The following is a 230,686-nucleotide window of genomic DNA, read 5'->3' as shown; positions in this document are numbered from 1 at the left end:
ATCCTAATGCATTCATATTGTTATTTCGGGCAAAAAATAATGCTCTTAGATTATGAAACCCCTGAGATACAATGATAATGTTATTTTTCCTGTATACATCTTTACAACGTAAAATACTCTTGTAGGTATTGAAACCTTTCGGATCTTCTATAATGATTTCTTCAGGAACCCCTTCCTGATAAACCAAGTAGTTCTTCATTGCTTTGGGTTCATTATACCCCTTACTCTTTTCACCACTTACAATTATTTTTCTAATTTTCCCGTGATGATAAAGTAAAGCCGTAGCATCCATTCTTTTAGTAAAATAAGGATTAGAAAGACCAGATTTCATTTTAGGAGAAGTCCCTAAAACCAAGGCAACTTCCCGGGGTGGTATTTTTGAAATTTTGGTATAGGTCCTACCGTTAGTAAGTGCAAAGACCCAAGCATTGGCAAGACACACCACTAGAATCCCAATTTCTATTGATAATAAAACAAGATTAAATATGTTTCTTACAGCTCTCAAATGAAATCAAAGTTAAGCTTTATTTTCTTAGTTTTCGCTATAGACATACAAGCTAATATTTTACCTTGTGATTCTTCTTTTTCAGTTAAGTATTCATTCTCTAAGATTTCAACCTCTCCTTCTTCGAGATAGCATTCGCAGCTGCCACAAATTCCGGATTTACAAGAATATGGAACCGGAAATTTTTGCATCAATAGTTGTTGTAGAATTTTTTCCTTATTATCAGGAAGCTCGGTTTTATAACTTTGTCCCAACATTTTGAAATCTATTTCCACATTTTCAATTAATGGAAATTCTTTTTCTATAGGATAAATGTCATCATTAAACTCTTCAAAAAGTTCAAAATGAATATTCTTTTTCGGGATTCCATGGTGATAACATGCATTGGCAAGTGTCTTAATCATCTCACCTTTGCCACATATCAGAACTTCATCTACTGCATCCCAGATGGTAGATTCCTCATCTGTGTCGTCAAGGTGCAAAATCTGATTGATGATTAAGTTCAATTTTTTAGCATCAAGCCTTCCATAGAAAAATTGATCTCCTGTTTTTTCCTGTGAAAAGAAATAAAATATTTGTAACCGATCACCATGTATCCTCGCAAGATTATCCAGTAGATCTCTATAAATTAATTCCTCAGAGTTTTTATTTCCAAAAAACAGGAATAGTCTTGTCCTCGGCTCATTATGAAGAATATTTTTAAAGTGACTTAAAATTGGAGTTATGCCAATTCCTGCGGCAAAACCAATGATCGTCCTGAACTCACTGGGCTTAGATCCTAAAGTAAAGCGACCACCAGGTTCACTCACTAATAATTCATCTCCTACATTATAATTTGTAAACAACTCTGATGTAGCTCCTTCTGAAGAATTTATTTTTATCCCTAAACTAATTTTTTTCTCATACGGAGCAGAAGTCATTGAATAATCATTAATAATATCTTCACCATGAGATTGAAATTTAATACTTACAAACTGACCTGCTTCAAATATAAAATGATCTTGTAAACTCGCTGGAATCTCGAACTCCAGAGAAAAAGTATTTTTGGTCAGTTCTTCCTTTTTCGCTATTTTTAACCAATGAAACGTTGTAAGTTTCCCTTTATAGATTTGTTGTTCCATACTTCAAAATCAAAAATACTAAAATAATTATGAAGAAGATCATTTTATCAGCCCTTGTTCTTATTGCCCTGTCTAGTTGTAAAAAAGAAAACCAGAGCACAACAGATACTACAATGCCTAAGGATTCAGTTTCTGTAATAGAAAATAGTGGTTCTGGAAGTTCTGCCTATATATCTAAAGAAGTTTCTCCTGAAAATATTGGGGATTATCTTGCTAAAAATAATGACACTTTATATGTAACCAACTTTTTTGCGACCTGGTGTGGACCTTGTATGAAAGAAATCCCTCATTTCAAGAAAAAGATGGAAGAACTAAAAGGGAAACCTGTCAAATTTACCTTCGTTAATCTTGACGATCAGGCTGAATGGAATACCTCAGTTAAGAAATTTGCTACAGAAAATGATCTTGCAAAAAATATTGTCTTATTAGATGGGAAAAAACTGGATCCGAATTTCTTTCCCAAAAATTTCAAGCAATGGGATGGCGGCTCTATTCCATTTACTTATATGAGAAAAGGTGCTAAAACAGATGAATTTTTAGGAATGATGAGTGAAGAACTTTTAAATTCTAAAATCGATTCTTTCTTAAAATAAAATCTTACAGAATTATTTCTGAATAATGTCAAAAAAATTTAAAATCCTGTGTTCATTATTGATAATCGCAATTATTCTTTCCGCGATTATTAACATGAATACAGGATTTTTAAGCTTAGAATTACAGGACTTCTTTTACAGCTCACCCAATAGCCAGATTGCAGATATTCGTATTAATCGGGTATTAGTAATGCTTCTTGCAGGGATTTCTATTCCTACTTCGGGGTTTCTTATGCAGGAGTATTTCCAAAATCCATTGGCTGGACCTGATATATTAGGGATCACCTCTGTAGCAAGTTTATCTGTTTCATTTTACATTCTATTCTCCCACGATATTCAGATTCCTGAATTTTTGCAAAATAGTTTTCTTAGCCTATCGGCAATTATCGGAAGTTTATTGCTAATGATGGTTCTGTTATCCATTTCCAATAAATTTCAGGATAAATCATACCTGATCATTTTTGGTTTTCTGGTTTCTGCTTTAGCAGGAGCAATTGTATCACTGCTTCAGCTATATGCTGAAAACCAAAGCCTAAAGAATTATATACTATGGTCTTTTGGTGCGAATAATATGGTTACCAGAAATCAGATCCTTGTTTTGATCGTTTTGGTTTTGATAGGTTCATTCATATCTTTTAAAACTATTAAACCTTTAATTGGAAATTCACTGGGAAACTCGTATGCACAAAGCTTAGGCGTAAACTTACACCATTTGAAGTTATTAATAATCATTGCCTCTTCTCTCCTATCTGCTTCTATTACGGCATTTTTAGGACCAATCTTATTTATAGGAATTATCGTTCCTCATTTTTGCAGATTAATTTATAATCCGGCAAAACTATGGCAACAATGGATATTAAATATGATGCTGGGAATGCTTATTATGTTGTTGTTTTCAATTGCAGCAGAGAAAAGCCATATTCCACTGAATGTTATAAGTTCTATATTTGGGATTCCTGTTATTCTTGTAATGCTTTTGAAACAGAATAAAGTATGATCGGTCTAATTGGTTAATCGCAAAGACGCAAAAAGAATTGAAATGTCTGAAGCATGGATTTTATAATTTAAAACGAGGTTTAGATTCCTACGGAATGACAAAGACCACGTTATTCACCATCATTTGTCATTCTGAAAGAATCTAAACTAAACATTATAGAGAAACAAAGAAACTTAATGAATATAAAAATATCCCTAAAACAATTAATTGTTATACACATCCTTTTATTTGTTTGTGGCATTATTTTTTTAGAATTATCTAAGATGTTTAGATTTAATATGGAATTACATTGGATTTATTCTATGGGACATAATTATTATTTTATAGTTGCATTACCACTATGCTTTTGGGGTTCACTTATTTTAGCTATTTATACTTTACTGAAAGTAAAAGAAAATAAATTTTTATATTTAATCTTTAGCATCATACCACTCATTCTATTTTTAATAATGATTTATTAAATAAAATATGCACCTACAAATTAAACAAGCCAACATAGGATATAATACGACCCTAATTTCAGATGTAATCGCTAATCTGAATTTAGGAGATGTATGCTTATTGATTGGAAACAATGGTGTAGGTAAAACAACTTTAATAAAATCGATCCTTCATCAAACGTCTTTATTAGGAGGAGAGATCTTTATTAATCATAAGAACGTAAAACATCTTTCCGTAAAAGAGATTGCCGAAAATATTGCTGTTGTCTTTTCAAAAGCTGTGATACCTCAAAACTATACGGTTGAAGATCTTATTTCTCTAGGTAAATATATTTATTACCCTTATTATTTTGAATTAAAAAAAGAGGATCGTGAGGAAGTTTCGCATATTATAAGTGAACTGGCTTTAGATCAATATAAGCATGTCCTCCTTAAAAACCTTTCTGATGGAAATCTTCAAAAGGCATTTATTGGAAGGGCTTTAACCCAAAATTCGCCTATTATCATTCTGGATGAGCCTACTACTCATCTCGATGAAAAAAACAAAATCATTATCCTTAAAACACTTCGTAAATTGGCAAAAGAACAAAATAAACTTATTTTGTTTTCCTCCCACGACTGGCGTTTGGCAAAGGAGTTCGCTGACAAAATATGGTATGTAAAAGACAATCAATTATATTCTGGTATTGTTGAAGATGTACTTCTTCAGCATGAAGAATTGATTAACGTATCATTATTTCAAGTAAATGAGAGTTTTGTAGCTCCAGAAATCGTTGCACCTCCTATCCATAAGGAAATGCTGTATTCACTCCTTCAAAAAAACTTTCAAAAAGACCTTTCCTCCTTTCAATTTGAGTTCCAGAATAGCTTTTGGTTGATTTCTCATCATAACTCAAAACAACAATGTGAATCTTTCGAAGAAATCATCAATTACATCACAAACATTCATTAATACTAAGTTTTTCTTGTTTATTTCACATACTATGCATGCATAGTATTATGCTAATCATACAATTTAATTAGTTTACTATCAGATTGTTAACAAATTTTAACGTTAATAAATACTATGCATGCATAATATTTACTAAATTTGATAAAAACCTATTACCACAAAAATGATGGATAATAACAAGGAAAAAATAGAAAATGTAGATCTGGTCTTAAAACAGACCTGGTTAGCTGTGTCGAAAATGTACACAGAACTCGCTCAGGAGCACGATTCTACAGCCGTTCAAGCGCTCACACTTCTGAAAATAGATCCCAAAGAGGGGACAAGAAGTACCAATTTAGGCCCCAAAATGGCCATTGAACCCACCTCTTTAACAAGGATAATAAAATTGTTAGAAGACAATGGATATATCTATAAAGAAAAGACGACTACCGATAAGAGAGAAGTCATTATAAAACTTACTGATAAAGGGCTAAACTCCCGAAATCTTTCAAAGGAAGTTGTTGTAAGCTTTAATAAAAGGGTAATGGAGAAAATTGCTCCAGAAAAATTGGAAACCTTCAAAGAGGTTATGCATGAAATCATGAAAATAGCCAACGATTTAAATAACAGAAAATAAATTGAAGAGAAACCGAAAGGTTACATCTGACAAAATAAAAATAAATAATAAATAGTTTACAGATGAAAAGAAGAATCAAACATGTAACGGTTCTTGGTTCAGGAATCATGGGAAGCGGTATCGCAGCTCACTTCGCCAATATTGGTGTAGAAGTTTTGCTTTTGGATATTGTTCCTTTCGAATTAACTGAAGCAGAGCAAAAAAAAGGTTTGACAAAAGATGATAAAGCAGTAAGAAACAGAATCGCTGCTGAAAACTTTGAAAAACTGAAAAAAGCCAGCCCTGCACTACTCTATTCTCCAAAATTTGCAGATAGAATAAAAGTAGGAAACTTTGATGATGATTTACAGAAAATAAAAAATACTGACTGGATTATTGAAGTTGTTGTTGAGAGACTTGACATCAAAAAATCAGTTTATGAAAAAATTGAACAATTCAGAAAACCGGGAACATTAATTTCTTCTAATACATCCGGAATTCCTATTCATTTCTTAGTAGAGGGAAGAAGTGATGATTTCAAAAAATACTTTGCGGGAACCCACTTCTTTAACCCTGTAAGATACCTTCCTCTATTAGAGATTATCCCAACAAACGATACAGCACCTGAAATTATAGATTTCTATATGAATTATGGAGCTAAATTCTTAGGTAAAACAACCGTTTTAGCAAAAGACACTCCAGCATTCATCGCCAACAGAATCGGAGTTTTCTCTATGATGGATCTTCTTCATAACGTTCAGAAATTAGGATTGAATGTTTCTGATGTCGATAAATTAACAGGTCCGGTAATCGGTCGTCCAAAATCTGCGACTTTCAGAACAGCTGACGTTGTAGGTCTGGACACATTGGTTATGGTAGCTAATGGAGTTCGTCAAAGTGGCGCAGAAGCGAATGACTTCAATGATGTTTTTGCATTACCTGGGTATATCCAGAAGATGATGGATAACAAATGGTTGGGTTCTAAAACACAACAAGGATTCTACAAGAAAGTAAAAACAGCAGATGGAAAATCTGAAATTCACGGTTTAAACCTTGATACTTTAGAGTATGAGCTTCAAGGAAAATCTTCTTTCCCAACGCTGGAATTAACCAAGAGCATCGACAAACCAATCGACAGATTTAAAGTTCTTATCGGTGGAAAAGATAAAGCAGGAGAATTATACAGAAAATCATTAGGAGCACTATTCGCTTATGTATCGCATAAAGTTCCTGAGATCTCTGATGACATCTATAAAATTGATGATGCTATGAGAGCTGGTTTCGGATGGGAAAATGGTCCATTTGAAATCTGGGATGCTGTAGGTATTCAAAAAGGTGCCGAACTTGCAAAAGATGCAGGATATGAAGTTTCTGATTGGGCTAAAACATTGGCAGAAAAAGGAGGAACTTTCTACAAAGTAAGTGATGAGGGACAAAGCATCTATTACGATAAAAATTCAGGAAACTATAACAATATCCCAGGTCAGGACGCTTTCATCATCCTGGATAACATCAGAAAAAATAAAACACTTTGGAGCAATTCAGGTGCTGCTATCGAAGATCTTGGAGATGGAATTATCAACTTTGAGATCCGTTCTAAAATGAACTCTCTTGGAGGCGAGGTCCTTGATGGATTGAACAGAGCTATTGATTTAGCTGAAAAAGAATATGATGGTCTGGTAATCGGAAATCAGGGTGCTAACTTCTCTGTAGGAGCTAATTTAGCAATGATCTTGATGATGGCTATCGAGCAGGATTGGGATGATCTGAATATGGCAATCGCTTATTTCCAGAAATCCATGATGAGAGTACGTTACTCTTCAATCCCTGTTGTTGTAGCCCCTCACGGAATGACTCTTGGTGGTGGTTGCGAAATGACAATGCACGCTGACAGAGTTGTTGCTGCTGCAGAAACTTATATCGGTTTAGTAGAAACCGGAGTTGGTGTAATTCCTGGTGGTGGTGGTACTAAAGAACTAACCCTAAGAACTTCAAGAGAATTCCACAGTGATGATGTTAAAAACAACAGACTTCGTGAGGCATTCATGAACATTGCAATGGGTAAAGTAGCAACATCTGCGTATGAAGCCTACGATATGGGAATTCTTGAAAAAGGAAAAGATATTGTTTCTGTGAGCAAAAACAGACAGATTGCAGAAGCTAAAAAGATTGCAAAATTATTAGCAGAGCAAGGGTACACTCAACCTATCGAGCAAAAAGTAAAAGTCTTAGGAAAAGATGCTTTAGGAATGTTCTACGTAGGAACAGATCAAATGCTAACCGGAAATTATATCTCTGCCCATGACAAGAAAATTGCAGATAAACTAGCTAATGTAATGGTAGGCGGAAACCTTTCCGAAGAAACTGTAGTGACTGAACAATACCTATTGAACCTTGAAAGAGAAACTTTCTTACAGCTTTGTGGAGAAAGAAAGACTTTAGAGAGAATTCAGTATATGTTACAAAATGGAAAACCACTTAGGAATTAGACTTGAGACAATAAGACTTGAGACTAAGAGATAAAAAATAAATCTGATTATAAATCATGCACAATATTAAAAAATTGAAAATCTGGAATGAATCAATTAATTTGTGTGTTGATGTCTATAAAGCATTAGCTAGTATGCCAAATGATGAGAAATATGGACTTTCTTCACAAATTAAAAGAGCCGTGGTCTCAATTTCTTCTAATATAGCTGAAGGAGCAGGAAGAGAAAGAGAAAAAGAGTTTTATTATTTTTTAAATATTGCATATGGTTCTTCTTACGAACTACAAACTCAACTTATACTTTGTGAGAAATTGAATTTTATTTCAGATGAAATAAATCAACCTTTACAAAACAAAATTGATGAAGTTCAAAAAATGATTTATGTTTTTAAAGAAAATATTAAGAAAAAAATTATTTAAACAGGCAAGAGTCTCACATCTCTTGTCTTAAAATCTCTAATCTAAAATGAAACAAGCATATATAATAAAAGGATACAGAACAGCAGTAGGAAAAGCACCAAAAGGTTCTCTTCGCTTTACTCGTCCCGACGTAATGGCAGCTACAGTTATTGAAAAATTAATGGCTGAAGTTCCGCAATTGGATAAAAACAGAATTGATGACCTTATCGTAGGAAATGCAATGCCTGAAGCAGAGCAAGGTTTAAATGTGGCTCGTTTGATCTCTTTAATGGGATTGAATACAGACAAAGTTCCTGGAGTTACGGTAAACAGATACTGTGCATCAGGAAGTGAAGCTATTGCTATTGCTTCCGCAAAAATTCAGGCTGGAATGGCTGATTGTATTATTGCAGGAGGAACAGAATCTATGTCGTATATACCGATGGGTGGTTATAAGCCGGTTCCTGAAACAGATATTGCAAAGACCAATCCTGATTATTATTGGGGAATGGGCTATACAGCAGAAGAAGTTGCAAAACAATATAATATTTCAAGAGAAGAACAGGATCAGTTTGCATTCGAATCTCATCAAAAGGCATTAAAAGCTAATGCTGAGGGGAAATTCGCCAATCAGATCGTTTCAATTCCTGTAGAATATAATTTCTTAGACGAAAACCAGAAAATGCAGACGAAGAAATTCGATTTCTCTGTAGATGAAGGTCCAAGAAAAGATACCAGTCTTGAAGGATTAGCAAAATTAAGACCTGTATTCGCTAACGGCGGAAGCGTAACAGCTGGGAACTCTTCTCAAATGAGTGACGGTGCTGCCTTCGTTATTGTAATGAGTGAAGAAATGGTTAAGGAATTAGGTTTAGAGCCTGAAGCCAGATTGGTTGCTTATGCAGCTGCCGGACTTGAACCAAGAATCATGGGAATGGGACCTATTTATGCCATTCCAAAAGCATTAAAGCAAGCCGGATTAGAATTAAAAGACATCGACCTGATTGAGCTAAACGAAGCTTTCGCGTCACAATCTGTTGCTATCAAAAAAGAATTAGGGTTAAATCCAGATATTCTAAATGTAAACGGAGGTGCTATCGCTCTTGGTCACCCACTTGGATGTACAGGAACAAAATTAACAGTCCAACTTCTTGACGAAATGAGAAAACGCGGAAACAAATACGGAATGGTTTCTATGTGTGTAGGAACAGGTCAGGGAGCTGCTTCTATTTTCGAGCTACTTTAAAAAATGTACTGACGTATTTACGTAGAATGTATTCATGACAAAGTAAAACCTCATAAATACATTTTACATGAATACTTTAATACAAATAATCAATCTAAAAAACATAAAAAACAATGAGTGATACACTTAATAAAACACGAAAAGGTGGTGAGTTTTTAATTAAAGAAATTCCTGCTAATGAGATTTTCTCTTTAGAAGAACTGAATGAGGAGCAAAAAATGCTTCGTGATTCTGCAAAAGAATTTATAGACAGAGAAGTTGTTCCACAAAAAGAACGTTTTGAAAAGAAAGATTATGCATTTACAGAAGAGACTATGCGTAAGCTTGGAGATATGGGAATGTTGGGAATTGCTGTGCCTGAAGAGTACGGTGGTTTAGGAATGGGCTTTGTAACAACTATGTTGGCTTGTGATTATATTTCAGGAGTAACAGGTTCGTTGGCTACAGCATATGGAGCACATACCGGAATTGGAACATTGCCAATCGTTCTTTATGGAACTGAAGAGCAAAAGAAAAAATATCTTCCGGATCTAGCAACAGGTACTAAATTTGGTGCTTATTGCTTAACAGAACCTGATGCCGGTTCTGATGCTAACTCAGGAAAGACAAGAGCTAAGCTGTCTGAAGATGGAAAACATTATATCATCAATGGACAGAAAATGTGGATATCTAATGCAGGTTTTGCAGATACATTCACATTATTTGCAAAAATTGATGATGATAAGAACATTACAGGTTTCGTAATCAATCGTTCTGAACTTGAAAACCCTGAAAGCTTAACTTTCGGAGAAGAAGAACATAAATTAGGTATCCGTGCCTCTTCTACCCGTCAGGTTTTCTTCAATGATATGAAAATTCCTGTTGAAAATCTTTTAGGAGAAAGAAACAATGGATTTAAGATCGCATTAAACGCTTTAAATGTTGGGCGTATTAAATTGGCTGCAGCGTGTCTGGATGCTCAGAGAAGAATTACCAACCATTCTCTTCAATATGCTAATGAGAGAAAGCAATTTGGAGTTTCTATTTCTACTTTTGGAGCGATCAGAAAGAAACTTGCTGAAATGGCAACAGGAGTATTCGTAAGCGAATCTGGTTCTTACAGAGCTGCTAAAGATATCCAGGATAAAATTGATGAATTAGTTGCAGGAGGATTGGATCATCAGGCAGCAGAATTAAAAGGTGTTGAAGAATTTGCAGTAGAATGCTCAATCCTTAAAGTTTTCGTTTCAGATTTGGCTCAACACACAGCTGATGAAGGAATTCAGGTTTACGGTGGTATGGGATTCTCTGAGGAAACACCAATGGAAGCAGCTTGGAGAGATTCAAGAATTTCAAGAATTTATGAAGGAACAAACGAAATCAACAGATTGTTGGCAGTAGGAATGTTAATCAAGAGAGCTATGAAAGGAGAATTAGATCTATTATCTCCGGCAATGGCAATCAGCAAAGAATTGATGGGTATCCCTTCATTTGATGTTCCTGATTATTCTGAATTCATGAGTGAAGAAAAAGCAATTATAGCTAACCTTAAAAAGGTATTTTTAATGGTTTCTGGTGCTGCTCTTCAAAAGTATATGATGGATATTGAAAAGCAACAACATTTGTTGTTAAACGCTTCTGAGATCCTTAATCAGATCTATATGGCTGAATCTACTATATTAAGAACTGAAAAGCATTTTGCTCCTGATTCAGTAGAAGCAGCTATGGCTCAGCTTAATCTTTATAAAGCAGTTGAAAAAATCATTGTAGCAGCTAAAGAAGGAATCGTTTCTTTTGCTGAGGGAGATGAACAAAGAATGATGCTTTCAGGATTAAGAAGATTCACAAAATACACTAATCATCCTAATGTAGTAGCATTAACTGAAAAAGTTGCTGCTCATTACATTGATAAAGGAAGTTATTAGTATTTCTAAAATAATTTTGATGTTTAAAGCGCTTCAGGTCTGAAGCGCTTTTTTATTTTGCAATTTTTTTTTAAATTTAAAAAACATAAACAAAATCATAAAACATTCAAACTATGGGAAAATTTGTTATTTCTAAAAGAACAAACGGAGATTATCAGTTTAATCTTAAGGCAGGAAATGGTCAGGTTATCTTGACAAGCCAAGGATACAACTCAAAATCCGGATGTGAAAACGGTATTGAATCTGTAAGAATAAACTCTAAAGACGATTCGAAATTCGAAAGAAAAACTTCAACGAATGAAAAGTCTTATTTCAACCTAAAAGCAGGAAACGGTCAGATCATCGGAACCAGCCAGATGTATGAATCTGAAAACGGAATGGAAAACGGAATAGAATCAGTAAAAAACAATGCACCGATAGCATCTATTGAAGATGAAACGAATGGATAAAATAATCCAAAATAATTAAGGGAAATGTCTTATTTATTTAAGGCATTTTCTATTTTTGCACTGAATCTTTTCTTAAAAAAATGACTAAAGAAGAACTTTTACATAGAGCTATAAAGATTGCTGATAAAGCACATAAAGGCCAGACCGATAAATACCATGCTCCATACATTGCCCATGTAATGCGTGTAATGGAATATGGTAAAACAATGGATGAAAAAATTGTAGGTGCCTTACATGATGTGGTAGAAGATCATCCTTCAGAATTTAGTCTTGATTATCTTAGGAATGAAGGTTTTCCGGAGTATGTATTATTTGCAATCAGCTGTCTGACGAAATTTGATCCCGAAGAAGAATATGATGATTTCATCAAAAGAACGGAAAGATCTCCGCTTGCTGTTGCCGTAAAATTAAATGATCTCCGTGATAATATGGATTTACGCCGTGTAAACAGAGAACTGACACCGAAAGACATAAAAAGATTTAACAAATACCTTAAAGCATATCATTACCTGATTGAGAAATATTAATCCGCTCCCGGGAAATCGAATGTTTTTGTATGATGATCTGTGCCATCGATATTGATGTTTAATGCCAGATAAATAAAGTGTAGATTTTTATTTCCCGCAGCTTCAAATTCTCTTTGCCAAAGGTAACCACACAGGACACCGAAATATTCGTCTATTTGGTAACCAAATCCACCATAAACCCTGTTTCTTGCAAAAGTAGGCTTCATTGGACTTACTAGAAACATTTCATCATAAGCATTTGCGAATACAGTTCCTTTCTCAATAGTTTTAGCATTCAAAGGTACACTCACATTCAAACGATAACGATAACGCATTCTCTGTGATGTATTGTCCGTTTTAGGTTCATAGAACCAGCTCTTTTCTGCGCGGAAACGATTTTCAAACTTTACAATACCTTTCTTGATGTCAATAACATCCTGAAGCCATACCCTGAATTCTTCTCTGCTTAAGCTTTTAGATTTATAATTCACATATCTCCCAAGACCGATAAATGGTTTATGATTCTTTGTTAAATTATATCCTACTCCCCCTTTTATCTCATAATAATCAGGATAGGTATAATCTTCATTACCGCGGAGCTGTCCTTCCGCATAAAGGAAAAATTTTGGATGAAATTTATAGGTGAGGGTTACGGCATTAAAGCTTGAAATATGCTCTTGTGCTTTTATAAATATAATACTACAAAATAAGCTTAAACCTAAAAAAAGTTTCATCTAAAAAATTTCTGCAAAAGTAAAATTAATTAACCACCCCTTAATATTAAGTTTACTTAATATTAATATTGTAAGTGAATCCTATATGAAACCATCTGTTAGGCATCTGAACGCCAAATGTTTCAGTATATTTCGTATTCGTAATATTGTTGATTAAAACATAAACGGAAAAATCATTTTTAGCAAAACTAATTTTCTCGTCTAATAAATTATAACTTCCAAGATTCACTCTGTCATTATAACGATATACCAGTTCATTAGTAAAATTCTGCAAGAAACGCGTCTCTAATTTTGCTATAAACTGGTGTTTTAAATTATCTAAAACAAACCTTGAAACTACATCATTTAACTGTTTGGATTTCGTATCAATATAGGTATACCCAACAGAGTATTTCAACCAGTTAAATAACCTGTGATCAAGTTCTGCTTCAATACCTTTTGTATCTATTTTTCCGACATTCTGAGCATACCAAACTTTATCTTCCAATGTTTTCTTTACCCAATCAATAGAGTTATTAGAATTCCTCATAAACCCACTTACCTTAGCAAGCAACCCTTTATTTTGATATTGATATCCTATTTCTGTAGAAACGGCATTTTCAGGAAGTAAATCAGGGTTTCCCTGTTCTGTTGGGCTTTTATAATAAAGATCAGTGAACGTTGGAACTCTGTGAACTCTTGCAATATTTCCATAGACCTTATTATTTGAATCGAGGTTATATCCCACATCTAAACCAGGATAAAAGAAATTTCCTTCCTTAGAATAATTAGCCCAGGAAATTCCTGGAGTAATATTCAGCTTTTTATCCAATAATGAAAAATGGTGTTCAAAAAAAACTTGTGATACAAAGCGATTTCTATTTCCTAAATTATTACTCGCCAGAAGTTCTTTTCTTAGCTCTACCCCAACTCCTGTTGTTCCTAATCCCCATGAATAGCTTGAATTAACTTCACCTCCCACATTATTTCCAATGTGCATATTTCTGTAGATGCCAGGATTTTGTCTATTAAATACATACATATCCTGACCTCTTCTCCAGTACACATTAGAATTAAGTTTTAACTTTCCAAAGGTTTGCTGATGAGCTAAACTTACAATTGAAGCCTGCATCTCTTCATATTGTTCTGTAGCTTGTGGAGAAGAGTAAAACCCATTTGCTCCGAATTTCTTCTCTGAAAAACCAGCCTGCAGTCTTAAATCACCATTTTTAATAGCCAATCTATTCTGGTAAAACACATTTCTTATTTCATAATCTGTGTTGTGCATATATCCCTGAGAAGTAGTAGAATTAGCTTGTAAGGTATTGGAGAACTTTTCAGTTCCCAATTGTGCATTGAGTCCAAAACCATATGTTTCATAATCCCCTCCTTCTGCACTTATTTTTACCCTTTTGCCTGGAGTTGTTTTCGTAATGATATTAATAACACCCGCATAAGCATTTTGTCCAAATCTTCTCGCTGCAGGACCTTTTACAATTTCTATTCTTTCTACATCTTCAAGATTCACAGGAATATTCATGGAATTATGCCCGGTTTGTGAATCATTCATCCGGATTCCATTCAATAACAAAAGAACCTGCTCAAATGAACTTCCGCGAAAAGCAATATCACTCTGTACACCATTAGCTCCTCTCCTTCTGATATCCATTCCCGGAACCTGCTGTAGAATCTCATCAATGCTTTTGGCCGGAGAATTATGTATTTCCTCTTTCGAAATTATAGTGATATTCTGATTCGCATTTTTATATGGAGTCGCGATAAATTTACCCTGAACTTCTATCGTTTCAATATCTGTAGATTTTTCCTGGCCCTGTGCTACTACAATACCCCCAAGAAAAAAAATGACTCCCAGCTTTTTCATCATATCCTTAATTTTTAAGATTTTTTTAAGATTTCCAAAATTAGATGACTTCGACAATACTCACAAATGATTATTATCATAATATTCCCGATCGATAATTCTATTTATCTCCCCTTAAAATAATAACATAAAAAAAGACGCAGTATAAACTGCGCCTTGTGTGGGGGAATTATCTTTTTCTCATTAAATGTGTAACAAGGTCTCTGAATAATTTAACCATCGCTTTATTACATATTTATGAGTACAATTTTAAATAATTTTAAAACACGAAACAATAGGTTAACATAAAAAAACTTAAAAAATCATAATTTTTTTTTCAAAGATAAAAACCTATCAATCAAAGGATAGATTTATATTAAAATTGTTTAATTTTCCAACCTGATTACATCCCTTTATTAGTGATAAAAACAAAAGTTATTAAAAAAAGTGTGTTTAATAATTCAGTCTAAAAAATATCAGCCCCTTAAGATTATTGAAAGAATCAATTTATTTCTTCTGTTAAGCTAATAAAGTATTTTTTAAGTTTTAGAAACTCCTTTTATTCACGTTTTATGACAAAAATATTAACAGTCTGTTTAATAGATTTTTTGAATGGTAAAGGAAACAATTATAATTAATAAATCCGGCAAAAATTCGTATTTTTGTTGGTCTTAATTTTACTATGGCATCAATTACAGAAATAGATATAAAAAAACAGGTATTTGTTAAAAATGCCCATCTTAACAACCTGAAGCACATCGATGTATTAATTCCTAAAAATAAACTGATTGTCATTACAGGAGTATCCGGAAGTGGAAAATCTTCTTTAGCTTTTGACACCATTTATGCAGAGGGACAGAGAAGATATGTTGAGAGTTTAAGTTCATATGCACGACAGTTTTTAGGTAAACTGGAAAAACCGAAAGTGGATGATATTAAAGGCTTAGCTCCTTCAATAGCCATTCAGCAAAAAGTAATTTCTTCTAATCCCCGTTCTACGGTAGGGACTTCCACGGAGATCTATGATTATTTGAAGCTTTTATTTGCAAGAATCGGGAAAACCTATTCTCCAGTTTCCGGGGAGGAAGTAAAAAAAGATTCAGTTACTGATGTTGTTGATTTTATCAAATCTTCAAAGAAAGACGCTTCTTTTCTTTTAACAGCTCCATTGGAATATGACATTACAAACTTTACAGAAACCCTCAATATTTTAAAACTGGCAGGTTTTACCAGGCTGGAGATCAATGAAAATGTAGCGGGAATTGAAGACTTAGAAAGCTTTGGTTTCACGCCCGAAAAAGGAATGGTAATCAATCTGGTTATAGACCGTTTTGCCTATGAAGAAGACGAAAGTTTTCTCCAGAGATTAGCAGACTCTATCCAGATGGCTTTTTATGAAGGTCGAGGATATTGTTCTCTTAAAAATATAGAAACAGGAAAAGTAAAGGAGTTTTCTAACAAATTTGAATTAGACGGGATAGAATTTCTTGAACCGAATGTTCATTTCTTTAGTTTTAATAACCCTTATGGTGCATGCCCTACATGTGAGGGATATGGAAAAGTGATCGGAATAGATGAAGATCTTGTCATCCCAAACAAAACACTTTCCGTGTATGAGGATGCTGTTGTTTCATGGAGAGGAGAAACGATGAGTGAATGGAAAAAAGCTTTTATAAAAAAAGCAGGTGAATTTCCTATTCATAAACCTTATCATCAATTAACAAAAGAGCAGAAAAATTATTTATGGAAAGGAGATGGCAGCAGCAGCTTCCCATCCATTAATAATTTCTTCAAGATGCTTGAAGAGAATCTATATAAAATTCAGTATCGTGTAATGCTTTCACGTTATCGCGGTAAAACACTTTGTCCGACTTGCGAGGGACTAAGGCTTCGTGAAGAAACAAGTTGGGTGAAAATTGATGGACACAATATTCAATCTACCATTGAGTTACCATTGGATGAACTTTTCCCTTTAATTAATAATCTAAAACTTTCAGAACACGATCAGGAGGTTGCTAAACGACTTCTTTATGAGATTACCACAAGATTGGAATTCTTATTAAAAGTGGGATTAGGTTATCTAACAATCAACAGAACCTCCAATACCCTTTCCGGAGGAGAAAGTCAAAGGATCAACCTTGCTACCAGTTTAGGGAGCTCATTAGTGGGTTCTATTTATATTCTCGATGAGCCTTCCATAGGATTGCACTCGAGAGATACGGAAAACTTAATCGGAGTTTTGAAAAATCTTCGTGATCTGGGCAATACGGTTATTGTGGTTGAGCATGATGAAGATGTAATGAGAGCGGCCGACTATATTATTGATATTGGTCCTGAAGCAGGCTATCTTGGTGGGGAGTTGGTTTTTGCAGGAGATTACAAAGAGCTGAAAAATGCAGACACACTTACCTCTCAATATTTAACAGGAAGATTAGAAATCAAAGTTCCTGAGAAGAGAAGAAAAGCGAAGGAATGGATCCATATTAAAGGAGCCAGACAGAACAATCTTAAAAATATTGATGTTGATGTTCCTTTGGAAAGCCTTGTGGTTATTTCGGGAGTCTCAGGAAGTGGAAAATCTACTTTAATGAAAGAGATCCTGACAAATGATATTCAGATACAATTAGGAATGGGTGGAAAAAAAGGAGATTATGACTCTGTAGAATTCCCTAAGAAACTCATTAAAAATATTGAACTGATTGATCAGAATCCTATTGGAAAATCTTCCCGTTCTAATCCGGTTACTTACCTTAAAGCCTATGATGATATCAGAGATCTTTTTGCTAAGCAAAAGATGTCCAAAATGATGGGTTATAAGCCAAAACATTTCTCTTTCAACGTGGATGGTGGAAGATGTGATGAATGTAAAGGAGAAGGTGTGATCAATGTTTCCATGCAGTTTATGGCAGATATTGAACTGGAATGTGAAACCTGTAAAGGAACACGTTTCAAGAATGAAATCCTCGAAGTAAAATTTGACGAGAAAAATATTTCTGATATCCTTCACATGACGGTAGATGAAGCTTTGGAGTTCTTCAAAGAGAATCATGAAGAAAAGATTGTAACAAAATTAAAACCGTTACAGGAAGTAGGCTTGGGATATCTTCAACTTGGACAAAGCTCTTCCACTCTTTCAGGAGGTGAAGCTCAGCGTGTGAAGCTGGCCTCATTCTTAGTAAAAGGAGTAACAACAGATAAGACCTTGTTTATTTTTGATGAGCCTTCTACAGGCCTTCATTTCCATGATATTCAGAAATTACTGAAATCCCTTCAGGCTCTGATCGATCTCGGACATTCTGTTATTGTTATCGAGCATCAGCCGGATATTATTAAATCTGCAGACCATATTATTGACATCGGTCCTGAAGCAGGAAAATATGGTGGCGAAGTCGTTTTCGCAGGAACACCTGAAGAATTGGCAAAAAACAAGACATCTCATACAGCAAAATATATTAAAGAAAAGCTAGAGAACTAGATACAAATAGAGAGTCAGATTGACTCTCTATTTTTTTATAACAATCGGACTATTAATTAAGGTAAATTGTATAAAAAGGGGCTTTGCCTAGTATAACTTGCATTCTCTATTTGTGAAATTAAAAATTCAGCTAAGTCGGTTGCGCTTATCCCCTCTCCTTTACAATCTTCAAGGTTGGCCTCCGTGGCAAATCTTTCAGAAGTTTGGATGATTAGTGGCAGTCTTACCAAAGTCCAATCCAGACCTGTTTGCGTAAGAATTTCATATTCTTCCTGCCGATCTTTTGTTGTTTTAGGATAGTTTTGATACATCCAGTCAGTTGCCTGTTTTACTTTGATACTTTTCTGGTCAAAAGGTGTATCTACATTCAATCCTGCGATTACAATATATCTTTTAATTCCATGTGAGATCATTGATCTGGTAATATTCCTGGTAGCTTCACTGAATATAGATTCCTCTCCTACCGGCTGACCTAATGTACTTATAACAACATCACAATTATTAAGTAAGGTATTGATTGAATCATAGTTCCTTGCATCTCCCTTCACTATTTCTATTAGGGGATCATCAAGCTTAAAATTTTCAGGAGTTCTTAGTAGTAATTTAATATTGTACCCCTTTTCCAAAAGGTTTTGTACAAGATATTTTCCGGATTTTCCGGTTCCGCCAATTACGGCAATAGTATATGATTTCATATTATTCTCTTTATTGTTAATCAATTCGTTAAAAATCAGAATACTGAATAACGAATTCGTCTTTAAATTTAAAATACAGATGATAGGGTTCAGAAATTTTGAACCTTTAGATATCCAGGCATAGAAATGCACTGGAATAAATGGTAATATTTACAAAGAGATTTTGATGGTGTAAATGTAATTATTTAATTTAAAAATTACAGATAAATTAAATTTAAATCTTAAAATATTATAATTTTATTCAATGATTTAGGAATTAAATTATATTTGTTACCATCTGGGAAGCAATATCTTAAATTAATTTTAGCCAAAAAATAAGACATATCCTTTACCGAAACCAATGTATAAAACCAAATTCAAATAATATGAAACCATTTACCGTAAACATTTCAGAAACTGTTCTCAGTGACCTGAAAAACAGAATTAAAAATACCCGCTGGCCGGGAGAAGCAGATGGCTCCGACTGGCACTTTGGTACAAGTGAAAAATACCTGAAGGAATTCGGCGAATATTAGGTGAATGAATATGATTGGAGAAAAAATGAAGAGCTACTGAATCAGTATCCTCAATACATCACTGAAATAGATGGGATCCAAATTCACTTCCAATACATAAAAGGGAAAGGTAATAACCCTATACCTTTGTTATTGACTCACGGTTGGCCAGACAGTTATTATCGCTTTCATAAGATCATCCCCTCCCTTACAGAAGGTGAACAAAGTTTTGACTTAATTATCCCTTCAATTCCAGGGTTTGGATTTTCTGACAAAGTTGCTGTAAGCAGTGAAGGTGTTGCAGATCTATGGATAAAGCTAATGACTGAAACTCTTGGATATAAGAAGTTTTGTGCAGCAGGTGGTGATGTTGGAATGGGAGTTACAAAAGCATTAGCTTCAAAATATCCGGACATTATAGAAGCTGTCCATTTCACAGACATCGGTTACCCGATGGGACAAGAAGATCCGAGTACAATGACTGAGGAAGAGACCCAATTTGCCCAATTTGTTCAGCAATGGTGGTATACTGAAGGCGCCTATGCAATGGTACATTCTACCAAACCTCAATCATTAGCCTATGCGCTTAATGACTCTCCCATTGGTCTGGCTTCTTGGATTATTAGCTTTGGGAACGCTGGAGCTCCACCCGAACTAATTGAAACAGCATTTGGTGGAAAAAACGAGCTTTTAACCAATATCATGATCTATTGGGTGACTCAAACAGTCGGATCATCTATGAGAATGTATAAAGCTGATGCTATTGCACAATGGGGAGGATCTGAGCCTTTACAAAAAAGCAATGTTCCTGCAGGAATTGTAGTACTTCCCCGTGAAGCTCAATTTCCCCGTGAGTGGGCAGAGCGCTTCGTAAATGTGGTATCATTTAAGAAATTAGATGAAGGAGGGCACTTTGCAGCATTGGAAGTACCTCAGGCGTTTGTAAATGAGATCAGAACTTTCTTTTATTCCCTGAAATAATTAAAATATATTAAACAATTGTATAAATAAATACATGTAAAAAATTGGAACACAGAGTTATCCACATTTTTTTGTGGATAACTTGTGAATTTTAACATTTAATTCATGTTTTGTATTAAAAATATTCCTACATTTACTATGTATTACAACTGAAATGAAATCAATTTTTGCTTTTTTCAGATTTGAAATTGCAATTAAATTTATAAAAATTTAAGCACAGCATTGTCGGCTGTGCTTTTTTATTGTTGTCTAATTAAAAAAATGAGATGTATTTATCTACTGAATCCGCTTCTAAAGAGCGGATTCTTTTATTTAGACAGCTTTTTTATTCTCTTTCAAACTTCTTTAATGTACCATTTTCATTCAATTCAATTGAATAACGTTCCCTGCTTCCACTGATACTGGATGGATACCATCTTAAGGTATTTTTCCAGACAGAAAGGTAGATATTTGTAATGGGTTCTGCTCCTTCTGTTTTTGACACCTCTTCGTCATAGATTTTCCCAGCCCTTGCTATATTGCTAAAAGGTATCTTGTTTAAAGAGACCAATCTGGTTTTAATATCATCTTTTACAGATAATTGTTCCGGTGTAGGCTCAGACCAATTGCCATCTCTATAATCATAACTATCAACGTATTCAGGATTTTGAGGATGCTGAAGCATAACATGAATCCTGCCATCATCATAAAAACTGATTGTCGAATAAATAAAAATCTCTTTCCCCATGTACTGAGGAAGCTTTCTTAATGCTTCCTCAGCTTTATTTAATTTTTGTTCATTGGTTAGAAAATTAGTGTTTTTACCTTCTTTCGGGTGTCGAACATGGGTTGGATGATTCTTTTCCATTATAGTATTGACCAAACGCTGTGCTTCGTCGATCTGTCGCTCTACAGCCGGATCAAATGGACTTTTAGGAGGCTCTTCTTCCTTTTCCACATGGGCTGCACTATCTTGCGTAGCAGGCTTAAGTGTATCTTTTATACTTTTAGAAATTTGCTCACAACTTATCAAAAGCATACCACTGATTATTATAATTGTTTTTTTCATAGTGTTTAGCTTATTTCATCCATATCTGATGCAAGTGCAATCCGGTCAGGGTTTTCTTTTAGATAAAAAATTTCTACGGTCTCTTGTCTTACCATATTAAGATCAAGAAGGTTTACAATTCTCTTTAGCTCGGATCTTCTTGTACGATTCTGGTAATCAACATACTCCATTTTAAACAGAATCATAGGCTGTTCATTAATATAGGTTCCGGTTTGGCTGGCGCTGAGTAGCTTTGCTGTAGTCTTTATCCCTTTAAACTTGATGAGTTCTGCTTCCCCTTTTTTGCTACCCGCAAATACCTTAAAAATAAAAGATAACCCTATTCTATATGATAAAAGTATGACAGGGCAAAGAATCAAGGGGTGCCAAAAGACTATAAAACGCCACCCTGTTCCCATACTCTCTGTAAGATAAGCATACATATAATAACCTGAAACGAGAGCAACAAGTGTCAACCAACCCAGACAGATAAGAAAGATAACAAGAATATTGATTTTTGCTTCGGTTCCTGCAAAAATAAAATAAGGTACCCTCTTCATCTCTTCATCAATAAGAATATCTATTTTTTTGCCTGCTTCAAATCGGCGTTGTTGGGGCTTTGAATCATTTACATGTGCTTTTTGAAGTATTTCGGTATCTACTAAGTTTTTAAACAAAAGCTTTAATTCATAGGAATTATATTTGCTTCCATCTTTTGATACTTTTACAGCTTCAGTTATTTCCGCTTTTCTGCGTACTCCATTTTTATTTAAGTATTCAATATTCTTTTTGGCCGTAAAATTAGATAAGACCCATTTGCGAAAATAACCAATCAGAACAATGCTCCACAAAATCACAGACAGTGTTAAAATCCCTAAAGCAAGCCAGGGGTTTGTTCCTGCTAATGATGGAGGATCATCACTTTTGGTGTTGTAATACAAAATCATAGGAAATGGAATTGCAAAAAACAACATATAAAGCATCCAAAATAGGGCAACGCCTTTTTTCATATTTTTAATTATTTGGTGATGAATAGTGTTCTGTCCTGAAGTTACCTGCTATCAACAAACTTAAGAATGGGGCTTAATATTTGTTCCACATACTCTGTTTCTCTTATTGTACTTTTCTTACTTCCGGAAAAGGTATCACTGATTGGATAATTCCTTAAAAATTGTTTCTTCTTTTTTCCAATAGCATACGCCATTTCACCATACTCTGCCGTATTAATGATGGTCATTTCATCCAATGCCATTAACCTTTTCCTTATGGATAATACATAGATCTTGTATATGCTATTCGTTTTTTTATCGAATAAAAATTTTACACTAGCCCGGAAAAGAAAATCATAAGTTGCATAAAAAAGCATAATACCGCCAAGACCATATAGAATGTATTTTATATTATAATTCAGTTGACTCATAAGGGGAACAAAACAAAATATAACAAAAGACAGAAGAGTAAATATTCTTATTTTAGGCAGGTATCCAAAATATGGCTTTATGCTCAATTCTGTAGATGTTATTTCCAATTGATATTTCTCCATTTTAGCTGTAGTTCAATTATTTATCTTCAATATTCATAATCTCGCTGACTTCATTGATTGCATTTTGAGCCACTTTTGACCCGAATAACCCTACCACAATAGGAACTCTTTTTTCCTTACCATTATGATCGAATATAAAGAAGGCAGTACTATCCATTGTTATAAAAAGATATTTTCCCGTAAGTACATAAAACTGTTCAAAATCTTCAAATCTGTAAACGACCTCTCCGCTCAGCATATTATTTTTATGTATCACCGTTTTAGCCTGTGTATCAATAATTAATCTCTTGGTCGTTTTTAACAGATTAACAATGGCAAAAACAAAAAATAGTAAAGCACCCCATAATCCTATCTTTCTCTCAGGAGGAATAATACAATATACAACAACTGCTATTGCCAGGCACACGATCGTTCGTAAAACAGCAGTTGATCTATTCGTTTTTATAAGAAACCTGCTCCCCTCCTGTGTAAAATATTTATAATCGTTCATCTTACTTCTTCTAACCAGCTGTTAACCTATAAAAGCAAATTTATCTTCAAACATTTTACCGAATAATGGAACAGGTTTTTCAGCACCATTAGCAGCATTAATAATTCCTAATATCCAAAATATCGTAATGAGAAGTCCGACAATTCCTAAAAAGCCTAGTGCAGGTGATATAGAAACCAAAATTCTCATCAGAATATTAAAAAGAACACTAATAATCATTAGTCCCAGTGATTGTCTTAAATGGTATTTAAGCAGAGAATCTGCATTGTCTTTTCCTAAAACATAGGCGATAATCCAGCCAAGAGGCGTAATGTAGGAAACAATAGATAAGGTTTTGTTGTTCATAATTTTGTTATTAAATGATGCAGCAATATTGCTGTCACAAAGTTTCATTCAATAGGCATATATTTCCAAACTTTACTCCCCTACAAAGCATCTACTGCTCTTAACAGGACGTCTACAATATGACTACAGCCCGTAAATAAAATTGATTTTCAAAGCATTACAACTGAATATAACATTTGATAATTACAAACTTTTATTCGCTGATTTAACAAATTATCTTAATTTTAAGTATATGAAATCCGCATTCTACAAAATATTTTTATGTGCCTGTTTAGGGATAAGCTTTAGTGTTTTTTCACAAAGTACATATGCCGACAGTTTGCAATCCGCAATTAATAATCCTGCACTGCAGGAAAAGGATAAACCTTTTCTATTAAATCAACTTGCAGATATCTACAGAATAAACAGAAATTACCCGGCTGCAGAAAGTAAAGTGAGGCAAAGTGCCCGTATAGCCTTAAAGCATAAAAATTACCTTGAAGCAACAAAAGCATATACCCTTCTCACGGTTATAAAAGCTAATGATCAGCAAATAGCCTCTTTAAAGAAATTAAGCGATTCGGCATTAATAATTGCCCAGAAATCTAAAGATCCTGTCGCAATGGCATCGGGATATTATGCAAAAGTATTTTTATATAAAACGTTGGATGATCCTGAAAAGAAAATTAAATTTTGTCAACTGGGATTAAAAGAGTTGGAGAAATCACCTGATCCTTATATTTCCGCTTGTTTTTATTATCAGCTTTATGCTGCTTATTCAACATGGGATAATGTAAAGCAGGTCAACAATTATGCTCATAAAGCAGTTCAAAATGCAGAAAAAACAAAAAGTTACAATTTACTGAGTAATGCTTATGCCGCATTATCGGTCGCCCACGAATATAATTACAAGTCTTCTAAGGAAAAAAAGGAATTGGATAGTGTCTTATTTTATTTGAAAAAATCAGAAGCCCTTCATCTAAAATATCCGACAAGAGTATCCAATTATACGTATGCTATTACATGCGTCAACATTGCTAATGTGTATCTCACCTATTTTCCTGTTAATGATAAAAGTGCAGAGAAAAATGCTATCTATTATGCTCAGACAGCAGGAAATGTATTAAAAGATAATCCTAATGCTTCAGAAGTTAAAGCCACTAGTTTAGGAATACTAAGTGAATATGCTAAAAGAGATGGTAATCTTTCTCAAACAGAAAAGTATTTGCTGGAAGCTTACAACCTTATGAAGCAAGATAAGGCTCCATACTATTATACACTCATCAATATTACTCAATCTTTAACCAATTTTTATAGGAAACAGGGCAATTTTGAAAAAGCTCTGGATTTTCAGTCAGAAGTAACTGAATACAGTAACAAGAATTTTAATCAACAACAAGCTTTGAATGCCCAGAAGCTGGAAATACAATTTGAAACAGAAAAAAAGAATAATGAAGTAAAAATTCTAAAAGAAAGAGAAGAAAGCCGTAAAACACAAAACTATTTATACATCTGTATTGTAATCGCATGTGTAGTCGGTCTCCTTTTCATGTTCCGTTCCTATCATTTCAAACTCCGTCTTTCTTTACAACGCGAGAAACAGCTTCAATTAGAAAAACAGGAATCTGAAATGCAGATCAAATTGGAAAAAGAAGAGCAGGCCAGATTAAAGGCAGAACAACAATTACTTGAAACCCAACAACAGCAATTGCAAAAAGAGGCAATGGCAAATGTTCTCCAGCTGGAACACAAAAACCGAATGTTGCATAGTATAAAAGATAAACTGGCAGATGACAGTTCCTTAAATATGCAGAAGATCATGAAAGAAGAAATGGTTCTTGATAACGACTTTGAAGGGGCAAAATTACAGATACAGCAAGTCCACCCTGATTTTTTCAACCTCATCAATGAGAAGGCTCATAAAAAGCTAACACTTCTGGATATGAAACTCTGCGCCTATCTTTATCTTAAAATGGATACCCGCCAAATCTCTCAATTGATGCATATAGAACCTAAAAGTGTGAGAATGAGTCGATATAGGGTTAAGCAGAAATTAGGTCTTGATAAAGATGAAGATCTTAATCTTTTCCTACAGAACCTTGTTAAAATCACCTGAACCGATCCTGGAATAGAAAAAAGGCTTCGAATATCGAAGCCTTTTATTTATTTAAAAATTATTCTTTTTTAAGAACATACATGCTCGAAAACAATTTATTATCATCGAAAATTAAATTGATTTTATACGTAGGATTCTTAATTTCTAAATAGTTGGAATATTTTAATCCAACATCACCAACGATATCATTTTTATCTATGATCTTTAATACATCTTCTCCTTTCATTCCCTTTTTTAATCCATTTGCAAATGCAACATCTACGGCTTCAAAATCATTAATAGAATATCCTTTTAATATATTATTTTTAGGATCATTCTCTCCATTTTTGCCAGGTATAAAATAGAAATAAAAATTGTTGTAGGTATTTTGCTGCATCACTTCCTGTAACTCTCCTTTTGGGCCATTTGTAATCAGTCTTTCAAATTTTTTGTTGATAGAAGATGTAACGAAATCAGCCTCAGTTGCAGAGCCAAGGGTAAGATCATTAATATTCCAGTTCTTATCAATTTTTAGGACAGGCTTGTTTTTAATATCTTTTGGATCGGTTCTATTCTTTGTTAAATCCTTAGTATATTCTTCATTATTGCAACCACCAAAATCTATAAGACCGTTCATGCTATCCCAATAACATTTTTTCGATAAATTGCTACTGTTCAAAACAATGAGCCTGTCATAATCCGGAGCATAGAAAATATATTTATTTTCCTTTTTTACATTCCAGTAGAGCCCATGATCTGTATTTGGATTTTTAACACCTTTACCATATTTACTTTCAAGTTTTTTAAGGATTTCTTTCTTAAGATTCGGAGTTTTCATTTCTATCCGGAATCCATATATCACGGGATCGGCCTTATAGTCTTTTAAAATTTTAGAAAGTTCCGTTTTGTCTTTAAACCCCTGCATATTAAAATGTCCACCTCCAAACTTAGTAATGCTATCCGTCTTTAACCGCTCAGAATTAATTTGGAAAAATACTTTTTGTCCTTTCAGATCAATCCCATCAAAAGTGAATTTCTCTGAATCTTCACGCTCGATAAAGAAACAAAATGGATATTCAACTGTGTTTACTTCAAGCGCATTTTTATCTTTAAAATCAATTACCTTTTCAATGGGTTCATTTAAATTGAGTTTGGATAGATCAATTTTTTCCTGTCCATTACAGGCAATCATTAAAAATGAAAAAAAAATATAGGATATATATTTCATGGTACTGGTATTTTTACTAAAACACCAATATAAGAAGAAATAATGGTTTAGCTTCAAACGCATGAAATCAGGCATCAAACTGGCGCAAATGGTGATCCATATGTTTATAAACAAAAACCCCAAGATCATCCCTTTTCATTTTTCCGAAAAAATTATGAATAAAGTCCGGGTTTGAGTAATTTCCGTACGCTGCAATCTGTTTCATCCATATATTTTTCTGCTGCTCAAGGTTATCCTCAGTTTCTTTGATAGCGAAATTTCCTGCAGGGATATTCTTTTGCATTGGTTTATCACCTTTCACCAAACTCCTTAATGCCATTTTCCCAAATATTTTCCCCATAAACTCCTGTTTATATCCTTCTTTATTGATACCCTGAACCCAATCATTCCATATCGTACAGTGTTTGGTCATCTGGTAGATATTCATTTTTCCCCATTCAGCTTTATTGTTTTCTGTAAGGGAATTTATTCTTTCGATTAATTCTTGTCTGGTTGTATTTTCAAATATTGTTTTCATAACTGATTTTTATGTAAAATTATAGGGTTTAGAAAACAAGCCCGCCACGGTTAAATGACAACAAGCAGTGTATTTTGTGCCATTTTTTTGTATTTTTGAGTACATAAGCATATCTACCTATGAAACATATTTCAATAATAGTGTATGAAGATGCGATGCATACCGCAATTTCCACTACAACTGCATTACTCACCAGTGCTAATGAAGCGGCTTTAATGAATGGAATACCACTTCCCTTTCATATCGAATTGGTAGGTGTTCACCTAAAAGATATACAAGCTAATCCGCTTATTCAATTTAGCTGTAGCAAAACGTTATCAGATCAATTTGATACCGACGTCGTTATCATTCCCCCAATGAAAGATGGACCAGATATTAATACCATGATACTGAAGAACTCAAAACTGATTGATTGGGTCAAGGAAAAGTATGAGCAGAAATCTGAAATTATCAGTCTTTGTACGGGGGCTTACTTTTTAGCGGAAAGCGGCCTTCTGAACAATATGCCAGCTACTTCTCATTGGAACGCTATTGAGGATCTTCAACAAAGATATCCCCTGATCGATTTTAAGCCTGAGCATGTGGTTACCCATTCAAAAGCAATTATTACCGGAGGTGGTGGATTTTCATCATTAAATGCGATACTTTATTTTATAGAAAAAAATTGCGGTAAAGAAATATCAGTATCACTGAGTAAGTATTATGCATTGGATTATGGACGCACCTCGCAAAGTATATTTACCATCTTTTCCGGTCAGCGCCGACATGATGATCATGATATCCATAAAGCTCAAAGCTATATAGAAAGAGAGTTTACAACAGAAATTTCAGTAGAACAAATCGCCAGTGAAGTCAATATGAGCAGAAGGAATTTTATCCGTCGGTTTAAGAATGCAACCTCTTTAAATCCCATAGAATATATTCAACGTGTAAAAGTAGAAGCGGCTAAAAAAGCATTGGAAACCGGAGACAACAATATTGCTGATGTTACCTACAGTATTGGTTATAATGATCTTAAAACCTTTAGGACTGTATTTAAAAGAATTACAGGATTAACTCCAATAGATTATAGAAATAAATATAAAAGTCAGGAAACAGCTTAAGAAGAATTTTAATCAATGAAGTATCTGAACAACAATTTTTATGTGATCACAGGAGGGCCTGGTGTCGGAAAGACCACATTACTTAAGCAGCTTGAAAAAGAAGGATATCGTACTATAGAGGAGGATGCAAGACAGATCATCAAAGACCAGATGCACAACCAAGGTGAAGGACTCCCGTGGAAGGATAAAGAACTTTACACCCACCTTATGATCAATGCATCTGTCAATAGTTTTAAAGCCATTTCAAATGATCAAAAAAATATTGTCTTCTTTGACCGTGGGATTGTAGATGCATTTTGCTATGCTGATATGATTGCTTTGAAAATTTCGGCTGATATGAAAAATATTGTTGATACTTACCGTTACAATCCCAAAGTTTTCATTCTTCCTCCCTGGGCAAAAATTTATGAAACGGATAATGAAAGAAAACAAACATGGGAAGAAGCGGTTGACACCTATGACGCTATGAAAGCTACCTATTCCACTTATGGCTATAAGGCTATAGAGGTCCCTTTAGATACTGTTGAGAACAGGGTGAAATTTATTCTGAATCACATTGATTAAAGCTTACAATAATCAAGCATAAGTTTTATCAATCAGTATTTACTCTCTAATGTTTTGAGGTCTTGTAACCTTAAAGGAGATTTTAATTTAATTGTTGTTTTAGTCTCCCTGATAATTTTCTCTGAACCTAATGCTTTAACGATCTCAGTTTTTATACCGGTCAATGCATCAAACTCTGTTTCTGTTGTTGTATTCTTTCCATACCAGATACCTTTTGAAACATGAATCAACTCAAAATTCCCATTTTTATACTGGAATGTATATTCTGCATGTCCATCTTTTATATCGGATATGATATATAATTTTCCGTTTTCAATCGTAAAAGTGGGAATTTGATTTTCTGAATGTTTTCCTTTTAATTCAACAGGATATTGAGCTTCGACAATATCGGTTGATGAAATATGTAGTTTGAGTGTTCGATCCGATTGAGAAAGGAATATTTGTAGTCTAAATGGTACTGTTGTGTTGACGGTATCCATACTAAGAATGAGCTTATCCTTACGACCATCATTATTTAAATCCCCTATTTCTTCCCGTACGATGATATTAAAATTGTCTTTTGCTATTTTCTTTTGCGAATACACAGCAGTTTGAGCTAGCAGCAAAATGAGAAGTAATACATTTTTCATAAAAATAAATTAGTAATTAACAAGAAGCAAATTAGGCAATATAAATAATCACTCAAAAATCATTAATCTACTTCCATCCTCCACCCAAAGCAGCATAAAGATTTACTACCGCCTGAAGTTGCTGCAGCTTATCTGTCACAGCACTTTGTCTTGCACTTAAAAGACTTTGTTCTGATGTAAGAACATCGGTATAATTGGTCGCACTGGTATACTTTAATAATTCCTTAGTAAAATGAACTGCTTTTTCAAGGTTGGCAATCTGTTCTTGTCTGGAAGACGTCTTTTCATCCACCATCTGATATTGATAAAGTGCATTGGAAACTTCCTGTCCTGCTGTAAGCAATATTTTGTTGTAATTATACTCTGCGGCTTCATAATTGGCCTGTGCAATTTTTAACTTCTGTCTATTAAGTCCATTATTAAAAATCGGCTGTGTCAAGCCTCCTACTATATTAGCAAGAAAAGCACCTGCACTGAAAAAGGTTTTCAGTTGTGTAGCATATAATCCTGCCTGGCCTGTTATGGTTAATGATGGATAAAAAGCGGTTTGTGCAATATTCACCTGTTCGAAATAACTTCGAAGCTGTAATTCGGCCTGTTTTACATCAGGGCGGTTTGCCAATAATTGGGCAGGTAACCCAGTTGACAATTCACTATATGCCTGTTCATTAAAAAGAGAATCCCGTTCAATAGGTCCTGGTGTTCTGCCTAATAATAGTGACATTGTATTTTCTGCCTGACGGATATTGTTTTTTATATCAGGTACAGTAGATTTTACTGCATAGTAATTAGCTGCACTTTGTACAACAGCAGCCCCTGTAACCACATCACTGTTTTTCAAAACCTTCATGGTTTCTGTATCTTTAGAATACACCTCTAAAGACTGCTGGACAATATTCAATTGTTCATCATATGCTAAGAGTTGGTAATATGTGATTGCTATATTGGCAACAAGTTGTGTTTGCACAGCTTTCGTATAAGCTTCACTGGCAAGATAGCTGGCATACATCGATCGTTTGGTACTCCTTAATTTACCCCAAATATCCGCCTGCCATGATGATAGCGCATACAACTGATACACTTGTGTATTCGTAGACTGTGAATTGGCAGGATGATAAGCTCCCGCTGAGGCATTACCGGACAAAGATGGTAGGAAAGCCTGTTTACTTTGGATAAAGTTGGCCTCAGCAGCTTTAAGGTTAGCGACTGCTGTCTTCAAATCTAAATTATTCTCAATTCCTTCACCAATAAGCTTTTGTAATAAAGGATCTTTAAAAATTTCCTTCCAGGAAAGTGTGGCAATCGTCGTAGTATCCTTCACTGTATTTCCGTAAAGATTATCAGGAACTGTCTGCTTATTCACATACGGTTTCGTTACATCACAACTGTAAAGTATAACTGAGATAATGATTATCTGTAAAATACATTTATATTTTATGCTCCAATGTGTCATGCTTTCTACTGTAAGGGTCCATTTTTTTGATCAACGATAAGCTCATCGTTTTCGTCATATTTGTTACTTTTTATTTTTTCCTGCAACCCCTGAAAGATCACATAAAGTCCCGGGATCACAAAGATTCCCAATAAAGTTCCGAATAACATTCCCCCAATGGAGCCTATACCAATAGACTTATTACCATTGGCTCCTACTCCAGTAGAAAACATCAAAGGCATCAAACCGAAAATAAAAGCCAGGGAGGTCATCAATATCGGACGTATCCTAATCTTTGCTCCTTCCAGTGCGCTTTCCAATAACCCCATTCCTTCATGTCTCTTTTCTAAAGCAAATTCTACCATTAGAATAGCATTCTTTGCCAATAATCCAATCAACATGATCATACAGATCTGAACATAAATATTATTATCAATTCCAAACAGTTTTGCGAAAACAAATATTCCGCTAAGTCCTACAGGCAGTGAAAGAATTACAGCCAGTGGAAGAATATAGCTTTCATATAAAGCACTCAACAAAAGATATACGAAACAAAGACTCAATAAAAATATAATACTGGCCTGAGAACCTGAGCTCTGCTCTTCTTTACTTATACCACTGTATTCAAAACTGTAGCCCGGAGGCAAAACATTCGCAGCAACTTCATTAATGGCTTCCATAGATTGTCCTGTACTAAAACCAATATTAGGTGAACCATTCACTGAAATTGCATTATACATATTAAACCTCGAAATGGACGATGGCCCATACACTTTTTTCATTGTTATATACTCTGAAATAGGACTCATTGTTCCGCTTTTAGTACGGACTTTAATATTATTCATCTGCTCAACAGTTCCTCTGTAGGGATTATCAGCCTGAAGAATAATCTGATATTGCTGTCCAAATTCAGTAAAATTACTCACATAAGAACTTCCGTAGTAGACATTCATCAGGTTTAAAATTTCTGAAGGCTGAATACCATTGTCCTCACATTTGGCAAGATTAACATCTACCTCATATTGTGGAAAATTAGGATTAAACGCTGTGGCAGCATATTGAATTTCACTTCTTTTATTCAGTTCTGCTAAAAAATTCTGTGCTACGCCATAAAAGTCAGCAATGGAGTGCCCTCCTCTGTCTTCTATCTGAAATGTAAATCCACCACTGGTTCCAAAACCACTGATCGTAGGCTGTTGCATAAAATTAATGGAAGCTCCCTGTATATTTTTTGTCTTTTCCGTAAGCTGTTGTATGATGTCCTTATCAGTAACACCGGGACGCTGACTCCAGGGTTTAAGCCTTAGGATAAGCATTCCATAAGAACTTCCGCTTCCTCCTAATTGATTCTGTCCTAATGTGGTCATCGATGCCTGTACTTGTGGTATGGTGTGGGCAATACGGTCGATCTGAGTATTTATAGCCTGAACCCTTTCTTTGGTAGCTGCTGCAGGAAGTGTTACATTCACGAAAATGGTTCCCATATCCTCTGAAGGAACAAAACTTGAAGCCACACTTTTAATGGTAACATAAAACAATCCTCCAAAAAGAACTACAAGAAGTCCTGTCAGCCATTTTCTTCTTATCAGGAATCCTACAGTGGCGAGATATTTATTTATTAATTTATCGTAATTCGAATTAAAACCATCTTTTACTTTTTTTAAAAAGCCTTTTTTGCTTCCTTCTTCTTCATGTTTTGGAGCACGCAAAAACATAGCTGCCAAAGCAGGGCTTAAGGTAAGTGCATTCACTGCCGAGATCATAATAGCAATGGCTAATGTAATCCCGAACTGCTTATAAAACACTCCTGCTGACCCTCCCAAGAAAGTAACAGGAAGAAATACAGAAGCCATTACGAGTGTAATAGAAATAATAGCCGGGGCGATTTCTCCCATCGCATCAATCGCAGCTTTACGAGGAGACGTATATCCATGTTCCAGCTTACTGTGCACTGCTTCTACAACAACCACGGCATCATCCACTACAATACCAATAGCGAGTACCAAAGCAAATAAAGTAAGTAAATTGAGACTGTACCCAAACAAATATAAAAAGAAGAATGTCCCTATAATAGATACCGGAACCGAAACTCCATGAATAATTGTGGAGCGCACATCCTGTAAAAATATGAGGATCACAACAAACACCAGTAAAAAACACTCCACTAATGTATGGAGCACCTTATCAATACTTTCACCAAGGAAGTTATTAATATTAACCAATTCGATCATTTTGATTCCCGAGGGAAAACTTTTAGAAGCATCAGCCATTACTTTTTGTGCACCTACAATTACTTCCTGTGCATTGGAACCAGGAGTCTGACTTATGGATATTGCTACAGCAGGTTTACCATTAATGGCGGTAGCACTCGTATAGGTCTGCGTTCCTAAATCGATACGGGCAACATCTTTCAGGTACAGATATTGACCTGTTCCAATCGATTTAATAATGATATTCTGAAACTGCTCAAGTGAGCTCAATGTCCCGGAATACGTAATATCATACTGGAATGCCTGAGCCATATTATCACCAATTTTACCTGGTGCAGCATTAAAATTCTGTGCGTTTAAAGCCGTAGTAATATCAGAAGGAACCAATCCATATGCTGCCATCTTATCAGGTTGAAGCCAGATTCGCATGGCATATGTCATTGCACCACCAAATATGTTGGCACCACCTACTCCTTTTGCTCTCTGCAGCTGAGGTACCAAGTTGATTGCCGCATAATTCTGTAAAAACTTTTGATCATATTGGGAACGTTCACTGTATAATCCAAGGATCAGAACATTACTGCTCTGTTGCTTCCTTACTGTTACCCCAGCCTGGGTCACCGCCTGCGGAAGTTTTGATAATACAGTGCTGATTCTATTTTGTACATCTACTGCCGCCTGATTAGGATCTACACCCACTGCAAAATAAACAGTGATACTGGCGGATCCTGTATTACTTGCCGATGAGGTCATATACGTCATCCCTTCCACTCCATTGATCTGCTGCTCAAGTGGAAAAACCACACTATTGATCAAAGTGGTCGTATTGGCTCCCGGATAGGAGGTTGACACCTGAATGGTAGGCGGTGCAATATTAGGATACTGAGCCACTGGTAAACTGGTCACTCCCAAAATCCCAAGTACAATAATAATCACAGAGATCACTGTACTTAATACCGGCCTTCTTATAAATAGCTTTAACATGGCCTCTTAGTTGGATTTTGTTTTCATGGTACTGTAAATTGTAGCAGCATTCGCAGGCAATACCTTTATAACTGTACTATCACTGATATTGAGTCCGTTAAGTAAGAGCCTATTCCCTGCTTTTACTCCATCTTTAATAACTGCAAAATTACCATCATCTGTAGGAGAAGTTACCACTGCCGTACTCATTACCATATTTCCACTCATTACCTGATAAACAAATGACTTATCCTGCATTTGATAAATCGCGGTCTGCGGAACCAACAATGCATTGTCTAAACTAACAGGAATCCGGATCGTTGCACTGGCTCCGTTTTGAATAAGACCCAATTTATTATTAAATGTCGCTTTGAATGTCGCTGTTCCGGTACTGGTATCTATCCCTCCACTCGCTGTTTCCAATTTGCCTTTTTCGGGATAAACTGTTCCATCTGCCAATACTAGTGTTATCGGAGGCATATTATTTAATTTTTCAATCATGGTACTTCCTTTCATGGTATTCATGAAATCCAAAAGCTGTTTTTCACTGAGAGAAAAGTATGCAAATACATTTGTGGTATTAGACAGTGTGGTAAGCGGATCTGTGGTGGTACTGCTTACTAAAGCACCAATTTTATAAGGGATGAGACCAATGGTTCCACTTTGTGGACTTCGGATATAGGTATATCCTTGATTCGTTTGTGCATTGGCAAGGGTAGCTTTTGCCTGGGACAATGCAGCCTCCTGTGACTGTAAAGTATATAAAGCAGAGCTCAACTGGTATTTACTTACAATATCCTGTTCTACCAAAGGTCTTGCTTTCTCTACATTCATACGGGCTGTATTAACGTTGGCTTCTGCAATTTTTATAGCACCTTTGGCTGTAATTATATCTTGTTCGTACTGAGGATTTTTGATGCGGAACAAAAGCTGTCCTTTTTTAACTAAAGCTCCTTCGGGAACATAGATATCCTGAAGATAACCGGAGACCATTGGTTTTATTTCTACTACATTCTCCCCTTGTATTGAAGCTGGAAAGTCGTTATAAACGGTTACTTGTCTTGGAGCCAGGGTTAAGACCTGATAACTCTGTATAGGTTTATCTTTTGTCTGTTCCTTTTTTTTACCACAAGAAAATAATAGTATTGGAATAAACAGGACATATCTACTTTTCATCATATTAAATTGTTTGTGCCTGGTAAAAATTACCAAAAATGAATGATTGTTCTGGGTTTTGAAATAAATCCTCTAGCATAACCTTATGATTATAAAAATAAGATTTTGTTAGATGGTAAATGTCAATTTTTAAACAAATTTTAACATTTAATAAATAATATTAAATGAAAACAAACTTACACCTAATAAAAAACCAACCTCTATCTGATGTGATAAAGACTGGTTTATATTGTATTTATTGAAAAGCGACTCTTGTTTTTACTCTATTTTAATTGAAAGACTGTTTAAAAATCAAAGGAGTTGTATGGGTCTTCTTTTTAAATAGTTTATTAAAAGACTGTGAATGTTCAAACCCCAATTGATAGGCAACCTCTGCGACAGAAAGATTCGTTGTGGTAAGATATTCTTTCGCCTTTTCAATCAATTTTTCATGAATATGCTGCTGGGCATTTTGTCCTGTAAGGTTCCGAAGCATATCACTAAGGTAGTGTGGGGAAAGATTGAGCTCCGATGCTAAAAATTCTACAGTTGGAAGACCTTTATTCAACGTTTCCTCTTCATCAAAATAAGTATTCAGGAGATATTCCATTTTGGATAGCAGATCACTGCTCACCGATTTACGCGTTATAAATTGTCGCTTATAAAATCTATTGCTGTAATTCAGTAACACTTCAATGTAAGAGATAATCACATCCTGGCTGATATCATCAATAGCCGTATTAAGTTCTCCCTGAATATTATCTAAAAGCCCGACAATAAGTTTCTTTTCTTTATCGGATAAATGCAGAGCCTCATTGGTATCATAGGAGAAGAAACCATACTTTTTAATATTTTTGGCAAGAGAATAGTTTCTTATGAAATCCGGATGTATAAACAATGTATAACCATGATATTCTGCATTCTCTTCAGTAGACAGAATCTGGTTAGGAGCAGTGAACATCATTCCTCCTTCATTAAAATCATAATAACCCTGGCCATATCCCATCTTTCCATTTTCAGAAAATTTGTATGAAATTTTATAAAAATTTAAAACAAAATTCCGGTTAAGCATTTCTTTATTAACGCTCATTGCCCTGTTATCAACCAAACTGATTAATGGATGTAAGGGCTTTGATACATTCAATATCTGATGCAATTCGGATATGGATGAAATTTTCAAAGGAGAATTATCTTTCTTTTCCATAGTATAAATGTATGAATTATTTTAAGCTAAAAAACAGCACAAGCCTTTTTCTGTTCGTGCTGTTTTTATATAGATTTTAGATAAACTGCTTTCCGAATTGTTCTCTGAAAGCTTCAGCCCCAAGTTCCAAACGTTGTGTATACAATGCATTAGCATCAGCTCCAGCAACGTATCTCAATTGTTTTTTCTCATCTGTTGCTGCTTCATATACTACTTCCGCAATCAATTCAGGTTCAGAAGCACCTTCCATCATACTTTCTGTATTGGAGAACATCGTATTGATCATGGTCTCATATTCCGGTTGAGTTCCCATATCCAGAGAACGACTGATAAAATCTGTTTTTATCCCTCCGGGAGAAACCGTTTTTACATCAACTCCAAAGGTATTTAGTTCAAAAGCTAAACTTTCACTCCATCCTTCCAATGCCCATTTGGTTGCATGATAAGTAGAACCTAAAGGAAACGCAATCAATCCGCCAATAGATGTTGTTGTAATAAACATTCCGCTTCTTTTTTCTCTGAAATAAGGAATGAAAGCTTGCGTTACACGAATAACACCTAATAAATTGGTATTTAATTGTTTAACGATCTGATCATCGGTTAAAGCTTCCAATGGACCTATCAGCCCATATCCTGCATTATTAAAAACAAGATCAATATTACTAATCTCTAGTGCTTTTTTTACTGTTGATTTGATCTGCTCTGGATTCGTAACATCTAATGGAAGTATGGTTACATTGTCTAAAGCATTAAGTTCTGTATCAGATTCCGGATTTCTCATGGTTGCGATAACATTCCATCCTCTGCTTTGAAATAATTTTGCACTTGCTTTTCCAAGTCCTGTTGAGGCACCTGTTATAAAAATTGTTTTCATTTTTTTGTTGTATTAAAATTACAATACAAATGTCCGCAGTTCGAAAAAGCTTAGAGTTGCCAAAATGGATATTGATGTAGCCAAAATGGAATTGTTATTTTAAAACGAAAAAACAGATGATTTACCCTATTTTTTAAATTGATATTAATATATTTGAATTAAAGGCCTTATAGTTCAATGGATAGAACAAAAGTTTCCTAAACTTTAGATCCAAGTTCGATTCTTGGTGGGGCTACAACCAAACTAAAAATCAAGTTACTAATTTACAGTAAGTTATTTTTTTTATTTTGGTCAATGTTTTTATAAAAAATGCATTGATTATAGTTATTTGAATCTGATTGTATCTTCAAGTCTTAGATTATTTACTAATTTACCGTTATTGGAAAAATCAAAAAAACGTAATTTAACTATCCGAATAAACTCTTTTATTGTAAATTTAAAATGTTTAGGACGTTATTGGTTTAAAACATACACTTGATATTGGATTGACGATTCCAAATAAACGAAATGAAAATAAAAGCTACTGCTAACAAGGGTTTTGCACCAGACAGACTGAAATGCAAAATTCCGCAGTAGTGGTTCATTCAATTGAACTTAAATAATATATTCCGCTTTTGTCCTTCAATTTCCCGCCCTAGACAGGCCAAAACGTTATGTATAATTTTACAGACAAACACAAATCAGAATTCCGACACGAAAATAAATGAAAACACTTATTACAATTTTTTCTTTATTATTTTTTTCCTTTTCTTATGGACAATCTGTAAGTAAAACAAAACCCACGACACTCAATGCAATAGCAAAATTCATATCTCATGAAAATGGCGAAATGATTTATATTTCAAAATTTTCAATAATAAAAGACTTTTCAAATAATGCTTTTGCCGACACCGTTTTTGTATATGACAGCAAAGAAATTCCCTTAGACTTTGACACTGTATTATTAACTGTAAATAAATATGGTGGGGAGAACTCAGAAGGTAACATATATTTTAGTAGCCCAGGTCATGATGCAAATTATGGTATTCATCCAATAAGAGATAACCAAATTTCAATTAGTAAAAATGAAAATTCTGAAATTAATGAATGGGCTTTAAAAGGGCAAATAAGAAAAATAACAGTCTTACAATATGAACAATTTGACCAGACTAAAAATAAACCTATAAATACCAAGAATTATAAAAGCATTACTACTGTTAATTATAATCATGCAGGAAATTTAGACAGCCTAAAGATTTTGTATAAAACCAAAACATCTTCTAAATTTATGGAGACAAACATTTCATATAATTATACGAATGTAGAAAGGACAGGAATTGTTATTGAAAATAAAAAAGATACAATTTCTATAACTCGCAAAAAATGGTTAACAAATCAACTTTATATAGAAGAATATTTCGATAATAAGAATAATTTATTTAAAACAACTTGGACATTCGTTGACAGCAATAATAAAATCACACATCAAAGAACAGAAGAAAAACATACAAAATCAGGAACTAAGATAAGACCGTTTGACATTTATTACACATTCAATGAAAACAATTCCCTGGAAAAAATAACAACCAAATTTCAAGGAATAGAAAATGAGACCTTTGTGGACAAAAACATAGATTTGTTGTTTGACAATAATGGTAATCCAACAAAATCAATAAAATTTGAAAACAATATCCAATATTTGATTATAAAAGAATATGAATACTACTGAAAAAACTACGACTAACAATCGTTTCCCGAAAGCCAAGCTGATTGCTTCGATTTTCTGCCCAAACGTAAAGTCATAAAACGTTAGCAACAATACATTCTAAAAATAGATACAGTGAAAAACAAGAAAATATATATATCATTTATTGTGTTTATAGCAATTTTTAGCTCGATTGCTTTTTTGATGGGGTATCGAATTCCACAATGGGACAAACATAGAGATTGGGTCTTTATACCCGAAAATAAAGATCCTTTTTTTGAAATTGAAAAAACAGATATTAAGGCCGATATTGTACTGCATATACCCAATCATAAAGGTTATATTTTGTTATTAAAAAACGGCGATTTTATTACCGTAACTGCTATTACAGAAAAAGGAAAAACAATTAAACGATTTCCGAAAACAAAAGACTTTTACATAGATTCTCTTAACCAAAGGTTCATTTTTTCTGAAGAAATTTATAAAAGTGATGATCATTTAAAAAAACAATTAATAGGTTATCGTTTTACGGATTATCAACAGCAAGAAAGCCTGGAACTCAAAGATTTTATTATAGAAGAAACGCAAACTGAATTTTTTAAAAGAAAAGGCTATTCTATAAAGGATTTCCCTAATGATGATGAAAAAAAAGATTTAGACAGTCTTTATCTAAAGGAAAAAACAAAAGAAGCTAATTTCTACAAAACACTCTACCCTGTAACCAAAGTATCGATAGCATATGAAGCATTGGACACAGAATTCTATACCAATAAAAATGGGCAACTATATACCGTTGAAAAAACGAAAGTAGAGACCAATAATATCCATGATGTTTGGAACAGTCTATACCCACTTTTCCCTAATTACAATAAAAAAATGAGTGCACAGACGCTTATCAAAAATATTAATACCTATGTAAAAACAGACGAACCAACCATAGAAAGTAATTTTATTCATGGGCATTATCTACATGTTTCTTTCAGACAGCATAATATAGAGTATTTCAGAATTCCTTTTGGAACTAAAAATTTTAACTTTAAATATAGAGAGAAAACATTAGTTTATCCAGAACAATTGAATATTCCCAAAAATGATATTGATACACTTGCTTGTATGATTGACAAAACATTGTACAGGATATATCCAAAAACAAATAAAATTAAAAAAGTTGACTAAGGATAGAATTTTCAAAGAATTAAGAATAACAGATTACTTTTTTCTTGTCCCTGCAAGAAGATTAGATTTGTTCCTTTGTTCAACAAGCTCCGTCAATGTCATCCCAAATTGCTTTTTAAATGCAAAAGAGAAAAGCCTCTTATACAATAAGAGGCTAATAACTATCAAAAAAAGCAAAAATAACTATTGAAATATTTTAATATAAAGTAAAGTTGTTATTGATTAAAATTTTAATCGCTTTATTCTCATGCTCTTCCAATCTTTTAAGCTCACCTGAAGCATGTGAGGATTTAGCATAAATAAAAACTACTTTTTTACTAATATCCTTATCCTGAGTAATGATATTAAAAATCATCTTTGCCCGTGCCACATGAAAATCAGATGTAACAATGTAAATGACTTCCGGGTTTACTTCCACAAGTACAGGAATTGCTTTTCTGAAATCATCAACAGTATTTGAAGTAATCAAATGGGGTAAAAAATCATTTTCAATGGCTCCCATTTTAATAAGATACTGTTTTGCATAATGAGCGTGAGGTAAATCCGATGTATTAAAATGTTCACCAAAACCACCAGAGCATAAAAAGCTTATTTTTTTATCTTTCCGATAGAGTTCATAAGCAGCATTCAATCTATCAATTGCTGTTGTGCTCAGGTTCCCGTTGAGATCATTGGGCGCTCCTAATATCAGAATAATACTTTTCATGTTGATTACTATTATAGTACGTAAAAAAGGATTCTTTATGTTCATCAGATACATTTCGATAATATTCGATCGTATCTTTCATTCCTTTTTCCAGATCTTTAAACTTATAATTTGGTGCAATGTGATGATCAATTCCTGTCGTATTGGCAACTAAAATAGTTTCTTCCACTTCACCGGATCTCATATTTTTATAAACAATATCAGATGAAGAACCTGTTAATTTAATGATCAGCTTTGCCAGATCTTCCACAGTCATTGATACTCCGGTTCCAATGTCAACAACATTTTCATTGGTACATACTTCTTTATTCATTGCTTCAACAGCCAGATAGGCAATATCTTCAATATGGATCAAGTCAACTGTTTGCTTTCCATTCCCCCATATTTCAAGAGGTTTATTGTGCAAGGCATTTAAAATAAAATATGGTACCGCCTTTCTTATAGGGTGTGTATGCTGTCCCGGTCCATAAGCATTGAACCATTTATGGATACATCCTTCAATCGCATATTCCTTCATATAGAGCTTAATGATTCGCTCTGCATTTTCTTTGGTAATGGTATACATATTTTCCCAAACGTTTGGTTTGGTTACATAAAACAACCTTGGCTTTTTTTCCATAGTAAGCAGAACTTCAATAAATGTAGAAATACCTACGCTATTATTTTGTACAGCTTTTAATGGGTGAAAATTAAGTTCAGTTGTTCCCAGAACACCAGCAATAAGATAGATGTGATCAGGATTAATTTCGGTCAGGCACTTTTTCACCAGATTAAAGTCTGTGGTATCACATTCAACCCAGGAAACGTTATCAGGCAGGACATATTCTGGTTTTGTCTTGTCAAATAAATAGATTTGAGAGTCATTTCTCTTAAGACACTCCCTGTAAATAGCAGAACCAACAAATCCACTACCACCCGTAATGGCAATTTTTTTCATAAGATGAGTTTTAGTTTTTAATTTCATAAATAATAATTCTCTACTAGATGAATTATTATAATACAATAATACAAATTATATTCATACGAAAAATTAAAAACGAAAAAATATTTATTTATCCAGTATTAATCATACTTGCAGTAGATTCTTCAATAGAAAAAAATCAGACATTTAAAATTAAATTGATCTTTTTACTACTTAAGAGCATATACATTTCTCCTATTTACTTTGCCATCGATATTTTTAAATTAAATTTGCACTATCACTAATTCTTTATAACAATAACACTTACTTTACATGATAAAACAATTTTTCGGCCTGACTATTATTTTGTCGGCAACCCTGTGTTCAGCGCAGAATAGTTTTAAGGTAATTCCATTGGGAATCTATGGTGGCGGCGAGGAAAGTAATCTGTCAAGTTATATGGCTGCTCCGGTAAATTCTGAAAATTATGTAGCTCTTGATGCAGGTACTATCCGTTCAGGAGTGGAAAAAGCAATAGAAAAAGGCAATTTTAAGCAAAGCTCTTCCTTGCAGATTATACAACAAAATATCAAAGGATACCTCATCTCTCATGCCCATCTCGACCATGTAAGTGGTATGATTTTAAACAGTCCGGATGACACCAGGAAATCAGTATATACTCTTCCTTCTGTAGGAAAAATCATTACGGATAAATATTTTTCATGGCAAAGTTGGGCTAACTTCACTGATTCCGGAGAGGCTCCTCGCCTCAACAAATACAAGATGGTAAGCCTTGACGAAGGTAAGGAAATACCTGTTTCAGATACAGAAATGTATGTGACTGCATTTCCACTTAGCCACGTTAATCCCTATGAGAGTACTGCATTTCTTGTAAGACATAATGGTGATTATCTTTTATATTTGGGTGATACCGGAATTGATAGTATAGAAAAAAGCAATAAGCTGGAGAATCTGTGGAAGAATGTTGCTCCTTATGTAGATCAGCAAAAATTAAAAGGAATTTTAATAGAAGTTTCTTTTCCAAATGAACAGCCCGATAAGTCATTATTTGGACATCTCACTCCTCGATTATTGGAACAGGAATTGAATGTTCTGAACAGTTTTTGCCAACCGGGGAAGCTAAAAAATATTCCAGTGATTATTACCCACCTAAAACCAGTGGATCATAATATCGAAAAAATCAAGGCGCAATTAAAAGAAAAAAATACATTGGGTATAAAGTACATTTTCCCCGTACAAGGGCAAAAAATCACTTTATAAGGAGATAAAATCATCATTTAAATAATTATTAATTTCCTGTTACATAATTCATTACATTTGTTTCACAACTAAAACAATGTACTATGAAAAACAATTTAAAATCGTTAGAAAGAAATCAATTGAAAACAATTTTGGGGGGATTTCGACAATGCCCTGAAGATATGGAATGTGGTAATGACTGGTGTTGTATTAATGGTGCATGCCGTCCAATATCACAAGCAGGACCAAATGGGTTATGTATGGTTAGAGAAATTACATAAAATTTATAAAAAAGGCAAAGAATTTGTCATTCTTTGCCTTTTTATTATATAGTATTTATCTTACCTCAATCCCTGCATCGATATAAGGCTTTAAATAATCAGATTCAGGATCAGCTTCTGTGATAATTGCAGTTAGTGCATTAGCTGCAGAAATATAAAAGGATTCAGAAGTTCCCAGCTTATCGGTAGTAGACAATGCAATGGTACTTTTTGACGTTTCTATCATCACTCTTTTCACCAGACTATCTTCATAATCATCTCCCGTAACTCCAATCTCCAGATCAATACTGCAAACACCTAGCAAACAGATATCTGCCCTGATGTTTCTTATACTCTGAATGGTCTCATATCCCGTCGTAGAAAAAGAAATTTTATTGAGCATCCCACCCATAAACAGCACTTCAATTTCTGTATGATCTTCCAAAAGTGAAGCGACAGGAAAACTATTGGTGACCACCGTTAAGGCAATATCTTTAGGTAAATTAGCTACCACAGCCAATGCTGAGGTTCCTGAATCCACCAGCAATACCATTCCTGGCTTGATATATTCCAAAACTTTTTCAGCTATTATTTTTTTATAAGGAACATCAATATTTTGTCTGTCTTTGAAATGTAAAGGCATTGAAGATCGCTGAAGAGCACCACCACGAACTGCTTTAAGTAATCCTTTATCCGATAATTCCTTAATATCCCTGCGTACTGTATCCTCAGATACTTTAAGGATTCCGCTTAACTGGTCGAGCAACACTTTTTTATCCTTGGCCAGGTATTCCAAAATGAGATTCTGTCTTTCAGCTTTTATCATAAAACAAATATAGAAAATATTTATTGCAAAAAATATGCAACTTTATGCAATATTATATATATTTGTTGCAAATAATTGCAAAATGAGAAATAAAAAAGAAACCATTGCGATAGATATGGACGGTGTAATAGCTGATGTAGAAGCGCAATTGATCAGTTGGTATCACAGAGATCATGGGATTTTAATCACTCGGGAAGACATGATTGGAAAACCGGAACCTGATGCTTTTCCCAATAAAGAGGTTATATTCGAATATTTACAGACTCCCGGGTTTTTCCGTACTTTACCTGTAATGCCTAATGCTATAGAAGTAGTAAAAGAACTGATGAATGATTATGAGGTTTACATCGTCACTGCAGCCATGGAGTTTCCTTTATCATTGTATGAAAAATACGAATGGTTACAGGAACACTTCCCATTTATATCATGGAAAAACATCATCATGTGCGGAGATAAAAGCATTATAGATACGGACTACCTCATTGACGATCATATCAAAAATCTTGATTTTTGCAAAGGAAGACCTATCATGTTTAATGCAGGACATAATAGCAATATAGATCACCATCAAAGAGTACATACATGGGATGAGGTGAGAGCTTTATTTAAAAATATTAAAAACTTAAGTGAATCAGAAGCAGTTTAAGTTACTAGGCAGAGCAATTAAAAAAACAGATCTGGACTATATCATTTATTGAAACTGGAGCACAAGGCCCATTCAATCATAAAGTACTTTTGTACAGTAATCAAAAGAGATTTCTACCATAGAATAACCGAAGCAAAGGTTATTTAATTTTATTTAACACGACAAAGCTCTCATATTGGGAGCTTTGTTATTTTATATAGGATTCGATTGATCTTCATAAAGAAAACCGATGGGATATGGCCCCATCGGTTAAAAAAACAAAAATTGATATGGATATGATTAGTTGTGTTTATTTTTTAATGATCTTTTCTGTGATCATTGTATTATTTTTTAATTTCATTTTTATTAAATACGTTCCAGGAATTAATTGATTCATGTTCAATGAAGTAGAATTACCTTCTAATACCTTTTGACCTGATATACTATAGACTTCATAATTTTTCAATGACTCCACTCCTTTAATTTGTACAATCCCATTAGTAGGGTTAGGATATAGCCTCAAATTATCCCCATTAATATTTTGATCATGGGTTGAAAGATTAGCAGCTACTATATTTACAGAATAATCCTCAACCTGCCCTGACCTCAAGCTGCCACAAGCCGAATGGATTGAAGTAACAGCATTAGGATCGGAATATGCTGCAATATTGGTATTCTTCAAAACCCTCATTTTTGTAGTTCCTGGCAAAGCAGTCCCTGGAATAGTAATATTCCCCGTAATTGTCTTTGCGTTAAAAGGATTCGCAGGTTCTAAACGTCCGATAAAAAAGCTTTCTCCGGCATCATCAAAACTTCCATTTTTATTAAAATCAATAAATACGACCACGTCACTGGGAAATGTACCAGAAGGACCTTTTACCGAAATAGGATAATTACTCCCCATCTGAATATCTGTTGATATTGATGTAAAATCTTCGTAATTTGGAGGTGCAGTTCCGTTGGTGACAGAAGGTGAAGTATTATTTATAGTTCCAAATGTGACATTCATAATTGCCTCTCCTATAGCCATATTTCCACTGTATTCAAATGTTGGTAAACAGTACTGCGCACTTAGTAGAGAGCAAGCACCAATACTTAAAAGGATAGAGAGTTTCTTCATTATTTTCTTAGTTTTTTGTTATGACAAATTTATATTTATTTAGACTGAATAAAAATAAGAAACGTAATGACATTTATCAGTTTATTACAATTTTATTTTAAAACCTTCATCCAAATTGATTTACGTGCTAGAAATCAAGCACATAATACATAAACACTCTTGTATCAAAAAATAAAGCCACTTATAAAAGTGGCTTTTTAGAATAACTAAATTAAAATATTCATCATATTGGGAGAATCATTGAGGTATGATTCAAAGTATCCGGCTTGCTTCATCCTATGCAATAACTCTTCAAAGTCTAAAAATGAAGGCACTTCGATACCTACAATAGCAGAAGCTGTTTCCCGGGAATTTCTTTTGGTATATTCAAAGAATGTAATATCATCAGATTTGCCTAAAACATTTAAAACAAATTCTTTAAGGGCTCCCGGACGTTGAGGAAATTTTACAATAAAGTAATGTTTTAATCCCTTATAAAGCATTGCTCGTTCCTTAATTTCTTCTGTTCTTGTGATATCGTTATTACTTCCGCTTGCAATACATACAACGTTTTTACCTTGTATCTGATCTTTATAAAGATCCAGTGCTGCAATAGTCAATGCACCTGCGGGTTCCAGCACCATGGCATCTTTATTATAAAGTTCCAATAATGTTTCACAAACCTTCCCTTCATCTACTGCAATACAATCATGGATATAATCTTTACAAATTTCAAAAGTCAGATCCCCTACTTTTTGAACGGCAGCTCCATCTACAAATTTATCAATATGGGGAAGCTCAGTGTTAATACCTGCCTCAACCGAAGCTTTCATTGAAGCAGCTCCTTTCGGTTCTACAATAATGATCTTGGTCCTGGGCGATAAAATTGAAAATACTGTGACGATGCCAGCTGCTAATCCCCCTCCTCCTAAAGGAACAAACACAAAATCTATTGGACTATCCGTCTGTTCTAAAATTTCCATTGCTACAGTAGCCTGCCCTTCAATAATTTCTACATCATCAAAAGGATGGATAAATGCAGCTCCAGAATTTTCACTGAATGTAATGGCTGCATTTTTCGAATCATCAAAAGTATCCCCAATCAGTTTTATTTCAACATACTTTTCCCCAAACATTGCTACCTGCTCCAGTTTTTGTTTTGGAGTGGTAACAGGCATAAAGATCGTTCCGGCAATTTTCAGCTTCCTGCAGGCAAAAGCCACTCCCTGAGCATGATTTCCGGCACTGGCACAAACAACACCGTTTTCTACTTTCTGATCTTTGTAAAGACTGTACATTTTATTGTAAGCTCCTCTGATCTTATAAGAACGAACAGGCTGCATATCTTCTCTTTTCAGAAAAATATCAGCGTCCATCTGTTTTGAAAGTCTGAAACTTTTTTGCAACGGAGTTGTATTGATAACACTCTCGAGTGTTTTCCTAGCTTCTTTTATAGCCTGTAATGAGGGAAAATTTACGGTTCTACTTTTCATATTCAAGTTCTCTATCAGGACGCAAAGACCTTACGACCTTACCTGCCTGCCATAATTCGCTGTTTCTCAATTCTTCGAGCTCTTTATTCAGACCTTCTCTGTAGTTTTCTTTACTATTGCTGGAAATAGACTTCTGTGATTCGTTTCCTTCTTTCACACTTTGATACAGTTCTTCAAATACCGGTTTGGTCGCATCATAAAATTTCTTCCACCAATCTAAAGCTCCTCTTTGGGCTGTTGTAGAGCAATTGGCATACATCCAATCCATTCCGTTTTCTGCTACCAAAGGCATCAATGACTGAGTAAGCTCTTCGACAGTTTCATTAAATGCTTCCGAAGGAGAATGTCCCTGAGCTCTTAAAACCTCAAACTGAGCAGCAAAAAGACCTTGGATTGCTCCCATTAATGAACCTCTCTCTCCTACCAGGTCACTGTATACTTCTTTCTTAAAATTAGTTTCAAATAAATATCCACTACCCACTGCAATACCTAATGCAATGACTTTATCTTTTGCATTTCCTGTTGCATCCTGATGAATCGCATAACTGCTGTTCAATCCTTTACCTTCAACAAAAAGTCTTCTTAAAGATGTCCCGGAACCTTTAGGAGCTACCAAAACCACATCTACTTCTTTAGACGGGATGATATTGGTTTGGTGATTATAGGTTATTCCAAAACCATGGGAGAAGTATAATGTTTTTCCAGGTGTAAGATATTTTTCTAATGTTGGCCAAAACTCGATTTGTGCAGCATCACTGAGAAGGTAGCATAGAATCGTTCCTCTTTGTGCCGCTTCTTCTAACTCAAATAAGGTTTCACCAGGAACAAATCCGTCTTGTACAGCTTTGTCCCAGCTTTTAGAATTCTTACGCTGCCCCACAATTACGTTGATTCCATTGTCCTGAAGGTTAAGTGCCTGGCCAGGTCCCTGGATACCATATCCTAAAACTGCAACTGTTTCATTTTTTAAAACGTCCTGTGCTTTTTCGATTGGAAATTCTTCTCTTGTTACTACATTTTCTTCTACTCCTGCAAATTTAATTAATGCCATAATTTTGTTTTTAATTGTTATTTTTCTGGTCTGTTCAGACCACATTATATATATTGAATTTGTGTTGTTTTTTATTGATAAGCCATTTTTTCAAGGGCTGTCAGCTTTTTGTGAAAAGCTTCATTGGATTTGATGACTGCTACTCTTCCGCTTCTGATAAATTCTATAAGACCATGGGGCTCCAGAAGTTGCAGGAAACGATCTATTTCTTCATGATGTCCCACAATCGTAAAAACGGTATAATCATTTCTTACACTTACAATGGTAGCCCCATATTGTCTTAGAATCCTTTCAACATAGAACTTTTCAGAAACAACATTGGTTTCAATTTTAAAAAGTGCCAGTTCCTGCCAAACGATTTCTTCATTGGTATTATAATATACTTTAATCACTTCAACCAGTTTCTGAAGCTGTCTTGATACTTTTCTTACTGTTTCCTGTGACGCTTCTACCACAATGGTAAATCTGGAAATGCCTTCAATTTCCGTAGGTGAAACATTCAGACTTTCTATATTGATCCCCCTTCTGGAAAAGACCGTTGCTATTCTGGCGAGCAATCCTACCTGGTTTTCTGTGAAAACACTTATGGTATATTCCTGTTTATTCATCATATTTATTTTTTATTTTAAGCGGATTTCACTTACACTACACCCTTGTGGAACCATAGGGAAAACATTATTTTCTTTTCCTACCTTTATTTCTAACAAATAAGCTCCATCGGTATCAAGCATCTCTTTTAATGATGATTCTAAAGAAGCTCTTTCTTTTACATGCTTTCCTTTAATACCATACGCTTCGGCCACCGCTGAAAAATCCGGACTGGTGATATCTACAAAAGAATACCGCTTGTCATGAAAAAGTTCCTGCCACTGACGAACCATACCCAGAAAAGAATTATTAAGAATGATCATCTTCACTCCTATTCCGAATTGAGCAATGGTACCCAGCTCCTGAATATTCATTTGGAAACCTCCGTCACCTGCAATGCAGATCACATGTTTGTCAGGATTAGCCATTTTTGCTCCTAAAGCTGCTGGTAAACCAAATCCCATTGTTCCAAGTCCTCCGGAAGTCACATTTCTTTTTGACGTTTTGAATTCTGCATATCTGCAGGAAATCATCTGATGCTGTCCCACATCTGTACAGATAATATATTCTCCATTAGTCAACTCGTTCAGGTATTTCAATACCTCTCCCATTGTCAGTTCATCTGTTTCCGGATTCAATTCTTTTTTTACAACTTCTTCATTTTCTTCATGACGAAGTTCTTTAAACTCATTCAGCCATTCTTCGTGAGAATTCTGGTCAAGAGCTTGTGTTAAAAGAGGAAGTGTTTCTTTACAATTTCCTAAAACAGGAACATCCGCTTTTACGTTTTTATCAATTTCTGCCAGGTCAATATCAAGGTGAACGACTTTGGCCTGGTTGGCATATTGATCCAGTTTTCCAGTCACACGGTCATCAAAACGCATTCCTACTGCAACGATCACATCACAATCATTGGTTAATTTATTAGGTGCATAATGACCATGCATTCCCAGCATTCCTACATACAAAGGATGTTCAGTAGAAAGAGCTCCCAATCCTAAAGCTGTAGACGCTGCAGGAATACCTGTTTTCTCAACTAGTGCTTTCAACTCTTCCTCTGCCTGTCCGATAATAACTCCCTGCCCAAATAGTAAAAAGGGTCTTTTTGCAGCGTTAATCAACAAGGCAGCCTGTTCTATATATTCATGTCTTATTTTTGGTTTAGGATGATAAGACCGGATAGAATTACAGATTTCATATTCTTCAAAATCAATTTCCTGAAGCTGTGCATTTTTGGTAATGTCTACCAATACAGGACCTGGGCGGCCGGATTTTGCAATATAAAATGCTTTTGCTAATGCTTTTGGAATATCTTCTGCATCGGTTACCTGGCAATTCCATTTGGTAACGGGAGCCGTAACATTGATCACATCCACTTCCTGAAATGCATCTGACCCTAAAAGAGAAGCGTATACTTGTCCTGTAATACATACAACTGGAGTACTGTCGATCATCGCATCAGCAAGACCAGTTACTAAATTAGTTGCTCCGGGACCGCTTGTTGCAATAGCTACCCCAATGCGATTGGAAGATCTTGAAAATCCTTGTGCAGCATGAATAGCTCCCTGCTCGTGTCTTACCAGAATGTGCTGCAGATGATCTTTATAATCATATAATGCGTCATAAATCGGAATCACAGCACCACCTGGATATCCAAAGACTGTATTCACATTTTCAGCTTTCAGGATTTCCAGAATAACTTCTGCCCCTTTCAGTTTTTTCCCGGTCTGTAAAGACCTTTCTTTTTCTAATGCATTAAATGTTGATTCCATTATATTTAATTTAAAAATCTGTTATACATCCTTGAGAGGCATCCGATACCAGCTTTGCATACTTGTATAAAACCCCTGTTTTTACTTTATAATCCGGTTGTTTGAAACTGGATTTTCTTTCCTGTAGTTCTTCATTTGATATCATCAGGTTAATGGTATTTTTCACTGCATCAAGCTCGATCACATCATTATCTTTTACCAAACCAATGAGCCCTCCTTCAAAAGCTTCTGGTGTGATATGTCCAACCACAAATCCGTGGGTTCCTCCCGAAAAACGTCCATCCGTAATTAAGGCCACATTTTTTCCTAATCCTGAACCCATAAGAGCAGAAGTAGGTTTCAGCATTTCGGGCATTCCTGGAGCTCCTTTAGGACCTTCGTTTTTAATAACAACTACATCCCCATCCTGTATTATTTTATCTTCAATTCCTTTAATAAATTCTTTTTCCCCATCAAAGACTCTTGCTTTTCCCTTAAAGAAATTCCCTTCTTTTCCTGTTATTTTGGCCACACATCCTCTTTCAGCAAGGTTACCATACATGATACGGATATGACCGGTTTCTTTAATTGGATTTGCTATATCTCTGATAATATCCTGTTCACGCTCAATAATCGATGTCACATTTCTCAGGTTTTCAGCAATTGTTTTTCCTGTTACCGTCAGGCAATCACCGTGAAGAAGACCAAGATCCAAAAGGTATTTCATTACTGCTGGTACTCCTCCTACCTTGTGAAGATCTTTCATCAGATACTTTCCACTAGGTTTTAAGTCTCCCAATAATGGCGTTGTGTCACTTATTTTCTGGAAATCATCCAAGCTTAGATCATGTCCTATACTTTTTGCTATTGCAATAAAATGCAAAACCGCATTGGTACTTCCACCAAGAACCATAATGATCCTTAATGCATTTTCAAACGCTTTAGGTGTCATGATGTCAGACGGCTTAATATCCTTTTCCAACAATATTCTTACGTAATGCCCGGCAAATTCACACTCTTCTTTTTTCTCCTTGCTTAATGCCGGATAAGAAGATGAATACGGTAAGCTCATTCCCAGTGCTTCAATAGCTGAAGCCATTGTATTAGCTGTATACATTCCACCACAGGCACCAGCACTTGGACATGAGTTTTTGATGATTCCATCATAATCTTCATCCGATAGTTTTCCGGCAATTTTATTTCCCAATGCTTCAAACGCAGATACGATATTAAGATCATTCCCTTTGTAATGTCCGGCTTCTATGCTTCCACCATATACCATAATGGATGGACGGTTTAATCTGGCCATTGCCATAAGAGATCCGGGCATATTTTTATCACATCCGGGAACAGTGATTAATCCGTCATAATATTGTCCGGCACATACCGTCTCAATACTATCGGCAATAATATCTCTGCTTACAAGAGAATACCTCATTCCATCTGTTCCATTGGTCATACCATCACTTATTCCTATGGTGTGGAACATTAATCCTACAAGGTTTTGTTCGTTCACGCCTTTTTTAACCAACTCAGCAAGTCCGTTAAGATGCATATTACAGGTATTCCCGTCGTATCCCATACTCGCTACTCCAATCTGAGCTTTTTCAAAATCTTCTTTTTTAAAGCCGATTCCGTAAAACATAGCCTGAGTGGCTGGCTGAGTAGGATCCTGAGTAAGAACCCGTGAATATTTATTTAAGGTTTCACACATATAATTCTTGTTTTAAATAGGAATAGTCTTCTTCAAAAACCAAATGTCTATACGCTTTTTGGATCAAAGCAGACACACTGTTTTCCCATTTCAGTTTGAATGGAACATTATTCAGTGATTCCAATGCAACTACTTCTGCAGCAGTTCCGCAAAAGAATCCGGCATCTGCTCCTTCCATCTCTTCTGGTTTAAAGAATTTTTCCTCATAATATATCCCTAACTGATCGCATATTTCAAACATGGTCGCTCTGGTTATCCCTGGAAGAATGCTTCCTTTTGCCGGAGTATATAGCTTTGAATCTTTTTCGTAAAAAATATTGGCTCCTGAACTTTCAGCAACATTCCCATTTCCATCTAAAAGCATAGCTTCATCAAACCCTTTGTCTTTTGCTTCCTGAGAGGCAAGGATAGAATTTACATAATGGCCGCTTGCTTTAGCTTCTATTTTAAAAGCTTTAGGATTCGGGCGTTCAAAAGATGAAGTCATAATTCTGGCATGATCAGATAAGTATCCATTATCCCAACTCCACGCCTCGATCACTAAAGAACTTTTGTTTCCTTTTGATAAACTCATGTTAGGTGAACAAATTACTAGCGGTCTGATATATGCATTACCCAAATTATTCATTTCTAAAAGCTTATACGTAAGATCAATCATTTCTTCAGTAGAATAGTCGAAAGGAATCATCATCAGTTCAGCTGATTGTTTCAAGCGGTCATAGTGCTCTTTTGCTTTAAAAATTTTCGTTCCATTCTTAGTCTTATAAGATTTAATTCCTTCAAAGACAGCATATCCATAATGAAGTGATTGACCGTAAAGACCCGTAGAAGCAGTGCTGGCTTCCTGGAACTTTCCGTCATAATAAAGCATCGTTTTCTCGTTGTAATACATATTGATTTTTTAAATTATTTTAAGTTTAGACATAAAAAAAGCCATTCTCCTCGGTTGGGGTTATTGTAAGTATCAAAACTTATTTTACCTGTCCCGATTCCAAAAGCGATACATGAGGTACTTTCTAATTTTGATTCAAAACTAAGGCTTGTATATTTTCTATCTTTCATATTTTATTTAAAAATACAATATTCAAATAATAAAAAAACAAACATAAAAACCTGATAATCAAAATATTAAATTAACTAATTCTACAACAGCAGAATTATAGAAAGACTTCATTTTTGCATTTATACAGTCGCTAATCCTGCTGTATCCGGATCTTCAAAATAGGAGGCCTTGTAGTTCCTGTGATCAGATACTTGAAAATATTGGTCAATACCAGCTCCGGTATATTTCGCAAACCGTTTAGACTGAAGTGTCAATTTTTTGTTGTAATACATATTTTTGTTTTTAGATTAATTTTAAAATTTGGACATAAAAAAAGCCATCCCGGATGAGGATGGCTTTCTAATATTTTTATAGAGTTTCAACAATACCATCGCTCATCACCGGAATCCGATAATGACAATAATGATAGTAATAATATTGTTGAATGTGCTATTCATTTCTATTTTTTGATGTGACAAATGTATAAACTTTTTTTAATTAAAAAAATATTTTATCATTTTTTTAATTAAATCTCAATAAAAAGCAAAATGGTTAATAGTATTAATAATCCCTGATAGAAAAGCTACAGGGGCAATTACAGACGGGAATAATTATTTTATTAAAGCATGGATTTAAATTCTGTTGGTCTCATATTGGTCAGTTGCTGAAATGTATTGCTAAATGCTGAAATATTAGAATAGCCAATTTCATAAGCAATCTCACTCATACTCAGAGTGGTATCCTTTAGTAATTCCATTGCACGGATGATCCTTACCATCTTAACATATTGGATAAACGAAATCCCAAGTTTATTGGTAAATATACGGGTCAGACTTCTTACACTAAATCCAAATTTACCTCCTACTTCTTCCAGTGTCAGTGGGTTTTCTAAATTGTTTCGAATAAATTTTATAATTGCATTAAGACGTTCATCACTGGTGGTAGGCAACTGGATAGAAAATTTTTTCAAATTCTCCTTAGGAAGTAAATGTTTCATGGTGAGAAGGAATTCATATTCCCATGAATCTGGAAAGAAATCTCCATTCCACTCCTTTCCGAAATTCAAAAGCTCAGAAAGCAAATTACTAACAGGATATATCCCCAAATCATCATAAAATGGATGATTAAATTTTTCTTCCTCCGGGAAATAAATGTTAATGATATCAAGGTCTTTAGAATTGAACATCAAATTATGCGAATACATTTTAGGCATCCAGATATAGTGACTGCGTGGAATGTAAAGATCTTTTTCTTTTGTTCTCAATTTTGCCATTCCACCAATAACCAAAAGCAATTGCCCTTTCTGATGTCTATGCATAGGCAGTCTTTGTTCCCATTGCTGACGGATCATCAATATGGATGCAGGATGAGCATCTACTTTTTCTCTTACTTCTTTTATCGTTTTCATAGGCAGGAGTCGATTTTAAAATTTTAAAACAGGACACTGATAATCACTTATCAAATAGAGATAAACTTAAAAATATTGGCCAGAATAAACAAAAATAAGGCTAATATTATAAAAAGACTCATTTTATTCCGCAATAATTTTGCCAGTATAAAAATGTAATCTTACAATGAAAAGATATATCATACTTCTGTATCTGGCAGTTTCGGCTGGTATAAAAGCACAAATACAGGATAATCCCTCCGTATTGACATTGAATAAAATCTGGAATATATCGGAGTCACAAAACAAACAATTGAAACTTGCAGAACTGGCAAAAGAAGAAAGCGATATCAGTATTTTAGAAGCAAAAGATAAGCAATTACCAGAATTGTCTGTCGTTGGAGATTTTCGTCTTAACTCCAAGTTTCTTCTGTATGAAAATGGTCTGTTTTCGTCACCTCAAAGTGTTCCAATTAAGGGATATGGTTATGGATTGGGTTACAATCTGGACTTCAATCTCTACAGTGGAGGAAAAGACAAAAGAAACATTGAAATTAAAAAAGAAGAGAAAATACGTAAACAATATGAGTTTGAATTACAGGAAGATAATGTAAAATATATGATCGCTGCATCCTATTACGATCTGTACAAATTCCAGGAATTTGAATCTTTTATTTCCTCCGAAATTTCCAGCGAAAAGAAGCAGCTATCCACCATCGAAAATCTTAACAAGAATGGTATTGTATTGAAGAGTGATGTATTAAGAATTTCAGTTAAACTATCTCAATTGGAACTCAGCGATTCGGATGTGAAAAAGAAAATTGATCTTACCAAACAACGACTCAACATTCTGATGGGAAGAAGCGGGACTGAGCCACTGGATATTTCTTCTGAAGATATTCTGGAAACCAAGGATTTACAAGGATCAAATTATGAAGACTATCTTACAGCCGCACTCGCTAATTCACCTGATATTAAGATCGTTAGCGCAAATCAGACATTAAGTGAGCTTAATATTAAACAGGTAAAATCAAGCTTGTTACCAAAGATTTCTTTATACTCCAGATACAACTATACGTATCCTCAAATTTCATTTTATCCATACTCCAATGATCTCTGGGGATTTGGTCAAATAGGCTTAAAGGTAACCTACTCTGTAGACAATCTTTATAAGAGTAAACACACTATTGCTCATGCATATAACCTGAACAAACAGGAGATTGAAAAAAGACGGATAAAACAGGACGACCTATCGATTAAAGTGAGAGATGCTTTTCTTGAAAGAGAGCAGGCAAGAGAAAGTGTAGAGACGGCAGAACTTACCATCCGGCAAAGTACTGAAAGTGTGAGAGTAATCAGAAACAGCTACCTCAATCAGCAATCTCTTCTGACCGATCTTTTAGATGCTGAAAACATTCTGTTACAAGCCAAATTCAATCTCATATCAGCTGAGGCAAATTTAAGACTGAGCCATATAAAACTATTGATTATCACAGGAACACTTTAAAATAAAATTATGAACAAGAATAAAACAGACCGTATTATAGTAGTAATAACACAATGGTTAGGAATACTATTATTAATCGTAATCATCGTCTGGGCTGTACTTCATTTCTGGAAAGGATATTGGTATGAGCAGACCAATGATGCACAGATAGAAGCTTACCTATCACCTATAAATGCTAAAGTTGGGGGATATATCAGCAAAATTTATTATCAGGATAATCAGGAAGTCCATAAAGGAGATACTCTCGTACGTATTGAAAGGGATGAATATGATCTTAAAAAAGAAACAGCTTTAGCAGAATTAGCGACATCCGAGGCCAAACTCCCAATTTTAGGTGCAAGTGAACAAACCCAGATCAAAAATATTGATGTCATAAAAGCCCATATTTTAGGAATCAAAGCTAAACTGGATCAGCAGCAAAAGGAATATGAGCGCTATAAAAACCTTCTGGCAGATGAATCGACTACTCAACAAAAATTTGATAATGTACATACTTCCCTATTAACCAATCAATCGGATTATGAAGAAACGCTCGCATCTCTTCGGGTAGCAGAGTCAAAACTCAATGATATACAAGCACAACGTTTAGCAATCAATGCTGAAATAAAAGTAAAACAGGCGTCCATAGAAAGACAGGACCTCGATATACGTTATACGGTAATCACGGCTCCATTTGATGGTAAGATAGGCAAAAAAACCATTCAGGAAGGACAACTGATCCAACCTGGGCAGACTCTGGCATTTCTTGTCAATAAGTCGCAGGAGAAATGGGTGGTAGCCAATTTCAAAGAAACACAGATCAAAACATTTAAAATAGGCCAAAAGGTCAATATAGAAGTGGATGCTTTTCCAGGAGAAACATTTTCAGGTGTCATAGAATCCTTATCTCCTACTACAGGTTCCCGCTATTCTCTTCTACCACCAGATAATGCGACAGGCAATTTTGTAAAAGTAATACAACGTATTCCTGTAAGAATCAAGCTTACAGAAGCCAAGGAGAAACTGTCCGAACTATCTGCAGGAATGAATGCGAATGTGTATATCAACAAAAATTAAAGCTAATGGAATCCTACAATATGCCCATATTTAAAAGTTGGATCCCTGAATGGCTGGCCAGAAGCATTATTTTTACAATATTAATGATCTCCTTATTCAGCTTTGCTCTGTATGGAAGACCTATCAGTATGGCAGGTTATTATGGAGTCCAGCCCACAGATGTACAATATGCTATGGTACTTACCTATGCTTCTGCAGTCACTTTTTTAGCTTTAGACTTCCGAATTACTAAATATTTTGCACCCCGGAAATATCTGATAATAGGGTTAGCATTAAATTCAGTGAGTTCACTCATCTGTTTTTATTCTAAAAACTGGGCTCTGTTTCTGGTATGTGGAATCGTTCAGGGAATTGCCTGCGCACTCATTTGCAGTATCATCCTCAATATGGTTTTTTCCCGTTTATCTTCCACCAGAGCTAGAGTTATTGGTTACAGTATTTTCTATGCAGCCATACAGATCGCAGTTCCTGTATATGCTATTTATAGTAGTATTTTACTTGATGTTTTAGACTTTAACTGGCTGTTTTTCGGATTGATTTTAATGCTCATTGCTCTGCTTTTTGTGATTTTAATAAGCATGAATTCAAAAGCCAGATTTTCAAAAAAAATTCCTCTCTACAGAGTAGATTGGATCGGGTATCTCTACTATCTTACATTTTCCTCTGTTATCGGATACATTTTGATATATGGTCAGCAGCTCAATTGGTTAGATAGTCCAGTTATTGTTCTGTTGGGTATGTTCTTTATCATCCTGCTATTTCTTTTTATAGTCCGGGAAAACAGGTTGAAGCATCCGTTGATTAACTTGCAGATCTTTAAAGCCAAAAACTTTGTCATAGGTTTACTATTGCTTTTTGTTTTTTATATTTTTAAGGGAACAACGGGCCTTACCTATGGCTATATAGAAGTTGTCCTTGCCACTGATCCGCTCCATATTATTCCTGTTTGGATAGCCGTTATCTTAGGTACAGCAGTCAGCATGGCAATCACTGCCCGTTTTATCTTAATGGGGATTTCCTTGATAAGAATTATAATTACAGGATTTGTCATCATGGCCTGCTATTATTTCTACATGTTACAATTTGTATCTTCTACAGGCGAAACAAAAGACTTTATTCTTCCACTGTTCATCTATGGAGTTTCTACAGGGGTCTTGTTTGTTCCTATTGTATCATTCATGGTTTCTTCAGCCCCTCCAAAGGTTGCTTTCAATGCTGCTTTTCTTGGTATTTTTGCCAGATTCTTAGGATTTAGCAGCAGTATGGCTGTAAACAATTATACACAATTATATACTAAATCTGAAGCCAATGATAAGCTCAGAGAATCACTGACAGAAACGAATCCTCAATTATCAATTACCTTGCAGAATATTCAACAAGCTTATTTGAATGCAGGCAACGACATGTATACTTCCAAAGGAGCCTCAAATGCTTATTTGAATTATTTTATAAAACAGCAGATTTTAATACGTTCAACAAAAGATTATTATGATATCATGCTGATCGGATTGCTTGTTGTAATTGTTATTTTGATATGCCTACCTGGGATTCAAAATATTGTTCTCAGGTTGCAAAAAGGAAATGTACCTTATTAAAATGGTTCGTAAATTCCGTTTATTATGGACTACATCAACGAAACAAGAAGCAGAACTATATATTCTGCTTCTTATTCGTTTTTATCTTTTTATAAAATTCAAAATTCTGACAAAGTCCTCACCAGTTATAGATGAAGGTTCCAATTAAGCAATTCTTGTCAATTGATCTAGTTTTTTCAACAATGTCGGTATTCTATACAATCCGTGCATTTGCTCTATTTTATTTTTTAAAAGATCCACATCAATCCCTTTCGAAGTAAGAAACAAGGGTGTTTTACTTTCCCCTCTGTAGATTGTCCTCCGCTGAGAATCAGGAGCGGAAAATTCATTTTTTGCAATTCCCACAACAGGATATTTTTCTTCTAATTTTTCATATAAATATCCTCCGAGTCCAATCTTACCTTCGTTATTGAGGGTCACATAACCATCTACTAAAAGAATATCTCCATCTTTGAGATCAATCTGTGACAATAGACTCAGAATACATGGAAGTTCCCGTTTGTAAAAAGCTCCACTTTCGTAGTCAGAAGTAATGGGAGTCTTTTCACTATAAACTGCTGTTTCCAGATCATCTTCCCAATCTTTGAATGCCAGACAGACTGTGTAGGCATAATCCTCATAATAGTAGGTATCAAAAGCGTAAATCATCTTCAATTAATGGTTGAAAAATTCTCCAAAATGCCATAAAATACCAGAAGGATCATGCACGAAACATTCTTTTCCCCAATTCAGGGTTCTTACGGGTGTTAGTTTTATAGTATTATATTTCTTAGTCAAGTTCAAATCCAAAAGTTCCTGCCAGTATTCATCCACATTTTCTACTTCAACAAAGATCATGGTATTATCAATCCAATCTTTCACATATGCATCCTGAAGATAGAATGCAATATCCTGTTTTTTAAATAATGATAATTTTTCTTCTAAAACAATTTCCTCAAATCCCAGATCCGTATAAAAAGATCTGCTTTCCATAAAGTTTTGAGCACCAATAAATGGTCGAATTGATTTCATTTTTTGTTTCATGGCTTTATTTCTTTCCAGGTATTATAAGTCATTTCAAATTTAATTTCGTGCTTTCCATGAGTTCCTGTTTCCTTCCAGCCTATCTTCCGGTAAAACTTTTCAGCTCTTGTATCAAAAGCTGTTCCCAGCCAAACACTTTTTTTAGTTTGCTGAAAATACCAATTCAGCATGATGTGGTGAAGCTTTTGCCCTATTCCAAGACCTTCAAAATCCGGATGAACAAATAGTGCCCAAATGTTATTTTCTTTCAAATCAACAATTGAAAAACCGACAACCTGATCATTGATTTCACACACCCAACCTTTCCCTCTTTCAAATAAAAATTCTTCACAATCTTTATCAGTAACAAGATCAGGATTTGACAATCTATTTTCTTTTACAGCATTTCTCACTATCTGTATTTGAAAAATATCTTCTGATTTCGCCTCTCGAATCATCATTACGCAATACTTTAATAAAAATAAATAAACAACTATATAATAAATAATTACATCATTTATCTAAAGTAAATTACCTATAAAATCTTCTTGGTATCTATTATTTTTTATCAACCGTAATTCTCTCCGGTCTATTGGCAATTTCCCACGCTATTGTAAACACCAGCTGGGCTCTTTTCTGTAGTAAACTGAAATCAATTTTCTCTACATCATCTGTTGGCTTATGATAATCTTCGTGAATTCCATCAAAGAAAAAAGCGACAGGAATATTATTTTTTGCAAAATTATAATGATCAGATCTGTAATACAATCTATCAGGATCATTAGGATCGTCATATCTGTAATTCAGTTCCAGATTATTCGTTTTTCTATTCGCAGCTTCATTGATCACTTTTAACTGGGAACTTAACATTTCTGAACCGATCACATAGACATAACTTTTTCCCCTATTTTCAGGATCATCTCTTCCGATCATATCAATATTAAGATCTACCACAGTATTAGCAAGTGGGAAGACAGGGTTATCTGTATAATATTCGGAACCAAATAATCCATGTTCTTCTCCTGTTACATGAAGAAACAAAACAGATCGTTTAGGACCATTACCTGCCTTCTTAGCACTTTGAAAAGCTTTAGCAATTTCCATAACTGCTACAGTTCCACTTCCATCATCGTCAGCTCCATTATACACCACCCCATTTTTTGTACCTACGTGATCATAATGTCCGGAAACCACAACAATTTCATCTGGTTTTTCAGAACCTTCGATAAATGCTAGAATATTTTCAGAATCAGGAAGATTCCTCCCTCCTCTCTGTTGCATAAATGTTGATGGAACTTTCTGATAATAAGAACCTAAAGCTTTTGGAAATGAAATACCGTGTTCTTTATAAAAATTAATCATATACTCTCCTGCCTTTTTCTGCCCAGGACTCCCAGTGTCTCTACCTTCCATTTCATCTGAAGCAATAACATATAGGTTCTTTTTTAAATCATCAAGCTTAATCTCATTATAAGCAGATTGAAAAGCTTTCTCAGACTTAGATAGAACTTTAGAAGTTGGCTGCGCATTTCCCTTCTCTTTAGTAACGACTTTGGTAGTTTCGCAACTAGAAAGTAATGCAATAGCAAATACTGGAATAAGTATCTTTCTCATTATGATATAATTTTCTTAAAAGTAACAAAATTTATTTAATCTCCCGCAGATTCCATTTTTTCTTATATTTGATATAAACTGCACAATAGATGGAAAATATTTACGGATTTACTCATTATTCTTTTTTTACAGATATGTCTGAACTGGCATCAAAACATAACAGTTTTGATTTATCATTAGGCCTTCCTGATTTTGAAATTGATGAGAGATTGAAATACTATCTTAAAGAATCTGTTGATCTTGATCATCATCAATATGAGCCACTTGCAGGAAACCCTATGCTCATAGATGCCATAATACAATTCAATCTAAAACGCACCCATTCCATCCCTCTAGAGCGAGAAGAAATTACGATTGTTCCATGTGCAACTTTTGCTTTACATACAGCACTTAAATGCGTTTTAAATCAAGGAGATGAAGTAATTATCATTCAACCATCCTATTACACTTATGGACCTTCAGTAATGATGAATGGAGGAACTCCTGTTTATTGTGATCTTGATCATGACTTCAATATAAATTGGGAAAACCTTCAAAGTTGTTTATCTGAAAAAACGAAAGCAATCATTGTAAATTCACCACAAAATCCAACTGGAAAAATATGGTCTCAGGAGGATTGGAACCATTTATATGATCTTATTAAGCATCAGGAAATATATCTGATCTCAGAAGAAATTTATGATACTTACTGTTATGATGACAAAGAACATTACAGTTCTTTTATCCACCCGGATCTGAGGAAGAGAACTTTTTGCATTTTTTCCTTCGGCAAAATGTTTCACACCACAGGATGGAAGGTCAGCTATTCACTAGCTTCCAATGACTTAACATCTAAATTCAGATGCCATCAGCAATACATTTCTTACAGTGCCAATGCTCCGGCTCAATATGCCATTGCGAAGTATTTACATGTATTTGATCCTTCTCAAAATAAAGTTCTCATGCAAAGGAAGAGAGATCTTTTTAATGAACTGATGAAAAATACATCATTAGAAATCGAATCTCCGTCTGAAGGCAGCGTTTTTCAGCTTGTTAATTTTAGAAATGTTTCAGCGACTATGACTGATGTAGAATTTTCAAAATGGCTTACAATTGAAAAAAAAGTAGCCTGCCTTCCCCTTTCAGCATTTTACAACTCAAGGCAAAACTCTGATTATATCCGATTTAGCTTTGTTAAAAATGATGAGTTAATTATCAAAGCACTCGAACACCTGAGAAAAAATTTATAAATCTTATAACCAACAAAAAACACCGCATTTCGCGGTGTTTTTTGTTATTTTATGACATTAAATTAAAGAGAAAGAACCCTTACATCAATTCTTCTATTCTTAGCTTTACATTCATCAGTGTCATTTTCCTCACAAACAGGATATTGAGAACCATATCCTTCAGCTTCTACTCTGTCTGAGGAAATACCCATTTCCAATAGCTTTAATTTAGCTGTTTGTGCTCTTAAATTGGATAGCTTTTTATTGCTATCTGCATTACCTGTATTGTCAGTATATCCTCCCAGTTTTATTTTCAAATTAGGGAAAGCATTCAACAACTCTGCAAGCGTATTCAATTGAATTTCAGAACCAGGCTTCAGATCACTTGATCCACTCTCGAAATATAGATTTTCAATCGTATACCATTTATTAGGATCTAAAACAGATTGGTCTTTATTTTTAATACCATTATACATCTCAAACAAACGGCTGTTTTCACCAAGCGAAATAGCATTGCCGTTATTCAGTTTAATTTCTTTAATATTTCCTGTTTCATAAACAAAATCACCATTCTCATTTAAGTGCCCTTTAATCTCCTTTGATGTTACAGCTACTGCGGCAACTCCGGCAGTCCCTAAATCAGAATGTGCACCCACCTTACCTAAAAGATTTTCGAGGGTTGCTTTTCTTTCTGCTTCAATTTTATCTTTATGCAATGTTGCCAGTGTTGGAGCAATTACCAATGATACGATGGACATTAATTTAATCAAAATATTCATTGATGGACCGGAAGTATCCTTAAATGGGTCACCAACAGTATCACCAGTTACAGATGCTTTATGAGGCTCAGAACCTTTATAATAAGTTTGCCCGTTAATATCAACTCCTTTTTCAAAAGACTTTTTAGCGTTATCCCATGCACCTCCGGCATTATTCTGGAACATCCCCATCAAAACACCACACACCGTAGCTCCTGCTAAAAATCCTCCCAATACTTCAGGGCCGAAAATAAATCCTACCAATAGCGGAGATATGATAGCTATCGCACCAGGTAGCATCATTTTTCTAATAGATGCATCTGTGGATATCGCAACACACTTTTCGTATTCAGGCTCGGCAGTACCTTCCAAAATCCCTGGGATCTCACGAAACTGCCTTCTTACCTCTTCTACCATTGCCATCGCTGCTTGTCCTACAGCGGTAATTGCTAAAGATGAAAAGATAAAAGGAATCATTCCTCCTACAAATAATCCTGCTAAAACATCTGCCCGATAAATATCAATCCCGTCAATCCCTGCAATTCCAACAAAAGCGGCAAATAATGCCAAAGCCGTTAAAGCTGCAGATGCAATAGCAAATCCTTTCCCGGTTGCAGCTGTGGTATTTCCTACAGCATCAAGAATATCTGTTTTCTCACGTACTTCTTTTGGCAGTTCACTCATCTCAGCAATTCCTCCTGCATTATCAGCAATCGGCCCAAATGCATCAATAGCCAACTGCATAGCCGTTGTCGCCATCATCCCCGCAGCAGCAATAGCTACCCCATATAAACCAGCACACAGATAAGATCCATAAATACCACCAGCCAAAACAATAATTGGAAGTAAAGTAGATTCCATACCCACAGAAAGACCTCCGATAATGTTTGTTGCATGTCCTGTTGATGATTGTCTTACAATACTTGACACAGGCCTTTTCCCTATCGCTGTGTAAAATTCAGTTATGATACTCATTAAAGTCCCTACAACCAATCCAACCATTATAGCTCCGAAAACACCCATTTTAGTGAATTCGTGCCCTCTTAAAACCATCGTTTCAGGTAATATATAAGTTACCAGGAAATAAGAAGCTACTGCAGTAATTACAATACTTCCCCAGTTCCCCAGATTTAATGCATTCTGTACACTTGAAGTTGAAGCACCTTCACTATCATTAATCCTAACAAATAAAGTTCCTATCATAGAAAAAATGATTCCTGTTCCGGCAATAAGCATCGGAAGCAGGATGGGTGCAAAACCACCAAAAGAATCTACTGAGATTGTTTCTCTTCCTAAAACCATTGTTGCTAAAACTGTTGCCACATAAGAACCAAATAAATCGGCTCCCATCCCTGCGACATCCCCAACGTTATCTCCTACATTATCAGCAATAGTAGCAGGGTTTCTCGGATCGTCTTCAGGAATTCCTGCTTCTACTTTCCCTACCAGGTCTGCCCCAACATCAGCAGCCTTGGTATAAATACCACCACCCACTCTTGCAAATAAGGCAATAGATTCTGCACCTAGAGAAAATCCTGTAAGAATCTCGATGGTTTTTTCCATTTCGTGGGAATCTACAGGCGCATCAGGTGCGAAAATCTGTTTTATGATTAAGAATAGAGCGCCTAACCCTAACACAGCTAATCCGGCAACTCCCATCCCCATTACAGAACCTCCTGTAAATGAAACCTTTAAAGCCTTAGAAAGTGAAGTTTTAGCAGCCTCCGCTGTTCGTACGTTAGCTTTTGTAGCGATTCTCATTCCAATAAAACCAGCAGAAGCAGAAAAAACAGCTCCTACTGCAAAAGCTATTCCTATAGTCCAGTGTGAATTGGAATTGCTCATTCCCATCACTGCTAATAAAATAGCTACCACTACTACGAAGTAAGTAAGAATCTTGTACTCTGCTTTCAGGAAAGCCATAGCACCGTCAGCGATATGTCCACTGATAATTTTCATTTTTTCATTTCCGGCATTCTGTTTTCGCACCCAATTACTTTGAATAAATGTATATAGTAAAGCGATAACACCAAAAACCGGAACCAAATAGAACAAATTCATAGTTTATTATTTTTGTATTAAAAAATTGTAATTAGTTTTATAAATATAACAAAAATTCCAAATGATTTATAAAATCCATTCTAATTAAAAATATTATTACAAATAAAATCATCACACACATATGAATTATAATTCATAAAACTCGTATTGTTCTATTACAATCGATACTTATAGAAAAGCAAAAAGCAGCTGAAAATTCCAGCTGCCTTTGTTTATTTTATCGAAAAGATATCTTATCCTCCGAACTTTTCTGCGTAATCTTTTTGAGATGCTTTGATTACTTTTCTTGCATGCTCTACTCCATATACTTCCTGAATTCTACATTTTGCAGGCTCATCTGGTAAGTTTTTGTAGGTTAAGAAATAGTGCATCAATCTTCTTACTTCTGCCTCAGGTAACTCAGCAATATCTCTGAAATGTCCGAATGCATGGTCACCCACCATTACTGCAACAATTTTATCATCAGCTTCACCTCCATCAATCATTTTGAAACCACCAATTGGAATAGCTTCCATTAGCATTCCTCCTGAATGGATATTGTGTGAACTTAACACACAAATATCTAACGGGTCATGGTCTCCCATCGTTACATCATCTGCACCACTTTCGATAGCCAGTTTCATCACTTCATTATGGCAATATGTTCTAGGAACAAAACCATAAAGAGCAGGGATAATATTTGAAAATTTTTGAGGACGGTCTACTTTTAAATATCCTGTTTCCTTATCCACTTCATACTTAATCGTATCTGAAGGAACGATTTCCACAAATACATTTACAACATTTGGCGCATCTTCTCCTGCAGAAATTCCATGCCACGGATGTGCTTTAAAATTTGGAATCATTATTTATATTTTAATTTTTTTGTTATGATAATATTAAAATTTCTCTTCTTAAATCTTCAATAGTAGTCGTAATATAGTCTTCCTCATTCATATAATTCATAATAAAAACGGTCTTAAATTCATTAAGATCAGCGTTATTATTCAATCCTTCATAGGTTTTGTGAAGCAAATCTATAATAGCATTTTTACAATCAACAATATTCTTCCATGAATTTTTTGTTAAATAAAGCTGTTGAGAAGAGTTATACTCGAATTCTTCATTGATCGTCTTTTCAGTCAAGAATATAAACTCATGAACAGCTAAATTCTGATCAAACTTCTGAATAATATTAGACGGCTTTATCCTTTCAAGAAAAAGGGTCATCCTTTCGTAAGAATGGGTCTTATTCTCAGAATTTGATTTTACAGAAAGAAGCTTTATTTCTTGATTCTTAAGAGTAATATAAGTGTGTACAAATTGCCTCAACAAAACCAAAAAGGGAATTGCTATAATAAGAGCAAAAGCATACGGCAGATATTCTGAAAAACTTGTCATAATTCGATGTGCAAAATTACTAATTATTTACTATTCGCTATGCAAGTTTAACGCTTTTATTTTTCATTTTCCTAGTAAAAAGATGGTATGATAAATATAAATACTATTAATTTGCATAATCAACTACCCTATCATTTACAATGTCATTAAAAAACTATATTTCTAAAGTAATTTTTAATCAAAACATGAGCAGAAATCTGAAAACATTTCTTGCATTTACTGTTAACTCAAAAAGATATAGTTCTAAATTCAAAAAAGAGAGTTTAGATTTCAGCAACAATGAAATTTTTGTTTATAATTTCAAAAAAGGAAAGAAAAGTTTCAACCTTTATCTAAGGACTTTTAAAGGAGACATTGATATTTTTTATGAAATATTCTGGAGAGAAACCTATCAGGAACATCTTTCATTCTTAAACAAAGAACCCCAAATTATAGTTGATCTGGGAGCCCATATCGGAATGACTTCTATCTATCTCTCCCTGAGATATCCTAATGCAAAAATATATGCTATAGAAGCTTCTCAGGATAATTTTGAAATATTAAAAGCCAATACAAAATCATTTCCAAATATTGTTTGCATTCATGCTGCTGCTCATTTTGAGGATGGCACATTAAACTTCGGAGGAGATGAGCTTTCTTATAATCAAAAAATATCTGAAAATGGTATTGTTACAAGCGCCATATCTATGGATAGCCTGATAAAAAACAATGAATTAAAAAATATTGATTTACTTAAAATTGATATTGAAGGAGCAGAAAAAGAATTACTTCATCAAAACAATTCCTGGTTGAAGTTGGTGGATAATATTGTAATTGAGATACATCCTCCTTATAGTCCTACAGATCTGAATCTGGACATAAAGCCCTATAATTTCGTCATAAAAACTCAGAAAAAGGATGTACTATTTGCGACAAAGTAAAATTTCCTAATAATTAGCAAGCCAATTACATCTCGAATAACGCTGGTCTCTGAGTTACTTCATGGTAGCAAACACTATTTTCATCAAAGTAGTGGTAAACCAAACTTTTCCTCGTTCTTCCTTTATCCAAATGAGGCTCACCTCCATGCAAAATATTAGCATGCCATATCAGAAGATCCCCTTTTTTTGCTCTGAAAATTTCTTTTTTCAGCCCTAGTTCTTTTACTTTATTTTCCAAAAACTCTTCATAGGCCTTATAGCTTTGCTTACCTATTTTAAACGCATTGCCTTCATTATCATAATCAGAATTTAAGAAGTAAGGCAATTTGTGACTTCCTGGAATATAATGAAGAGCACCGTTATTTTCATCCACATCTTCTAAGGCTATCCATACTCCCAAAAGGCCTCCAAGTGGATACGTCGTCATATGTATACTATCAGAATGTGTTTTTTGCTGGCTCCCATTAATGAAATTGATACTTTGGAAAAGTTTAGCTTCTCCATCAAGGAGCACCGAAAGGAAATCAAGAAAGCTTTTATCATTTCCTATCTTTCTAATGATATCGGAATAATGAATAGCAAACATCAATTTACCTCCATAACGAAATTTCAAGGTACCATCCTTTAAAAGCTTTTCAATTTCGTTATTAATCTGGTCTACCGTCTCTGTGCTCAGGTAATTCTTGACAATCAGATATCCATTATCATTATAATGGTTAGCACTTTCTTTATTTTCCTCAGATAGGTTTTTATAGAACTCTGTATTGATCAATTTCTCCTGATGTATTTCTCTTTCGCTTGCTGGAAGATGAGAAAAATCCTTACTGGAAATACTTGAAAAATAGCTTTTCTTAACACCATATTTTTTATAAAGGGGAATATTATGTTTTAATTTTTTCTTATTAAAAAAATTATAGATCGCATAAGGGAGTTTATAGTTTCGAATCTGTTTAAACATTGTTAAAATATGTTGTTAAAATAGCCTTATAAAGTTACAAAAATATGTAGACCTAATCAGTTCATCATGAGAATAATCATTCTCTTGTTTATTATTTTAATGTGGACCACTTACCTTTAGCAATTAATATGAGTAATTTTTGGGCAAGCTCTTTCACCGAACTCTTCAAAATGCCATAAGGTTGTAATTCAGGACGAAATCCACGAAAAAACTCTTCTATGTTGGGAAGTTCCCCACCTTCAAAATCAAATGTTTTATTTTCTATGCAATTTTTAATTACATTATCTATAAGCACTGATGCTCCGGAGATTTTCACATATTCTTTATCATTAAATGTCCCAAGCAATGCTAAACTAAAATCATCCTCGTAAACAGCAATAATATTGATGATCTTTTGATTATAGAAAAAAGCAGAAAATTGAAGATGCCCCTGATCATAAAACATTTTAAAAATTCTTAAAAAGCCATTGATATCTCCTTCTTTTTCCAAACCCAACATATTATTCTGTATGAATAACTTAGCTTCATTAAAACTCACCAACTTATTTTCAGAATTACGAAGTACATCTTCGTCCAGCCTTAACTTTCTTTTTCTCTTTGGAGAATATCTGGCATATACTTTTTCATAAGAATCAGAGGGGATAAGGAAGTTTTTTTTCTGCTCTACAATAGAATGAAATTTGTTAAGATCATTAAACTGGTAAATTCTAATAAGAAAATTTGAATTCAAAAAATCTAAAAAGGCCTGATTCACAGAAGCACTATCCTTTTTTGAAAAGATACCTAATTGTTGACAAAGCATTGGATTATGGATGATCTTTATGCCATACTTCTTCACATAAGGAATGGGCATTACAGCTTCATAATCATTATAGACCAATAGCTCCCATTGATTTTTAGAAGTGATATCTAGAAAAGTTCTTGAAGCTGAATATTTTCTTTGTTCAGAATTTTCTAAACATTCAGTATATTTATTAAAATCGATTTCGTTGTATCGTACTCTCTTAATCATATTAATCCTTCGTCTGAGAAACTAAAATATGCGTTTTGGGTTATAATTAAATGATCTAAAAGCTGAATGCTTAAAAACATTCCTGCTTCCTTTATCTTTTGAGTAATAGTAAGATCCTCACGACTCGGTTTTAAACTTCCCGAAGGATGATTATGGGCAATAATAATCCCGGTCGAGAAATGATCCAATCCCAGTTTAAATAAAACCCTTACATCTACAATGGATTGACTTATTCCGCCCTGTGTTAATTGAGCAATATGGACAACTTTATTGCTTTGGTTGAGAAAAATAGCCCAGAATTCTTCAGTTCTTAAATCTGCCAGGTGATTTTTAAAAATAACATATGCATCATTACTATTTGAAATAACGGGTTTGTCAGAAATTTCCTGTCCGGCTCTTCGACGACCTATTTCCAAAGAAGTAGCAATGGAAAGCGCTTTTACTTCACCAACGCCTTTAAACTTCATCAAATCTTTTATCGACATTAAACTTAATTCATGCCAGTTATTATTTACTGATGACAAGATCTTTCTTGCCAATTCCAAAGCACTTTCATCCCTACTTCCACTTCCCATTACAATGGCTAAGAGTTCAGAATCAGATAATGAGTCTTTACCTTTCCGTAAAAACTTTTCTCTTGGTCTGTCATCCTCTGCAAGAAACTTAATGGGCATAATAGAAGTTTAAATTACAAGTACAAAATACGAATTTTTAATAGAAAGCATACAAAATAACAGATTGTTTCGATGAATCAATATAACCCGCTGTTTGCTCAAGTGCACTGGATGAAAGCATAGGACATCCCAAACTTAAACAAGCAGGACGAACTGATTCTTTATCTGGAATGCATCCATAAGAATGAATAACGATGGCTCTTTGTTTTGCATTATTATTGGTGGAATCAAGACCATTCAGTCGATAAGATTTTCCAAATTTTCCTGAGTAACTCTCTTTGATCTCATATTTTCCCAATGAAGACTGATAAGCCCCTTCTACATTACTAAAAATAAGCTCATCAGAATTCTTTTTGACAGAGCCGCTACCATGTGCAACAATGGCTTTTTGTAGTATTTTATCGTTTTTCAGGTCGTAAACAAAGTAACGATATTTTCCAGAAAAGGTTTTAAAATTGATAAAAACAGCGATATCCTGATTATAATTCTTTCCTTTTAAGAAAGCCTTCAATTCATTAATTCTGGATTCAGGCAAATTTGTATTGCCTTGTGCTTTAAGACTAAAAGAAAAAAATATGATTAAAAAAAAGAATAATGCTTTCTGCATGATGTGATCAAGATTACTCTATAATCATTCCGTCTTTCATTACCAATTTCCTATCTGTAATCTCTGCGAGATTCGGATTATGGGTTACGATTACAAATGTTTGATTATATTTATCCCTTAAATCAAAGAATAAACGATGCAGATCATCAGCATTTTTTGAATCCAGATTACCAGTAGGCTCATCAGCAAAAATAGTTTTAGGAGAATTGATAAGCGCTCTTGCTACTGCAACTCTCTGTGCTTCACCACCAGATAACTGATTGGGCTTATGATGTAGTCTTTGTTCTATCCTTAAATCTTCAAATAAAGCATAAGCTTTTTCCAAGGCATCTTTATCATTGGCACCGGCAATTTTGGTCGGAAGTAAGACATTTTCCAAAGCCGTAAATTCTGGAAGTAACTGATGAAATTGAAATACAAAACCAATATTTTGGTTTCTGAATTTAGAAAGCTGCTTATCATTCATATTAATAAACGACTCCCCAGCTAATGTAATTTCTGTATCGTAATTCTTCGAATTGGTAGGTGAATCTAATGTCCCCAAAATTTGAAGAAGGGTAGATTTCCCAGCCCCGGACTCTCCAACAATAGAAACAACCTCTCCTGTTTTGATATGAATATCTACGCCCTTTAATACTTCTAAATTCCCATAAGATTTATGGATATTTCTTGCTATAATCATGCTCCAAAAATAGTGAATATAAATAAAACTCTAATAATCTTCCTACATTTTTTTAATCACTAAAAAATATCCAATTCTAAATTAAAAAAACAAAAAAACCTCTCAATCTGAGAGGTTTCTATTATATTACAATCCGGATTTATTATAGTAATAATGTCAAAGGACTTTCCAGATATGTTTTTAAAGTTTGTAAGAATTGAGCCCCGGTAGCACCATCTACTACTCTATGGTCACATGCTAATGAAAGTTTCATAATGTTTCCAACTACGATCTCTCCATTTTTAACAATCGGTTTTTCAATGATTGCTCCTACGGAAAGGATTGCAGAATTCGGTTGGTTGATGATACTTGTAAATGTTTCGATTCCGAACATTCCTAAGTTAGATATAGAGAATGTAGATCCTTCCATTTCATTTGCTTTCAAGCCTTTAGATTTAGCTCTTGAAGCCATATCTTTAACCGCAGCAGAAATCTGAGTGTAATTCATCTGATCTGTATTCTTAAGAACCGGAACAACCAATCCATCAGGAATCGCAACAGCTACACCCACATTGATATTCCCTCTGTGAATGATCTTATCACCAGCCCAACTAGAATTTACTTGTGGGTGTTTTCTTAATGCAACTGCAGTCGCCTTAATGATCATATCATTGAAAGAAATTTTTGTATCAGGTAAAGAATTGATTTCTTTTCTTGCCTCAATTGCTTTATCCATGTTGATTTCTACCATCAGATAATAATGAGGAGCAGAGAACTTACTTTCAGCAAGACGTTTTGCAATAATACTTCTTACCTGAGAGTTTGGAGTTTCTGTATCTTCACCCTGAACAAAACTTAATGCTACTTGAGCAGCTGGACTTGCAGTCGGAGCAGAAGCAGCAGGTTTTGCCTGAGATGGCTGATAATTTTCAATATCTTTCTTTACAATTCTTCCGTTTTCTCCTGAACCTTGAACGCCATGAATATCTACTCCTTTTTCCTGAGCAATTTTTTTAGCCAGAGGAGAAATTGCAATTCTATCAGTAGATGAAGAACTTACTGCCTGTACAGCAGCTTTTTCTTCTGATTTAGTTTCAGTTTTTTGTTCAGCAGGTTTTTCTGAAGCCTGTGCAGCAGGTTTTGCAGCACCAACTCCCGAAACATCTGTTCCTTCAGGGCCAATAATTGCCAATACAGAATCAACTGGAGCAGCTCCGTTTTCTTCAACACCTTGCTTTAATAATACCCCGTTAAATTCAGATTCAAAATCCTGAACAGCTTTGTCAGTTTCAATCTCAGCAAGAAGATCTCCTTCTTTTACTGTATCACCAACATTTTTATGCCATTTTGCTACCTTCCCTTCTGTCATTGTATCAGAAAGTCTTGGCATTGTAATCACTTCTACACCAGCAGGAACTTCAGCAGATGTTTGCTCTACACTAGTCTCTTTGTTTTCAGTTTTAGCCTCTTCTTCAGATTTTTTCTCTTCAGAACCTCCGGCTGCGGGAGCACTTCCCCCTTTTAATGAAGAAATATCTTCACCTTCATTACCAATGATTGCAAGAACAGAATCTACAGCTGCAGCACCGCCTTCTTCTACACCAATGTACAAAAGAGTTCCTTCTATCTCAGATTCGAAATCCTGAACAGCTTTATCTGTTTCAATTTCTGCTAAAATATCTCCTTCTTTTATTTTATCTCCTACTTTTTTATGCCATTTCGCCACTTTCCCTTCCGTCATCGTGTCGGAAAGACGAGGCATTGTAATTACTTCTGCCATAATTTTTTAATATGATAATGCATTAATTTGATAATTGTATAGTGAAAAGAAATATGATAATAACCCTTGCCATTATCATATTATCTCTTCTTATTTTTAGTTTTCTAGTTTGTCTACGAATGGGAAATCTTCCTGTGCATATACATACTCATAGATTTTTTCCTCAGTTGGATACGGAGAATTTTCCATGAACTCTACACATTCGTCTACAAAGTCTCTAGATTTATTTTCAATAGTTTCCAGTTCTGCTTCAGTAGCCCAGTTATTGGCTAAAATTCTTTCTTTTATCAACTCAATAGGATCATCCTTTTTGTGGATGGCTACTTCTTCTTTAGATCTGTAAGGCTCAGCATCAGACATAGAGTGACCTCTGTAACGGTATGTTCTTGCTTCAATAAATGTAGGGCCATCTCCTCTTCTTGCTCTTTCAACAGCTTCATAAGCTGCTTCAGCCACTTTTTCAGGATCCATTGCATCTACTGCAAGACAAGGCATTTCATATCCTAATCCTAATTTATAGATATCTTCGTGGTTAGCAGTTCTTTTTACAGAAGTTCCCATCGCGTACTGGTTGTTTTCTACAACGAATACAACCGGAAGTTTCCAGTTCATAGCCATGTTAAATGTTTCATGCAACGAACCTTGTCTCGCAGCACCGTCTCCGAAGAAACAAATGTTTACCGCTTTTCTGTCGAAGTATTTATCTGCAAAAGCAATACCTGCTCCTAAAGGAATTTGTCCTCCTACAATACCGTGTCCACCATAAAAACGGTGTTCTTTACTAAAAATATGCATAGAACCACCCATACCTCCAGACGTCCCTGTTGCTTTTCCACAAAGTTCCGCCATGATTCTTTTAGGGTCTACTCCCATTGCCATTGGATGGATATGACATCTGTAAGCAGTAATCATACTGTCTTTTGTTAAATCCATTGCATGTGTAAAACCTGCAGGAATAGCTTCCTGACCGTTGTACAAATGTAAAAAACCTCTGATCTTTTGTTTTAGATAAAGAGAACGGCATTTGTCTTCAAACCTTCTCCACATTGTCATATCTTCATACCATTTAAGGTATACCTCTTTAGAAAATTCTTTCATGTGCTAGCTCTTGCTTATTTATTATGAAATAGTTGAGCAAAATTATAAAAAAAACTTCGTTTTTATTGTATACATACCAATTGTTTTTTTGGTTATAATGTTATATTTGAGTTTTTAATTTAAACATGGAAGAAAAACAAACATCACCACTACAGAAAATTTCCAGAATAATATCTGAATTTTTCAGTCCTCTGGTGTCATTATTTTTATTTTTCATTTACCGAAGTATACGGGATTACTCCCTTAAAGACTCAGTATTATACTTTCTTCCTGTTTTACTTATTATTATAATTCCGGTTATTATGTGGTTGGTCTGGAATGTAAAAACAGGAAGATATACCAATATGGATGTCTCAAACAGGGTGCAGAGAAAAACCTTTTATATTTTTGCTGCCATCGCAGTAATTCTGTATCTCCTTTTCTATTATTTCAAAAATGGATCGGTTGATTTATTAATGCTGTTTATACTTATTCTTCTTTTCTCCTTACAGATAAGTAATTTCTTTATAAAAAGTTCAATGCACACCGCTTTTAATGTATTTGTTGCTGCATTATTTTATTCATCGGACTGGAAAATGGGAATTGTGTGGTTATGTATAGCTGTTATTGTTGGAGTTACCAGGATCATATTAAAAAGACACACTGTAAAAGAAGTATTTATGGGTGCTGGAATAGCTTTTTTAATTTCTTTTCTCTATCTTTATTGCAATATACACTTTCAACACTAGAATATTTATGAAAATCAATCATCTTACAACGGCAGAAGAAAACTTAATGAAGCTATTTTGGAAGCTCGATTCTTTTTATTTGAAAGATGTTATGGAGCAGCATCCGGAACCAAAACCACATCAGAATACGGTTTCTACCTATTTGAAGATTCTGGTTGAAAAAGGTTATCTTTCTACCCAGAAAGAAGGTAGGATCTTTAAGTACACAGTTACGATTCCACATGAAAACTATAAAAAGTTTTTATTAAAGGAACTTTCACACAATTTCTTCCATGATTCCGGAAAAGAAATTTTACAGTTCTTGTTCAATGAAAAGTTGATATCTCAGGAGGACCTAAAAGAATATTTTGATCTTAAGATTGAAATGAAGCCTGTAAAAGCTAAAGCACCAAAACTGGAAATAGCAAACGAAATTCTTAATCCGAAAAAAGAGAAAAAGACCAGAGACAAAAAGAAAAAGAAGAAAAAGGATTAGGATTAGTTCCAAATAAAAAAATTCTCCCTCTGGAAGAATACATTTACTTTTATTATTAAAAGAATCAGAATAAAATATATAAAAAAAGCGGCTTAAAAAAGCCGCTTATATTTTTTACCAACGATTTCCACCGCCGTTTCCACCACGGTTGTTACCACCGCCGTATCCACCACCGTTTCCACCTCTGTTGTTTCCATAACCACCACCTCTGTTGTTATCGAAACTTCTTCTTGGCTTCTCCTCTCTTGGCTTAGCTTCAGAAACGTTAAGTGTTTTTCCGTTGAATTCTTTCTCATTAAGAGCTTCAATAGCCTGCTTTCCTTCTTCTTCCCCCATTTCTATGAAACCAAAACCTCTGGAACGACCAGTTTCTTTGTCTGTAATGATTTTAGCAGAAGATACTTCTCCAAATTCTGCGAATAAATCTTGTAATTCGTACTCTTTAGTTGAGTAATTGATGTTTGAAACAAAAATGTTCATTGTTAAATAAAATTATAATAATTAATAAAAATTTGGTATATAAAAGAAAAGCAACATATATTAAATGAACAAATATTGATTCCAAATATAAACGTTCGCAAGATACAATTTAATATGTCAAATCAAAACCTTTTTATAAGTATTTTATCACTAATATATGATGTATCATTAATAATTATCGATAAACGATATTTAATAACCGTAATACAATAATACACTAGTCTTTTTTTGATAAAAATTAAATATTTTTTAACACTAAATATATTATGAAATCCGTCTTTATACTATAATTAATGCTATCAAAACACTTATTTTAAAATTAAAACCATATCTTTTTTGCTATACTGTTGAATATTTTCAAATCAAAGATCGTTTTATCATTCATAAACCACTAATTTTATCATTTTAAAGTGAGTTAAAGCCTATATTTCAACATAAAACAGTCAACCTTTATATAATAAACGTACTGATTGAGAAAATAAATATTTCAGTTTTAATTAGTAAATATCATTCGTTTGATTAAGCCACTTTTTAGCGCTAAATTTGTAGAGAAAATTATTAAATCAATGAACTATCATACTAGAAAATGGGTAAAACCGGAAGATCTGAATCCTAACCATTCACTATTCGGAGGGAGATTATTACAATGGATCGATGAAGAAGCAGCACTTTATGCTATTATCCAATTAGAAAACACAAAAGTTGTTACAAAATTTATTTCAGAAATCAATTTCATTAGTTCCGCAAAACAAGGTGATATTGTTGAAATTGGAATTGAAGTATTGGCCTTCGGCTCCACCTCTCTCACGCTACAATGCGAAGTAAGAAACAAGATGACTCATCAAACTATTATTACGGTTGATAAAATTGTAATGGTGAATTTGGGTGATGATGGAAATCCTGTTGCACATGGAAAGACACAGGTTGAATTCGTAAAAGACCGGCTAAACAATCAATTATGAAAATTTTCATAAAGAATATGGTTTGCGGAAGATGCATTTCTGCCGTTTCAGCTATTTTTAATGATTTCAATATTGAAATAAAATCAATACAGTTAGGAGAGGTTGAAACTGAATCAGATGTTTCCAATGAGACTTTACATTCTATAGAAAAAAAACTTGAAGCAACCGGATTTGAGAGAATTAAAGACTCCTCACATCAACTTATTGAAAAGATCAAGAGCTTTATTATCATAAAGATCAGCGAACTTGACATTGATGAAGATTTTTTATTTTCCGAATTTCTTGTTTCAAAACTCCACAAGGATTACAGTTCACTTTCCAAGACATTTTCTCAAAATGAAAATATTACACTGGAGCAATTTTTCATTCTTCAGAAAATTGAAAAAGTAAAAGAGCTCTTATTATATAATGAGTTTACACTAACAGAAATCGCTGGTAAGCTAGGCTATAAAAGTGTACAGCATTTGTCCTCTCAATTTCGAAATAGTACAGGCTTCACTCCTACTGAATTTAAAAAGCTAAAGGTTCATAACCGAAAATCTCTTGATAGTTTTTGAGTTGAAATGTCGGAGCGTATTAGGGTATTAGAGTTGGAGTATTGGAGTGTATTAGAGTTGGAGAGTAAAAAGCTCTTAAATAGATAAGTGTTTCAATAATAAAAGAAAATAAGAACTCTAATAACTCAATACTAATCCATTGTTCAACATCATAACAATATAACAATATAACAATATAACAATATAACAATATAACAATATAACAATATAACAATATAATACTTTCAAACTCTCAAACTCTCAAACCCTCCAACACTCAAACCCAAACACTCGAACTCCCAATTTTCCAAATTCTATAACTAATATCCTTAAATTTATAACAAGTATCCTTTTCATTTTTGGAACTTTGTCATATAATTTAAGATCATGGAACAAGAATATAAAATATTTGGAATGAGCTGTTCAGGTTGTCAGAAAAAAATTTCAGAGAAATTGAATGCTCTTGAAGGAATAAAAGCAGACATTAATCTGGAAAAAAGTATAGCAACTATTACCTCAGATAAAGAGATCAATCTGAACTCTCTTAATAAAGCTTTGGGGGAAATTGGTCATTATACATTAGAAGATCCTACTCAGCCTGAAAAAGTTTTTATAAAACCTCAGGATCGTGTATCTCCTTCTTCGGTATATTACTGTCCAATGGAATGTGAAGGAGATAAAGTATATTTCAAACAAGGTGAAAGATGTCCCGTCTGTAATATGTATTTAGTTCCGATTGAAGAGAAAAAGGCTAAGGATCCTAATTATAAACTAGCTTACTCTTCCACCAATTTACCAGAAAACTTTAAAGATCATATCGGACAATATTATTGCCCTATGTTTTGTGAAGGTAACAAAGTTTATGACAAAAAAGGCGACTGTCCCGTTTGTCATATGCATTTAGAAGGAATCACTGAAGAACTGGTAAAAAACTCTTCTTCACAACATTCTCATCATCATACCCACCACTCGCATGATCATCATCACGAAGCTCCAAAAGTTACGGATGACATGGCTGGAAAATATTACTGTCCCATGTATTGCGAAGGAGATAAAACTTACGATAGCAATGTAGGATGTCCAGTATGCGGAATGGATTTGGTAAAATATCCTGAAAAAAAGACAGCTAAATACAGCTGTCCAATGCATCCGGAAATTATTCGGGATGAACCTGGAAGTTGTCCGATTTGCGGAATGGACCTTGTCAGAATGCCAGATAGCGAAGGAGAAGAAGATGATGAAACCTACAATATTCTAAAGAGAAAATTTATTATTTCTTTGGCATTTACAATTCCCGTATTCATTCTTTCAATGGGTGGTATGTTCATTAACTTCCCTTTTTCTCATCAGGTTCAGGGATTTATTGAATTGGCTTTAACACTTCCTGTACTTTTTTATTCAGGATGGTTCTTAATGAAAAGAGGTTGGGTTTCATTCAAAACCTGGAACCTAAATATGTTCAGCTTAATTGCTCTTGGTGTTTCGGCTGCATTTATTTTCAGTATTGTCTCTTTGGTTTTCCCAGACATTATTCCACATGAGATCCGAGGTCATAATCATGAGATCCCTCTATATTTTGAGGCGGTCTGTGTAATTTTAACGCTTGTCATTTTAGGACAGCTTATGGAAGCTGCAGCTCATAAAAAAACAGGAAATGCCATCAGAGAACTGATGAATCTTTCTCCTGATGAAGCCAACCTTATCATTAATGGAGAAGAAAAAAGAGTCCTTCTTTCACAAGTAAAAATCGGAGATTTCCTAAAGGTAAAACCGGGTGAAAAAATCCCTGTAGACGGAAAGATCACTGAAGGTAATTCTATTGTTGATGAAAGTATGATCACAGGAGAACCTATTCCTGTTGAGAAAAATGTAGATGATAAAGTTTCTTCAGGAACAATAAATGGAAATCAGGTTTTCATTATGAAAGCAGAGAAAGTAGGTGATGAAACTTTACTTTCACAAATTATAAAGATGGTCAACGAAGCCAGTCGTAGCAAAGCTCCTATTCAAAAACTTACAGATAAAGTTTCTAAAATATTTGTTCCAACCGTTATTCTTATTGCTGCACTAACTTTTGTGGGTTGGCAGTTTTTTGGTCCGGAAGGTAAAAGAACCCTGTTCGCTTTCGTTAATGCTGTTGCGGTTTTAATTGTAGCGTGTCCGTGTGCATTAGGTCTGGCTACTCCCATGTCTTTAATGGTAGGAATTGGTAAAGGTGCTAAAAACGGGATACTGATCAAAAATGCAGAAGCTCTTGAGCAGATGAACAAAGTAAATGTTTTGATCACTGATAAAACAGGAACTTTAACTGAAGGAAAACCATCTATAGAACATATTGAACTGAATAATAATGAAGATCAAAATCAAATATTGAAGCTTGCATTTTCATTAAATCAAAATTCAGAACATCCTTTATCCAATGCTGTTATCAAAAGAGCTAAAGAAGAAAATATTACTCCTGAAAAGGTTGAAAAATTTGAAAATATATCTGGTAAAGGAGTAAAAGGAAATATTAATGAAAAAACAGTCTATCTCGGAAATGAAAGCCTCTTGAGTTCCCATGAGATCTCTATTCCCGAAAACTTAAAACAAAAAGCTATAGAGGTTCAGTCAAAAGCCCATACAATATCTTATATAGCTCAAGATCACAGCGTTTTAGGCTTTATTAGTTTTACCGATAAGATCAAAGAGAGTTCTAAAAAAGCAGTTGAACTTTTAATAAAAGAAGGTTTGGACATCATCATGATGACCGGAGATAATGAACACACAGCGAAAGCCGTTGCTGACGAATTAGGCATCAAACATTTTAAAGCTAATTGTCTCCCTGAAGATAAATTAAATGAAGTAAAAAGACTTCAAAAAGAAGGAAAAATTGTGGCCATGACAGGCGATGGGATTAATGACTCCCCTGCTTTAGCTCAGTCTGATATCGGTATTGCAATGGGAACAGGAACCGATGTTGCTATTGAAAGTGCAGAAATCACCTTATTAAAGGGAGATATTATCGGAGTGGCAAAAGCTAAACTGCTAAGTGAGAAATTACTGAAAAACATTAAAGAGAATTTATTTTTCGCTTTCATTTATAATGTATTAGGTGTTCCAATTGCGGCAGGGTTATTGTATCCTTTCTTTGGAATCCTATTATCTCCGATGATTGCGGCAGCTGCGATGAGCTTTAGTTCTCTTTCAGTGATTCTAAATTCATTACGGTTAAATTCTGTGAATCTGGATATTAAATAGCATATTTTCTCTCGCAGGTTATACAGACTCTTGATTTAAAGAATAAAACACTAACCTGCGAGAGGGAAAAACTATGAAAAAAGACACCATTTATATTGGATGCTCAGGCTTTTACAATAATGACTGGAAAGGTTTTTTCTATCCAGAAAATATAGCCAGTAAAGATTTTCTTGCATTCTATTCCCAAGAATTCAATGCTGTAGAGATTAATTCTACTTTCTACAGAAAACCGACAGCTAAAACGCTTTTAAAATGGTTTGATGAAACCCATGACGAATTTAAATTTTTCATTAAAATTCCTAAAAGCATTACCCATGAAAAACGACTGATAGATTGTAAAAATGAAATTTCAGAATTCTGTCAACATATTCATGAAAATCTAAAACATAAACTTTCCGGGTTTCTGTATCAATTCCCTCCCTCTTTCAAAAATACACCAGAAAACATTGATTTAATTTTGAATAACCTTGACTTCACATTTTTAAATGTCATTGAATTTCGAAATGCTTCCTGGTGGCAGAAGGAAATATTTGAAATTTTGAAAAATAAAAACATTGTTTTTTCCGGAGTTAGTTTTCCTGGTAACCTTCCCGAAGATTTGATAATTAATCATTCCGATATTATCTATTATAGACTCCATGGAAAGCCTGTACTTTACAAATCCGCATACACTGAGGAATTCCTCAATGATTTAGCCGAAAAAATACACAAATCGCAAAAGAAAGCATTTATATTTTTCAATAACACCTGGGGTATTTCAGCAATCAAAAATGGATTGTATCTAGAAAAGATTTTATGGTGAAAACACTTTAAAAATTAACACATTAAAATATTCTTAAAAGGCAAATATTCATTAAAATTGGCATACATATTGTTAACATCTATTTGTAAATTTTAACGATATTTAACAATTAATCTCCAATTATTTTTATGAAAAACTTTTTTGCAGAAAAGTCTAAAAACGTGACTTTTCTTGGGATGTTTGCATTGGTGAGTGCAACTTCAATTTTATTTAACAGCTGTAATCAGAAAAAAGATGAGAAAGAATCTGAAAAGATGATTTCCAAAGGACATCCCGTCGCAAAAATAGTCCCCCAATTGAAAGATGATGAAGAAATAACTGATAAGAGGGTTATTTATCTTACTTTCGATGATGGGCCCAATCGAGGTACCGAAAATCTACTTAAAGTTTTACGAAAAAGAAATGTATGTGCTACCGCCTTCCTGGTGGGAAAACATTCTTATGATAGCAACAGACAAAAAAATGACATGGAGCTTTTAAAGAAAGATCCCCTGATTGAATTGGCTAATCATAGTTTTACACATGCCCATAACAAATACTCTAATTTTTACAAAAATCCGGATGCTGTTGTACATGACTTCGACAGAGCCAAAGACTCCCTGAGACTTCATGACAAAATAGCAAGAACTCCGGGAAGAAATATTTGGAGACTCAACAATATTAATGTTACCGATATTAAAAGTTCGACCCTGGCAGCAGATGGTTTGAAAAAAGCAGGTTACAAAGTCATTGGCTGGGATCTGGAATGGAAGCCTACCAATAAAATGGTATTAAAGGGTAGCCATGAAGCTATGTTGAAAAAGGTAGATAGTATATTTTTCAATGACCTTGAGAAAACTTCCAGACATCTTGTTTTTCTTACCCATGATCAATACCTCGCAGATACCGATTCCATTAATGAGCTGGATCTGTTTATTGAAAAGTTACAGAAAAGCAATCGCTTCGTATTCAGAAAGATTTCTGCCTATCCTAAAATCAATGAAGTTTTAAATTAAAAGCACATTAATTATATGCTATGGTTTCGACGAGGAGGAAAATGAAAATTTTATAAAATTATTAGTTTTTTGCCTTAAGAATTCAGAAATTTGCAATTATGGATATTAAAGAAAATTACAATACTATAAAAAATCAACTTCTGGAAGGTGTTGAGCTGGTGGCTGTTTCAAAAACTCATCCTGTTTCAGCCATTCAGGAAGTCTATGATTTGGGACAGAAAGTTTTCGGTGAAAATAAGGTACAGGAATTAATGGAAAAATATCCACTCCTTCCAAAAGACATTCAATGGCACCTCATAGGACATCTGCAAACGAATAAGGTAAAATACATTGCTGAATTCATCGATACCATTCAGAGTGCAGATTCTGAAAAAATAGTTTTGGAGATCAATAAAGAAGCTGGAAAGCATAACCGTACAATCAAAGTTCTTTTACAAGTAAAAATTGCAACAGAAGACAGCAAATTTGGTCTTGAAATTACTGAAGCCAAGGATCTGTTTCAAAGATATATCAATGGAGAATTTTCTCATGTTGAAATAACAGGTCTAATGGGAATGGCCACTTTTACAGAAGATAAAGAACAGGTGAAAAGAGAATTTTTAACTTTAAAAAAAGTTTTTGATGAATTAAATCAATTAAAAAAACTAGATACATTATCAATGGGAATGAGTGATGATTTCCCTATTGCCATTGAATGCGGCGCTAATTCGGTAAGAGTTGGATCTGCTATTTTCGGGCGAAGAGATTATTCTAAATAAAGTATTTAGGTACAATTTTTGCTAATAATTCAATCAAAAATTCTAAATTTGCAACTATGCAAAAAATCCTTATAGTAGAAGACGAAAAAGCAATCTCAGGAGTACTTCACAGTATTCTTTCAGATGAACTTACCAATTACGAATTTGTTGTAGCCGAAGATGGTTTGGAAGGCTATAAGCATTTGGAAAAAGAAGATTTCGCATTGGTGATTTCAGATATAAAAATGCCTAAACTTTCAGGAACAGAACTACTAAAGCAAGCTTTGATACTAAAGCCTGAAACTACTTTTATTATGATCTCGGGACATGCAGATATCGATTCTGCGGTGTCTTGTTTGAAGGATGGTGCATACGACTTCATTTCCAAACCAATTGACATCAACAGGTTGATTACAAGCGTAAAAAATGCTTTGGCTAAAGAAACCCTGAAAAAGGAAAATAAAAATCTTCAGACCGAGAATAAAACACTCAAAAAGAAAGTCAACAAAAAATACCAGATGATTGGGGACTCTCCTGCTTTGCAGAAGATTCAGGATATGATTGAAAAGGTGGCTGTTTCTGATGCCAGAGTATTGATAACAGGACCGAATGGTGCAGGAAAGGAATTAGTAGCGCATGCAATTCATAATCAAAGTGAACGTGCAAAAGGACCTATGATTGAGGTCAACTGTGCTGCAATCCCATCAGAACTTATCGAATCCGAACTTTTCGGACACGTTAAGGGTTCTTTTACAGGAGCTATTAAAGATAAGCAAGGTAAATTCGAGCAAGCAACAGGAGGTACCATTTTCCTGGACGAAATCGGAGATATGAGCCTTATCGCACAGGCAAAAGTATTAAGAGCACTTCAGGAAAGTAAAGTTTCTCCTGTAGGAAGTGATAAAGAGATAAAAGTTGACGTAAGAGTACTTGCAGCAACTAACAAAAATATGCAGAAGGAAATTGAAGAAGGGAAATTCAGAGAGGATCTTTACCACAGACTTTCTGTAATTGAAATTTATGTACCACCATTGGATGAAAGAAAAGAGGATATCAAATTATTGGTAGACCATTTTTCAGGAATGATTTCAGACGAACATGGTACTGCTGTGAAAAAATTTGATAATGAAGCTATTGAAGCGCTTAAAGCACTTTCATGGACTGGAAATATCAGAGAATTAAGAAATGTTGTTGAAAGATTAATTATCCTGGGAGGAGCTACAGTTTCCAAAGAGGATGTTGCAAATTTTGTAAGAAAATAATTTAATTATAACCTAAATAAATTATAAAAAATTTGCAGTCGTAACACTGCAAATTTTTTTTTTGTTAAAACTATGAGCTTTTTAAATAAAAACTATACGAAAGAATGCCTTACTTTGGCGCTACCCGTAATGCTAACGCAGGTAGGACAAGTATCTGTAAACTTATTTGACAATATTATTGTTGGAAAGTTGTTGGGAGCAGATGCATTAGCTTCTGTATCTTTAGGGAATGCAGTATTTTTCTCAATGTTTGTATTAGCGTTGGGATTTTCCTTTGCAATTCCACCTTTGGTTTCAGAAGCACATTCGAGACATGACCATAAAACGATTAACTCCGTTTTCAGCCATGGCTTTGTTATTAATATGACCGTTGGTGTTATTTTGATGGCTATATTACTATTAGGATTGCCTCTACTCTATCATTCCGGACAACCGGCTAAGATTGTTCCTGATACGGTTCATTTTTTGGGGATCATGGCAATAAGTATGATTCCTTTTATGGCATTTCAGACCTTAAGAGAGGTTTCTGAAGGATTGTCATATACGATCGGGGTAACAAAAGCGACTATCATTGCCAACGTTATCAATATTGTTTTAAACTATGTTTTTATCAAAGGACTTTTCGGATTACCTCCAATGGGAGTAAAAGGATCTGCATTAGCCAGCTTGATTGCTAGAATCTTCATGGTGGTCTTTTTATATTTTGTTTTAGTAAAAGAAGAAAGAACCAGACGATATATCAAAGATTTTTCTTTAAAGATCCAGGTATTCTCTAAGCAAATGTTTGATAAAATGGTAAAATTAGGACTACCTACGGCTTTACAAATGTTCTTTGAAGTAACCGCTTTCGCAGGTGCTGCATTCATCTGTGGATTAATCTCTGCTCATGATATTGCATCTCACCAGATCGCTTTAAGTATGGCTTCATTTACCTTTAACTTATGTGTAGGATTCAGTGTTGCCTCCACAGTTATGATCGGGAGAAAAATGGGTGAACAGAATTATGTTGAGCTCCGAAAAGTGGGGATCAATAACTTAAAGATTGCTTTTATCTTTATGTGTATCTGTGGGATTGTATTTATTTTGGGTAGAAATATTCTTCCTACTTTCTTTACGAAAAAGGAAGAAGTGGAAGTGATTACACTGGCTTCAAAATTAATGATCATTGCTGCATTATTTCAGCTATCAGATGGAATTCAGGTGACCGCTTTAGGAATGTTAAGAGGTATACAGGATGTTAAGATTCCTTCTATCTACACATTCATTGCGTATTGGGTGATTACAGTACCTTTAGGCTATTTACTTTGTGTCACGTTAGGAATGGGAGCATTTGGAATGTGGATCGCTTTAGGATTGGGATTAACGGTATCTGCGGTCTTTCTTGTAAAACGATTTTTAAATATGTCTGCAAAGAAAATAAAACAGAATAGAGTATAATAATCAGATAAGTACAAATAGTTCTTTAGAGTTGAAAATTGAAAGTTGAGAGTTGAAAGTGAGGGAAGCTTAGAGATTTCTGGGTTGAGGAGTTATGGGGTTCGAGATGCGGGATTCGAGGTTTGCGTTGTTGTTCAAATTATATTTTTGCACTAACTTCTAACTTCTCATTTTCCACTTTCAACTCTCCACTTTCCACTTTCAACTTTCAACTTTTTTCATTTTTCATTTTTCATTAAGGCTTTTCAGCGCTCTGTTTAAACTTCTTATGGTAACTCCTAAATAAGAAGCCATATCTTCTTTTGAAATCTCGATTTTCTGTTGGGATTGTAATTTTAGAAGTTTTTCTAAATTATGTTCTGTTGTATACAATTGCTGATAAGAGGCTCTTGTTGATGTATTTACAATACGCTCAGCGAAAACATCCAATAATAAATTATTAAAGGCTAAGTCACTTTTGAGCAGCGATCTAAAATAAGGAATTGAAATCGCGTAAACAGACACCTCCGTCATCGCTTCAATGGAACAAAGACAGTTAATATTTTTGATGAATTCTATTTCCCCAATAATTTCGCCTTTCCCTAAAAATTCAATTATAAATTCTTTGTCATTTTCTTCAGCTAAATAGCATTTTGTAATCCCATTACTAATTAGCATGATCTTGGAAGGTGCTTCGTTCTGAATCAATATTCTTTTTCCTTTTGAAAATGATTTGATGATAATATCTTCTTTACGCTCCTGTTTAGCGTATAGCTGCTCTAAATAGCTTAAAAATGCTTGGTTGGTTCGTAACATATATGATCCGGGACAAATGTCCTTTGTTCTTGTGTTTTTTATTCTGATTTTTGCTCTCAGAAATGTACAAAAGTAAAATGAAAAATCATATAACAACAATAGCGTTTGATGCAGATGATACGCTTTGGGTAAATGAGCCTTATTTTCAGGAAACAGAAAAAGAGTTTTGTGCCTTGCTTGAGGATTATCTGCCACATCATTCTGTATCACAGGAATTATTTAAAACCGAAATGCAAAATCTCCATTTGTATGGTTATGGCGTAAAAGGTTTTATGCTTTGTATGGTTGAAACCATTTGCAGGGTTTCTAACGGAACCGCTTCTCTCCAATTAATAAACAAGGCCATTGAATTAGGACATGATCTTTTACAACAACCTGTTCAGCTGTTGGAAGGAGTGACAGAGACATTAGAAGCCCTGAAAGGAAAATATCGATTGGTAATGGCGACAAAAGGTGATCTTCTTGATCAGGAACGAAAGCTTAAAAAATCGGGACTGGAAAAGTATTTTCATCACATCGAAATTATGAGTGATAAGAAAAACAGTGATTACGAAAAATTACTGAAACATTTGGATTGCCAACCTGAACATTTTCTCATGTTAGGCAATTCCATAAAATCAGATATTATACCTGTCTTAGACATTGGAGGATTTGCTGCACATATTCCATTTCATACCACCTGGGCACATGAGCAACATGAACACCAATTGAAACACGAAAGATTTGCTGAACTGGAGGATATCAGCGGAGTTTTGAAATATTTGAATTATTAAGCTTTTTTCAGAGTAGCAGCAAAAGTGATATCATTTCGAATACAAACCGTAATTCGGCGGATGTGGGTCAGAAATGAGGTGAGAATTCTTCTTTCATAAGATTCTTAACTACGCTTTGCTTCATTCTGAATAACAATGACAGATTATAATACAATTCCACTATATCCTAAGTAAGTAAGTCTTGCACCTACAATAAATTCTTCAAAGCTTGTATTATCATCTGCATTGTCATTTTGAAGTTCAAAATAATATTCGTCAGGATTAAATCTTCCTCGTAACATATGTTCAACGGAATTATTCTGTACAGATGTTTTACCTTGAGGAAATACCCAAAAACTAAATCTTTTTGTTTGAGGATTTGGATTTAATAACTTAAGTTCGTCAATACTTGAAATTCTTAAAATATAGCTGCTATTTACTTTTGTTGGATCTATCAATCCATTCTCAAAGATTAATTTAAATCTCTTATCTAAGTTTTCTGAAAATTCAATAATTTTCACAACATCAATGATTACTTTATCCTTTTCAATTTTAATTTGGGATTTTAAGTATTTTTGATAATCCTGTTTTATGTATTCTTTCTCAAAGTGTTCTTTTGCGGGATGATATTTTCTGTTTTCTATATTTTCAGTTTGTCCGAAAAGCCTACCCATCAAGGTAATTACAAGGAAAATTGTAAACATTTTTTTCACAACTAACTTCATGGTACTAAATTATTGTAAATTATTTTAACAGATTCTTCATTACGCTTCGCTTCATTCTGAATGACAGCGCTAAGTTATACAAAGTACATTGTCATTTCGAGCGTAATGAAATGAAGCGAGAAATCTGTTTTAAGAGATTGCTTCGTCGCCTTGCTCCTCGCAATGACATGAGGAAAATAAAATCGCTCCTGATAGGAGCGATTTTTCAATTTATTTCTTCAAACATTTTTCTAAGAACTGATCCTGTTCCCATAAAAGGTGAAGAATGTTTTCCTTAGCAACATAACCATGAGCTTCTTTTGGTAAAAGAACCATTTTCACAGGTGCTCCAAGGTTTTTTAGTGCCTGGAAATACCTTTCTGTCTGTAAAGTAAACGTTCCAGGATTATTATCTGCATCACCATGAATTAAAAGTAATGGAGTTTTCATTTTATCCGCATTCATGAATGGAGACATCGCATTGTAAATTTCAGGAATATCCCAATAATTTCTTTGCTCACTCTGGAAACCAAATGGCGTCAACGTTCTGTTATAAGCTCCACTTCTTGCAATTCCACAAGCGAAAAGCTTAGAATGGGTTAAAAGGTTAGCCGTCATAAAAGCTCCGTAAGAATGCCCTCCAACAGCCACTTTCTTTTTATCAATGTAGCCTAGCTGATCTACAGCATTGATCGCTGCCTCTGCATTGGCAACCAATTGAGGAATAAAGGTATCGTTAGGTTCTGTTTTTCCCTCCCCGATGATTGGGAAAGCTGCATCGTCAAGGACAGCATATCCTTTTGTCGTCCAGTACACAAAAGATCCATAATATGGGAATGTAAAGTCATTAGGGTTTTGTGTATTCTGTCCGGCTGTATTCTTGTCTTTATATTCTGTCGGATACGCCCAGATTAGTAATGGAAGCTTTTCATTTTTTGCTTTTCTGTCATAGTTTGCAGGTAGATAAAGAGTTCCCGTCAATGTTACTCCATCATTCCTTTTATAACTAATTACCTCTTTATACACATCTTTTATGCTTTCAAAAGGGTTTGCAAAAGTAGTTACCGGCTCCGATTTATTGGATTTAATATTCTTCTTGAAATAATTTGGATACTGACTTGCAGATTGCTGGATGGTCAATACCTCTCCTTTTGAAGGATTAAGAATATCTATAATTTCTTCTTTAGCATTTTTTAAATTAGAAGTATACAACCTCTTCTTCTTCAAGGTTTTCATATCCATTTCATCGATGAAAGGATGTTGTCCGTCCTTTGTAAAGCCATCTCCAATAAGATATGCTTTTCCTCCTTTCATATCAATTACATTTCTACCAAATTGATTTTTTGTAGTATTGAAGTTTCCAGGATCGCTGTACACATCCTGATAATTTCTGTCATCAATTACTTTCGATTCACCGTTATTTAAATCAACTAAGAACGATTTTGTATTTCTGGTGTCATACCAGTCTTCCGAAACAATAGCATAATGATCATTGGTCCAGCTTGTTCCTTCGTATCTTTGTTTGGTTTTAAAGAAAGATTTTGCCGCTGTATTGAATGGCGCTTCCCACGTAAAGATTTCGTCTCTGTATTCAGCGGTTTTGGATTGATCTCCACCATCCAGGGCTTCTGCATAGACAAGAGTAGCAGGCATATCACTTCTCCAGCCCATATCCCTTTTTCCTGTTCTTACGGACGCAAATCCCTTAGGCATTATTTCATTTAAAGGAACTTCATTCACTACTTTCACAACATTTCCCTGAGCATCATAAACTGTTGTTGTCATTGGAAATCTGTTCAAAGGAACGATATAAGAAAACGGCTTCTTAATCGTTGTAGCCATTAAATAATTTCCGTCCGGAGAAAAACTCAGACCAGAATACATATCCTGATCTTTTACTTTTTTAAGCCCTCCGGCAAGATCGACATTATAAATATCAGAAGCGGTAAGAATTTCGAAGTTTTTCTCATCCTGAGGATTCTTCAGAAGATCCTGATAGGTTCTGTTTTGAGAAACTTTTCCGTCAGCTGTAGATACAATAGGACCCGTTGGAAGATCTTTACTGGAATCAATCAAAGAAGGTCTGTTTTGTGGAAGTACCTTGATCAATAAATTCTGAGAATCTTTATACCATGTATATGGGCTTCCTAAGTTGGCATTCAGATTATCATTGGTGATTTTTTTAGCTGTTGCTGTTTCAAGATCTACAATCCAAAGCTCCACCCCTTTACTTGTTGTATTGGTAAACGCCATTTTTTTCTCGTCAGGAGAAAAAGACATATTGGTTATTTTTGGATTGGCAGGAAGTCCTTTTACCTGAATTTCTTGTTTATCATTGATCTTTCTAACCTTAAGATTATTGGAGTAAGTTGCAGTGCTTGAAATATTAGTAACAGGATTGATTCTTAATCCTCCTAACTTCATTTCCTGTTGGCTAAGATCTTCTAAGGTCTTATAAGTAGGACGATATGTAAATACAACCCAATCTTTTTTGCTGTTCATTAAAACACTTGGAGGTCTTTCATAATCTGCGAGTTTAAGAATTTCCGCAGATGGTTTCTGATAAGTAACGTTTTCCTGTGCCTCGTAGAAATTAAGAAATGCCAAAAGGCAAATAGTTAGTTTTATCTTCATTTTATCACATTTTTCACGAATTTAGTAAATTTTGTAGTTATATAGGATAAAATTACAAATTGCAATAAAGATCTAAATACAAAAACAAAAAAAGAGCATTAATAAATTTAATGCTCTTTTTATTTTATATTTTCCAGACTGTTACCAATCGGATGCTCTTTTACGTTTTTCAATCATATGATCTACTGAAAATCTTCCGGCTCCAATAGCCACTAAGAGAAGATACACAGATAAATAAATCAATCCTAATTCCTGTTTTTCAAAAGGCTGCCCTCCAAGAACTACAAAAACAGCGATCACCATTGTAAATAGCAAGATCCCTAATGCTACCCTTGTAAATAATCCTAAAATCAGGAGTATGGAACACACAAATTCTCCTATTATAGTCAGAATTAAAGTAATCTGCGGACCGAGACCCAGAAAATCATAAAATTCAATTTTATCTGGTCCAAACAGCATCTGAAGCTTGGGAAATCCGTGAGAAAGCATGGCGAATCCAATAAAAACTCTCACAATTAACAGTATAATATCTCTAAATATGGGATTAGAATTTGAGTTACTATAATTCATGTATGAAAAATTTAGTTTAAAGATAGTAAAATCTTTCAATACAACGATGATTATTGGTGTTTTAGTTTACCTGTAACCAAAATTCTTTAAATCTCTGTCATTTTTTCGCCAATCTTTTTTCACTTTTACAAATAAGTTCAAGTGGATTTTTTTAGCAAAAAATTTCTCTAAATCTACTCTCGCTTCTGTTCCTACTTTTTTGATAGCCTCTCCTTTATGCCCGATAATAATCCCTTTTTGGGTATCTCTTTCCACATAAATAATAGAATCTATAAAAATAATCCCCTCCTTTTCTTTAAATTGTTCGGTGACTACTTCTACGGAATAAGGTATTTCTTTATCATAGTTCAAAAGGATTTTCTCACGAATTGCCTCGTTTACAAAAAATCTTTCTGGCTTATCTGTATACTGGTCTTTATCATAATAAGGAGGATTCTCCGGTAACATAGATTTAAGTTTCGGAAGAATAACATCAGTATTAAAAGCATTTAATGCAGAGATCGGTAAAATTTCAGCTTTAGGAATTCTGTTATGCCAATCCTCTACCAGCTTTTCAAGTCCTTCCTGATTGGTCTGATCCACTTTATTTAATAACAACAAAACAGGAACAGGGATTTTATTGAGCTTTTCAATTAAAAATTCTGAAGGCTCAGCTTTATCTGTAACATCCACGATGAATAAAAATACATCAGCATCCTGCAAAGAGTCCTTTACAAAATCCATCATTTTCTCCTGTAAACCATATTTTGGATCTAATACTCCCGGAGTATCAGAAAATACGATCTGTAAGTCTTCTTCATTATAAATTCCAAAAATTCTGTGACGTGTGGTTTGTGCCTTCTGCGTTACAATCGCAAGCTTCTCCCCCATTAACTGGTTGAGTAAGGTAGATTTTCCGGCATTAGGTTTTCCAACTATATTTACAAATCCTGATTTGTGCATAAAAATTATATTACGGACTGCAAAGTTACTAAAAGAAAACTGGTCTTTAGGATAAATTTTAAAGATTTAAATCTTTAGTACTGATCTCTGAATTTCTGAAAATCCTCATATTCATAGTCTGGGCAGGCACCTGGCTTTGATGTAATAAAAGCACCCAGAGCAATAGCTTCTTTCATAATTTTATCCGGAGCTTCATTTTTAATTCTTTTAGAAATAAATCCGGCAAGAAATGAATCACCACTTCCGACAGTATCGGCAATCGTGATAGGAACAGCAGGACAATCATAGCTTTCATTTCCTACAAAATACCTTGCTCCTTTACTTCCCTTGGTAAGAACGATTTCATTAATTTTAAAATGATTTTGAATAAAAGCAGCACTTTGATCTTCATTGATATATTCTTCATTAAGGAAACTCATGATCTGCCTCATTTCCGATTTATTCATTTTTACAATATCGGTTTTATGAAGAAGGTTCTTGATAAGCTCTATTTCAGTAAATGGGGGTCTGAAGTTGACATCAAATATTTTTAACCTTGCATATTCCAGAAGTTTAAAAAGGGTTTCTCTGGTTTTTTCATTTCTCGCCGATAAACTTCCAAATATGAACGCATCTGCGTTGGAAACCAATTCTACAAGTTCAGGAGAAAACGCTATATAATCCCAGGCTACTTCATTAATAATTTCATAGCTTGCTTCATTATCTGCATCTATCGTAGCAATAACCGTACTGGTAGGTTTTTCATCATCAATCTGAATATAGTCTGTGGAAATCCCCCAATTTCTTATCTGATTGACCAATTGATCTCCAAGGTCATCTTTTCCTATTCTACTGAGTACTTTTACATCTATTCCTGCTTTATAAACATTGTAAGCCACATTAAAAGGGGCACCACCCGCTCTTGAGCCTTGAGGAAAGATATCCCATAGAACTTCTCCGAAGCATACTACATATTGGTTGTTTTGCGTCATTGGTTAAACGTTTAAATATTGATTAAAATTTTATTTTACTGATTTTTTAATGATTAATTCTGCCTGACATACTACCCTTTCCCCTTTCATAGAAAAGTGTGCTGTTTGCTCATCCAGAAGTTTTATAGCTTGCTTTGCCATTTCTTTCAGTGGTTGCCTGATACAGGTAATTTCTGTGGGAAATAAGCTATAAGCATCTGTTTCATCAAAAGCAATCACAGAAACATCTTCAGGGACTCTGATCTTATTTTTAGCAAGATAATGCAGTCCTGCATTCCCTATTTTATTATTTAGAAAATACAACGCCGTCTTTTTTGATCCGATTATAAGATTCTTTTCAAGCCCGGCATGTACTTCAGATGTCACATCTCCCATTTTTACAAGGATTTTCTTTGCGGTAACACCACTTGAAGATATCTTCCTTTCAAATCCCTGTTGCCTGTCCTGTAAATGTGGAAGTGTCGTATCATATCCGATATAGATCAGTTCTTCGAAATTGTGCTTCATAAGGTAATCGAAAATATGTTCTGAAATTTCGAAATTATTGAGCGTTACAGCCGGGAAGCTAACATTCTCCAGGTAATAATCAACTGAAACAAGAGGATATTCGTCCTGTAAAAGTCTTTTAATGGCTTCATCTGATCCTGCAACCGGAGTTACGATCATTCCATCTACCTGTTGTTCGGAGAATAGTTCTGTCAACTTTTTAAATTTTTCCGGGTTTTCATCAGAACTTCCAATAAGAATCGTATATCCCAGCTTCATGGCTTCATTCTCTATACACCTGGCTATATTAGAATAAAAATCATTGGAAATATCCGGAACTATAAGTCCTATAAGTTTGCTTTTATTCATTTTTAAGCTTCGGGCAATCTTATTGGGAGTATAATTTATTTCTTTTGCAATCTCCAAAATTCTGTTTTTTGTAGACTCGCTGATCCTGCTCCCCTCCTTTTTGTTGATAACATAGGAAACAGTTGCTACGGAAACTCCGGCAATTCTTGCAATATCTTTTATGGAAGCTCTCTTCATTGTTTTAGGTAACGTACAAAAGTATTTTATAATTTATAAAAAAAGAACCAGGAATATATTTATTTTCTATAAAATTATATATAGTTTCATAACTTTAAAATCTACTGGTCATCAACAAAATACGTAAGAATGATCAAGGTTATTGCCTATTTTCTTTTGTATTCTTTTCAATCAATATGTATCGACCTTTAATTATTTTTCTATTTTAAAAGTCATAAATATAAAAATTAATTCCTGATATTATTGAATTAGTCATTAAAAACAAATAATTTTACTCATCTCAATTTGCTTTCATGACCATAGACGAAATCATTGACCATTTGCTTATTCTCCCTGAATCTTCAAGGGAAAATCTAAAAACTTATATCACAGAAGTTTCTTATCCAAAAGGTTTTTGTCTGATGGAAGCAGATAAAATCATTTCACAGGTTTATTTTATTAGAAAGGGAATTGTTCGTGCCTATGCTTCTACTGTAGACAATGATATCACCTTCTGGTTTGGAAGCGAAGGGGAAACCATCATCTCAATGAAGAGCTATGTACAGGACAAACCAGGTTATGAAAGTATTGAATTACTGGAAGATTGTGAACTCTACCAAATCGATACTGAAAATTTAAGAAAGCTTTTTAACGAAGATATTCATATTGCGAACTGGGGACGAAAATTTGCAGAAAGAGAGCTTGTAAAAACCGAAGAACTTATTATTTCAAGACAATTTAAAACCTCTACAGAACGGTATAAAGATCTGATGCGGGATAAGCCTCATCTTTTGAGGAGGGTTCAGCTGGGACATATTGCTTCTTATTTGGGCATTACACAGGTGAGCTTAAGCAGGATTCGGGCTGAAATTAAATGATGTGTTGTAGTGTGGGGGGAGGTTAATCGCAAAGACGCTATTTTTTTCCTGCATTATGTTTTTAAGACGCAAGGATTTTTTATCAAAGATAAAAATTGAAGATCTGCGTAATCTGCTTGATCTGCGAGAGATACAACGTACTGTCATTGCGAGGAACGAAGCAATCTCTTTTTTTATGGTGTTCTTTTACCTTGAAGCAAAAGAACCAAAAGTTCAAGACTGGAAGCTTTCGCTAAAAATGAGTTCTGCTCACTAAAAATTCTAAAACTTGCGCGGATGTAATGTGAATTTATTATTGAATGGATGTCCCGCGCTTCAAACAGTAGAATTTTTTTAACGTTCACAGAAATCATTTTCTTAACGCTACAGCTTCCTAGGTCGATTAAGAATCTATTTCCAAATTTGAAATTTTAGCCTTTTTAATCTGCGTAATCTGCAAAATCTGCGAGAGCTTTTTCAAACCACAAAAGGCACAAAAGTTTTCTTTGACTGCGTTTTATTTTAAACACTTTAGTGCACTTTAGCTTTAAGATAAATAATAATGTATAAGAAGTACACATAAGTTTAAAAAAAATCAAAGATTTTTCTTATCAACCCTATTCTAATTTTCCCTCTTTGTCATTCAGAAACGAAGCGAAAGCGTAGTGAAGGAATCTAAACATCGTAGAAAGAAACTTTACATTCAAAAATTTTTTAAAAAAATTGCCGAAATCTTCGATTTCTTGCGCCTTAAAAAACGTTTACTTCTAAAACCCTTTGCGCCTTTGCGATTAGCCAAATATTAACGTAAAAAGATAAACCATTAAGGATTATTTAAGCTGTTAAGAACATTAAGATGAGCTGTCGCTTACAATCAGAATGATTATCCTTAATTCAACTTCACTCCTTCATAAAAACTTAATGGTTCAAACTAAATCAGCGAAGCTACTCTTTGCTTTCTTAATCATATGCATCCTTAGTATAAAACTTTGCGTTGAAAAAAAACCTGCCGAAAATCTTTGATTTTCTTGCGCCTTAAAAATGCTTCCATTTTAGAAACCCTTGCGCCTTTGCGATTAACCAATTTAAAATTATCAATTATTCATCCATATCACCTAAAAATTCATTTTAAAATTTCACATCTTAAAACATTTTAATGTACTTCAATCTTTATGATCAGGAAACCACACTGTAACTTAATTGTTAAAAAACAGATAAATACAAGTTTTTTTAATGTAAAGATTACTACAAAACACCTCAAAAAATCGATTTTATCATTATCATAGACATAATATAAAACTATGGATTTGATAAATAAAAAGGCATTCTAATAACATTCTAATATTTTTTTAATTTTTTTTTAAGCTATTTATCTTTTTTATTTTCTACTTTTGCTCCCGAAACACAACAACAAATGAAAAAATTAACAATGACTTGCGCAGGATTCTTCTGCATGATGCTACACGCTCAGGTAGCTATCGGAAAAGACAACATCACCAATCCAAGCACACTTCTTGAATTTGGATCGGAAAACAAAGGAATCATTCTTCCTTCAGTAGATTCTGCTCCCGGTGCTGTAGGCGGTACTTTTATCGTCAACACCAATGACAAAGCGGTACAATACCACAATGGTTCTGACTGGACCAACCTAACTCTTTCTGGAGAAGCTGTAGCCAATCGTTATGTGAACACACAGATTGCTGATAAAGCAACAGATCAAGGTGTTATTATTGGAGCTAACACTTCTTCAAAACCTGGAGTATTGGTATTGGAATCGACCACAAAGGCGATGATCTTACCCAAAGTATCTAACCCACACACTAACTTTAAAAGCCCGGTAGCAGGTACGATGGTCTATGACACGAACAGTGACTCTTTAGCGGTTTGCGATGGACAAAACTGGTTCTTCTGGCAATAAGCTTATTTTACAATTAAACAACATTAACTATACGATCTCACGTATTCATTCATCGTGCTCAATAGTCTCAAAGGTCATAGACCAATGTTCTATTGAGTACTGGATGATATAAAAAACAGATTGCTGTTTATCTTTTGATATCAACCTATTTCAGGATATGAAATCCTGAAACGCTATAATGATGCTTACTATTTAACAATTAAAAAAAATTTAAAACACAATTTTATTATGAAAAAATACATTTATTTCATGCTGATGATGGCTCCGGGAATTACCGGTAGCCTGCAGGCGCAATGCGGCACATCCGGATGTAATGGGAATACATATGTTCAAAGTAATGATCCCAATACCATTGAATATGATAATATGGTTTCCACCTTTCATTCTTCTATGGTAAAAGAAGCTTCTGGAAAAGTAATGGTTTGGGGAGAAGCTATTGCACGTAATGGCTCATCAGATGTACTTTCTCCTATCGAGCTTAATTCAACTAATTATCCCGGACTTACCGGAAATATCTTAAAATCTACAGGAGGGAGTTATAGTACAAGAGTAGAAAATAATAAGGGACCACAATTTGTTGTATTAACAACAGATGGTCTTTTCGTATGGGGGCTAGTCAACAAACTTGTTAGTTCATCAATTAAAAATACAGCAACTTTTGGAAAAGTAAGCATTGGTACATACGGGATATCAGGAACAAAAGCTGATGGTCTTCCTGAAGGAGTGAATCCTACAGATGTTAAAATGATGTTTGGATCCTATCGAACCTTAGCGATTACTACTTGCAATGGACAAGCATGGGTTTTATCAATGAATGGCTCTAAAAATGGGGATGGAACATCACAAACAACAGCAAATAACAGAGTATGGCATAGGGTAAAAACCGGAAACGGAGACAATGAGTTTCTTACTGATGTTGTAGCTGTAAGAGGAAACACAAATGCTCTTATGGCATTAACCAGCAATGGTAAAATTTATACATGGGGAACTGGTACTTATTTAGGAGATGGTTCAGCACGGAGTAATAGAGCCTACGCAACGGAGATGCCCCTTCCTTTAGACTGGCCTTCCAGAGCAAGACCTAAGATGATTGGAATGACCAGAAATAATTCATCTGATAATACTTATTATCTTCTGTCTTCAGATGGTAGCCTGTATAGTCTCGGCTCTAATAATGTAAAGCAACTTGGAGATTTTACCACCACTAATAGAACAACATGGGTGCGGGTAAAAAAATCAGCTACTGAAGATATGAATGATATTACCTGGATTAGTCCTCAGGAGCATGATACAGACCATGCAGCTATTAATGCACTAACTACCAATGGAAAACTCTATGCTTGGGGAAATAATGATGGGTGGATGCTTGGAATAGAAAGTAGAAGGGGTAATGATCCAACATTTATGCCTGGTGGACTCGATGATAATGATGTTTTAATGGCAGTAGAAACTGGAGGGCATACCACTATGGTTATAAAACAATGTAGTCAAAACTTTGGATATGTAGGTCATCGTGTCAATGGAAGTATGGGTAATGGATCATCTGCTAATACTACAGAAAATGAATATACATTTTTTACAGCAAAAATTAATCTTTGTGGATCTAATGCCCAACCAGACGTAATCAGTAAAAAGATTTGCTCTGAAACCAAGGTCGATCTGATTACTATGCATACGGGAGCTACACCTAATGGTTACGAACTCAAATGGTATACCACCCCAACAAGAGACGCTGGAACAGAGGTTGCCAACCCAGGAGCAGTAGGCCCTGGTACTTATTATGCTTTTTACATCCCAACAAATACAGGGAATTGTGATAACGCACCCGCTTCAGACCCTGTTGTCATCTCTAATCTGGCACCCGGAGATCCAGGATATGAAAATTGTACCTGTAAAGTTCCTATAGAAACCGGCACCGGTTTATCCAGCAAGTTTGGGATCTCTACCAAAGAGTCGCACTCGAATAATTGGCCAACTCAAGTTCCCAATGGACATATGGTATTAGATGCCTCTAAAAAAGGAATGGTAATCACTCATATGACCACCGCACAGATCAATGCATTAACCCCCGTAGCAGGAATGATCGTTTACGATACAGACGCTAAATGCGTCAAATTATACAGAGGAAATAACCCTACCGTAGCCTCGGATAGAAAAGGATGGGTTTGTATCCAAGCCGGATGTAATTCAGAAGATAATTATTAACCAAGGCTATATTACTCAAGAATAATAGCATTTTCATTTTTTGTACCATCTGTCTTTCGGGGCAGATGGTTTTTTGTTGTGATGAACTGGTATTTTTGGTTGATTGTGTTTTTGGTCAATCGCAATGGTGGTAAGTTTTCTTTAATGTATTATGCTTTTAAGGCGCAAGGATTTTTATCAGAGATAAAAATTGAGATCTGCGTAATCTGTGTGATCCGCGGGAAATAAAAGCACAATGAGCGTCATTGCGAGGAACGAAGCAATCTCTTTTTTTATCATGTTCTTTTACCTTGAAGCAAAAGAACCAAAAGTTCAAGACTGGAATCTTCCACTAAAAATAATTTCTGTTCACTAAAAATTCTAAAACTTGCGCGAATTCATTGTGAGTTTTCCAATTCGGCATTGTTGTCGCGCTTCGGACAGTAGAATTTTCTTTACGTTCACAGAAATCATTTTCTTAACGCTACAGCTTCCTAGGTCGATTGGGAGTTGTTGCCAATCTTTAAATTTTTGCCATATTAATCTGTGAAATTCGTGAAATCTGTGGGAAATAAAACGTACCGTCATTGCGAGGAACGAAGCAATCTTTTTCACCTTATTCTTTTGTCTAAATTTATACTAATACACAAGCTTCATCAGCGATGCTACCCTTTGCCTTCTTAAACAAAGCTGCATCATTATAAAACCTTTGCGTTAAAAAAACTGCCGAAAATCTTCGATTTTCTTGCGCCTTAAAAACGTTTCAATTGTAACATCTCTTGCGCCTTTGCGATTAACCAAAGCATGATTGCTATTCCAAAGCTTCTTGATACGGTTTCTTCAAAACCTACTACTCGAAGTGACGAGTTGACTTCCTTGTAATAAGCTATTCTATTTCATCATTAGGAATAGTATAATTTAAATGGGGAAAAATTCATTTTTTAACATTTGTAAAATTTTTACTGCCCGTAAATATGGAACTTTGCACCATAAAAAAAAATAAAGATGAACTGGATTATTTTAATTATCGCAGGATTGTTTGAAGTTGCTTTTGCTTCTTGTTTAGGAAAAGCAAAAGAAACATCAGGATCAGAAATGTACTATTGGTTTGCCGGCTTTCTGGTTACCATGACCATCAGCATGCTTTTATTAATCAAAGCGACACAGACTCTTCCAATAGGAACTGCTTACGCTGTATGGACAGGTATTGGTGCTGTGGGTACTGCTTTAATGGGTATGTTATTTTTTAAAGATCCGGTAACGTTTTGGAGAATATTTTTCATTACTACACTGATTGGATCTATTATAGGACTTAAAGCTGCTTCACACTAAAGACAAACCTTTCATCAAAATAAAAAAGTCTTCAATAATTGAAGACTTTTTTATTTTATTTCTTGAAAACAACAGGTAAGATCTCATTATGTCTTAATCCGTATTTTTTAATTTCTTCTTCTGAAAATTTCTGTGAATAGAAATTGATATCTACATCAAATCCTGCTTTTTTCAACCTGTCAAAATAATCCATCCCATACCAACGTACATGATCATACTGACCAAAATGTTTCTGCCGTTCTTTTGGGTCTTTAATGCTAAAATCTTCATAAGTTTTTTCCAATGAATTTTTCATTGGCACCTGAAAAATCCCCCATCCACCAGGTCTCATTACTCTATACAATTCGCTGATTGCTTTGGCATCATCTTCAATATGTTCTAAAACATGATTACAAAAAACAATATCGAAGCTTTCATCAGCAAAAGGAAGGTCCAGAATATCTGCTTTCACATCTACAATAGGAGAAAACAGATCAGCGGAGATATAATCAAGGTTTCTCATTCTTTTGAACTTCCTTAAAAATTCCTGCTCGGGAGCAATATGTAAAACCTTATAATTTTTAATAAAAAAATCAGTTTCGTTCTGAAGGTACAGCCACATCTGACGATGCCTCTCTAAACTTAATGTTCCGGGAGACAAAGCATTTTCTCTTTGTTTTCCATATCCATAAGGGAGGAATTTACGATATGATTTTCCATCAATCGGATCAAAGAATTCATCACCTTTAAAAAACTGATAAATAAGAGGTCTGGCCCATATACTCATGGTAATAAGCATAGGACGTGGAATAGTGTTTAATAAAAGCTTGGTTACTTTTTTCATTAAAAATCCATTTGAAAAGGCTTCTCCTCATCACTTTGAATGCCTAAAGCTTCGTACACATATTCAAAGGTAGAAAGCAACACTGGTTTTCCATTGATTACCGCGACATCATGTTCGAAATGTGCAGATGGTTTATTATCTAAGGTAGTTACCGTCCAGCCATCATTATGAAATTTTACTTTCTCAGTTCCAAGGTTAACCATAGGTTCAATAGCAATGGCCAAACCATCCTTGATAACCTTACCACTTCCTTGTCTTCCATAATTCGGAACCTGAGGATCTTCATGCATCTTTCTTCCTAAACCATGTCCTACAAGCTCTCTAACCACTCCATACCCTTCTTTTTCACAATGTGCCTGAATAGCGTGAGAAATGTCTCCAATTCTCTTTCCTCTGATACATTGTTCAATTCCTTTATATAAAGATTCTTTTGTTACCTGTAATAGTTTCTTAGTTTCCGGATCAACCTCTCCTATTTCGAATGTATAGGCATGATCTCCTACAAAACCATTTAAAATAACTCCACAGTCTACAGAAATTACATCACCTTCTTTAATGATATCATTATTCGGAAAACCATGTACTACCTGATCATTAGGTGAAATACAAAGAGAATTGGGAAACCCGCCATATCCTAAGAAAGCAGGTTCAGCTCCATGATCTTTAATAAAATCATGTGCTAATTTATCTAAATACAAGGTGGTAATCCCTGGTTTGATTTCTTTTGCCAACATTCCCAATGTTTTAGAAACCAATCGGGCACTCTGCTTCATGAGACGAAGTTCGTCTATTGTTTTTAATTGAATCATGTTCTAATGTAACAATTTATGAATTTGCCAATGCAACAATCACCAATATTAAAATTGATGATCTTTCACATGGTTGTACTTTTCTTACCAGAAAAGTCCTTTTTTCTTTTCTTTTTTAAGCTTAGAATAGGCCAAAACTTCTTTTCCTTCTACACGAAACTCTATTCTTTCACTAATGATGTTATAGATCTCTCCCCATCCTGGAAAACCTCCTAAATTTCTATCATCAATGAACCAATCTGCATCTATTTTTCTGGATTGTGTTTCAGGATCAAAAACTTCTCCTTCGAAACTGCCATTAACAGAATAAAATTCTATTCCGTTTTTTTTGCAGAATTCTACTGCTTCATCTAATGTTTTTCCATGTCTGTATGTCCAAAGAATTAACCTATATCCTTCTGACTGAAGTTTTCTTAATGTTTCAAATGCAAAGATCTTTGCCTTTCCAATGCCGGGATAAGCATCGTCAACAATTGTTCCGTCAAAGTCTACAGCAATTTTTTTGTTATTTAACATTTTCTGCGTTTTTAGCTGTGCAAAGATAAGAAATAAAAAGAGTGCCAAAAAACACTTGGCACCCTTACTTTATAATTTATATATTCTTTGTCTATTTTTTTACCCAACTGAACTGAAATTGCAAGTCTGGTGTAGAAACTCTATCCGTAATTTTTTGTAGTCTTGCAGGAAGTTTCATCAGGTATTCCTGAGCTTTTTCAGCTTTTTCAGTAAGACCTTTAAAATGTTCAATTTTCCACTCGTCCAATAGCTCTTTCATAATATTGATATAATCCTGACCGGTATATACCATACATCTTTGTGCTGCATCCGAGAAGTGTCCCCAAAGCTCTCCCGCTTTTTGTCCTGACTGTCTCATTAAGTGAGCAGGCATTACAATTTTCTTACGCATCATATCTTCAAATGCTATAATCATTTCTGAAGGGTCTAATTCAAGAATTTTAGCCACAAAATGTTTGTATGCTTTAGCGTGTCTTGCTTCATCAGCTGCAATTACTCCACACATTTTAGCTAATTTACCATTTCCGGATTGTTTTGCTAAAGTTCCTACTCTTCTGTGAGAAATATTAGTTGCCGTCTCCTGGAAACTGGTATAAACGAAGTTTCTGTATGGATCCATGCTTGTTCCTAAATCAAAACCGTCACTAATTAAATATTGAGTAGTAACTTCTACTTCTCTCATATTCACTCTTCCACACAGATAAAGGTATTTACTCAACAAATCCCCGTGTCTGTTTTCTTCTCCGGTCCATGATCTCACCCAGTTGGCCCAGCCTACTTTTTCTTCCTGATTAATCCCTTCTACACCCATCAACCATGATTCATAGGATGGCAATGCTTCTTCGGTAATACAGTCCCCTATAAGGGTAACAAAAAGATCGTAAGGCATTTCACGGGCAAAAGTCTGAATTTCTTCTAAATCATACTTGAAATTTTCACTCGATGGATCTGGTAGGTAATCTGAGGGCTGCCAGATTTTTTCAATTGGCGTCAAAAATTTTTCAAGAAAAGAACTTACTTCCTTTTCCAAGATACCCATTACTTCCTTCCTTACCAGCGTTTGATACATTTCCGTTATTTAGATTAATTACAATTTAATATACAAAGATAGGATTTATTTATTATTTAGAGCATAATAACATATGTCTCTCATAATATGTATGACATATATCATAAAAAATGCCATTAGCACTATAACGGCATTTTTATTTTATTATTTGTTCTTTACTCTACTAAAACATCTCCCGTCATTATTTCAGGGATATCTATTCCCATTATTTTGAGAATGGTTGGGGCAACATCACCTAATTTTCCTGACTTTCCAGGTTTCAGCTTCCATGTGCGTTCTTTATCCATTATAATAAAAGGAACCAGGTTGGTGGAATGCTGTGTATTAGGCGTTCCATCAGGATTGATCATCACATCAGAGTTTCCGTGATCCGCAAGGATAAATACTGCATAGCCATGTTCATAAGCTGTAGTAGCCACCTTTTCTATACATTTATCCACTGTTTCAGCGGCTTTTACTGCTGCTTCAAATACTCCGGTGTGCCCTACCATATCGGTATTGGCAAAGTTCAGACAGATAAAATCTGCGGTCTCATTTTCCAGTTCAGGAATGATAGCATTGGTAATATCGTATGCCGACATTTCCGGTTTCAGATCATAGGTAGGTACATCTTTCGGACTTGGACAAAGTAACCTTTTTTCTCCAACGAATTCTTTTTCTCTACCTCCGGAGAAGAAAAATGTTACGTGCGGATATTTTTCTGTTTCTGCAATTCTGATTTGTGTTTTACCATTTTTTTCAATGATCTCTCCCATTGTTTCATGTAAAACTTCTTCATCAAAAACTACATGTACATTATTAAAGGTCTTATCATAATTGGTAAGGGTAACGTAGTATAGATTCAATTTATGCATTGAAAAATCAGGAAAATCCTGCTGAGAAAGAACTTCCGTGATTTCTCGTCCTCTATCTGTACGGAAGTTGAAGCAAATCACTACATCATTATCAATGATTTTAGCTACTGGTACCACATTACCGGTTTCAGTAGTATTCATAAGGATAATCGGTTTTAAGAACTCATCTGTAACATTATCATCATAAGATTGTTGAATAGCTGCCAAAGCATCTGTCGTTTGAAGCCCTACACCTTCCGTAAGTGCATCATAAGCCAGCTTTACACGCTCCCATCTTTTATCTCTGTCCATTGCGTAATATCTACCGACAACAGTAGCTAACTTACCTGTAGTAGCATGCATATGTTCTTCCAGTTCTTTGATAAATCCCAATCCTGAATGTGGATCGCAATCTCTACCGTCTGTAAAAGCATGAACGAAAACATTTTCATTCAATCCAAAATTCTTTGCAGCGGTTAATAGTCCCTTTAAATGATTGATATGTGAATGTACCCCACCATTGGAAACCAATCCAATGAAATGTACTTTTTTGCTTTCTCTCTTAGCATATTCAAAAGCTTCCTGAATTACCTTTTCTTCACCCAACGTACCGTTTTCCACAGCCATATTCAGTTTCACAAGATTCTGATAAACGACCCTTCCAGCTCCAAGATTCATGTGCCCTACCTCAGAATTTCCCATCTGTCCAGCGGGAAGTCCTACCGCAGTACCACTTGCTTCAAGTGTGGTGTGTGGAAATTTATGAAAACAACTATCTATAAATGGTGTATTGGCTTCGTCTAACGCTGAAACTTCAGGATTCTTTCCCAGTCCCCATCCGTCAAGTATTGCTAGTATTGCTTTTTTCGACATTTTCTGTAACTTTTTATCATACAAATTTACCTATTTTCCGATGAATCTAATAATCTGAAAGACTTAAATTTCAGTTAAGGTTTTATTATTTACTTTCTATATCCGGGATCTTAAAAGATTTCTTTGCACTCATAGATCCGGTAGATTAAACATATCTCTAATCTCATTATTAAAAAATCTGTGCAATCCGTGTCATCTGTGGGAAAACAAATAAACCTATTCTGTAATGAATCACACGAATTGAATATCTCTCTTAATCACAATACTAAAAAATCTAAGTTATCTGCAAAATCCGCGAGAGAAAAATAAATCATAAATAAACTGTACAGAAATAAAAATAAGCTCGCAGATCAAGCAGATAACGCAGATCTTTACTCTCACTGCTAAAAAATCTGTGCAATCCGTGTCATCTGTGGGAAAACAAATAAATCTATCCTATAAGAAATCACACGAATTGAACATCTCTCTTAATCACAATACTAAAAAATCTAAGTTATCTGCAAAATCCGCGAGAGAAAAATAAATCATAAATAAACTGTACAGAAATAAAACAAGCTCACAGATCAAGCAGATAACGCAAATCTTTACTCTCACTGCTAAAAAATCTGTGCAATCCGTGTCATCTGTGGGAAAACAAATAAACCTACCCTGTAAGGAATCACACGAATTGAACACCTTTCTAAATCACAATACTAAAAAATCTGCGTTATCTGCAAAATCAGCGAGAGAAAAAATAAATCATAAATAAATTGTACAGAAATAAAAATAAGCTCGCCGATCCAGCAGATAACGCAGATCTTTATTCTCGCTGTTAAAAAAATGCATTATTTACTTAGTCCGTGAGAACCTGTGAAACTTATTTAAGAGATCCCATATGATGTATTAATTATTATTTTTAATTTTGCTGTATGGATTTACGAGATCAATTAAAGAACCTTTTTCCTGAACATGAAGAACAGGATTTTGAAATGCCTGAAGAACAATTCAAGCAGAAAGAGCCTTTGGTATGCAAATTTGAGAAAAAAGGGAGAAATGGAAAGCCTGTCACTGTGATTGAAGGCTGGGAAGGTAGTGAAGAAGATTTAAAAAAAATCTCAAAGAAGATTAAGACAACTTTAGGAATCGGTGGATCTGAAAAGGATGGAACAATTATCATCCAAGGTGACAACCGTGATAAGATTATGGAGATTCTTAAAGGTATGGGTTATAAAACTAAAAGAGTCGGTGGATAATTAGAAATAAATCTGTGTTTCCGGCAATAGATTCTTCAATTTTTCTACTGTTGTTTTATCCATAGGATTCCCTGTTAATATTAATGTTTTAAGATTTTTCAATTTTGAGATCTCTGTAGGAAGCTCTTTTAAATCATTGTTAGCCAGATTCATACTAACAACATTCTTCAACCCCTTTATTTTAGTTGAAATTTCTTTAATGTTGTTTTGACTTACATTCAGGAATTCCAGGTTTTTAGATTGAAATAAAGTTTCCGGTAATTTTGAAATCGCATTTTGTTGCAATTCCAGATACTTCAGATTCTTTGGAAATTCCAGATTTCCGAGGTCATTGATCTGATTGGCAGCTAGATTCAGATATTTCAAGTTTTTAATTTGATGCAGATTCTCAGAAATAAAACTGATCTGGTTATCCTGTAAATTAATCTCTTCCAGGGTTGGAATTTGAGTTAAAGAATGCGGGAATACATTCAGGTTATTAGCATCAAGATGAATTACTTTTAACTGCTGTAATTTAGCAATATTAGGATTGATAGACGTTAAACTATTCAGATTCATTGAAAGCGTTTTCAACTTTGTCAATTCTCCTACCTCATCGGGAATGAATTTAATGCTGTTTTCATTCACATTTAAAATTTCAAGTTCTTTTAGTAGAAAAAGCTCCTGATCCATCTTTTCCAAATTATTCCCCATAATATTTAAGAAAAACAAAGAATTCAATTTTTTGATCTCAGAAGGAAGATTAAATAATCCTTTACCTCTAAAACTCATACTATACACAGGTGTATTGCTTTTCAAAGCCTCCTCTACATTAGTATAGGTTGGATATTTTACAGGGTCGATCTGTGCTTTAGCATAGCTAAGAGAAAACAAAATAATAAGTATGGAAAGCTTTTTCATAGATAGAGAAAAGCTGCCGATAATAGAATTACCGACAGCTATTAAATATTAGTGTGTTATTTTTTAAGAACTTTTACTGTTTTCTGGAAACCTTCAGCTTCAATATTTACAATTAAAACACGAGATGTTTCAAGTTGTGAAGTAAAATCTAAATCCAATGAAGTATTAGAACCTGTAAATTTCTTAGTATAAACAATTTTACCATCCATACTGTAAGCCGTTACAGAAATGTTCTTTAATCCTTTAGGAGAATTAAGTTTTACAATACCTGAAGTCGGGTTTGGTGCTACGGTTACCGTATTTTCTGCTGGTGCATCGATAGTTCCCAAAGTTCCGTTTTGTCCTAAATTGTCTTTAAGAGCCACTACAATAGTAGCAGATTTTCCACGATAATCAATTGTATTTCCTGTAGCATCAATATCTGTGGAAATTGTTGCATCCGGATGCTGGATAGAGAAGAATCCAAATTTATGGTCAGGGGTAAATGTAAGTCCTGTTGGTTCAGATCCAGCTGGCATAGAAGCAAATAATCTCACCTTCGGATTAGCCTGTGTATGGTCTGGTGCTATTACCCAGATATAATTTTTACCACCGTCCTGTAATACCCAAAGGTTTCCTAGCTCATCAAAAGTAAGGTTATCATTCCCATCACCCCAAGCCTCAGATTTAATCCCTTGTGCAGTATTGAAAGAATATACTGTGGACAAACCACCTACAAATGTTTCTACTTGCGAAGCAGTAGTTCCATTATCCTGTAAACGGTATACTTTATTTAAACCTTTAGCTGTAAAATAGATTTTTCCATCTAATGGGCTGATGTCAACATCTTCTACTCCATTAAATTTAGTTCCTCCTAATGAAAATGCAAGGTTATTCGTATTATTCTGATCAGCTTTTGTTTTATTAGGGACCTGGATCCAGGTTGCTGTAGTTCCTACAGGGTCACCGCCAGAGCTTAATCCCTGATCTAATTTCAGTACATAAAGATTACCTGAAGAAAGATCATTTGGTGTATCCATTACATATTTGTATACTAAATGGGTTCCACCGTCTTCACCATAATAAGCAGTAGTTCCTGCATTATTGATCACTACATTTTCGTGATTCATAATACCCATCTGCCATAGTTTACCTTTAGAACCATCTGTATTATGAGAGATCACTTGAGCTGTTGCAGGATCAATTTCTACCAACCATCCATAATCTTTATATCCATCAGCATTCGTATCACTGGAAGTTACAGATTCTTCAGCTGTAACTACGGTTCCCCAAGGAGTAATCCCTCCTGAACAGTTTCTGATAGTTTGTACCAGACTTGGTGTTGAGAAATCTACAGCTCTTGATTTTGTCAACTGCCAAAGCTTTGTTGAAGCGTTATAGTTGATCTCAGCCATAGTAACCCCACCAGGATTCGTTTCATGGTTTACAGAAAGGTAACCATTCGTAGAGCTTGCACTTTTAGGAACATAAGCAGTAAAGTCATTCTGACCTCCTACTAATCCTCCTCCTTGTGTATAAGCATCACCTTCTTTTAGAATAAGCTGGTATTTATGTTCTGTTGGGATAATTAATTTATTCGTTTGTGAAGTAGGTACAATAGATGTAAAGCAACTGATGTGAGCTGCATTACATGTAACCGGATTCGTTGTTGTCGTAGTCGTTTTAAGGTAAGCATCGATTCTTAGATCTGAACTTTGCCCTGTTCTGTTATGTAACTCAATAGATATTCTATTGCTTCCATTAACAAATTTTGATTTTGGAATTGAGAAAAGATTATAAACACTTTCTGCAGCACCATCAATAGTGGTAACAGATGGTGTATTAAATGCAATAGTACCAGTAGGCATATTATCTCTCACAACTTCTACTCCATTCAGATATACTACGATACCATCATCTCTCATAACCCCTAATTCCATTGTATCAGAAAGATCAGCCAGATTTACAGTAAAATCTTTTGCAAAATAAGCTGCTGTAAGTCCAGTGTTAATAGTTGTTGTTACCGGATCACCATATCCAAGAGGCCCGTTTCCAGTAGACCATGAAGTGATATCAAAGTTGGTGTCTTTCCATTGATCAACCTGCGCCTGGTTGTTGTCTTTGTACCTCCACGAGGCATTCTTATTGAAAACAAAAGTCTGTGCCTGAAGGACAGAACTTGATACTAATGCAAGAGCTGCAACTGTTAGTAGTTTTTTCTTCATAATAGTTTCGATTTATTAGATGTTGCAAAACTATTTTTTAATTGCGAGCCCTCTATTAATAGAGTTTTAAATAAACAATGATCAATGTTACAAAATTAAAAACCCAATGTTAAGTGAATTAAGTTTTTGTTAAATGTGGGATTCGGGGTTCGAGGTGCGGGGTACGAGATAGGGGATTGCGGGAGAGAGTTGTGATTTTGGGTTGAGAATGGAAGTTGAGAATGGAAAGTTGAAAGTTGAAAATGATAAGTGATAAATGATAAGTGATAAATGATAAGTGATAAGTGATAAGTGATAAGTGAAAATAGTCATATTATGAGTTTCGTAATTTATTAAGCAATAGTTTGCACTCCTAATCATATTGTTTCTAAACCCCAGCTCGCAACTATAAACTATAAACCATAAACTCATAACCCGAACCTCAATAACTCTCATATCCCTAAACTCGCCTAGAATCCTTCACGTGGCAAGAACCTAGAAACTCAAAAAACTCGCATCCCGAACCTCGAACCTCAAATCTCGCAACTTTCCACTTTCAATTTTCAATTTTCCCCTCTCTCCTATTTCCTGCTCACATCCGTAAGCGTATTCAAAAATGCAATGATCTGCTTCATTTCAACTGGAGTGAGGTTGAGTTTATCTGCTGGTAAAGTCTGGTTTTTCATTTTTAATCCTAATCCTTCTCCTCCTCCCTCATTGTAAAAATCAAGGACTTCTTCCAGGGTATTGAAGGCTCCATTGTGAAAGTAAGGTTTAGTAAGAGCAATATTTCTTACGGTCATGGTTTTAAAAGAATTTTCATAAATCCAGGAGTTTTCTTTTTTTACAGGACTTTTTACTCTTCCCATATCTGAATCTAATTCTAAAGGTAATTTGTTAATAGGTTCTTTGGTCACTCCTAACACTTCAGATTCATTTTCATTATAGAAAGGAGGAACTAATCCTGAAAAATGAGGAGCAAAATGACAGGTTGCACAATTCGCTTTTCCCATAAATAAATTAAACCCTTTTTTAGCATCTTCAGAAATTTCCTTTTCACCTCTCATAAAGCGATCAAAATCACTTTCAAAAGAGTAAAGAGAAGCAACATAGGAACTTAATGCTTTAGAGAAATTTTCTTTATTGATCTTGCCATCTATAAATGCTGCACGGAAAGCTTTTTTATACTCGGGTTTTGTTTTCAACTTTTTAATAATACTTTCATAACTTGTATTGAATTCATCTTCATTATAAATCACATGTTCCGCCTGCTGTTCAATATAGAATGCTCGCATATCATAGAAAAATCTTTTTGCAAATACTGCATTATATAAAGAAGGAGAATTCCTTAGTACTGTCTTTCCTTCCACATTACTTGGTGATTTTATTTTTAAATCCGTAAAGGCATTTTCAGGTAAATGGCACGTTGCACAACTCATCTTTGTGTTACCACTTACACTTTGATCATAGAAAATCTCTTTGCCAAGTTTCCTAAGCTCCGAATTATCTTCAGAAGATTGTAATAAGGTATAAAAGTAAGGATCCAGAAAATCACTGCTAAAGAAATTTTTGTTACTGACATTCCATCCGGAGAATTCTTTAAGATCATCTGCTCTTCCGTCCCAATTTCCAAATTCCTCGTATAAGGGCTGTATATATTTTTTATAAAATTCTATGCGATCAAAGGTTTCAAAATCTTTATGTTTTGAAAGATATTCATTAGCAGAAGACAGTATTGTATTTGCTTTTAGAATATTGTAATTCTTGAAATAAGGGTCATCATTGATGTATTTTTTAATTCCTAATAAAGCATAACCCGTTTCTTCTGATATATTCAATGAACCAGGTGTATCAAATCCTGTAACTCCTAAACTGTAAATGCGTATTAATTCGATTCGAAGAGGTAATGTTTTATTAGCTCCTTTACTTAATCCATTTTTAACAGAGCTTAAATAAAAGTTGGAGTAGCTATTGTATAAAAAATCTGTGATGGATTTTATTTTTTCCTTTTCCTCACCAGCTTCTTCTGAAAAGATTAATTCATCCAATACCTGTAATCCTTCAGGAGGTAAAGTATATGCAGAAGTTCCTGCTGCTTCTATATGGAACAATGGTGCTGCATTCAAATGGGTTTTCGTAAACTCAGGATAATGATAAGCAATATAGAACTCTATTTCTTTAAATGAATTTCTTGTACTGCTTAGTGACTTTCGCAGATCTTCAAGAGATATTTTATCCTCATCAAACAGATAGACATCTGCTTTCAATTGTTCGAGTTTGTTTTTGAAATCGGTTAATCCTTTATTAATGACTGTGTTTTCATTTTCTACACCTTTATCAGTAGGATTAAATGACATGATTGCAAAACCGAATATGAGGGAGATGATAAATAATAGAGAATATCTCATGAATTTTTTAGCGGCAAAGCTAATCATCCCACGTTATCCCAGTTTTAAATCTGGATTAAATAATGTTTATATTTTAATTCATGAAATTTTATTAATTTTAAACCCCGAAACCAAATTCATTACTCAAAAAGCTGAATACATCAACCAGCTTCTTTTAAAATAATGATGGGAGATGACGGGAAGAGGATTTTAAAATTATTCGACACACATTAAAACGAAATATTATTATGAAAACAAAACTATTATTGGTATTCATTGCCAGCCTTTTTTCATTGGGTGCTTTTGCACAAAAATTAGGTCAGGAGATGGCGGTATATGCAGAAAAAAAAGGTAATGACTATTATTTAGTTCGTTTGGTACAAGACCAACCTATACCTAAGGTTTACGTTTATTCAGATGGACAGCTTAAACCCTACAAAACATATACAGATTTAAAAGATGTTGTTATGGATTTTCCAGGAATGATGACTTCCAATAATTCTACTAAAGAAGAGTTGGTTTCTATTCTGAAAAAGGACAATCACTTTTATGAAATCACCTCACAAAGAAAAGATCCCAAAAACATCGAAAAAACAACGGTAACGGTTTACGAAGTTTTCAATGGCCAGAAAAGAATTGTGGAAGAGTATGGTTCTCTTTATGACCTTGTAACTTCCCCTTATAAAGATGCCATTTTCATTGATATAAAAAAATAAACATATTATTATGCTAAATAAACTTGCAGCTTCAGAGCTTGTACTAAATGATGACGGAAGTGTTTATCACTTAAATCTTTTACCTGAAGATATTGCGGATAAAATTATTCTTGTAGGTGATCCGGACAGGGTACCTAAAGTATCTCAGTATTTCGATAAAGTAGATATTAAAAAGAACAAAAGAGAATTCTATACCCACACAGGAACATTGCGTGGTGAGAGAATTTCTGTAATGTCTACCGGAATCGGTACAGAGAATATTGATATTGTAATGAATGAGCTGGATGCTCTAGTGAATATCGATCTTAAAAATAAGGAAATCAAAACAGAGCATAAAAGCCTTGAGCTTTTCCGTATGGGAACTTGTGGCAGTGTTAATCCTGATGTTCAGGTAGACAACATGCTTGTTACCCAAAATGTGGTAGGTTTAGATGGTTTAATGCATTTTTATCAGGATTACCAGTTTGAAAATGAATTTTCTAAAAGCTTCTTGGAAAAATTCCCTTATGATAAAATTAAGCCTATGCTTTATTTTGCAGATTGGGCTGAAGATATGGCATACTATTATAAAGATGCCAGATATCATGGAAATACAGCTACATTCCCGGGATTCTATGCTCCTCAGGGAAGACAGCTTCGTTTAAAATCTTTAGATGACAAATTCCTGGAAACATTGAATGATCTTGGTATCACCAATTTTGAAATGGAAACTTCTGCTATTTACGCTTTCTCAAAATTATTAGGCCACAAAGCAATTACCGTAAACAATGTGATAGCCAACAGAAGACGTGGAGAGTTTTCTTCTGATCATCATGCGTCAGAAAAGAACCTTATTGAGTGGGTATTGGAAAGGATCATTAAATAATAGAACATAAAAAAAGGATTTCAGATTTGAAATCCTTTTTATTTTATGGACAGCTTTTTTCGTATTCTTTAACAATTCCAATATAAAGATTGGCTTCATAAAAAAACATTTTTCTTGTTGTAAAATCTAATGTTTCAACCATATTCAACTGATTTTCTCTAGCTTGTTTCTTTACTTCTTTTCTGTATTCTATAATATTTTTCCTCATCTCTTTTTGGAAACTTTTATCTTCCATCTTCTTTCGGAAAAATTCCAGATATTTTGAAAATTCAGGACATTCTTTTCCTGCTACTTTAAAAGCATTAACAAAATTATCAAAGCTTCTATTAATATCAAAAAGATTAATGTCCAATGGCATAATCACGAAATTCTCCTGATTATTCTTAAGATAAAAAATTGAGTGCATATACTCACAGTCCAAAGGCGAGTTTGGCTTCCTTGAAAGATTCACACATTCTGTTACTGGATCACCATAGATCCCAATTTTGCCATCATATACCTGTGGTAGAAAAATTTCTTTTTTTGTGTCCTTCAACACTCCATTTTTATCAAATTCTTTTATTCTAAGTTTCTCATATCTTAGAACTTCATCATTATCTTTATCTAGGAATTTTAGTCCAGCAATCTCTTTCCCATCCATTTTCTCTGCTGGTGAGGTTTCTGAGGTTTTATATTCAAGTTTAGTTCTGGGATAATAGCCTTGTCCACCCAGTATTTCTTTAAAAGTACTTATTTTTAATACCTTCATTTTATACAATAGAACATTCATTATTTGTCCATCTTTTTTCGTAATTTCTGCGTGCACATACTGATCTTTTTTATTTTTGGTAGTATCCTGTGCTCCAAGAAAGCCTATAAATAGTAAACTAAAACAGATTAAATATTTTTTCATAATTATTAAATTTCAATCTTAAATAACATTTTTCCAATGATTTTATGACAACCTTGTAAAACAGCTTTCAATATGATCATTCACCATTCCTGTTGCCTGCATATGGGCATACACTACGGTAGAACCCATAAATTTAAAGCCTCTTTTTTTCAGGTCCTTTGAAAGCATATCAGAAATCTCGGTGGTAGGCGGAACATCCTTCAGGGTTTTAGGTTTGTTATCAATGGGTTTTCCATCTACAAATCCCCAAATGTATTTCGAAAAAGATCCAAATTCTTTTTGAACCTCCATAAAGCGTTGTGCATTGGTAATCGTTGCTAAAACTTTAAGCCTGTTTCTAATTATTCCAGCATCCTGCATGAGCTCTTCTACTTTCTCATCAGAATATTTTGCAATTTTTTTATAATTAAAATTGTCAAATGCTTTTTTAAAATTTTCTCTTTTGCTTAAAATGGTATACCAACTTAAACCCGCCTGAAAACTTTCCAGGATCAGGAATTCAAAAATAGTTTCATCATCATATACAGGACTCCCCCATTCATCATCATGATATTTCTTATACAAATCGTCTTTCTCACACCAGCCACAACGTACTTTTTCCATAGGTTTTAGTTCTCATTTATTTTCCTAAAGATAAAACAGATTGTGAAAATTATAACAAAAGATTATGAAAAGTTTAACAACGTATCTAATTGCTTAGGAATGGTTATTGTTTTACTACAGATATCACTAAATAATAAATGTTATGAACAATTCGGATTACAACAAAGCAGAAGACGCAGTAAATAATGCAGAGAATACTTTAAAAAATGCAGCGACTGATGCAAAATGGAAAATCAATGATTTAGCAGATAAAGCTAGGGATTATATTAATGAGAAAAGGGATAACGACCAGGAAGCAAGCCAAGAAGATTGGCTGGACAGGGTAAAAGCTAATATTTCTGACGCATGGGAAGACATTAAGGATAAGGCTGGTGATGCTTGGGAAAAAACAAAAGAGATGGCAGAAGATGCAAAAGATAAAGCAACAGATGCTGCCAATGATGTAAAGGATAAAGCTAATGATGCAGCAGAAGATGTCAAAGCAGAATGGAATAAGAAAACGAATTAGAATTTCAGTCATATAAATATTTTCAAAAAAACGGAGTCTTTTTATTAAGGCTCTGTTTTTTTATTATGCTCTAAACACAAATTATCGTTACATTTGTATTATTAATAAACATTAAAAAATTATGTCATACGGTTTACTTAAAGGCAAAAAGGGAATTATTTTTGGGGCCCTTAATGAACAATCGATCGCATGGAAAGTTGCAGAAAGATGCCATGAAGAAGGAGCTGAATTTATCTTATCAAACGCTCCTATTGCTTTGAGAATGGGTGAGCTTAATGCTTTAGCCGAAAAAACAGGTTCAGAGGTTATTGGTGCGGATGCTACTTCTATTGAAGATCTTGAAAAACTTTTTGATGCTGCGGTAGCAAAATTCGGGAAAATAGATTTTATCCTTCATTCGATAGGAATGTCCGTAAATGTAAGAAAAGGAAAACATTATACAGAAATGAACTACGATTGGTTAGAAAAAGGTTGGGATATCTCTTCTGTTTCTTTCCATAAAGTAATGCGTGTGGCTTGGGAAAAAGACTGTATGAATGAGTGGGGAAGTATTTTGGCACTTACTTATATTGCTGCTCAAAGAACATTCCCTGATTATAATGATATGTCTGATAACAAGGCTTATTTAGAAAGTATTGCCAGAACTTTCGGAAACTATTGGGGTGAAAGAAAAGTACGTGTAAATACAGTTTCTCAGTCTCCTACTGTAACTACTGCTGGTAGTGGAGTAAAAGGTTTCGGAGGTTTCCTTGGATATGCAGAAGATATGTCTCCTCTAGGAAATGCTACAGCGCTTGAATGTGCAGATTACTGTGTTACGCTTTTCTCTGATCTTACCAAGAAAGTAACGATGCAGAATCTTTTCCATGACGGTGGATTCAGCAGCTCAGGAGTTACTCAGAAAGTAATCAGTAAATATGATGTTGAATAACTAAATTATTCAACTTTAATAATAAAAAAACAGGCTATCTTTTCTTGATGGCCTTTTTTTATTTAGTATATTTTGATCAAGCCTTTCCATCTTTATCCAATCAAAGGATAAGATAGAAACAAACTCTTAAACAATATGCCACACATAATACTTCCAACTTGTATTTTTTCCCTACCATTAGAATTAATCTACTTTTGCACAAATTTAACAAATAATGAAAAAGCTAAAAGTATTTATTTTTGTGATTATAGCTCAGTTTTCGTATTCTTTAAATGCGCAAATAGGGATTAATACTACATCACCAACCGCAACACTTGATGTGAACGGAGATCTTAGAATAAGGAAAGTTGACAGCATATCATCAGCTCCAAAATATATTTTAACTCCTGATGATAATGGTGTTGTTCAAAAAGTGAATGTTGATAAATTGTCTGATAGCAATCCTGAAGTAATTAAAAAAAAATCTATGCAGTACTATCTAAAAATAGCTCCCAGTTTCTTACAACAAGAGGAACTGATTACAATTTAACTTATGATGGTGTAGTGAGTGGAATTAATACGAATCATTTATCATTTAATAGTCAAAAGGATAGAATTAATTTGCCACCCAATAAAACCTTTAAAATAACTGGTTATATAGGAATTAAAGGAAGTACTACAGGTAACAGCAATACTACTCCAGGTTACATTACTTCTCTTTTTTCAGCTGGAGGTGATGCAGATGCTATCGTAACTACTCAGGGCTACACGGAGTCTTCCACTGAAAGCTTTGATGACGGAGGAGTAACTCCACCCATTATCATTGTAACTACAGGTGATGCTGGTACTGGTTATGTGGAGTTGAAGGTTCGTTATGGGGGAAGCAATGCCGGAGATGCTGGATACTATGTTTCTGGAGCAGCTACAAGAACTTCTGTCGGGACTTATATTTTACTGGAAGAAGTATAATAAAAAGTTTCAAATATTACAATTCAGTAATAATCAACTTTTAATAATATAAGTAAATAGGCTGTCTCTTTGAGACAGCCTATTTTAATAAAAAAATATTAATATGAAGTGTATTGTATTTATATAATTACGGTCTGTATAGAGTGAGCTGGTGCTGAAAGCTTAGCTGCCATTCCCTCAATCCAAAGATTCGTATCTATATCATTATCTGAGTTATTCATAATTACAGTTACCAATTGTCCATTTTCATTCATAAAAGAAGTAGAAATCAGCCCTGAGGTATTGGTAGAGCTTCCTATTCTTTGTGCATTGGGTTTTATGTATTTTGAAACATGGCCTACATAATAGTACTCATAAGTATAGTGTACTTCTCCGGTTTTGGTATCAGCAATGATTGGTGCGAAACATAGATTTCCTACATGATTAGGACCTCCTGTTTCATCAAGCAATACATTCCAGTCTGTCCATAGTGAAGTTCCTCTGTTAAAATCATTGATCATGTTTTTGCCATACAGTTCTCCCAGGCTTACATCATTGATTCTGGACATATTGAATACTTCTTTACACCCTTCTGTAAAAGCCAGGAATTTATCTGGAAATGCTCTGTGCGTTTCTCCAACATTATCAAATAATTGTGTTTTGTTATGCCAGGTTTCATACCAGTGATAGGCAATACCTGAAGCATATTTTGAAGTTTCAGGATCACTCAAAGTGGTTGTTGCTCTCTGGTAAATTAGATCCCTGTTATGATCCCAGATCATTACTTTTTTATCTTTGAATCCATTTTTCCATAAAGTAGGTCCAAGGTTATTTTTCAAAAATGCTCCTTCTTCTTCAGCAGTATAAAGACAGGATTCCCAGGTTTGCTTTGCCATTGCTTCATTCTGAACCGTCAGTCCCCATATTTTCATCCCTCTTTTTTCGTATTCCTTAATAAACCTGATATAGTAATCCGCCCAGGTTTGATAATATTGATTTTCTAGTCTACCCCCGCTTAACATATTCTTATTGGATTTCATCCATGCCGGTGGACTCCACGGAGAAAAATACAGTTTAAACTGATTTCCTATTGCCTTTTGAGCCTCCTGAATCATCGGAATCTTATACTTTTCATCGTGTGCAACAGAAAATGATTTTAATGAAGTATCATTGTCTTCTACATAAGTATAAGAATCACTTGAAAAGTCACAGGAATTCATATTGGTTCGAACAACGGTATATCCTAATCCATTCTTTCCGTAATAGGCTTCAATAATTTCCTTTTGTTTGTCTTTAGGTAGTTTATAAAAAGTTTCTGCAGCGGCATCAGTAATCGCTCCTCCAATTCCTATCAGTTTCTGGTATTTAAAATCGGGATCTACAAAAATACATGCCTCATTTTCCTTAGGTTGCTCAAATTTTTCAAATTTCACCATTCCTTTATCAACCATTTTTTCGTTGGCCTTGGAATTCGTCAGTATTACATGAGCTGATTTTCCTGCATTCTTTTTCCAATAGTTTTGGGCATGGGCATTACAAGCTATTCCCAACACAAAGCAACTTACGATTAGTTTTTTCATTGTATTACTTCCTTTTTTATGGAGGTGTTAGTCTCCCTTCATTATTTATTTTGGTAAACCCGTACATAGTCTATATAATATTTCTGGGGGAAAATAGAATCATCAATTCCTTCTTCTCCACCCCAAAATCCACCAACAGCTAAATTCAAGATGATAAAGTATGGCTGATCAAAAGGCCATGCTTCATATGTTTTCTCTTTATTTTCATAGGTGAAAAACTTTTTATCATCGATATAAACATCTATTTTCTCGGGGGTCCAGTCTGCTTTATAGACATGGAATTGATCACTCGCATCACTTACAACTAAAGTGTCTGTCTTCTGGGTTCCCTGAATATGATTGTATTTCTTAGTATGGATAGAGGCATGGATATAACCAGGATTAAATCCGACATGTTCCATAATATCTAACTCTCCATCATCCGGCCACTTTTTCATGTCCTCGCTCATCATCCAGATAGCAGGCCATGTTCCTCTTCCCTTAGGTAGTTTTGCTCTGACTTCAATCGTTCCATATTGGAAAGAAAATTTTCCCTTGGTTAAAAGTCTTGCGGATGTATATTTATTTTTCTCCCAATTTTCTTTTCTTGCTTCAATCAGTAAATTTCCATTTTCCATTCTTGCATTTTCAAGACGGTCTTTGGTGTAGTACTGGGCTTCCTGATTTCCATAACCGCCACCTCCAACATCATAATTCCATTTTGAAGCATCAGGCAAGCCTTTTCCATTGAATTCATCACTCCAGATAAGCTTTTTATTAGAATCCGGCTTTTGAGCGGTGCAATATATGAGAGAAAAGAAGAAAATCCCTCCTATCAACAAAGGCAAACGATTTTGAATTTTCATTTTCATAAGTTGTGATAATCTGATATTTTCTTATTAAATAGTTTGATGGTTATTATCCATTTATTAAAAGCGGGCATTCGCCCGCTCCTACTGATCTGATTATTTAATCCAATTAATTTTTTTTGTCTGAACTTCGTGAGAGTTTGTTCCCACCATGATTTCGAATTCTCCTCCTTCCCAATCATAATTCAACTGATCATCATAGAATTTTAAGTTTTCAGGTGTTAATGTAAAATTCACCGTTTTTGTTTCTCCTTTTTTCAGAAATACCTTTTGGAAACCTTTTAGCTCTTTTACGGGTCTTACCACTTTTCCAAACAGGTCTCTGATGTACAGCTGAACCACCTCTTCACCATCATAATTTCCACTATTAGAAACATTCACTTTGATCTGTAAAGATTGATTTCCGTTAAGATTTTCAGCGCTTAACGTCATATCAGAATATTTGAATTTTGTATAGCTTAAACCATAACCAAAGGGAAATTTAGGATCATTATCCAAATCGATATAAGCAGAAACATAGCTTCTTTCTTTATTTGTTTTTGCTGGTCTTCCGGTATTGTAATGGTTATAATAAACAGGAATCTGTCCTTCTGTTCTTGGAAATGTCATAGGAAGCTTTCCTCCAGGATTTACGGTTCCAAACAAAACATCTGCAATTGAGTTTCCAGCTTCAGTTCCCAGCCACCATGTATATAAGATTGTAGGAATGTTATCTGCTGCCCAATCAAAAACAAGAGGTCTTCCTGCATTGATCATCAATACGATTGGCTTTCCTGTTTTAGCAATTTCCTTTAATAGTTCTTCCTGAACTCCTGAAAAATGAAGATTACTTCTGCTTTTTGCTTCGCCGCTCATTGCATGTCCTTCTCCTAAGGTCATAATGACAACATCTGCCTTCTTCGCTGTTTCGATTGCCTCAGCAAACATCGACTTATCCTGATCGTCTGCATTACATCCTTTGGCATACAATAAGGTGGAATTTTTATCCAATTGATTTTTAATTCCATCAAACTGACTTACAATTCTTTGATTGTCATCTTTAAAGGCCACTGACCAGAAGCCATGATTTGCTACAGTTTCTTTTCCAAAAGGGCCTATCAAGGCTACAGTTTTTGTAGATTTTGAAAGAGGCAATACATTATTTTGATTTTTTAAAAGAACAATGCTTTTTGAACCAAATTCTCTTCCGAATTTTCTGTTTTCCTGATTATTGGTTTGCTCTTTTTGTCTTTTATCATCACTGAATCGATAAGGATCATCAAACAATCCCATTTCGAATTTCTTGATCAAAATTCTTCTTGCTGCATCATCAATAAATTTAGGATCTACTTTTCCTTCCTTCACAAGTTTTGGAAGTTCAGCCATATAAACACGGCTTTCCATATCCATATCACTTCCAGCAATAATAGCTTTTTCAGCAGCTTCTGCTTTATCTTTTGTATAGCCATGATTCACCATTTCACCAATACTTCCCCAATCAGAAACTACAAAACCTTTGTAATTCCATTTTCCTTTTAATAAATCTCTGAGGATATATTGATTAGCTGTTGCAGGAATTCCATTGATATCATTAAATGAATTCATAAAAGTAGCTACTCCTGCTTCCGCGGCTGCTTTAAAAGGTGGCAAATACGTTTCATTCAATTGTCTGAGACTCATATCTACAGAATTGTAATCTCTTCCACCCACTGCCGCTCCGTAGGCTGCAAAATGTTTAGCACAAGCCATGATCGCATCCAGATTTCCGAGACCTTTTCCCTGAAATCCTTTGATCCTGGCTAAACCGATCAATGTCCCCAAATACGTATCTTCCCCGGAACCTTCCATTACTCTTCCCCATCTTGGATCTCTGGCAATGTCAACCATTGGTGCAAAAGTCCAGTGAATTCCATAAGCTGAGGCTTCTGTGGCGGCTATTCTTTCTGATTTTTCTATTAAACCTAAATCCCAACTTGCAGCCTGTCCAATATTTACAGGAAATGTAGTCCTGTATCCATGAATAACATCCTGCCCAAACAACAATGGAATTTTTAATCTCGATTCCAAAGCCAGCTTCTGAAAGGATTTCGTTTCTTCCACTCCGGCTACATTGAGCATAGAACCTACTTTACCTTTTTTTATTTCTTCCAGAACAGTTGCGGAATTGGAATTCTGAGGTCCTGTAGCATAAGCAAAACCACTGTATTGTACCAATTGTCCTACTTTTTCCTCTAAAGTCATTTTAGACAAAAGGTCAGACACTTTTTGATCAATTGTTTTTTGTCCGTATGCATTCATCCCGAGTGTGGCCAATGCTAGTAAGAAATAGGCTTTTTTCATAATTATTTAGAAAATATAGGTTGCTACAGAATTCCCTGACAAGGTCACAGGAGCTGTTTTTTGATTTATTTTAAGAGAGAAGACCTCTTCCGTTTTACTGTTATTTTGTACGATCAAAACTGTTTTTCCTTCAGGAGTCCTAAAAGCAACAGTTGAGAGGTTATCAGTTTGTGAAGATGCTATCCTTTGTGAATTGGCAGGAATAAACTTTGTCGCATGCGCTATAATAAAATAAGAAACATTTCTGGTAAAACTTTCGCTACCTGAAACTGTTATAGCTCCTTTACATTCAGTGCATCCTCCAATAGTATGAGGTTGAAATTTTGGATCATTTGCCAAATTCCATTCTAAGGCAGTTTTACTCCAGTTTCTCATGGAACCGATGATCACATTCTTGGTATGCCAGTTGAGATCTTCATTAAAATTACTTTTCGATCCCGTCCACTGTTCTGTAAAATAAAGGTTTTTATTCGGATAGGCATTATGAACTGTACTTAAGGCCGAAATATCCCCTTCATATAAATGGAATGCAGAACCATCAACAAATTGATATGCTTCCGGATCACTTAAGATATTGGTTGCATATTCTGGTTTGTTACAATTATGATCATAAACAACAATTTTGGTTTTAATTCTATTAGACTTAAAAACGGGACCCAGATGATTTTTAATAAAATCCTTCTGCTGATCAGATGTCATATACAAACTCGGATTATTTCCAGGATGTAGAGGTTCATTCTGAGGCGTGATGGCGTCAATTGTAATACCCTCTTTTTTCATTCCCTGAATGTATTTTACAAAGTAGTTAGCATACACTTTATAATATTCAGGTTTTAAACTGCCTCCTTTTGATTTCCCATTATCTTTCATCCAAACCGGTGATGACCATGGTGCAGAAATGATTTTAATTTTGGGATTAATCAGTAAAATCTCTTTCAGCATTGCAATAAGATCTTTATCTCGTGCGAGGCTAAAATATTCCAATGAAACATCAGTCTGCCCTTCCGGAAGATCATCATAAGAAAAAACCTCACTATCAAGATCCGAAGCTCCAACACTTAATCTCAGATAGCTTACAGAAATTGAATTGTTATTACTTCCGAAAAGCTCATTGAGTAAAGCCTTTCTTTTAGATTCAGAAAGCCGGTTGATTACTTCCACGCTTCCTCCCGTCAAAGTGTATCCGAAACCATCAATATATTGAAACTTTTGAGTATCATCAATTTCAATATTCTGACCGCTAACAGGATTATCCGTAAAATGAATAGAAGGTTGCTGTTGTAATTTTACACTCTCATCCCCTTTGGTAAGCCATACCTGAACTTCGTTTCTTTTATTGGCCGAATTGGATTTACAGGCTGATAAAGGCAAAAGTACTACACCACATAGTAGTGCAGTACTTTTAAAAAAGAAACTATATAAATTATGAAACTTCATGTTTTAATAGCCAGGGTTTTGTTTTAGAGCTGTATTCACTAATTCGTTGAAAGGAATTGGTAAAATTTCATTTTTACCTGCTACAAATCCTCTTGCTCCTAATTTAGCCGGCGCATCACCCCATCTTACAAGATCAAACCATCTGTGGCCTTCACCTGCTAACTCTCTTCTTCTTTCATCCTTAATCGCCTGCATAGAAACAGGAACTGAAGCTAATCCTACCCTAGCTCTTACCGCATCCAGTAATGCCTGAGCTCTTGCTCCAGAACCACCTAATGCCTCTGCTTCCATAAGATAAGTATCAGCTAGTCTGATGGCCATGAAATTTTGACGGAAATTCAATTCTGTAGCCCCAGGTTCTGTAGATTTATCTGCGTTTGTAGGTAAGAATTTTTGTAAAAAATATCCTGTATCCTTGAATCCTGGAGTATAAGTGATTTTACCATCCTGTTTTAATTGTTTTGCATTAAAAATAGTAGCACTTAAACGTGGGTCTCCCTGCATGAAATTAAATAAATCTTCAGTAGCAGGATTAAAACCCCATCCTTTATAAATATCGGGAGCATTATTTGCAGGTTGTCCTGGTGCAGGTGCTACTTTTCCGTAAGATATTATTGCTACCATCTGGTTTACTGTGTTTCCTTCATCTTTTCCACTTCCCCAAAATGCCCAATCCGCATTACTCTTATTGGTATGCATTACCTCTAATATAGATTCTGAAGTGAACTTATTATTTACAACCCATAGATCAGCAAAATTAGCTACTAGTTTATATCCATACTGGCTTGTTGCCCCAGGTGTTCCATTTACCATTGCAAATTGAGTTGCAGCTTCAGTATTCTTTTTATCATAGAGATAAATCTTACCTAATATAGCACGTGCAGAACCTTGTGTAATTCTTCCTAATTCACTTTTGTTTGTTGAAGCAATCGATACGGGAAGATCATTAATAGCTGAAACAATATCCGATTCTATCTGTGCATACACATCTTCAGGTTTTGCCTGAGGAATATTATAATAATCATCATCGTATTTGATCGGTTTTAAGATCAAAGGAATATTCTTGAACATTCTTAACAATTCAAAATAGTATAATGATCTTAATACTTTAGCTTCAGCAATAAATCGCTTTCTTTTCTGCTCATCCATATTTGAATTAGGAATCCTCTCAAATAAAAGGTTCGCTTTAGCAATTCCCTGATAATAATCTTTCCAATAACTTGGAGGCATAATAATAGGATTAATTGTATAATTCGAAAATCCTTGGATACCAGCACCATCTGTAGAACTTCCACCTCCTGAGAAGAAGTCATCAGATGCTCCATTGAAGAAAGTAACTTCATTTTCGAATCCTCCGGAATATTTTCTCAACATATCATAGACTGCAACTAAACCACTAAAAGATTCAGCTTCATTTCTAAAATAGTTATCTGGTTCAAATGTACCGGAATTCTGTACGTCTTCAAGGTTACTGTTATTACAAGATATTGCTCCAAAACCTATTCCTGATAATAATAGAACAGATAAACTCTTATATATAAATCTTTTGTTTTTCATTTTTCTTTAAATTAAAATTGAACATTAGCTCCGAAAAGAAAGGTTCTTGCCTGAGGATAATACGCTCTATCGATTCCAAATGTATCACCGCCTGCGATTTCCGGATCGTAACCAGTGTATTTGGTAAACGTTACCAAATTCTCGGCAGTGATATAGAATCTTACTTTACTTGCTCCAATACTTTCAGAGAGATTTTTAGGAAGGGTGTAACCTACCTGTACCAATTTCAAACGTAAATAATCTCCTTTTTGTAAATAGTAATCAGACATTCTTGTATAATTCTGATTTGGGTCATCTTTAGTAACTCTTGCCATTGTATTGGATGTTCCTTCACCTGTCCAACGACCTAAAATAGTAGTTTGATAATTAGCTTCCTGAATATCCAATCTTCTCAAGCCCTGGAATATTTTATTTCCTGCCTGCCCTTGAGCAAATACCATCAAGTCAAAGTTCTTGTAGTTCATATTCAAAGTAAGACCAAACGTATACTTAGGTACTGAGTTACCAAGATTTACATAATCATTCTCATCAATTTTTCCATCTCCATTTGCATCCAGGCGTTTAAAATCTCCTGGTTTAGCATTCGCTTGGATCAATCCTCCGTTTGCATTTCTGTAAGCATCGATTTCAGCCTGGTTCTGGAAAACACCTAAGTTTTGATATCCATAGAAAGAACCATATGATGACCCAACCTGTAATCTGGAAACTGCTCCCATAGACTGGAATGAAGCAAAATTCACATAAGGTTTGTCACCTTCTAATCTGGTAATTTCATTTTTCAGATAAGCAAAGTTTCCATTTGCTGAAAAACCGAAGTCTCCCCAGTTCTTTTTGTATCCTAAACTAACCTCTACCCCGTCATTATTCATATCTCCAATATTTCTCCAAGGATTATTGATGAGACCTAAATAACCAGGAAGATCAATCTTTCTCAAAATATCTGTACTCTTTTTTCTGTAGACATCTACCGACAAATCAAAATTCTTAAAGATTTTTAAATCGGCAGCAATGTTGAGCTGAGATGTTTTTTCCCACTTCAAATTAGGATTTTCCAATGTACTTGGTGCATATCCAATATGAATGACATCATCTCCAAATGTATAGTTACTTCCTGGAATCAGGAAGTTGGCATACTGAAAGTCATCAATAGCATCATTTCCTAACACCCCATATCCACCTCTTAGCTTAAAGCTGTTGATAATGTTGTTTTCAGGCCAGAATTCCTCATTAGACACATTCCATCCCAAAGACATTGCTGGAAAGTTCCCCCAATGATAAGCTCTTGCAAATTTTGAAGATCCATCTCTACGAATTGTTCCTGTGAAAAGGTATCTGTTTGCATAATCATAAACGACTCTTGCAAAATAGGACGTCTTATGGGTTTCTTTTCCATCCCATGCATTTGTAGATCTATCTGACTGCGGAATTTCAAAGTTGAAAGAAGCTTCACGCCAATCGTTAGTAGGTAAGTTTTTATAGGTTGTATTTTGTCCGGAAGAAATATTGTATTCGTAATATCCTTGTCCTAACAAAACATTTAAATTATGTTGGCCAAACTTGTTCTGGTAAGTAACTGTATTTTCAGTACTCCATTCAAACTTCTTCTGGATTTCTCTAAATAAGCTGTTAAAATCGTTCTTTACAGCAGAGCTTAGATAAGATACCGGATTAAAGGCCTGATTTCCCCAATAAGAAAGTTTCCCATTAACACTTGATTTAAAACTTACATGTTTAGTTAATTTTAAGTCAGCAAATACATTCGCTACCAAATCATCTGTCCAACTGTATTTTCCCAACTGTGTTTGCTGAAACGCTAATGGATTGGACATCTCTTTACTGACGTAATGTGATATTCCATAAGGATTTCCATTAGGGTCTTTGATGTGATTAGGGTTATTTATATAATCACTTGGAAAAGGCTGATTAGCAACACCATTCGTAACTATTGCAGGTGTAGTTGGATCAAGATTGATTGCTGAGCTTAATGGACCACCAAACTCTCCATTTGCATTAATCCCCTGTGATTTAGTATGGGTATAAGCAAAAGTTTGTCCTATCGTTAAAAAATCAAATACTTTATGTGTTGAGTTGATTCTTCCGTTAATTCTTTTGTAATTAGAAATATCTCTTAATACAATACCTTGTTGATCGTAGTAACCAAAAGAGGTATAGAAAGTAGATTTGTCACTTCCTCCGCTAATGCTAAATTCATGTGATGATCGCTGTGCTGTATTAAAAATTTGTTTTTGCCAATCTGTTCCATTTCCCAGAGCTGACGGGTTTGAAAATTCAGGAGTCTTTCCATCATTCATATTAGCTTCGTTCATGATCATCCCATATTGTGATGCATTCAAAAGATCAAGCTTTTTTGCAGCACTTCCAACACCAAAGAATCCATTATAGGAAAGATTTAATCGCCCTTTCACTCCCTTCTTTGTCGTAATCAAGACAACCCCTTTTGCCGCAGAAACCCCATAAATAGCTGCAGAAGCACCATCTTTAAGAATTTCCATTCCCTCAATATCAGATTGATTTAACCAAGCGATGTTATCAACAACAATACCATCTACAACCCATAATGGGTCGTTACTTCCAGCTCCAAAGCTGGTAATACCACGCACCCTTACAGTAGCTGTAGATCCTGGCTGACCAGAGTTTGAAATTACAGAAACCCCAGCTGCCCTACCTTGTAGAACTTGCTCAGGTCTTCCTGCTGGAACGTCATCAATATCTGAAGCTTTAATACTTGATATTGCTCCAGTCACATTACTCTTTTTTTGAGTACCGTAACCAATCATAACTACTTCCTCAATTTTTTGTTCTTTCGGGAGCGTATCATTGGCTGTTTTTTGGGCACTGAAGTTCGCTGTAAAATAAAGTACAGCAACTACTCCCAAACCTCTTGATATTCTAATATTCATATACAGTTAGTTTTTTAATTCTCATTTTGAGACAATAAAAATATATTTTTTTTTAAATAGTTAACATTATATTAATAAATATTTTAATATTTCTTTTATTTTTGGGGGTTGAAAGCCCTTTTTTTTGACTAAAATTTCATAAAAACTCTTAAAAATTTAATAAAATTCATCCCCAAAATGACGAGCAAGCTTCCGAATATTTCACTTCCGCTAAAACTGACCTTCTTAATTTTCTCAATGGTCTTAAACTGCATGGGCATTATCATATTGCAACTTTCGGAAGCGAAAATCACCTATGAAAAATTAGGACTTTTAGAATCTTTTAAAGATTTACCGATTGCTTTTATTTCTCTTTTCGCAGTTAATTTTATTAGTAAAATTGGAACTAAAAAAGCATTAATTTTTTCATTAATCATTGTGGGAGTTTGTTCATCCGTCCTTCCTTTTGCAAAAGTATTTTGGTTTTATAAACTTTGGTTTGCTATTATAGGCACCTGTTTTGCCATAGGGAAAATCTGTGTTTTCGGAATTATCAGAAACAATATCTATGATGAAAAATCCCTGACGAAAACGATGAGTAATGTAGAAGCTTCTTTTATGATCGGGATTTTTGTAGTGAATACAGGTTTTGGCTGGTTGATTTCCAGTCAATACTCAGAATATTGGAAGTTTGGATTTATTGCCATATCATTACTTTCAGCCATTACCATTTATTTATTTTCAAGATTGGAAATTGCTGAGCCCAAAAAATCAGCTGATATGAAAGATCTTTTTTCAGATCTCTCCGGATTTATCAATCCTTCCATTTTTGTTTTTTTGGCTGTCGTTTTCTCTATTGTATTTGTTGAGCAGAGTTTTAATTCGTGGTTACCTTCATTTTATAAAAATCACCTGAAGGTCAATTCCTTCTTTGCCTTGCAGGCATCATCTTTTTTAGCTCTTTTTTCCTATTTAGGAAGAACAGTGACTGCCAATATCATTCACAGATTCCCGCTTTCAAGGTATTATGTTTACTGCTTATCAAGTATTCTACTTGTATTATCGGTGATATTGGGAATACAGTATTTCGATTCAGAAGACTCAAAAGCTATTTTATTTTTATTTCCCATCATTGGTCTTTTTCTATCTCCTCTTTATCCGGTGATCAATTCTAAAATGATTGTAAAAATAGATAAGGAAAAAACAAATTTGTTTACTTCACTCATCGTTATTTTTTCATCATTGGGAAGTTCAGTAAGTTCTATTGTTATTTCACTATTATTTGAAAATCAATTACTAAGCTATTACCCATTATACATACTATTTATTGTAAGTGTCCTTTTTTCAATAAGTTTAATTTATTTTAGACTTATTAAAAAAACATATTAAAAATAATTTTATTTTTACTCCCATGGAAATCAAGGATTCAAAAAATAAAGAAACGCTTAAGGAACTTATAGACACCAAAGACTTTGTAGCCCATATTTCAGTGGACTGCACCATATTTGGTTTTCACAATAATATTCTGAAAGTTTTACTCCTAAAGTATCACGATCTGGATCTTTGGTCACTTCCCGGGGGATTTGTTTTTAATGACGAAGACCTTAGAGAAGCTGCCGAACGTGTACTTTATGAAAGAACACACCTTAAAGATATTTTCCTGAAACAATTTCATACATTCGGAAGAATAGACCGTACTGAAAATAATGTCCACCAAATCCTTCTTAAAAACAAAGGTATAGAAGTTCCTAAAAATCACTGGATATTTCAGAGGTTCATTACGGTAGGATATTGTAGCCTTATCGATTTCTCACTCGCCAATACTTTCCCAGATGCTTTCAATGAAACCTGTGAATGGTTTGAAGTTGACAATCTGCCTAAAATGGCTTTTGACCATGATAAAATAATAGAAACAGGGCTGGAATACCTCAGAATGAATATCAATACGGAAGTTGCAGCAAGCAATCTTCTGCCCGTAAAATTTACCATGAAAGATTTGCAGTCTTTGTATGAAACAATCTTAGGACAGAAATTCAGAAGAAATAATTTTCAGCGGAAAATATTAAGCCTTAATATTCTGGAAAGACTTGAAAAATTATATGATGGGTCAGCCAACAAAGCACCCTACTTGTATAAATTCAAGAATAAAGTCCATAATTCTGTCAATCACTATCCTATTTCCAACGAAGAAGAGGAAGAATTCTAAGTTTACATTTCATTAAAAGGTATCACATTCCCTCTAAAAAAAGAGGGCTTAATTCTTTATTTTACTAATACAAATGAAAAAAAATATTATTTCAAAAGGCAGTCAAAAAAAATTTTTCTGAAATCACGAAAAATGCTATTTTTAAGAAAATTTAAAAAATGTCATATTATCCTCTTACAAGTATTCCTGACTATTACGGAATTGATGCCTTACTTACCGAAGAACACAAACTAATTCGCCAATCCGTAAGAGATTGGGTAGAAAGTTTTGTAATGCCTCAGATAGATCACGCTGCTCAAAATCATACAGATTTACCTGGTTTAATGAAAGAATTAGGGAAAATCGGAGCGCTTGGTCCATACATTCCGGTAGAATATGGAGGTTCCGGATTGGATCAGATCTCTTATGGTCTTATTATGCAGGAATTGGAAAGAGGAGATTCTGCAGTTCGTTCTGCAGCATCTGTACAAAGCTCATTAGTAATGTTCCCAATCAACGAATTTGGTTCTGAGGAACAAAAAAGAAAATATCTTCCACAATTAGCTTCGGGAGAAATGATTGGATCTTTCGGATTGACAGAGCCTAATCATGGCTCTGATCCAGGATCTATGGAGACTTATTTTAAGGATATGGGAGACCATTACCTGTTAAATGGAGCAAAAATGTGGATTACTAATTCTCCTTTATGCGATATTGCAGTGGTTTGGGCTAAAAATGAAGAAGGGAAAATCCAGGGACTAATTGTTGAGAGAGGAATGGAGGGCTTTACAACTCCTGAGACTCATAACAAATGGAGTTTAAGAGCTTCTAAAACGGGAGAATTGGTATTTAATGATGTAAAGGTTCCAAAGGAAAATCTTCTTCCGGGAGTTACTGGGTTAAAAGGACCTCTTTCTTGCCTTAACTCTGCGCGATATGGAATTTCCTGGGGAGTTATCGGAGCTGCTATCGATTGCTATTGTACAGCAGTTCAGTATTCTAAAGAGAGAAGACAATTCGGAAACCCGATCGGATCTTATCAATTACAACAGAAAAAATTAGCAGAATTCTTAACTGAAATTACAAAGGCTCAATTGCTTTGTTTACAGTTAGGAAATCTTAAAAACGATCATAAGGCGAGCCCTGCACAGATTTCAATGGCTAAAAGAAACAATGTGAAAATGGCTATTGATATTGCAAGAGAATCCCGTCAGATACTGGGTGGGATGGGAATCATGGGTGAATTCCCAATGATGAGACATGCTGCTAATTTAGAGTCTGTAATTACCTATGAAGGAACACATGATGTTCACTTATTAATTACCGGAATGGATATTACAGGTATTAACGCTTTCTAAAGAATTAAAAACATAAAAATACAGAACGTCTGGTCAGTTGACCAGACGTTTTTTTATTCTAATAAATACTACTATTCAATGAATAACTATTAATATCTCAATAGAGTGAATTTAATTTTAAAAAATTCTATATTAACCTCACCAAAAATTATCATTATGAGAAAAATTACTCTTTTATTACTTGGTCTTTCTGCTCCTTTTTACTTCTCTCAACAGGCTGGGGATGTTGTAAATTTCGAGCAGAAACTGGATTTGACACCTCAGGGAGTTATTAATTTTATCGCCAATAATCTAGGTGAGCAAAACGCACCTGACTTTGTTAGTTACCTTAATGGTTTTAATGTTGGATTAAAAGCATACAAAATAACCTATTATACTAAAAATGAAAACAATACACTGGTTAAAGCAACCGGGCTGATCATGTATCCTAATGTAAATTACAAATTATCTACTGTTGTTTCAGACCATGGAACAACCGACAGCAGAAGTAATGTTCCTTCTAATTTAAAGGGAGTACTGTATGCCGGATTTGTTGTAGAATTGTCTTACGCATTGAATGGTTATATCCTGATGGCACCTGATTATGTTGGAATGGGCAGTGGTGATGGGGTTCATCCTTACGTACACTACCCTACGGAATCCAGCGCAACAATCGATTTTGTAACTGCTGCTAATAAAGTTTTAGCACAGTTAGGGATAAAAAGATATGATGAATATTTTCTGACAGGCTATTCCCAGGGGGCTCATGCAGCAATGTCTACCTTGATGAAGCTAAATACTTCTAATCCTACCCAATTGAAATTCAAATATGCTTATATGGGTGATGGTCCTTATGACTTTTCCGGAGTAACACTTCAAAAAGGGGTTTTAGAAAAAGATGTATATCCTTTCACTTCTTTTCTTGCCAATGTTATCAATACCTGCAACAATACGGGTTACAAGACCTACAACAATAATATTTCAGAAGTTATATCAGCAGAGTATCTTGACAAATACGATTATCATGTGTTACAAGATAATGGCGGATTGCTGTGGGGACCATTACTTTGGAGAAAGCTACTTACAAATAACTTTATCAACGATGTCACCAATAACAACAATAATAAACTCAGGCTTTGCCTAAAATCAAATGACGTCTATAACTGGTACAATAAGACACCAATGACATTAGGGCATTCCACAGTAGACCTTGCAATTCCACCTGAAAATACTTCTAAAACGATAGACGTACAAAGAGGATATTATTCATGGTGGGATCTGGATAAGTATAAGCTTCAATCATTTTATTGGGGTCCTTTAGGGCATATTGGAGGAATAGTACCTTTTGTTTTAGCCTCTAATGCTAAATTTAATACACTCCGAAAGGGTGGTATACTCAATGAATGGGCTATCCTAACATCTAAACAGACCACCAATGATCAGCCTAAGCTTGCTCCATTATTTTCATCACAAATAAAACCAAATCTGGGTTCTATGGAGGTGATTGAAATAAAGGATTTCAATAAAGACAATACAACAAACAGATCAGTTGCCAGTAATAATCTTAGTTCTTTAAAAGATGGTATTTATTTATTGAAAGTACAGCAAAACAACGAAAATAAGCAGATTCCTTATATTAAGAACACACCAATATCCATTGCTGAAAATGAGATTGTAAGTTCTGAAAATAATAATATTTTAAGTTTAAAGATCAATCAGGAGGAATTACAAACCATCAATATATTTGATGAAAATAAGAATCTTGTTAAAACGATTTCTCAAAGAGAATATATAGATGATGGTGGAATTGATCTAAACAACATTGATCATCAAAACTATACATTTGAAATTATCACTGAGTTTTATAATCTTCAATTCAACAAAAGTTTTGGGAATACGAGCAGTTTAGAAAATAATGTGGATGTATTTTCCAGAAATAATCAGATTCTGGTTCGAGCCAAGAACAGCATTAAGCACATCAGTATTTACTCTATTTCGGGAACGCTTATACAGAATCAAGAGATCAATACTTTAAATTTTGAGTCTAAACCTTTAGAATCAGGAGTTTATGTAATTCAAGTAATTCTTAACAATGGAAAAACAATCAGTAAAAAAATAAAATTATAGCATTAATTTTTCTTCGTATCAAATTATATTGATTTTAGAGCTACCTTACTGTAAGGTAGCTTTTTTATGAAGTTTGAAAATTTATGTAATAAGCTAACTTCGAGAGCCTCATTCAGCTTACCGGTTAAGCCCATTAATTGGTAAACGAATTGATATTCTCTATAAAGCTGACTTCTGGATTAAGAATTTCCAGAATAAGGCTTCGAACTGACTTCATAGCTTCATCTATACTCCCCTTTTCAAATTGGAGAGAAACCACTCCTTTTTTGGCTTCAGCAAAACTCCAGATTCCTGTTTCTACGGGAAAGCCCCAAAACTCAGGAAGACTTTGAATCACATATTGATAAATACAAAGTTGAAGTGCTTGCTTCCTGTCACTATTATGAAAATACCCATCCACATTGTCTGAATCAATTTTAACAATGAGATTTTTTATTTTTGCGGTCTTGTAATCGATAATCCTTATTGTACCGTTTAACTTGTCTATTCGATCAATGAAACCGAAGAAAGAAATCTTGTCTTTTGTATTTTCATCCAAATAAAAATCTACATTTTCAAACCTTCTTTCGATAGCGATAATCTCTAATTTATTTCCACTCTTCACCAGGCTAAGATCGTGATTTAAGATGTTTTCAATTACCTTTTTTGCGATGGCTTTATGAATAAAATTCATACCCTTTTCGTAAAATTCAGGCTGATGTTTTAGCTTCTCAATAGCAATATCTATATATTTATCTATCGCTTTAATTAAATCTAGTAAATCATTTTCTTTTAATATTTTACCTTTAAGTACTTCATATACTTCTTGAAGTGAGTAATGTACTAAATTTCCATAATTCTTTACAGATAATTCTTCTTCAATTTCATCTGTTTCGGAAGTATTTAAAATCTTTGATAAGTAAAAATCTATTGGATTATAGAGATAACTTGTAAGGTGAGAAGCTGAAACTTTTTCTTTCCATTTTTCAAGCCTCTCAAGTACAATATCAGTTTTTGAAACTTCAATAGGTTCAGTGGTAATTGGCTCCGAAGAATTCTCGATAATGAGGTGCTCAATATGATGGGAACTCTCCATTTCGATCTGAGTAATAAACCTACTCTTCTCTCCACTATTCACTCCTGAACTTAATGCATTAAACAACAAATGTACATTTTTAGCATCCTGGATCAGACGATAAAAATGATACGCATAGATGCTATCGTTTTCCAAAAAAGTATGAAGATCAAAGAATTTTCTTATGTCAAAAGGAATATAAGTATTCTGAGAGTTTCCTAAAGGAAGTTTGCCCTCATTTACAGAAAGAAGAATCACATTTTCAAAATTCAAAAGCCTGGTTTCCAAAAGCCCCATGATCTGCAATCCTCTTAAAGGTTCACCCTGAAAATCGATACTTTCGGAATTAATATGCTGATTGATCAGAATTTCCAATGTCTCCATTTTGATTTCAAAATCATAGGGAGTCACCTGGTTTTTAATTATTCTGAATGCATTCTCAAAATGGGAGACATTTTCATATTGAATATCATCTATCTCTAACCATTTGATCTGCTGGCAAAATGTGATAAGCATATCCAGATAGACACCTGTAGAATCAGCTTTCTGGAGTAAATGAAAATAAGACAGCTCACTTAAAAGTTCGTGTAATAGTTTTTGAGATATATAAACAATATTCCTTTCTTCTATTCTGAATTTAAATTGATTGATAACCTTCTCATCTTCAACGGATTTAGGAAGCTCTTCCAGAATAGGAAACAGATCGCGATAATAATATGAAGATTTGTTTTTCTCTAATTGCTTCTGCAGATAAAAGAGCTGTTTTATAGCATTGGAAAAAGATAAATTCTTCAATGGAAAACCCATGGTAATGTTCAGATTATCAATCCCATGCATAACATCAAGGCTCGCAGGAAGAAGGTTTTCATCTAACAGAACAAGTGCTGTATTGGAATAGGTTTTATTATCTATTTCATTAAAAATTTCAGGTAAAATTTTGGTTTGTGTCACATTACCTGAAACTTCATATACTTTTATATTTTTAGGTTGATTGAAATCATCTTCAATCCATTGGAAAGCCCGATTATCATTAAATTCCTTCCACAATTTATGATTCCGAAGAAATTTGCCAGCCTCTTGCCTTTCATCATCAAAATAATAGTGATCAGCCTGAAAAAAACACTGCCCTTTATCCCATTGCAATAAGCTTCTCACCAACTTTTCCTCTACAGGTGTAAAAGCATTGAACCCACAAAAAACAAATTGTTCTGAAGTATTTTTTGCAAAGTCATTGATTTTTGCTTTTGCTGTTTCATGGATCATTCCTGAGGTTGCCCAATTTTTTTCCTGCAACTTTTTCTTTAAAACCGGAAGAAAAACATTCATGTTTCTCCAAAAGTTCAAAAACTTTTTTCTGGGAACATCGTCATCTTCTCCTAAATTCTGAGCCCAATCTTTGATCCGCTCCTCATCGAACATGTATTGCAATACCGCTTCATCACTTTCTGAAAATTTCAAAATATCATCCCAATCTTTCTGTAAAGTAGGAAACCATTTTAAAAAATCAGAAAAACTATCATTAGGAATGAGATTTAAACTCTTATAAACATCAAACGCAAAAAGCCATAAGGAAATCCCCTGGATAGGTTGTTTATCCGCAATAGTATCAATAAGTTCTTCGATAGTGAAAAAGTTGGGTAGAAATCCCGAATAATTACTTTCCTCAAGAATTTGCCTGATAAAAACAATGGGACGTTTTCCGGGAATCACAATATTAAATACAGAAAGATCTGTATTTTGGACTAAGAGTTCGTGAATAATTTTATTGAGAAACTTCAAGACTTTTTGTAGCTATTTAAGTTTTCTAATGCTTCGGCTATGATCGTATTATATTGTGCTTGCTTTTCTTTGTTCATCCCATTTTGTGTATCCTTGTCGTAAGCCGTTTGGAAGGCTTTGTATTCATTGGAAATCTTGCTATAAATATCTTTGAATTTCTTTTGATAATCACTGGACGTTTTAATATTTTCTGAAACTTCTTTTCGAAGCTTTCTTGCAAATATTTCAGCGATATCAAAGTGTTTTTGTTCGTGGAGCAAGGCATAATCGTTTATCCTTTTAACATCTTTCCACGATTTATCTTCTCTAAAAATGGTATTGATCATAATTTTAACAGGAACAGACGGGTCGCTTGAAACAACAGTGGAATACTCCCATCCACAGTGCGTATAAGCAACGACATCAGGATTTTTCATTGCATTGACCTTACTCTGAAAATTGGACCACTCTAGCTTCCTTTGATCATCCCATATAATCTTCTGGCTCCATAGCTGAGCTGATATCAATAAACAAACAATACTCCATTTCATTATTGTACAACAATTGTTTTGGTAATCCAGGTATTAGTTCCTGTCCAGAATTTAAAGGTATATGTTCCTGTCTGTTGTGGATTAAAATTGATCTGGTTCATACCCTGATGGGTAGATTGTGAGCATTGGGCATCTGTACGAAATTTGTAAGCAGTCACCATTCTCGTTAAATTATCGTTGTGGATATAATCATAACCATAAAATCCTTCACATTGAGAAACATAAGAAGAATAAGTTCTAATACGTTGTATATCAAAAACGTTCATGGTATCTTTTGTGATCTTTACACTATCTATTTTTACTTTATCAATAGATTGTATGGATTCATAATCATCATCATTACAGGAAGTAATCATTACACCTAAAATTATTGCAGAAAACCCAATATTTAAAAGTCTTTTCATAGCACAATATATTTTAATTATTAACAAATTATCAGCAAAAATTATTCCCTAATTATAATAAATTAAGAATTAAAATTGCCTTTTGACACATAAACCACTTTTTTAGTATCAAAAAATTCTCCGTCGAAATAATTTTTAAGATTATAAATTTCACATTTAATACCAGCAAGTTCTTCCGCCAGATCCCCGCCTTTTAAATATAAAATCCCATTATGTTTGGTATTAAACTGTTCCTTTTCGAATTTACCTTTTAGCCATTTTAAAAATTCCGGCATTTGGGTAACTGCCCTGCTTACTACGAAATGAAACTTTTCTTTTAATTTCTCGGCTCTTCCATGAATAGCCGTTACATTTTTCAGTCCTACTCCTTCTGCTACGGCATTTACAACACTAATCTTTTTTCCGATGGAATCAATTAAAGTGAATTGTGACTCTGGAAATAAAATAGCTAAAGGGATACCTGGAAAACCTCCTCCTGTTCCAATATCTAAAATCTTTGTTCCGGGAGCAAATTCCATCACCTTGGCAATTCCTAGTGAGTGAAGAATGTGTTTTTCGTATAAAGATTCCATATCTTTTCTGGAGATTACGTTGATCTTTTCATTCCACTCCATATAGAGCTTTTCCAGCTGAATGAATTGTTGTATCTGATTCTCTGTAAGATCCGGAAAGTATTTTAATAGTAACGATGTAGGCATGTAAATTATTATAAAAAGCAAAAATAAGTTTTATTTCATACTTTATTCAAATTTAAGGTCGATTATTACGATTTATATCTATTTGTCTGGCTACTTAGCAATGCCTGGAATAACAGGTAAACTCAAGTTCCCCGTCTGGCTAACAGTCTGTACTGCAAAAATATAGTTATCTTTTGACAGTGGAATTTTGATAGAAAGTTCTGTCGTAAATATCTTTTTTTGCCAGACTGGACTATCTGTATCTCTTACCAGTACATAATATCCTGCAGGTATTCCGGATTTTGGCTTTTTCCAATGTAATGTGGTAGAATTGGTAAGTTCTTTAACCTCTATTTCTACATGTTCAGGTTTTGATGTAGATTTAGCCAGATCAGCCAATACTGCAATATTAGCCTCGATATTCTTTTTCAAATACCCGTAATCAATAAATTCCGAAAGATCACCATACTGCTTATTATTTTCAATTCTGACATCCTGATGTTGGTGATCGTAGTTTTCGTAATATTCAGTGAACCTGACAGATGGAAATCCATAATTCACGAAACTGGAATGGTCACCACCACGTAAAAACCTGTCATTTCTATAAATCATTTTCACATCAAGCTTCTTAACATATTTTTCAGCAATCTCTTCGATGTATCTTGCCAACTGCCTGGATTCACTATCATTTTCAAGCCCCAGATTTCTTATGCCCATTGCTTTTTTATCAAGATCCATGTATGGTAAACCTTCACTAAATACACGTAGCGTATAATTATTGACTTCCCCGGTCTCCCCTGCTTTAGCATTGCCGATCATATCATTATTTAAAACAGCTTCAATCTGCAAGCCTTCCCTTTTAGCCTTTTCAGCCAGTAACTTCGATCCAAGCAATGACTGCTCTTCTCCGGAAAATGCAACAAAAATAATAGATGCAGGAAATTTAGATTTGCTCAGGATCCTTGCCGCTTCGATCACAGCGCTTACTCCACTCCCATCATCATTTGCTCCGGGAGCGAATGATTTCCTGTTCATAACATCCGTTACTCTTGAATCCAAATGTCCTGAAATAAGAAAAACTCTTTTATCGTTAGGATCTATTCCCTTTAGAAAAGCCAAAGGGTTTCCAAGACTTGTCACCTGATCTACTCTTTTTCCATCCGGTTGAATTTCTTCTTGCTGCAGATACACTTCCATTCTTCCATCAGAATTTTTCGCGTAATCATTAAATTTCTTAATAACCCAATTCCTTGCTGCTCCAATCCCCTGATTCTTATCATCAATAGAACTTAATGTATGTCTGGTATTGAACTTTACAAGTTGATTAATATAACTTTTAAGAGAATCTGAATTTACCGCAGAAACATATTTTTTTATTTCATCATCCTTTTTGTTTACTTGCGAAAAACCAATAAAATGAACAAACAGCAGAAGAATAGAATATTTCATAAGATCAATATAAAGTGATTTAAATATACAAAACCTCTGGCTTAGAGACTATGATTTTTTTATTTCATATTATATTTAAATTAAGTTTTTATTATATATTTTTGTTAGAATACAAAAATATTACATGGACAAACTTTCAGATAGAGTAAAAAGACTTGGTTACTCGCAGACTTTTGTAATGTCTAACAAGGCTAGAGAGATGAAAGCCAACGGAATAGACGTTATCAGCTTAACACTTGGTGAACCGGATTTTGACGTTCCCGATAACATAAAGCAGGCAGCATTCGATGCTATTAATCAAAATTACAGTCATTACTCTCCAGTTCCGGGATTTTTGGAACTTCGTGAAGCGATTGCTTACAAACTGAAAAGAGACAATCATTTAGAATATAAACCAACACAAATCTGTGTTTCCAATGGAGCCAAACAAGCTATCTTAAATGTTTTGGCAGCTATTATCAACGATGGAGATGAAGTTATACTTCCAACACCTTATTGGGTAAGTTATGATGAAATGGTGAAAATGATGGGTGGGAATTCCGTTATGGTGCCTACCTCCTATATTACTGATTTTAAAATCACAGCAGAACAATTAGAAGAAGCCATTACGGATAAAACCAAAGCTGTTTTATTCAGTTCTCCTTGCAATCCATCCGGAGGATATTATACTTATGATGAGCTAAAATCTTTAGCAAAGGTTATTGCTAAATACCCACATGTTACTGTAATTTCTGATGAAATCTATGAATTCATCAATTACGAAACAAAAACAGCTTCCATTGCACAGTTCCCGGAAATATATGAACAAACAGCTGTGATCAATGGTATGTCAAAGGCATTTGCAATGACAGGTTGGAGAATCGGATATTCCGCATGCCCGGAATGGCTGGCAAAAGCTTGCGAAAAAGTTCAGGGACAAATGACCAGCGGTGCTAATACAATGGCACAAAGAGCTTCTATCACTGCTCTAAAAACAGATCCTTCTGAATACAAATACATGATCGATGCGTTTAAAAAGAGAAGAGACCTTGTATATGATCTGATCACTGAGATCCCAGGATTCAAAGTTCTTTTACCAAAAGCTGCTTTCTATTTCTTCCCGGATATTTCGCATTATATTGATAAAACACTCGATGGAACAGAAATTAAAGATGCAGATGATTTCGCGATGTTCATTTTGGAAAATGCCCACGTGGGATGTGTAGGTGGGGTTTCATTTGGAAGTCCGGAATGCATTAGATTTTCTTATGCCGCCTCAGAAGATGATTTAAGAGAAGCGATGAGAAGAATTAAAGAATTGCTTGAAAAGTTTAACTAACAATACCGTAAAAATGAATTTATTAAAGAGAATCACTATTGCCACAAGCATCGCTGCAGCAAGTTTTAGCGGCTATGTTCACGCACAGGACTTCCAGTGGAAAGAAGCAACTTCTAATGGTTACACGTACAGATATGTATCTAATGACCCTACGGCTGCCAGATACTATAAGTTGAAAAATGGATTGACAGTCATTTTAAGTCCAACTAAAAAAGAGCCTAGAATCCAGGCTTATATCGCTACAAAAGCAGGAAGTAAAACAGATCCTGCAGACCATACAGGTCTTGCTCACTATCTGGAACATATGCTTTTTAAAGGAACTGATCAGTTCGGATCTAAAGATTGGGCGAAAGAAAAACCTTTGTTGGATCAGATTGATGCATTGTATGAAAAATACAATCAGACCAAAGACGAGACTAAAAGAAAGGAAATCTATAAAGAAATAGACAGAGTTTCCGGAGAGGCTGCTAAATATGCTATCGCTAACGAGTATGACAAAATGATGTCCGGAATGGGAGCTGATGGAACGAATGCTTTCACATCTTTTGAACAAACTGTATATACGGAAGATATTCCTTCTAATGCTACTGATAAATTCTTGGCAGTTCAGGCTGAAAGATTCAGACAACCTGTTTTAAGACTTTTCCATACGGAACTTGAAGCAGTGTATGAAGAGAAAAACAGAGGATTGGATAACGATTCAAGAAAAGTATATGAAGCGATGTTTGCTGCTATTTTCCCTAATAACAATTATGGAAAGCAAACAACCATCGGAACAGTTGAACATTTGAAAAATCCTTCTTTAACAGCAATCAGAGAGTATTTCAACAATTATTATGTTCCCAACAATATGGGAATCATCATGTCCGGAGATTTTAATCCTGACGAAATGATCGCTAAAATCGACAAAGACTTCTCTTACATGAAGCCTAAGGAAATCCCTGCTTATAACATCGGACAGGAAAAACCAATTACCTCTCCTATTACGAAGGAAGTTTTTGGACCGAATCCTGAAAATATTACAATAGGCTTCAGATTCCCGGGTGCTACCACTAAGGATGCACGACTTCTTAATCTTATCGGAAGCATGTTAACTAATGGACAAGCAGGACTTATCGATCTTGATTTGGTAAAAAAACAAAAGTTATTAGCAGCTTATGCCTTTCCATATGTTTTGAAAGATTATTCTGTTCTTTTTTTACAGGGAAATCCTACAGAGGGACAATCTCTTGATCAGGTTAAAAGCTTATTGCTTCAGGAAATTGATAAATTAAGAAAAGGAGAATTCTCTGATGATCTTATCCAGTCTATAGTCAATAATGAAAGAAAGAACATTATTCAGAACAATGAAAAATATTCTTCAAGAGCAAGCACATTGATGGATGAGTTCACTTCTGATATCGACCACAAAGCTGCTTTAGAATATGTAGAAGAGATCTCCAAGCTTACTAAGAAAGATATCATGGACTTTGTTTCTAAATATCTTCAGGACAATAACTATGTTGCGATCTACAAAAGAAAAGGAGAAGATAAAAACATTGTAAAAGTTGATAAACCTACCATTACTCCGGTTTCTGTAAACAGAGACGACCAATCTGCTTTTGTAAAAAAGATCAATGAGATGCCCGAAACAGCAATCTCTCCGGTTTGGTTGAATTTTGATAAAGATATTGCAAAAGGAAAATTAGGAGGTATCGATGTTCTTTCTGTGAAAAATACGGACAATGAACTATTCAGACTTTATTATCATTTCGATTCTGGCAAATGGAATAATAAAATGCTTCCTCTAGCTGCTGAATATCTTCAGTATCTGGGGACAAAAAACAAATCTTCTGAGGCGATCAGTAAAGAGTTTTACAAATTAGCTTCTAGCTTCAGTGTGGGAGCTGGTAACGAAGAAACATATGTAACACTTGAAGGTTTAGACGAAAACTTTGATAAGACAGCAGCTTTATTTGAAGATTTAATTAAAAACTGTGAACCTAATCAGGCTGCTTTGGATTCTTATAAAGCAAGATTGAAAAAAGCCAGAGCTAATGCTAAGCAAAACAAAGGTTCGATAATGGCTGGTTTAAGAAGCTACGCACAGTACGGAGCTCAAAATCCATTCAACAATGTATTAAGCGATGCAGAGCTTGACGCTTTGAAAGCAGAAGATCTTATTAAAATACTTCACGATCTGTTCAACTACAAGCATAAAGTATTGTATTATGGACCAAAAACAGGAAATGCAGCTATTTCTTCGTTAACTCCAATCCATAAGCTTCCTGCTTCTTTAAAAGAGATGCCAAAGTCTAAAACGTTTACGCAAGTTGCAACAGATAAAAATAAAGTATTGTTTGCGCATTACGATATGGTTCAGGCTGAAGTATTCTGGGTAAGAAACGGAGAAGCATACAATGCAGCCATTACACCTACAGTAAGTTTATTCAATAATTATTTTGGTGGCGGAATGGGATCTATTGTATTCCAGACTATCAGAGAATCTAAAGCTTTAGCATATTCTACATATTCCTACTTCTCTCTTCCTAGTAAAAAAGAAGATAAGGATATCATAACAGCTTATGTAGGAACTCAGGCAGATAAATTCAATGAATCTACAGCAGCGATGAACGAACTTCTCACTACTCTTCCGCAGTCTCAACAATTATTTGAAACAGCTAAGAGCGGATTGAAGAAATCTATCGCTTCTGAAAGAATTACACAGGATGGGATCATCTTCTCTTACTTAAGAGCTCAAAAGCTTGGTAATACAACAGATATCAGAAAGAATGTCTATGAACAAGCGCCAAAATTGGCATTTACGGATATCAACAGCTTCCATGATAAGGAAATGAAAGGTAAAAGTTTCACATACTGTTTGGTGGCTAACCAAGATAAAGTAAATGAGGCCGATATGAAGAAATTAGGAGAGGTTAAAAAACTCAACTTAAACGAAATATTCGGTTACTAAAAATAACTATAAAGCTCTGTTTTCAGAGCTTTTTTCTTTCTATCAACTTAAAAACAATTATAGATTTTATTTATCAAAATAGGCTTGTTCGATAGATAAATCATTCATATATTTGCAACAGAAAATTTAAATATAAAAACAGAAAAATTATGTCTTTAGTAGGAAAAAAATTCCCGAATCTAACAATCGATGCGATGTCTGAAATGGGTGATGATCTTAGAATCAACATTTTTGAACAAACAACTAAAAATCAAGAGAAAGTTATCTTATTCTGGTACCCAAAAGATTTCACTTTTGTTTGCCCTACAGAGCTTCACGCTTTTCAAGATGCTTTAGGTGAATTCGAAAAAAGAAACACTAAAGTAATCGGAGCTTCATGTGATACTAACGAAGTACACTTTGCTTGGTTAAATACTGCAAAAGATAACGGAGGTATCGAAGGAGTAACTTACCCACTTTTAGCTGATACTCACAGACAATTAGCAAACATTTTAGGAATTGTAGATCAGGATTTCGAATTTGATGACGAAGGAAATGAAATTTATACAGGTTCTAACGTAACTTACAGAGCAACTTATCTTATCGACGAAACTGGAAAGATTTTCCACGAGTCTGTAAATGATATGCCTCTTGGAAGAAACGTAAAAGAATATTTAAGATTAATTGACGCTTATACTCACGTTCAGAAGCATGGAGAAGTTTGTCCTGCAAACTGGGAAGAAGGGAAAGAAGCTATGAAAGCTGACAGAAATTCAACCGCTGAATATTTAGCTAAAAACTAAAAATAACAATGGGGTTTGAATTTTTCAGACCCTATTTTTTTTAAATTAAAATCACAACAATTATGTACACAGAGTTAACAGAAGATACATTACAAAATATAGTAAACGATAATGAAAAAGTAGTAGTTCAGTATGGTGCCACATGGTGTGGGAACTGTAGAATTATGAAACCAAAATTCAAAAAATTAGCTTCTGAAAATGATGCAATTCCATTTTTATATGTAGACGCTGAAAAATTACCGGAAAGCAGAAAACTAGCTAAAGTGGATAACTTACCTACTTTTGCGATCTTCAAAAACGGGGAATTGGTGAATCAGGTTCAATCTAACCAGGCAGAAAGTTTAATTAACCTATTTAACGAATTATAATCATGAAGTTACCCGTAATCAGACAATTTTATCAAAATCAAACTCCTGAAAACCTTGAAAAAACGTTAGAGGTTTTAGAAAGTTTCAGTGAGTTCAGAGGAACAAGCGAAGAAGATTTAAATGTAGCTGGAGAGCTCATCACCAATATCTGTGGTGCACTAGAAGTTCATGCTAATGTTCAAAACGGAATGAGCGAAAAAGATGCTTTAAACTCTTTTGCTCAAAAGGTTTTAGGATCTATAGATAAATAGTTTTAATTGATTTTAAAATTAAAAGATTCAAGTATTTAAAGGTCAGATAACCTGACGTTTACATACTAAAAATCCCGATGTTAGATACATCAGGATTTTTTTGGTTTAAAGTCTTATTCCACTATTTACTCACTTGTTAATCTTTCTGTTTAACAATAAAAACCGTCCCTGCAGGATCTGTAATCCAATGCATATTATCCGGGATCTTTTCAAATTCATCACAGGTTTCTACATTATTATTTTTAAGGTAAGAGGTTGCAGCCTCTACATCAGGTACGTTTAATTCCAGCCAGGTCTCTGAATGGGTATAATTGTCTACACAATCCAACCAAACGATATTCCCTCCAAACTTTACTTCATGCGTTCTCGATACAGTAGGATTGGTAATTGGCTTTTCTTCCACTTCCAGCTTGAGAATTTCTTTATAAAAAGATACGGTCTGATCGTATTTGTTTTTCGGGATTTTTATGGCAATATTGATTCCGCCTTCAAATTTTGTCTCCATAGTTAAGTTTTGTATTAAGGTGTTTCCCAAATTACAAAAAATTAAATGGAAATTAAAAATCCCGATGAAAGCTCACCGGGACTATTTATTTTATAAACTATTGTTTATTAGTTTCTTAATTTCTTCTGCTCATTAAGATGCTTAAGATATACCAGAATAGAAGCATGATTGAAGCAAAAAGCTGAAGAGCTGCTCCCACATACTGATCTGTACCGTATGAATCTTTAAGTTTACTTGTTTGGTATAAAATAGTTGCAGAAGCAAGAATTACCATTCCAACAGAAAACCAAAGGCCAAGGTTGAATCCAAAGATCATTCCTGCAACGATAAGTCCTATTGAAACAAATCCACCAATTACAATAATATTTCTAAGGAATGAAAAATCTCTTTTAGACGTAAATGCAACCGCAGAGATTCCTGCAAACATAGCAATAGTTAATGTGGCAGCCTGAAAGATAACATTAGGTCCGGAATATACCATTGCAATATAAATCAGAGGCAGGAAAATAACCGCTTCTAATAATACATAAAATCCAAGCCCCATGTATTGCGTTGATTTATTTTGAGACAAAGACCATTTCGAGGCCAATACAGAAGCTAACCAAAAAACTCCGATGATTAATAACCACACATATTTCTGAGCAAACATCATATAAATTAACTCAGCCGGAACTGTTTTCAATAAAATAGTCTCAACCCCAATAAATGCAAGGATAGACAAAGCAACGTGCAAATATGTTTTCTTGTAAAAATCTGCCTTCTCTACTTCCGTAGATTGAGCAACCAAAACATCTTTAATCATAATTTATATTTTTTTATACTAATTTATTTACCTTTCTCCACAGGCTTTACTCCAATAATCTTACCATTTTCCTCAAATAAAACCGTAATAAGATCTGTTGGCACTGCAGATTGATCATCAGAATATTTATATTCAATCATCGGATAGCTAATTCCATCCATAAGTGTCTGATATCCTGTTTTAAAAACCACCATTTTTCGATCTAATTGAATCCCATCCGTTAACTTTTTCAAAACCTTATCTGTAACAAGAGTTTTTACTTTTTCGGACAATAAGTCATCAACTACCTTACGGTCAGCAGAAGTTTTAATTGCTTTGATAAACGCAAAGAACTTTTCATTGTACAGCTCGATCTTATCTTTGCTGAGCTCCGCTGTTGATTCCTGTTTATTATTGTTTTCAATTTTTACATCCATCACTTTTTGTGAAAAGAAAAATGAAGACGAAAAAAGCGTTACCGCTAAAAGTAATTTTTTCATAGTATAAAATTTGGTGGCTTAAAGTTAAACTATTTCCAGAAACTTCATTGTATCCACATTATCCGCATAGGTATCCAGACCTGGATTCTGTGCTTCCCCAAAATGAATAGAATCAAACCCTAATTCATCTTTAGCCACAATACACTGAATATTCTCTTCGTTTTCAGTAATGAACTTTTTAACATCATCTACGGAAGAGTATCTGCTGAAGTTAATCACTGAAAGCGGGCTAAATAATTTATCATCTTCTTTCAGCATCACAAAATTATTATCCCAGAACTTGTCCTGATTCAACAGGTAAACCGCTCTGTTATAATCATAATTGTTTGCATATTTATGGTGGTTGATAATATCCTTATATCCTATAAAGCTTTCAAATAAACGATCGATTAAAAAGTCTTCAGGAATGAAAATCCTTGTTACATTTCTACAACCTAATCCAAAATATTGGAAAATATCATCCGCTAAAAGCTTCAGCTCTTCTTCAGTTTCATTTCCTTTTAAAACAGCGACTGAAGTTCTGTTCTTTCTGATAATATTTAAATGATTTTTAAAGTAGTATTCAAGATACCTGGCTGTATTATTACTCCCGGTTGCAATCACTGCATCGAAATTCTCTAATTTGTCAACAAATTCATATTCTACCTGGTCACCAGAAAATTCTTTCCATTTTTTTAATAGAAAAGGAATAACATATTTGTCTTTTGATGATAATTTGATGACAGGAATATGATTGCTCAAAACCACAGAAATGACATCATGCCAACCCACTAATGGAATATTTCCGGCTAAGATCAGCCCTACTCTTTTTGAAATCTGAGAAACGGAATAATCTTTAATCCAATTCCTTATGTTCTGTTCAGTGAGTAAATTTGCCCATTGTTGAAAAGCAATTTTCTGATTATCAATAGTAAACCACGGGTTCTCTATTTCAGACTTTTTCAACAATAATTCAAATTCAGAATCATCTTCATTAAATTCCTCCGTACTTTTTGCTAAATACGCTCTTATATAATCACTTAGTTTGATAAGTCCTAAAACTTGATTTTCGATATTCATAATTACTGTAAAATTGGGGAATATTTTGTAATTTTGTGCAAATTTAAAAAAAATTAGCGATGGCTATTAAAATAACTGATGAATGCATTAATTGTGGAGCCTGTGAACCAGAGTGCCCAAATAATGCAATATATGAAGGAGCCGTAGATTGGAAAGCTTCCGAGGGTACCGAATTAAGTGGTACTGTAACATTACCATCAGGATTAACAGTAGATGCAGATGCACCTCAGGAACCTGTAAGTGATGATGTTTATTTTATTGTTACTGATAAATGTACAGAGTGTAAAGGATTCCATGAAGAACCACAGTGTGCCGCAGTTTGTCCTGTAGATTGCTGTGTTCCGGATGAGGATCATGTAGAATCTGAAGAAGCCCTGCTAAATAAAAAAGCGTTCTTACACGGTGAATAAAAAATGCCGTCTCATCAATTATGAGGCGGTTTTTTTAATTATAAATTTAAAGATCTATTAAAAATATTAAAGTGAAACCACAGGCTTTAAAAGGCCTGTAACAACCAAAAAAATAAAAATATGAGCAAAAAGCACAATTTCAGCGCAGGGCCATGTATCTTACCAGAAGAGGTATTTCAAAAATCAGCAGAAGCTATTCTTGATTTCAATGGTATCGGATTATCAATCCTTGAAATTTCTCACAGAAGTAAAGATTTTGTGGCGGTAATGGATGAAGCGCGTGCCATTGTAAAAAGATTAATGAACCTTGGTGATGACTATGAAGTATTATATTTAGGTGGTGGAGCTAGCTTACAATTTGCTATGGTTCCTTACAACCTGATGAAAGTAGGTGGAAAAGCAGCTTATTTAGATACGGGAACATGGGCTGCAGGAGCTATCAAAGAAGCAAAAAAAGTTGGAAATGTAGATGTTATAGGTTCTTCAAAAGACGAAAACTATTCTTTCATTCCGAAAGGATATACTGTTTCTTCAGATTATGATTATTTCCACTGTACTTCAAACAATACTATTTATGGAACTCAGATGAAATCATTTCCAGAGGTGGATACTTTGATGGTTTGTGATATGAGCTCTGATATTTTTTCAAGACAGCTTGATTTCAGTAAATTTGATTTGATTTACGCTGGAGCTCAGAAAAACATGGGACCTGCAGGAGTTACTTTGGTTGTTGTAAAAAAAGACATCCTTGGAAAAACAGGAAGGGAGAACATGCCTTCTTATTTCGATTACGAACAACATATCAATAAAGAATCAATGTATAATACACCACCGGTTTTCCCTGTGTATGCTTCTTTATTAACGCTTCAATATCTTGAAAAGAATGGAGGAATCGCTGCTGCAGAACAAAGAAACGAAGCAAAAGCAAAACTTCTTTATGATGAAATTGATAACAATCCGTTATTTGAAACGTTCTGTGTAAAAGAAGACCGCTCATTGATGAATGTTTCATTCAAATTATTGGATGAAAGTAAAAAAGAAGCTTTCGATAATGCATGGAAAGCTGCAGGAATCAATGGACTAAACGGACACAGAAGTCTTGGTGGTTACAGAGCAAGCTTATACAATGCATTGCCAATAGAAAGTGTTCAGGTTTTAGTAGATGTAATGAAATCAATCAAATAATTGAAGCATTAAAAAATCGAAGAATTGAAAGATTGTTATGCTAAATATAATTTTATTAATTTGCAAGCCAATTTTACAATTTAAATTTTTTCAATCTTTAAATTATTAAATTAAAGAAAGTATGAAAGTTTTAGCTAACGATGGAATTTCCAAAGCAGGAGAACTGGCTTTAAAAGAAGCCGGAATTGAGATTCTGAATAACCGTGTTGCTCAGGATCACGTCATCAATTTTATTAATGATAATAGTATTGATGTTCTTCTGGTAAGAAGTGCCACCAAAGTAAAACAAGACCTTATCGATGCCTGCCCTGGTCTTAAGATCATTGGAAGAGGCGGTATCGGAATGGATAACATTGACGTTGATTATGCAAAAAGCAAAGGAATTCATGTGATCAATACCCCAACAGCATCTTCAAAATCTGTTGCTGAACTGGTATTTGCTCATTTCTTTTCTTTAGCCCGATTCCTTCACGAATCCAATAGATTGATGCCTTTGGAAGGAGAAACTCATTTCGACGCGATGAAAAAATCATTCAGCAATGCATATGAGCTTTCAGGAAAGACATTAGGAGTAATTGGTTTTGGAAGCATCGGTCAAGAGGTTGTAAAGATGGGAATTGCATTAGGAATGAAGGTAAAAGTACTTACCAGAAAACCTAAAACCAAAGTTCTTTCCCTATCCTTTTTTGATGGGCAAACTGTCAATTTTGAAATCACATCAACCAATGATGTTGATACTTTCTATAAAGACACTGATTTTATCAGCATCAACACACCTAAAACAAATGAATACATTATAGATACCAGGGAGTTTGAAAAAATGAAAGATGGTGTTTATATCGTAAATACAGCAAGAGGTGGCGTGATCAATGAAGTCACCCTACTCGATTTTATCGAATCTGGTAAAGTAGCCGGCGCTGCTCTGGACGTTTTTGAAAACGAGCCGAGCCCTGAGCTGATTTTACTGATGAACCCGTCATTATCCCTATCTCCTCATATTGGAGGAAATACGGTAGATGCTCAGGAAAAAATCGGAGTTGAACTTGCTGAACAAATTATTAAGCTACAAAAAGAAACTATATAATACATATGCCTGTTTTTAAACCATTTCGCGGAATTAGACCTCATAAAGACCTTGAGCAAACTTTTCCTACACACCCATTAGACAATTTCACACAAGAGGAAATTGCTGAGAAAGCTCAGGTTGAAAATACTTACATCAATATGATAAAACCTTATGTTGTAAGTAAATCTAAAGATATTGACCGGAATCTGAGAAAAATCCGATCAACTTTTGAAGAACTTATGGAAGAGAAAAAACTCGTTCAGGATAGTTCGGCATATTATCTTTATGAACAGATCTATCCCAACAAACAGGTTTTTAGAGGATTGCTTGGTTTGACGAGTCTTGAAGACTTCTGGAACGGGAAAATCAAAAGACACGAAAGTACCATTCCTCAGAAAAAGGAAAAACTTGCCCATTACCTTGAGAAAGTTAATTTGCAGGCAGAACCGGTCCTCCTTACCTATCCTGCTAATTCCAAGGTTGAATTACTGATGAATCATGAGGAGAAAAATGTTCCTATTTTCAATCATACAGACTCTAAAGGAATCAGGCATAAAATATGGAGAATCGACAATCGCCTTAAACTACAGCAGTTTAAAGAAGTAATCGATCAGATTGATTCTTTCTACATCGCGGATGGTCACCACAGGATCGGATCTACAGCATTAAATGCCAAGCATCAAAAAGACAAGAATAAAAGACACAATGGTACGGAAGCGTACAATTTTGTATTCAGTTTCATTGTATCTAACCAGTCTATAAAAATTCATGATTATAACAGGATCGTAACGGATATTAATGGTTTATCAACTGCTGATTTCTTAAAAAAACTGGAGCATTATTTTCTGATCCATGAAAAAGATGAAACGGCTTATTATCCTTCCCAGAAGTTCCATATCTCTATGTATCTGGATGGTAAATTCTATTCCCTGCATGTAAAACATGATCTTCGTTCTCAGGAAATGTCTCTTGATAACCTGGATCACCATCTTTTGGATAAATATATTTTTAAAGATATTTTGAAAATTGAAGATCCTGATAGCTCAGATAAGATCTCTTATGTAAAAGGAACTTCAAACCTTGAAGGTATCAGTATTTTAAAAGAAAAAATTGATAGTGGCGAAGGAAAAGTAGGATTTGGAATATATCCGGTAAGTTTTAATGACATGATTAAAATTTCAGATCTCAAATTGAGCATGCCTCCGAAATGTACATTTATAGAGCCCAAATTAGTTACAGCACTGTTAATGTACGACATGAAACCTTAGATTATTTCTATTTTTTTCCTACTTTTATACACGGAAAAGAAAAGGTAAATCAAAAAATGAAAAAAATATTCATTATCATACTTCCACTCTTTTTGAGTGGATTTTTATTTTCTCAAAAAAAACCTCAAAAAAAGCCGCAGAAAAAATTGACCACAGCCAAATTCAACTATCATGATGAATTTAAGCAGATCTCTGATGAAATTTTAACAAACGGCACTGCATACGAAAATTTAGAAGAATTAACCAAAGGCATAGGACCACGCTTCAGTGCCACTTCCGGATATGCTAAAGCCACTGACTGGGCAGAAAAAAAACTAAAAGAAGCAGGAGCTGAAAACATATGGAAACAGGAAGTAAAAGTTCCTGTATGGATAAGAGGGCGGGAATCTTTACATATAAAAACAAATAATGGAGACTGGAAAAATATAAGAATGCTATCTTTTGGGAATTCTGAAGGAACCGGAGGAAAAGATCTGACTGCAGATATTCTATTAGTTAAAGATATTCCTGAGCTTAATACACTCACTTCTGCTCAGGTAAAGGATAAAATTATTTTCGTGAATTCACCCGTTGATCAAAAGATCATCAATACAGTAGATTCCTATTTGATTACGGCAAAATCTAAATTGCTTTCCGCATCCGTTATCGGTAAAAAGGGAGCCAAAGGTTTAATTATAAGATCACTGACTACCGCTTCTGACGACACTCCACATGCTAAAATGATTTATTATGAGCCTGACGACAGAGTAAAAATACCTGCTGTAACCATAGGTGCAAAATCAGCCAATGAACTGGAAAAGCTTTTAAAAAAGCAAACAGTTAAGGCCAAACTAAACATGTCTGCTGAATCCAAAGGAGAAACCATCAACCATAATGTGATTGGGGAGATTCCGGGAAAGAAAGATTCAAAAGTAATCTTATTAGGTGCTCAACTGGATTCCTGGGATTTTGCTGAAGGAGCTCATGACGATGGTACCGGAGTAGTACAGTGCCTTGAAGTATTGAGAACCCTTAAAGCATTGGATATAAATAACAACCACACGATAAGAGTTGTCCTGTACGCCAACAGTGAAAATGGAGGACAAGGAAGAGAAGGTTATGCTGCTTATGTAAAAAAGAAAGATGAAAAACACATTTTTGCTTTGGGCACGGATTCCGGAGGATATTCTCCAAGAGGATTCTCCTTAGATATGGCTCCACAAAGACGCAGGCTGATCTTTGAATGGAAAGATTACTTCCTCCCTTATGGAGTGTATGATTTTGATCAAACCTATGCCATACAGGATATTTCTCCTTTAAAAAAATTAGATATCCCATTAGCAGAGCTGGTAGTAGATACCCAACGCTATTTTGATTACCACCACTCTACTGAAGACACTTTTGATAAAGTGAATAAAAGAGAACTGTTATTAGGAGCAGTTGCTATGACACAAATGATTTTTATGATCGATAAAAATTGGTAATATGAAAAAACTAATTGGAACTTCATTAATATTTCTTAGCATTGGTCTATTTGGACAGTCAAAAGAAGACTCCATACAATTCAATAGAATTTCTACAGAAATCCTGAATAACGGGAAAGGATACGATGAACTCAGGGATTTAACCAAAACCATTGGAAAACGATTAAGTGGCTCAGAAGCCTACGAGAAATCAGTACAGTGGGCTGCAAAAGAACTCCGTGAAGCCGGAGCTGATAAAGTATGGCTTCAGGAAGTAATGATTCCGGTTTGGGAAAGAGGAAAGGAATCTTTGCAGATCAAACCCCATACTGGAAAATCAAAAAATTTAAAAATGCTTTCCCTGGGAAATTCTGAGGGAACAGGCGGAAAAGATGTTACCGGAGAAATCATTATGGTAAAATCATTGGAAGAATATGATAAGCTTCCAGCAGAAAAGGTAAAAGATAAAATTGTTTTCTTTAACCATCCTTTTGATCAAAGCTATATACAGACTTTTATAGCCTACAGAGATGCGGGTGCTTATAGACGTTCTGCAGCAGCATTAACAGCTAAAAAAGGAGGTAAATTTGCTATTATCCGTTCATTATCGTCTGCATTAGATGACGTCCCACATACTGGTGGAATGAAGTATGAGGATAATATCACAAAAGTTCCGGCAGTCTGCATAGGAAATACAACCGCTGATGATCTGGAAAAGCTTTTAAAAACTCAAAAAGTAATCGCAACCCTTAATTCCAACTGTGGAATGAAAGGTGAAAAACTCTCCCATTCTGTGATTGGAGAAATTACAGGTAAAAAAGACAAAAGTGTAATCGTTGTAGGTGGACATCTTGATTCATGGGATGTAGGTGAAGGCGCTCATGATGATGGTGCCGGAATTGTACAAAGCATCGAAGTTATAAGAACCTTCAAAAAATTAGGAATCCAGAATAATCATACCATCAGAGCTGTTTGTTTTGCCAATGAGGAGAATGGGACAAAAGGAGGAAAGCAATATGGAAAAACAGCAAAAGATTCTAACGAGAAGCACCTTTTTGCTATTGAATCTGATGCTGGAGGATTCTCTCCCAGAGGAATCTCTTTGGAAATGGATGATAGCAAAAGAAAACAGATCCAAAGCTGGGGCAATCTATTCCTTCCATATGGTGTCTATAATTTCGAAGGAAAATATTCGGGATCAGATATAGCCCCACTTCATGAAATGGGTGTTCCCGCTGCAGAGCTCGTTCCGGATTCTCAAAGATATTTTGATATCCACCATACGGAAGAAGATACATTTGAAAAAGTAAACCGCAGAGAACTGCTTCTCGGCTCTGTCGTTATGTCACAACTTATATATATGATTGATAAAAATTGGTAAACATGAAAAAAATAGTTAGCACTTCATTATTACTTTTGAGCATGACTTTATTTGGTCAGGCAAAAGAAGACTCCATACAATTCAATACCATTTCAAAGGAAATTCTGAACAATGGAAAAGGATATGTAGAATTAAAAGATTTAACGAAAAATATAGGTCACCGTTTAAGTGGCTCTCCCGCTTATGAAAAAGCTGTTCAATGGGCTGCTCAAAGGCTTCGCGACGCAGGAGCCGATAAAGTATGGCTTCAGGATGTAACAATTCCCGTTTGGGAAAGAGGAAAAGAATCTTTAAAGATCACTGCCAACAGTGGAAGATGGAAAACTCTTAAAATGCTTTCTCTGGGAAATTCTGAAGGAACAGGCGGAAAAGACGTTTCTGCAGAGGTTATTATGGTAAAATCTATGGAAGAATATGATAAGCTTCCGGCAGAAAAGGTAAAAGGCAAAATCTTATTTTTTAATTATCCTTTCAACCAGTCTTTTATCGAGACTTTCAGAGGGTATGGTGATGCTGCTAAGTATAGAGTAACTGCAGCATCTTTAACCGCTAAAAAAGGAGGTAAATTTGCCATTATCCGCTCCCTTTCATCGGCATTCGATGATACCCCTCATACAGGTGCTATGCGATATGAAGATAATGTTGACAAAATTCCTGCTGTTGCAATAGGAAGTACAACAGCTGATGAACTGGAACAACTTTTAAAAACCCAAAAAGTCCTGGCAACATTGAATTCTAACTGTGGGATGAAAGGTGAAAAGGCCTCCCACTCTGTTATTGGTGAAATCACAGGTAAGAAAGACAAAAGCGTAATCGTCGTAGGCGGACATCTAGATTCCTGGGATGTAGGTGAAGGTGCTCAGGATGACGGTGCCGGAATTGTACAGAGTATAGAAGTCTTAAGAACCTTCAAAAAACTGGGAATTCAGAATAACCATACCATTAGAGTAGTATGTTTTGCAAACGAAGAAAACGGCTTAAAAGGTGGTTTACAATACGGAAAAGTAGCAAAAGATTCCAATGAGAAACACCTGTTTGCTATAGAATCCGATGCCGGAGGTTTTAGTCCAAGAGGTATTGCTCTGGACATGGACGATACCAAAAGAAATCAGATCAAAAGCTGGGCTCCATTATTTATTCCTTATGGGGTCTATAACTTTGAAGGAAAATATTCCGGAGCTGATATTTCGCCTCTTCAGGCTATGGGAGTCCCTACTGCAGAGCTTGCCCCTGATTCTCAAAGGTATTTTGATATCCACCATACTGAAGAAGATACTTTTGATAAGGTAAATCGGAGAGAGCTGCTTTTGGGTGCAGTTGCGATGACGCAGCTTATTTATATGATTGATAAGAATTGGTAGAATATAAAAACCGCCTTATAGGCGGTTTTTTATTTTTTATCACTGTAATTATTTTTGATTTTCCATCGATACATTAATAAATTAAGATTATGTCTTAAATTTCCAGATTCCCAATTTATATCAAACTTTACATCCTGATTTCGTACATACACTGGATGTGAGATCTTTGCATGAAACATAGGAGGATTATCTTTTACAACTGCAAAATATGCTTCATCAAAATTAGATTTTCTATAGTATTGAATTTCAATGATTGTCAAATTCTTCTTTGCTCTGAATACATACAGGGTAATATCATAGAGATCATTATATTCTTTATCTAACTCATGCACAACAAAATCTAAACTTTTTGGGATTTTTCCTCTGTTAACCATCCTTCTACTATTTTGATAGTTCTTAGGATTAGGAGAACCAAACTCATTAAAATCTGATAATATATACAAACAGTTTTGAGATACTTTATTCCAGCAAAATTTTTCTATTAATTGAAATAGATTAGTCATAGATTTTTTCAAATCAATTTCTAATGTTTGTGTAGTCATATAATTTAATTGATTTTTTAAAACAAAATCCTCACCAATAGATAAACGTACTTAATTATTAAAAAGATTAATCAAATACAATGTAATAAAGATATATAAAGCTTGAATTTTTGATCCCAATTTTAACGCAAAGATTTAATAAATAAACTCACAGTTTAGCTATGACCACCTTTGCGTTCAATTACTATTTTTTCGTTTTAATATTAGAAAAGGTTTAATTGAGATTCCACACTACGCTTCGCTTCGTTCTGAATGACAATAGTGTCGGTTTTTCACTGATGATGTCATTCAGACGATAGGAGGAATCTTTTTATTGCAGAGTATCCGATGAAATGTTTTTTTAATCGAGAGATTGGTTTCAATGAGATTCTACAATTCGCTTCGCTTCGTTCTGAATGACAATAGTGTCGGTTTTTTACTGATGGTGTCATTCCGACGATAGGAGGAATCTTTTTATTGTAGAATATCTGATGAAATGTTTTTTTTAATCAAGAGATTGAGCTCACTGAGATTCTTCACTCCGCTGTGCTTCGTTCTGAATGATAATGTTCTGTTATTTGTCTAATATTGTCCCTTTATCAAAAGAAAAATTTATTAATTAAGATATTCTTTTTTATCCAGCCTTAAGTCCATTATCTTTCCCGCTCGTTTTATTTTGATTCCAATTGTTTTATAATCTCTTTCAACTCTATTGATCATATAATGACAGGCAGATGCTCCATCCAAATGATCCAGATCTACATCATTAATACTTAAAATAGAATCACCGACCTCCAAAAGAGATCCTCCTTCCTTAAAAACAAAAGCCACTACAGGTTTTGCATCAATAAAACGATATCCAAATCCAAAAGATTCTAATGTAGGTGGATTATTTCTAATCTTATTCATATAGATCTTTTTATTCTGCCAATCCATAACGAAAGTAAAGTCTTTGAAAAAATCATTTCCAATCAGTCGTGAATTTCCTGTCATGATCATTTCATTTCCAAATGTTTTATTTCCCAGCCCTAATTCATTCATTTTGAAAATAAATCCTGATACAGGCTTTCCTGCACCGAATGCGCCTACAGAATTGGAACCATAGGTTTCAACTACTTGTTTTACTTTTTTAGGATCATAATCACTTTCCATGATTTTTAATCTTCCCGTAAATCCTGTATCAAAAGTGAGGTTCACTTTCTTATCTGAAATGTGAGCCACCACTATAGGGGTTTTCTGAGGTTCCGGACTGAATGGAATCACTGTTTCATAATGATCAATCTTAAAATTAGATAGATCTTTTGTTGCCTCCAGCGAATTCTCCGAATAATTTACTCTCCAAAACAGCTTTGCCATTTGATTAGCACCCAGAATTCCATCAATTTTAAAACAACCGAGTTCAGAACCATTTAAATCCATGACCATTACACCCATATTTTTAAAAATGATATTGTCAACAGTCATCTCAGGTAATTTCGTAAAGATTTGCTCGTGCTTATTTTTCTGCGAATCTTTTACTGTACTCTTATGTTCTTTCTCCAGATTCAATTCAGTATAAATGGCACTGGAAATAACAGTAGGAGCCCCGGAATCAAATAAAAAATTATATAATTTACCGTTGATGCTCACCTTTACAAATGGCAGATCATTGGCATAGTTTAAATTAATCTTTTCTACAGGATTTGTTAGTTCCACTTCTCCGGCTTCGAAAAACTTTTTCCCCTGAGCACCAGCAATAATTAAGAAAAATAGAAATAACAGTGATAAGATCTTCTTCATGAATTTATTTTGGGCTAAAATATGAATTTTGTAATTGATTGGAAACAAAACAGCCGACTTAAAAGCCGGCTGTTTTATTATAGGTATTTGAATTATTTCACTTTTACAAGCTCAACATCAAAGATTAACCAAGCATTTGGTGGAATTACTCCTCCAGCCCCTCTTTCTCCGTATCCCATTGAAGAAGGGATCAACAAAGTAGCTGTTTCACCTTCTTTTAACAATAAGATTCCTTCATCCCATCCTTTGATTACTCTACCCATTCCGATAGGAATATCGATAGGCTCATTTCTTTTGAAAGAAGAATCGAATTCAGTTCCGTCTACTAATCTACCTGCATAATGTACTGATACATTATCTCCAGATTTTGGAGCCTTTCCATCAGTAGTTTTTGTGATCTTATAATATAGACCAGACTCCGTTTTCTGCATTCCAGCTTTTAAGTTTTCTACCAACTTCTCCTGGTTTGCTTTGAACTCTTCTTCTTTTTTCTTTTTCTCAGCTTCTTCTTTTGCTAAATAAGCTTTGTTGTTTTCCTGGATTTTAGCTTTTCCTTCAGTAAAAGTTTTCGCTGCATCATAATTCTTGTACTCATCCCCTTTGCTGAAAATGTTTACTTTCTCTAAAACAACATCTGTTTTAGGTTTATCCTGAGCACCTTTCTCAACATTAGCAATAGCATCAATTACATCTTCACCTTTTACTACTTTTCCAAAGATTGTATGTCTTCCGTCTAACCAAGGAGTAGCTACTTCAGTGATGAAAAACTGAGAACCGTTGGTATTAGGTCCTGAGTTAGCCATTGATAAAACACCTTTACCAGTATGGTGTAGATCATTTCTTTCATCTTCGAATTTATATCCAGGATCTCCCATTCCTGTTCCCTGAGGATCTCCTCCCTGGATCATGAAATCTTTGATCACTCTGTGGAAAATAGTTCCATCATAAAAAGGAACTCCCTTCGCTTTAGATTTGTTATCAATTTTCCCTTCTGCAAGACCAACAAAGTTAGCTACAGTAACAGGCGATTTTTTATCTTCAAATTTTACAATCAGATTACCTTTAGATGTTTGAAGATTCGCATAAAGTCCGTCTTTAAGACCTTCGTAAGTTTCTTTGTCTACGTTCATTTTTTTATAAATTGGTGTACAACTCATCAGCGAAATACTTGCCGCTGCCAGAATTATATTCTTGTTAAACAATTTCATTTATAATGCTTTTAATTTTATGATTAATGGGATATCGTTATTTATTTTTTTCTCGTCTCCATAAGTGCCATAAGCAAGAGAAGATGGAACCAAAATCGTAACTTCCTCACCATCATGTATAAAACGCAAAGCATTTTCTACCGCTTTTAATTCATCAAAGTGCCCGAATTTGGCATCTCTTCTTTCAAAAGGCTCGTCATAGATCTTGGTCTGATCGAAATCATACAGATCATAAGAATAAGAAATCAGGGAATTATCCTGTCTTCTCTCTCTTTTATCAAAACCCTCAGTATCTACCCAGTAATTAAGCTGAGTGGGATAAAATTTCACAGATTGTCCATTGATCCATTCCTGAATATGCATTCTCTCTGAAGCATTGAGATTTTTCATCCTTGCTTTGGAAACATCCAGGTCTTTTTGACTCAAAACCCCACCCAAAGGCGGATGTGTCTGTGTATTCCTGTTACAGCTTAACAGTCCCAGCACTGATATGAAGAGTATTTTTTTCATAAACTTTTGCGAAAATAAGCATTTCACAGGATATAATAAACAAAAAAAGCCAAGAATATCTTGGCTTTTATATAATTCTTAAGTTGAAATTAAACGGTTTCTAACACATTTTTCTCAACCAATACTCTCCATCCGAAAGAATCATCAGAAAGATTAGTCTGTAAACTCACCAAATCATTTTTAAGAATAGCAGCATAGCTTTCTTCATCTGATAATTTAGGTAATTCTAATTTTTCTCCCTGATATCCTAATGCCTGGAAGATAGTAGTTACTACTGCAGTTCCTACTCCCCAAACTTCTTTTAATGTTCCGTTCTTCTGAGCTTCTATTACTGTTTTCACAGGAATTGGCTCAACTTTCACTTCAATTCCTCTCTTCTTAGCTAATGTGATGAAACTATCTCTTGTTACTCCATCTAAAATCTTCTCAGAAGTTGGTGGTGTATAAACAGTATCATTGATTCTAACGAAAACGTTCATTGTTCCACTTTCCTCAAAATATTCATGAGTAGCATCATCTGTCCAGATAATCTGGTCATAGCCTTCTTCTATTGCCAATTGAGTAGGATAAAAAGATGCTGCGTAGTTACCAGCTGCCTTAGCCGAACCTACACCTCCATTAGCTGCTCTTGAATAGTGATCAGAAATTTTCACAGAAACGGGCTCTGTATAATAGCTTTTCGCTGGTGTTGCAACAATTGCAAACATATATTTTTCAGATACCCTTGCTTTTAGCGCTTCTTCAGTAGCAAAAATCAAAGGTCTAATGTATAAAGACATTCCTTCTCCCTGAGGGATCCAGTTTCTATCGATATCTACCAATGCTTTCAGACCATCTAAAAACATCTCTTCCGTTACCTCAGGCATAGCAAGACGCTTAGCCGATTTATTGATACGTTCAAAATTCTTTTCAGGCCTGAAAAGGAAAACCTGACCATCCTGATCTTTATAAGCTTTCATTCCTTCGAAACAAGCTTGTCCGTAATTTACCCCCATCATTGCAGGCGTAAATGCCAATGGTCCATAAGGTACCAATTTTACGTCCCCCCACTTTCCATTCTCATACTCGCATATTACCATATGGTCTATGAAAGTATTCCCAAAAGAAAAATTATTGGGGTCGAATGAAGAAAGTCTGGAATTCTCAGTTTTTTGAATTATCATTTCTAAAATTTTTTATGATGTTCTACAAATTTAACATAATTTTCTAAATATAAAAATTTTAGACTAAATTTGACAAAAAAAAGGGTGAAAAGAGAAATAAAGACCACAAATGATGGCAGTAAAACATTGTTTATCAATGATTTAAATGAAAATTACCATTCCCATCATGGAGCCTTACAGGAAGCCGAACATGTGTTTATCAAAAATGGACTTATTTTGATAAATGATTACGAAATTAATATTTTAGAACTCGGATTTGGGACAGGTTTGAATGTTTTAGTTACAATTAATGAATATTTAAAAACTGACAAAAATCATGTTATTAATTATTTTTCGCTTGAAAAATATCCCATAAATGAATCTGAAATTAAAGATTTAGCCTATTTCGAACTTTTTGATAACATTGAATTCAAAGAAATTTATCAAAAAATTCATGAAGCAGAGTGGGAAAAATCAGTGGAGATAGTTAAAAATTTTAATTTAAAAAAGATAAAATGTGATTTTTTTGAATTAAAAAACATCGATTTACCTAAAATAAACCTTGTATATTATGATTGCTTCGGTGCCCGTGTGCAACCAGACTTATGGGAGAAACCCTTATTTGAAATGATTTCAGACAAGATGAGTGTTAACGGATTATTAACAACCTACTCTTCTAAAGGTAGCGTGAGGAGAATTCTTCAGGAGTTGAATTTCACAGTGGAAAAGAAACAGGGACCACCGGGGAAGAGAGAGATGCTGAATGCAGTAAAGAAGTAGGAATCAATTGAAAGTTGAAAATGGAAAGTGGAAAGTTATATATTAGGAAAGTTTATTCCGTTTTCAATTTTCCACTTTCAACTTTCAACTCTCAACTATTAACTCTCAACCTTAAGCTTTCAACTTAATACGAATTTCCTTATTTTAGCTATACAAAATACTACATATGATAGATAAGATCAACGTAAGAGTATATGCCTGCGCTGTAAAAGATAAAAAGGTCCTTACTTTATTTGAAGAATATGCCGGAGATCAATTAATTAAATTTCCGGGTGGAGGATTAGAATATGGAGAAGGTTTATTGGAATGTCTTCACAGAGAGTTTGATGAAGAGCTGAATGTAAAAATAGATATTGTGGAACATTTTTATACACAGGAAAACTTCTTAGTTTCGCGTTTTAGAGAAAATGAACAACTCCTTACTATATATTATATAGTCAATATTATTAATGAAGAAGATTTTCTGATTCTTGATCCCTGTATAGAAAAAACTGAATGGATGGATATCAGCAGACCGGACAATCCATTTCCTTTACCAATAGATCAAATTGTATTTGATAAATTAAAAGAAAAATACCTGTAGTAATTACTACAGGTATTTTTTTATTTTTTCACTTTAAAATTTGCCGCTCCCGGATAAGGTTGAAGATAACCTGAGTTCCAGTTGGACTGTAATAGTGATTCTATAAATTCGTCTGTTCTGTTTCTGTGAGGATCATATTGATCTTTAAGATCTATACTTGCCATTTTCCCTTTTACATTCCACCAGAATGCACTCCATCCGCCTCTTAGCTCCTTAATGATCTCAAAAACGTTCTTTCCGGTAGCTCTGTTCATGAGCTTGGCAAAAACCTGACCTTCTGTAGTGGTAAGATCCCTCAACTGCTTTTCATATTGATCTGCAAGCATATTTTGTCGTTCCCTTACATATTTCCTTTTGGCTTTGCTATCCAGATTGGTCATTTCTTTTTGAATATCTCTGTATTGCTGTAGCGCTGCTACAAATAAAGGATACACTCTGTACAATTTCTTATTAAGGAAATAGTAGTAATTTCTATCCAGTTGATTATTAAATTTGGGTTTGTTGAGAAGAACCAACTCATCCATTACGACAACTGTTTCACCATTTATTTCATAGAATTTGGCTTTCTGTCTTTCATCGTAGTAATATTTATTTCCAAATTCATCTACTTTTAACTCCTCCGGAGGGTATTGACTCAGGGGTTTAGCAATAATAGAATCTGTTTGTCCAAAAACACCAATCCCAAAAAAGAAAAGAAAAAGACAAAAAATCTTGCTAAAATTCATTATTTTTACGCGTATTAGAGCAAATATTGAACGCAAAAATCATTCCTTTTTATGAAATTTGAAAAGAAATCTTTAAAATTTTTAGAAAAATACTTAAATACGTCATCACCGACCGGTTACGAGCACAAAGGACAGGAAGTTTGGATGGACTATATCAGACCTTATGTGGACAAAATTGAGGTCGATCATTACGGAACCTGCTATGGAATTATCAATCCTGACGCTGAATTCAAAGTGGTTATTGAAGCCCATGCAGATGAAATTTCATGGTATGTAAATTATATTACAGATGATGGATTAATCTATGTGATCAGAAACGGAGGTTCAGATCAGACAATCGCTCCTTCAAAGGTTGTTCATATTCATGGAGAAAACGGTATTATAAAAGGTGTTTTCGGATGGCCAGCTATCCACACCCGTAGTGCTAATCAAAACGAGCCTACACCAAAAATAGAAAATATCTTTATCGACTGTGGTGCAACTACCAAGAAAGAAGTTGAGGAAATGGGAATTTATGTAGGATGTATGATCACATATCCTGATGAGTTCTTTGAAATGAATAACCGATATTTTGTGTGTCGTGCTTTAGACAACAGAATTGGTGGATTTATGATCGCAGAGGTAGCCAGACTTTTAAAGGAAAATAAAAAAACAATTCCTTTTGGGTTATATATTACAAACTCAGTTCAGGAAGAAGTAGGTTTATATGGCGCTGATATGATTGCAGACACCATAAAACCGAATATTGCCATTGTAACAGACGTTACCCATGACACCACTACCCCAATGATTGAAAAGAAAAAAGAGGGGGATCAAAAATGTGGTGATGGACCAGTAATTTTCTTTGCTCCAAGTGTGCATCATACCATCAGAGAATTGATTATTGATACTGCAAAAACTAAGAAAATCCCTTTCCAGAGAGCAGCGGCAAGCAGAGCGACTGGAACGGATACAGATGCCTTCGCTCACTCCAACGGCGGTGTACCAAGTGCATTGATTTCTTTACCTTTGCGCTACATGCATACAACAGTAGAAATGGTTTCCAAAGAAGATGTAGGAAATGTAATTTCATTGATCTACGAAACTATTTTGAAGATAAAACCGGAAATGAAATTGAAATACCATTAATAGACATAAGAATTAAGAACCAAGAGACAAGATTTTACAGTCTGAAAAATATCTTGGTTCCTGACTCTTGACTCTAACTATCTAATATAAAAGTAAAAATGAAAACTAAGCTAATTGCTCCTTCCCTTTTATCTGCAGACTTCGGGAATCTGCAAAGAGACATTGAAATGTTGAACAACTCTCAGGCTGACTGGTTCCATATCGATGTAATGGATGGGAGATTCGTACCTAATATTTCATTTGGTTTTCCAGTGATGAAAACTGTTCAGCAACATGCTAAAAAATTTGTTGATGTACATTTGATGATCGTTGAACCTGAAAAATATGTTGAAGAATTTATAGATCATGGGGCTGATCTTATTTCTATTCACTATGAAGCTTGTGTTCATTTGCACAGAACCATTCACCTTATCCAAAGCAAAGGAGCTAAAGCTGGTGTTGTTCTTAATCCTTCTACGCCTGTTTTGATGTTGGAAGATATCATTGCAGATGTAGATTTAGTATTATTAATGAGTGTAAACCCAGGATTTGGAGGACAAAAATTCATTGAAAATACCTATAAAAAGATTGCCGAAACTAAAGACCTTATACTAAGTAATAACTCTACTGCACTCATTGAAGTGGATGGTGGGGTTAATTTAGATAATGCATCAAAATTATTTGAAGCCGGAGCTGATGTTTTAGTGGCAGGAAATGCTGTGTTTTCTTCTGAAAGTCCGGAAAGAACAATTGAGCTTTTGAAAATCTAAAAATTTCGTTTGCAAACTTACATACACGAAAAGGCAGCTATTACGCTGCCTTTATTCTTTGAAAACCTGAGCTTAGGATGGTTATTAGTTTCAGTCTTCGAGACTTCGCCTAGATTTTCATTGTTCTATGCGGGGTAAAGATCTCAATAAATTCCATATAATCAATCCGTAGAAATACTGAATTTACATTACGTATTTTTACTGAGTTCGAAAAATTACATATCAAAAAATCATTCTGTTTTTGCCCATATACAGGCACAAATGACCAGAATTATACTCATTGTTGAACACAATGTTCTGATCATATTTAAATAATTCCATTTGTTTTCAAAAACACCACGCATTTTCTTTACAGCATCTGTGGTTGCCTCTCCGATATTGAACTGATCCAATTGATCATTCAAAGGAACATTCCCCATCATTGTAACTCCAAAAACACCTACGAGATAAATTATGGTTGCAAGCAATAGTAAGATAAAAACAGGACTATGCGCCCGATATAGAAAAGTGCAAACAGGAAGCATAATAGCGGTTCCCATAAAACTTAGAAAAAACACCGGATTTAGAATTTCCCGGTTGATAGATTGCATCGCTTTCAGGTATTCTATGTCTTGTAATTTTCCTAATCCTAAAACAACTGAACAGGAATAAGCATAGAAAAGACCAGCAACAAGAGCGGTTAATACCCCTGTAATAATTAAAATAATTGTTGTCATTTTCATATTTTTTGTTTTGATGATTATAGTCTTGTTTATCATATAAAAATAAGTCTATTCTGAATATGATTGATCACAAAATTAATTTGATCTTCAAATAGTGAATTACACTTGACTTTCCTTATTTTAGTGAGCAAAATTATAAGTATGAAAAACAAATGGACCATCGCTTTTCTATTGGGGTTTTTAGTTTCCGGAAATATAAATGCCCAGGATAAACCGAACCCAAAAAAAATGGAATGGTTTCAGAATGCTAAACTTGGGATTTTTATCCATTGGGGAATTTATTCTGTTGATGGAATTTCAGAATCGTGGTCTTTTTTTAATAATTACATCAACCATGAAAATTATATGAAGCAGTTGAATGGTTTCTCTGCTTCAAAGTATGATCCCGTATATTGGGCAAAACTGATCAAAGATTCAGGAGCAAAATATTCCGTCATTACGACAAAACATCATGATGGTGTTTCACTTTGGGATTCGTCAGCTGAAAAAGCGACCACCATTCCCAGGAATTCTTTAGCAAAGAAAGATGTTCTAACTCCCTTCGTGATGGAGCTAAAAAAAACAGGGCTTAAAACAGGGCTCTACTACTCTCTTCCGGATTGGAGCCATCCTTATTATGATATTAATACCAAAACAAAAAAGCGATACGAAATTAAAGACGATTCAAAACGTTGGCAAAATTTCGTTCATTATTATCAGGAGCAATTAAATGATCTCTCTGATCGTTACCATCCGGACTTATTATGGTTCGATGGGGATTGGGAACATACTTCAGAAGAATGGCAAGCTCCTGTGACGTTGGAAAATTTAAGAAAATTCAATCCGAATATTATTGTCAATTCAAGACTGACGGATCATGGAGACTATGAAACTCCTGAACAAGGCATTCCCGTAATCAGCCCCCAAAATGAATATTGGGAGTTATGTTATACAATGAATGACTCATGGGGCTATCAACCTTTTGATGAAAACTATAAAACCCCGAACATGCTCGTAAGAACATTAGCTGATGTGATCAGTATGGGGGGAAATTTATTGCTGGATATAGGACCAAAAGCAGACGGAAGTATTCCTGAAGAACAAATTAAAATACTAAAGAACCTTGGACGATGGACGGCAAAATATTCCGATGCTATCTACAATACACGCCATGGGATTCCATTTGAAAACTACAGAGGAAAATCAGCTCTCTCTGTTGATAAAAAGAACCTATTCTTATATCTTGAAGAAGCGAAAGATTTTACAAAGATCTATGGACTCGTTAATCAGCCGATCTCAGCAAAAATCATTGGAGACGATAAAGCAAAAGTCAATTTTAATCTTACCACCAATAAAACCCTAACGCTGAATTTTTCAAATACCCAATTTGATCAGGATGCCACTGTAGTACAACTAAGTTTTAAAGATCCAATCGCAATACTGAAAGATTTTCCAAAAGAAGCCAATTCACTTTCAGATATCAAAGACAATAAGAATACAAAATTGGCAGTTTATGATATTGCCAATCAATTGACTGTCGGAAATAATGTATTGAATAGTTCCGGTCTTACACAGGATGGTATGGAAATGACCATTCCAAAAACTTCAAAAACAAATTCAGAAACTTTATCGTGGATCAGTAAACATGCAGAAGCTCTTTTTGAAACAGGAAAAGGACTGCCAGACGGTCATTATTCAGGAATGAGTACCCTTTCAAAGGATAAGCAAACTCTTTATCTCTTTGTAGAAGGAACTCCTACAGGTCCAATTGCCTTAAAGGGAATTAAAAACGGAATTTCAAGGATCAGGATTGTTGGTGAAGGCTCGATGCTCAATCATCATATCTATAACAAACTATATTGGAGCGACAGACCTGGAATCATCTATATAGATGTTTCAAAAGAAAGACTGGATAAAAATATGACGGTTATTGCTGTATTATTGGATAAACCTCTAGAGCTGTATAGAGAAAAAGTCGGTGCTATTGAGAGCAACTTATAACCATCTTGGTGGCTGATGCTCTCGAAGCCACCAAGGTGGTTATAAAACAAAAAATCCGGAGATTGCTCTCCGGATTTATATTTTGAAAAAATTTTATCTTAGAAAATCTCTCTTCCAGAAAAATGGAATTGTGCTTCAATAAGAGCGTTCTCATTAGAATCTGAACCGTGAACAGCATTCTCTCCTATGCTTCTTGCAAACATTTTTCTAATTGTACCTTCTGCAGCTTCTGCAGGATTAGTAGCTCCGATAAGAGTTCTGAAATCCTCAACAGCATTGTCTTTTTCTAAAACCGCTGCAACGATTGGTCCTGAGCTCATGAATTCTACTAATTCTCCATAAAATGGTCTTTCAGCATGTACTTCATAGAATTTTTTTGCGTCAGCAACAGTAAGTTGAGTTAACTTCAAAGCTTTGATTTTAAAACCTCCTTCTGCAATTTTACCTAATATAGCACCGATATGTCCGTCTGCTACTGCGTCAGGCTTAATCATAGTGAATGTAATGTTAGACATAAACGTATATTTTTTTTAATGCCGCAAAATTACAAAAAAATATTCTTACTTCTATTTTAATTTTTTTTTAACATAAAAATAACTTTTATTAAGAAATGCCATATGAATCTTTGGCACAGTAATTGTTTATTCTATTCCGATTCTCATGTTTAATTTGAGTTTTCATGGTTATTAGTTTTTACCCAGCTTCGGCTGGGTTTTTTGTTGATAATAGGTATTAAAAAACGTTCTATCTTTTGAAAAAAATCCCCAAAATCTGCATCTAAAACCGCAAAAAAGCAAAAATTAATCACGTGTTCAATATATAAGGCAGTAAAAATGGCATGAATTATATATTAATGAAGTAAGAAAATCATGTCACAAATAATTCATTTACTCCATTGATTTTATGCCAAAACTTTTTTACGGGAAAAAGTATAATAAGCAAAATATACTGCTATTACAGCAAGTGCTATTCGTGCCATAACCATTGGCATAATCGATTTAGATTCTAAAAAGCCCACTAATCCTGACATTAAAAAGGTAACCATTAGCTGCATAAATCCCATTAAAGCAGCCGCAGTACCACGTCCTTCTTTAAAAGGAGACAATGCATGCGCTGTGGTAATAGGAAAAAGAAGTCCAATCGCTATAAGCGAAGAAAATAAAACTGCCACTTCTAAACCTACAGGCAATTGTGTGACCGATATCAATAAATGAAGACAACTCATCGACAATAAAAGAATAGCCGCTGACAGCAGAATCTTCGTATCCTTTATTCTTTGTGTCAATTTAGGGGTTATATAAGCCGCAAAGATCAATGCCATCGAATTAAAAGCAAATATAAAACTGAATACCTCGCTGGAGAACCCATGAATCTCCATAAATAATAAGGGAGCATTTGAAATGTAAATAATGAGTGAAGAAAATGCAATACTTCCAATAATAGTATTGCTGATAAAGTCTTTATTTGAAATAATAATTTTTAACTGATGTTTTAATTTGATTTCATCGGACAATGTTTCAGGTGATGTGATCCTGGAGTTTGTTTCAGGAACATACTTAACAACAAGTAATAGCGTTAATGCTCCTAAAATACTTAAAAAAGTAAATGCACTGTTCCATCCCCAAAATCTCAGGAATACGCTTCCTAATAATGGAGCAACAATTGGCGCAATACCACTTATTTGGGACTGTTTGGAAAAAATAGTTACTGCTTTTTCTTTGTCATATAAATCTATCACAATAGCTCTTCCTATAACTATTCCTGCACTTCCTCCAAAAGCCTGAAGAAAACGCATCATCCATAATACATATACATTTTCTGTGAAAATAATGGCAACTGCTCCAATGATAAATAAGATCAATCCACAGTATAGCATTGGCTTTCTGCCTTTTTTATCCGATAAAGGCCCCCACAATAATTGCCCTATTGCAAAACCTGCAAAAAAAATAGAAATAGAAATCTGTATATGTCCGATATCAGTCTGGAAAATTTTGGACATGCTCGGAAAAGCAGGTAAATAAAGGTCGATACTCAGGGACTCCAGAGTGTTTAAAAGGGCTAAAATAAATACTATAATACTTAGGTTTCTCATAAAGAATTTTTAATCATTAATCGGTTAATATGATGACTTATATGATGGCAAAATTCTTATAAAAAAGGGGGCTATTCAATAAAAGAAGTGAAGGGATACCAGCACAAACTGAGGATGAATTATATCAATCCTGGATATTTTTGAACTGTTCAGGGTTGCTCCCTGTCTGTTTCTTAAAAAATCTGGAAAAATAAGAAGCATCATTAAATCCAAGTTTGAAAGCCACTTCTTTTACGGTTAAAGCTCCAAAGCTCAGTTCTCTTTTAGCTTCCAATAAAAGTCTTTGGGCAATCATTTTTTTCACAGTAGTCCCTCTGGAAATACGAACGATATCATTAAGATGATGGGTACTTATATTAAGGTTTTCCGCATAAAACCGTGTCTCTTTTTCAGTGACATAATGATTTTCAATGAGCATTACCAGATTTTGAATTCTTTGTTTATCACTTATCAAAGGTTCCTGTGAAGTAAGGTCTTCAGTGATAACAATACAAAAAGCCTTTAGATAAGCTTTAAGCAAATTTATCCGGGAGCTTCCATCATATTCCTGCTCGAGAAGAGAAATTATAGACTGGCAGATGATTTTATTTTTAGAATCTAAGAAAAAGGGATGTATCCCACTTGCGAGGATAGCTTCTATTTCGCAAACTTCCTGAAATATTTCTCTGCTGATCGCAAAGACATACCCTTTTTCACCACGTAATTTCATATTGAATACCTGTCCCGGAGCAATGATACAAATCTGATTGTTTTTGATATCATAATGCTCAAAATCAAGTTCTAGGTGACTATCTTCTTTTACTTGCGTGAACCAAAGAATTTCAAAAAAATTATGACGATGAACATCATTGAAATTTTCAGGATGGCCGTTTTCTAACGTCGTGAACTGAAATTCCTGATAGGTTAAGTTATGGATAGGAATATGTTTTTCCTGGCTCATGAAGCATGCTATTTTTGTGAAGCTTCTTCTGCTTCGTCCATGAGTTTTATATAAGTAGCATACCTCGAATGTTGAATTTCTCCAGTTTCCAGAGCAGCTACAACAGCACACTTGGGTTCATTGATATGCATACAATTGTGGAATTTACATTCTTCCCTCTTTTTAAAAATCTCAGGGAAATAATGCTGTACCTCTTCTTTTTCTATGTCTATCATTGCAAACTCTCTAACCCCCGGGGTATCAATTACATTACCCCCAAATTCCCAAAAATGCATTTGAGCAAACGTAGTGGTATGTTTTCCTTTCAGGTGAGAATCTGATATTTCTGATGTCTTTAAATTTAAACCAGGCTGCAACGCATTAACTAGTGTAGATTTCCCACAACCTGAATGCCCAAAAAACACAGAAGTTTTATCCTTTAAGATATCCTGCAGATCATCTAAATTAAGTTTTGAATAGGAAGATATTTCTAATGTATTATACCCTATTTCCTGATAAAGAAATTCTATATCCTTTACAATTTCTATTTCTTCTTCGTGCAAAACATCAATTTTATTAAACAAAATTAATGGAGTGATGTTATAAGCTTCACAACATGCTAAAAAGCGATCTAGAAAGCCAAGTGAAGTTTCAGGATATTTAAGCGTAAAAATAAAGCAAGCTAAATCAATATTAGAAGCAATGATATGGGCTTCTTTAGAAAGATTAACCGACTTTCTGATCAGGTAATTTTTACGTGGTTCTATTTTGGTAATCCATGCAATATCATCCTGTTCCAGTTGAAATTCTACATAATCACCTACAGCAAGTGGATTGGTAAGTCGGGTTTTAATCAATTTAAATTTCCCGCGAATTCTGGCCTCGAAAATTCTACCGGTTTCCATTTCCAAAACCTGATACCAACTTCCCGTAGATTTAATTATTTTTCCTTTCATAAGTATAGAAGTGCAAATATAAGGAATTAGGTGATAGGTAGTAGGTGTTAGGGCTTAGGATTTAGGGTTTAGGGAAAAAAGGCAAAAGGTTGCAGATAATAGGTAATAGGTTGCAGGTTATAGTGTTGGATTTTAGAAATTAAGGGAATACTTACTTATAACTTATAATGATTGATAGCAAATTAAGATTTAAAATTCACAATTATTGAAATCAATAACCTCTTTCAATCTTACTTCCTAAACTATAAACTATAAACTTTAAACTTTAAACTTTAAACTTTAAACTCTAAATCCTAAATCCTAAGCCCTGCTACCTACTACCTACTACCTACTACCTACCACCTAAAAAAAAGACTTAAGAATCAGGATACTACCGAAATTTCCACCTCGTACTCTCCTAATTCCTAAGCCCTAAAACCTGCTATCTAAATCCTACTATCTCTCAATCATAATATTATTCTGAACCTCAATAGATTCTTCATGGATAGCTTTGAAAACTTTTTCAATAAATTCCTGAGACATTCCTGTTTCTCTGGCTTTTTGTGTAGCGTATTCTGTAATTACTTTCCAACGTTCAGGCTGGAATATAGCGATATCATTTTCCTTTTTAAGCTTACCAATCTTTTCAGAAATTTTCATCCTTTGAGAAAGTAATTCAATTAATTGAAAATCGAGATCAGAAATTAATGTTCTGTGTCTTCCCATTTCATCATCAAATCCAGCTAATCCGGAATTTCTGATTTTCAAATTACCAATTAGATCCGCTAAAACTTCTGGTGTAATTTGCTGTGAAGCATCACTCCAAGCCTCATCCGGATTACAGTGACTTTCTATGATAGCACCTTGGTAACCAACGTTCATCGCCTCCTGAGTGATATCTGCCAATCCTGTTCTGTTTCCACAAATGTGAGAAGGGTCAATTAACATTGGAATATTAGGGAACTGGCTTTTGAAATCTAATGCGATCTGCCAGTTTGGATTATTTCTGTATTTTGTTTTCTGGTATGTGGAGAAACCTCTGTGAATAGCCCCCAGGTTATGAATACCCTGTCCTAAGAGTCTTTCTAAAGCTCCGATCCATAATGCTAAATCCGGATTTACAGGATTCTTAACCAATACTGTTTTTTCTGTTCCTCTTAATGCCATTGCAATTTCCTGAACGGTAAATGGGTTTACTGTAGAACGTGCACCAATCCAAAGGATATCAACATCTGCTTCTAACGCAGCAAAAACATGGTGTGCATTCGCAACTTCGGTAGCTGTTTTAAAACCGTATTCTTCTTTTACTTTCTTTAACCAGTTCAACCCGATTACACCAACTCCTTCAAATCCATTGGGTTTCGTGCGTGGTTTCCAGATACCAGCACGAAAAACAGGTACCTGAGCATTGGATTCTTTTATTCTCTTTGCTGTTTCCAACATCTGAGCTTCGCTTTCAGCACTACAAGGTCCTGCAATCATTAATGGCTGTGAAAACTCATTAATCCAATCGTTTTTTAAGTCTTTTAAATTCATTTTGTTAATTTATTTTTATCTTATTTTAATATTATGCACAACAAGTTCTTCCCTTATAAAATTTATTTTATAATTCTTTCCAAAAATGCCGTTTAAAAATTTTTTAATGGGATTAGGAACTAAGAGAAGATCTGTTTTTATTCCTATTTTTTTTGAGAAAGAAATTTAATTAGTAATACCAGTAAAATCGGTAATAACTTCTAAAATTTCTATAATAAGTAGCCGAAAAGCTAAAATAACCGCTAAAATAATCAGCGGGTATAAAACCAAAAAGGTTTAAAGTAGACAGATATGGGATCAATAATTTTTCCACTTTATACTGTGAATCGTCTATTTCTAGCTTTACAATTTATAATTTGTTTTTGTCAAAAATCTATTTTAAACAAAAATATTTGACAAAGATATAAAATTATGACAAATCAAACTTCATTAAATCATCAAGATCTTTTAACAAAGGATTCTTCTCAATGAATTTTTCAAATATCTTTTTCTTTGTAACCACCTCTATTTTAAGGTTTTGAACGTCTTTTTTATAATCAATTTCAATAGAATAATTAAGTACTTTTCTTTTAAAATGATTGAAAAATTCTCCACTTATTTTATCAAATTCCACTTTTGCAGAGTCTGATGGATACAAAACCTGGATATTTGTCTCATCAATTTTATGCAGTTTGAATGATTTTACAGCATTAAAAACTACAGCTTGTTTGAATTGGATTTGTTTCAGGAACAAATTCCATTCCATTAATAAATCTGTTTCGGTAAAATGATGTTGTGGGAGGTTTTCTGTTCTCGTAACTACAGCTTCTTCCTTTTCTTCTTTTTCCTCTTTATTAAGGAAAGAGTTAATGCTGAATCCTGAAGACACTCCTTTTGAAAGTGGCTTAGACGTTTTTTTTATAACCGTTTCTTCCGGAAGATTTGCCGGAGCTGAAGGTTTTTCAATTACCTCTTGTTTAGCAGGCTCTATTTTTTCTTTCTGTGGAAGTTTTACTTCCTGTTTTTCGCTAAGAAAGGGTGCTAATATTATGAACTTTTTTTTTTAGCAATATCTGCCTGAGCAGTTAATGAGCATAATTGCATTAACGCAATTTCTACGGTAAGTCGGGGATTTTTAGAATTTTTAAAATTGATGTCCGCATGATTACAAATTTCAATAGCATCAATGAGTTGCTGAGCATTCCATTTCTGACTTTGCTCTACAAATTTGACCTTTGTTTTTTCTCCAACCTCAATAAGATCGATGGTTGAAGCATTTTGAGCCATCATTAAATCTCTGCAGTGATTTCCTAATCCAGCAATAAAAATGTGAGGATCAAATCCTTTTTTTACAATTTCATTAAATGCAAAAAGGGTTTCAGGAATTTTATTTTCTTTAGCCAGATCCAGAATATTCAGATACTGATCATAATCCAGAATATTAAGTACTTCTGCTGCCTTAGCCAGTGTAATATTCTTTTGGGAAAATGTAGAAAGCCTGTCAAAAATCGAAAGTGCATCTCTTAATGCTCCGTCTGCTTTTTGAGCAATAAGATATAAGGCATCATCTTCATATTGGATACTCTCCTTTTGAGCAATATTTCTCAGATGCCCCTGAATATCTTCAATAACAATTCTCTTGAAATCATAAATCTGGCAACGGGATAAGATCGTTGGAATGATCTTATGCTTTTCTGTAGTTGCAAGAATGAAAATGGCATGTGCAGGCGGCTCTTCTAATGTCTTCAGGAAGGCATTGAAGGCTGCAGAAGACAGCATATGCACCTCGTCAATGATGTATACTTTGTACTGACCAACCTGAGGAGCGAAACGCACCTGGTCTATCAATTCACGGATATCATCCACTGAGTTATTGGAGGCAGCATCCAGCTCATAGATATTATAAGCAAAGCCATCTTCTGAAACGGAACCATCTTTTTCGTTGATCTTTCTGGCCAGAATTCTGGCACATGTAGTTTTTCCAACACCACGAGGTCCACAAAATAGTAAAGCCTGCGCTAACTGATTCTCTTCAATTGCATGTTCTAAAGTATCTGTAATGTGAGATTGCCCTACAACAGTGTCAAACTCTTGTGGGCGATATTTTCTTGCAGATACGATGAAATTTTCCATTGGTCAAAAATAAGAAATATAGTTCTAATCTGAAAGTCAAAAGTTTTCAAATTATCCACAAAATATATTTCTGATCAAATAGAAAAATTATTTTTGAGCATCCTTTTTCTTGTAAGCATCATCTATTAACTCAACAATCACTTTCTCAACTTCAGACCTTCCCTCAGCAGTTCTCATATCAAGACCACAGAAATCAGTTCCGTTATAAGCAGGAAATAGATTCAGATAATAAACTCCGGCAACGATCAAAGCTAATAATGCTCTAAAACTCGTTGCATCTTCTCCGAAATAAGGATCCGTAACGTGTTCGAATAAATTAGCTCCTACTTCTTCTCTTTGTTTTAGTATATTTTTAAGGATAGGCTTGCTCTCTGAAAGTTCCCAAAGAATAATTTTTTGTAATTCTTTATTTTTCTTCAAACTTTCAAATTGCATAAGAATTCCTTGAGTCAAGACTTCTTTTCCTTTTCCAACTTGTACTTCTTCCTCAATATTCGGGCTGAATTTACTCCAATAATCCTGCGACTTTATATATTCGTCAATCAATTTATCGGTACTACCAAAGTACTCATAAATAAGCTTTTTATCAAAGCCGGCCACTGCAGCAATTTTACTTACTTTAAGACCAGCATAGCCTTTTACTCTCAGAATTTTACCAACTGCAGCAAGCAGTTTCTGTTTAGTTTTTTCTTTGTCCCTAATCGGACCTTGCACCACTTTTCTAGGCATAATTAATTATTTTTTCGCAATATGCATTTTTTTATTAATATCATCAAACACATTTAATGTTTTATCTAGATGTTCTTTTTCATGTCTGGCCGTTACAGTCATTCTAATTCGTGCATCTTTTCTTGGTACAGCGGGGTACATAATAGGATTCGTATAAACTCCATTTTCAATTAAAATTCTACCGATATCCCACATTTTACTTTGATCTCCAATTTTCACCGGAATAATTGCAGAGTTGGTGATTCCGGTATCCAAACCTAAATCATCAAGTCCTTTTTTCAAGTAATTGATATTATCCCACAATTTCTCTTTCCAAATCGGTTCTTCATCTACCAGATCAATAGCTTTGACTATTCCTGCAGAAGAAGGCGGTGCTGTAACAGAGAAAATATGTTGTCGTGACTGAAATTTCAGGAATGATGCAATTTTTTTATTGGCAATCACATATCCTCCAAGGTTACCGAAAGTCTTACTGGATGTCCCTGTAATAAAATCTACTTTGTCCAGCAAACCATCATCTTCCAGAGCTCCTCTTCCTGTTTTTCCTAAAACTCCAACACCATGTGCATCATCTATCATCAGGTAAGCATTATATTTTTTTACAAGATCATATATTTCCTTAGCATGTGAAGTATCACCTTCCTGAGAGTACACTCCATCAATGATAACAAGCTTTGTACGATACATACTCTCAGACATCTTCAAAATATGTTCCAAAGCCTCTAAATTATTATGCGGAAATGTTTTTTTATTTGTAAAAGCACATCCTTCATGCACACTTGCATGCACACCCATGTCTAAGATAGCAATATCTTCTTTCTGCATTAAAATCTGCAAAGTAGCACTATTAGCTGCATACCCGGTGGTAAACAACACTACTTCGTCTTCATTTCTTCCAAAAAATTGAGAAATTCTTTTTTCTAAAATATTGTGATAATCAAAATATCCACCAATCAGTGGTGACGCTCCGGTTCCTGTCCCGTATTTTTCGATTCCCTCAATAGCTGCCTCCTTTACTTTCGGGTGCTGTGTAAACCCTAAATAATCACTTGAAACAAAACTGATATACTCTTTGTCCTGATCTGCAATATTTATATTTAAAGTTGCATTGGTTCCTGAAGTATTTTTCAGTCTGTAATTCATGTGTCCCCTGGCTTTCATGTGATCAAGGAATTCATAAAAATATTCAGCTCTTTGAGCGATATCATAATCTGGAATATTCTCAAAATCCTTAAAAGTCGCTGTTGTAAAATCGATACCCATCCTTTATATTATTAGTTGTTTAGCAAACAAATATATAAATAATTCACAATCACTAGTTTTAATTTTCATTTAAAATTTATTATGCTTAGAAGATTCAAGGCTTATTTATTGAAAATCAGATTATTTAATAACATAACTCATTTATTTTAACACTTTTTAAACCAGCTTTACCATCGTTTTAACAGGATTTAACAAAAAAGCGATTGTTTTCACAATCGCTTTTTTACTATTTATTAGTTATTTATCTGGTCGTATATCCGCCATTGGCAAATATGGTCTGCCCCGTAATCCACCATCCATCACTTACCAAAAATTCAATAAGTGGTGCGATATCTTTTATATCAGTTAATCCACCTAGAGCAGAAGCTGATTTATGATAGTTTACGGCATCATTATTTTCCTGTCCATAAAAGAAAGGTGTATCCATTGGTCCGGGCGCAACCGCTGTTACCGAAATTCCACGGTCTCCAAATTCTTTGGAAGCCATTCTTGTAAAATGCTCAACCGGAGCTTTTGCTCCTGCATAAGTAGAATACAATCCGGTATAAGCAGCCAGCAATGACGTTACGATGGTACATATCTTACCTTGATCATTTATTTTTTTACCAGCTTCCTGTATAAAGAAATAAGCCACCTTGGAGTTGATATTAAACATAGCGTCATATTCTGCTTCCGTTGTTTCCACAAAAGGCTTCTTAAGAACCATTCCTACTGTATTAATGGCAACATCGATGCCACCATAGGTTTTTACAGTTTCATCAAATAATTTGGTAATATTCTCAACCTTTGTAAGATCTCCCTGAAATAAAAAAGCTTCCGCTCCTAAAGCTTTCACTTCTTCCAATGTCTTCTCGCTCTCCTGTCTTGAACTTTCACTGTTGTAGTGAATAGCAAGCCTTGCTCCTTTTCTAGCAAAATCCCTGCTCAACAAACCTCCCAGGTTTTTTCCTCCACCTGCAATTAAGACTACTTTTCCTTTTAAATCATTTTTTGACATAATTATGCTTTTTTATTTGTTATGTCTTACAAATATGAATATTAGGTTCGGTTTCTTTATGGTGAACTTTTCGGAAGTTTACGAGGATTCTTTTTTCGGTATTCACCGGGAGTAAGATTTGTTAGTTTCTTAAAAAATTTTGAAAAATTGGAAGGGTCATAGGTAAATATCCGTGCTATTTCCGCAATAGATTTATCGCTTTCGGACAACATGATCTGTATTTGTTCTATAATTTTGGTATCATAAAAATAGCAGGGATGTTTTCCTTTTTCTTTTTTAATAGTGTCGGTAAGATGGGTATGAGAAATGGCCATACGTTCTGCAATTTCATTCACTTCCATAAATTCAGATGTATTACCGGAAATCACATCCTGAATATGTTTGTCCAATAATGATAGATAATTATGGGCGATTTCTTCTCCGCGTCGAATATTTTTTTCATCTTTTTTCATACGATATTTTCATGTGTTTTACTAAAAATACGAATTTAAAAAGAAACCCACCTGCATCTATGGTGAACTTTTCGGAGAATTAAGTAAACTTATTTTTAATGAAAACTCTCATTGAAAGCTTTTATTGAATTCTTTACTTTGAGTTTTTCAAGAATATTCTGTCTGTGGCGACTAACGGTATTGACACTTATAAAAAGAAAGTTCGCAATTTCTTTACTGGTAAATCCTTCTCCTACAAATTTGAGTATTTCTAATTCTCTTTGTGATAAAATATTTTTGTAGTTCAACTTATCTTCAACGACTACTTCTCCATTTACTGAGTTAACAATAAGAAAATCTGAGGACAAAAGAACCGACTGGTCTATCGCAATGCTATAAAGGCATAAAGCAAATCTCAGCTTACCATTATAAGGTGAATATACATAAAACATACGATGTTTCACAAAGCGATATTCATCATTCTTATCCTTCACTCTTATTCTTGACAACACCGTATAATTTGTCCGATCTCTGGGCTGTAGGGAATCCATGAGTTTAAAAAACCTTAATTCATGAATATATTTTTTAAGTTTATCATCAGGATGTATTCTTTTCAGAATCTCTTCTTCCCAGATAGAATTTACTATCATCGGATCTTTCCCTTTGCTTAATCCTAACTCCAAGGCGGTATTGGATTTATAAACATAACTTTTATTAGCCTGCATATCACTCAATACAGAAATCGTGTTTTCCATTTGAGTATAGGTATAGGCTATGTTCTTGTAAACATCAATATCTAATCGGCACTCATTGTTTTTATTTGGATCTTTATTCAACAATGTTTCATTCAACGTTTGTACAATCTTCATAAAATGGTTATTTATCAGTATTGATGATACTATGGTTAAGTTATACTTTTGCTAAATTAATAATTTACATCCAGTTATACTTATACCAAAAGATATTTGTGCAATGAAGAGAATAATTTTAAGTTTTTGTACGCTATTGTTAATCAACAAGGTTTCTGCACAAACATTAGAAAAAATGACATGGTTTAACGAACCTGAAAAATGGGAAGTTAAAAATAACACATTATCCATGTTTGTCACTCCACAAAGTGACTACTGGAGAATTTCACATTATGGTTTTACAATTGATGATGCTCCTTTTTATTACACAACTTACGGTGGTGAATTTGAAGCTAAAGTAAAGATCAACGGAAACTACAAAGCGAGATTCGATCAAATGGGACTTATGTTAAGAGTAGACAAGGAGAACTATATCAAAGCCGGAATTGAATTTGTAAATGGAAAATATAATTTAAGTACTGTGGTCACTCATACAACCAGTGACTGGAGCGTTATTACTTTAGACAAAACACCTTCAGCGATCTGGATAAAAGCAGTACGAAGACTGGATGCTGTCGAAATATTCTACTCATTCGACGATAAAAACTACATCATGATGCGTAATGCGCATTTGCAGGACAATACGCCTGTCATGGTGGGATTAATGGCAGCATGTCCTGATGGAACAGGATTTAATGCGGTTTTCGAAAATTTCAAAGTAAAACATTTACCTGACGAACGACGTTTAAAATGGCTTGAAAACAATAAGTAACGATTGAATTACACTTCAATATACAGTCAATTTTTTTAACGACCTCTCTTTTTGAGAGGTTTTTTATTGATCTATATTTAAGAAAGTACAAAACACCTGTGCAGCTTGTTTTTGATAAGCATCTTTCAGAGATACCAACATAGCCGTTCGAACCATATTTTTGCCTTTAATGGGAATGGCTATCAACTGATCCTGGTCTATTACCGTAGTTTCAGCTAAAATAGTATACCAATGTCCACTTTTGACAACTTCTAATAAAGCAGCAACATCATTGATTTCCATTACAATCTCCGGCTTAAGGTTATTCTTTTCAAACGCTTCCATAACGGACTTGGTGGTACTATATCCTTTTGTGGGCATTGCGAGTGGCAAATCCACGATTTCTTTGAGACTAATATTTTCTTTCCTCACAAGATCAGAATTTTTGGAAACAACCAAAGTCATCGGTGATGTAAAAAGTGGAACATAATTGAATAGCTGTTCTCTTGCACCCTTTGCAAACGTCAATGCAAAATCCAGCTCTACATGATGCAGCTTCTCCATCAATTCAGACGTTGTTCCAAATACAATATTGATCTTTACTCCCGGATAGGCATTTGAAAATTGAATCAATGCTTTTATCAAGGTAGATCTTAAGCCATAGGTTACACCAATAGTTAACTCTCCGGTTCTTAATTCTTTTAAATCCCTTAATGCCAAAAGACCTTCCTGAGATTTAAGAAGACTTTTTTGAGCATACTTGGCAAAAACCTCACCTGCTTCTGTTAAAGTAATTCTTTTTCCGATTCTATTAAACAATGGACTCTCTAACTCATCTTCCAATTGTTTGATCTGTTGAGAAAGTGTACTTTGACTGATATACAGGTGATGAGCGGCTTCAGTAAAATTGAGCAATTCCTTTGCTTTTAGAAAATATCGCAACTGCCTAAGTTCCATTTACAATTAATTTTATTGCAAATTTATGGAATGAGCAGCTCTAAATTCTTATTTCAGCAAAACAAACGATCAACGTTTACCAAATCTCTTATAAATTGATAGTTCTGAAGCTTTTTCACTATCAAATTTAATGGATAAAATTACTCTTCTTCCAATCCAGGTTTTGCCAACCTCGTAGATCCAGACATCATTATCAAAATAATTATAACCATAGCCAATTTTCTGAGCAACTTCATAACGGGTTTTGCCCAAAAAACTAAAAAATAGTTTTTTTCTCATAGTTAATTTTTTGACGTCAGGCATCAAAAAACAGACCATAACAAGGCAAAAAACTGTTCACCTTGGGATAAGTTAACAAAGAAAAAAATCGTTGAAAAACAGATAATTAATTCACTTACCACATTGCTAAAAAAAATTAAATCAAAATAATAGAAACTTATTTCAAGTATTAATTATTAATCTTGTTTACTGATATTTTTTACCAGTGAATATTTTAATAAAATTGATGTAAATAAGTGAAGTAATTAGATATTGTAGTGGACAAAAATACTTAGCATTTCCTGAAACTTTTAAAAAATGCAATTTCAGCAGCTTTTTTTCCTTTAAATGTAATGGATAAAATAATCCTTCTTCCAATCCAGGTTCTCCCTACTTCATAGGTCCAAACCTCATTTTCCGGATAATTAAAGCCATCTCCTATTTCCTGAGCAATTTCTTCACGGGTTTTTCCAAGCAAATGCTTAAATTTTTCTTTCATCATTGTTTTTGTGTTTACAATTGAGCTGCAAAAAAGAGACCAAGACTGAAAATCAACAACGTTATTCACATTCAAAACAATGGTAAAACCGCTATTAATTGGAGGTTTCCAGCTAATAAAGTTTCATTTAATCTATGTGGAAATCCATTATAGGAAGGCTGAAAATCTCTATCAGGGAACATGCCGGTTTTCAGCCTTTACATTTGTATTTCTAGAAAAGTATATCTATCTGTTGGTGCTTATTATTTTAAATAATTATCGGTATAAAAACGATTTTTATTTAGCAATAAGATCAACGGCGCAAAAGTATGACTACAGCAATTCAAAATAAAATTATTTACATAGAATAAAAAATAATAACAAATAGAAATAGTTCTACATCTACCATCGAGATTATTGGAGATATTGATTAAGAAATAAAACCATCATAAAGTCTTTGAAAAAAATAATATTATCTAAATAATTTAAGTACTTTGGTCACGTTTTTGAAGTAAAAATTTTAAACCAATATTGGATTATTCATTTAAAAAAAACATTAATAATTAAAAACCACTACCAAATTATGATTTATGAAGATGACTCACATTCAGTATTGCAGGATAAACATAATTTATCATTTGTAAGAAACATTATTAATTTCCACGGAGACAAATCGTTGATATTAAATTCTTTACAAAAAATAAAGAATTGTACGCTATGCGAAATAAAAAAGAAAATAATTGACAAATATATTGCTGAATACAGTCTTCATTTAAATCAATATATAGAAAATGAAGACCTTAGCATCATACCGGAAGCTTACAAACTTTCTCCTGCTTATGCCAGGCAGTCTTACAATAAGGTTTTAAAAGAAAATGAATACTTACAAAGACTTTTATCCATTATCAATATGGATTGATCAATGGGTATATTTTATTCTTTCTTCTTCAAGATCTATTCTCATAAGATGCTTTCTGATCACATCTTCATCATATTGATTACCATGATTTTGATCAATAAGCCACAGTCTCTGCTCATTTAAAATATCGATATAAGCCAATTTTACCTCAGGAGAAATCTTGATCTGGGCATCATCCCCTATTTTCCCTTGCCATTTGTCATGAATATTCTGTAGGAACGGACTTGTTTTCAGCATTTCACCGTAATTTTTAGTAATATGTTCCAACGTATATTGAGCCATCTGCCTTTTTATCAATTCATCCGCTTCATCATCGGGCAGATGATCCTTAAAGGAAGGCATATTGACTTTTTTAATTATAAATGGTAAAGTTAACCCCTGAAGAAGAAGCGTAGTGAGGATCACTATAAAAGTAATGAATAAAATAAGATTTCGTTGAGGGAAATCCGGCCCACCCGGATATAACTGAAGAGGTATTGAAAGTGCTGCTGCCAATGAGACCACACCCCGCATTCCTGTCCAACCTAATATAAGCGGAGCTTTGAACCCAGGACTTCTGGTGTCAGCTACCGTAATATAATTTCGTGCGATCAGAGTAATAATCACTGCCCCATAAGCAGACAGAATCCTTACCACGACCAATACTCCCGTAATTAATAATCCATATCCAATTGCGGATGAAAGGCTTACCCCCTCTAATCCTGAAGTAATTTCAGGCAGATCCAATCCTATTAGCAGAAATACCAAGCCATTGAGCACGAATGCAAAACTCTCCCAGACATTAATACCCCGCAGTCTGGATGATGCACTTAAAATACGATGTCTATGATTGGATAAGAGAAGCCCTCCACTTACTACAGCCAGAACTCCGGAGCTGTGTACTTCTTCTGCACAGATGTACATAATGTATGGTGCTACAATGGTGAGAATAGTATCCATATTGGCATCTGTAGGAAGGTGTTTGTGGGCTTTCATAAAGATCCATCCGATCAGCAATCCAATTCCAATCCCACCAACAAGCATCCAGGAGAAACTAAGAGCTGCTTCATGCCAGATAAATTGCCCCGTAGCCACAGCAATCATGGCAAACCGAAGGATTATTAGCGAAGAAGCATCATTCAAAAGGCTTTCTCCTTCCAAAATAGATGACATTCTTTTAGGCACTTTTACAAATTTCAAAATAGCACCTGCGCTCACGGCATCCGGAGGGGAAACAATTCCACCTAGTAAAAATCCAAGCGCCAAGGAAAATCCAGGTATACAATAATTAGCCACAAAAGCTACAGTGGTTGCTGTAAGAAAAACAACAATGAAAGCAAAACTTCCAATAACCCGTCGCCACTTCCATAATTCTTTCCAGGAGATAGCCCAGGCGGCTTCATACAATAATGGAGGGAGAAATATAATAAAGATCAGCTCAGGATCGATCTTTATGGCTGGGATACCCGGAATAAAACTAATCAGCAATCCCGCTATTACCAAAAGTACCGGGTAAGCGACTTTCAGTTTATTAGCCAGCATTATCAGTAGGATGATGGCAACAACGAGTGATAAGTAAAATGGAAAACTTTCTATCATTTGTATCATGTTTTTGTGAATACAATGATAATGATTTGGAGACTTTTAATCCAAAAAAATCTACAAATTTCTGAAAATCTATGAATTAAAAGTATTATCTAATATTTGTTTAACCATAAAGAATTGACGGGCTTTTAAAGGTATAAAAGTGAATTAATGTTATTTCCATTCCATATATAGATTAGATTGAAAGGATCGGGAAGATAATAGATATCGTCTACTAAAAATTTATATTGGTGTTTCCCTTCTGGTATTACAACTTCACAATACCAATATCCCTGCCTCTTTTCCATCTTTATGGGTTCTTTGAGCCATTCTGTAAAGTCGCCAATTAGTTTTACATTCTGTGCACCACTCCATTCTTTTATTTTAAATATCACTTTTTTATCAGGCCTTTTATAGTATAAGTTGGGAAGGTATTCATCCGGATTTCGTGTGATCACCTCATCAAAATAGGATTGACTACGGGTAAAATCATGATTGTATTTATAGGCAACTCCCAACCAGCTGTTGATGACATCATTCGTTTTATCATATTTCTTCACAGCAGAAAAAAACTGAATGGCATCATCCACCTTATTTTCTGAAAGTAAATGGGCGCCAAACAAAACATCATCATTATTATTAAAGTTATATAGGTTGGGGGATTCTTTTCTTATCTCATTATATATATTGACTAGTTCTTTAATTCCTTTTTGTTCATAATTTTCTTTGAAGAATTCAGACAATCCCACAGGAAAATAAGTATCAATATCCTTAGCATGTTTTCCTTTTTTAAGCTCTTCTGAAAGGCTAATCAATCTTGGAGTTTTGAAATCATTTTTATAATACAGTATGATCTCCTGTTTTTTTATATTAATTGCCATTGAATAATTGGTCACAATATCACTGGGCCATTTTTGAGCCGCCTCCTGAAGAATCCCGGAAACATTATTTTTATTATAAGACTTGAACGTGGTCAGCCTCGAGTATGCAGTTTCCCTTCTCCAACAGGATTCCTTATGTCCATTAGCAATGCAATAATTTGTCAGTGAAAAATTCCGTTCGTTTTTTTTTACAATGTAATTCCCATGAACAGTTGCGTAGTTACCAGTAGCATCACCAATAAAAAGTTGTGCGCCTGAAAGTTTTACGAGATTAAATTGATTAATATAGTTTAGAGCCTCTTCAACTGTTTTACAGCTTTTTAAAATATCATTCACCACTTCTTCTTCTCTTGTTTTCTTTAAAGGATCAATAGTAACAGGAATATTATCAATCGCTGTGTAATCCATAAAAAGCCCATATTCATTAAGCCCGCCTTGAGGATATTGCCACATTAAAGATTGATATTCTTTATGTTTTTCAGACCATAACATGTACCCAAATGATTTATTTTCTTTTGGAAAGTACCACAATCTGTACTCCATTTCGGGGCTTTCATCTTCATTGTTTCCTATCCATATATTTTTTCCATCATTGGCCATGAAAATAGTACATGCTTTTATTGGCAACATGCTTGTTAGAAATAAAAGCAAAAATGTATAAATGCAGATCCTGACTATATGAATCATTATGTACTTGGTTTAGATATTCTCTTTCACTAAATTAAAACTTTTAATCAGTCCATTTCTTGAGATCTCGACCTTTATATTATCTGTGCTCTTCAGTATTTCTTTGAGTTTAAAAAATTCATCACAGGTAATTTCCTCATTCAGTTGAGTTCCATTATAGGAAATCAAAACATCATCAAATTGCAATCCTTCTTTTTCAGCAGACATATTCTGATAGAGTTTTGATACATACAATTTTTTATTCTTAAGATTAATGTCAAAACCAAATTGGCGAGGTTGTTCTATTACTAACTGATCTGTATAAGGGGTCAGGATCATTTCATTAGCTTTACTGTCGATGGTAATGATGAAATATTTGCTCAGTTCCGATCCAATCAAATTATAATTATTAGATAATGCTGAATAGACCGGTATTTTATCAAAAATAAATCCTGCTATTTCTGTTTTATTAATTCTTGAAACCTTCGTTTCTTCTTTGATTACTCCATTTGCTCCAATACTTCCTTCACCTGTAATAATTTTAATTGGGTCAAGATTTAATTTCTTAAAGGTCTTATCTGTAAGGGAGATAAACCCACCGTATCCGAAGTCCAATAGAAATTTCTCGTCTATTCCATTTATGGTAAGTGTAACAAACGGATTATAGGTTTTATCCCATTCTATTTTTATCTTTTTACCTCCTTTACTATTAGAAAGCCTGTCAATCTGATCGGTTATTCTGATGACAGACCTTTTCGAATCTATCTGCCAAATTGCTTCTTTGATAATCCCTTTTCCGACTAAACCACCGTTGGTAAAACAATTAATAAGTGGAGATTCATCAAAATTAAAATTAAAAACTCCTATATCTTTAAAAACGGTCGAACCTATTTTCAATTCAGGGAGGAGTAATAAATCTATTTTAGATTTTTTTTGATTTGAGCTTCCTACCTCTACCTGCAGCTTCTTTTGGATATTCTCTTTGCTCAGAATAGCTTTATTAGCAGTATTGTAACCACCCGTATCAAAAATATAATCATACGTCTTTTGCTTAACCTGAACCTTTATGATAAAATATCCTAGCCTATTTTCAAAGGCAACAGAATCTAAAAAATGTTTTGATTGTAATTCTGCTGCATTGGCAATTTTCAATTGTTCTTTAGCACTTTGACCAAAGTTCACATTAAAAATCAGTATGAAAAACATAGAAATTGAAGCTTTTCGAAGTACATTAATTGTAGCCATCTTTATTCTGATTTAAAGAATTATAATGAACAAAAATAAACAAGTAAAAATTTTCATTGTTATTCGTATAACTGAATATAAATTAATCCATTGAAAATAAGACTGAGGAAGTCTTTAGTATACCATCTTTGGTGTAAAACTCTTTCTTTACAACACCATAATTTTGGCTAAACCATTCCACCACTCTAATGGTTGAAGGAATTAATATGTTATCAATATTATATTCTATACTTAGGTCATATTGAATTTTATCAGATTTAAATTCACCAACAGAAGTTTTTACAATTTCCTGACCTATTACTTTCCGACTTGTAATATTAAAATGAATCAGTGTTTTTCGGTCGTTAATTCCGATGTTAAATGATTTGCGAATATCTTCGCCCAGATTCTGGCCAACTTTCATATTTGAGGGATAGCTCAGATAAATATCCAATCCAGGAAGATCAGATATATAATAATTGATTTTTAAATTATTATTGATACAGAGAATACGGCTTGGAAATTCATCTGCTATCTTGCTTTTTGTACTTTGTAAAATAAAAGCATTATCAGACATTGCCATATCTTTTCCGATACTGATATTATCCAAAGTTCCGGTTTCTTTTCCTACCCTATTACCTCCGGAATCATATTGTACAAAAGTAACTCTGGTGTTTTTTCTGAAATAGTAAAAATCAGAACAATTTTGTGCAAAGAAGTTTTCGCCACCATTCATTATAAGCATTAGTAAAATCAAAAAAGTCCTCATCCTCGCCTATTTAAGTTCTTAAACAAAAATATTTATAGTAATGAAAAGCGATGTTCTATTTTATACTTACGAGGCTTTTTTTTATACCAAATAACCTAATCCAGATTAAATCAGAAGTTAAGATATCCTATGACTGATTATTCTTCATAAACTCAGTAATGAATTCACTTCTATAGGTATTTCCGAGAGGTAATTCTATACCTTGAAGATGTACACAATGAGGAGAAACTGAAGAAACATGTTGATGGTTCACAATATATGACTTGCTTATTCTTTTAAAAAGCTGGGCGGGCAGCTGGGAAAGTATTGTTTTAAGATTCATTGCTGTAATGATCTTATTGTCCTTACTATTAATAACAGAATAATCTTTCATTCCTTCGATATAGAGAATATCCTTGTGAAGTATTTTGTAAATCCTTCGATCCGCCCTTACAACAATACTATTCTCGCCTATAGATTCAAAGCTGCTTTTTTCAAAATCATCTGATAGAAAGAAATTAAATTCTATTGCCTTACCAGCCGCCTTCAGAAACCTTTCTTCATTAATTGGTTTCAAAAGATAATCAACAGCATCAATTTCGTAGCTTTCAAGAGCATATTGAGCATGAGCAGTAGTAAAAATCACGAGAGTCTTTTTAGGAATGCTTTTGGCAAAATCAATTCCATTTATCCCGGGCATTTCTATATCGAGAAAAATAAGATCTACTACATTCTTTTCCAGATATAGTTTAGCTTCATTTGAATTTTTAAAAAGTCCTTTTACAATAAGATCCGGAACTTTTGCTATTAAATTCAATATCCCTTGCCTCGCGATAGGTTCATCATCTACAATAATACAGTTCATAATGTTAAGTTTAGTTCTATGCGGAAGACATTATCTTTATTTTCTATTACAAGACTATGCTTTTGTGGGAAAAGCAATTGGAGTCTTTTTTTGATATTGGAAAGACCTATTCCTTCATTCTTCTCTTTTTGATTAGTATCCGAATATGAGGAATTGATACAGCTAAACATTAAATTATTATTTTCAAGATGAAAGTGAACCTTTACGAATGGATTTTCATTATTAATATGCTTGACAGAATTTTCAACAAAAGGAATAAATAACAATGGTGGCAGGAAGGCATCCTTCTGTGATCCCGTCAATGAAATATCATAGGTAAAATCATCTTTTCTGAGTGATTCAATAAAAAGAAAATTTTTGATAAATGTAACGTCTGAACTTAATAGAATAGAATCCTCAACTCCATTATAGATCTGATACCTTAATAAATCGGAAAGATTCAATATGAGCTTTGACGCCAGTTTTGGATTGGTTTCCGTTAAAATATTGATGTTATTTAAAGTATTAAATAGAAAGTGAGGTGATACCTGATTTTTCAATATGGACAATTCATTCTGAAAATTGAGTTTCTGGATTTGATTCAGTTTTTCAAGGTTGATAATGAGATACTGGAACACCTTCAAAGCTGTAGTAAAGGAAATTAATATAATAAATGTGGTCAGAAAATACACCAATCCTGATATCCAGTTTTCTCCTAAAGTTATATCTTTTGAAATCCTGTAATCAGATAATAAGATTTCGGCAGAGCATATGATTGTAAATGTTATAACTCCGATTATGAGTATTGCAAAAACATACTGATACACTTTTCCCCTGAGCAACAGCTTCGGAACAAGGACATAAATATTAAAATAAAAGACAATCATGATATAGATGAAATCGACGATACTTGCGTAGAAATTCACCTCTTTTGTATATCCCCTGTCTTGTGGATTAATAACATATAAGAGCAAAAAAATAATAGAAAGAAACGCATGTCTTACGATACGGTATTTCTTTGATAATAAAAAAAGCCGCCATAGTTTTTGTTTTCCAATTTCAGTATCGGTTCCTATTAAGTTTTCCTGCATGGCTATATTTAAGAAATCCAAAACTACGAAAATTCCAAATCTTTTGCAGATTGCTCTACATTAAAATAGAGATAAGATAATCGGTTTCAGCGATTCATATTATCGAAAATAACCGTTTTATAGATTAAAAATTTATCCTGAAATTTGTATAATCCTATAAACGTATTAATCAAAGGGATCTATAATCTCATGAATTTACCTGAAAAAGCAGAAAGAAAGAGTAAACGTTTTCAATATATCAAATTATGCATCTTCCTTTCCGGATTGTCTGTATTTGCCCAGCTTTATCTTTTCCAGCCTCTACTTCCCTTGGTAGCCGACCATTTTCATACAACTGTCGGAGACAGTTCATTACTTGTGTCTTCATCAACGATAGGAATGGCTGCCGGACTATTTTTCTTTGCTTTTAATGCAGATAGCTACTCGAGAAAAGGGCTTATGGCATTTTCATTAATATTTTCAGCTTTGCTTACGATTATTTCAGCATGGATTCCCAGTCTTACGATACTCATCGGAATTGGAATTTTAAAAGGTTTCGTTATTTCCGGTGTTTCTGCAGTAGCCCTTGCTTATCTTACAGAAGAGGTACATACTTCTGTGGTTGCTCTTGCAATTAGTATGTATCTGAGCGGAAATACCATTGGTGGAATGAGTGGAAGAATACTGGCCACTATTCTCGCAGGAGAATTCGGATGGCAGAAAGCTGTATTGATCATTGGAATTGAAAGCCTTATTCTAGGATTAGTATTCTGGAAATTATTTCCTGGTTCTCAATTTTTCAATCCACAAAAAGTCGATTATCATTTGAAACTAAAACAGATGAAAAGATTCCTGACGGATTCTTATATGCTTAAACTGTATTGTATTGCTGCACTTTTGATGGGTGCTTTTGTAAGTGTCTATAATTATCTGACCTTCCGTTTGGAAGCTGCTCCTTTCTCGCTTAATCATTTTTATATCGCATTTATATTTCTGATGTATACTTTTGGAGTATTTGGAACTATGATAACCAGTAGATTATCAAAAAGAACAGATCAGAAAAACATATTGAAAGGCTCCATTCTATTTATGATAGCAGGTATTCTGCTCCTGCTTTCTGAAAACATTTACATTGTCATTTTCGGGCTGGGATTATTTACCCTGTCATTTTTTGCGGCACACACCATGGCCAGCCAGATGACAGCGCTTCGCGCAAAAGACGGGAAATCTTCGGCGACCTCTATGTATTGGCTTTTCTATTATTTCGGCTCCAGTATTTTAGGAAGCGGTACCGGCTATCTGCTTCATGGTACCTCATGGACATTTTTCATAACATTTCTGATCGTTGCGATCCTTATTGCTTATTCGTTGACCTATCAAAAATCAAGGATCAGAAGGAAGATTTCATAAAGCCCAATTATTGCTTTAATTATTTTTTAATAATCCATAAAAATAACACTTATATATTAACATATTTTTAAATAAAATTTATTCTGTAAGGCATAGTATTTGTAACTAACAACATTACCACATCTTTAATAACCTCCTAACACTAAATATTATGAACGTTGCAGACCTTAAGATTAGAAATTTAGTTGAGTACAAAAATCAAATTTTCACAATTACAGAAATATTCCAGAATAACGCGAAAGATTATTTTGTGAAAATTGAAAATGACATTTATAGCATTTCTGCTCCGGCGGATGCTATCAACCCAATACAGATCACCGAAGAATGGCTTGAGAAGTTTGGGTTTTCAAGAACTTACAGTTCAGAACAGCGAATTCGTTATGAGCGACCGGAAGAGTTTATTAAGTATGATATTGATTTAAGTCCTAAAAAGATTGTTGAAGGTTTAAAGATCTATGGTAATTCGATCCGGTGTAAATATATTCATGAATTCCAAAATATATTTTCCTCTTTATTTGGAAAAGAAGCATTTACACGAATCCAATTTCATCAATAAAATGCAAATAACAAGTATATAAAAATCCACAGCTTTTTAAGACTGTGGATTTTTTATGACTTTACAATATCTTTTAATCAATTATTTTCTCAAAGGTTTAAAGGCTGCACGAAGTTCCTGAGCAAAAATCTGAGGTTCTTCCCATGAAGCAAAATGTCCTCCTTTTGTAACTTCATTAAAGTAAGTAAGGTTCGGGTAAGCTTTCTCTGCCCATGTTTTCGGAGCCTGATAGATCTCACCAGGAAATACCGTAATAGCCACAGGGACCTTTATTTCCCTTGTTTTCTGTTCCACCACATTGAAGTTGTTATTGTTATTCTCCCAATACAATTGTGCAGAGGAAACAGCAGTATCTGTGAACCAATATAAACTTATATCATCCAGTATTTCGTCTTTAGTAAGGGATTTTTCAGCATTTCCTCCACTGTACGTCCATTCATTAAATTTATCCAGGAAGAAAGAAGCCAGTCCAACGGGTGAATCTGTAAGTCCATAACCTAAGGTCTGTGGACGTGTCACCATCATTGCTGCATACCCACCACCACGGGTATATAATTTATTTAATGAAGTAAAAGCAGCCTTCTCTTTATCTGATAAGCCTTCCGGAACCGGGCCTCCAGCCTTTAAAACATCAGCAACTTCTGCCGGAACTGTTGCAGGCATATTTACGTGAATTCCTAAAAGACCATCCGGAGCCTGACGTCCCATTGCATCAGCAATTACAGCTCCCCAATCACCTCCCTGTGAAACGTAGTGGTGATATCCTAAACGCTTCATAAGTACATCCCAGCTTTTTCCTATTTTTTCTACACCCCAGCCTGTCCCCGTTGGTTTTTCAGAGAAACCATAACCTGGCATAGAAGGTATTACAACATCAAATGCATCTTCAGCCTTTCCACCATATTTTGTAGGATCTGTAAGGGGCTCAATAGCTTTTAATTCTTCAAATATGGATCCAGGCCATCCATGGGTAATGATCAGAGGCATTGCATTTTTATGTTTTGAACGAACATGAATGAAATGAATATCTAAACCATCTATTTTGGTCACAAATTGTGGCAACGAGTTTAATTTGTTTTCTGCCTTATGCCAGTCATAAGTACTTCCCCAATACTTTACCAGGTCCTGAATCTGTTGTAATTTCACTCCCTGTGATTGATCAGTTACGGTCTCTTTATCCGGCCATCTTGTTGCATTGATTCGTTGGCGTAATTCTTTAATAGCACTTTCAGGGATACTCACATGATACGGGCGAATAGCCTCTGTATCTTTTGTTGTTTTCTGAGCAAAAGCTGTTGCTGATAATAATACAAATACGCCTGCTGTAATGGTTGTTTTTAAGTTGTTTCTTTTTGTTTCCATTTTTTTAATTTTAAAAAGTTGATTTTTTTGATTATTTCTTCGGCAAATGTATTTTGCATAAGAGCGCTAATCAATCATCACTTTGTTCAACCAGACTAAAATGGGATTGAACCAGTCATTTCAAAACTTAAAATCTACAGTGGCTTTTCAATAGCAATCCTGCCTATCATTTTTAGTTCTTGAGGACATGATATTCAAATATATATACGGGTAAGACTCTCTAAAAAAAGTACCCCAATCGTATTTGTCTACTTTACCCTTCAAAATGCCGGCTTCGCCCTATTAATGCTGGTATGCAAAAAGGATTCGAGCTTCCTTTGCAAAGTATTTAAATAATCATTAACTAAAATTTACAATAATGAACAACAATCAAAAAACTGCAGAAATAGAAAAGGTATTATATACTGCAAGAACAAAAACTACAGGAGGACGTCAGGGAACCGCTAAAAGTGATGACGGAAATCTAGATCTGTTACTCTCTCCTCCCGGATCAAAGATTCCAGGAACGAATCCTGAACAGTTATTTGCAGCAGGATGGTCTGCCTGTTATATTGGAGCGCTAGGATTAGCTGCTAAAAAATTAGGTATCCTATTTCCTTCTGAAACATCAGTCGATGCCGAAGTAGATCTGGGGATGAACGGGGAAGATTTTCTTTTGCAGGCACGACTTACAGTTAGTTTGCCTGGTTTGGAAAGAGATATTGCACTGCAACTAACAGAACTTGCCCATCAGACTTGTCCCTATTCCAAAGCGATCCATGGTAATATCAAAGTAACCACTACTGTTATTTAAAAAAGAAAAACCACAACGTTAGTGTTGTGGTTTTTTCTTTTCATAAAATTATTATCAATTTACTTTTTTAGTTTTAAGGTTCAGCCCATCTGAAATCAGAGTAAGTTCATAAACTCCGGTGTCTTTATTTAAAGTAAATACAAGACCATCATTTGAAGCCGGATCAAAAAAGAAAGTGGTTTCTGAATCAGGTACGACTTCATTGGCTTCGCCGTCTTTATCCGTCATGTAAAGTTTTCCGTCTTTAACTATAATGGTCAAATACTGAGACTGATCAAGCTCCAGAATATATTTCCCTTCATATCGCTTCATTATGGTTTCAGAAAGATTGATTTTTATTCTTTTTATTGCCGTGGGAACCTGATATGGCTTTCCTTCAAATATTTTCACAATATCTTCCGTCACCTTTTGAATAGGAATTCCTGTATAATTACTGACAAACATAAAATCGAATCCAGTCTTTCCATTTTTATAAAAATAAGCTCTGTATCCTGGTCTCCCACCAGCTTGTGCTAATACTTGGTTTTCATCAAACAACTCTTTAATAAGCCCTTTTTCAAGGTGTTTACCATCAAAACCTCCTTTAGAAAAAAGATACAGGTCTCCAATTGTCGATACATAATTCCCTGTTTCAAACCTGTTCAGTTCCTTTGCAGATGCTTTCACTATTTTACCATCATCATTATCAAATCCCCGTACAAAATTCTTAGACGGCTTTTTAGCATTGTATTCATTTGTATTTTTAAGCCCAATAGGATCAAATATTTCTTTTTTTATAAATGGTAAATACCCGTTCTTTGCAGTTTTATTGATAATATTATGCAATAACAGAAACCCAATATTTGAATACAAGATTTTGGTGCCCGGTTCAAACAGAAGCTTTTCTTTTTTTGCCAGTTCAATGATTTGCTCACCAGTCAGTTTATCATATTTTTCATAATCTTTAATTTCCCTTGGTAATCCTGACTGATGATTCATAAGATGATTGATTGTTATTTTATTTCCCTCAGGAAAATCAGGGATAAATTTAGATAATGGGTCATCTAAAGAGATTTTCTTTTGTTCGACAAGTTTCAGGATACCATATTTCACAAATACTTTAGATACCGAAGCAATGATAAATTTACTGTTTCGATCTACCCTTAACCCTCTTGGTGCATGAGATATATTGTAGGTTTTGTTGAGAATAGTTGAGCCATCTTTTGCCACGATTACATTTCCGTTAAACTGTTTCAGATGGGTTAACGCAGAAAAATACTCATTTGTTTTTCTTTCTATTTCAAACCTTTTCATGTCTACAGTGGCTTGTTCCTGGCTCTGGCCAAAGGAACAGAGAAAGAGAGAAAGTAGCAGAGAAAGTTGATATTTCATAATCATTTGCTTTTTAATTATTTTAATTAATTGATTATTTTCAGATCTTGGAGAACCTTTTTAGTGATCTCTTTACGGCATTTCCCAAAACTTGGGTTGTTCACTTTTCGATTTTGTAAAAGACGTGTTGCAAAAAAATAAACACCTTGAGTGTTTTCTATATACCCTATCCACCAACCTGTATTCATTCCCTGATCTCTTGTCCATCCTGTTTTTGACCTGATGGTATAGCCTTCTGTTTTTTCTGTAATCATTACATTTTTTACGATCTGCATATTCTTTTTAGAAAAAGGAAGTTTCTCATCATAAAGATTCATTAAAAACTCTACTTGATTGACTGGTGAAATTCCAAACGATCCAAAGTTCCAAAAGTCAGCATCTTTTTGTGACAAATTTCCATTCCCATAATGACTGACTCTAAGGTATTTTTCATAGTTCTTTTTTCCTATTTTCTTTGCAAGTTCTACAAAGACCCAACCCGCAGATACTTCAAAGGCTTCTTTCACACTCATATCATGATAGATTTCCGATCTGTAACCATACTTAACCGTATCTGTTTTTCCAATCCACTTTACTATTTCGTTTTCATCCTTAATCGTTTTGGTTTCTAAAGCAATTAACAGATTAATAATTTTAAATGTGGAAGCTGGCAATGTTTCTTTTTTTACATCTGCTGTATCAGAAACATTCCATTCTTTATTCCGATTATCAAGAATAGCAAAAGATCCACTAGTAACACAATCAGCAAAATAATCCTTTGTAAGTACAATCTTTTTATATTTATTCCAAATGTCAGCATTCTGATGAGTGATCTTCTTTTGTTTCTGTGCAAAAGAATGAATGCTTATAAAAATAGCTAATAGAATTAAAATTTTATTCATAGTACAGCATAATAATTTGGATTTGAAGTTATGCAAAAATGAATAATGATTCTGGCCATTTTTTCCAACCTTAATATGGGTCAAAAATAGATTTTCAAAACCTGGATATGTTTACTTATTATATCAAAGCGTTGTTTTTTTATACCAAATATTTTATTTAATAAAGCCTTCTTATTTGCAAACCGTTTAAAATAGCATCACCTAGTTTAGGAATGAAATCTATACTTATACCTTTTCCATCTTTCACCAATACCGTTGTTTTAGTCTTGTATGCCGTTATAGGTATGAGATCATTATCATTAGAAAGATCTTCAAGAATAACCAATCCACTCACTGATACATCAAAGCTATGTTCCCCACCAATTCGGATTTTCTGGCCGGCATTGTTTCCCAGATTATACACCAGTTTTTCCTGCTGTTCCGGGCTTAAAAGTTCAGCAAAATGCAGTGTCAGTTCATAGAGCCCATCTGGAACATCAGCTTTAAAAGCTTTTAATCCCACACGCTGTGTCTCATACATTGCGTCATAAGCCGTTCCCAATATATTTCTTCTTGAACCATAGCGATCCCCTTTCTCATCTTCTTTGTATATTTTTCCACCAATGTATCCCCAGCCTCCTGCAGTATATTCTTTTTCGGGAACCCAACTTTCGTTAGTTACGTCATCCATAAACATTCTCTGGTCCCCAAGACTTACATTTAAGGTTGAAAAAATATTTTCTTTACTTTTCAGCTGATTGGCAATCACATGAAAATTGATGGAAATGAAATCTTCCTGCCCATCATTGGTAATCGCTTTGAGTGTATTGATTCCATTTTTGAAAATACATGTGAAAATAACTTTCCCATCATTAGCATTTTTAGTCCCTACCAAATTTCCATTAAGCCAGAGTTTTACCTCCTTTTGATTGGTATACACATTTACTGGCTGAGTTGCATTTGTATTACTTCCTTGATCTGCCTGTTGAGCACGGTATAACCAATCCGATCCTCCTATTTTTACAAAAGGTTCCTTTGCTAAAACCGCCTTGTAGATAAAATAACTATCCTTGGGTTTACGGTCAGTCGTTAATAATCCTTTGTTATTAATATGAGGAACAGCTTCCTGTCGGCTTTCATTTCCAAATTCAACTAAATTCCATACAATAGCCCCTGCAATGAAAGGATACTTTTTAATTGTTTTAAGATAAGCTTCATGATAAAGATTGGCATACTCCTGAGTTTTATCAAAAACCGTGGGCTTAAAATTATGAAGACGGTAATCTGAATCGGCACCAAATTCTGAAATGATCAAGGGCTTCAAGGGAAACTCTTGGTGATGTTTTAAAACAAAAGTTTCAAAGTCTTCAAACTTACCACCATACCAGCCCTGATATAAATTCCATCCTGCTACTTTTGGAATATCGATGAGTCCTACCCTTTTGTATAAATCAAAATCTCCATGATAAGCAATCATTGTGTATCGTTCAGGATCTTCAGCCCTGCATAAATCTTCCATTTTTTGGGCAAGCTCCCGAAGGTTCTTCCAGTACTTCTCTCTTTCCGGCATTTTATCTTTATATAAGGGCTGAATAAGGACTTCATTCATGTAACTCCAAATGATAACACTTGGATGGTTGTAATTCTGACGGATCATTTCACGCTGCATATCCAGCATATTACAAGTATATCCTTCACTTTCTGTAATCTGATTATTGCCAGGTGTTTCCACTGCCGTTAATATGCCCAGACGGTCACAGGCTTCCATGATAGCGGGATCTTGCGGATAATGTGAGACTCTCAGAAAATTCCCACCCATGTCTTTAAGCCATTGTACATCGTTGATGTGTAGCGCATCTACCAGAGCGGAACCCATTCCTTTAAAATCCTGATGTCTGCTGGCTCCCATAATTTTATATGGTTTTCCATTGAGGTAAAATCCTTTTTCAGCATCAAAATGGTACCATCTGAAACCTAAAGGGTTTACAACTTCATCATATACCACTCCACTTTTCTCATCAGTCAATACATTAACCACTTTATATAAATATGGATTTTCAGGGCTCCACAGGTTGGGCTTTTTAATATTTTTTATCTGAACAATAAAGTGTCCATTTTTATCAGGTTTACTTTGCGACAATGCGATTTCTTTTCCTTCCGCATCATAAATATAGGTCTTGACTTTTATCTTTCTATCAGAATCGACTTTTCCTTTCACCTGCACTATAGCTGATTCATCATTCACAGCGGGAGTACTGATAAATACTCCATTACTGGCATAATCATCCATATCAAAATGATTTCTGTCTACAGCGACAAGATATACATCACGATAGATACCTCCATACACACTAAAATCGCCACCAAGTGGAGGAATATCCGGATTATGGCTGTTATCAAGTTTTACTTTAATTTCATTTTTACCTTCATGTAAGAATTGGGTAATATTAAAACTAAAAGCAAGATAGCCACCCAAATGAGTTCCGGCACTTGTTCCATTAACAAAAGCTTCAGCAACCTGGCTTGCCCCTTCAAAATAGATATAAATATCCTTGTCTTTCCAGCCTTTGGGAACCTCAATATTTTTTTGATACCAGCCAATCCCCCTATAATACCCTGGCTCATCATCCATCACATCTTCAGCATTCCATGTATGAGGAATATTGACATTCTCCCAGTACCCTTTCGCATTTGCATTGTCATCATCTCCTTTATGAAACTGCCAGGATGTATTAATGCTCTGCTTGATACGTTGTGAGAATGATATCAATGGAAGTATGCATACTATTATTGTAACAAGTTTTTTTAATTGGTTCATGATATTTGAGGATCTGTAAAGGGTTGAATCGTTCTTGGTTTTATATTGTCTCATATAGAGACAAATACAAATGTAATAGAAATTATAAAGTCATCGGCTATTTTTCTATTGTTTATTAAATTTTCGAAAAACTATAAATACCTCACATACAACCCATTGAAAAACAAGGTTCGCTTAATTACGAAAAGCCTCTTGAATCTTCATTAAAAAACAACTAAAACACCTTATTATTTCATTACAATTTTCACAATAATAAAGACATTTGTTAATAATTTTTTAAAATAAGGTTAATTATAAATTCAACCCCTTCACCCAACCAGGTTATATTTTTACATTGAAAATTAATATAGTAAAGTGAAGAAAATTTTTACGTCTGTTTTATTGTGTGCATCCATCTATTTTTATGCACAATCGGGAACGGTCTCGGGAAACATCAATGATGATTCGAAGATTACACTACCGGGAGCTAAGATCTCCCTGACTCCTGGAAATATTTACACTACATCCGATGAACATGGGAATTTTGTTTTCCTGAATGTTCCGGCAGGAAATTATACGATGAAAGTAGATTACCTCGGATATGGAAGTAATGAATACAACATATTGGTAGAAGCTGAGAAGAACACAAAACAAAACATTGTTTTTACCAGAAAAGAAACAAGTATCCAGGAAGTTGTAGTGACCGGAGCAACCCTAAAGAATCAGGCAAGAGCGCTAAACAAGCAAAAAAACAATGCCAATATTACGAATGTAATCTCCTCTGACCAAATCGGACGTTTTCCAGACGCCAATATCGGAGATGCATTAAAACGTGTTCCGGGTATTACAATACAAAATGACCAGGGTGAAGCCAGAAACCTGATTATCCGTGGACTGGCTCCCAATTTAAATTCAGTAACTTTAAACGGAGATCGCATCCCTTCTGCCGAAGGTGATAACAGAAATGTTCAGATGGACCTCATTCCGTCTGATATGATCGCAACGATAGAAGTCAATAAAACATTGACACCGGATATGGATGCAGATGCTATTGGAGGGTCTGTCAATCTTATCACAAGAGCTTCTCCTAACGGACAGAGAATTTCGGCAACATTAGCCGGCGGTTATAACCCCATCCGTGAAAAAGGAAACTATACTGCAGGTTTTGTATATGGAAATCGTTTCCTTAATAAAAAGCTGGGTGCTGTTTTCAGTTTCTCTTATAACAATAACAATTTTGGATCAGATAATATTGAACCAACATGGAGTCTTGCTAATGATGCAGCAAAAACAGCCTATATCAGTAAAATGGGTGTTCGCTATTATAATGAACACCGTATCCGACATAGTTTTGATCTGAATATGGATTATGAATTCAATTCGAAAAATAAGATCTACGCATCGGCTATGTATAATTTCAGGAACGATAAAGAAAATCGATATGCTCTTGGATATAAAATAAAACCCACTTATAATGCAGATGAATCTGAGATTACAGGTTGGACCGGAAGCATGACAAGACAAAATAAGGGTGGAGATTCTGATAATGACAATACCCGTCTTGAAAAGCAAAAAGTTCAGAACTATGCTTTGAGAGGTGAACATTTACTAGGTTCTAAAATCGATTTGGACTGGTCGATGAACTATGCGACCGCCAGTGAAGATAAACCTCACCAACGATATATAGAATTTGAACGCAAAAACGTAGCTTTTTCAAGTGATCTAAGCGATCCTGAAAGACCTATGATCCTTCCGACAGCAGCTGATAATTTAGGAGGCTACAAACTGAGTGACCTTTCAGATGCCAATAGCTTCACTCAGGAAAAAGAATTTGGAGCCAAAGTGAATCTGCGTTTTCCATTTTCTGTCATTGAAGATCAGAAAGGAAGATTGCGTGTAGGAGCCCGTTTACGTTTAAAACAAAAAGAAAGAGATAATGATTATTATGCTTTTGAGCCTGTGAATAGCCTGGGTAGCCTTCTATCCGTTCCTACTACTTATCTGGATGGCCACAATTTCCAGGCAGGCAATTATATTCCAGGAACATTTGTTAATGCCGCTTATTTAGGAGGTCTTGATCTTTTCAATCCTAATTTATTTAAAGGTGAACTTAAACCTGAAGAATTTCTATCCAACAATTACAGCGCAAAAGAACATATCTATGCAGGATACATCAGATGGGATCAGGATTTCAGTGATAAATTCTCAATGATTGCAGGTGCCCGTATCGAAACAACATCTATAGATTATACCGGAAATTATGTAATGGATGAAGAAGATCTTGTCGGAAAGATCAACAACAAGAATACCTATACGAACATCTTACCCAACATTTCCTTTAAGTATGTTCCTGAACAAAATCTTGTTCTGCGTGCAGCTTTTACCACTGCTTTAGCCCGTCCTAATTATTATGCGTTGGTTCCTTTCCTTAGTGTCATTTCAGCGGATGAACTTATTTCTGCCGGAAATCCTAATCTGAAAGCAACTTATGCATATAATTTTGATTTTATGGCTGAAAAGTATTTTAAATCTGTCGGGATCTTATCAGGAGGTTTATTTTACAAAAACCTGAAGGATTTCATTTACACCTATTCAAGAAAAAATTATACAGCAGCGGATTTCTCAGGAGATTTTGCAGGACAAACCAATCCTATTCCTGCAGGGGAAAGCAATTGGAGATTTACCCAGCAAAGGAATGGTGACAATGTAGACATCTATGGTTTTGAAGTCGCGCTACAAAGACAGCTGGATTTTATTCCGGGAGCATTCTGGAAAGGTTTAGGAGTGTATGTTAATTATACTTACACAAAATCTAAAGCCAAAGGAATTACCAACGAAGCTGGAGACGAAAGAACAGATGTTGGATTGCCTGGAGCAGCTCCTCATATGTTCAACGGATCACTTTCGTGGGAGAACAAACGATTCTCTGCCAGAGTTTCTATGAATTATGCATCTTCTTATATTGATGAGTTGGGTGGAAATTCATTTGAAGATCGTTATTATGATAAACAACTTTTCCTTGATGCCAATGCTTCTTATAAAATTACCAGCCAGCTGAGAGTTTTCGCCGAAGCTAATAATTTAACCAATCAGCCGTTAAGATATTACCAGGGAATCCAGAGCAGAACGGCTCAGGTTGAGTATTACAGACCTCGATTCACTATGGGTGTAAAGTTTGATTTTTAATGATAACAGAAGATGATAAAACTACATAAAAGTATTGCAATATTAGCCTTTCCTTTACTTATTAACTGTGCCGGGCAAAATGAATTAGGAAAAAAAGTAGAACCCGCTGTTATTACGGAACAAGTCGGTTATGATACCGATGATCCTGCTATCTGGATCAATCCTCAGGATGCATCCAAAAGTATCATCATTGGAACTGATAAAGATTCAAATGGTGGATTATATGCTTTCGATCTGAATGGAAAGATCATTAATAAAGTTCCCGGGTTACACCGTCCCAATAATGTTGATCTGGAATATGGTTTCCTATTGAATGGAAAGAAGATGGATTTCGCTGCGGTTACAGAAAGGGAAACAAACAGCGTGAAACTTTACTCACTTCCCGACCTAAAAGAAGTTGGTTCGTTCACCGTTTTTGATGGAGAAAAAGAGCGATCACCTATGGGAATTTCTATTTATAAAAACCCTGGAACAAATGAAATTTTTGCTATTGTAGGAAGAAAGTCAGGACCTGCTGATGGCTATCTCTGGCAATATAAATTAATAGAAAAAGAAGGAAAAATTACCGGAGAAGTTGTACGAAAGTTTGGTAAATACAGTGGTTTGAAAGAAATCGAAAGTATTGCTGTAGATGATGAATTGGGATATATCTATTATTCTGATGAGCAATTTGGTGTGCACAGGTATTACGCAGATCCTTCAAAAGGAAATGAAGAACTTGGGGTTTTCGGAAAGGGAGATTTTACATCAGATGTAGAAGGAATCTCTATATATGCGACTTCCGCAACAGCAGGATATATTCTGGTTTCCAATCAGCAGAAAGATACTTTTAATGTATATCTGAGGGAAAACCCTTCAAAAGGAAGAATTGCTGAGATCCCTGTATCCACAAGCGAAAGTGACGGTTCTGAAGTAACCAACGTGAATCTTGGACCTCAATTTCCAAAAGGAATATTTGTAGCCATGAGCAATGGTAAGGTATTTCATATTTATGACTGGAGGAAGATTGAAGAAAGAATTAAAAGTCAGATAAAGAAATAATGGGTATTTTTTATATTCATGTATGGATGTAAAATGTATTCATGATTAATATCTCTTTAAGCTAATAAAAAACAATAAGCCTTTACAACTAAGTAAAGGCTTATTTCCACCAAAAGATATAAATATGAAAAAATATTTATTCAAATAATTAAGATGCTGGTCGTGCTAATTCTTATCAACATTAACTGACAATCCAGTTGCTTCCAGCATGATATAATGTAAATCTGTGTTTTTTACGAAGGGTTTCAGTAATTCACTTCCGGGTCCGAACATTGCCAGTTCTACATAATCTCCGGAATGATCCATACTGATCCAGCCGACAGAATTATGTTTTTTCTGAATATCAGAATAGAGCTTAAACGGAAGCTTTTTATAATTGTATAATCCACTCTCTTTTTCAAGATTGGTATAAAAGCTTAAAAGGCTTTTTGCCTCTTCATCAGCCAGACTTATTTTATTCGTTTCGTAGATCCAGTCTTTCGTTTGCTGAAGGTTAAAATCAGGATGAATAGCATTCAGTACATACTCATTCGTGAATTTATAATTGGCTATACTATTGAAATTTTTGGTCGCATCTGCTCCATAAATTGTTCCCGGATTGGCATTACCATGATCTGTTGTAATGATTACCAAGGTATTTTTATCCTTTTCAGCAAAATCTATTGCTACTTTTACGGCCTCTTCAAAAGCGATCTGATCATGAATAAGTGCAGCCACATCATTGGCATGAGCAGACCAATCTACCTTTCCCCCTTCTATTTGGAGCACAAATCCTTCTTTATGATCTTTCATTTGATCAATGGCTGTTTTCGCCATTTCTGCCAGTGTAGGTGTACTTTGCAAAGCAGGTGTATTGGTACGGTCTATGGAATAAGGTAATGCTCCTTTATTGAAAACGCCCAGAATCTGCTTATTGTTCTCAACTTTCTGAAGATCAGAACGTGTTTTTAAAATTTGATATCCTTTCTGCTGATACAGTGCATATACATCTTTCTTGTCCTCTCTTTTTTCAGCATTAAAAAACTCGTCTCCTCCACCCATCATTACATCCAGACCAATTTCAGCATACATTTCAGCTATTTCAGGTTCTGCATTTCTACTGGCTGAGTTCACACAAAATCCTGCAGGAGTAGCATGAGTAATGGTTACTGTGGTTACACAACCTGCTTTTTTTCCTGCTTTTTTAAATTTTTGCCAGATGGGAAGATATTTCTCTCCATTTGCACCAATGTTCAAAACTCCGTTTTTCACTCGGAATCCACCTCCAAAAGACGAACTCGCAGCAGCAGAATCTGTAACAATAGAGCTCGCTGATGCGGTGTCCATTAATGCTCTGGACACTTTATTTTCTTTATATAGATTAACCCAATTTCCGCTTTTCCCAAGGATATTCTGTGAATACAAATTAGCCATTGCCAATGTTCCGGAGCTCATTCCATCACTTACCATGAAGATGATATTTTTAGCCCTTTTATTGGATTTCGGATTGATCAGAGTTTGATTGGCCAGTAAGTCGACCGGATTAATGGTGAATAATCCAGAAAGCAATGCTGAACCTTTTAGAAATTTACGTCTGTCCATTTTCATTTACATTTCACGTTGCAATATAGAAAATAAAAATCAATAATGAAACAATGTTGCATTAATTATTTATGAATTTAGTTTTAATAGAATTCATCAGATATTCTGAGGAAAGGGATCCTGGAAAATTGCTGATGCATCAAATAGTTCTTTTTCCTCTCCAGTTATTAGACATCCTTCAAGATCAGTCATCATCTTTTTCTGATCTAAATCCTGTCCGATAAAAACCAATTCGTTGATTCTGTCACCCCAACTTTTATCCCACCTGCTTTCAATATATTCCTGATTTTGTAAAAATGAAGAATACTGTACGCGGTTACTCATAGGCATACTTGACCACCACACTCCGGCTTTTTCCAAACGAAAAGAACCGCCGGCCTGTGAAAAGTTCAAAGCATCCTGAGGACGGGAAGCCAACCAGAACAAGCCTTTTGCGCGCAAAGCACCCTCAGGATATTGCTCGTTAATATACCTCCAGAATCGCATCGGATGAAATGGCTTTTTGTTTCTGAATACAAAGGATCCGATTCCATATTCCTCAGTTTCTGGTGTATGATGTTCTGCTTCCAGCTCCTTTTGCCAACCCGCAGACTGCTGAGCTTCATCGAAATCAAATAATCTGGTATTCAATATTTCCCCGAGCGCTACTTTACCGAATTCAGAAGTAATGATCTTGGCACCAGGATTTAATTTCCGGATGGTTGCCTTTAAAAAATTAACAGTTTCACTATTGACAAGATCTGTCTTGTTGAGTATAATAACATTGGCAAACTCTATCTGATCCGTTAGTAGATTAACAATTGTTCTCAAATCCCCTTCCATATTGGTCAGTTCACGATCCATTAACAATTCGTTGGAACCAAAATCTTTGAAAAAATTAAAACAATCCACTACAGTAACCATCGTATCGACATAACTGAATGCTGACAGGTCTATTCCACTTTCTTCATCTATATAAGTGAAAGTCTGCGCTACAGGAACTGGTTCACTGATACCGGTACTTTCAATCAGGAGATAATCAAATCTTTTTTCATTAGCCAATCGTTCTACTTCCTGCATCAGATCTTCACGAAGGGTACAGCAGATACATCCATTACTCATTTCGACAAGCTTTTCTTCTGTTCTCGATAATGTGTTTTGGTTCTCCACCAAACGCGCATCGATGTTTATTTCGCTCATGTCATTTACAATCACGGCCACTTTCAGGCCTTCTTTATTGTGTAAAATATGATTAAGCAAAGTTGTTTTTCCAGCCCCGAGAAATCCGCTAAGTACTGTTACAGGAAGTCTTTTATCCATGATAAATTAATGTTGATGTTGTTTAAAATTAATGATATGACCTGTTATTAATCCTGTAGCTCCAAGATAGATTAGGGGAATATGAACTTCAAAAATCAGGTCAAACAATACGGAAATGGAGATCAATAGAATTGAGATCCAAAACAACCATTTCAACCACGATTTCGAAACTTTTTTTGTTACCCTGTACACTACTATTGCTCCGATTAACAGGAAAGCGAGGTCCACATAAGGATTATGAGAAATTCCCAGAGGAATAATCATCAATAAGGGGAAAACAATACAGTGGATCAAGCACAAAACTGCTGCTGAAATTCCTACCGCATCCAAGATCTTTGATTTCATAAATGAATATTTAAGTTTAAAATACTTATCGTAACTTTGTTGCAAATGTAGATATTAATTTTAATTAATGCAACTTGGTTGCAATAAAATCATGAAACAAGTCAGAAATACCCAGGCAAAAACAGAAATATTAAATATCATTAATAGTTCTGACAGTGCATTATCCCATACTGCTATTCAGGAAAAAGTTGGGGATCTATGCAATCGTGTAACCACGTATCGTGTATTGGACCGCTTAGAAGAAGAGGGAAAAATTCACAAGATCGTCAATGTAGATGGTGTAGTAAATTATGCTAAATGTCATCACTGTACAGAAAATGATCATTCGCATAACCATATCCATTTTAATTGCGAAAAATGTATGTCGGTAACTTGCATAGAAAATGTGGTTCCGGAAATTACACTTCCTAAGCATTTCATCGCAAAAAGTTACAACTTTGTAGTGAGTGGCATTTGCCAAAAGTGCTATCAAAACTAAGTTCTGCTTGCGATAAAGAAAGTAAAATATCTATAGACTGCTAAAGGATTTTTTATTTATTTTTGGTTTGAGGCATTTTCGGTGCAAAAAGTACTTGAAAAGAGTCTAGATCACGAATATGAAAAATGTAAAATTTTCAAAAATCTTCAAACTGGTTCGCTGGAAAGAAGTTGTAGCAGTTATTATTTTACTGTTGGCTTTTGTTTTTTTCCGAAGCGAAAGACATGAATTGGCAACTATTGGTCCTGAGCTTCAAAATTCCAAATTGGAATGGATCATCATTGGAGTATTACTTACATTCGTTTATGTACTTCTCCAGGGACTCATGTATGTAACAAGCTTTCGCGCTACCCAATTGAACGTCAGCATATCTGATGCTACCAGTTTATTTCTAAAACGGAACTTCTTAAGTATCTTTCTCCCTGCCGGTGGTGTAAGCTCTCTTGCTTATCTTCCCCGGAATATAAGGACCAAAGGCTATAAATCATCAAAAATTCACCAGGCAAGTGCCATTTATGGATTTGTTGGTTTGCTGACTGTAATGATTGTTGGGATTCCTCTGATTGCCTATGCAGTCTTGATCAACAAAAATTTTAATGACAGTTGGGTTGGCATTATAGTGCTGGCTGCTATACTTTTGGGCACCTATCTTCTTTTTATTTCTTTTCGAAAGAAAAATTCGTTTTACAAATTCCTTGATAAAAAATTCCCGAAATTCATTAGCTCTATAGATGAAATATTCAGCAATGAAATAGATAAAAGATACTTTTGGATTACGGTTTTAGTTTCTATAGTAATAGAGTTTTGCGGAGTCTTCCACCTATTGATTGCTATGTATGCATTTGGAGTTCCTGCTTCCTTTTCAGCAGCAGCCATATCTTATGTGGTTTCCATTTTATTAATGATCGTTTCTCCTTTTCTGCGGGGTCTTGGTGCCGTAGAATTTTCTCTTACTTATATCCTTGCGAATTTTGGATATAAACATGCCGATAGTTTAGGTATTACCCTTCTATATCGGTTTTTCGAATTCTGGATCCCCCTACTTCTGGGAATAGTAGCGTATCTGTGGAGTGGCAGAAAACTGTTTGCCCGAATTTTACCGGTAGTAATGATATTTTTACTGGGCATCATCAATATTCTTTCTGTAATTACCCCTGCATTAACGGACCGTCTGCATATTCTGAAGAACTATTTACCCTGGGAGCTGATTCATATCTCTAAAATGATCACGCTTATTTCGGGGGTATTGCTTTTGGTCACTTCTGCTAATCTTTTCAGAGGTTACAAAAGAGCATGGTACTTTGCGGTAACGCTTACCATCTTTTCTATTGTTTTCAATTTATTAAAAGCATTGGATTATGAGGAAGCATTGTTTGCCTCATTTACTCTGGGATTGTTATGGTATAGCCGAAAAGAATATAGCTTTACTACAAAAATTGTTTCTTTACAAAGAGGTTTTAGTTGGTTTTTGGGAATTTTCACGATTATTTTGGTCTTCAATTATTTTAGTTTTTACTTCATCAGCAAATCTCATTTTGGGATAGACTTCACCAAAGAAGAAGCTCTTTACTACACATTGCATACATTCCTTTTATTCACAGATTCAGGGTTAACTCCATTGACAGGATTTGCACGGGATTTTCAGAATCTGAATTATATTTTGGGTGTTATTTCCTGGCTGGTTCTTATTTTATCATTTTACAGGACCCATTCCCGTGTAGAAAAAGATCAGAAAGAAAATCATATCACTGTACAACATCTGGTCGAACAATATGGTACGTCTTCACTGGATTATTTTAAACTGACAAAGGAAAAGCAATTTTACTTTTCAGAGGAAATCAACGGTTTTGTATCATTTCGTACTGCCAATGGATTCGCAGTAGTTTTAGAAGAGCCTGTATGCGCTGAGCAACAAAAAACAGATCTGATTAAAGAGTTTGATCAATATTGTAAGAAAAATAGTTTAAAAACCTGCTATTACAGGGTTAGCGAAAGTGGAATCCCCTATTTTAACCCTTTAAAAAAACAAAAATTGTTCATCGGACAGGATGCCATTCTGGATGCCGAAAACTTTAGTCTTACGGGAAAGGATAAGAAAACAATTAGAAATGGCATCAATGCAGTTGAGAAATCAGGCTATACTACAACTATACTACAAGCACCTCAAAACAATGATATTATTGATCATATACAAAGTGTTTCAGATGAATGGCTGAGGGAATTTGACAAAAAAGAGATTGTATTTGCAGAGGGTATGTTTGACCGCGAGGTTGTCAGAAACCAGGATCTTATTACCATTTTTGATGCTGATGGTACATGTGTTGCATTCCTGAATATTATTCCACATTGTGCTCCTGATGAATGCAGCTATGATATGATCAGAAAAACTGAAAATGCACCCAATGGCAGTGTAGATGTATTGATCGTAAAACTGGTAGAATATGCCAAGAGCAAGAATCTGAAGTATGTCAATATGGGAATGACTCCGATGGCAGGGATAGAACAACCCAATAATACTGCCGAGGAAATTATGAAATTTGTGTATCAGAGAGTAGGAAGTTTTAAACACTATCAGACGTTGAGGAACTTCAAGGAAAAATATGCTAATATTTGGGAAAACAAATACCTGGTATACAGTAACGATTTTGAATTGTTGCAGATCCCGACCACACTAAGTAAAGTCATGAAACCACAAAAAAATGAAGAATAGACTGCAAAAATTGATAAGGATATTATCAGCATCGGTATGGATTCTGTTTTTTGGTTGTCAAAAGGATGATGATTTTAAAATAACAGAATGGAATTCCAATACGAATAAACCCATCATCTTTTATATAAGTGGAGATGCCGGTTTTAACACGTTTACCAAAGGGTTTGGAACTAATCTTCATGCATTGGGCTATGATGTATTTGCACTTGATACAAAAGCTTATTTTTGGGACAAAAAAACTCCCGAACAAACTTCTCTGGCGATTGAAAACTATATTAATCAGCAATTACAGGGAAGAAAGAATCAACAGGTGGTTCTATTAGGATTTTCTTTTGGTGCTGATGTTACTCCTTTCGTTTACAATCGCTTTACCGATGATCTGAAAAGTAAAATTCAGAAAGTCTTTATTATGGGGCCTTCAAAAAGCAATGATTTTCAAATCCACCTCGATGAATATTTTGGTGTTGAACCTAAAGGCAGTCTTCAGGTTATCCCTGAGATCAATAAAATGGGAACCATTCCTCTTATGGTTGTTTTAAGTGATTTTGAATTTGCCCATTTTCCATATCATGAAATAAAGTTAGGTAATAATTATAAGATGAAACATATTCCGGGAAACCATCATTACGGGAATAATACGAAGATGCTTGCCAACTTTATTAATCAAAATTTATAAAAATATTAAGATCCACCAGTTGGAAAATTAATAACCTTGAAATCATCAACAAAAACAACATGAAAAATAAGCCAATAACCGAATACACTAATGAAGAACTCATTAATCAGGAAAAAAATTCGAAGGCAATAACCATTTTGCTTATGGTCGCTATACCTCTTTTATTCTTTAGTAATCTTTTTCTGACATTCAAACACAAATTCAGTGCATTGGCTGTGATTCCCATCGCCCTGGTTCCTATTTTAATTGTAAATATTAATAAGTGGAAACAACTCAAAAAAGAAAAAGCCGATAGAAATCTATAAAATAAAAGCCTCCCAGTAATTCTGGGAGGCTTTTAAGAAATAGCAGATCATATTATTTCTTATTTACATATTTTTCAAATCGTTTTAATCCTTCTTCTAAAACGTCTCTGGGGCAGGCAATATTCATACGTAAAAAACCTTCTCCAGAACTTCCATACATGGTTCCCGAATTCAGCCATAATTTTTCATCTTTGAACAGCAACTTGTAGAGTTCATCAGACCCCTTCCCTAATGCACGACAATCCAGCCAAACAAGATAGGTTGCCTGTAGTGGACTAATGATTATATCTGGTAAATGATCTTTGCAGAAATCCTTTAGAAATAGATAATTACCATATAAGTATTCCTTTAATGCTTCCATCCAATTTCTACCATAAGTATATGCGGCAATTAAAGCTTCAGCTGCAAACGGATTAATGCTGTAAGTTTCCTGTATGGATAGTATTTTTGCAATTTGTTTCTTAACCTCCTGATCTTTGGTAATAACATATGAAGCAGGAAGACTGGATAAATTAAATGTTTTACACGGTGAACCACAGGTAACAGAAAAGAGGTCATACTTTTCCGCAACAGAAATAAACGGAATATGCCGATGTCCTTCATAGACAAGATCAGCATGGATTTCATCTGAAACAACCATTACACCATTTTTAGCACATATCGAAGCTATTTTTTCAAGTTCTTCCTGTTTCCAAACCCGACCTATGGGATTGTGGGGACTACAGAATAGCAGCATTTTAGTTTGTGGATTAGAAGCTTTTAATTCCAGATCGGTAAAATCTATTTGATAGTTACTGTTTTCATTAATCAAATGATTTTCAACAGCATTGCATCCACAGTTTTCAATAAGCGTAAAGAAATGATTGTATACCGGTGATTGTACTATAATGTTTTCACCTGGTTTCAGATAGGCTCTTACAATTGCTGAAAGAGTCGGGATCATGCCGGGAGTCGGCAACAACCAATCTTTTTGAAGGCTCACCTGATGGCTTACTTCCCACCAATCAATGATTGCATCATACAATGCCTGCGGGGTAAAGCTGTATCCAAATATGCCCTGTTCTGCCTTTTTCGAGAGCGCTTCTACGACTTCCGGCGGGGTTTTAAAATCCATATCAGCCACCCACATGGGTAATACATTCTCATCTGCAACTGAGTCCCATTTTATAGAATTGGTACCGTGTCTTGATATTATTTCGTCAAAATTATAGTTCATTGAATTAAGGAGTATCTAAATAGTTTTTAAGATCTGAAATGCTTTTTATTCTTAATTGTTGAGACTGTGCTCTTCGCATCATTAATGCATAGGAATTATTAAAACCTAAAGGTTTCAGCCATTCTATACCGTATTGGTTTTTAAATTCTGTATTGACATACTTATAGGTTTTTTCAGCACTTTGGCTTACGTCTTTAATAGTTGATTCGGTTGGTTTTAAAAGGACCAAAAGCCCTGTCCCTGTATACTCGGGATAGAAATCGATGGCATCATTCACTAAGGCATCAAAACAAATTTTAGTTCCTCCCAGCCCCGTTTTAGTCTCTACTTTATAATCAGTATAGCCTTCAATAAGCATTTTATACATTTCGGTAAGGATATATTGTTCTCCGAAGATCTTGGATCCAATCCGTACTGTTCCGACACTTCCATTTCTGGGATTCTTTAATAATCCGTTTTGTTTTAAAAAGTCTTTAGCAATCTTTTCAGGTGTCTGGTGAAGATAATCGGAGCGGTAATTGAGATCCGTCATGATAGAGTCATTAAACTTTCCAGCCAGTAAATTTAAGGTTTTTTCCAACTCCGGAAACTTCTGTAATGTCTTTGTTTTGATGATCGGTGCTGCAAAATATGGCGGAAATATCTTTTTATCATCATCCAAAACATACAGATCATAAGCTTTGATCCTTCCATCCGTAGAATAACCACTTATGATGTCCAGATCTTTATCATAAGCTGCTTTATACATAATAGCATCACTTACAATGGTAGGTTTTGCATTCAATCCATAGACTGCTCGTAATCCGATGTCACCATCCTGCCTTCCCATAAACTCAGGCGTAAAACCAGCTTTAAGCCTATTCCCCGAATGTGAAGTTAGCAGGTATAAACCGCCTACGATCACCAATACCACAGGAATGACAAATAAAATTTTGCGGAGCCTGCCATATCCAGCTCTTTGTAAAATAGCAATTAACTGATCCAGTATAATGGCAAGCAATGCAGCTGGAATAGCGCCTGCAAGGATCATATTCGTATTATTAAGAGATATCCCGCCAAATATAAACTCTCCAAGCCCACCCGCCGCAACAAAAGAAGCCAGTGTAGCTACGCCAACATTGATTACAGCTGCAGTTCGGATCCCCGCAATGATTACCGGCATTGCTAATGGAAGCTCTACTTTAAAAAGCAATTGTTTCCTGCTCATTCCCATTGCTTTTGCAGCCTCAATAACGGATGGATCTACTCCTGTAATTCCGGTATAGGTATTTCTGATAATAGGTAAAAGGGCATAGATCAGCAATGCTACAATTGCCGGAGTTGCTCCAATGCCAAAGGCAGGAATCATAAATCCCAGCAGAGCAATACTGGGTACTGTTTGCAAAATACCTGCAGTTCCCAGAACCGGATTGGCAAATACTCTTTTCCGGGCTATTAATATTCCCAGTGGAACACCCACAATGATGGCTAAAAGTAACGACACAAAAGTTAATCCAAGATGTTGTACAATCTGAATAAGGAGTTTATCTTGTTGTTCGGCAATAAATTGCCAGAGACTTTGTTGCGTCATTCTGCCTGTACTTTTCTATACTTATTGAATGCATCTGACAATTTTTCGTACTCATCTGCATCACCATTATTAATACTTAGTATTTGTAAAATATTCCACACATTTTCATCACTATTAAACCCCTGATCCAGGTTTTCCGAATAGCTCAGGAAGGGTCGTACATTTTCTAAAGTGGCTACTTTATATTCCAATAGAAGTCTACTCTCTGCAAAAAATTCTTTTACAAAATCATTCACCGGACGGTAAAGCATTTCTTTGGGAGTTCCGATCTGAACAATTTGTCCTTTATCCATCAAACATATCCTATGTCCCAATTCAAATGCTTCCTGTACATCGTGTGTAACAAGAATGATGGTTTTATTTTTAAGCTCTTCTAATGATTTAAATTCAGAGTGGATATCAGCCTTTGTAATATTGTCTAATGCCCCAAAAGGCTCATCCATTAATAAAATGGGAGTATCTGCAATTAGAGCCCTTGCGATCCCAACCCGTTGCTGTTGTCCACCACTGAGTTCCTGAGGGAAGCGGGTTAACAATTCTTCGGGTAAATGAAGTTTAGCCATTAGCTCTTCCGTTCTGCTTCGGATCTTCTTTTTATCCCATTTTAATAATTCGGGGACTACGGCTATATTTTGCCGGATGGTATAGTGAGGAAACAAACCTGCATGCTGCATAACGAAGCCGATATGCATACGCAGTTCTTCTATTTTTCTTTCACGAATGTTTTGTCCATCTATCCATATATCACCAGAATCAGCTTCTATTAGACGGTTGATCATTTTAAGTGTAGTTGTCTTTCCACAGCCACTGGTTCCTAAAAGCACCAATATTTCCTTGTCGTGGGCCTGAAACGAGATATGGTCCACAGCAATCCTTTCGTCAAAACTTTTAGTAATTGATTCTACTCTAATCATAGGCAAGGCTTATTTCGCTAATCTTATTCCAGTAAACTGCCAGCGCAAATTAGCATGAAAGAAATTACGATAGGTATTTCTGCTGTGTCCTTTGGGTGTCGCTTCTGAAGCACCCCGTAAAACCATTTGATTGATCATAAATTTCCCGTTGTACTCGCCTACTGCTCCGGCTTCTTTTTTAAATCCGGGATAAGGCAAGTAAGCACTTCCGGTCCATTCCCAACGGTTTTCCCATTGAAAATGTTCTGATGCTACCTCCCACTCTGCTTCGGTAGGCAAACGCATTCCTTTCCACGCGGCAAAGGCTGAAGCTTCATAGAAATTAATATGGCACAATGCTTCCTCCAGATCCAATTCCTGCAATCCTTCTAAGGTATAATACATCCATTTGCCATCGATGTGATGCCAATATAATGGAGATTTTGCTTCATTTTGTTTCACCCAGTCCCAACCTTCCGCATGCCAATGCCTGAAATCCGTATATCCATTGTCTTTCATAAATTCCAGATATTCACCATTGGTAACTGCGCGGTCACTGATCTCAAAATCCTGCAAATACACTTTGTGTCTACCCAACTCATTATCAAAACAAAATCCGCTACCCTTAAAACCGATTTCATAAACACCTTCAGGGAAACTGATCATTTTAGCCGAACCGGAACCAACTTTTTCATTTCTATGACCTTTCTTATAAGCTGGAAAAAGCGGGTTGTGTCCTAAAATATATTTGATATCCGTAAGCAGTAACTCTTGGTGCTGCTGCTCATGATTTAATCCAAGTTCAACAAGTGTTTCAATGGAGCTATTCATGAAATCACTTTGAAGAAAATTGATCATTTGCTGATCAACGTATTCTCTGTAGCGGTATACATCTGCAACTGACGGGCGGCTTAGATTTCCACGGTCGGTACGGATAACACGCGCTCCGATGGTTTCATAATAACTATTGAAAACAAAGTTATATTGGGGATCAAAAACCTCGTAATCCGGAAAATTCGGTGTTAATATAAAAGTTTCAAAAAACCAGGTGGTATGTCCTAAATGCCACTTAGGTGGGCTTACATCTACAATAGGCTGTACCACAAAATCTTCTATTTCCAGAGGGGCACAGATAGCTACAGAATGCTTTCGGACATCTGCAAATTTCTGTACAACATCAATAATCTTAGGATTTGCTATCATCTTTTTAGATTTTTAATTATTATTTCACTTTCCAAACGGAATCGATAAACCATTTTTTCGAGTCCTTTATTTCACCTTCGATTTCAAAGCCTGATTTTTCAGCCAGTTCTTTTATATCGATTTCTGAAAACTTTTGTGACACTTCCATGTCAATCAGTTCATTTTCTTTAAACGATATTCTCATATGGTCGATGGTTACAACCTGATCGATAAGACTGACCAAATAACTTCGGCACGCTCCACCTACAGGATCATAGGTCTGATAATGTTGAAATTGATCAAGATTAAAATCAGCACCAAACTCCCTGTTGATTCTGGCAAGAAGGTTTAGATTAAATTCAGCGGTAATACCTGTTTTATCGTTGTATGCATTTAGGATCGTATTCGGGTTCTTCTTTAGATCAAAACCTATGAGTACTCTATCTCCTGTTGCCAGATGTTCTTTTAAACCAATACAAAACAGTGTCGCTTCTTCGAGTTCCATATTACCAATATTACCTCCCAAAAACAGGATCACTTTTCTTCTTGAAGATAGTGAAGCCGCTTTATTCAGCATTTCAAAATACTCCCCTTCCAGGCGAACAACGTTTAAATCTGGTATATTTTCACTTAATTTCCGATCCAGAATTGAGAGAATATTCCCGGAAATATCAATGGGCATATAGGTAAAATCCAAGCCTTGTTCTACCATGTACTTCAAGAGATGGGATGATTTCATGGCATCACCGGCACCTAATTCAATAAGGTCAAAAGGTTGTTTGTCAAAGGCAATAAGCTCAGCAATATCTGCTGTTTTATTTTGAAATATATCGAGTTCACATTTTGTAAGGTAATATTCCGGCATTGCCATTATTTTTTGAAAAAGATGGTCTCCCACTTCATCATAAAAATATTTGGAAGATAACCTTTTAGGGTTACTTTCTAAGCCTTTCTTTACATCGATGAAAAAATTTTCGGTTTTGGGGTGATTGCTTTTTATTTGAGATTTGGTGTTTGAGTTCATTTTACGTTTTCATTATAGTTCGGTAAGCACGGTTCTTTGCCATCGTCTATATTACTCTTCATAAAAGTAGGTGCTTAAATAATGTGATTATAATTAAAAGTACACTTAAATTTTGATTTAGCCATTCTATTTTTCTGTGTTTTTGATAAAATGATGAAAATTTAAAATATCAATCATTAAAATATTTCTCCTATTTGCCCTTTTATTATTAAAAAAAATAAACATCCCCTCCATATCATTTTAATACTTTATTTTTAACTCCTGATTAGCCCCATCATTCTTATATATCATGGACATGCTCTATTTAGCCGGGATATTTATCGCCTTTTTTTCTTCTTTTCTTATTCTGGGAAAGAAAAAGAAAGCGAGTGCAGATTATTTATTAGCGGTATGGTTTTTTATTATAGCCCTCCATCTGACCTTATTTTTTCTAAATTTCTCCGGAAATCAGATCAAGGCTCCTTACCTGCTTGGATTGGAAATACCATTTCCATTGATTCATGGTCCTATCCTTTTTCTATATATTTTAAATCTGACCCAACAGGCCCGGAATCCCTATATTCAGATGTTACATTTTGCCCCTGCTCTGGGTGTTTATCTTATTATATGGACCTTCCTTATGTTGTCTCCCAAAGAAAAGATTGTGGTTTATGAAAACGGAGGTATGATATATAAGGGATTACGAAAAAACATTAGCATAATGGTATACGTATCAGGAATTTCATACGTTATCTTAAGTATTTTTTATCTTCAGAAATATAAAAGAAACATTTCAAAACAGTATTCAAATATTGAAAAAATAAACCTGAACTGGGTATATTATCTGATCATAGGAATTTCCATCGTTTGGATCGTAATTATTTTAAAAGATGATATGCTCACGTTCACATCTGTAGTACTCTTTGTTTTGTCTATGGCCTATTTTGGAATTACCAAAGTCGGTATTTTAAATTTACCAGAATTAAAAACCGAATACATTGAAAACAAAAAGATTACAGAGGGCACAGAGGTTTCCGTAAAATATCAGAAGTCAGGCCTAACCGATGAAAACACTCAACTTATCTATGAAAGACTTACGCATAGAATGAAATCAGAAAAGCTTTTTAAAGATCCTGATTTAAACATGAATACTATTGCTTCTCTCTTAGAAATTCATCCAAACATTCTTTCTCAGGTTATCAATACTGTTGAAAACAAAAACTTCTACGATTATATCAATACGCAAAGGATTGATGAGTTTAAAAGAATAGCAGTTTTACCTGAAAATCAAAAATTCACCATTTTAACATTAGCATTTGAAAGTGGGTTTAATTCCAAGACTTCTTTTAATAGAAACTTCAAAAAGTATGTACATTGCTCGCCACGGGATTTTTTAAAGGAGCAGAATTTGGAATTGGAGTAGTTAATTTTAGAAAGTGGAAAATTGAAAGTTGAAAGTGGAAAGTTGGAAGATGGGAGTTGGGAGTTACAAAAAAAGTAATAATCCTAATCATTTGAAACCTTGTACCTCGAACCTCGTATCTCGTATCTCGTATCTCGAACCCCGAACCTCACACCTCATAACTCATAACTCGAATCCCGAACCTCGCACCTCATAACTCGTATCCATATCCGTTTTTTTTCAAATAAAATTAGTTCCACCTTATGTTTTGGAGCATTTGAATCTCAAATATTTTTCATTTTTGCTAAAGTATTCATCACCTAATCAACTCATGATGAATCTATTAATCTTATTCTTTAGCTATGAAAAAACTCATGTTCATCATTTTTGCAGTTCTGGCATTACTCATCGGACTATACCCTTTAATTTATGTTTTTGTTGATCATAAATACACTTTTTTGAGCTCTAAAGCTCCCGAAATTTTGAATAATCCGATATGGAGATTTGCCTTTTTTTGTCATATTATCTTTGGGAGTATATCCCTTTTTATTGGGTGGAGACAATTTGGATCCGGTTTCAGAAATAAACATAAAAAGCTGCATCGAATTATCGGTAAAACCTATATACTATCAGTTATTGTGAGTTCATTGGCAAGTATTTATATGGGATTTTATGCCAATGGTAATATTGTTTCATCATCAGGGTTCGTTAGTTTGGGAATCATTTGGTTATTGACGACCGTTCTAGCACTTTTAAAAATAAAAAAAGGAGATATTATACAGCATCAGAACTTTATGACCTATAGTTATGCCTGTACTTTTGCGGCCGTAACGCTTAGATTATGGACACCTATATTAAAGCATATGATAGTAACACCTGGTCTTTCTTATCTTGTTGTGGCCTGGTTATGCTGGGTTCCTAATCTCATGGTTGCCTACTTTCTCAACAGAAGGCGTTTCACGAAAAAAGATATTGTGGGTCCAAGCCCATTTAAGAAAGCAAACACCGAAAAAATATTATAAAAATTTATATTCAAAATCAAAAACCTATAATTTTAGTCTTATAAATGTATATTTTTACAGGAACCATTTCACTGTATTAATTGTATTATAGTTAATATTTTACGCTTATGAAAAAAAATTTATGTTTTGTACTCATATTCCTGATCACCTATGGATTGAATGCTCAGAGGTTTTTTACACTTGATAATGATGGACCTTATATCGATAGTCTCACACAGGTGATCAAATCCTCAAAATCGGACAGCATAAAAGGGATCAGCAGTTTTAAACTTGCCGACTTGTTCAGGAGAAGCAAAAAAAATGAATTAGCTGATCAATATCTTCTTATCGCCAATAGGATCGCGCCAAAATATCCTTTTTTAAAAGCTGTGGCGATCTATTACAATGCAGCCGGATTAGTAGGCAAAGGTGATTTTGATAATTATGCCAGGCAATTGAATCTGGCCAATACGGAACTGAAGAAATATAAAACCAAAGACTCTTATGTCCTACAGGCATTTATTCTAAAAAACCTGTCCCTTGTCGAGGTTCTTCATAACAATGAAGTGGAAGCAATGAGACTTCTGGTAAATGATGCTGTTCCTTTAGCAAAAAAAGGAGGTGATCTGGAAGTCCTGAGTATTCTTTACAAGTCTATTGCTGTTATTTTCATGAATACTGATCAAAGGCCTAAGGCCAATACCTATCTGAAAATAGCTAAGGAATATATAGAGCGGGCAAGCGCTTCATCATATACCTATCTTGAGACCAAAGCAGATATTTATATTACAGATGTTGAAAATCTGTGCTATCTGAAAATGCCTGCTGAAGCAAAAAAATCACTTGATAAGGCCTATCAGATTTTAAAGAATTATCCTAATTCTAATATGAATGGAAGCTATTATACTGCAGAGGGTTATTATTTTTATAAGACGGGGCAATTCAATAATTCTTTGAAAAGTTATGATAAAGGTATTGCGAACAGTAATTTTCATAAGGATGTGCTTCAGACCAACCGCTTAAAATTCTCCAAATACTTGCCATTGAAAGCTTTGAACAGATTGGAGGATGCAAAAAATCTATTGTTAGATCTGATAGGGAGTACCACACAATTTGCTCTTGATCAAAGAAATTACACCAGAGAGTTGGCCTTTATTTATGAAGGTCTTGGAGATACTAAAAACGCTTATAAATATCTTTCCAGATTTAATACGATTAATGATAGCTTAAATGTGATCGAATCACAAGGTAAAATAGCCGCATTGGAAGCAAAATTCAATAAGTCTGAAAATGAAAAGAAGATCAGCATACTTCAGGCCCAGCGCCAGCGTGACAAGTTGGTCTCCGAAAACAACAAACTCTATTATGGTTTATTAGCGGCTATTACAGTTATACTTTTATTATTGGTTATCTCCCTTTGGGTCAATTCTAAAAATCAGAAAAAGATCGCTATCCAGCATTCTCAAAATTATGCGCAGAACATAGAAACGCTTAAAACCCAGAAAGAAATGGAGGTCACCCAGGCCATGATCAGAGGAGAAGAAGATGAGCGTAAAAGAATAGCGAGAGATCTTCATGATGGTATTGGAAGTATGCTCTCTTCCCTTAAGGTCAGATTTTTGAAAATCAGTAATTCTTCTGAACCGGCCCAACCCAATGAAATAGAAAACATGAATACCCTGTTAAACAATTCCATTACAGAATTGCGACAGATCTCTTTTAATCTTATCCCTGAAACACTCCTTAAACTGGGACTGGAACATGCACTGAGTGACCTTTGCCATCTTTTGGTTACTGATGAAGTTAATATTTACTTCCAATCCAATAAGATTCAAAAGGATATTCCGGAAAGTGTTCAGATCATGATTTACAGGATTGTACAGGAACTGCTTAATAATGCTTTGAAACATTCTTCATGCACTGAAATCCTTGTTGATTGCAGCCAAAATGGATCTCATTTTTACATCACTGTAGAAGATAATGGAACTGGATTTGACACAACAAAAGCCGACAATTTTACCGGCCAGGGTCTGAAAAATCTTAAAAACCGCGTGGAACTGCTCAATGGAAAGATGGATATTCATTCTTCAAAAAACAGCAATACCGTCTTCAATATTGAACTATCTATCTAAATTGCAATGACCATGACAAAACCATACAAAACAGTTGTTGTAGACGATCATCCGATCATCACAGAAGGGCTCCAACTTCTTTTTTCAGAATCAGACGAGGTGAGTATCATTAAAAGTTTTAAAACCGGTGAAGCTCTTCTAGCTTATGAAAATCTCAGTAAAACGGATATTATTCTGCTCGATATATTCCTTCCAGATATCAATGGTATTGACTTGTGTCTGAAAATCAAAAAATCATATCCAAAAATAATCATATTGGCCATGAGCAGCCAGTCTGAACGCAGTATCATTCTACAAATGATCAAAAACGGAGCACAGGGCTATCTGCTAAAAAGCGCTTCTCCTGAAGAGTTTAAAACCTGTATAAGTAAGGCTATCACAGGAGAAATAGCATTTAGCAAAGAAGCAGAAAAAATCATTGAAAAGACAAGTGTTTATGATCTGAAAGCCATTCCAAGACTAACCCAACGGGAAAAAGAGATTCTCAATCTTTTGGCAGAAGGTAAATCTACTCAGGAAATATCAGATACTTTGTTCCTTAGCTATCTTACGGTACAAACACACAGAAGAAATCTGCTGAATAAATGTGAGGTCAGAAATGTGGTGGAGTTGCTTAATTTTGCACAAAAAAATGGTCTCTAACGTATAACATTAATCCATTATTAGAAACAAAAAAAGTACTATCGTAATGATAGTACTCTTCACCATAAATAAAAACAATTACTGTTTACTGACTTTTTTTGAAATAATTTTTCCGTTTTTAAGCTCTCCCTGCACGATGTATGTTCCATTCGGTAGGTTGGCTATATCAATTACTTTGTGATTGGGTGATTCTCGAACTACTTTCCCATCAAGGCTTATAATGTTAATATTTTTGATGTCTTCTTTTGATCGTATCGTTATAGATTGTGATGCCGGATTTGGATAAATAATAATTTCATCTTTTGTACTATCCAAATCTACAGTAGATAATGTGGGAGATGATGAAAAATAAGCTAACGATGGTTGTACAGTCGTCTGTCCATTGATGGTAAATGTATTAAATGCAACGGTAAGAACCGGTCCGTTACTTTCTGTAACCCATTGATAAGACTCATTAACGTAAGTAAACGTTGTTCCGCCGGTAACCTGGCTTCCATTTCTTATTCTTTTTATTCTTAATGCATTAGGGAAAGTTCCACTGGGTGTTATGACCGTTCCGTAACCATCTACCTTAAAATTTACCGTTCCTGTTTCCGTTGATCCTCCCGTATTGAATTGATAATCATCTGTAAATTCCTGCAGATAATTCACTGGAAACTTATAGTCGACCAAGGGATTCGTATACGTAATGATCACATTTCCTAATACACTAAAATTTCCAATGGTCGTTGCTTCTGTATCACTGTTTAGCAGGTAATCAAAATTATTATTCCCTACAAGTTCAGCGATTCTATTGGCTGTCGGAAATTTTGAACAATTGACCTGACCCGGACATGGAAATAATTTAGTTGTTATAGTTTGGCTCCCAACATACGTTGAAAAATCCCATGTCTGACCTGCTCCAGCCGGACCTGGACTTATCGATGTCGAAACGTTTACGTTATAAACAGTAGTGGTAGTATTGATTTTGTCAAGAGCTGCCCTCGTTACCGTTGGTTGGGCAGCAACTCCCACGCCTATTAAAAATAAAGAGGTAAAGATTAATTTTTTCATTTTGTTTTTGTTTGGTGTTGAAATAAGTGGTTATTATATCCTGAATGTTTTAGAAAATTCTAAAGAGGTTCAGGCTCCTTACATTACTCATCTTTTTATGAGTTATAAGAGCAAATTTATCCCGATACAGAGCTCATTCCAATACCTGTGAAAATGTATCTTTACTTACCTGTTATCAGGTATATTTTAGAGGTAAAGCTATCAGTTATCTCTTACAAAACAGGATACTTCTTTACCATACAATTCACAAATGACCTTTTATATTTTATTAAATTCAGTTTAATAAATATTTTTCGCCAATAATCTTTATACTAAATAAATTGAGTATTTTCACTTCTTTAAAAAAATCAACTATAATTTCTTTATTACAAATTCCATTTGAATAGAGGATTACCCGTCTGGTTTGGACAAAAAGAATCATATGAAAAAAGCAGGAATTATAGGTTACGGATGGCTTGGGTCACGAATTGCAAAAACATTATCAAAAGACTTTGAAATACATACAACGACAACAACTTTAGACAAAGAAGAGGATTTATTTTCTAAAGGATTCCATCCTTATGTTATTAATTTTCCGGATTACCTGTTGGCTGAAAAACATTCCCCATGGCAGGTGCTTAACGATCTGGATGTATTAATCATTACTATTCCCCTTTCGGGAAAAAATTGTTGTGCAAGCTCATTATATAATAGAATTCAAAATTTATTTTCTTTTATAGACGATTTCAAGGGTCAATTATTTCTCATGAGTTCTACTGGTGTATATGCGGATCTGAATCAGGAATTAACAGAAGAAGATATGTCATCTGATAATGTTCCGGGCGAAAGAATGTTTAAAAACAGATACCCAAAAGTTAATATTTTGCGGTTAGCAGGACTTATGGGAGATAACAGACTTTTAAGCAATTATAAGGTATCCAATGTAAACCTCTTCGTTAATCATATTCATTATGCTGATATCTGTTCTGTTATAGAAAAAATGATTAAACAGCAATCTCAATCCAAAATTTACAATGTAGCTGCACCCCTCCACCCTACAAAATCAGAGGTTATCACTATTCAAAAGAATATCGAGAGCTCAGATGAAATTGGAGAACCTGGTGGAAAAAGAATTTCATCAGCTAAATTAATATCTGAGCTGGATTTCGAATTTAAATATCCTGACCCCAGGTATTTTCATCAGGTAAATCCAACGTAAACTTCACACCAAACACCAAACCAATTATTATGAATGAAAATACTTCAATATGGAAAAAATTAAAAACCAGTCTCCTACGAATACAAAATGCATTAACACCTAACAGATCTGCATTAAAGGCAAGTGGTTTTGGTATCTTAATCAGTTCTGTCCTTTTTTTTATTCTGGTATCGGCAGATAAATTTTTGCCGTCTATAGGCTTTGGCAATTTCATTTTATTCCTGTTGGCTTCCTTTTTAGTGAGCTATCTTGCAGGTTGTCTTATGAGCTGGTTAGCAGGCTTAATCGGAAAAACGCCTCCTAATTTCAGGCGAGCTATAGGTTTTGTGCTATTCTTTTTCTTTTATTTCATTTTGCTTACCTCTACTTTCCGTTGGGTATTGATCGTCTTTCTTGTCGTTTTCCCTGCGCTTACTTTTGGAGCATTATTTTACTGGAAATCGAAAGCTCAAACATCCTGGTCTTCCCGTCAAAAAGTTTTTACTGGTGTTACCCTTTTCATTGGAATTCTGGGATTAGGTATTGGTGGTTATTATTATTTTAATGGAGGAAGCTCCCAACCTGCTTTAAAAAATTATAAAATGTCCGGGAAACTTCCAGCTCCTATTGAGGCAGTGAACCCTGCCCTTCCCGGTCAATATAAGGTTGGATTTCTAAGTTATGGATCAGGAAAAGATACACGCCGCTCCATCTACGGTAAGGATGCTCGTATTATCACTCCATCCGTTGATGGATCACTTCTTTTGAAATCATGGAATGGCATTTCGGGTAAATTACGTACACATTATTTTGGGTTTGATAAAAGTCAACTGCCTTTAAATGCAATGGTCTGGTATCCTGAAAATTTTAAAGGGCAAGCCCCATTGGTACTTATTGTTCATGGAAATCATCTGGCTCAGGACTGGTCAGAAGAAGGATATGATTATCTGGGAAAACTATTGGCCAGCAAAGGATACATCGTTGCGTCCGTAGATGAAAATTTCCTGAACACCAGTTTTACTGATCTTGATCAGAAAGGTTTTAAGGATGAAAATGGTGCCCGCGGCTGGTTGATGCTAAAACATCTCCAACTCTGGCGAAAATGGAATAAAGACCCTTCCAATCCGTTTTTTAATCGCATCAATATGGATCAGATTGCGTTGATTGGTCATTCAAGAGGTGGAGAAGCGATGTCTCATGCCGCATTGTTCAATAAACTTCCTTATTTCCCTGACAATGCCAATGAAGTATTTGATTTTAATTTTAATATAAAAGCGTATATTGCTATTGCTCCGGTAGATGGCCAATACCAACCGGCGTCGATATTGGCACCTTTAGAGGATATTAATTATTTCGTTATACAGGGTGCTCATGATATGGATATGCAGTCTTACGGAGGACTTGCTACTTATAAACGCATCCAGTATTCTCCGGGATATCAGGGATTCAAAGCGGGCTTATATGTCAATCAGGCTAACCATGGCCAGTTCAATACTTCGTGGGGAAAATATGATTCAAGCAGTCCTTATATCAATCAGTTTAATATGACTAATCTGATGCCTGAGGATGAACAACAGCAGATTGCCAAAGTCTACATCAGTGCTTTTTTAGATGTCAATTTGAAAGGAGAAACAATCTATAAACCACTTTTTACGGATTATCGTTTTGGACGTAAATGGCTTCCGAACCATATTTACTTCAATCAGTTTGAAGACAGTCAAACTACATTTGTTGCCCGTTATGAAGAAGATCTCAATTTATCTACAGCCACTTTACCTGGAGTAAGCATTAGTACTGAAAACCTGAGTCTCTGGAAAGAATCCCAACAAAAATTAATGTGGGATGGTCTTATGTCCCGTGCTGTAATTGTGGGCTGGAATCATAAAGAAACAGCAAACAAAACAGGCAGATACACATTCAATTTTAATGAAAGCACAGGTCTGGATTTAAAAGGCAAAGCTCTAGCATTCAATCTTGCAGAAAGTGATGAATCATCTTTGGCACCTAAAAAAGGACAAAAGAAAAATGATGATAAAAAAGAAGAGCCAGCAAAAACAGATCAGCAAAAAAAGGCGATCGACTTCAGTATTATACTGACCGATCAAAAAGGTACACAAGTTCGTTTTCTTCTCAGTGATTGTGCTCCTTTGCAACCACAGTTGAAGAAAAATATCACCAAATTTGCCTTTTTTAATGATTATGTCAATGCAGAGGCCATTCCTGATTACTTTTATTTTGATCTTGATACCCTTCAAAAAAAATATCCTGCACTTGATTTGAATGGTTTGAAATCCATTTCCTTTATCTTTGATAAGACTCCGGAAGGTGTCATTATTTTAGATGACGTGAGTTTTGTAAAACTCTCAGGTTCTTTGAATTAGCTATTTGGAATTATAATTATTTAAAAAATAAGAATGGATATTAAAAATTTTGCCACGCAATGGATTAATGCCTGGAACTCACATCAATTAGATGATATCCTCAGTCATTATGCCGATGATATTGAAATCACAACTCCTATGATCAGAGCATTTACTTCCGGAGAAGATACCCTCAAAGGGAAGGAAGCGGTTAAAAAGTATTGGCAGAAAGCTCTTGAAAAGGTTCCGGACCTGCATTTTGAATTGTATGATGTAACGTATGGAATTAATTCCATCGCTCTCTATTACCAATCAATTATGAATAAAAAAGCAATTGAAGTGATGTTCTTTAATGAGGAGGGTAAAGTATGTAAAATGTATGCGTTGTATACTGATTAATGGGAGCATTCTTGAACCACCCCGTCAAATCTTTGATTTGACACCCCTCCGAGGGAGGGGAATTATAGTTCTTTGATTGTTTTGGAGGGGAAGAATTACTGTTTTTCAGAAAACTTGTGTGGGCCTATATAAAAGATCACAACTTAACAATAGCTAAATTAAAACAATGGAAAATAAAAAAGCATTACTTATAATAGATATTCAAAACGATTATTTTGAAGGAGGAGCCAATCCTTTGGTTGGGAGTTTGGAAGCCAGTTTCAATGCTAAAAAACTATTGGAAGACTTCAGAAAAAAATCACTCCCAATTATTCATATCCAACATCTTTCCAACAGAGAAGATTCTACATTTTTCATTCCCAATACAAAGGGAGTTGAAATCCACGAAAATGTAACCCCAATTGATGGAGAAAAAATAGTCACTAAAAACTATCCCAACAGTTTTCAAAAAACAGATTTGCTTGATTATCTGAAAACACATATGATCAGTGAATTGGTAATTTGTGGTATGATGACCCATATGTGTGTAGATTCAACCACAAGAGCAGCCAAAGATTTTGATTTTACCTGTACTCTCATTGGAGATGCCTGCGCTACTAAAGATCTGGAAGTTCAGGGAAAAAATGTTGCAGCCCAGGAAGTTCAAAAATCTTTTATTGCTGCGCTGGCTTACTTCTATTCCACTGTTAAAAATACCGATGAATATGTAAAGGGTATTTAACTTGAATCTCCAACAGCCAATTCTTAAATTATAAACAGCCATATGGCTGTTTTTTTTAATCCCAATTTTAAAGTTCTATGCAGATTACTGATTAAATCTTCTCGACATAGAAAAACCACCTGGACTACATACTTATATTTTTCTGGTCCCAAAAATAGGTTTTTATGCAAAATACCTTTGCATACAAGTTAAGTGTAGATTTCATTTCCAGAAAGGAAATGGTCATAAAATTAAATCAATTTACAGTATGTCAAAAGTATTAATTATAAATGCCAGTGCTCGTAAGGAAAGATCATTGAGCAGACAGCTTACCAACGTATTCGCCAAAAGCTGGAATGAGAAATATCCCAACGATCTCTTTCTCCATCGGGAAGTTGGACAAGAAAATATCCCTCATGTAACAGAGAGGTGGATTGCAGGAGCTTTCAAACCAGCTCACCTAAGAAACGAAGAAGATCATGAAGTACTCCGGTTGAGTAACGAATTGATCTCAGAATTAAAAGACTCTGACATTATTGTAGTGGGTACACCCATGTATAATTGGTCAGTGCCCAGTACATTAAAAGCTTATATAGACCAGGTTTTACGGGTGAATGAAACTGTTTTGGTTCGTAAAGACAATCCTGAACAACCATACCTAGGACTATTGAATGGTAAGAAAGTTTACCTGTTGCTGGTTCGTGGAAATACAGGCTATGGTCCTGGTGAAATCCGTGAACATATGGATTTTCAAACCAATTACCTAAAGACAGTATTCAGCATCATGGGAGTAGAAGATATCGAATGTATTACGCTGAACGATATCGATCACCTCCAAAAAGAAACACTGGATCAGGTGAATGATCAAATCAGACAGCTGATTAATTGTCAAGACAACGTATTATCAGTATTACCATAGAAGATAAATCATATATCCTCGCAAACATCATTTTTCATCATCGATATTTTATTAAAAATCAAAAAATATGACTTCAGAATTGATAGCAACCTCGATAAGCGGTTTGGCCTGGACGATTGTATACATAGCGCTTACATATCGTGGTATAAAAGATAAGTCATATGGAATGCCTCTCATTCCTCTTGCATTGAATTTCGCCTGGGAAATGGTATTCTCTCTGGTATATCCTCCTGCGGCAACGGGAATAGCAGGAGCTTTGATCAATGGTATCTGGATGATATGTGATATTGGAATCATAACGACCTATTTTATGTATAGCTATCCATATTTTCATCGTCGTTATAGTATTTCAAAAACAGAATGGATGGTGTATTCGGCTCTTGCTTTTATAGTATCTTTTGGGATTATGTTGACAGGAGGTCCATTCTTTGGACAGTTTAATAGTTATTTTAAAGCAGATATATTTCAGGGTGCTATTTTTATTGCTTACGTACAAAATCTAATAATTTCTGTGTGTTTCCTTTTGATGATTTGGGAACGCAAAGGCAGTGAGGGACAATCTTTAACCATCGGTGTTTTCAAATGTATTGGCACAGGATTCAGCGTAGGGATCTATTATCTCTTTACCCTTCATCATGGAAAGGCTCATCTTATGAATATTATCATTGGCTCTACTTTCATTCTCGATCTTATTTACATAACAACCATTTTCAAACAGTTGAAACAGGAAGGTAGAAATCCATGGAAAAGATTGTAAACTTCCGGTTTCATTTCCAGACATATATCAAA

General features: G+C 34.7%; 206 protein-coding genes, 1 tRNA gene and 1 pseudogene (1 of these 208 cut by a window edge). 90 read left to right on the top strand and 118 right to left on the bottom strand.

What is annotated here, in order from left to right:
- Window positions 1–487, bottom strand: partial view of a SanA/YdcF family protein gene (locus JHL15_RS11805; protein WP_394369211.1) — the 5' portion only. Its footprint begins 113 nt before the window's first position; 487 of the gene's 600 nt are visible here — the first part of the coding sequence; it begins with the start codon at window positions 485–487; its stop codon lies off the left edge, out of view.
- Between the two features lie 14 nt (window positions 488–501).
- Window positions 502–1,626 carry a ferredoxin--NADP reductase gene (locus JHL15_RS11800; protein ID WP_200245939.1) on the bottom strand — a complete coding sequence of 375 codons (1,125 nt, stop codon included), beginning with the start codon at window positions 1,624–1,626 and terminating at the stop codon, window positions 502–504.
- Between the two features lie 29 nt (window positions 1,627–1,655).
- Between JHL15_RS11800 and JHL15_RS11795 the strand changes: the two genes are divergently transcribed.
- The 10 genes from JHL15_RS11795 (at window position 1,656) to JHL15_RS11750 (ending at window position 12,216) form a co-directional block, all read left to right on the top strand.
- Window positions 1,656–2,219 (top strand): TlpA family protein disulfide reductase, encoded by a 564-nt coding sequence (locus JHL15_RS11795; RefSeq protein ID WP_200245937.1) that lies wholly within the window; start codon window positions 1,656–1,658, stop codon window positions 2,217–2,219.
- A gap of 25 nt (window positions 2,220–2,244) precedes the next feature.
- Window positions 2,245–3,216, top strand: a complete 972-nt coding sequence (locus tag JHL15_RS11790; RefSeq protein WP_200245935.1) for a FecCD family ABC transporter permease — start codon at window positions 2,245–2,247, stop codon at window positions 3,214–3,216.
- Between the two features lie 468 nt (window positions 3,217–3,684).
- Window positions 3,685–4,608 carry an ABC transporter ATP-binding protein gene (locus tag JHL15_RS11785; protein ID WP_200245933.1) on the top strand — a complete coding sequence of 308 codons (924 nt, stop codon included), beginning with the start codon at window positions 3,685–3,687 and terminating at the stop codon, window positions 4,606–4,608.
- 166 nt (window positions 4,609–4,774) lie between these two features.
- The gene (locus JHL15_RS11780; protein ID WP_200249134.1) at window positions 4,775–5,224 is read left to right on the top strand and encodes a MarR family winged helix-turn-helix transcriptional regulator; all 450 of its coding nucleotides are present in this window, start codon (window positions 4,775–4,777) and stop codon (window positions 5,222–5,224) included.
- A gap of 62 nt (window positions 5,225–5,286) precedes the next feature.
- Entirely contained in the window at window positions 5,287–7,692 is a 2,406-nt protein-coding gene (locus tag JHL15_RS11775) for a 3-hydroxyacyl-CoA dehydrogenase/enoyl-CoA hydratase family protein (RefSeq protein ID WP_200245931.1), read from the top strand.
- 56 nt (window positions 7,693–7,748) lie between these two features.
- Entirely contained in the window at window positions 7,749–8,111 is a 363-nt protein-coding gene (locus JHL15_RS11770; RefSeq protein ID WP_200245929.1) for a four helix bundle protein, read from the top strand.
- 46 nt (window positions 8,112–8,157) lie between these two features.
- On the top strand, window positions 8,158–9,336 hold the full coding sequence (locus JHL15_RS11765) for a thiolase family protein (protein ID WP_200245928.1): 1,179 nt from the start codon (window positions 8,158–8,160) through the stop codon (window positions 9,334–9,336).
- A 113-nt stretch (window positions 9,337–9,449) separates the two neighbouring features.
- Complete coding sequence (locus JHL15_RS11760) at window positions 9,450–11,240, top strand: acyl-CoA dehydrogenase family protein (RefSeq protein ID WP_200245927.1); 1,791 nt, start codon at window positions 9,450–9,452, stop codon at window positions 11,238–11,240.
- A gap of 113 nt (window positions 11,241–11,353) precedes the next feature.
- Window positions 11,354–11,689 (top strand): YegP family protein, encoded by a 336-nt coding sequence (locus JHL15_RS11755; RefSeq protein WP_200245926.1) that lies wholly within the window; start codon window positions 11,354–11,356, stop codon window positions 11,687–11,689.
- A gap of 80 nt (window positions 11,690–11,769) precedes the next feature.
- Window positions 11,770–12,216, top strand: a complete 447-nt coding sequence (locus JHL15_RS11750; RefSeq protein WP_200245925.1) for a phosphohydrolase — start codon at window positions 11,770–11,772, stop codon at window positions 12,214–12,216.
- On the opposite strand, the gene JHL15_RS11745 is transcribed toward JHL15_RS11750, so the two are convergent.
- Both JHL15_RS11745 and JHL15_RS11740 read right to left on the bottom strand, forming a co-directional pair.
- Window positions 12,213–12,929: a DUF2490 domain-containing protein gene (locus tag JHL15_RS11745; RefSeq protein ID WP_200245924.1), complete on the bottom strand. Its 717-nt coding sequence runs from the start codon at window positions 12,927–12,929 to the stop codon at window positions 12,213–12,215. The two genes, JHL15_RS11750 and JHL15_RS11745, sit on opposite strands and share 4 nt — an antisense overlap.
- Before the next feature lie 52 nt (window positions 12,930–12,981).
- Window positions 12,982–14,793, bottom strand: a complete 1,812-nt coding sequence (locus tag JHL15_RS11740; protein WP_200245923.1) for a TonB-dependent receptor plug domain-containing protein — start codon at window positions 14,791–14,793, stop codon at window positions 12,982–12,984.
- A gap of 658 nt (window positions 14,794–15,451) precedes the next feature.
- Between JHL15_RS11740 and uvrA the strand changes: the two genes are divergently transcribed.
- Window positions 15,452–18,244, top strand: coding sequence for an excinuclease ABC subunit UvrA (gene uvrA, locus JHL15_RS11735; RefSeq protein WP_200245922.1), 2,793 nt, complete (start codon window positions 15,452–15,454; stop codon window positions 18,242–18,244).
- Window positions 18,245–18,300: 56 nt separating this feature from the next.
- On the opposite strand, the gene JHL15_RS11730 is transcribed toward uvrA, so the two are convergent.
- Window positions 18,301–19,071 carry an NAD(P)-dependent oxidoreductase gene (locus JHL15_RS11730; protein ID WP_317193033.1) on the bottom strand — a complete coding sequence of 257 codons (771 nt, stop codon included), beginning with the start codon at window positions 19,069–19,071 and terminating at the stop codon, window positions 18,301–18,303.
- A 233-nt stretch (window positions 19,072–19,304) separates the two neighbouring features.
- Between JHL15_RS11730 and JHL15_RS11725 the strand changes: the two are divergent.
- A pseudogene (locus JHL15_RS11725) lies at window positions 19,305–20,414 on the top strand (epoxide hydrolase family protein).
- A gap of 325 nt (window positions 20,415–20,739) precedes the next feature.
- Here the strand turns inward: JHL15_RS11725 and JHL15_RS11720 are convergent.
- Genes JHL15_RS11720 through JHL15_RS11700 form a run of 5 tightly spaced genes read right to left on the bottom strand, consistent with a single transcriptional unit; the run spans window position 20,740 to window position 23,819 of the window.
- Complete coding sequence (locus JHL15_RS11720) at window positions 20,740–21,462, bottom strand: hypothetical protein (RefSeq protein ID WP_200245920.1); 723 nt, start codon at window positions 21,460–21,462, stop codon at window positions 20,740–20,742.
- 5 nt (window positions 21,463–21,467) lie between these two features.
- Complete coding sequence (locus tag JHL15_RS11715; protein WP_200245919.1) at window positions 21,468–22,451, bottom strand: hypothetical protein; 984 nt, start codon at window positions 22,449–22,451, stop codon at window positions 21,468–21,470.
- Between the two features lie 41 nt (window positions 22,452–22,492).
- A complete protein-coding gene (locus JHL15_RS11710) occupies window positions 22,493–22,984 on the bottom strand; it encodes a hypothetical protein (RefSeq protein WP_200245918.1) in 492 nt (163 codons plus the stop codon).
- A gap of 16 nt (window positions 22,985–23,000) precedes the next feature.
- A complete protein-coding gene (locus JHL15_RS11705) occupies window positions 23,001–23,474 on the bottom strand; it encodes a hypothetical protein (protein WP_200245917.1) in 474 nt (157 codons plus the stop codon).
- 21 nt (window positions 23,475–23,495) lie between these two features.
- Window positions 23,496–23,819, bottom strand: coding sequence for a DUF4870 domain-containing protein (locus JHL15_RS11700; protein WP_200245916.1), 324 nt, complete (start codon window positions 23,817–23,819; stop codon window positions 23,496–23,498).
- A gap of 232 nt (window positions 23,820–24,051) precedes the next feature.
- On the opposite strand from JHL15_RS11700, the gene JHL15_RS11695 reads away from it, so the two are divergent.
- On the top strand, window positions 24,052–25,914 hold the full coding sequence (locus JHL15_RS11695; protein ID WP_200245915.1) for a helix-turn-helix transcriptional regulator: 1,863 nt from the start codon (window positions 24,052–24,054) through the stop codon (window positions 25,912–25,914).
- A gap of 58 nt (window positions 25,915–25,972) precedes the next feature.
- On the opposite strand, the gene JHL15_RS11690 is transcribed toward JHL15_RS11695, so the two are convergent.
- Together JHL15_RS11690 and JHL15_RS11685 are read right to left on the bottom strand one after the other, a co-directional pair.
- Entirely contained in the window at window positions 25,973–27,121 is a 1,149-nt protein-coding gene (locus JHL15_RS11690) for a hypothetical protein (RefSeq protein ID WP_200245914.1), read from the bottom strand.
- A gap of 67 nt (window positions 27,122–27,188) precedes the next feature.
- Entirely contained in the window at window positions 27,189–27,638 is a 450-nt protein-coding gene (locus tag JHL15_RS11685) for a DUF1569 domain-containing protein (protein ID WP_200245913.1), read from the bottom strand.
- Between the two features lie 119 nt (window positions 27,639–27,757).
- On the opposite strand from JHL15_RS11685, the gene JHL15_RS11680 reads away from it, so the two are divergent.
- A complete protein-coding gene (locus JHL15_RS11680) occupies window positions 27,758–28,741 on the top strand; it encodes a GlxA family transcriptional regulator (RefSeq protein ID WP_200245911.1) in 984 nt (327 codons plus the stop codon).
- A gap of 15 nt (window positions 28,742–28,756) precedes the next feature.
- A complete protein-coding gene (locus JHL15_RS11675) occupies window positions 28,757–29,305 on the top strand; it encodes an AAA family ATPase (protein ID WP_200245909.1) in 549 nt (182 codons plus the stop codon).
- Window positions 29,306–29,337: 32 nt separating this feature from the next.
- Here JHL15_RS11675 and JHL15_RS11670 read toward each other — a convergent pair whose 3' ends face one another.
- From JHL15_RS11670 to JHL15_RS11645, 6 genes are all read right to left on the bottom strand, one after another.
- A complete protein-coding gene (locus JHL15_RS11670) occupies window positions 29,338–29,934 on the bottom strand; it encodes a hypothetical protein (protein WP_200245907.1) in 597 nt (198 codons plus the stop codon).
- 67 nt (window positions 29,935–30,001) lie between these two features.
- The gene (locus JHL15_RS11665; protein WP_200245906.1) at window positions 30,002–31,387 is read right to left on the bottom strand and encodes a TolC family protein; all 1,386 of its coding nucleotides are present in this window, start codon (window positions 31,385–31,387) and stop codon (window positions 30,002–30,004) included.
- A 5-nt stretch (window positions 31,388–31,392) separates the two neighbouring features.
- Window positions 31,393–34,560, bottom strand: coding sequence for an efflux RND transporter permease subunit (locus JHL15_RS11660; RefSeq protein ID WP_200245904.1), 3,168 nt, complete (start codon window positions 34,558–34,560; stop codon window positions 31,393–31,395).
- Between the two features lie 6 nt (window positions 34,561–34,566).
- Window positions 34,567–35,718, bottom strand: a complete 1,152-nt coding sequence (locus JHL15_RS11655) for an efflux RND transporter periplasmic adaptor subunit (protein ID WP_200245903.1) — start codon at window positions 35,716–35,718, stop codon at window positions 34,567–34,569.
- Window positions 35,719–35,983: 265 nt separating this feature from the next.
- Entirely contained in the window at window positions 35,984–36,898 is a 915-nt protein-coding gene (locus JHL15_RS11650; protein ID WP_200245902.1) for a helix-turn-helix domain-containing protein, read from the bottom strand.
- Between the two features lie 76 nt (window positions 36,899–36,974).
- The gene (locus JHL15_RS11645) at window positions 36,975–37,772 is read right to left on the bottom strand and encodes an SDR family oxidoreductase (RefSeq protein ID WP_200245901.1); all 798 of its coding nucleotides are present in this window, start codon (window positions 37,770–37,772) and stop codon (window positions 36,975–36,977) included.
- 163 nt (window positions 37,773–37,935) lie between these two features.
- Between JHL15_RS11645 and JHL15_RS11640 the strand changes: the two genes are divergently transcribed.
- The 3 genes from JHL15_RS11640 to JHL15_RS11630 all read left to right on the top strand — a co-directional run bounded on the left by JHL15_RS11640 (window position 37,936) and on the right by JHL15_RS11630 (window position 40,632).
- Window positions 37,936–38,007 (top strand) — tRNA-Arg (locus tag JHL15_RS11640).
- Between the two features lie 468 nt (window positions 38,008–38,475).
- Window positions 38,476–39,480: a hypothetical protein gene (locus tag JHL15_RS11635; protein WP_200245900.1), complete on the top strand. Its 1,005-nt coding sequence runs from the start codon at window positions 38,476–38,478 to the stop codon at window positions 39,478–39,480.
- Window positions 39,481–39,591: 111 nt separating this feature from the next.
- Window positions 39,592–40,632: a hypothetical protein gene (locus JHL15_RS11630; protein WP_200245899.1), complete on the top strand. Its 1,041-nt coding sequence runs from the start codon at window positions 39,592–39,594 to the stop codon at window positions 40,630–40,632.
- Window positions 40,633–40,828: 196 nt separating this feature from the next.
- On the opposite strand, the gene JHL15_RS11625 is transcribed toward JHL15_RS11630, so the two are convergent.
- A complete protein-coding gene (locus JHL15_RS11625) occupies window positions 40,829–41,338 on the bottom strand; it encodes a YdcF family protein (RefSeq protein ID WP_200245897.1) in 510 nt (169 codons plus the stop codon).
- Window positions 41,301–42,275 carry an NAD-dependent epimerase/dehydratase family protein gene (locus JHL15_RS11620; protein ID WP_200245894.1) on the bottom strand — a complete coding sequence of 325 codons (975 nt, stop codon included), beginning with the start codon at window positions 42,273–42,275 and terminating at the stop codon, window positions 41,301–41,303. Before JHL15_RS11620 ends, JHL15_RS11625 begins: the two co-directional genes overlap by 38 nt.
- 297 nt (window positions 42,276–42,572) lie before the next feature.
- On the opposite strand from JHL15_RS11620, the gene JHL15_RS11615 reads away from it, so the two are divergent.
- Both JHL15_RS11615 and JHL15_RS11610 read left to right on the top strand, forming a co-directional pair.
- Entirely contained in the window at window positions 42,573–43,520 is a 948-nt protein-coding gene (locus JHL15_RS11615; RefSeq protein WP_200245893.1) for an MBL fold metallo-hydrolase, read from the top strand.
- Window positions 43,521–43,603: 83 nt separating this feature from the next.
- The gene (locus tag JHL15_RS11610) at window positions 43,604–43,780 is read left to right on the top strand and encodes a hypothetical protein (RefSeq protein WP_200245892.1); all 177 of its coding nucleotides are present in this window, start codon (window positions 43,604–43,606) and stop codon (window positions 43,778–43,780) included.
- Window positions 43,781–43,835: 55 nt separating this feature from the next.
- On the opposite strand, the gene JHL15_RS11605 is transcribed toward JHL15_RS11610, so the two are convergent.
- Window positions 43,836–44,585, bottom strand: coding sequence for a DeoR/GlpR family DNA-binding transcription regulator (locus tag JHL15_RS11605; protein ID WP_200245891.1), 750 nt, complete (start codon window positions 44,583–44,585; stop codon window positions 43,836–43,838).
- A gap of 82 nt (window positions 44,586–44,667) precedes the next feature.
- Here JHL15_RS11605 and JHL15_RS11600 point away from each other — a divergent pair, with 82 nt between their 5' ends.
- Window positions 44,668–45,231 (top strand): 5' nucleotidase, NT5C type, encoded by a 564-nt coding sequence (locus JHL15_RS11600; RefSeq protein ID WP_200245890.1) that lies wholly within the window; start codon window positions 44,668–44,670, stop codon window positions 45,229–45,231.
- Window positions 45,232–45,520: 289 nt separating this feature from the next.
- Here the strand turns inward: JHL15_RS11600 and JHL15_RS11595 are convergent, their stop codons facing one another.
- The 9 genes from JHL15_RS11595 to JHL15_RS11555 form a co-directional block, all read right to left on the bottom strand.
- Window positions 45,521–46,330, bottom strand: a complete 810-nt coding sequence (locus JHL15_RS11595; RefSeq protein WP_200245889.1) for a GEVED domain-containing protein — start codon at window positions 46,328–46,330, stop codon at window positions 45,521–45,523.
- Between the two features lie 206 nt (window positions 46,331–46,536).
- Entirely contained in the window at window positions 46,537–47,802 is a 1,266-nt protein-coding gene (gene ilvA, locus JHL15_RS11590; RefSeq protein ID WP_200245888.1) for a threonine ammonia-lyase IlvA, read from the bottom strand.
- On the bottom strand, window positions 47,792–48,853 hold the full coding sequence (gene ilvC / locus JHL15_RS11585; protein WP_200245886.1) for a ketol-acid reductoisomerase: 1,062 nt from the start codon (window positions 48,851–48,853) through the stop codon (window positions 47,792–47,794). Before ilvC ends, ilvA begins: the two co-directional genes overlap by 11 nt.
- A gap of 71 nt (window positions 48,854–48,924) precedes the next feature.
- The gene (ilvN, locus tag JHL15_RS11580; protein WP_234047755.1) at window positions 48,925–49,464 is read right to left on the bottom strand and encodes an acetolactate synthase small subunit; all 540 of its coding nucleotides are present in this window, start codon (window positions 49,462–49,464) and stop codon (window positions 48,925–48,927) included.
- A gap of 9 nt (window positions 49,465–49,473) precedes the next feature.
- A complete protein-coding gene (gene ilvB, locus JHL15_RS11575; RefSeq protein WP_200245884.1) occupies window positions 49,474–51,213 on the bottom strand; it encodes a biosynthetic-type acetolactate synthase large subunit in 1,740 nt (579 codons plus the stop codon).
- Between the two features lie 10 nt (window positions 51,214–51,223).
- Window positions 51,224–52,906 (bottom strand): dihydroxy-acid dehydratase, encoded by a 1,683-nt coding sequence (gene ilvD / locus JHL15_RS11570; protein WP_200245882.1) that lies wholly within the window; start codon window positions 52,904–52,906, stop codon window positions 51,224–51,226.
- Window positions 52,899–53,798 carry an aminotransferase class IV gene (locus JHL15_RS11565; RefSeq protein WP_200245880.1) on the bottom strand — a complete coding sequence of 300 codons (900 nt, stop codon included), beginning with the start codon at window positions 53,796–53,798 and terminating at the stop codon, window positions 52,899–52,901. The genes ilvD and JHL15_RS11565 overlap by 8 nt, the downstream gene beginning before the upstream one ends.
- A gap of 290 nt (window positions 53,799–54,088) precedes the next feature.
- On the bottom strand, window positions 54,089–54,241 hold the full coding sequence (locus tag JHL15_RS11560) for a hypothetical protein (protein ID WP_200245879.1): 153 nt from the start codon (window positions 54,239–54,241) through the stop codon (window positions 54,089–54,091).
- A 326-nt stretch (window positions 54,242–54,567) separates the two neighbouring features.
- Complete coding sequence (locus tag JHL15_RS11555; protein WP_200245877.1) at window positions 54,568–55,356, bottom strand: helix-turn-helix transcriptional regulator; 789 nt, start codon at window positions 55,354–55,356, stop codon at window positions 54,568–54,570.
- Between the two features lie 166 nt (window positions 55,357–55,522).
- Here JHL15_RS11555 and JHL15_RS11550 point away from each other — a divergent pair, with 166 nt between their 5' ends.
- From JHL15_RS11550 to JHL15_RS11540, 3 genes are read left to right on the top strand one after another with little or no spacing between them, the layout of a single operon-like run.
- The gene (locus JHL15_RS11550) at window positions 55,523–56,842 is read left to right on the top strand and encodes a TolC family protein (protein WP_200245876.1); all 1,320 of its coding nucleotides are present in this window, start codon (window positions 55,523–55,525) and stop codon (window positions 56,840–56,842) included.
- A gap of 9 nt (window positions 56,843–56,851) precedes the next feature.
- Complete coding sequence (locus JHL15_RS11545; protein ID WP_200245875.1) at window positions 56,852–57,898, top strand: HlyD family secretion protein; 1,047 nt, start codon at window positions 56,852–56,854, stop codon at window positions 57,896–57,898.
- Window positions 57,899–57,903: 5 nt separating this feature from the next.
- Complete coding sequence (locus tag JHL15_RS11540) at window positions 57,904–59,493, top strand: MFS transporter (RefSeq protein ID WP_200245874.1); 1,590 nt, start codon at window positions 57,904–57,906, stop codon at window positions 59,491–59,493.
- Window positions 59,494–59,637: 144 nt separating this feature from the next.
- Here the strand turns inward: JHL15_RS11540 and JHL15_RS11535 are convergent, their stop codons facing one another.
- The 4 genes from JHL15_RS11535 to JHL15_RS11520 form a co-directional block, all read right to left on the bottom strand.
- Window positions 59,638–60,141: an endonuclease V gene (locus tag JHL15_RS11535; protein WP_200245873.1), complete on the bottom strand. Its 504-nt coding sequence runs from the start codon at window positions 60,139–60,141 to the stop codon at window positions 59,638–59,640.
- A 6-nt stretch (window positions 60,142–60,147) separates the two neighbouring features.
- Window positions 60,148–60,516, bottom strand: coding sequence for a VOC family protein (locus JHL15_RS11530; RefSeq protein WP_200245872.1), 369 nt, complete (start codon window positions 60,514–60,516; stop codon window positions 60,148–60,150).
- A complete protein-coding gene (locus JHL15_RS11525) occupies window positions 60,513–60,956 on the bottom strand; it encodes a GNAT family N-acetyltransferase (RefSeq protein WP_200245871.1) in 444 nt (147 codons plus the stop codon). The genes JHL15_RS11530 and JHL15_RS11525 overlap by 4 nt, the downstream gene beginning before the upstream one ends.
- 97 nt (window positions 60,957–61,053) lie before the next feature.
- Window positions 61,054–62,109, bottom strand: a complete 1,056-nt coding sequence (locus JHL15_RS11520) for a M28 family metallopeptidase (RefSeq protein WP_200245870.1) — start codon at window positions 62,107–62,109, stop codon at window positions 61,054–61,056.
- Window positions 62,110–62,198: 89 nt separating this feature from the next.
- Between JHL15_RS11520 and JHL15_RS11515 the strand changes: the two genes are divergently transcribed.
- Window positions 62,199–63,338, top strand: coding sequence for an aminotransferase class I/II-fold pyridoxal phosphate-dependent enzyme (locus JHL15_RS11515; RefSeq protein ID WP_200245869.1), 1,140 nt, complete (start codon window positions 62,199–62,201; stop codon window positions 63,336–63,338).
- Between the two features lie 62 nt (window positions 63,339–63,400).
- On the opposite strand, the gene JHL15_RS11510 is transcribed toward JHL15_RS11515, so the two are convergent.
- The 3 genes from JHL15_RS11510 to JHL15_RS11500 form a co-directional block, all read right to left on the bottom strand.
- Window positions 63,401–66,136: a sodium-translocating pyrophosphatase gene (locus JHL15_RS11510; protein WP_200245868.1), complete on the bottom strand. Its 2,736-nt coding sequence runs from the start codon at window positions 66,134–66,136 to the stop codon at window positions 63,401–63,403.
- 233 nt (window positions 66,137–66,369) lie between these two features.
- Entirely contained in the window at window positions 66,370–66,981 is a 612-nt protein-coding gene (locus JHL15_RS11505) for an inorganic pyrophosphatase (RefSeq protein WP_089026174.1), read from the bottom strand.
- A gap of 22 nt (window positions 66,982–67,003) precedes the next feature.
- Entirely contained in the window at window positions 67,004–67,516 is a 513-nt protein-coding gene (locus JHL15_RS11500) for a DUF7935 family protein (RefSeq protein ID WP_200245867.1), read from the bottom strand.
- Between the two features lie 185 nt (window positions 67,517–67,701).
- On the opposite strand from JHL15_RS11500, the gene JHL15_RS11495 reads away from it, so the two are divergent.
- A complete protein-coding gene (locus tag JHL15_RS11495) occupies window positions 67,702–68,436 on the top strand; it encodes an FkbM family methyltransferase (protein ID WP_200245866.1) in 735 nt (244 codons plus the stop codon).
- 25 nt (window positions 68,437–68,461) lie between these two features.
- Here the strand turns inward: JHL15_RS11495 and JHL15_RS11490 are convergent, their stop codons facing one another.
- The 7 genes from JHL15_RS11490 to pdhA form a co-directional block, all read right to left on the bottom strand.
- Window positions 68,462–69,394: a phytanoyl-CoA dioxygenase family protein gene (locus tag JHL15_RS11490; RefSeq protein ID WP_200245865.1), complete on the bottom strand. Its 933-nt coding sequence runs from the start codon at window positions 69,392–69,394 to the stop codon at window positions 68,462–68,464.
- 91 nt (window positions 69,395–69,485) lie between these two features.
- A complete protein-coding gene (locus JHL15_RS11485; RefSeq protein WP_200245864.1) occupies window positions 69,486–70,406 on the bottom strand; it encodes a hypothetical protein in 921 nt (306 codons plus the stop codon).
- On the bottom strand, window positions 70,403–71,080 hold the full coding sequence (gene radC, locus JHL15_RS11480; RefSeq protein WP_200245862.1) for a RadC family protein: 678 nt from the start codon (window positions 71,078–71,080) through the stop codon (window positions 70,403–70,405). The genes JHL15_RS11485 and radC overlap by 4 nt, the downstream gene beginning before the upstream one ends.
- A gap of 37 nt (window positions 71,081–71,117) precedes the next feature.
- Window positions 71,118–71,687, bottom strand: a complete 570-nt coding sequence (locus tag JHL15_RS11475) for a murein L,D-transpeptidase catalytic domain-containing protein (RefSeq protein WP_200245860.1) — start codon at window positions 71,685–71,687, stop codon at window positions 71,118–71,120.
- A gap of 13 nt (window positions 71,688–71,700) precedes the next feature.
- Complete coding sequence (locus JHL15_RS11470) at window positions 71,701–72,369, bottom strand: ABC transporter ATP-binding protein (RefSeq protein WP_200245858.1); 669 nt, start codon at window positions 72,367–72,369, stop codon at window positions 71,701–71,703.
- Between the two features lie 142 nt (window positions 72,370–72,511).
- Window positions 72,512–74,128: a pyruvate dehydrogenase complex dihydrolipoamide acetyltransferase gene (locus JHL15_RS11465; RefSeq protein WP_200245856.1), complete on the bottom strand. Its 1,617-nt coding sequence runs from the start codon at window positions 74,126–74,128 to the stop codon at window positions 72,512–72,514.
- A 96-nt stretch (window positions 74,129–74,224) separates the two neighbouring features.
- Window positions 74,225–75,226, bottom strand: coding sequence for a pyruvate dehydrogenase (acetyl-transferring) E1 component subunit alpha (gene pdhA / locus JHL15_RS11460; RefSeq protein WP_200245854.1), 1,002 nt, complete (start codon window positions 75,224–75,226; stop codon window positions 74,225–74,227).
- 125 nt (window positions 75,227–75,351) lie between these two features.
- On the opposite strand from pdhA, the gene JHL15_RS11455 reads away from it, so the two are divergent.
- Both JHL15_RS11455 and JHL15_RS11450 read left to right on the top strand, forming a co-directional pair.
- Window positions 75,352–75,954, top strand: a complete 603-nt coding sequence (locus tag JHL15_RS11455; RefSeq protein ID WP_200245852.1) for a phosphatase PAP2 family protein — start codon at window positions 75,352–75,354, stop codon at window positions 75,952–75,954.
- A 7-nt stretch (window positions 75,955–75,961) separates the two neighbouring features.
- The gene (locus tag JHL15_RS11450) at window positions 75,962–76,429 is read left to right on the top strand and encodes a BlaI/MecI/CopY family transcriptional regulator (protein ID WP_200245851.1); all 468 of its coding nucleotides are present in this window, start codon (window positions 75,962–75,964) and stop codon (window positions 76,427–76,429) included.
- A gap of 114 nt (window positions 76,430–76,543) precedes the next feature.
- Here the strand turns inward: JHL15_RS11450 and JHL15_RS11445 are convergent, their stop codons facing one another.
- A complete protein-coding gene (locus tag JHL15_RS11445; protein ID WP_089026162.1) occupies window positions 76,544–76,909 on the bottom strand; it encodes an RNA recognition motif domain-containing protein in 366 nt (121 codons plus the stop codon).
- Window positions 76,910–77,475: 566 nt separating this feature from the next.
- Here JHL15_RS11445 and JHL15_RS11440 point away from each other — a divergent pair.
- The 8 genes from JHL15_RS11440 to JHL15_RS11405 all read left to right on the top strand — a co-directional run bounded on the left by JHL15_RS11440 (window position 77,476) and on the right by JHL15_RS11405 (window position 86,880).
- Window positions 77,476–77,871: an acyl-CoA thioesterase gene (locus JHL15_RS11440; protein ID WP_200245850.1), complete on the top strand. Its 396-nt coding sequence runs from the start codon at window positions 77,476–77,478 to the stop codon at window positions 77,869–77,871.
- Window positions 77,868–78,428 carry a helix-turn-helix domain-containing protein gene (locus tag JHL15_RS11435; protein ID WP_200245849.1) on the top strand — a complete coding sequence of 187 codons (561 nt, stop codon included), beginning with the start codon at window positions 77,868–77,870 and terminating at the stop codon, window positions 78,426–78,428. Before JHL15_RS11440 ends, JHL15_RS11435 begins: the two co-directional genes overlap by 4 nt.
- Window positions 78,429–78,794: 366 nt before the next feature.
- Window positions 78,795–81,647: a heavy metal translocating P-type ATPase gene (locus JHL15_RS11430; protein ID WP_200245848.1), complete on the top strand. Its 2,853-nt coding sequence runs from the start codon at window positions 78,795–78,797 to the stop codon at window positions 81,645–81,647.
- A 73-nt stretch (window positions 81,648–81,720) separates the two neighbouring features.
- Complete coding sequence (locus JHL15_RS11425; protein ID WP_200245847.1) at window positions 81,721–82,449, top strand: DUF72 domain-containing protein; 729 nt, start codon at window positions 81,721–81,723, stop codon at window positions 82,447–82,449.
- Between the two features lie 128 nt (window positions 82,450–82,577).
- Entirely contained in the window at window positions 82,578–83,444 is an 867-nt protein-coding gene (locus tag JHL15_RS11420; protein WP_200245846.1) for a polysaccharide deacetylase family protein, read from the top strand.
- Between the two features lie 98 nt (window positions 83,445–83,542).
- Window positions 83,543–84,202, top strand: a complete 660-nt coding sequence (locus JHL15_RS11415) for a YggS family pyridoxal phosphate-dependent enzyme (protein WP_200245844.1) — start codon at window positions 83,543–83,545, stop codon at window positions 84,200–84,202.
- Window positions 84,203–84,258: 56 nt separating this feature from the next.
- A complete protein-coding gene (locus JHL15_RS11410) occupies window positions 84,259–85,443 on the top strand; it encodes a sigma-54-dependent transcriptional regulator (RefSeq protein WP_200245842.1) in 1,185 nt (394 codons plus the stop codon).
- A gap of 72 nt (window positions 85,444–85,515) precedes the next feature.
- On the top strand, window positions 85,516–86,880 hold the full coding sequence (locus JHL15_RS11405; RefSeq protein WP_200245840.1) for an MATE family efflux transporter: 1,365 nt from the start codon (window positions 85,516–85,518) through the stop codon (window positions 86,878–86,880).
- Between the two features lie 225 nt (window positions 86,881–87,105).
- Here JHL15_RS11405 and JHL15_RS11400 read toward each other — a convergent pair whose 3' ends face one another.
- A complete protein-coding gene (locus JHL15_RS11400; protein WP_200245838.1) occupies window positions 87,106–87,675 on the bottom strand; it encodes a Crp/Fnr family transcriptional regulator in 570 nt (189 codons plus the stop codon).
- Between the two features lie 77 nt (window positions 87,676–87,752).
- Between JHL15_RS11400 and JHL15_RS11395 the strand changes: the two genes are divergently transcribed.
- Window positions 87,753–88,448, top strand: coding sequence for an HAD family hydrolase (locus tag JHL15_RS11395; protein WP_200245837.1), 696 nt, complete (start codon window positions 87,753–87,755; stop codon window positions 88,446–88,448).
- 143 nt (window positions 88,449–88,591) lie between these two features.
- Here JHL15_RS11395 and JHL15_RS11390 read toward each other — a convergent pair whose 3' ends face one another.
- From JHL15_RS11390 to JHL15_RS11365, 6 genes are all read right to left on the bottom strand, one after another.
- A complete protein-coding gene (locus JHL15_RS11390; protein WP_200245836.1) occupies window positions 88,592–89,131 on the bottom strand; it encodes a hypothetical protein in 540 nt (179 codons plus the stop codon).
- 231 nt (window positions 89,132–89,362) lie between these two features.
- Window positions 89,363–91,765: a S9 family peptidase gene (locus JHL15_RS11385; protein WP_200245835.1), complete on the bottom strand. Its 2,403-nt coding sequence runs from the start codon at window positions 91,763–91,765 to the stop codon at window positions 89,363–89,365.
- Between the two features lie 141 nt (window positions 91,766–91,906).
- Entirely contained in the window at window positions 91,907–92,335 is a 429-nt protein-coding gene (locus tag JHL15_RS11380) for a DoxX family protein (protein ID WP_200245834.1), read from the bottom strand.
- Between the two features lie 66 nt (window positions 92,336–92,401).
- A complete protein-coding gene (gene era / locus JHL15_RS11375) occupies window positions 92,402–93,277 on the bottom strand; it encodes a GTPase Era (protein ID WP_200245833.1) in 876 nt (291 codons plus the stop codon).
- Window positions 93,278–93,351: 74 nt separating this feature from the next.
- A complete protein-coding gene (locus JHL15_RS11370) occupies window positions 93,352–94,248 on the bottom strand; it encodes a carbohydrate kinase family protein (RefSeq protein WP_200245832.1) in 897 nt (298 codons plus the stop codon).
- A gap of 30 nt (window positions 94,249–94,278) precedes the next feature.
- Entirely contained in the window at window positions 94,279–95,280 is a 1,002-nt protein-coding gene (locus tag JHL15_RS11365) for a LacI family DNA-binding transcriptional regulator (RefSeq protein WP_200245830.1), read from the bottom strand.
- A 293-nt stretch (window positions 95,281–95,573) separates the two neighbouring features.
- Between JHL15_RS11365 and JHL15_RS11360 the strand changes: the two genes are divergently transcribed.
- The 4 genes from JHL15_RS11360 to JHL15_RS11345 all read left to right on the top strand — a co-directional run bounded on the left by JHL15_RS11360 (window position 95,574) and on the right by JHL15_RS11345 (window position 101,550).
- Entirely contained in the window at window positions 95,574–96,137 is a 564-nt protein-coding gene (locus JHL15_RS11360) for a Crp/Fnr family transcriptional regulator (RefSeq protein WP_200245828.1), read from the top strand.
- A 1,393-nt stretch (window positions 96,138–97,530) separates the two neighbouring features.
- Window positions 97,531–98,034, top strand: a complete 504-nt coding sequence (locus JHL15_RS11355) for a hypothetical protein (protein ID WP_200245826.1) — start codon at window positions 97,531–97,533, stop codon at window positions 98,032–98,034.
- Window positions 98,035–98,262: 228 nt separating this feature from the next.
- Window positions 98,263–100,239, top strand: a complete 1,977-nt coding sequence (locus JHL15_RS11350; protein WP_200245824.1) for an RCC1 domain-containing protein — start codon at window positions 98,263–98,265, stop codon at window positions 100,237–100,239.
- 984 nt (window positions 100,240–101,223) lie between these two features.
- Complete coding sequence (locus JHL15_RS11345; protein WP_089026144.1) at window positions 101,224–101,550, top strand: DMT family transporter; 327 nt, start codon at window positions 101,224–101,226, stop codon at window positions 101,548–101,550.
- A gap of 55 nt (window positions 101,551–101,605) precedes the next feature.
- Here the strand turns inward: JHL15_RS11345 and JHL15_RS11340 are convergent, their stop codons facing one another.
- The 5 genes from JHL15_RS11340 to gpmI form a co-directional block, all read right to left on the bottom strand.
- Complete coding sequence (locus tag JHL15_RS11340) at window positions 101,606–102,373, bottom strand: class I SAM-dependent methyltransferase (protein ID WP_200245822.1); 768 nt, start codon at window positions 102,371–102,373, stop codon at window positions 101,606–101,608.
- Complete coding sequence (gene map, locus JHL15_RS11335) at window positions 102,373–103,182, bottom strand: type I methionyl aminopeptidase (RefSeq protein WP_200245820.1); 810 nt, start codon at window positions 103,180–103,182, stop codon at window positions 102,373–102,375. Before map ends, JHL15_RS11340 begins: the two co-directional genes overlap by 1 nt.
- 84 nt (window positions 103,183–103,266) lie before the next feature.
- Entirely contained in the window at window positions 103,267–103,698 is a 432-nt protein-coding gene (locus tag JHL15_RS11330; RefSeq protein WP_200245819.1) for a BT0820 family HAD-type phosphatase, read from the bottom strand.
- 91 nt (window positions 103,699–103,789) lie between these two features.
- Entirely contained in the window at window positions 103,790–104,767 is a 978-nt protein-coding gene (locus tag JHL15_RS11325; protein ID WP_200245818.1) for an acyl-ACP desaturase, read from the bottom strand.
- 155 nt (window positions 104,768–104,922) lie between these two features.
- Complete coding sequence (gene gpmI / locus JHL15_RS11320; RefSeq protein WP_200245817.1) at window positions 104,923–106,473, bottom strand: 2,3-bisphosphoglycerate-independent phosphoglycerate mutase; 1,551 nt, start codon at window positions 106,471–106,473, stop codon at window positions 104,923–104,925.
- A gap of 908 nt (window positions 106,474–107,381) precedes the next feature.
- Here gpmI and JHL15_RS11315 point away from each other — a divergent pair.
- A complete protein-coding gene (locus JHL15_RS11315) occupies window positions 107,382–107,705 on the top strand; it encodes a translation initiation factor (RefSeq protein ID WP_200245816.1) in 324 nt (107 codons plus the stop codon).
- On the opposite strand, the gene JHL15_RS11310 is transcribed toward JHL15_RS11315, so the two are convergent.
- From JHL15_RS11310 to JHL15_RS11300, 3 genes are all read right to left on the bottom strand, one after another.
- On the bottom strand, window positions 107,706–108,605 hold the full coding sequence (locus JHL15_RS11310) for a leucine-rich repeat domain-containing protein (protein ID WP_200245815.1): 900 nt from the start codon (window positions 108,603–108,605) through the stop codon (window positions 107,706–107,708).
- Between the two features lie 56 nt (window positions 108,606–108,661).
- Complete coding sequence (locus JHL15_RS11305; RefSeq protein WP_200245814.1) at window positions 108,662–110,809, bottom strand: alkaline phosphatase PhoX; 2,148 nt, start codon at window positions 110,807–110,809, stop codon at window positions 108,662–108,664.
- A gap of 560 nt (window positions 110,810–111,369) precedes the next feature.
- Window positions 111,370–113,196: a cytochrome-c peroxidase gene (locus tag JHL15_RS11300; RefSeq protein WP_200245812.1), complete on the bottom strand. Its 1,827-nt coding sequence runs from the start codon at window positions 113,194–113,196 to the stop codon at window positions 111,370–111,372.
- A gap of 227 nt (window positions 113,197–113,423) precedes the next feature.
- Here JHL15_RS11300 and JHL15_RS11295 point away from each other — a divergent pair, with 227 nt between their 5' ends.
- Window positions 113,424–113,891 carry a hypothetical protein gene (locus JHL15_RS11295; RefSeq protein WP_200245810.1) on the top strand — a complete coding sequence of 156 codons (468 nt, stop codon included), beginning with the start codon at window positions 113,424–113,426 and terminating at the stop codon, window positions 113,889–113,891.
- Window positions 113,892–113,901: 10 nt separating this feature from the next.
- Entirely contained in the window at window positions 113,902–114,756 is an 855-nt protein-coding gene (locus JHL15_RS11290; RefSeq protein ID WP_200245809.1) for a nucleoside phosphorylase, read from the top strand.
- 43 nt (window positions 114,757–114,799) lie between these two features.
- Here JHL15_RS11290 and JHL15_RS11285 read toward each other — a convergent pair whose 3' ends face one another.
- Window positions 114,800–115,648 (bottom strand): hypothetical protein, encoded by an 849-nt coding sequence (locus tag JHL15_RS11285; protein ID WP_200245808.1) that lies wholly within the window; start codon window positions 115,646–115,648, stop codon window positions 114,800–114,802.
- 42 nt (window positions 115,649–115,690) lie between these two features.
- Entirely contained in the window at window positions 115,691–116,251 is a 561-nt protein-coding gene (locus tag JHL15_RS11280; protein ID WP_200245807.1) for a DNA-3-methyladenine glycosylase I, read from the bottom strand.
- A 142-nt stretch (window positions 116,252–116,393) separates the two neighbouring features.
- On the opposite strand from JHL15_RS11280, the gene JHL15_RS11275 reads away from it, so the two are divergent.
- The 4 genes from JHL15_RS11275 to JHL15_RS11260 all read left to right on the top strand — a co-directional run bounded on the left by JHL15_RS11275 (window position 116,394) and on the right by JHL15_RS11260 (window position 118,638).
- Window positions 116,394–116,759: a YtxH domain-containing protein gene (locus JHL15_RS11275; RefSeq protein ID WP_200245806.1), complete on the top strand. Its 366-nt coding sequence runs from the start codon at window positions 116,394–116,396 to the stop codon at window positions 116,757–116,759.
- Between the two features lie 121 nt (window positions 116,760–116,880).
- Window positions 116,881–117,690, top strand: coding sequence for an enoyl-ACP reductase FabI (locus JHL15_RS11270; RefSeq protein ID WP_200245805.1), 810 nt, complete (start codon window positions 116,881–116,883; stop codon window positions 117,688–117,690).
- Between the two features lie 214 nt (window positions 117,691–117,904).
- Window positions 117,905–118,219 carry a hypothetical protein gene (locus JHL15_RS11265; protein ID WP_200245804.1) on the top strand — a complete coding sequence of 105 codons (315 nt, stop codon included), beginning with the start codon at window positions 117,905–117,907 and terminating at the stop codon, window positions 118,217–118,219.
- A 14-nt stretch (window positions 118,220–118,233) separates the two neighbouring features.
- Window positions 118,234–118,638 (top strand): hypothetical protein, encoded by a 405-nt coding sequence (locus tag JHL15_RS11260; RefSeq protein ID WP_200245803.1) that lies wholly within the window; start codon window positions 118,234–118,236, stop codon window positions 118,636–118,638.
- Between the two features lie 119 nt (window positions 118,639–118,757).
- Here JHL15_RS11260 and JHL15_RS11255 read toward each other — a convergent pair whose 3' ends face one another.
- The 6 genes from JHL15_RS11255 to JHL15_RS11230 form a co-directional block, all read right to left on the bottom strand.
- Entirely contained in the window at window positions 118,758–120,197 is a 1,440-nt protein-coding gene (locus tag JHL15_RS11255) for a glycoside hydrolase family 30 protein (RefSeq protein ID WP_200245801.1), read from the bottom strand.
- Window positions 120,198–120,238: 41 nt separating this feature from the next.
- Entirely contained in the window at window positions 120,239–121,042 is an 804-nt protein-coding gene (locus JHL15_RS11250; protein WP_234047754.1) for a glycoside hydrolase family 16 protein, read from the bottom strand.
- Window positions 121,043–121,141: 99 nt separating this feature from the next.
- Window positions 121,142–123,364, bottom strand: coding sequence for a glycoside hydrolase family 3 N-terminal domain-containing protein (locus JHL15_RS11245; protein WP_200245799.1), 2,223 nt, complete (start codon window positions 123,362–123,364; stop codon window positions 121,142–121,144).
- Between the two features lie 6 nt (window positions 123,365–123,370).
- Complete coding sequence (locus tag JHL15_RS11240; protein ID WP_200245798.1) at window positions 123,371–124,801, bottom strand: glycoside hydrolase family 30 protein; 1,431 nt, start codon at window positions 124,799–124,801, stop codon at window positions 123,371–123,373.
- A gap of 3 nt (window positions 124,802–124,804) precedes the next feature.
- Window positions 124,805–126,358 carry a RagB/SusD family nutrient uptake outer membrane protein gene (locus tag JHL15_RS11235; RefSeq protein ID WP_200245797.1) on the bottom strand — a complete coding sequence of 518 codons (1,554 nt, stop codon included), beginning with the start codon at window positions 126,356–126,358 and terminating at the stop codon, window positions 124,805–124,807.
- An 11-nt stretch (window positions 126,359–126,369) separates the two neighbouring features.
- A complete protein-coding gene (locus JHL15_RS11230; protein ID WP_200245796.1) occupies window positions 126,370–129,279 on the bottom strand; it encodes a SusC/RagA family TonB-linked outer membrane protein in 2,910 nt (969 codons plus the stop codon).
- 177 nt (window positions 129,280–129,456) lie between these two features.
- Between JHL15_RS11230 and JHL15_RS11225 the strand changes: the two genes are divergently transcribed.
- The 4 genes from JHL15_RS11225 (at window position 129,457) to JHL15_RS11210 (ending at window position 134,907) form a co-directional block, all read left to right on the top strand.
- Window positions 129,457–130,647, top strand: coding sequence for an MFS transporter (locus JHL15_RS11225; RefSeq protein WP_200245795.1), 1,191 nt, complete (start codon window positions 129,457–129,459; stop codon window positions 130,645–130,647).
- Window positions 130,648–130,669: 22 nt separating this feature from the next.
- Window positions 130,670–131,464 (top strand): NUDIX hydrolase, encoded by a 795-nt coding sequence (locus JHL15_RS11220; RefSeq protein ID WP_200245793.1) that lies wholly within the window; start codon window positions 130,670–130,672, stop codon window positions 131,462–131,464.
- Window positions 131,465–131,622: 158 nt separating this feature from the next.
- Window positions 131,623–132,801 carry an acyl-CoA dehydrogenase family protein gene (locus JHL15_RS11215; protein WP_200245791.1) on the top strand — a complete coding sequence of 393 codons (1,179 nt, stop codon included), beginning with the start codon at window positions 131,623–131,625 and terminating at the stop codon, window positions 132,799–132,801.
- Window positions 132,802–132,957: 156 nt separating this feature from the next.
- Window positions 132,958–134,907, top strand: coding sequence for a T9SS type A sorting domain-containing protein (locus JHL15_RS11210; protein WP_200245789.1), 1,950 nt, complete (start codon window positions 132,958–132,960; stop codon window positions 134,905–134,907).
- A 133-nt stretch (window positions 134,908–135,040) separates the two neighbouring features.
- Here the strand turns inward: JHL15_RS11210 and JHL15_RS11205 are convergent, their stop codons facing one another.
- From JHL15_RS11205 to JHL15_RS11185, 5 genes are all read right to left on the bottom strand, one after another.
- Window positions 135,041–137,740, bottom strand: a complete 2,700-nt coding sequence (locus JHL15_RS11205; protein ID WP_200245787.1) for a PD-(D/E)XK nuclease family protein — start codon at window positions 137,738–137,740, stop codon at window positions 135,041–135,043.
- Entirely contained in the window at window positions 137,737–138,270 is a 534-nt protein-coding gene (locus JHL15_RS11200; protein WP_200245786.1) for a DUF922 domain-containing protein, read from the bottom strand. Before JHL15_RS11200 ends, JHL15_RS11205 begins: the two co-directional genes overlap by 4 nt.
- A complete protein-coding gene (locus JHL15_RS11195) occupies window positions 138,270–138,674 on the bottom strand; it encodes a hypothetical protein (protein WP_200245785.1) in 405 nt (134 codons plus the stop codon). Before JHL15_RS11195 ends, JHL15_RS11200 begins: the two co-directional genes overlap by 1 nt.
- Window positions 138,675–138,736: 62 nt before the next feature.
- On the bottom strand, window positions 138,737–139,372 hold the full coding sequence (gene rsmG, locus JHL15_RS11190) for a 16S rRNA (guanine(527)-N(7))-methyltransferase RsmG (protein ID WP_200245784.1): 636 nt from the start codon (window positions 139,370–139,372) through the stop codon (window positions 138,737–138,739).
- A gap of 90 nt (window positions 139,373–139,462) precedes the next feature.
- Window positions 139,463–140,800, bottom strand: coding sequence for a M20/M25/M40 family metallo-hydrolase (locus JHL15_RS11185; protein ID WP_200245783.1), 1,338 nt, complete (start codon window positions 140,798–140,800; stop codon window positions 139,463–139,465).
- Window positions 140,801–140,924: 124 nt separating this feature from the next.
- Between JHL15_RS11185 and JHL15_RS11180 the strand changes: the two genes are divergently transcribed.
- The 5 genes from JHL15_RS11180 (at window position 140,925) to JHL15_RS11160 (ending at window position 146,472) form a co-directional block, all read left to right on the top strand.
- Complete coding sequence (locus JHL15_RS11180; protein WP_200245781.1) at window positions 140,925–142,118, top strand: pyridoxal phosphate-dependent aminotransferase; 1,194 nt, start codon at window positions 140,925–140,927, stop codon at window positions 142,116–142,118.
- 13 nt (window positions 142,119–142,131) lie between these two features.
- Complete coding sequence (locus tag JHL15_RS11175; protein ID WP_200245779.1) at window positions 142,132–145,071, top strand: M16 family metallopeptidase; 2,940 nt, start codon at window positions 142,132–142,134, stop codon at window positions 145,069–145,071.
- Window positions 145,072–145,220: 149 nt separating this feature from the next.
- Complete coding sequence (locus tag JHL15_RS11170; protein ID WP_200245777.1) at window positions 145,221–145,853, top strand: peroxiredoxin; 633 nt, start codon at window positions 145,221–145,223, stop codon at window positions 145,851–145,853.
- Window positions 145,854–145,915: 62 nt separating this feature from the next.
- Complete coding sequence (locus JHL15_RS11165) at window positions 145,916–146,221, top strand: thioredoxin family protein (protein WP_034758304.1); 306 nt, start codon at window positions 145,916–145,918, stop codon at window positions 146,219–146,221.
- 2 nt (window positions 146,222–146,223) lie between these two features.
- Window positions 146,224–146,472, top strand: coding sequence for a DUF6952 family protein (locus JHL15_RS11160; protein ID WP_027375263.1), 249 nt, complete (start codon window positions 146,224–146,226; stop codon window positions 146,470–146,472).
- Window positions 146,473–146,608: 136 nt separating this feature from the next.
- Here JHL15_RS11160 and JHL15_RS11155 read toward each other — a convergent pair whose 3' ends face one another.
- The 4 genes from JHL15_RS11155 to JHL15_RS11140 form a co-directional block, all read right to left on the bottom strand.
- Window positions 146,609–146,977: a VOC family protein gene (locus tag JHL15_RS11155; protein ID WP_200245776.1), complete on the bottom strand. Its 369-nt coding sequence runs from the start codon at window positions 146,975–146,977 to the stop codon at window positions 146,609–146,611.
- Window positions 146,978–147,092: 115 nt separating this feature from the next.
- Entirely contained in the window at window positions 147,093–147,779 is a 687-nt protein-coding gene (locus JHL15_RS11150) for a Bax inhibitor-1/YccA family protein (RefSeq protein WP_200245775.1), read from the bottom strand.
- Between the two features lie 23 nt (window positions 147,780–147,802).
- The gene (locus tag JHL15_RS11145) at window positions 147,803–148,258 is read right to left on the bottom strand and encodes a peptidylprolyl isomerase (protein WP_200245774.1); all 456 of its coding nucleotides are present in this window, start codon (window positions 148,256–148,258) and stop codon (window positions 147,803–147,805) included.
- 24 nt (window positions 148,259–148,282) lie between these two features.
- The gene (locus JHL15_RS11140) at window positions 148,283–149,317 is read right to left on the bottom strand and encodes an acyl-CoA reductase (protein WP_200245773.1); all 1,035 of its coding nucleotides are present in this window, start codon (window positions 149,315–149,317) and stop codon (window positions 148,283–148,285) included.
- A 59-nt stretch (window positions 149,318–149,376) separates the two neighbouring features.
- On the opposite strand from JHL15_RS11140, the gene JHL15_RS11135 reads away from it, so the two are divergent.
- The 7 genes from JHL15_RS11135 (at window position 149,377) to JHL15_RS11105 (ending at window position 157,430) form a co-directional block, all read left to right on the top strand.
- Entirely contained in the window at window positions 149,377–149,727 is a 351-nt protein-coding gene (locus JHL15_RS11135) for a 4Fe-4S binding protein (protein WP_048510542.1), read from the top strand.
- Window positions 149,728–149,847: 120 nt separating this feature from the next.
- Window positions 149,848–150,912 carry a 3-phosphoserine/phosphohydroxythreonine transaminase gene (serC, locus tag JHL15_RS11130; protein ID WP_200245772.1) on the top strand — a complete coding sequence of 355 codons (1,065 nt, stop codon included), beginning with the start codon at window positions 149,848–149,850 and terminating at the stop codon, window positions 150,910–150,912.
- Between the two features lie 121 nt (window positions 150,913–151,033).
- Window positions 151,034–151,996: a D-2-hydroxyacid dehydrogenase gene (locus JHL15_RS11125; RefSeq protein WP_200245771.1), complete on the top strand. Its 963-nt coding sequence runs from the start codon at window positions 151,034–151,036 to the stop codon at window positions 151,994–151,996.
- Window positions 151,997–152,001: 5 nt separating this feature from the next.
- Window positions 152,002–153,246, top strand: coding sequence for a DUF1015 domain-containing protein (locus JHL15_RS11120; protein ID WP_200245770.1), 1,245 nt, complete (start codon window positions 152,002–152,004; stop codon window positions 153,244–153,246).
- 56 nt (window positions 153,247–153,302) lie between these two features.
- Complete coding sequence (locus JHL15_RS11115) at window positions 153,303–154,709, top strand: M28 family peptidase (protein WP_200245768.1); 1,407 nt, start codon at window positions 153,303–153,305, stop codon at window positions 154,707–154,709.
- A 1-nt stretch (window position 154,710) separates the two neighbouring features.
- Window positions 154,711–156,069: a M28 family peptidase gene (locus JHL15_RS11110; RefSeq protein WP_200245766.1), complete on the top strand. Its 1,359-nt coding sequence runs from the start codon at window positions 154,711–154,713 to the stop codon at window positions 156,067–156,069.
- A 2-nt stretch (window positions 156,070–156,071) separates the two neighbouring features.
- Window positions 156,072–157,430: a M20/M25/M40 family metallo-hydrolase gene (locus JHL15_RS11105; protein WP_200245765.1), complete on the top strand. Its 1,359-nt coding sequence runs from the start codon at window positions 156,072–156,074 to the stop codon at window positions 157,428–157,430.
- Window positions 157,431–157,459: 29 nt separating this feature from the next.
- Here JHL15_RS11105 and JHL15_RS11100 read toward each other — a convergent pair whose 3' ends face one another.
- The 5 genes from JHL15_RS11100 to JHL15_RS11080 all read right to left on the bottom strand — a co-directional run bounded on the left by JHL15_RS11100 (window position 157,460) and on the right by JHL15_RS11080 (window position 162,611).
- Window positions 157,460–157,972, bottom strand: coding sequence for a hypothetical protein (locus JHL15_RS11100; protein WP_200245764.1), 513 nt, complete (start codon window positions 157,970–157,972; stop codon window positions 157,460–157,462).
- 594 nt (window positions 157,973–158,566) lie between these two features.
- Window positions 158,567–159,730 carry a retropepsin-like aspartic protease gene (locus JHL15_RS11095; protein WP_200245763.1) on the bottom strand — a complete coding sequence of 388 codons (1,164 nt, stop codon included), beginning with the start codon at window positions 159,728–159,730 and terminating at the stop codon, window positions 158,567–158,569.
- A gap of 92 nt (window positions 159,731–159,822) precedes the next feature.
- The gene (locus tag JHL15_RS11090; RefSeq protein WP_200249130.1) at window positions 159,823–160,860 is read right to left on the bottom strand and encodes a peptidylprolyl isomerase; all 1,038 of its coding nucleotides are present in this window, start codon (window positions 160,858–160,860) and stop codon (window positions 159,823–159,825) included.
- Between the two features lie 78 nt (window positions 160,861–160,938).
- Complete coding sequence (locus JHL15_RS11085) at window positions 160,939–161,448, bottom strand: FKBP-type peptidyl-prolyl cis-trans isomerase (RefSeq protein WP_200245762.1); 510 nt, start codon at window positions 161,446–161,448, stop codon at window positions 160,939–160,941.
- A gap of 89 nt (window positions 161,449–161,537) precedes the next feature.
- Entirely contained in the window at window positions 161,538–162,611 is a 1,074-nt protein-coding gene (locus JHL15_RS11080) for a branched-chain amino acid aminotransferase (protein WP_200245761.1), read from the bottom strand.
- An 84-nt stretch (window positions 162,612–162,695) separates the two neighbouring features.
- Between JHL15_RS11080 and mnmD the strand changes: the two genes are divergently transcribed.
- Both mnmD and JHL15_RS11070 read left to right on the top strand, forming a co-directional pair.
- Window positions 162,696–163,370 (top strand): tRNA (5-methylaminomethyl-2-thiouridine)(34)-methyltransferase MnmD, encoded by a 675-nt coding sequence (gene mnmD, locus JHL15_RS11075; RefSeq protein ID WP_200245760.1) that lies wholly within the window; start codon window positions 162,696–162,698, stop codon window positions 163,368–163,370.
- A 166-nt stretch (window positions 163,371–163,536) separates the two neighbouring features.
- On the top strand, window positions 163,537–163,953 hold the full coding sequence (locus tag JHL15_RS11070) for an NUDIX domain-containing protein (protein ID WP_200245759.1): 417 nt from the start codon (window positions 163,537–163,539) through the stop codon (window positions 163,951–163,953).
- A 20-nt stretch (window positions 163,954–163,973) separates the two neighbouring features.
- Here the strand turns inward: JHL15_RS11070 and JHL15_RS11065 are convergent, their stop codons facing one another.
- Window positions 163,974–164,678, bottom strand: a complete 705-nt coding sequence (locus tag JHL15_RS11065; RefSeq protein WP_200245757.1) for a DUF4294 domain-containing protein — start codon at window positions 164,676–164,678, stop codon at window positions 163,974–163,976.
- Between the two features lie 51 nt (window positions 164,679–164,729).
- On the opposite strand from JHL15_RS11065, the gene chrP reads away from it, so the two are divergent.
- Window positions 164,730–165,806, top strand: a complete 1,077-nt coding sequence (gene chrP / locus JHL15_RS11060) for a chryseobasin maturation metalloprotease ChrP (RefSeq protein ID WP_200245756.1) — start codon at window positions 164,730–164,732, stop codon at window positions 165,804–165,806.
- A gap of 98 nt (window positions 165,807–165,904) precedes the next feature.
- The gene (gene rpe, locus JHL15_RS11055) at window positions 165,905–166,555 is read left to right on the top strand and encodes a ribulose-phosphate 3-epimerase (RefSeq protein ID WP_200245755.1); all 651 of its coding nucleotides are present in this window, start codon (window positions 165,905–165,907) and stop codon (window positions 166,553–166,555) included.
- A gap of 230 nt (window positions 166,556–166,785) precedes the next feature.
- On the opposite strand, the gene chrI is transcribed toward rpe, so the two are convergent.
- A complete protein-coding gene (gene chrI, locus JHL15_RS11050; protein ID WP_200245754.1) occupies window positions 166,786–167,271 on the bottom strand; it encodes a chryseobasin maturation helper ChrI in 486 nt (161 codons plus the stop codon).
- Window positions 167,272–167,418: 147 nt separating this feature from the next.
- Here chrI and JHL15_RS11045 point away from each other — a divergent pair, with 147 nt between their 5' ends.
- On the top strand, window positions 167,419–169,257 hold the full coding sequence (locus JHL15_RS11045) for an alpha-L-fucosidase (RefSeq protein WP_200245753.1): 1,839 nt from the start codon (window positions 167,419–167,421) through the stop codon (window positions 169,255–169,257).
- Window positions 169,258–169,355: 98 nt separating this feature from the next.
- Here the strand turns inward: JHL15_RS11045 and JHL15_RS11040 are convergent, their stop codons facing one another.
- The 12 genes from JHL15_RS11040 to JHL15_RS10985 form a co-directional block, all read right to left on the bottom strand.
- On the bottom strand, window positions 169,356–169,772 hold the full coding sequence (locus tag JHL15_RS11040) for a nucleoside-diphosphate kinase (RefSeq protein ID WP_076355787.1): 417 nt from the start codon (window positions 169,770–169,772) through the stop codon (window positions 169,356–169,358).
- A 386-nt stretch (window positions 169,773–170,158) separates the two neighbouring features.
- Window positions 170,159–171,349, bottom strand: a complete 1,191-nt coding sequence (locus tag JHL15_RS11035) for a multidrug effflux MFS transporter (RefSeq protein WP_200245752.1) — start codon at window positions 171,347–171,349, stop codon at window positions 170,159–170,161.
- A 124-nt stretch (window positions 171,350–171,473) separates the two neighbouring features.
- On the bottom strand, window positions 171,474–172,289 hold the full coding sequence (locus JHL15_RS11030; RefSeq protein WP_200245751.1) for an AraC family transcriptional regulator: 816 nt from the start codon (window positions 172,287–172,289) through the stop codon (window positions 171,474–171,476).
- An 8-nt stretch (window positions 172,290–172,297) separates the two neighbouring features.
- Window positions 172,298–173,224 (bottom strand): ribosome small subunit-dependent GTPase A, encoded by a 927-nt coding sequence (gene rsgA / locus JHL15_RS11025; protein WP_200245750.1) that lies wholly within the window; start codon window positions 173,222–173,224, stop codon window positions 172,298–172,300.
- 435 nt (window positions 173,225–173,659) lie between these two features.
- Window positions 173,660–174,739: a chorismate mutase gene (locus JHL15_RS11020; protein ID WP_200245749.1), complete on the bottom strand. Its 1,080-nt coding sequence runs from the start codon at window positions 174,737–174,739 to the stop codon at window positions 173,660–173,662.
- Window positions 174,740–175,148: 409 nt separating this feature from the next.
- Entirely contained in the window at window positions 175,149–175,607 is a 459-nt protein-coding gene (locus tag JHL15_RS11015; RefSeq protein ID WP_234047752.1) for a hypothetical protein, read from the bottom strand.
- 158 nt (window positions 175,608–175,765) lie between these two features.
- Window positions 175,766–176,851, bottom strand: coding sequence for a DNA polymerase III subunit gamma/tau (gene dnaX / locus JHL15_RS11010; protein ID WP_200245747.1), 1,086 nt, complete (start codon window positions 176,849–176,851; stop codon window positions 175,766–175,768).
- 87 nt (window positions 176,852–176,938) lie between these two features.
- A complete protein-coding gene (locus JHL15_RS11005; RefSeq protein ID WP_200245746.1) occupies window positions 176,939–177,580 on the bottom strand; it encodes a TetR/AcrR family transcriptional regulator in 642 nt (213 codons plus the stop codon).
- 6 nt (window positions 177,581–177,586) lie between these two features.
- The gene (locus JHL15_RS11000; protein ID WP_200245745.1) at window positions 177,587–178,843 is read right to left on the bottom strand and encodes an aminotransferase class I/II-fold pyridoxal phosphate-dependent enzyme; all 1,257 of its coding nucleotides are present in this window, start codon (window positions 178,841–178,843) and stop codon (window positions 177,587–177,589) included.
- Window positions 178,844–179,084: 241 nt separating this feature from the next.
- Window positions 179,085–179,840 (bottom strand): SDR family oxidoreductase, encoded by a 756-nt coding sequence (locus tag JHL15_RS10995; protein ID WP_200245744.1) that lies wholly within the window; start codon window positions 179,838–179,840, stop codon window positions 179,085–179,087.
- A gap of 56 nt (window positions 179,841–179,896) precedes the next feature.
- Window positions 179,897–180,292 carry a helix-turn-helix domain-containing protein gene (locus tag JHL15_RS10990; protein WP_200245743.1) on the bottom strand — a complete coding sequence of 132 codons (396 nt, stop codon included), beginning with the start codon at window positions 180,290–180,292 and terminating at the stop codon, window positions 179,897–179,899.
- Between the two features lie 95 nt (window positions 180,293–180,387).
- Window positions 180,388–181,140 carry a response regulator transcription factor gene (locus JHL15_RS10985; RefSeq protein WP_200245742.1) on the bottom strand — a complete coding sequence of 251 codons (753 nt, stop codon included), beginning with the start codon at window positions 181,138–181,140 and terminating at the stop codon, window positions 180,388–180,390.
- A 103-nt stretch (window positions 181,141–181,243) separates the two neighbouring features.
- On the opposite strand from JHL15_RS10985, the gene JHL15_RS10980 reads away from it, so the two are divergent.
- Window positions 181,244–181,891, top strand: a complete 648-nt coding sequence (locus tag JHL15_RS10980; protein ID WP_200245741.1) for a DUF1349 domain-containing protein — start codon at window positions 181,244–181,246, stop codon at window positions 181,889–181,891.
- A gap of 63 nt (window positions 181,892–181,954) precedes the next feature.
- On the opposite strand, the gene JHL15_RS10975 is transcribed toward JHL15_RS10980, so the two are convergent.
- The 3 genes from JHL15_RS10975 to JHL15_RS10965 all read right to left on the bottom strand — a co-directional run bounded on the left by JHL15_RS10975 (window position 181,955) and on the right by JHL15_RS10965 (window position 183,587).
- On the bottom strand, window positions 181,955–182,827 hold the full coding sequence (locus JHL15_RS10975) for a LysR substrate-binding domain-containing protein (RefSeq protein ID WP_200245740.1): 873 nt from the start codon (window positions 182,825–182,827) through the stop codon (window positions 181,955–181,957).
- 69 nt (window positions 182,828–182,896) lie between these two features.
- Window positions 182,897–183,106 carry a hypothetical protein gene (locus tag JHL15_RS10970; protein ID WP_200245738.1) on the bottom strand — a complete coding sequence of 70 codons (210 nt, stop codon included), beginning with the start codon at window positions 183,104–183,106 and terminating at the stop codon, window positions 182,897–182,899.
- A gap of 271 nt (window positions 183,107–183,377) precedes the next feature.
- Window positions 183,378–183,587, bottom strand: coding sequence for a hypothetical protein (locus JHL15_RS10965; RefSeq protein ID WP_234047751.1), 210 nt, complete (start codon window positions 183,585–183,587; stop codon window positions 183,378–183,380).
- A gap of 559 nt (window positions 183,588–184,146) precedes the next feature.
- Here JHL15_RS10965 and JHL15_RS10960 point away from each other — a divergent pair.
- A complete protein-coding gene (locus JHL15_RS10960; RefSeq protein ID WP_200245737.1) occupies window positions 184,147–184,482 on the top strand; it encodes a hypothetical protein in 336 nt (111 codons plus the stop codon).
- Here JHL15_RS10960 and JHL15_RS10955 read toward each other — a convergent pair whose 3' ends face one another.
- From JHL15_RS10955 to JHL15_RS10930, 6 genes are all read right to left on the bottom strand, one after another.
- Entirely contained in the window at window positions 184,483–186,060 is a 1,578-nt protein-coding gene (locus tag JHL15_RS10955; RefSeq protein WP_200245736.1) for a Na+/H+ antiporter, read from the bottom strand. It lies immediately after the preceding gene.
- A 134-nt stretch (window positions 186,061–186,194) separates the two neighbouring features.
- Window positions 186,195–187,556 (bottom strand): carcinine hydrolase/isopenicillin-N N-acyltransferase family protein, encoded by a 1,362-nt coding sequence (locus tag JHL15_RS10950; protein WP_200245734.1) that lies wholly within the window; start codon window positions 187,554–187,556, stop codon window positions 186,195–186,197.
- A gap of 69 nt (window positions 187,557–187,625) precedes the next feature.
- Window positions 187,626–188,837 (bottom strand): aspartyl protease family protein, encoded by a 1,212-nt coding sequence (locus tag JHL15_RS10945; RefSeq protein WP_200245733.1) that lies wholly within the window; start codon window positions 188,835–188,837, stop codon window positions 187,626–187,628.
- Window positions 188,838–188,919: 82 nt separating this feature from the next.
- Window positions 188,920–189,585 carry a TapB family protein gene (locus tag JHL15_RS10940; RefSeq protein WP_200245732.1) on the bottom strand — a complete coding sequence of 222 codons (666 nt, stop codon included), beginning with the start codon at window positions 189,583–189,585 and terminating at the stop codon, window positions 188,920–188,922.
- 127 nt (window positions 189,586–189,712) lie between these two features.
- Complete coding sequence (locus JHL15_RS10935; RefSeq protein ID WP_200245730.1) at window positions 189,713–190,429, bottom strand: LytR/AlgR family response regulator transcription factor; 717 nt, start codon at window positions 190,427–190,429, stop codon at window positions 189,713–189,715.
- The gene (locus JHL15_RS10930; protein ID WP_200245729.1) at window positions 190,426–191,499 is read right to left on the bottom strand and encodes a sensor histidine kinase; all 1,074 of its coding nucleotides are present in this window, start codon (window positions 191,497–191,499) and stop codon (window positions 190,426–190,428) included. The genes JHL15_RS10935 and JHL15_RS10930 overlap by 4 nt, the downstream gene beginning before the upstream one ends.
- A gap of 189 nt (window positions 191,500–191,688) precedes the next feature.
- Between JHL15_RS10930 and JHL15_RS10925 the strand changes: the two genes are divergently transcribed.
- Entirely contained in the window at window positions 191,689–192,888 is a 1,200-nt protein-coding gene (locus tag JHL15_RS10925; protein WP_200245728.1) for an MFS transporter, read from the top strand.
- A gap of 151 nt (window positions 192,889–193,039) precedes the next feature.
- Window positions 193,040–193,444: a hypothetical protein gene (locus tag JHL15_RS10920; protein WP_200245727.1), complete on the top strand. Its 405-nt coding sequence runs from the start codon at window positions 193,040–193,042 to the stop codon at window positions 193,442–193,444.
- Between the two features lie 81 nt (window positions 193,445–193,525).
- Here the strand turns inward: JHL15_RS10920 and JHL15_RS10915 are convergent, their stop codons facing one another.
- Entirely contained in the window at window positions 193,526–194,806 is a 1,281-nt protein-coding gene (locus JHL15_RS10915; RefSeq protein WP_234047750.1) for an epoxide hydrolase family protein, read from the bottom strand.
- Window positions 194,807–195,164: 358 nt separating this feature from the next.
- Here JHL15_RS10915 and JHL15_RS10910 point away from each other — a divergent pair, with 358 nt between their 5' ends.
- Window positions 195,165–195,599, top strand: a complete 435-nt coding sequence (locus JHL15_RS10910) for an organic hydroperoxide resistance protein (RefSeq protein ID WP_200245726.1) — start codon at window positions 195,165–195,167, stop codon at window positions 195,597–195,599.
- Window positions 195,600–195,653: 54 nt separating this feature from the next.
- Here JHL15_RS10910 and JHL15_RS10905 read toward each other — a convergent pair whose 3' ends face one another.
- From JHL15_RS10905 to JHL15_RS10895, 3 genes are all read right to left on the bottom strand, one after another.
- A complete protein-coding gene (locus JHL15_RS10905) occupies window positions 195,654–196,970 on the bottom strand; it encodes a serine hydrolase domain-containing protein (protein WP_200245725.1) in 1,317 nt (438 codons plus the stop codon).
- 26 nt (window positions 196,971–196,996) lie between these two features.
- Window positions 196,997–197,851 carry a class D beta-lactamase gene (locus tag JHL15_RS10900; protein ID WP_200245724.1) on the bottom strand — a complete coding sequence of 285 codons (855 nt, stop codon included), beginning with the start codon at window positions 197,849–197,851 and terminating at the stop codon, window positions 196,997–196,999.
- A gap of 157 nt (window positions 197,852–198,008) precedes the next feature.
- Entirely contained in the window at window positions 198,009–200,648 is a 2,640-nt protein-coding gene (locus JHL15_RS10895; RefSeq protein ID WP_200245722.1) for a glycoside hydrolase family 2 TIM barrel-domain containing protein, read from the bottom strand.
- 354 nt (window positions 200,649–201,002) lie between these two features.
- Between JHL15_RS10895 and JHL15_RS10890 the strand changes: the two genes are divergently transcribed.
- Window positions 201,003–203,813: a TonB-dependent receptor gene (locus JHL15_RS10890; protein ID WP_200245720.1), complete on the top strand. Its 2,811-nt coding sequence runs from the start codon at window positions 201,003–201,005 to the stop codon at window positions 203,811–203,813.
- Between the two features lie 12 nt (window positions 203,814–203,825).
- Entirely contained in the window at window positions 203,826–204,854 is a 1,029-nt protein-coding gene (locus JHL15_RS10885; protein WP_200245718.1) for a phytase, read from the top strand.
- 165 nt (window positions 204,855–205,019) lie between these two features.
- On the opposite strand, the gene JHL15_RS10880 is transcribed toward JHL15_RS10885, so the two are convergent.
- From JHL15_RS10880 to JHL15_RS10870, 3 genes are all read right to left on the bottom strand, one after another.
- Window positions 205,020–206,435: an alkaline phosphatase gene (locus JHL15_RS10880; protein WP_200245716.1), complete on the bottom strand. Its 1,416-nt coding sequence runs from the start codon at window positions 206,433–206,435 to the stop codon at window positions 205,020–205,022.
- Between the two features lie 96 nt (window positions 206,436–206,531).
- Window positions 206,532–207,734, bottom strand: coding sequence for a GTP-binding protein (locus tag JHL15_RS10875; protein ID WP_200245714.1), 1,203 nt, complete (start codon window positions 207,732–207,734; stop codon window positions 206,532–206,534).
- 6 nt (window positions 207,735–207,740) lie between these two features.
- Complete coding sequence (locus JHL15_RS10870; RefSeq protein ID WP_200245712.1) at window positions 207,741–208,079, bottom strand: MerC domain-containing protein; 339 nt, start codon at window positions 208,077–208,079, stop codon at window positions 207,741–207,743.
- Between the two features lie 91 nt (window positions 208,080–208,170).
- Between JHL15_RS10870 and JHL15_RS10865 the strand changes: the two genes are divergently transcribed.
- From JHL15_RS10865 to JHL15_RS10850, 4 genes are all read left to right on the top strand, one after another.
- Complete coding sequence (locus JHL15_RS10865) at window positions 208,171–208,557, top strand: Fur family transcriptional regulator (protein WP_089026064.1); 387 nt, start codon at window positions 208,171–208,173, stop codon at window positions 208,555–208,557.
- 118 nt (window positions 208,558–208,675) lie between these two features.
- Complete coding sequence (locus JHL15_RS10860) at window positions 208,676–211,267, top strand: phosphatidylglycerol lysyltransferase domain-containing protein (RefSeq protein WP_200245710.1); 2,592 nt, start codon at window positions 208,676–208,678, stop codon at window positions 211,265–211,267.
- Entirely contained in the window at window positions 211,257–211,943 is a 687-nt protein-coding gene (locus JHL15_RS10855; protein WP_200245708.1) for an alpha/beta fold hydrolase, read from the top strand. The genes JHL15_RS10860 and JHL15_RS10855 overlap by 11 nt, the downstream gene beginning before the upstream one ends.
- Before the next feature lie 59 nt (window positions 211,944–212,002).
- Complete coding sequence (locus JHL15_RS10850) at window positions 212,003–212,248, top strand: redox-active disulfide protein 2 (protein ID WP_200245706.1); 246 nt, start codon at window positions 212,003–212,005, stop codon at window positions 212,246–212,248.
- A 52-nt stretch (window positions 212,249–212,300) separates the two neighbouring features.
- Here the strand turns inward: JHL15_RS10850 and JHL15_RS10845 are convergent, their stop codons facing one another.
- The 5 genes from JHL15_RS10845 to JHL15_RS10825 are packed head-to-tail and all read right to left on the bottom strand — an operon-like array spanning window position 212,301 to window position 218,133.
- The gene (locus JHL15_RS10845; RefSeq protein WP_200245704.1) at window positions 212,301–213,464 is read right to left on the bottom strand and encodes a MalY/PatB family protein; all 1,164 of its coding nucleotides are present in this window, start codon (window positions 213,462–213,464) and stop codon (window positions 212,301–212,303) included.
- A 4-nt stretch (window positions 213,465–213,468) separates the two neighbouring features.
- Complete coding sequence (locus JHL15_RS10840) at window positions 213,469–215,034, bottom strand: ABC transporter permease/substrate-binding protein (protein WP_200245702.1); 1,566 nt, start codon at window positions 215,032–215,034, stop codon at window positions 213,469–213,471.
- Complete coding sequence (locus tag JHL15_RS10835; RefSeq protein WP_200245700.1) at window positions 215,031–215,948, bottom strand: ABC transporter ATP-binding protein; 918 nt, start codon at window positions 215,946–215,948, stop codon at window positions 215,031–215,033. The genes JHL15_RS10840 and JHL15_RS10835 overlap by 4 nt, the downstream gene beginning before the upstream one ends.
- Before the next feature lie 9 nt (window positions 215,949–215,957).
- Window positions 215,958–217,130: an ergothioneine biosynthesis protein EgtB gene (gene egtB, locus JHL15_RS10830; protein ID WP_200245698.1), complete on the bottom strand. Its 1,173-nt coding sequence runs from the start codon at window positions 217,128–217,130 to the stop codon at window positions 215,958–215,960.
- 19 nt (window positions 217,131–217,149) lie between these two features.
- The gene (locus JHL15_RS10825) at window positions 217,150–218,133 is read right to left on the bottom strand and encodes an L-histidine N(alpha)-methyltransferase (RefSeq protein WP_200245696.1); all 984 of its coding nucleotides are present in this window, start codon (window positions 218,131–218,133) and stop codon (window positions 217,150–217,152) included.
- A 289-nt stretch (window positions 218,134–218,422) separates the two neighbouring features.
- On the opposite strand from JHL15_RS10825, the gene JHL15_RS10820 reads away from it, so the two are divergent.
- From JHL15_RS10820 to JHL15_RS10805, 4 genes are all read left to right on the top strand, one after another.
- On the top strand, window positions 218,423–219,535 hold the full coding sequence (locus JHL15_RS10820; RefSeq protein ID WP_200245694.1) for a helix-turn-helix domain-containing protein: 1,113 nt from the start codon (window positions 218,423–218,425) through the stop codon (window positions 219,533–219,535).
- Between the two features lie 341 nt (window positions 219,536–219,876).
- Window positions 219,877–220,536 carry a DUF2306 domain-containing protein gene (locus tag JHL15_RS10815; RefSeq protein WP_200245692.1) on the top strand — a complete coding sequence of 220 codons (660 nt, stop codon included), beginning with the start codon at window positions 219,877–219,879 and terminating at the stop codon, window positions 220,534–220,536.
- A 107-nt stretch (window positions 220,537–220,643) separates the two neighbouring features.
- Window positions 220,644–222,647, top strand: coding sequence for a sensor histidine kinase (locus JHL15_RS10810; protein ID WP_200245690.1), 2,004 nt, complete (start codon window positions 220,644–220,646; stop codon window positions 222,645–222,647).
- A gap of 12 nt (window positions 222,648–222,659) precedes the next feature.
- Window positions 222,660–223,289, top strand: a complete 630-nt coding sequence (locus JHL15_RS10805) for a response regulator (protein ID WP_200245688.1) — start codon at window positions 222,660–222,662, stop codon at window positions 223,287–223,289.
- 78 nt (window positions 223,290–223,367) lie between these two features.
- Here the strand turns inward: JHL15_RS10805 and JHL15_RS10800 are convergent, their stop codons facing one another.
- Window positions 223,368–224,342 carry a T9SS type A sorting domain-containing protein gene (locus tag JHL15_RS10800; RefSeq protein WP_200245686.1) on the bottom strand — a complete coding sequence of 325 codons (975 nt, stop codon included), beginning with the start codon at window positions 224,340–224,342 and terminating at the stop codon, window positions 223,368–223,370.
- Window positions 224,343–224,763: 421 nt separating this feature from the next.
- On the opposite strand from JHL15_RS10800, the gene JHL15_RS10795 reads away from it, so the two are divergent.
- From JHL15_RS10795 to JHL15_RS10770, 6 genes are all read left to right on the top strand, one after another.
- A complete protein-coding gene (locus JHL15_RS10795; protein WP_200245684.1) occupies window positions 224,764–225,540 on the top strand; it encodes a Rossmann-fold NAD(P)-binding domain-containing protein in 777 nt (258 codons plus the stop codon).
- Between the two features lie 29 nt (window positions 225,541–225,569).
- Complete coding sequence (locus tag JHL15_RS10790) at window positions 225,570–227,900, top strand: alpha/beta hydrolase family protein (RefSeq protein WP_200245682.1); 2,331 nt, start codon at window positions 225,570–225,572, stop codon at window positions 227,898–227,900.
- Window positions 227,901–227,933: 33 nt separating this feature from the next.
- Complete coding sequence (locus JHL15_RS10785; RefSeq protein ID WP_200245681.1) at window positions 227,934–228,278, top strand: nuclear transport factor 2 family protein; 345 nt, start codon at window positions 227,934–227,936, stop codon at window positions 228,276–228,278.
- 166 nt (window positions 228,279–228,444) lie between these two features.
- A complete protein-coding gene (locus JHL15_RS10780) occupies window positions 228,445–228,999 on the top strand; it encodes a cysteine hydrolase family protein (protein ID WP_200245680.1) in 555 nt (184 codons plus the stop codon).
- Between the two features lie 247 nt (window positions 229,000–229,246).
- On the top strand, window positions 229,247–229,897 hold the full coding sequence (locus JHL15_RS10775) for an FMN-dependent NADH-azoreductase (protein WP_200245679.1): 651 nt from the start codon (window positions 229,247–229,249) through the stop codon (window positions 229,895–229,897).
- A gap of 67 nt (window positions 229,898–229,964) precedes the next feature.
- Window positions 229,965–230,654 (top strand): transmembrane-type terpene cyclase, encoded by a 690-nt coding sequence (locus tag JHL15_RS10770; protein ID WP_200245678.1) that lies wholly within the window; start codon window positions 229,965–229,967, stop codon window positions 230,652–230,654.
- Window positions 230,655–230,686 lie beyond the last annotated feature (32 nt).

Source organism: Chryseobacterium paridis (assembly GCF_016595215.1).
GTDB lineage: Bacteria > Bacteroidota > Bacteroidia > Flavobacteriales > Weeksellaceae > Chryseobacterium > Chryseobacterium paridis.
The sequence above is the reverse complement of the archived record's forward strand: the minus strand, read 5'-3'. Positions and strand labels throughout refer to the sequence as shown.

What these genes read in the sequence shown, in the direction of transcription:
- JHL15_RS11475 (WP_200245860.1), bottom strand. Translation starts at nt 71,687, where the DNA reads ATGCAGAAAGCATTATTCTTTTTTTTAATCATATTTTTTTCTTTTAGT.
- JHL15_RS11080 (WP_200245761.1), bottom strand. Translation starts at nt 162,611, where the DNA reads ATGATAATTCAAAAAACTGAGAATTCCAGACTTTCTTCATTCGACCCC.
- JHL15_RS10805 (WP_200245688.1), top strand. Translation starts at nt 222,660, where the DNA reads ATGACAAAACCATACAAAACAGTTGTTGTAGACGATCATCCGATCATC.
- JHL15_RS11230 (WP_200245796.1), bottom strand. Translation starts at nt 129,279, where the DNA reads ATGAATATTAGAATATCAAGAGGTTTGGGAGTAGTTGCTGTACTTTAT.
- JHL15_RS11165 (WP_034758304.1), top strand. Translation starts at nt 145,916, where the DNA reads ATGTACACAGAGTTAACAGAAGATACATTACAAAATATAGTAAACGAT.
- JHL15_RS11350 (WP_200245824.1), top strand. Translation starts at nt 98,263, where the DNA reads ATGAAAAAATACATTTATTTCATGCTGATGATGGCTCCGGGAATTACC.
- JHL15_RS11160 (WP_027375263.1), top strand. Translation starts at nt 146,224, where the DNA reads ATGAAGTTACCCGTAATCAGACAATTTTATCAAAATCAAACTCCTGAA.
- JHL15_RS11275 (WP_200245806.1), top strand. Translation starts at nt 116,394, where the DNA reads ATGAACAATTCGGATTACAACAAAGCAGAAGACGCAGTAAATAATGCA.
- JHL15_RS11435 (WP_200245849.1), top strand. Translation starts at nt 77,868, where the DNA reads ATGAAAATTTTCATAAAGAATATGGTTTGCGGAAGATGCATTTCTGCC.
- JHL15_RS11775 (WP_200245931.1), top strand. Translation starts at nt 5,287, where the DNA reads ATGAAAAGAAGAATCAAACATGTAACGGTTCTTGGTTCAGGAATCATG.
- JHL15_RS11365 (WP_200245830.1), bottom strand. Translation starts at nt 95,280, where the DNA reads ATGAAGAGAGCTTCCATAAAAGATATTGCAAGAATTGCCGGAGTTTCC.
- JHL15_RS11265 (WP_200245804.1), top strand. Translation starts at nt 117,905, where the DNA reads ATGAAAAAGCTAAAAGTATTTATTTTTGTGATTATAGCTCAGTTTTCG.
- JHL15_RS11555 (WP_200245877.1), bottom strand. Translation starts at nt 55,356, where the DNA reads ATGAAAACGATAAAAGAAGTAAGAGAAAAAGTAGATGCTCATCCTGCA.
- JHL15_RS11330 (WP_200245819.1), bottom strand. Translation starts at nt 103,698, where the DNA reads ATGTTAAATAACAAAAAAATTGCTGTAGACTTTGACGGAACAATTGTT.
- JHL15_RS11285 (WP_200245808.1), bottom strand. Translation starts at nt 115,648, where the DNA reads ATGAAAAAATATTTAATCTGTTTTAGTTTACTATTTATAGGCTTTCTT.
- JHL15_RS11030 (WP_200245751.1), bottom strand. Translation starts at nt 172,289, where the DNA reads ATGAGCCAGGAAAAACATATTCCTATCCATAACTTAACCTATCAGGAA.
- JHL15_RS11565 (WP_200245880.1), bottom strand. Translation starts at nt 53,798, where the DNA reads ATGTATTACAACGAGAAAACGATGCTTTATTATGACGGAAAGTTCCAG.
- JHL15_RS11635 (WP_200245900.1), top strand. Translation starts at nt 38,476, where the DNA reads ATGAAAACACTTATTACAATTTTTTCTTTATTATTTTTTTCCTTTTCT.
- JHL15_RS11780 (WP_200249134.1), top strand. Translation starts at nt 4,775, where the DNA reads ATGGATAATAACAAGGAAAAAATAGAAAATGTAGATCTGGTCTTAAAA.
- JHL15_RS11755 (WP_200245926.1), top strand. Translation starts at nt 11,354, where the DNA reads ATGGGAAAATTTGTTATTTCTAAAAGAACAAACGGAGATTATCAGTTT.
- chrP (WP_200245756.1), top strand. Translation starts at nt 164,730, where the DNA reads ATGAAATTTGAAAAGAAATCTTTAAAATTTTTAGAAAAATACTTAAAT.
- JHL15_RS11020 (WP_200245749.1), bottom strand. Translation starts at nt 174,739, where the DNA reads ATGAATTTAAAAGACTTAAAAAACGATTGGATTAATGAGTTTTCACAG.
- JHL15_RS11280 (WP_200245807.1), bottom strand. Translation starts at nt 116,251, where the DNA reads ATGGAAAAAGTACGTTGTGGCTGGTGTGAGAAAGACGATTTGTATAAG.
- JHL15_RS10925 (WP_200245728.1), top strand. Translation starts at nt 191,689, where the DNA reads ATGAATTTACCTGAAAAAGCAGAAAGAAAGAGTAAACGTTTTCAATAT.
- JHL15_RS11525 (WP_200245871.1), bottom strand. Translation starts at nt 60,956, where the DNA reads ATGATGATTCGAGAGGCGAAATCAGAAGATATTTTTCAAATACAGATA.
- JHL15_RS11090 (WP_200249130.1), bottom strand. Translation starts at nt 160,860, where the DNA reads ATGAACGTAGACAAAGAAACTTACGAAGGTCTTAAAGACGGACTTTAT.
- JHL15_RS11180 (WP_200245781.1), top strand. Translation starts at nt 140,925, where the DNA reads ATGGACAAACTTTCAGATAGAGTAAAAAGACTTGGTTACTCGCAGACT.
- JHL15_RS11065 (WP_200245757.1), bottom strand. Translation starts at nt 164,678, where the DNA reads ATGAATTTTAGCAAGATTTTTTGTCTTTTTCTTTTCTTTTTTGGGATT.
- JHL15_RS11430 (WP_200245848.1), top strand. Translation starts at nt 78,795, where the DNA reads ATGGAACAAGAATATAAAATATTTGGAATGAGCTGTTCAGGTTGTCAG.
- JHL15_RS10880 (WP_200245716.1), bottom strand. Translation starts at nt 206,435, where the DNA reads ATGGACAGACGTAAATTTCTAAAAGGTTCAGCATTGCTTTCTGGATTA.
- JHL15_RS11665 (WP_200245906.1), bottom strand. Translation starts at nt 31,387, where the DNA reads ATGACACATTGGAGCATAAAATATAAATGTATTTTACAGATAATCATT.
- JHL15_RS11620 (WP_200245894.1), bottom strand. Translation starts at nt 42,275, where the DNA reads ATGAAAAAAATTGCCATTACGGGTGGTAGTGGATTTGTTGGTTCTGCT.
- JHL15_RS11545 (WP_200245875.1), top strand. Translation starts at nt 56,852, where the DNA reads ATGAACAAGAATAAAACAGACCGTATTATAGTAGTAATAACACAATGG.
- JHL15_RS11670 (WP_200245907.1), bottom strand. Translation starts at nt 29,934, where the DNA reads ATGAAAAATGTATTACTTCTCATTTTGCTGCTAGCTCAAACTGCTGTG.
- JHL15_RS11000 (WP_200245745.1), bottom strand. Translation starts at nt 178,843, where the DNA reads ATGGGTATCGATTTTACAACAGCGACTTTTAAGGATTTTGAGAATATT.
- JHL15_RS10945 (WP_200245733.1), bottom strand. Translation starts at nt 188,837, where the DNA reads ATGGCTACAATTAATGTACTTCGAAAAGCTTCAATTTCTATGTTTTTC.
- JHL15_RS10810 (WP_200245690.1), top strand. Translation starts at nt 220,644, where the DNA reads ATGAAAAAAAATTTATGTTTTGTACTCATATTCCTGATCACCTATGGA.
- JHL15_RS10850 (WP_200245706.1), top strand. Translation starts at nt 212,003, where the DNA reads ATGAAAAATAAGCCAATAACCGAATACACTAATGAAGAACTCATTAAT.
- JHL15_RS11380 (WP_200245834.1), bottom strand. Translation starts at nt 92,335, where the DNA reads ATGAATTATAGTAACTCAAATTCTAATCCCATATTTAGAGATATTATA.
- JHL15_RS11215 (WP_200245791.1), top strand. Translation starts at nt 131,623, where the DNA reads ATGTCATATTATCCTCTTACAAGTATTCCTGACTATTACGGAATTGAT.
- JHL15_RS11645 (WP_200245901.1), bottom strand. Translation starts at nt 37,772, where the DNA reads ATGAAAACAATTTTTATAACAGGTGCCTCAACAGGACTTGGAAAAGCA.
- ilvD (WP_200245882.1), bottom strand. Translation starts at nt 52,906, where the DNA reads ATGTGTGAAACCTTAAATAAATATTCACGGGTTCTTACTCAGGATCCT.
- JHL15_RS11315 (WP_200245816.1), top strand. Translation starts at nt 107,382, where the DNA reads ATGGATTTACGAGATCAATTAAAGAACCTTTTTCCTGAACATGAAGAA.
- JHL15_RS10895 (WP_200245722.1), bottom strand. Translation starts at nt 200,648, where the DNA reads ATGAACCAATTAAAAAAACTTGTTACAATAATAGTATGCATACTTCCA.
- JHL15_RS11400 (WP_200245838.1), bottom strand. Translation starts at nt 87,675, where the DNA reads ATGTTACGAACCAACCAAGCATTTTTAAGCTATTTAGAGCAGCTATAC.
- JHL15_RS10865 (WP_089026064.1), top strand. Translation starts at nt 208,171, where the DNA reads ATGAAACAAGTCAGAAATACCCAGGCAAAAACAGAAATATTAAATATC.
- JHL15_RS11455 (WP_200245852.1), top strand. Translation starts at nt 75,352, where the DNA reads ATGGAAGAAAAACAAACATCACCACTACAGAAAATTTCCAGAATAATA.
- JHL15_RS11465 (WP_200245856.1), bottom strand. Translation starts at nt 74,128, where the DNA reads ATGGCAGAAGTAATTACAATGCCTCGTCTTTCCGACACGATGACGGAA.
- JHL15_RS11325 (WP_200245818.1), bottom strand. Translation starts at nt 104,767, where the DNA reads ATGTATCAAACGCTGGTAAGGAAGGAAGTAATGGGTATCTTGGAAAAG.
- JHL15_RS10845 (WP_200245704.1), bottom strand. Translation starts at nt 213,464, where the DNA reads ATGAACTATAATTTTGACGAAATAATATCAAGACACGGTACCAATTCT.
- JHL15_RS10900 (WP_200245724.1), bottom strand. Translation starts at nt 197,851, where the DNA reads ATGAATAAAATTTTAATTCTATTAGCTATTTTTATAAGCATTCATTCT.
- JHL15_RS11305 (WP_200245814.1), bottom strand. Translation starts at nt 110,809, where the DNA reads ATGAAGAAAAAACTACTAACAGTTGCAGCTCTTGCATTAGTATCAAGT.
- JHL15_RS11220 (WP_200245793.1), top strand. Translation starts at nt 130,670, where the DNA reads ATGGAAATCAAGGATTCAAAAAATAAAGAAACGCTTAAGGAACTTATA.
- JHL15_RS11295 (WP_200245810.1), top strand. Translation starts at nt 113,424, where the DNA reads ATGAAAACAAAACTATTATTGGTATTCATTGCCAGCCTTTTTTCATTG.
- JHL15_RS11385 (WP_200245835.1), bottom strand. Translation starts at nt 91,765, where the DNA reads ATGAAGATAAAACTAACTATTTGCCTTTTGGCATTTCTTAATTTCTAC.
- JHL15_RS11710 (WP_200245918.1), bottom strand. Translation starts at nt 22,984, where the DNA reads ATGGAGAAATATCAATTGGAAATAACATCTACAGAATTGAGCATAAAG.
- JHL15_RS10995 (WP_200245744.1), bottom strand. Translation starts at nt 179,840, where the DNA reads ATGTCAAAAAATGATTTAAAAGGAAAAGTAGTCTTAATTGCAGGTGGA.
- JHL15_RS11300 (WP_200245812.1), bottom strand. Translation starts at nt 113,196, where the DNA reads ATGAGATATTCTCTATTATTTATCATCTCCCTCATATTCGGTTTTGCA.
- JHL15_RS11420 (WP_200245846.1), top strand. Translation starts at nt 82,578, where the DNA reads ATGAAAAACTTTTTTGCAGAAAAGTCTAAAAACGTGACTTTTCTTGGG.
- JHL15_RS11445 (WP_089026162.1), bottom strand. Translation starts at nt 76,909, where the DNA reads ATGAACATTTTTGTTTCAAACATCAATTACTCAACTAAAGAGTACGAA.
- JHL15_RS11745 (WP_200245924.1), bottom strand. Translation starts at nt 12,929, where the DNA reads ATGAAACTTTTTTTAGGTTTAAGCTTATTTTGTAGTATTATATTTATA.
- JHL15_RS10965 (WP_234047751.1), bottom strand. Translation starts at nt 183,587, where the DNA reads ATGATGAAAGAAAAATTTAAGCATTTGCTTGGAAAAACCCGTGAAGAA.
- JHL15_RS11800 (WP_200245939.1), bottom strand. Translation starts at nt 1,626, where the DNA reads ATGGAACAACAAATCTATAAAGGGAAACTTACAACGTTTCATTGGTTA.
- JHL15_RS11700 (WP_200245916.1), bottom strand. Translation starts at nt 23,819, where the DNA reads ATGAACAACAAAACCTTATCTATTGTTTCCTACATTACGCCTCTTGGC.
- JHL15_RS11145 (WP_200245774.1), bottom strand. Translation starts at nt 148,258, where the DNA reads ATGAAAAAATTACTTTTAGCGGTAACGCTTTTTTCGTCTTCATTTTTC.
- JHL15_RS10960 (WP_200245737.1), top strand. Translation starts at nt 184,147, where the DNA reads ATGATTTATGAAGATGACTCACATTCAGTATTGCAGGATAAACATAAT.
- dnaX (WP_200245747.1), bottom strand. Translation starts at nt 176,851, where the DNA reads ATGGAAAATTTCATCGTATCTGCAAGAAAATATCGCCCACAAGAGTTT.
- JHL15_RS11470 (WP_200245858.1), bottom strand. Translation starts at nt 72,369, where the DNA reads ATGATTATAGCAAGAAATATCCATAAATCTTATGGGAATTTAGAAGTA.
- JHL15_RS11040 (WP_076355787.1), bottom strand. Translation starts at nt 169,772, where the DNA reads ATGTCTAACATTACATTCACTATGATTAAGCCTGACGCAGTAGCAGAC.
- JHL15_RS11310 (WP_200245815.1), bottom strand. Translation starts at nt 108,605, where the DNA reads ATGAAAAAGCTTTCCATACTTATTATTTTGTTTTCTCTTAGCTATGCT.
- JHL15_RS10980 (WP_200245741.1), top strand. Translation starts at nt 181,244, where the DNA reads ATGAAGAGAATAATTTTAAGTTTTTGTACGCTATTGTTAATCAACAAG.
- JHL15_RS10940 (WP_200245732.1), bottom strand. Translation starts at nt 189,585, where the DNA reads ATGAGGACTTTTTTGATTTTACTAATGCTTATAATGAATGGTGGCGAA.
- JHL15_RS11595 (WP_200245889.1), bottom strand. Translation starts at nt 46,330, where the DNA reads ATGAAGAAACTCTCTATCCTTTTAAGTATTGGTGCTTGCTCTCTACTA.
- JHL15_RS11715 (WP_200245919.1), bottom strand. Translation starts at nt 22,451, where the DNA reads ATGAAAAAAGGCGTTGCCCTATTTTGGATGCTTTATATGTTGTTTTTT.
- JHL15_RS10950 (WP_200245734.1), bottom strand. Translation starts at nt 187,556, where the DNA reads ATGTTGCCAATAAAAGCATGTACTATTTTCATGGCCAATGATGGAAAA.
- JHL15_RS11175 (WP_200245779.1), top strand. Translation starts at nt 142,132, where the DNA reads ATGAATTTATTAAAGAGAATCACTATTGCCACAAGCATCGCTGCAGCA.
- JHL15_RS11155 (WP_200245776.1), bottom strand. Translation starts at nt 146,977, where the DNA reads ATGGAGACAAAATTTGAAGGCGGAATCAATATTGCCATAAAAATCCCG.
- JHL15_RS10920 (WP_200245727.1), top strand. Translation starts at nt 193,040, where the DNA reads ATGAACGTTGCAGACCTTAAGATTAGAAATTTAGTTGAGTACAAAAAT.
- JHL15_RS11505 (WP_089026174.1), bottom strand. Translation starts at nt 66,981, where the DNA reads ATGATTCCAAATTTTAAAGCACATCCGTGGCATGGAATTTCTGCAGGA.
- JHL15_RS11185 (WP_200245783.1), bottom strand. Translation starts at nt 140,800, where the DNA reads ATGAAATATTCTATTCTTCTGCTGTTTGTTCATTTTATTGGTTTTTCG.
- JHL15_RS11530 (WP_200245872.1), bottom strand. Translation starts at nt 60,516, where the DNA reads ATGAAACAAAAAATGAAATCAATTCGACCATTTATTGGTGCTCAAAAC.
- JHL15_RS11100 (WP_200245764.1), bottom strand. Translation starts at nt 157,972, where the DNA reads ATGACTACACAAACATTAGAAATTGATTTGAAAAAATCTATGACTAAT.
- JHL15_RS11535 (WP_200245873.1), bottom strand. Translation starts at nt 60,141, where the DNA reads ATGATTTACGCTTTTGATACCTACTATTATGAGGATTATGCCTACACA.
- JHL15_RS10835 (WP_200245700.1), bottom strand. Translation starts at nt 215,948, where the DNA reads ATGATTAGAGTAGAATCAATTACTAAAAGTTTTGACGAAAGGATTGCT.
- JHL15_RS11740 (WP_200245923.1), bottom strand. Translation starts at nt 14,793, where the DNA reads ATGATGAAAAAGCTGGGAGTCATTTTTTTTCTTGGGGGTATTGTAGTA.
- JHL15_RS11240 (WP_200245798.1), bottom strand. Translation starts at nt 124,801, where the DNA reads ATGAAGTTTCATAATTTATATAGTTTCTTTTTTAAAAGTACTGCACTA.
- JHL15_RS11035 (WP_200245752.1), bottom strand. Translation starts at nt 171,349, where the DNA reads ATGAGAAACCTAAGTATTATAGTATTTATTTTAGCCCTTTTAAACACT.
- JHL15_RS10795 (WP_200245684.1), top strand. Translation starts at nt 224,764, where the DNA reads ATGAAAAAAGCAGGAATTATAGGTTACGGATGGCTTGGGTCACGAATT.
- JHL15_RS11200 (WP_200245786.1), bottom strand. Translation starts at nt 138,270, where the DNA reads ATGAAATGGAGTATTGTTTGTTTATTGATATCAGCTCAGCTATGGAGC.
- JHL15_RS11425 (WP_200245847.1), top strand. Translation starts at nt 81,721, where the DNA reads ATGAAAAAAGACACCATTTATATTGGATGCTCAGGCTTTTACAATAAT.
- JHL15_RS11650 (WP_200245902.1), bottom strand. Translation starts at nt 36,898, where the DNA reads ATGGAAAAGAAAGATAATTCTCCTTTGAAAATTTCATCCATATCCGAA.
- JHL15_RS11615 (WP_200245893.1), top strand. Translation starts at nt 42,573, where the DNA reads ATGATAAAACAATTTTTCGGCCTGACTATTATTTTGTCGGCAACCCTG.
- JHL15_RS10970 (WP_200245738.1), bottom strand. Translation starts at nt 183,106, where the DNA reads ATGAGAAAAAAACTATTTTTTAGTTTTTTGGGCAAAACCCGTTATGAA.
- JHL15_RS10930 (WP_200245729.1), bottom strand. Translation starts at nt 191,499, where the DNA reads ATGCAGGAAAACTTAATAGGAACCGATACTGAAATTGGAAAACAAAAA.
- JHL15_RS10870 (WP_200245712.1), bottom strand. Translation starts at nt 208,079, where the DNA reads ATGAAATCAAAGATCTTGGATGCGGTAGGAATTTCAGCAGCAGTTTTG.
- JHL15_RS11605 (WP_200245891.1), bottom strand. Translation starts at nt 44,585, where the DNA reads ATGATAAAAGCTGAAAGACAGAATCTCATTTTGGAATACCTGGCCAAG.
- JHL15_RS10820 (WP_200245694.1), top strand. Translation starts at nt 218,423, where the DNA reads ATGGACATGCTCTATTTAGCCGGGATATTTATCGCCTTTTTTTCTTCT.
- JHL15_RS11245 (WP_200245799.1), bottom strand. Translation starts at nt 123,364, where the DNA reads ATGAAAAAAGCCTATTTCTTACTAGCATTGGCCACACTCGGGATGAAT.
- radC (WP_200245862.1), bottom strand. Translation starts at nt 71,080, where the DNA reads ATGCCCATTAAGTTTCTTGCAGAGGATGACAGACCAAGAGAAAAGTTT.
- JHL15_RS10780 (WP_200245680.1), top strand. Translation starts at nt 228,445, where the DNA reads ATGGAAAATAAAAAAGCATTACTTATAATAGATATTCAAAACGATTAT.
- JHL15_RS11195 (WP_200245785.1), bottom strand. Translation starts at nt 138,674, where the DNA reads ATGAAAAGACTTTTAAATATTGGGTTTTCTGCAATAATTTTAGGTGTA.
- JHL15_RS11685 (WP_200245913.1), bottom strand. Translation starts at nt 27,638, where the DNA reads ATGAAAACAATATTTGAAAATACAACCAGACAAGAATTAATCGAAAGA.
- JHL15_RS10775 (WP_200245679.1), top strand. Translation starts at nt 229,247, where the DNA reads ATGTCAAAAGTATTAATTATAAATGCCAGTGCTCGTAAGGAAAGATCA.
- JHL15_RS11500 (WP_200245867.1), bottom strand. Translation starts at nt 67,516, where the DNA reads ATGACAAGTTTTTCAGAATATCTGCCGTATGCTTTTGCTCTTATTATA.
- rsgA (WP_200245750.1), bottom strand. Translation starts at nt 173,224, where the DNA reads ATGAAAGGAAAAATAATTAAATCTACGGGAAGTTGGTATCAGGTTTTG.
- JHL15_RS11105 (WP_200245765.1), top strand. Translation starts at nt 156,072, where the DNA reads ATGAAAAAAATAGTTAGCACTTCATTATTACTTTTGAGCATGACTTTA.
- JHL15_RS10790 (WP_200245682.1), top strand. Translation starts at nt 225,570, where the DNA reads ATGAATGAAAATACTTCAATATGGAAAAAATTAAAAACCAGTCTCCTA.
- JHL15_RS11235 (WP_200245797.1), bottom strand. Translation starts at nt 126,358, where the DNA reads ATGAAAAACAAAAGATTTATATATAAGAGTTTATCTGTTCTATTATTA.
- JHL15_RS11085 (WP_200245762.1), bottom strand. Translation starts at nt 161,448, where the DNA reads ATGAAAAAAATACTCTTCATATCAGTGCTGGGACTGTTAAGCTGTAAC.
- JHL15_RS11225 (WP_200245795.1), top strand. Translation starts at nt 129,457, where the DNA reads ATGACGAGCAAGCTTCCGAATATTTCACTTCCGCTAAAACTGACCTTC.
- JHL15_RS10975 (WP_200245740.1), bottom strand. Translation starts at nt 182,827, where the DNA reads ATGGAACTTAGGCAGTTGCGATATTTTCTAAAAGCAAAGGAATTGCTC.
- JHL15_RS11450 (WP_200245851.1), top strand. Translation starts at nt 75,962, where the DNA reads ATGAAAATCAATCATCTTACAACGGCAGAAGAAAACTTAATGAAGCTA.
- map (WP_200245820.1), bottom strand. Translation starts at nt 103,182, where the DNA reads ATGATTCAATTAAAAACAATAGACGAACTTCGTCTCATGAAGCAGAGT.
- JHL15_RS11395 (WP_200245837.1), top strand. Translation starts at nt 87,753, where the DNA reads ATGAAAAATCATATAACAACAATAGCGTTTGATGCAGATGATACGCTT.
- JHL15_RS11750 (WP_200245925.1), top strand. Translation starts at nt 11,770, where the DNA reads ATGACTAAAGAAGAACTTTTACATAGAGCTATAAAGATTGCTGATAAA.
- JHL15_RS11765 (WP_200245928.1), top strand. Translation starts at nt 8,158, where the DNA reads ATGAAACAAGCATATATAATAAAAGGATACAGAACAGCAGTAGGAAAA.
- JHL15_RS10860 (WP_200245710.1), top strand. Translation starts at nt 208,676, where the DNA reads ATGAAAAATGTAAAATTTTCAAAAATCTTCAAACTGGTTCGCTGGAAA.
- JHL15_RS10770 (WP_200245678.1), top strand. Translation starts at nt 229,965, where the DNA reads ATGACTTCAGAATTGATAGCAACCTCGATAAGCGGTTTGGCCTGGACG.
- JHL15_RS10885 (WP_200245718.1), top strand. Translation starts at nt 203,826, where the DNA reads ATGATAAAACTACATAAAAGTATTGCAATATTAGCCTTTCCTTTACTT.
- JHL15_RS11695 (WP_200245915.1), top strand. Translation starts at nt 24,052, where the DNA reads ATGAAATCCGCATTCTACAAAATATTTTTATGTGCCTGTTTAGGGATA.
- JHL15_RS11675 (WP_200245909.1), top strand. Translation starts at nt 28,757, where the DNA reads ATGAAGTATCTGAACAACAATTTTTATGTGATCACAGGAGGGCCTGGT.
- chrI (WP_200245754.1), bottom strand. Translation starts at nt 167,271, where the DNA reads ATGACAACAATTATTTTAATTATTACAGGGGTATTAACCGCTCTTGTT.
- ilvC (WP_200245886.1), bottom strand. Translation starts at nt 48,853, where the DNA reads ATGGCATTAATTAAATTTGCAGGAGTAGAAGAAAATGTAGTAACAAGA.
- JHL15_RS11785 (WP_200245933.1), top strand. Translation starts at nt 3,685, where the DNA reads ATGCACCTACAAATTAAACAAGCCAACATAGGATATAATACGACCCTA.
- JHL15_RS11170 (WP_200245777.1), top strand. Translation starts at nt 145,221, where the DNA reads ATGTCTTTAGTAGGAAAAAAATTCCCGAATCTAACAATCGATGCGATG.
- gpmI (WP_200245817.1), bottom strand. Translation starts at nt 106,473, where the DNA reads ATGTCGAAAAAAGCAATACTAGCAATACTTGACGGATGGGGACTGGGA.
- JHL15_RS11355 (WP_200245826.1), top strand. Translation starts at nt 97,531, where the DNA reads ATGAAAAAATTAACAATGACTTGCGCAGGATTCTTCTGCATGATGCTA.
- JHL15_RS11070 (WP_200245759.1), top strand. Translation starts at nt 163,537, where the DNA reads ATGATAGATAAGATCAACGTAAGAGTATATGCCTGCGCTGTAAAAGAT.
- JHL15_RS11520 (WP_200245870.1), bottom strand. Translation starts at nt 62,109, where the DNA reads ATGAGAAAGATACTTATTCCAGTATTTGCTATTGCATTACTTTCTAGT.
- JHL15_RS11390 (WP_200245836.1), bottom strand. Translation starts at nt 89,131, where the DNA reads ATGTTTACAATTTTCCTTGTAATTACCTTGATGGGTAGGCTTTTCGGA.
- JHL15_RS11610 (WP_200245892.1), top strand. Translation starts at nt 43,604, where the DNA reads ATGAAAAACAATTTAAAATCGTTAGAAAGAAATCAATTGAAAACAATT.
- JHL15_RS11125 (WP_200245771.1), top strand. Translation starts at nt 151,034, where the DNA reads ATGAAAGTTTTAGCTAACGATGGAATTTCCAAAGCAGGAGAACTGGCT.
- egtB (WP_200245698.1), bottom strand. Translation starts at nt 217,130, where the DNA reads ATGATAGCAAATCCTAAGATTATTGATGTTGTACAGAAATTTGCAGAT.
- JHL15_RS11690 (WP_200245914.1), bottom strand. Translation starts at nt 27,121, where the DNA reads ATGAAATATATATCCTATATTTTTTTTTCATTTTTAATGATTGCCTGT.
- JHL15_RS11510 (WP_200245868.1), bottom strand. Translation starts at nt 66,136, where the DNA reads ATGAATTTGTTCTATTTGGTTCCGGTTTTTGGTGTTATCGCTTTACTA.
- JHL15_RS11210 (WP_200245789.1), top strand. Translation starts at nt 132,958, where the DNA reads ATGAGAAAAATTACTCTTTTATTACTTGGTCTTTCTGCTCCTTTTTAC.
- JHL15_RS11680 (WP_200245911.1), top strand. Translation starts at nt 27,758, where the DNA reads ATGAAACATATTTCAATAATAGTGTATGAAGATGCGATGCATACCGCA.
- JHL15_RS11370 (WP_200245832.1), bottom strand. Translation starts at nt 94,248, where the DNA reads ATGACGCAAAACAACCAATATGTAGTATGCTTCGGAGAAGTTCTATGG.
- JHL15_RS11625 (WP_200245897.1), bottom strand. Translation starts at nt 41,338, where the DNA reads ATGAAAAGTATTATTCTGATATTAGGAGCGCCCAATGATCTCAACGGG.
- JHL15_RS11255 (WP_200245801.1), bottom strand. Translation starts at nt 120,197, where the DNA reads ATGAAAAAACTAATCGTAAGTTGCTTTGTGTTGGGAATAGCTTGTAAT.
- JHL15_RS11550 (WP_200245876.1), top strand. Translation starts at nt 55,523, where the DNA reads ATGAAAAGATATATCATACTTCTGTATCTGGCAGTTTCGGCTGGTATA.
- JHL15_RS11600 (WP_200245890.1), top strand. Translation starts at nt 44,668, where the DNA reads ATGAGAAATAAAAAAGAAACCATTGCGATAGATATGGACGGTGTAATA.
- JHL15_RS10910 (WP_200245726.1), top strand. Translation starts at nt 195,165, where the DNA reads ATGAACAACAATCAAAAAACTGCAGAAATAGAAAAGGTATTATATACT.
- JHL15_RS11120 (WP_200245770.1), top strand. Translation starts at nt 152,002, where the DNA reads ATGCCTGTTTTTAAACCATTTCGCGGAATTAGACCTCATAAAGACCTT.
- JHL15_RS10905 (WP_200245725.1), bottom strand. Translation starts at nt 196,970, where the DNA reads ATGAAATATCAACTTTCTCTGCTACTTTCTCTCTTTCTCTGTTCCTTT.
- JHL15_RS10990 (WP_200245743.1), bottom strand. Translation starts at nt 180,292, where the DNA reads ATGAAAAAAGATGAAAAAAATATTCGACGCGGAGAAGAAATCGCCCAT.
- JHL15_RS11270 (WP_200245805.1), top strand. Translation starts at nt 116,881, where the DNA reads ATGTCATACGGTTTACTTAAAGGCAAAAAGGGAATTATTTTTGGGGCC.
- JHL15_RS10875 (WP_200245714.1), bottom strand. Translation starts at nt 207,734, where the DNA reads ATGGATAAAAGACTTCCTGTAACAGTACTTAGCGGATTTCTCGGGGCT.
- JHL15_RS11495 (WP_200245866.1), top strand. Translation starts at nt 67,702, where the DNA reads ATGAGCAGAAATCTGAAAACATTTCTTGCATTTACTGTTAACTCAAAA.
- JHL15_RS11795 (WP_200245937.1), top strand. Translation starts at nt 1,656, where the DNA reads ATGAAGAAGATCATTTTATCAGCCCTTGTTCTTATTGCCCTGTCTAGT.
- JHL15_RS11540 (WP_200245874.1), top strand. Translation starts at nt 57,904, where the DNA reads ATGGAATCCTACAATATGCCCATATTTAAAAGTTGGATCCCTGAATGG.
- JHL15_RS10825 (WP_200245696.1), bottom strand. Translation starts at nt 218,133, where the DNA reads ATGAACTCAAACACCAAATCTCAAATAAAAAGCAATCACCCCAAAACC.
- JHL15_RS10815 (WP_200245692.1), top strand. Translation starts at nt 219,877, where the DNA reads ATGAAAAAACTCATGTTCATCATTTTTGCAGTTCTGGCATTACTCATC.
- JHL15_RS11095 (WP_200245763.1), bottom strand. Translation starts at nt 159,730, where the DNA reads ATGAAGAAGATCTTATCACTGTTATTTCTATTTTTCTTAATTATTGCT.
- JHL15_RS10840 (WP_200245702.1), bottom strand. Translation starts at nt 215,034, where the DNA reads ATGACGCAACAAAGTCTCTGGCAATTTATTGCCGAACAACAAGATAAA.
- JHL15_RS11760 (WP_200245927.1), top strand. Translation starts at nt 9,450, where the DNA reads ATGAGTGATACACTTAATAAAACACGAAAAGGTGGTGAGTTTTTAATT.
- JHL15_RS11115 (WP_200245768.1), top strand. Translation starts at nt 153,303, where the DNA reads ATGAAAAAAATATTCATTATCATACTTCCACTCTTTTTGAGTGGATTT.
- JHL15_RS10935 (WP_200245730.1), bottom strand. Translation starts at nt 190,429, where the DNA reads ATGAACTGTATTATTGTAGATGATGAACCTATCGCGAGGCAAGGGATA.
- uvrA (WP_200245922.1), top strand. Translation starts at nt 15,452, where the DNA reads ATGGCATCAATTACAGAAATAGATATAAAAAAACAGGTATTTGTTAAA.
- ilvN (WP_234047755.1), bottom strand. Translation starts at nt 49,464, where the DNA reads ATGATGAATAAACAGGAATATACCATAAGTGTTTTCACAGAAAACCAG.
- JHL15_RS11560 (WP_200245879.1), bottom strand. Translation starts at nt 54,241, where the DNA reads ATGTATTACAACAAAAAATTGACACTTCAGTCTAAACGGTTTGCGAAA.
- JHL15_RS11770 (WP_200245929.1), top strand. Translation starts at nt 7,749, where the DNA reads ATGCACAATATTAAAAAATTGAAAATCTGGAATGAATCAATTAATTTG.
- JHL15_RS10955 (WP_200245736.1), bottom strand. Translation starts at nt 186,060, where the DNA reads ATGATAGAAAGTTTTCCATTTTACTTATCACTCGTTGTTGCCATCATC.
- JHL15_RS11410 (WP_200245842.1), top strand. Translation starts at nt 84,259, where the DNA reads ATGCAAAAAATCCTTATAGTAGAAGACGAAAAAGCAATCTCAGGAGTA.
- JHL15_RS11415 (WP_200245844.1), top strand. Translation starts at nt 83,543, where the DNA reads ATGGATATTAAAGAAAATTACAATACTATAAAAAATCAACTTCTGGAA.
- pdhA (WP_200245854.1), bottom strand. Translation starts at nt 75,226, where the DNA reads ATGAAAGAATTTTCTAAAGAGGTATACCTTAAATGGTATGAAGATATG.
- ilvB (WP_200245884.1), bottom strand. Translation starts at nt 51,213, where the DNA reads ATGGAATCAACATTTAATGCATTAGAAAAAGAAAGGTCTTTACAGACC.
- JHL15_RS11705 (WP_200245917.1), bottom strand. Translation starts at nt 23,474, where the DNA reads ATGAACGATTATAAATATTTTACACAGGAGGGGAGCAGGTTTCTTATA.
- JHL15_RS10915 (WP_234047750.1), bottom strand. Translation starts at nt 194,806, where the DNA reads ATGGAAACAAAAAGAAACAACTTAAAAACAACCATTACAGCAGGCGTA.
- JHL15_RS11515 (WP_200245869.1), top strand. Translation starts at nt 62,199, where the DNA reads ATGGAAAATATTTACGGATTTACTCATTATTCTTTTTTTACAGATATG.
- JHL15_RS11005 (WP_200245746.1), bottom strand. Translation starts at nt 177,580, where the DNA reads ATGCCTAGAAAAGTGGTGCAAGGTCCGATTAGGGACAAAGAAAAAACT.
- JHL15_RS11140 (WP_200245773.1), bottom strand. Translation starts at nt 149,317, where the DNA reads ATGAATATCGAAAATCAAGTTTTAGGACTTATCAAACTAAGTGATTAT.
- JHL15_RS11720 (WP_200245920.1), bottom strand. Translation starts at nt 21,462, where the DNA reads ATGAAAAAAACAATTATAATAATCAGTGGTATGCTTTTGATAAGTTGT.
- JHL15_RS11660 (WP_200245904.1), bottom strand. Translation starts at nt 34,560, where the DNA reads ATGTTAAAGCTATTTATAAGAAGGCCGGTATTAAGTACAGTGATCTCT.
- JHL15_RS11485 (WP_200245864.1), bottom strand. Translation starts at nt 70,406, where the DNA reads ATGATTAAGAGAGTACGATACAACGAAATCGATTTTAATAAATATACT.
- JHL15_RS11340 (WP_200245822.1), bottom strand. Translation starts at nt 102,373, where the DNA reads ATGAAAAAAGTAACCAAGCTTTTATTAAACACTATTCCACGTCCTATG.
- JHL15_RS11790 (WP_200245935.1), top strand. Translation starts at nt 2,245, where the DNA reads ATGTCAAAAAAATTTAAAATCCTGTGTTCATTATTGATAATCGCAATT.
- ilvA (WP_200245888.1), bottom strand. Translation starts at nt 47,802, where the DNA reads ATGAAAAGTAGAACCGTAAATTTTCCCTCATTACAGGCTATAAAAGAA.
- JHL15_RS10855 (WP_200245708.1), top strand. Translation starts at nt 211,257, where the DNA reads ATGAAGAATAGACTGCAAAAATTGATAAGGATATTATCAGCATCGGTA.
- JHL15_RS11150 (WP_200245775.1), bottom strand. Translation starts at nt 147,779, where the DNA reads ATGATTAAAGATGTTTTGGTTGCTCAATCTACGGAAGTAGAGAAGGCA.
- serC (WP_200245772.1), top strand. Translation starts at nt 149,848, where the DNA reads ATGAGCAAAAAGCACAATTTCAGCGCAGGGCCATGTATCTTACCAGAA.
- JHL15_RS11045 (WP_200245753.1), top strand. Translation starts at nt 167,419, where the DNA reads ATGAAAAACAAATGGACCATCGCTTTTCTATTGGGGTTTTTAGTTTCC.
- JHL15_RS10800 (WP_200245686.1), bottom strand. Translation starts at nt 224,342, where the DNA reads ATGAAAAAATTAATCTTTACCTCTTTATTTTTAATAGGCGTGGGAGTT.
- JHL15_RS11360 (WP_200245828.1), top strand. Translation starts at nt 95,574, where the DNA reads ATGACCATAGACGAAATCATTGACCATTTGCTTATTCTCCCTGAATCT.
- JHL15_RS11440 (WP_200245850.1), top strand. Translation starts at nt 77,476, where the DNA reads ATGAACTATCATACTAGAAAATGGGTAAAACCGGAAGATCTGAATCCT.
- JHL15_RS11345 (WP_089026144.1), top strand. Translation starts at nt 101,224, where the DNA reads ATGAACTGGATTATTTTAATTATCGCAGGATTGTTTGAAGTTGCTTTT.
- JHL15_RS11135 (WP_048510542.1), top strand. Translation starts at nt 149,377, where the DNA reads ATGGCTATTAAAATAACTGATGAATGCATTAATTGTGGAGCCTGTGAA.
- JHL15_RS10985 (WP_200245742.1), bottom strand. Translation starts at nt 181,140, where the DNA reads ATGAAGATTGTACAAACGTTGAATGAAACATTGTTGAATAAAGATCCA.
- JHL15_RS11250 (WP_234047754.1), bottom strand. Translation starts at nt 121,042, where the DNA reads ATGAAAATTCAAAATCGTTTGCCTTTGTTGATAGGAGGGATTTTCTTC.
- JHL15_RS10785 (WP_200245681.1), top strand. Translation starts at nt 227,934, where the DNA reads ATGGATATTAAAAATTTTGCCACGCAATGGATTAATGCCTGGAACTCA.
- JHL15_RS11490 (WP_200245865.1), bottom strand. Translation starts at nt 69,394, where the DNA reads ATGTTTAAACAGATTCGAAACTATAAACTCCCTTATGCGATCTATAAT.
- JHL15_RS11405 (WP_200245840.1), top strand. Translation starts at nt 85,516, where the DNA reads ATGAGCTTTTTAAATAAAAACTATACGAAAGAATGCCTTACTTTGGCG.
- era (WP_200245833.1), bottom strand. Translation starts at nt 93,277, where the DNA reads ATGCACAAATCAGGATTTGTAAATATAGTTGGAAAACCTAATGCCGGA.
- JHL15_RS11290 (WP_200245809.1), top strand. Translation starts at nt 113,902, where the DNA reads ATGCTAAATAAACTTGCAGCTTCAGAGCTTGTACTAAATGATGACGGA.
- rsmG (WP_200245784.1), bottom strand. Translation starts at nt 139,372, where the DNA reads ATGCCTACATCGTTACTATTAAAATACTTTCCGGATCTTACAGAGAAT.
- JHL15_RS11110 (WP_200245766.1), top strand. Translation starts at nt 154,711, where the DNA reads ATGAAAAAACTAATTGGAACTTCATTAATATTTCTTAGCATTGGTCTA.
- JHL15_RS11655 (WP_200245903.1), bottom strand. Translation starts at nt 35,718, where the DNA reads ATGATGAAAAGTAGATATGTCCTGTTTATTCCAATACTATTATTTTCT.
- rpe (WP_200245755.1), top strand. Translation starts at nt 165,905, where the DNA reads ATGAAAACTAAGCTAATTGCTCCTTCCCTTTTATCTGCAGACTTCGGG.